Here is a 174,823-nt window from a genome sequence, read left to right on the forward strand (position 1 = left end):
CAGTTCTGTGAAATAATCAACAAACAACTCACAAATCTATCGCATAGCCATATTTAATAAAAAAGCTGCCTCAATAAATTTGAGACAGCTTCTTTGTTTTTCTGTGGCGATCGTCAGTCGATGCTAACAACTTCATCTTTAAAAGACCTTTTATTTTAAAGATTTCAAATAGGTTTTGATCAACGATATTCCATCATCATGCAATATTGTGGTTCCTTTTTGAGGCATATGCATCTCTCCTAATGTAGACATTCTTCCAATCATCTTGGCCTGTTTCAACAAAATTCCAGTTTCATTCAAGGGGCTTTCGTAACGGAGATCCAGCATAGTCATATAAGCGGTACCTTTAGGATTATGACAATGGGCGCAATTAAGATCCAAATAAGCACGTGCTCGCACAGGTGTCGACCGGGTCACATCATCATAACTTGGCAGGGCGCTAAAATCACTCAACGATTTTAAATCAAGCATACCCCGATCCCTCAAATATAACAATTGCTGGAGAGGTTCTTTATTGACATGGACAATACGGTTCATATTTCTTATTTTGGGACCTATTGGAAGCATATGATTTCCTTGACGGTGGCATGCGATACAATCCTCCCGCGAAGGAATGATATAATTCGTATGTCTTTCGACACCTTTGCTGTCTAGAAACGAAACATGAACGGAAGCGCTGTCCATGAGTAGAAAAGCTTCATCTTGAGCTGCATTCCATTGATAGGTAGCCGCATTCCATTGCCCATCTTTATTGATGAGAAGCCTAGTCTCAAGCAGCTGTAATTTAGCCCCTTTTACCACATTTGCTGCCGAATAGAAAAAAGTTTTAGCTATGATAGTACCATTGGGGAATTCGGGTAGTCCATCGTCCGATGCACTCATTTTTTCCCCTTGGGGAAGAAAGATTGCACGCTTTTTATCAGCATAGTCTGTGAATAAGGCAGATGCTAATTCATAGGAAATCCCTTGGTCGTTTGGCACAAGATCAGCCAATTTACCTTTGAACAGATTGTAATCCGATAATTTGCTCCTAAATACAATATTATCTTTAGCAGTTCTTCCCCGAACGATATTATTTACGACAATTAAAAGTACAGGTATTAATAAAACACCCATCAAAATGATTATTTTCTTCATTTCCCTTTATGTTCTTCTCTCCCTTTCTAGCCATCATTAAATCGGACGAAGATAAGATAAATAAGGGATTATGGTGAGTCATGAGGGATTATCGTTCTACTATTTTACAACTAGCTCAGAAAATGATAAAAATGAGCAATTTTTAGCAAAAAATAAATTGGCTCCAAGCTAAATCGGGAAATAAAATGGCTATATTTAGCTGTCTTTTAACCAAAACTTCGGATCCATGGAAGATATGATTCTCTACAATCGGCTTCAGTTCGCATTTACTATTACATTTCATTATCTTTTCCCCCAATTGACCATGGGTTTATCGCTGATGATCGTGTACTTTAAATGGAAATTTCTGCAGACTCAAAACGAAGATTACAACCACGCTTCAAAATTTTGGATGAAAATCTTTGCCCTTAATTTTACCATGGGCGTTGTCACCGGCATCCCCATGGAGTTTCAGTTTGGCACAAACTGGGCTAAGTTTTCGGAACTTACCGGTGGGATTATTGGACAGACCCTAGCTATGGAGGGCATGTTCTCCTTTTTCCTAGAATCTTCGTTTCTAGGAATGTTCCTTTTTGGAGAAAAGTTGCTCGGCCATAAGCTCCATTTTCTATCAGGACTGATGGTCTTTATTGGATCGTGGGCCAGTGGCTTCCTGATTATAGCCACACATTCTTGGATGCAACATCCGGTGGGCTATGAGATTCTTGAAAACGGCAAATTTGTACTGAATAATTTTAGCGCATTATTCAGTAATCCATGGCTCTGGCCCTCCTATCTTCACAATCAAGCCGCATCTTTGGTTACAAGTTCCTTTTTTGTTGCTTCTATTGGCGCATTTTATCTGCTCAGTGACAGGCATAGCAAATTTGGTAAGATATTCGTTAAAAGCGGGGTCATCTTTGGTGCGATCTCTTCGGTGATGCTTGCCTTTCCTACAGGAGATTTGGCCGCAAAAAATGTGGTAAAATACCAACCCGCTGCCTTTGCTGGGATGGAAGGAATTTTCAAAACAGAAAAAGGCGGATCAGAGATTGTTCTGATCGGTCAACCGGACATGGAAAATAAAAAATTGGATAATAAAATAGCCGTACCGAATGTCCTCAGTTTTCTTACCTATCAACGCTGGGATGCAGAAATTAAGGGATTAAATGAATTCGACCAATCGTTACACCCAACGAACGTGCCTGGACTTTATTATAGTTATCACATCATGGTAGGTCTTGGTACCATATTCATTGGAGTCATGGTGCTCGCAGTGCTACTGCTTTGGAGAAACAGATTATACCAAACAAAATGGTTATTATGGATTATCATGTTTATGATCCCTTTTCCCTATATCGCCAATACGGCAGGCTGGTACACGACCGAGCTTGGAAGACAACCTTGGCTTGTGTATAATCTCATGCGAATGGTAGACGGTGTATCCCCTACAGTCTCTTCTGGAAACACCTTATTCACCTTTCTGGGATTCGTTGGTCTTTACATTCTTTTGGGTTTACTATTTCTGATGTTAGTCCTCAAAATCATTAAAAAAGGTCCCGAAACTTACCCTGCATTAACCTAATTAGCTATGGAAATATTTTGGTTTATCGTATTAACTTGTATGTTGGGAATCTATATTGTACTCGATGGGTACGATTTTGGAGCAGGAATTGTCCATCTATTTTTCGCTAAGACGGAACAGGAGAAAAAAGCTGTAACGAATTCCATTGGACCATTTTGGGATGCCAATGAAGTGTGGCTTATTGCTTCCGGAGGTGTCTTGTTTTTTGCTTTCCCTACGCTTTACGCTTCCTCTTTCAGTGGATTTTACCTACCGCTAATGCTTGTGTTATGGCTACTTATTTTTAGGGCAATAAGCCTCGAATTGAGAGGTCAGATACACCATCGCCTTTGGGAAGCTTTGTGGGACAAAGCCTTCGGACTAGCAAGTTTATTGCTTGCGCTTTTCTTTGGCGCGGCCCTTGGAAACGTCGTTCGTGGAGTCAATCTTGGTATGGTCGAAAATGGTGTATCAACACAGGAGCCACATTATTTTTTCCTTGCACTTTGGAACCCGACCTTTGACCCCTTAGCCCAGCATCAAGGCATTATTGACTGGTTTACCGTTATATTGGGTTTAGTCGCTGTCGTTACATTGGCGATTCATGGAGCAGGCTGGATTATCCTCAAAACCTCCAGCACCTTAAACGATAGATTAAAAAGTATTGTTTTTAAACTCAACGTTGTCTTGCTTATTCTCGTTATACTATCAGCCTATGTATGGCATTACGTAAAACCCATCTCTTTAAGCAATTTTCAAAATCATTATTGGCTATGGTTATTTCCCCTAATTGCAGCGGCTGGATTGCTTGGACAGTTCTGGATCAGGAGCTTTAAGAAAGACGGTATGGGCTTCTTGTTTTCATCCCTATTTATACTCGGGAGCTTTGCCACAACTGTGGCTTCCATGTTTCCCATATTATTACCATCAACGAATGACGTAAATCCGTCCTTGACGATTCAAAATACTGCTGCACACGAATATGGTCTCTCTGTAGGTTTAGGCTGGTTTATAGTTGCTGCCATTTTAGTAATAGCCTATTTCATTATCCAATTTAGAGTATTCAAAGGTAAGCTAGATAATGTAGGTTACGGCGAACACTAAGATGCGCCCTCGATTAAAGGTCCAATAACTTATGCTTCATTGCAAACTGTACAAGTTTAATCATATTTTTGACTTTGAATTTAGTCAGTAGATTACGCCGATGCGTTTCTACAGTAACTGGGCTTAAAAATAACTTTTCTGCGATCTGATTCGTTGTCAGTCCATTTGAAATCAAAATCAAAATCTCCTTTTCACGTTGTGTCAGCCTAGGAAGGCTTTTCATTGTGGCAACTGCGCCGGTGTATAGTTCTTTCGCGCGATCACAAATTGATTCTTTGCCATCTATCCCCAGTTGTACGCAACCTAAAAATTCCTCGTTGGACACATCCTTTAAAATATAACCATTTCCGCCGGCACGCATAAACTGAAAAATAAGATTGCCATCGGCTAAATTGCTCAAGGCGACTATAGGAACCAAAGGGAATTGCTTCCTGACCTGCCTACATACATCTACGCCGCTAATGTTGGAAAGCTGCATATCCATCAGAAGCAAGTCAACTCTCGTTTTATCCAAAAATTCAATCATGGCCACCTCTTCCAAAAATGGATATACCCGATACCCGTCCTGATTATTGAGAAAAGAAACGACTCCTTCCAACAGTAAGGGATGATCGTCTAACACCGCAATTATCTTCATGACTCTGCCAATTTAAACAGTTATAGCAATTTCGATTTGGGTTCCGGATCCAAGCTTGCTGTGAATGTCAATTGATCCGTTGATCCATTTAATCCTATTGACCATATTATTTAATCCCAATCCATAATTTAATACGGAGGAATCAAAGCCTTTACCATTATCCTCCACAAGTATATGTAATATTTCTTCCGATTTACTTACCTGAACAATAATCGTATCTGCATTTGCATACTTTAGTGCATTTGAAATCGCTTCTTGAACAATTTGATAGAGGGCCAATCCTTTTTGAAAATCGACATTCAATTCAGGTTCGTAATTCTCAAACTGAATGGAAACATGACTATTTTTCATTACCAGACACAATTGCTCCAATGCTGCTATCAACCCAAACTGACGCAACGATGCAGGCATTAGATTATGTGAGATCCGCCTTACTTCGCCCAAAATATCATTCAGCTTCTGCGGTATTTCGTCCGTCAAGATTGTACTCTTCGCTACGTCGCCCGCAATCTTAAATTTTAACCCTGTCAACATACCGCCTATGCTGTCGTGCAGATCCTGAGCAATGCGCTGCCGCTCCTGCTGCTCCCCCTTGAGCATAGATTCCGAAATTTGCAACTGCTTTTCCTTTTCCAATTTTTCCAATACTATGTCGTGGTTGAGCCGTATCTGTGTATTGAGCTTCCGCTGCTTTCTGTAAAAAAAAGCAGTAAATAGCACAATGAAGAAAAGCAAAATAGCAATACCCAAAACTAGAAAAACTCGAAATTGGTTCCGGTCCTTTTCTGCGCGCAGATTCAGAATCTCCTTTTCCTTTTCAACGGTCTTATACTTGGTCTCCATCTCATTCATTTTTTCCAGCAGTTGGACCTGCAGAATGCTATCGGATAGCTTATTTGCGGTATTGGACATCTTCAGTGCATCCTGATAATTACCCATCAGCTCATTTACGGCTGCCAGTTGACTATATACTATTTTGCTATTATAAAGATCTCGGGTCAATAGGCCATTTTTTACAATTTCCTCCAGCTGCAGTTTGGCATCGGCATACTTCTTCTGCAGGAGATACACATTAAACTTTCTGAACCGCATCATCTGGAATAATTTCCAATTGTTCATCTTGACCGACCAATCCAAACCGATATCCAATAACCTTAACGCCTCATCCGTTTGCTGCTTTGTCGTAAAGTAAAGAGCCTCGTTGTAATAGTAATTGGGCAGCTGAGAAGAATTTGGATACTCGTCCAATAGCTGCTTGGCTTTGTCCAATAAGATTTTTGCTTCTTTGGATCTTACCTGATAGCAATAATTGCTTACTGCGTTGAGGTAAGCCACTAAAAGTGCGGCACTCGGGGGTTGCTGCTCAAGCTGCTTAATCGCTAACTGATGGTATTCATCCGCTTTTGCAAGCTGATTGGACGACATAAAAGTCATACCGATCATCGTATTTATACTACCTTCCATAATAGGATCGTGCGCTTTGGCGTACGGTAAACACTTCCCATTAAGAATATCCAAAAAGTCAGCAAATCCCTTTTTAGGAAATCGAATCAAGCCCAGATTGTACCATGCTCTAGCCAATAGCCCTTGTTGGAAAGGCTTTTGCGCATTGCCAAGCAGGTCGATACATTTCTGGACTTCAATGCCCGCGTTTTTACTATCCAGGAATTGCCCATAATAATAGCTTTTATATAATGCGCCCATGGCCTGTAAGGTCCGGAATGGCCTAGCCAACCGCTCACCCTCACGCATATTATTCCAAAATTTCGCCGTATCTCTAAATCGATAGTAATCTGCCAAATAAAAATGATGCATTGCCTTCACACTATCATTGGACCTCGATAGCAATAACTTCTCCGCGTCAACTCGATATTTATTCTCATCCAATGGCAGGAAACTCTGTCCAGCTGCAGCATGTATAGTAAAGTATACTATAAAAAAGGCCATTATCTTCATTAACTCTTTCAACTGAAACATCATTAATCCAATATATTATATCATTTAAACAACTAAACTAAATCGGGCCTTTTCAGCCAATGGTTTTATAATATGTAATACTGAATATCTTATGGTGGTTCAAGACTTCAATCTACTTCTATTAGCATGCTATTAGACTTCATCAATGTCGACAGCAGAAAATACAGGCCGGAAAACCGCATAATCAAATGGCGGATCGCAAAAAAACAAAGATATATCTCCACAATGAATTGTTAGAGACATTCTTCTACTTTTTTGAAATTAATTGCCAACACAAGAATAGGCTAATCTATTTAAATACAGGCCAAAATATTTCAACTAAAAAAAACGCCTCCAGATAGCGCGAGAGGCGTTTTTAAACGATATTAGCTGCTCTTTTTTGTCGCAATATCGATCAGCAAATCCAGCTTACACTGGTACGCCGAAGACAGCACATTTGGATTATCAAACTCAAAAAGCGCCGATTTCATCACAGGGACACTAAAGGGCAATGTCCAGGCGCGAAGTGATTTTGCGATCGCATCCATAGCGTTGATCCCTTGCAGTGCATGAACACCATCGGCCCAGCAAACCAGTCCAATATGTTTGTCCGTCAGATAAGCAGGTTTGTTCTGGGCACTTACTTCTAACCAGTCCAGACAGTTTTTCATGACGCCGGGGATACTTCCGTGATATAAAGGAGACAGCCAAAAATGCACATCTGCCTCAAGAAATAAGTTATTCATAATCTTTACTGCATTAGGCACGCGGTTGAGACTCTGATCAAATAAAGGTATTCCGCTGTCAGCTAGATTGAAGATCGTGTTGTCGATGCCTATCTGGTTCAACTTTTCGGAAAAATAATTCGACAGTTTTCCCGATGTAGATTCTTGCCTTCTTTCCAAGGCGCCATTAAATATTAAAGCTTTCATTATACTTTACTTTTTTTAAAAATAACTTTAGGCATGCCCACTTCACCATACATCAATGTTTGTACAATCGGGACCAAACGTTCTGTTGCTAACATATAAAGTGATGCCGGGATATCTGGACGGGCTCGTACAACAACTTTTTGGTTCCGAAAATGCGATAAATCCATCGATCGCAAAGTTTGCCTCCATAGGTCTATGGCCAGTGCCTCTACATCCCTAAAATCGTAATAAGCTGCAATCGGTTGAAGTTTCTCAGCCAGGGTCATGTAGACCCAAGGCGGGATAATTGCATCAACAGAACAGCTGATAGCAACTGCTTTATTCGCAAAAACGGACCAATCCACTACGGCTAAAGCTTCTTTAAATTCCTTTTCTCTGACGATCGCCTCTTGATAAAGCAATACTTTGATATCAAAGCTTTCGATCGTCAGATTGGTCTTAAAATCGATCAGATTTAAGGCCAATATGCCCGTGTTTTCAACTTTATTTACAAACATGTTTTCTTTACACCACACTAGCGATTACTGCCTCATATTTTTTTTCCACAACAGACCAATCCAAAAGTGACCAAAATGCATCCAAATAGTCAGCCCTTTTATTCTGATATTTCAAATAGTAAGCATGCTCCCAGACATCGACCCCCAAAATGGGGAAACCTCTACTGATCAATTGGGTATCCATCAACGGATTATCCTGATTTGAAGTAGCTGCTACATCCAAAGCACCAGAGTGCTTCACATAGAGCCAAGACCAGCCCGAACCAAATTGCCCAAGTCCTGCATTTTTTATCTGGGCCTTGAGTTGATCCAAAGAACCGAAGGCTAAGTTTATTTCGTCCGCTAATTTTCCTGTGGGTACCGTTTGTGGATTGGGCGATAAAATTTCCCAAAATAACGTGTGGTTAAAATGACCGCCAGCATTATTGCGGATCACTGAACCGTAGTCGCTGACCTTTACCAAAATATCCGATAATTCGCCGGCTTCGCTTTCCCTTTCTTCTAATGCCTTATTGAGATTGTCGACATAAGCTTGATGATGCTTTTGATGATGAATCGTCATGGTCTCACGATCAAAATAAGGCTCAAGCGCTGCATAGTCATATGGTAACTGGGGTAATTGAAATTTGTGCATAGTTTTATTGTTTTTATGATAAGTCAAAACTAAAGAATTCATCTTAATAAAACAACTAAATAGTTGTTTTATTAAAAATCATAAAATTAAATAAAAACACTAAACCTTCCCTTGACACCTATTTTAGAACAAAAATAAAAACACTACCTTTGCTGAGTGTTTATAAAACTACTTTTTCATTGTCAAATGCAGAAAAATCCAGCTGATCGAATATTAATGTTATTGAAAATGCGACGAGAAGCCACAGCAGCTTTGATTGCAACAGAATTGGCGATAACAAAAGAAGGTGCGCGTAAACATTTATTGAACCTCGCGAATCAGAACCTGATCGTATCGAATAGCCGAAGCGAAGGCATAGGCCGTCCTTCGACTTACTACAGTCTGTCTTCGCAGGGTATGGCAAGATTTCCAGATAGTCACGCTGATATCACGGTACAATTGTTACAATCGATTAAACATGTGCTTGGCGAGAATGCGTTAAATCTACTTATTAGTGACCGGGAGTCTAAGGTATATCAAAAATATGCCGAGGCAGTATGGGATATCGAATCGATTGAAAAAAAACTTGAGGTTATAGCCGCTAAACGGACTGAAGAAGGCTATATGGCCGAGTGGAGAAAAGAACGTGACCATTATCTTCTCATTGAAAATCATTGCCCGATATGTGCAGCAGCAACTGAGTGCCAGGGTTTTTGTCGTTCAGAACTAACGAATTTTCAACAACTGGTCGGTCCGGCCTATGTCATCAGCAGAACGGAATATATAATAGATAACGCTCCACGCTGTACGTATCGCATTATGGAAAAGAAATAAGGCTGCCCTATCGAATTAATGCTAAGAAATTAGTAATATACCGATAAGTATTTTCTATCTTTGCACGCAAAGAATAGAATTCATCATGTCGAAAGCAGAACACACACGGCAATTTATCATTGAGAAAACTGCGCCCATCTTTAATAAAAAAGGTTACTTTGCGACTTCCCTATCAGATATCACAACAGCGACAGGCTTAACAAAAGGAAGTATTTATGGTAATTTTAAGGACAAAGACGATCTGGCCATACATGTTTATACTTATCAGAGCAAAAACATTTCCGATGCGGTTCATCAGCAGATTATTCAGCAGAAAACAGCGTTAAAGAAGCTTTTGTCTTTTTTTGATTTCTACAAAGAGAATTTTAAAGCTATCGCAGCTTCTGGCGGATGTCCAATGATGAACGCTGCTGTTGAAGCAGATGATTCACTGCCTTTTTTAACGCCAAAAGTGAAGCGTTCATTTGACCTTTGGCGCCAGCGTTTAATCTTGATTCTGGAGGAAGGAATAAAAAATGGAGAATTTAAGCAAGATGTTTCTGCTGAGGATTACGCCATTACGTTTATGGCGATGATCGAGGGCGGAATTTTGCTTTCAAAAATTACCGGAAGAGGAAAAGATTTAGCGATTGTCTTAGAAAAAATGAGAGAAATGGTCAACCGGGAAATCAAAAGTTAGTTTTTTTAAAAATTCAAATACCAATCGGTATATTATTACAAAAATATTAAAATAAAAAGAGATGAAAAGAGTTGTAGTTACCGGCATGGGAACCATAAATCCGCTGGGAGAAAACATTGATACATTCTGGAATAACATTTTGCGCGGTGAAAACCGCACAGCAGCGATTAGCCGTTTTGATGCATCCCTATTTCGAACACAGATTGCAAGTGAAATTAAGCAATTTCAACCCGAAAAATACTTAGATAGAAATGAAATCAAAAGGAGTGATCTTTTCACGCAATATGCGTTATACAGTGCAGCTCAAGCACTAGAAGATTCGGGACTAGTACCTGAAAGCATGGATCCCTTTGAAATCGGTGTCATTTGGGGTGTTGGTCAGGGTGGAATGGAAACTTTCGAAAAAGAGGTAGAAGGTTACGTAACGGGAGATTACAAACCGCGATTCAGTCCATTTTTCGTTCCGCGCCTCATCGTGAATATGGCTTCTGGAATGATATCGATGAAATATGGTTTAAAAGGAATCAACTACACAACAGTATCGGCCTGCGCAACATCCAATACTGCTTTTATGGATGCCTTCAATTACATTCGATTAGGGAAAGCAAAAGTTTTTATCAGTGGCGGCTCCGAGGCTCCCATCACACCCGCTTCCGTTGGAGGCTTTTCTGCCATGAAGGCCATGTCGAGCCGGCATGATAGCCCACAGACTGCAAGCAGACCATTTGACCGCGATCGCGACGGCTTTGTCATGGGAGAAGGTGCCGGTGCGCTTATCCTCGAAGAGTACGAACATGCAAAGCAAAGAGGCGCAAAAATTTATGCAGAACTTGTAGGAGCTTCAATGACTGCGGACGCTTACCATATGACTTCTCCCCACCCCGAAGGAATAGCTGCTGCAAAAGCTATGTCTCTAGCGTTGGAGGAAGCCAAAATTAACATCAGCGAGCTCGACTATTTAAATCTCCACGCTACTTCAACTCCGGTTGGAGATATCGCTGAACTAAAAGCGATGCAACGCGCTTTTGGCAACTCCAACAATTTATGGGTCAGTTCTACCAAGTCAATGACAGGACACTTACTTGGTGCGGCGGGGGCTATCGAAGCAATCATTGCCGTAAAATCTATCAACAACAATGTTATCCCCGCAACGATAAACATCGAAAATATAGATCCGGAGATTCCGGAAGGGGTAAATATTGTGATCAATCAGCCACTGGAAAAAACCGTGACTGCAGCAATGAGCAATGCATTTGGGTTTGGAGGACACAATTCGAGTATAGTTTTCAAAAAGATTTAATTTTTTTGAAATAATTCTTGACAAAGTGTATTAAACACACTATCTTTGTACTATCATAATTTAGGTTTATAATTGGTTATTTAAGGTTTTCATTCTCCCCGTTTGAAAACCTTTTTTTATGCCTATTTTTTTGTCCAATGCTATTTGTAGATCTACTTTTTGCGGACACTATACTCCCCTCAATCAATCCCACCATTATTTAGATGAGCTTGTTATCGCTTCCTCACAGGCTATGAGAACAGCAGGCGGGATCGCATACTTGGTTTGATAATGAATACCGCCTTTTTAATCGTTGACGCAATCACTTGCTGATCATAATTTAGCTAGCTGCAAAAATAAATACAAAAGCATTACCAAATTATAGCTAATCACAATTTTCAATCAATATTTAGACAGTTATCGGTCACTGATTATTCAGTTCTGACTGACGAATCACTGAGCAAGCACTGAACGAGTAGTGTCAAAAGGTACAATTTGGTCACCTTTTGGTCCCAATTTGTTGCCGCTCCAAATCAAAGGGAAATTTAATTGAAGCGTTCAAATAAAACTGTTTATACAAGACAGAAAATGCAAATGGAAATATGAAATTGCACGACCTTATCGGACTAGAATCTAAGAAGGGGATTCTCCAACAAGTACCTAGACAACCGTATGGTAGAAATACAGTTAGTCGAAAATTACGATCACTTGGGTTTGTAGATGCATTCGACTTAAAAAAATCTATAGAAGCAATGATTAATTCTTTAAGACAGGATAAAAATTTATGAAAAAAAATAGCGAGACAACCGAAGTTGCCTCGCTGGGTAATAATAAACATATGAAATTAAAATTTTCCTGTCCGTTTATCCCACCACATCTGTTCACCCCAGACATTGTCAATTACTTGGGCCGCCGCGGCATCAGTATTCGCTTTGTTGTATAAATATTCGTTATTTGGGTACGGTAATCGCCATGGTTGATCATTGTGCTTCTTCCCAAAAATAGAATTCAACGAAGGATAATTTGTTGTAGGAACTCCAGTTCTGCGGTATAAACTCCATGCTTCAAAATTTTCCTTAAACAGCGCTACCCACATATCCCACCAAATACGTTCTTTTGTATTATTCCATCGCCCCGCCCCCTCTAAATATGCATTTGTAGCTTCCGTAGAAATACCATTATCTTCCATGGATAGATTTACTGCTTTTTCATAGGCTGTCTGTGCAGATATCCCCACATTATACCCTAGCATTGCTGCCTCAGCCAAAATATAGTAAGTTTCACAAGATTTAAAAAATGGTGTTGCACCAGCTGCATTGGTTATATAGCGATCACCTATCCAAGAAACCGATGTTAGGCTCGAAGGACCTTGCTTTGCTCCATTAGGATAGCCGCGATATTCTCCGTCATTTGCTTTTAAAGCAACCGTAGCAATACGAGGATCCTTAGTATCGATTAAATGATCTATAAAAATATCAGAAAGCGCCCAATTATTTCTTCTATTCCCTATCATCCCGGAATTATACCATGGTTCATAATATGGTGGAGCTCCAGGATAAGTCAAAGCACAATTTTCACTATTGTCCTCCAAGACTGGATATTTCCCTTTATTCCCTGCAATTTCTTCTATAGTTGATTTTGCTAAATCCGATGCAACCCCAGAAATGCGTAACGCTAAACGGAGTCTCAAGGAATTACAAAACTTCCGCCACTTCAGCATCTCTGCTGACAAAGATTCTTGATCGTCGCCCATATAATAAATTGCATCAGCTTTTCCCAGTGCATCGTCTCCATAGCCTTCCGCCATTTCATCAGCAATCTCTTTTAAACTTTTTAATATTGCTGGATAAATATCCTCCTGCTTATCATATTTTGCTCTTAAAACACCGCCTTGAGCTTCAGTACCTTGAAAAGCCTCTGTGAATGGTACATTTCTCCATCCATCTGTTAAATAGGACCACATATAATTTTGCCAGATTCGTGCAATAAGGCGAACATTTTTATAGCCTGCGGCAGTCGTTTCGGTATACTCAAGCATATCTTTTAGCTGCGTATTATTATAATAACACGCATACCAACGATTGCCATAAGTGTTATTTGTAGGCACCAATCCTGACATAAAGTCCATATATTGAATCTTAACAATATAGCCTGCGAAGGTACCATAACCATCAACATCCCCACCAAACTGTTCTCCGGTATTGCGGAGTACATTAACCAAAGTATTTGTGGGCGGGCTGTATGGCAGTGCGTCCGGGTTTGTATTTATTTCTTCGAAATTCTTCGTACATCCCGAAATTAACAGGAGTGATAACGCCGAAGCAGCTAATCCTGCTTTCCTAATAATCTTATTCATACTCATTGTATTTGTTGAGAATATAAAAAACTCTTGAAGTCTAATTAAAAAGTAATACCTAGTTTCAATCCTATACTGCGCGAACTTGGCACTGATGCTTGCTCAAAACCAACACCTCTACTATCACTTGATACACCGCTAGTTTCTGGATCAATCCGCATTGTATTTGATTTATCCACCCATAATAATGCTAGATTGGATCCTATCAATGACACATTCGCACGTTTGATCCCCTTAATCTTACCATAAACATGCTGCGGGATTGTATAAGTAATATATCCTTCACGCAATTTCAAGAAAGACCCATCAAATACATACATTTCCGCTATTCCTCCTGATTCATACCAATCTTGTGTATTTACAGCAATAGTATTTTCTACCCAACCTCCTTTCCCGTCGGGCATAACGAATCGTTCGTTTTTCATAACATCTTTCCCTGCAATAATAGTACGCTCACGGACGCCATTCTCAGCAGTGATAGCTGCAATTCCCGAAGCATAAGCATGATTCATTGTTTGTGACCAAATATCCCCACCCTTTCTAAAGTCTAACATGAAACCAACTGTAAAATCCTTATATTTAAATTCATTTCTTAAACTCATCAAATAGTTGGGCGTAACATGTCCAATAACCTGAGTAGATTTTGTGTTATCTACAAATCCTTCTTCGGTAACTTTAATAGCACCTTTCATTGGACCATCCTCAACACGATTATACCCAGGGCCAACTAATGCTCCCCACGATTCACCCACCTTAGCCATATTGGCAATTCCCCATGTCCAACCAATTTGGTAGGTATCCAAATTTAATTGAGGGTACAATTCTAATATCTTATTTTTATCTTTTGCAAAATTGAACGATGCCGTCCAATTTACTCCTGTCTCACTTTTTAAGATATCACCACGTAACTGGATTTCCACCCCTTTACTTTCAATATTCCCTGCATTCAAAACCATACTACTAAATCCGACAACATTAGAGGTTGTCACCGGTAGGATTTGTTTTTTTGCATTTTTGTGATAATAAGTAAAGTCAGCGTGTAAACGGTCCTTAAATAAGCCAATTTCGGTACCGACTTCCCAAGTCCGTATACTTTCTGGCTCTAAATCAGGATTTGGATAAGTCATACCCTTATAGATTTGAGCAACCCCATTAAATGAGCTGTTTTGCGCGTAATAATATCGTTTATTTCTGTACGCTGAGGTTGCATTGCCAATTTCAGCTAAGTTGAAGCGCAACTTCCAAAAGGAAAGTATATCTCCTTTCAGACCTTCAAAAGTCGTTGTAGGAAGCCAACTTAGGTTGAAAGATGGATAGAAAAAGGACTTAGTTATCGTAGACGACCAATCATTTCTTGCCGTCACATCTACGTATATCTGATCTTTCCAGCCTATTGAAGCCAAACCATAAATAGAATTCGATCGAATATGACTATGGTCCATTAAGTTGACCGCATCTCCTACCCGATTAGAAATCGTATAAATCCCTGGCACAGTTAAGGCGTCTGCACCCACAGTGCTGTTTTCATTCTGTGCATCTCTATAATTTGCACCCGCGCTTGCAAGTAAATTGAAATCACCGAGTTGTTTATTAAACGTAGCAATAAAATCTAAATTCAACTCTGTATTATTGGTTTTAAGATCTCGAAAACTTCCGTTTGGATTATCATAATTGAAATAATTTGATTGAAACATCTTCGAATTGTAATAATCCAACCCTACGCGTCCCTCAAATTTTAAGAACGTATAGGGTTGGTAATATAAGGACGACTTTCCAAAAACGCGATTTTTATTCAATGAATTTGTTGTCTTGTTCATTGTGAAATACGGATTCACATGATAAGATGAATTCCAGTTGTAAAAGTCATAATTACCAGCGGCATCCTTCTGATCCCAATTGTCTTTTAAACTTTGCATATTTACCTGCCGACCAAACCAAATAAAACCATTGATCGGATTGGCGCCGTCATACCCTTGCATAATCAAATTATCACTTTGTGTCCTCGAATAGTTAGCCATCACATCATAGGATATTTTATCTGATAATTGATAAAAATTATTGAGTTGCATGGAGTACTTAGTCTGATCCGTGTTAGGTACAGTTCCAATTTGATTTCTATAGGATAATGCCGCTCTAGTAGAAGACTTATCCCCTTTTGATATTAATGAGAGATTATGATTCTGCGAATGTCCCAATTGAAAAAAATCTCGCACATTGTCTTTATGTGAAATCCAAGGAGTCGCCTGTCTAACCCCATTTACCACAGGGCTATCAAATTGCCGCAGATTCAAGCCTATATCCAAACGAGGTCCCCACGATTCATCAAAACCATCATTTACACCTTCATCTGATTCACCCGTACCATCGACATAATTAAAAGATTTTTGTTCCGCATACTGCTGATAAGTCAATCCTTTTCCATTCAGATTATAATGATACTCGTCTCCTCGTGATCCCTGGCCATATAAGTTTTGGAATTTTGGCAAGGTCGCAACTTGATCCACGGTAAAGTTTCCGTCGTAGGCCAAACTCACTCCGTTTTTTGCCTTTTTACCAGATTTTGTCGTGATTTCAATAACTCCTCTTCCTGCACGCATACCATATAATGCAGCTGAACCACCTTTTAAAATACGAATATCTTCAATATCCTCCGGGTTGATATCATTTAAACCAGATCCATAATCAACTCCTCCATAGGTATTGTCTCCCGAACGTTGTGTATTATTGCTAATAGGAACTCCATCCACAACAATCAACGGCTGTTGATCTGCCTGCAGAGAAGAGTTTCCTCTCAACGAAATCCGCGCAGATGCCCCTACTGCTCCCCCAAATTGATTGACTTGCACCCCCGCAACTTTTCCCGATAAAGAACTCGTTACACTCAATTGCCCAGCATCGGTCAAGTCTTTGGCTTTTACTTCTTGAATTGCGTATCCTAGCGATTTTTTATCTCTGCTAATTCCCATCGCTGTCACGATCACCTCATCCAAGCTCCGTTCATCAGATCGTAATGTAACCTGAATTGTACTCTGATTGGTTAAGTTCACTTCCTTACGACCATAACCGATAGCCGAAACGCTTAAAGTCCCTGCCTGCTTGTAGTTGATCGTAAACTCGCCGTTTTGTCCTGTTTGTGTCGCTGTTCCATCCCTCAGTGTCAGTGTAACTCCGGGTATAGGCTTTCCGTCTTGGTCGACCACCTTCCCTTTTAAAACTGTTTGCGCATATACCGCCGAGCTTACCAAAACGGTAGCGGCTAGCATAGCAATGCTTTTTCTGTTCATAAGTTTAGTTTCAGATGTTAGTTTTTAGTGTTTTTATAACAACTAAGTTAGGGGTACTTAGCTTGCATTGATAACCGAATTTTGATCATTAATACCCGATTTTTAACCCAAAGTGTTAAATAAACAACATAATAGCAGCAGAAAAACTTCACACCACCTATATTTCCCAATAAAAACACATCAAAAACACATTAAACACCCTTTTTTGATTTAAAAACAACTAACAAAAAAGCAAATAATCAATTAAACCATTGACATAACATCGATTTAACACCTTATTTTTCAAAAAAACCAATAAAAAAAATGATTGATGTGTTGTTTTAAGATAGTGAGAAATAAAGATGATTTTTTTCCTCAAAAAAAACAGGGATGAGATGAATAGCTTCTACCATTGGATTTGGTAAGCTATATCCGTTTCTCTAGGAAAAAAGACAGATAAATATAAAAGCAAAAATCTCATTAAAAAGAATTTTAACATTACAATTTAACGAGATTTTATTACCGCTGGATTTTAATAGCTATCTAATCAAAGCGAGCAAATAAAAGAATATTTAATGGCTTAAAGTATCCTTCATACTGTATTCCCGATTAGCATTAGATCACAGAATAGAGCGTTTGTTTGTACTGCTGCACATACTCTTTTGGATTGCAGCCGACGATTTGTTTAAATACGCGATTAAAGTTGGTAATGCTATTGAAGCCACAGTTGTAGGCAATAAAAGAAACACTGTCCAAGTGGTCTTCATTTAATTGGTTACACACTTCTTTGACTCTTATGCGATTAAGATAAGTCACAAAAGTAACCCCGCAATGCTTTTTAAAATAGCGACAAAAAGCTTGTGGCGTAAGATTGGCGTGATCAGCAACTTCTTCCAACGTTAGTTCGTCTCTATAGTGTTCCCTGATATAGTTGCAGATAAAATTAATACGATTTGATCCATGTATTGTTTCCAAGCCTGCTTCCACGCGCTCGTTACAAAGCGCATCGGCGCCCCTGGAAATATTTGCTAACGTTCTCAATAGATAAAAAAAATGCATCAACTTGTCCATCTGATCCGCAGATTTCAACTGACAAACCCTTTGTGATATCTGGTCAAAATAAGTCTCGGGAACTTTAAATCCTCTGGAGTTACTATAGATAAATTGATTCAGCGATTCAAATTCGTCCAGGGAAAACAGCGATTTAAGCTTTCCATTTGGATCGAAAAAAATGGAAACAGAGCGAGATTCATTTGAAAAACCGTCCTGAGAGGCCGATTTAAACACATGTGGTTGGTTTGCCCCCAAAAAGAAAATATCATTTTCCTTAAAGGGGTGTAAGGTATCTTCAACAATCAAAACTCCTTTGCCTTTTTTTATCCACATTAATTGAGCTTCTTGATGTCGATGAAAATGGGGGTAGAAATTTTCCAAAACATCTTCTTGAATAGTAAGGCTCTGGCCTCGCATGGTAGGAACATTAAATTGGAGCGTTTTCATAGGTATGTTTAGTTTATGTTACTGTTTAGTTAATATAAATATAACAACTCCAAAGCAACAACAATATATTTAGTTTGTTCATAAAATTACAATACTAAAATATGTTTAGAATCCGACAATATTTAATAATCCTTTAACAAATCTTCTACGAAAAGGTATAATTGGTATTAAAAACGCTTTAATATTAAAAAAATGGGTTAAAATACAATTAGACTTTGATAAATTGTGATAATTATAATTCAACAGAAAGATAGAACTTTATTAAATTTCGTTTTCGATTCTTTATAGTGTATAAAAATGAATCTTATTCGTTTGTAACAACAGCAAAAATTGCACTATCAAAGATAAACCTCTTAAATAAATCGTTTTGAAGCGCTTAAATTTTACGATATTCGTGTTAGACAATGTACATCTAAGAGGCAAGCCAATTGCAAAACAAAATATAACAAAAAATCTATGGCTTTAACAACATAAAAAGCATTACATTCTAAAATTTCCAAAATTTATGTTCAAAAAAGAAATATATCTTCATCGCCGAAATAAGCTTTTATCATCGCTCAGTGCTGGCAAAATTCTTTTGTTAGGCAACATTGAAAACCCGATTAATTTTGAGCACAACACCTATCCATTTCGTCAAGACAGCAGCTTTTTATATTACATAGGAATAAAAAGTCCAGGTTTGGCTGCTGTATTGGATATTGAAAAAAATGAGACTATACTATTTGGTGACGAAATGACGATCGACGATATTGTGTGGATGGGTCAGCAGCAAACTTTAGCGGAAAAGGCAGAACTGTCGGGTATAAGCGCGGTACTTCCTTTCAATCAACTCTTCGACTATCTTAACAAGAAAACGCAAACAGTAATTCACTACCTACCGCCTTATCAATCGCACAACAAATTATTACTTCAACAAATAACTGGCCGTTCTGTAAGTCAGTTAGAACCCTCGGTCGCTTTAATTAAAGCCGTGGTTGGTCAACGAAGCGTCAAATCGGAAGAGGAGATCGCGGAACTAGAAAAGGCGGTAGATATCGCTGTTGATATGCATCGCATAGCTATGCGAATGACAAAACCTGGTTGTTATGAATATCAGATCAGCAATGCTATGCAACATTTTGCGCAAGATCAGGGAACCCCATTCTCCTATCCGCCGATAGTCACAAAACGGGGTGAAATCCTGCATAACCATATGCAATTTCACCAACTTTGTGAAGGTGATATTCTCCTTAATGATTCGGGCGTGGAAACCGCTATGGGATATGCTTCAGATCTAACCAGAACCTTTCCTGTAGGAAAACGATTTACAGCGTTGCAAGAAGAAATTTATCAGATTGTTTTACATGCTTTTAAATCTGCTGAACAGCTGCTGACTTCCGGAATACGTTTTAAAGAAATACATCTAAAAGCGTGTGAAGCGCTTGTAGATGGACTGATACAAACCGGGTTCATGAAAGGCAATGCGCAAGATGCGGTCATGAATCACGCGCATGCACTTTTCTTTCAATGTGGACTCGGGCACATGCTCGGTCTTGATGTCCATGATATGGAGGATCTTGGTGAACAATATGTAGGCTATACCGAAGCTGAGCCAAAAGATACCAAGACTTTCGGTATCAAATCACTCCGACTAGGCAAGGAACTAGAAGCTGGCAATGTACTCACTGTTGAGCCCGGAATCTATATTATCCCTGAATTAACGCAGCTTTGGGAACAGCAAAATTTACACAAGGACTTTATTAATTATGATTTCTTAAAAAAGCACCTCAATTTCGGAGGGGTTCGTATCGAAGACAATTATCTTATTGAAAAAGATGGATATCGTCGTTTAGGGAAATATCTTGAACGTGAAATACACGAAATATATCAGCTTAAAGACAACCCAATTAATTAAAAAACAGATAACGAACATAGCAATAAACCCGAAAAGTGAACTTTGATCACTTTAGGGCCAACGCTCAAATAGATAAACAAATGAACAGCATTAAACAGTCGATCTTTATTATTTTAATACTGGTTTTTCAGGTTCCAGCCTCCATTTTTGCGCAACGACTATGGACAGATCAAGGTGATCAGTATTATGAATTTTCTGATAAGGGAATAGAAATGGTCAACCCTAAAAATGGGATGAGATCCATCTTTCTTTCACAGCAATCGCTTATTCCACAAGGGACAACAACAGCACTAAAGGTTGAGAATTTTTCGATTTCCAAAAACAAGGAGCTTATTTTACTGTATACCAATAGCAAGAGAGTCTGGCGCGAGAATACAAGAGGTGATTATTGGGTCTATAATAAAAAGTCCAGTCAGTTACAGCAGCTAGGCAAACAATTCCCGGCTTCGCAACTGATGTTTGCGAAGTTTAACCCAAAAGCAGATAAAGTAGCTTACGTCAATAAAGCCGATCATAATGTTTACGTGGAAGATCTTGCGAATGGCCGCATCGTTGCCGTTACGAAAGATGGAACAGACCGTCTAATCAACGGTACTTTCGACTGGGTATACGAGGAAGAATTTGGCTGCAAAGATGGTTTCCGCTGGTCTCCGGACGGTACTTCTATTGCTTATTGGAAGCTTGATGCCCGTAACATCCGTAATTTTTTGATGATCAACAATACGGATAGCCTCTACTCCTATACCATCCCTGTGGAGTATCCTAAAGTTGGACAGTCACCGAGTGCCTGTTCGATATGGACCTTTGAAATCGCCACGGGAAAAAGTACGATGCTGAATATTCCGGGAGATCCCATCCAACACTATATTCCCCGCATGGAATGGTGTCTTGATAGCAAACAGGTCATCGTAGAGCAACTCAATAGAAAACAAAATGAGAGCAAGATCTATACTGTCGCCCTCTCCGATAATAAAGCGCAAAACATACATAAGGAGCAAAGTGACTCGTGGATTGATATCAAATCACGATGGAACAACAACGATCCTTCTGGATGGGACTGGGTTCAAGGCGGAAAGGCCTTCATCTGGGTATCTGAAAAGGACGGCTGGCGCAAAATTTACCAGATTGATCTCGCAGGCAATGAGAAACTGGTTATGAAAGCAGATTATGATCTGATCAATATTGACTTTTTCGACACGAAAAATGAAACTATTTATTTTACCGCTTCTCCAAACAATGCAACGCAAAAATATCTGTATAGTGTATCTACGAAAGGCGGCGTTCCTAAGAGACTAACACCGGCGTCATACGAAGGAACCTGCGATTATGATATTTCAAAAGACGGTAAGCTAGCAATCTTCAGCTTTAGTAACCGGGCAACATTAAAACACAATGCCGTCATTGAATTACCGACACACAAAATACTCGTAGACTTTGATTTGAAACGTGAAAAGAAAGTCAGTGATGGCATTGCTGAGTTTTTTAAAGTTAAAACATCCGACGGTGTCGAATTGGACGGCTGGATGGTGAAACCCTTGGATTTCGATCCGAACAAAAAATATCCAGTCGTATTTATGGTCTATGGCGAACCTGCATCGCAAACGGTAATAGACAACTTTAGTGCGGGTTACAACAGTCTATATAAAGGGAATATGGCACAGGACGGCTACATTTACATTTCTTTGGATAATCGTGGAACTCCTGCTCCTAAAGGCAGCTTGTGGCGGAAAAGCATCTATCGGAACATCGGTCAGCTCAACATCCGCGACCAGGCACTAGCAGCTCAAGAAATACTGAAATGGTCTTTTGTAGACAGCTCTCGTACTGCAGTTTGGGGATGGAGCGGTGGCGGATCAAGCACACTTAACCTACTGGGACAATATCCTCAAATCTATAAAACAGGTATCGCCATTGCAGCGGTAGCGAATCAGTTACTTTACGACAATGTATACCAAGAACGCTACATGGGTCTTCCCCAAGAAAATCTTGCCGACTTTGAAAACGGTTCTCCACTGAAATATGCAAAAAATATCAAAGGTAATTTACTCTATATCCATGGAACCGGGGATGACAATGTGCATTATCAAAATGCTGAAGTCCTCATCAATGAATTGGTTAAAAATAACGTGCAGTTCCAGTTGATGTCCTACCCCAACCGTAGCCATTCGATTAGTGAGGGACAGGGTACACATGAGCATTTAAGAACATTATTTACAAACTATCTCAGGTTACATTGTCCTCCGGGAGGAAGATAGATCGAATAGCCATTATTTACAATGAAAAAAATACTATTATATGCATTGGGAACCTGCAGTCTACTGACCGCAGGTATACAGCAATCAGCAGCGCAGCTGATGAAAGAAAAAAATGAATTTACCAGGGCTGATTCACTGCGCGGATATCTGTCACCGCTGCGCACCTGCTACGATATCCAATATTATCATTTGGATGTGAAGGTAGACATAGACAATAAATTTATTTCGGGTTCAAATCTTTTCCGTTTCAAGGCCACGACTGATTTTAATCGCCTGCAATTTGATCTTTTTGCAAATCTTAAAGTAGACAAAGTCGTTTACAAAGGAAAGGAACTTTCCTTTACTCGAGAACATAATGCTGTCTTTGTCGAATTTCCGGCGGGTATAAAGAAAGGAACACAGGAAGAATTTACGGTATATTACGAAGGTCATCCTACAGAAGCGGTCAAAGCTCCCTGGGATGGCGGCTTTGACTGGAAAAAAGACAGCAATGGAAAGCCATGGGTGGCCACGGCCTGCCAGGGTATGGGTGCGAGCGTCTGGTGGCCAAATAAAGACCATCAATCCGATGAAGTGGATAGTATGCTGATTTCCATCGCTGTTCCCAAAGAGGTGATGACTGTGTCCAATGGACGTCTGGTCAAGGTAGAAAAGATGAAGGATGGCTATACCAAATACCATTGGAAAGTCGCTAATCCGATCAATAACTACAATGTCGCTATCAATATCGGCGACTACGTTCATTTTAAGGAAAAATACAAAGGTGAAAAAGGACCATTGGATGTAGACTACTATATTTTGCGCGAAAACGATACGGCGGAAAAGAAAGCCCATCTTCAAAAAAACGCCAACCAGACCTTAGAGGCTTTTGAACATTGGTTTGGTCCGTATCCATTTTATGAAGATGGTTATAACTTGTTGAAACCTATCACACAGGAATGGAACACCAAAGTGCCATCGCCTACGGAAACCATTATCAAAATGGCTATCGTGGCAGGGATGCTTCGGAAACCGGATGGGGACATAAATGGGATTTTATTGTCGTCCACGAATCTGGGCACGAATGGTTCGGAAACAATATTACGTCAGCCGACTTGGCCGATATGTGGATCCATGAAAGCTTCACCAATTATTCCGAAGGCTTATTTATCGACTATTTCTATGGCAAAGAAGCCAGTCAGGCTTATGCCCATGGTATCCGAAGTGGAATCCAAAATGATAACCCTATCCAGGGTCCCTACCATGTCAATAAAGAAGGTTCTGGGGATATGTATCCCAAAGGTGGCGTCATGCTCAACATGATCCGTACGATGATTGACAATGATGAAAAGTGGCGGAATATCCTAAGGGGATTAAACAGTAAGTTTTATCATCAGCAAGTCGATTATCATGATATTGTCAACTATGTAAGCCAGCAGTCTGGATTAGACCTGTTAAAAGTATTTGAACAGTATGTACAGCATACCGCCATTCCTACACTGGAAATCAAACAAGATCCTTCAGGGAGAGTCTTGGGCCGCTGGATCAGTGAAGTCAAAGGCTTTCATATGCCGATACATATTGGGGTAAAAGGTCAAAAAAGGGAACTTATCCAATTGGACCAGCATTTTAGACCAATTACAATAAAGGGATTGACCAAAGAGAATATCGATATTGATACGTTCAATTATTATGTCGGACTGTTGGTGGAATAGAGAAGGCGACAACGTTAAAAACATCGCAAATTAAACAGCCCCCAGAAGTTAGTGCTTTCTGGGGGGCTGTCTCATTCAACGTATTAATTTGTTTAAGCCAAATTGACTGCGCTGTGTCGCATCGGAAGAATCAATACTGATTCCAGGCGGGCGGATCTACGCCAAGAAGGTGCTTTACAAAATAGTCTCTTCTTTTTCGTTCACCATAATCTCCTCCAGAAGAATGCCCCATTCCAGGCACCATGATTAAATCATGATTCTTACGCGCTTTGATTAAGGCATCAACTAATTGGAAGGTGGAAGAGGGATCCACATTATCGTCCAGCTCCCCAACAATCAATAAAAGATTTCCTTCCAGCTTAGCTGCATTTTCAATATTGGAGCTTGCCGCATATTCAGGACCCACTGGCCAACCCATCCATTGCTCGTTCCACCATATTTTATCCATTCGGTTATCGTGACAACCGCAGGAAGAAACGCCAACTTTATAAAACTCGGGATGGAATAACAGCGCACCGGTTGAACTTTGTCCACCCGCAGATGTCCCATAGATTCCCACTCGACCGATATCCATATATTTATATTGCTTTGAAGCAGCCTGCATCCAGGCAATTCGATCCGCAAAGCCCGCATCTTTCAGATTTTTCCAACAGACATCATGGAATGCTTTTGAACGGTTTGACGTACCCATCCCGTCGATCTGTACCACAATAAAGCCCAATTCAGCGAGTTCGTACATCCCACTCGGGTTACTGTAGAATGATTTGGGCACAAAAGAACTATGCGGTCCCGCATAAATGTATTCGATGACAGGATAGCTTTTAGCGGGATCAAAATTCGTCGGTCGAATAATAATCCCCCAGATATCTGTTGCGCCATCACGCCCCTTGGCTTTAAAAACCTCCGGTGCACGCCATCCAACAGTTTCTAACAAACTACTGTTTGTTTTCTCCAGTTCCATGATAAGATGGCCATCTTTGTCGCGCAATACTGAAATTGGCGGTTGATCAACCCGGGAATATGTATCGATAAATTGCGAATAATCTTTATCGAAAAAAGCTTGATGATTCGCATTTTCTTCGGTCAGCAGTTTTAAGCCCTTTCCATCCAAACCGATGGTATAATAGTGTATCAAATAAGGATCTTCTCCGGCATTCATACCGCTGCCTTCAAAAATAACTGTTCGTTTATCAGCGTCAACATGCACAACTTTCCGAACAACCCAGTTTCCTTTGGTTATCTGGTTCTTTACTTTTCCGGTAATTCCATCATACAGATACAAGTGGTTCCATCCATCCCGCTCAGAGGCCCATACGATTTCCTTGCCGTCGGATATATCTTCTCTAAATTTCTTGCCGCTATAATCAATAAATGTCTTATTCTGTTCACGGATCAAATAACTGGATGTACCGCTGTTTGCATCCATCTGCATAAGGCCATAAACTTGATGCCCCCGTTTGTTATACTCAAAGGTAAATGCTCTGCTATCATCGCGCCAAGCAAGATCCGAAAGGGAAAATTGATTCGGTATGAGCGCGGCATCAAACACGGATAGCCGGTCTTTTTCAAGATCATATAAGATGGGTAGTTTCTGTGCCAGCTCATCTCCGGGCTTAACGTAATCGCGTGTCTGAATTTTGGGCTGCAGCTGATCTTTAGGGGATGATTCGATTAGCGTCAGTTGTCTGATCTCTATTTTTTGAGTTTTTACTGTAGCGAGCTTACGGCTATCTGGCGCCCATTGAATATCATTGCTATAATAATTTGCCGGATTGCCATCAAACGTAATTTGTCGCGCCTCGTTTACACTTCCCTTTTTTGCCAGGAATACATTGTTATTGCGAATAAATGCGACATGCACTTTGTCTGGAGATTCGACTTCCCTGTAGGCATTTCCCTGTTCACGCTGCCCCCAATACCGCGTATTTCGATCTCTACTTCCACTTGCCGCCCCTTGGCTCAATTGCGACGAACGACGGTTCCAGATCCATAAATAGCCCGCGATATCGAGCGACACTTGATCCTGATCCATCAGTTTTATCTGGTCATTGGAAATAAAACGGCTTTCGACTTTTCGTCCTAGTTTTTCTTCCACGAACGAAAATACCTTCGTCAGATCAAACAGCTGTTCTTTTGTTTTTGCCTGGGGATTGACCAGCATATACTCTTTCCCCTGCACCGTATTTCGATCATACCAAAACAGGTCACCCTTTTCACTCCAATAAAACTGGCCCGGCAGATTGTCAATTTTGTTGGTCAATTGCTTTTTTAAGTTTTGTGCACGTGTATAGTCTGCCAAAGTTCCTTGACCAAACAGAAACTGTGCAGACAACAACAAAACCGCTGTACTAAGAAATTTCATGCTTTCTTCGTTTAGGATTGATTAAATAATAGATAGGAATACCCAATAATGCGATTATAATACCCGGCCAGGTATAATTTGGCTTGAAAATTACCATTAGGCCGATAAATGCGAGTCCCATCAGAATATAAAGTATGGGAAGAAAAGGATAGCCAAATGCTTTATAAGGCCTGTTCAAATCTGGCCGTGTAATGCGGAGACGAATAATGCCCGCAATCGCAAGCACATAAAATATAACGACCACACAGGTAATCATATCCAATAGATCACCATATTTACCACTTAAACACCATATTGATGCAGCAAGACATTGTATCCAGAGAGCCCATGCAGGTACCGCATGCGCATTGAGCTTACCCGCCCTTTTAAAAAACAAACCATCTTTCGCCATCGAATAATACACCCTCGCTCCTGCTAGAATAATTCCATTATTACAGCCAAAGGTGCTAATCATGATCATTATGGCTATAATAGTAATCCCAAAAGGACCAAAAACCTCTTGGGCTACACTCATGGCTACACGATCTTTTGGCGCATTGACCATTTCTTCTAAGGGCAATATGCCGGTGTACATCAGATTAGTCAGGAGATAAATTACGGTAACGAGTAAAGTACCTAATGCTAAACTCAAACCAATATTACGCTGTGGATTCTTAATTTCACCAGCTACTGCGGAAGAGGAGTGCCACGAATCGCTACTGAAAAGGGCACCGACCATAGCCGCAGAAAAAGCCCCCATTGCTGAAAATCCATCATAAGATGTGTACTTTCCATCCGTATTTAAGCGGCGCATCGACCAAAGTGATATATTGTCCCAGTTCCAAGACCAAACTTCATGTTTCAATGCGAGGAAGCCAAAGAGCAGTAAGAGCAACAGACTCCCGATCTTGATTAATGTGATGGAGGTTTGTACACGCTTTCCGCTATTCACGCCCCTTGAATTAATATAGGTCAGCACAACGATGATGGCAATCGCCAATAGCTGCGCTGCTGATACCCGATAATCAGACCATTCAAGCAAATAAACATCTTCATCCATAAAAGGGAAGAGATAGGCTGTAAATTTTGCAAAAGCAACCCCCACAGCGGCTATAGTCGCGGTTTGTATAACTGCAAAAAAGGTCCATCCAAATACAAAGCTCAATACGGGTCCATAGGCCTCCCGAAGATAGATGTACTGCCCTCCTGCCTTTGGAAACATCGCACTTAATTCGCCATAACTCAAGGCTGCAGTCAATGTCATAAAACCGCATATCAACCATACCACCATCATCCAGCCCGCGGAACCTGTGTTACGTGCAATATCGGCAGATACAATAAAAATCCCCGAACCGATCATACTCCCAACGACCAGCATAGTGGCATCCAGTAACCCGAGCGACTTTTGAAAAGTTTGTTTAGACTCACTCATAAAAACCTAGTTATTAAAATGGTAAAACTTCCAGTTTGTCTCGTGATCGGGCTTTAACTTCTCGCCCTTGATAATCGCTCTCAACATTTCCATCGGCAGATAATTTTCTTTGATCACGCGGTCATGGAATGCAGCATATGACATTTTCCCTTGATCTACTACCTCCTCTTTGATGCGCATCAACTGCAAGCCACCTACGAGATAGGCCAACTGATACAGCGGATCATAAGAGCCTTCAAAGGATCTCTTCACTTCACCGTGCGCATTAGCCGACTCAAATCCCACGCGGTTTACCAGATAATCGATGCATTGTTGCGGCGTCCACTCCCCTAAATGAAATTTGATACTAAAGGTTATTCGTGCACAACGGTGCATGCGCCAAAATAACATTCCGATTCGCTCCTCTGGCGTTTTTGCAAACCCCTTGCTATACAGCAGCAACTCCCAGTACAATGTCCATCCCTCCGTCCAGAATGGCGTGTTAAATGCCTCTTCGCGATAAGGTTTGTACCGTCGATTCATAAAATATTGCAGATGATGACCGGGAATTAACTCATGCTGAACTGTGCCGCGGGAAAAATAAGGATTATTGCCGCGCATGCTCATCAATTTTGCCTGCTGATCCATGGTATTTGTCGGATAGGATATGCTAATTTCCCGCCCGCCTGTAAAAAAGGGGTTGACCCGCTGCCGTTCAGGTGTCATCATGATCATACCCCAGGTCTCGTCTGCCAGCTCGGGAATATCCATGAGTTTATTTTGTTCGATAAATTGCTGTGCATCATTATACAATTTCATAATGAGCTCGGGCTGTTCCCCAATGGGTACATAGGAGTTTTTAACCTTTTCCTGTGCTGCCCGCCAGTCATCCCCAAAGCCCATTTCACGGCTTGCTTTCAATAACTCCGCTTCACACCATTTAAACTCTTGATCAGCCAATTTTAAAAGGTCAGTAGCGGTATAACTGATCATTTCAGCTTTGAGCCTTCGGTTTATATCCTTTTCGCCAATTGGCACACCCGCAATCTGGCTACCATCATCAAACACTTTCCGGTCGCTTTTTGCACCTAATTTTTCCTTGTAGTCTGACAACTTGTTTTTCACCTGTTGAAATATAGCGGGTACCCACCACGTAAATTCGGGGTCGTAACCATTGTAAAAATCGAAGGTGCTCGTGATCCTTAAATCCAACGAATTTAATAAGGCGGTTAGAAAGTTCACATCGGCATCAGGAATTTTGGTTTTTCCCTGCAATGCAGCGATTGATTGATCTATTTCTCCCACAACGAGCGTCAGTTCTTTCGCGACATCTTCTCCCGCGAGACGCTTCCCCCTACGACGTTCCTTTTCAAGTGTAAATATTCGCTGTGCAAAAGGTAAATACATGGCTAACCGCTTGTAATTCGACTCATCTTCTTCCAATGAAAGGAGATCACTTTTTAGTTTGCGCTTGAGTAAGATAAAATCTACCTGTCCCGATGTCTCGAGTTCTTCATAGGGAAACTTGTCCAGTTTGTTCAAATATTCATTATCCAAACGTTGGAGACGTGCCAACTGTTCGGGCGAAGCGGCAGCCTGTTGATTGCCCCAGCCTTTGGGCATAGGGCCATAAAAATAATTTATCGCCTCAACATCATGCTTGTATTGCACAATAAAAGGTTCTATAGGGGTTGTATGGTCGTATAATTTCATCTTCTGTGCATGCATGGAGATGGGGAATAGAAAGAGCAGCCCATAAAACAATGTTTTGGGAGCTTTAAAAGAAAAAGAACGATTCATAATTTGGGTGTTGGTTTATATCCTAATTTTATCAGTCAAAACGATCAGGCCTAAAACCAGCGATTTCAGCCTCGATTTTCTGTCCTGCCAATAAATCTGCAACAACTTTCCCATAGGCAGGTCCCAAGCTCAACCCCATCATTCCACCCCCGCCCGCAATTAGGACATTATCAAATTTTTTCAATCTGCCCAGATAGGGCAATCCATCAGGCGAGCATGGTCTGTAACCATACCATATTTTTTCGCTTGGGTAATCTACCTTCAATTCGGGATAATATTTAGGAATAGATTCTACAATTCCGCGGACACGGTTTTCATAAATCCGATCATTTGCAGGCCCCAACTCCATCGTACCACTGAATCTGATCTGGCCATTCATAGGCGTTACAGCAACACGAGCCTCCAGTAATAATGCCGCATGATTCAATGTGTTCTCTTTCTCGGGCTGATACATAAATGAGTATCCTTTTCCAGGCATAAGCGGTGTGTTTATGTGCAACTTTGAGGTCAGCTGCGGCAAATAAGCACCACCGGTCAATACAAAAGCATCTGCTTGAAAACTTCCCCTATCACTGATTGCCTCTTTAATTTTATTTCCGGACGTAACAAACTTATGGACTTCAGTTTTTTCAAAAAAAGCTACGCCAGCGGCTTTCAGGTAGTGAATCAATTGCTGCATTAACTTGGAAGGATATAGTTTTCCATCACATCGATAAAGTATGGCGCCTAATACATCCAGTTTCAGATTGGGTTCCAGTTCTTGAACAGCATTCCCTTCCAGAATATCGACATCCAGTCCGAGATCCTGCGCACGATGGGCCAGCTCAATCTCTTCATGCTGCATTTCCTTTGATTTATACATCATCAGTATACCGTTCTGTTTCAGTTCAAAATCAAAGCCATCTTCCAAAGCCAATTCATTGTACAGCCTGCTGCTATACAAGTTCAGATCGCGAATAGCAGATGCATGTTGGTCTACATGGGCGCGATTGGCATGTTTTAGAAACTTTAGTCCCCAATTGACCAACCGAGGGTTTAGCGAAGGCCGTACATAGAAAGGGCTTTTGCTATTGAACATCCACTTTATCCCTTGTGCTACTATACCTGGGGCTGCCAAGGGAGTAAAGTGACTCGGAACGATCATACCAGCATTACCGTAAGAACAGTTATTATCCAAAGTGTTTTTTTCCAGTATTTTCACTTCCCACCCATCTCTCACAAGGTAATAGGCCGAAGCAAGTCCGGCAATTCCAGCGCCAATTACGACAACTGTACCTCTATTGTTTTCTTTCACGTTGCTATTGTCTTATTAAATTACTAAATCACCTGAAAACCTCCAAAATAAGGATCTTCATCATCTAAAAAAATGGTATTATACCCTGTTATCTGCGCCCAGCCTTCTATGGAGGGTACAATAGCCGGCCGACCATCCACGGTTGTCTCCGCTTCGATTTTACCGGTGAATTGCGAACCTATATAGCTTTCATGTATAAATTCGGTTCCTTTTTTGAGTTTTCCCTTTGCATACCATTGTGCCATACGCGCAGAAGTACCTGTTCCACATGGAGAGCGATCCAGGGCATTATCTCCAACCAATACGGCATTACGTCCGGATGAATTGGAAAGCTTTGGATTGCCGGTCCATTGGATGTGTGTCAACCCATGGATATTGGCATCTTCGGGATGTACGAAGGAATATTTTTCGTTTAGCAACTGGCGGATTATCTTACCATAATGGATCAATTGGCTCGCAGAATAGGAGCTAATATCATCAAAATTAGCCTGCGGATCGATAATACCGTAGAAATTCCCACCGTAGGCCACATCAACGCTAATTGCACCCAGATCCGGGCAATCGACCGTTAGCCCTTCAGCATATAAAAATGATTTTACATTTGTAAGCTTAACACTTTTTACTTTGGGTCCTTCCTGCACATAGTCAATATGTACAAGTCCAGCCGGAGTTTCCAACCTCAATTTTCCGGGAACCTTAGGTTGAACAAGTCCTTCCTCAATGGCAATCGTAACGGTACCTATCGTTCCATGTCCACACATGGGAAGGCAGCCACTCGTCTCAATGTAAAGAACACCAATGTCGTTTTGAGGATCGAATGGTGGATAGAGCATACTTCCGCTCATCATGTCGTGTCCGCGTGGTTCAAACATCAATCCCATACGGATCCAATCGTAGTCACGTATAAAATGTAATCTGCGCTCCATCATGGAATTTCCCGCTAATAACGGGGCTCCCCCGGCGACCAATCGCACGGGACAACCACAGGTATGCGAATCAATACAAAAAAAAGTTTTCTTCATTTCTGATTCCTTGTTGTTAATATGGTCACTTGTTTAAATTATGCTTTAGTCCATTGTTGATTGACCAAACGATCAATTTGTAATGGATTTCCATCCTGCAATTCTTTGGGTAAAAATTCGTTTGGCCAATTTTGAAAGCTCAAAGGTCGCAGGAAACGCTTTACCGCATCGGGTCCTACAGAAGTAAAACGCGCATCTGTGGTTGCCGGAAAAGGGCCACCATGCTGCATGGCATATTGAACTTCTACGCCTGTTGGCATACCCTGAAACAAAAGCCTTCCGCATCTATCCTGTGCCAAGGCAAAAAGATTCTGACATTCGCGAATATCATGCGCCGATGCTGCGAAAGTGATGGTTATCTGCCCTTCGAGCTGCTCCATTACCTGTTTCATTTCGTTGAGATCCGCACAAGATATAATTAGTCCAAAAGGTCCAAAGACCTCTTCCAATAACTTAGGATTAGCTAAAACTTGGTTTGCCTCGGTTTCCACAAGTAGTGGCTGAGCAAAATCTTGCGCTGTATTATCCTGTCCTTCTTCTAATATACGAACACCATCGTATTGAACCATTTCCTCTTTTAAACGGTTGTAGGTATCCAATATGCCTACGTGCAGCATTTTGCCAGTATTGGTAGCTTGAAGTTCTTTCTTCAACTCCGCTTTAAGTCGATCCAGCTGTTCGCTTCCGACACTGACCAAAACACCTGGATTGGTACAAAACTGACCAACACCTAAAAGTAGTGAGGAAATATACTGCTTTGCAAAAGCTTCAAGATTGTTAGCAAGGTAATCAGGTAAAAGAAAGACCGGATTTACGCTTCCCATTTCAGCAAATACCGGAATAGGATCGGGCCTTGACTGTCCGAGATCAAACAAGGCTTTCCCGCCATGAAATGAGCCTGTAAATGCGACCGCCTTCACACAGCTATGGCGCACCAATTGCTGTCCAGCGTCGAAAGAATCCGACACCACATGACTAAAAACACCTTTTGGAGCACCATGCATTGAAATCGCCCGATCGATAGCGTCGGCCATTAGTTGAGAGGTTTTGCGATGAGCAGGGTGAGCCTTTACGATAACCGAACAGCCTGCACCAATGGCACTTGCTGTATCTCCGCCAGCAGTTGAAAAGGCGAAAGGGAAATTACTAGCGCCAAAGACGACAACTGGACCGAGTCCTTTGTTATATTTCCTTAAATCAAATTGGCCATTTGGATCCCGATCTATCCGAGCTTCACTGTATAAACCTGTGCGGACGGCATCGGCATACCGACGCCACTGATTGACGGTTCTCGCCTTTTCCCCTTGCAGTCTTCCCAAAGGAAGTGCTGTTTCCAGATGAGCTGTTTCAATCAATATTTCGCCCAGTCCCTCAATTTCAGCGGCAATAGCATACATTAATTCCGCTCTTTCAGTGACATCAGTTTTCTGAAGAAACTGAAATCCAGCATCTGCCTGTTTTACGACGTAATTAATGTCATTTTGCGTTCTATCCATTCCTTTTGTTTTTATTGTAAGTAGTATCTTCAAAAATCAATAAAAACCTTTCCTATATTTTCATCCCTTGTGGCTTGAATATAAATAAGAAGGTTCTTTCCGCCTATTATTAACAGACCCTAAAAAGGAAATTTTCTGAACCTTCTTTCAGAAAGTTCAGAAACGTCCCTATAGTTGTGGTCTGGTTGCTATTGAATCTGCAATAATTTTTTTCACCCGTTGTTCTTCCTCACCAATCAATGGTAATCGAGGGGCGCGTGTATAGGGTGTTGAAATTCCTTCGGCTGTTGCAGCTAATTTAATATATTGGACCAATTTAGGGTGAATATCCAATTCTAATAAAGGCATAAACCAACGGTATATTTCTACGGCTTTGTTGTACTCACCCGCCTTCACTAAATCGTACATAGCAACCGTTTCTTTAGGAAACGCGTCTACCAATCCAGCCACTAAGCCATCAGCTCCCAACATCAAAGACTCGAGTCCCAACGTATCAACGCCAGCCATAATCTTCAAGCGATCACCAAAACGATTTTTTAAACGCGTAATATTGGTTAAATCGCGTGTCGATTCCTTCACTGCCTGAATATTTGGTTCTAATAATAGTTCCTCAAACATGTCGAGAGATACGTAGGTACTATAGTCAACGGGGTTATTATAGATTAAGATTGGCAGTTTGGTACTTTGTGCTACAGTACGAAAATATGTCACAGCTTCTCTGTCATCAGCTCTATAGCGCATCGGTGGCAATAACATCAAACCATCTGCTCCCAATTCTTCACTGGTCTGAGCAACTTTAATTGCGGCAGCCGTAGTATTTTCTGCAATATTAAGCAACACCGGGACGCGCCCATCGACAAGTTTCAACGCATATGTCAATAAATCATATTTTTCTTCCGTACTTAAAACACTTGCCTCTCCCAACGATCCAGCGATAATTAGACCGTGAACACCTCCATCCAATTGTGCTTCAATGTTTTTACCAAACATACCAAAATCCAAATTTCCATTTTCATCAAATGGAGATAACATTGCAGGGTAAATTCCTTCCCATTTAAATTGTGCCATAGCGTATATTTTATTATTTCTTTATCACAAATCTATCTGAAATAAGATACACAGTCTTCTTATGAATTAATCAACACTGACCTAATATTGACCTTTTCCAGCAAAATCATCCATGACAAACCTGAAGAATGGCTTTTTAACTTTAAATGCAGACTTGGAACTCTTTTCAGTACGCGATGTATTATTTATTTTTTAAGATGAAGTTCGGTTTTAAGAACGTAAATGTAAGTTCAACATTTATAATAATATTTACAAAAAATGGGCTATAAAAAAATACGTTCCAATACATAGGGGGCGCGTCGGCTTTTAAAATGTCATTATCTGACGTTTTGAGTATTCCTTAAATAGCAATTACACCGATAGGGACTACAACCAACAAAGGTTGCACTGTCAAACAGGCAACCTTTGCATCGTATTATAATAATTAAAAATGGTTAACTAAATGTTGCTTTCCTTTCTATATGCATAATAAAAAACTATGGGTAATATTGAAAAGGACAGTATCATACACATAATCAATCCGCCCACAATCATGATAGCTAGCGGCTTTTGAATTTCGGATCCCATTCCATTGGAAAGCGCAGCTGGTAATAATCCCATTGCACCCATTAAAGCGATCATTAAAATGGGCCTTATGCGGCTCTTTACAGCTTCATAGATAGCAGGTTTCAAACTCATCTTATGTAACAGATTTTCTTTCATAACCCCAATTAAAACAATACCGTCAATCGTGGCTACACCAAAAAGAATAATAAATCCAATACCTGCCGAAATTCCAAAAGTTGTTCCGGTGACCCACAAGGAGATAAATCCGCCAATAAATGCAAAGGCGAGGGTCAGCGAAGAAATCAGTGTATCTTTTACATTGCCGAAATTGGCATAAAGTAGTAATAATATTAAAATCAAAGAAATAGGAACGACGTTCATCAACTGTTTGGTTGCCCGTTCTTTGCTTTCAAATTCGCCAGCCCATACCACTTTATAGGATTTAGGCAACTGAATATCCTGATCTATCTGTTTTTTTGCGTCGGCAATAGTGCTTCCCAAATCCCGTCCTTCAATGTTAAAACCAACGCCAATATAACGGGAATTACCTTCTCTATAAATAAAAGCCGGACCGGTATGATAATCTATTGTTGCGATCTCGCGTAGTGGCACTTTCTGATCATTCATCGTCGGTATGATGATATTTCCGATCTTTTCTGGATTATCACGATATGATTTTTGGAAGCGCAGGCGAACATCAAAAATCCGCTCATTTTCGTAGAAATGCGTAACAGATTGCCCACCAATAGTCATTTCGATAACGGACTGTACATCTTTGGTTGAAACACCATATTTAGCCATCTTTGAATCATGCAATTGGATACGCAATTCAGGAAGGCCTATATTTTTAAAAACATTGACATCTGTGATGCCATCCACCTTTTTAAGTGACTCTGCAAATCTATTAGCTTTATTTTCTAAATCTTGTAAGTTTTCACCAAAAATTTTGATCACTAGTGGACTTTTTACTCCTGCTACATACTCCTCGACATTATCTTGGATCGGCTGGCTAAAACCAAAGTTGATTCCAGGAAAGGTCTGTAGGCTGTCCCGCATCTGACCGATCAATTTCTCTTTTGACAATTTACGTTTCCATTCACCCTGAGGTTTCAATTCAATATTGAATTCTATATTAAAAAAACCTGTTGGGTCTGTTCCATCATTGGGACGACCTGTCTGCGTCATAATAAAATCGATCTCATCAAACTGCTTCATCAATTTTGTCTTCATCGTTTTGGTCAACTTAACCGATTCTTCCAGATTGACACTGTTGGGTAGAGTTGCACGAACATAAATTGCCCCCTCATTCAGTTTAGGAAGAAACTCTGAACCATAGTGACTAAATCGAACAAAACAAACTAACAACACACAGACAAAAATAGAGAACGTCCATTTTGGATGATCAAAAGCCTTCTTAAAACCTTTAAAAATGGCATTCCGACTAACTTTAGTGATCTTATTTTCATCCTCTTTGATATTTTTTTTCAGCAAGTATTTACACATGGCGGGCACATAGGTCAAACTCAGGATCAATGAACCCAGCAAAGCATAACCGAGTGTAAAAGCCAATGGTGAGAACATCTTTCCTTCCACCTTTTGAAAAGAGAAGATCGGAGTCAACGCGACGATTAAAATCAACAGGGCAAAAAAGATATATCCGGCTACTGAACCTGCACTTTTTTTGATAATTCCTAACTTGGATATCTTATTAAAACGGGCTGTCCCAAGCCGATGTGCCTCTTTTTCCAAAGAGACAAAAACAGTTTCTACAATGACCAGCGTACCTTCGAGTAACAGTCCAAAGTCTAGCGCTCCCATAGAGATCAAATTGGCCGGCAATCCTTGAATCTTCAATAAGATGATTGCGAATAGGAAAGCTAATGGAATAACAGATGCGACAATAAAGGTTGTCTTCCAGTTGTTTAAAAAGATAAAGACGATAATCGAAACGAGCAGAACTCCCTCTATCAGATTTTTAGAGACTGTATGCACTGTATTGTTCACCAATTTCGTACGATCTATGACGGGTTCAATCTTGACATTTTCGGGTAAAATACGTTCATTCAGTTCAGCTATTTTTTCTTTTAACTTTGTCACGACTGCAGATGGATTTTCTCCCCTAAGCATAATGACAATTCCCTGGACAAGATCATCTTCTTGATTGAGACCTACCTGCCCGAGCCGAGGCTTGGCACCTAATTCTACTTCGGCGACATGCTTGACGAGTATCGGTGTATTGCCCACCACTTTGATCAATATATTGCCTATATCATCGATTTTATCCAACAACCCGACACCTCGTACCACATAGGCCTGATTACCCTTTTGGATAACATCTCCGCCCACGTTGATATTCGAACGCGAAACGGCCTCATATACATCCAACGGCGAAAGGTTATAATTGGCCAATTCTGTTGGATTGATTTTTATTTCGTAAATCTTTTCCTCGCCCCCAAAACTAACGACGTCTGCCACCCCAGGCACACCAACGAGTTCCCGTTCAATCACCCAATCCTGAATGGCAGAAACCTCTTTAATCGGAAGATTACTCTTCACCACATAGCGAAAAATTTCTCCTGTTGCGCCAGACGGTGGTTCAATGGAACTTTCAGCGCCTTCTGGTAATTCAATAGAGCGCATTTTATTACCTGCATATTGCTGTGCGTAAAAGTCTGCTACACCATCTTCAAATTGAATCGTTACAACAGATAAACCAAATAATGATATCGAGCGAACATCCGTTTTCTTTGGAATCGTATTCATTTCTTTGGTGACTGGCAGTGTGACGAACTTTTCTATTTCCTCAGCACTGCGTCCCGGCCATTGCGTGATAATCCTAACCCTTGTATTGGTAACATCGGGAAAGGCTTCAATCGGTGTATGCAAATAGGCATATATACCGCCGAATAACAATGCCATCGTAAAAAAAAGGACGACCAAGGAGTGTTTCAATGAGAATGAAACAATATTTTGTACAACTTTCTTCATCCTATTTATTTATCAATTCATCAAATACAATCAGCTCATTTTCAGTCATCACCTGATCCCCCTCAGCCATTCCTGTTTTGACGAAAGCATAGGTTTCATTCTCAGCAACAATGTCTACTGGCTTTACAGCTAAATCACAATCATTCTTATAGAGAACTACAAAATTCTGATTGTTGTGAAGAATAATTGCATCTTTGGGTATTGCCAACATGTGCTCTTCCTGTCCAGACACGGCTTTTTCTACCAACACATCTACACTCATGCCGGGCTTTAATCTCAAGTCTTTGTTTAACAATTTTATACGCGCTTTAACAACACGTTCATCAGGATCAAAAAAATTCGCTACTTGATCAATATAACCTTCAAAAGATTCTCCTTTATAAGCTAATGTTGTGATCTTGACGGGAGCACCATTTTTTACAAAAGGCAGGTTATTTGCATAAATATTGACCGAAACCCATACTTCATTCAGTTTACTAACCGACAGTAACTCCGTATCATCGCCAACTGTCATACCAGGGCTCACCTTTTTATCTACAATATAACCAGTTTTAGGTGCACGGATGTAAAACATACCGTTTTCTAATGATCCATTGAGCAGATTCATATTGGCCTTTACATTGCGAATTCCGATCTGTATGGCTTTCAGTTCACTGTCCATCTCTTCCAGCTCGCGTTGAGAAGCCATACCATCTTTCAGCAAGCTGTGCAGACTTTCCAATTTACGCTCCGTCAAGCGCTTACTATTTTCGAGCTCACGTAGCTCCTTTCCCAAATCATTGACTGATGTGCCTTTAAGCGACACAAGAATCTGTCCTTTCTCCACGTAGTCCCCCATTTTGAACGAGACAGACTGCACGATACCGGGTATCGGACTCTTCAGCGCTGCAAGTTCATCCTGATCATATTGGATCACACCATTCAAAGCAATCTGTTCAGATACCGCCCTCTTCTTTATAGCATCAATTTTGATTTGGTTTTTGAAATCAGCACTAAGGCAGAAACCTTTGGTTGACAGGTTAGCCTGCTCTTCGTTTTTCGTCGATTGACATCCCCAAATTACACAGATGGACATCAAGGTCAATGGCATTAATAAGTTTCTTTTCATTAGACAATATCCTTTCCGATTAAATACATCAATTCTTCTCTATACTGTAGGTATTTGACCCTACGTTCCAATATCGATTCCTTATTTTCCATATAATTATTAATAAAGTCTATAAATTCAACAATGGTCAATCTCCGCTCTTGAAAATTTCGGACATAGCGCTCCAGCGCTACATCAAGATTATGATCAAAGCCTGTATTCATCGTTTTCAAACTCACTTCGAGATTGGTCAAGCGCGCCGAAAGGAAATCAATTTCGCGTTCGATGTCGATACGAAATTGCTCGATCTCCACTTTATTTTTCTCAAGTTCCAGTTTAGCGATTTTGATATTGCCCTGATTTCGATTAAATAAAGGAAGATCCATGGCCACCCCCAGCCCTACGAAATCACGCATAATATTTCCACCGCGGTCATAATTGATTGATACCTTCAAGTCCGGTATACGTTCTGCCTTTTCGATTTTCAGCTGAGCATCACTTTTTTTCAATTCGTTTCGGACGATTTTATAGTCGCTGCGATTGTCGAGGGCCATCATTTTCCACTCCTGTTTTCTTCCCTGCAGAAAATGTGGCATGTCGATCGTATCTGATATCGTGAGTGCGGCTCCCTCGTTCCCGAGATAGCGCGCAACCGCATTCATTTTTTCAATTTTCTCCTGTTGGATTTCATTTAATTTGTTCCCAAACGCGATAGATTCGCTTTGAATCCTGAGGTAGTCCATCTCACTTACATTGCCTTCTCTCCATTGATTTTGATAGGATTGAGCCAATGTCTGAAAGATATTGACCTGATTACCGTATAACTTTTCTTTCTCCTGCAAGATCTGTAATTCGAGACACTGACTCCGAAGATCATATTTCAGGTTCCGCAGCAATTCTTGGAATTGAAGCTGCGCATTCTCTTTTTCCAGCAGTTGCAGTTGAACCCTTTTCTTTCGTTTACCAGCCATTTCGATAGTCTGTTCCAATTCGACCGACACCTGCTGGTATTTACCGTAATTGCCGATCAGCGCTGGAAGCGATTCGCTGGAGGAGTTTTTCCAAAGATTGACCTCAGAGATTGAGATCGTTGGATTGGGCCACAACTTTTGCTGAAGCACAGCTGCCTCGGCTTGTTGCATATGAAAACGTTGAGCCATTAAGTTCAGGTTATGGGCCAGGAAAATTTGTTCTATCTCTGATTTTTGTAAACGGTTTTCGCCGGCTTCCTGTGAAAATAGCTTACTATTCAGGCCAAGTAGTAGCAATAATGTAATCTGTAGTTTTCTCACCTAATTTTGAATTTCTACAAAACTAACTGGCGAGGATTACAGGTAACTTTAGGGTAAATTAAAGTTTGATTAGAAGAGATTAGAAAACGGTTAGAATTTAGGGAATAGTAGCGATACCGTTGTACCCAAATCGGTTGAATGGATTTCAAAGTCAACCCCTTGATCCTTAAATACAATTTGGGCAAAAGAAAGACCTATACCACTGCCCTTGACGTTGCCTACATTCGAGCCACGATAAAAAGTCTGCTTCACAGACTCCAGTTCGGCTGCTGGAATGCCAATGCCCTGGTCTATAATCTGCAAAGACAATCTACCATTTGAATTTGTCATTCGGACAAGTACTTCTTGCCTATTTGCATATTTAAGTGCATTTTCTATTAAATTAGAGATAGAAAGTGTGACAAGCATCTTATTTCCCCAAAAATTAAAATATTGCGGTTCATCGACCTGTATATCAATCTTCAGAGGAGCAGTAAACGATCGAGAAAGCTTAGGTACAAGATCCCAAACCACCTCATCGATCCTAAAAAGTTCTTGGGAACGTTTCACGGCCTGATCATCTGTGAGTAAAAGAAAATTACCAATTAGCTGATTCAGAAAGTTCACATGGTCGGTAATAGTTTCAGCTAATTCACGATATTCTTCTTCGCTTCTCACTTTTGTGCCGAAAACCTCCATTGACCCTAGTATACCTGCCAGAGGCGTTCGAAATTCGTGTGAAACATAACTTACAAAGTTCTTTCTAATAATCATGTTTTCACTAATCCGCCGCAGAAGAGCATTATAACTTTCAATAAGATCTTGCAGTTCATCCTTGGTATTTATACTTGTCAAGGGCTCTTGGATGGTACTTAAATCCTTGTGCTGAATTTCCTGGATTACTTTACGAATGGGCAGATAGGCATACTTACTTAGCCAAACTGACAACAAGGCAATACTGATCAATGCTAGAAGAAATACAAGGACAAGTGTCATGAGCAAACGATTCAATTGATGATCAAAGTCAGCACTTGATTCTTTTACAAACACAAAGAAATCGCCTTGATTATCGGGATAATACAAACCAAAATAAAAGCTATCTTCTGTTTTTAAATAGATTGTTTTGTCTGTTTTCAGCTGGCGTAATAAATCCTTATTAATTAGACTATCGAAACGCATACCGCCGTAACTTACTTTTCCTGCGGCATTGTAAACTGCTACCATAGCACGTTTGACCAAACTTTCATATTGATTTTTAGATTCCAAATGCTTTAATGGACTCTGTTCATCCGCTTCAAGGTAATAAATACCGGCAATCTTTGCATTTTTTTCCAACGAGCTTATTAGATGTCGTTCAGATGAATTGTAAAACATCCAGTAAATGACTACTGTTGCAAGTGCGAAAATGATGGTGAATACCAACGTTGAAAAGAGTGTAAGCCGAATCTTTAAATTCATAATCAGTCCGTTGTAAGCATGTACCCCACACCTTTCACTGTTTTGATAATGGAAGCCACATGACCAGTGTCGACCTTACCTCTTAGATAAGAAACATACACATCTACTACATTGGTATTATTATCAAAATCAATGCCCCAAACAGCTTGTAATATTGCTGTTCGCGAAAGAGTTTTATTGCGATTTTCGATCAGATACTTCAATAGCTTAAATTCTTTAGGAGATAGATCGACATTTTTACCATTCTTGATGACTTCGTAGCGTTCAAGATCGACCTTTAAATCGCGAATCTCTATATTACTATCATTTTGTACATTTTTATAATTGTCCCTGCGTACTAGCGCTTTAATACGGCTTACCAATTCCTTAAAAGAAAAAGGCTTGACAAGATAATCGTCAGCACCACTTTCTAAGGCCTCGACTTTATCTTCAATCTCTCCTAAAGCACTTAAAATCAATATCGGAATATGATTTTTTCGATACCTGATTGTCTTTGTAAACTGTATGCCATCTATACCAGGCAACATAATATCAAGTACAATAATATCCAATGAATCTACATTGATCCATTCACGTGCCGCTTCCGCAGATTCAACGAGGATGACCTGGTTTCCCATTTCTTCTAAGCCTTTAACGACGAAGCTGCTAATGCGACGATCATCTTCTACTAAAAGTATCTGCATAGTATACGCTGTTTATTTTTATGTGGGATTATAAAAATCATGAATTCCTCTTAGAATCTTACAAGTATACAAATTTACAATTTAATCGTCCGATAATCCATAGCGACGTTCACAGTGTAAATTCTCCAATATAATTTTTATTGAGACAGCACAATACACCATACTGTCAACAGCAATGTGCCTACATAACGCTGTGCATATTCTGCAACATGAAACAACAAGCCGATTAATGTAGTAGACACAGCTGATCAACATTAATCAATTCTGGAATAAAATATTGCGTGTAGCCTAAATTGGTTATATTTAACCTAAACATTCGAAAAGGATTAAGATGAATACAGTATCGCCTCCCAATAAGAAAAGAAGTGAAGAAATTACGATTCAATATTTTGAGTTCCTGGATCGTCATCTCGCAGAATTGATCAGCGGAGTCAGCATAGAAATGCTGGAGCTTCAGGACATCGCAAACATACTTTGTGTCTCACAAAAACATCTTATCAAGATAATACAGGAAACGTCGGGAAATCACCCCTGTCATTTTTATGTACATAAAATATTGACCTGTACCAAGAGCCTGCTCACCAATAGCGAGTTGACCATTTCGGAGATCGCTCAAAGGCTGACCTACGACCCATCCAACTTCACCAAATTTTTTAAAAAATATGAGGGGATGTCTCCTTCACAATTTCGTCAATTGCAAAAAGCGAAAAGTTCACCATAACAGAGCCCTAAACATTTATGAAATTTGCTATAATCAAAATTTAAATTATTATGGCAAGAAATGATGTAAAAGGAAAAGTTGTCCTTATTGCTGGTGGTGCAAAAAATCTGGGTGGATTATTAAGCCGGGATTTTGCGGCTAAAGGGGCAAAACTGGTGATCCATTATAACAGTGAAAACACCAAAAAAGATGCCGAGAAAACATTAGCGGCCGTAGAAGCCACTGGTGCAGAAGCAATTTTAGTGCAAGCGGACCTGACAAAAATTGAGCATATCAGGGAACTTTTTGATGCAGCCATAGACCGATTCGGAGGCGTGGATATCGCCATTAACACCGTTGGGAAAGTATTAAAAAAGCCAATTGTGGAAACAACAGTAGAAGAATACGATAGCATGAGCGATATCAATTCGAAAGTTGCCTATTTCTTTATTCAGGAAGCCGGCAAAAAACTAAATAAAGATGGCAAGATCTGCACCATTGTTACCTCGCTATTGGCAGCTTATACAGGGTTCTACTCGACCTATGAGGGACTGAAAGCCCCTGTAGAGCATTTTACGCGAGCGGCATCAAAAGAATTTGGTGAACGAGGTATTTCGGTTACAGCTGTGGCCCCGGGGCCAATGGATACGCCATTTTTCTACGGACAGGAAAGTGCGGATGCCGTAGCTTACCACAAATCTGCATCAGCATTGGGCGGACTAACGGATATAAAAGACATTGCGCCTTTGGTTGAGTTCCTAGTCACCGATGGCTGGTGGATAACGGGGCAAACAATATTTGCCAATGGTGGTTATACAACTCGGTAAAACAACAAAGAGAAAGCATCCTTTTCAGGATGCTTTCTACATTAACATATTTTTGAAGAATCGCCAATAATGATAATTTTGCCTTCATATTTATTGACTACAACTGCTGCAGAAAACTGAGATACTGCGAAACACTTTGTGCTATCCATTCTTTGGATGACTCTTTTTCTATTCCGTAAAAGACGAAAGGCTTTTGATAATTCGCTTTAACATAGTCAAAAGTAATTTCAAAAGGACTTGTTAATTGCTCCATGCTATATTTATACTTACCCGTAACCCCATACTCCTGCTCGTCTATCCCAGCCGAAATCGCTAATGCAATTTTCTTTCCTTCCAGTTTATACCCACTTTTTTTACCGTAAGCCCACCCGTAGGTAAGCACATCATCCAACCACTGCTTAAAAAAAGGCGGGCAGTTAAACCAATAAAAGGGGAATTGAAATACAATTTTATCATATTTCTCCATCAGCTGCTGTTCTGCTACGACATCAATTTTACCATCCGAATAGACTTGGTGCAAGTGATGGATATCATAACGATCGAATTGGCTTTCCAATGCCTCAACCCAACTTTTATTCACGAGGGAGGTGGCAAAATTAGGGTGAATAACAACTATTAATGTTTTCATATTTTTATTTATGTATAAATGTATATATGCACAAGTCACCAAGTCTAGTCAATTCATTGCGGCAATTTTAATAAACTACATGACTGTGATTTAAAAGTAGCGACATAATTCTTATTTTGTCCTATCAGTAACCCAATGTTAGGTACTATAAAAAATGTGCGTATGACTAAAATCAAGACGAGTTCCACCAACTTTTCAAATAAAAAGCAACTTGAGCATAATTGCCCCGAAGTCTTTGCCGCTAATGTCATTGGCGGTCAATGGGCTCTAGCCATTTGTTGTTATCTCATCAATGGCGCGCTACGTTATTCTGAAATCAAAAGATGTTTACCGGGTATCACTGAACGTATGCTCACCCTACAATTGCGAAAGCTGGAAGAGGATAACATTATAAAACGTACTGTATATGCAGAGGTACCGGCACGCGTACTCTATGAGCTGACTACGCTGGGTTATGAACTCAAACCAATTATTCAAGAACTTGGGAAATGGGGAGAAAAGTTACAACAAGTTCAAAAATCATAGTCTCTAGCGGACAAAAATATAGTTTGTTTTTAATTGATACATCGTGCTGTTACCAGTAATTGGCCAACATGGCGCTGTGCATGCTCAGCAGCGTGGAACAACAAACCAATCAAGGTCGTAGGGATCCGTTTTCTACCCAACAAACGTACTTCCGTCAAAGTTTCCGGATCAATTAACGCTAGTTTTTGCACGGATTGCTGAATCTGTTGGTGTAAGTTTTCTACAAGCGCGGTTACGCTCAGATCACTATTTTCTATACCCTCCTTATAGAGGTCGTCAAATTGCTCATCCGACAAGGGTTTATTTTCGGCATAAGTAAACATGCGATCGATCACCCCACGAATATGTTGCAGATGAAAACCTATACTGGCATTGCCCCCCGGTTTTGTCCAGAGATACGCTGAGGACAGCTGCTTAGTATACTTTAAAACATCCTCATCAACTTGCAAGAGCGCATGAGCAACAGGTTGGAGAAGAGCGGGAATCCCTTCAATAGGTCCACGCATCCATACTTCTAAATTTTCCATGCTTCTAAAATAGCTAACTATTTACAACTGATGCTTTTTAAATTCCACGAATTAAAGTCCCCGAAGCCAAAGCGTGCAAAAAGAATGCAGAGAGCAGTCCGTTTTCATAAAAAAACACAGTACTCTTATAAAAATAGGTACTTCCTATAGCTTTTTTGAAGAAGATTAAATTATTTTTTAAAATAAATTTGCATAGTGTAGAAAATACACTTACATTTGTATCATCATAATTTAGGTTTATAATTGGTTATTTAAGGTTTTCATTCTCCCCGTTTGAAAACCTTTTTTTTTGCTGAAGTAAAGTATCGGTTCATCAAAATAGACCTAATTTTTCTCTCTACATGCAGATTTCCCATTTATTACTATCTTCCACTCATTAATATGTATTGATGACAGGCGAATCATAAGGATAAGAACAGCGCTTTTATCAACGTAAAAGGGCAACGTTTTACATTGCCCTTCATTTCTATGTTTAGTCTTCGATTCTTTACATCTTATAATACTGTTCCCAGCCTCTAGCCGGTGGAGGTCCGGCTAGAAGTGCATTGGCAAATTTATCATTGACAATTTCTTTTGTCTGAGTATTCAGTACCAATTTACTGTTTAATCGCTGGGCAATGACACCTAAACAAAACACTTGGCTCAAAGGACCTGCAATTTCAAAAGCCGACCGCGTCTTCTCTTCACCTTTACACCCCTTTAAGAAATTAGCAAAGTGGTTGGATGGTGATATTGGCACTTCCGGTAAACGAGCCGCCATTTCTTTCCCCTTCGCTTCTGGAATAATCTGCAGCGTACTGGCGTGGGAGCCACCTTTAAATATCAAATCCTTGCTATAGATAATTTTTCCGGGATTTAATTTAGCGGGCTCTAATTTTCCTGTACTTGGTGGAGGAATATTAGGATCCAGTCCAGATACCCCATAGCCTTCGGGTATAGGTGGCAAATTATCCAAGCCGTCATACCAATTAATATCTACTGCAGGCATTTTTTTCCTTTTTGGAAAATGAAATTTTAAGGTGGAAGACATCGGAAAAAAATACGAATTATACCCCTCTAGCTTTACCGCTGAGACTTCGGTTGGGAGTCCCAAATCTAAAAATTCATGTGCTGTATCCAATATATGAGCCCCCCAATCGCCCAAAGCACCCATTCCGAAATCGTACCAACAACGCCATTGTCCATTGACAAAATCTTTATTATAATTGTGACCAATAGTCTGCATCTGCCAAAGATCCCAGTCTAGCGTTTCGGGTATCATCTCCGCGGCAGGAAAGCCCTTGATATTCACGTCCCAGCCATGCCATCTGCGCGGCATATTCATGTGCGCATCTATGCGTGTAACATCTTTAATAATACCCGCATCTTTCCAAGCTTTAAACTGAAAATAATTTGCTTCAGAATGCCCTTGGTTTCCCATTTGGGTAGCAAGTTTCGGATTTTTCCGAGCTTTTTCTGTCATAAGTTCAACCTCAAGAAATGTTCTTGCCATTGGTTTTTCCACGTAAACATGTTTGCCCAAATCCAATGCAAGCATCGTTATTGCAAAATGAGAGAAATCAGGGGTTCCTATGCTCACAGCATCGATCTGATTTCCCATTTTGTCAAACATCACCCTAAAATCCTTAAATTGAGGTGCGTCGGGAAACATACCCAATATCTCCTGTGTATGTTTAGCGCCAAGATCCACATCACATAAGGCTACGATATTACAGAGTCCAGTCTTATAGAGTTCTTTAATGATTTCCGCTGCCCTATTGCCTAATCCTACGCAGGCTAGATTAACACGTTCATTGGGTTTGGCCAGATTGACCTTTCCTAAGACACTGTTGGACAACATAACAGCTCCTGCAGCAATAACGGACTGTTTAACAAAGCTTCTGCGCGATAAATAATGATTCATAAAGAGTAGTCTTAATTGGGTGTATTGATTTTTATACTGCGAAAGGAGACCCGATCACCATGGTCCTGCAAAAGAATAAAGCCTTCCTTAGCTTCGCCAAAGTTCTCCCAGTCTTTATACTTGCTGATTTGAACCAAATCTTTAAACGCTTTGGAGCCCCGTTCATAAGACAGCATTTTAATGCCATTCAAATAATGTTCAACTTTATTATCTGCTGTAACAACAACTCTACCCCTATTCCATTCACCGATCGGTCTGCGTGCACGCTCATCACGGTTGGATGTGATGAGGTCATATAGGGATGCCAACGTACGGTTTCCGTCCCTACCCAACTTTGCATCAGGGTGCAAAGCATCATCAAGCACTTGGTATTCTAAACCAATAGCCGATCCTTTTGATTTTTCTTTCAAGGTGACAAAATATTTAACACCACTATTTGCACCTGGACTAAGCTTAAATTCAAATGAAAGATCAAACACAGCATATTTATCTTTTGTGACAATATCTCCACCATTAGTTGATTCTCCACCGTCAGATTTTAGTACAGTCATTTGTCCGTCCTTGACTTCCCACCCCCGTTCTGGAAATTTATCGCTATGTATGCTTCGCCAACCTTTATTGGTTTTACCGTCAAATAAGAGTTTAACACCCTTTTTCTTTTCAGCATCGGCCACTTCATTGGGCTTGAGATTGACGATATATACATCTTTAGGAAAACCTTTTGGTTTAAGATCAGTTGTCTTTATTTTTACATTCTTAAAATAAACTTTCTTTCCATCCAACTGCGCCGGAATACTATGCACCTGTAGTCCGATAAATCCTGTTCTATCAATAGTATCAACAACGTAAGACACTGGAATATCATTGACCCAAGTACGCAACTCATCGCCGATGGCCTCAATTCGGATATGATTAAATTCTTCTGCTTTATATGCTCTTTTGGCATTTTCATTTAAATCCAAAGGATAAATCCATCCACGACGTGCTTCATCATATATTCCACCCGTCCACGCGCGCTCGGATGGATCAATCTCTACTTGTCTTCCATATACACGCCCTCGTCCATCATTGGCTTTTGGATCGAGATGGCTCCTAGTTTGGATACCTGAATTAGTTTCATTTCCTTCGAGTTTAATATCCAGCTCCAATATGAAATCACCGTATTCCTTTTCAGTAATTAAAAAAGAATTGGGGGTGCCTTTTGTCATTCGGCCGACAATAGCATCTCCCTCAATAGAATAGGGGGCTTTTCCTCCAACAGTCTTCCATCCATTTAGCGTCTTTCCATCAAAAAGGTTTGTCCAACCTTTTTCATTACTCTTATCTGTCTGGGCATGGGTCAATACAACATTGCTGACCATAGCTGCCATTAAAACAGATTTAAATAGTGTATTTCTTCTCATTTTATAATTTAATCTAGAGTCTATAGACCCGGTTTATTTATTCATCATTGGTTTGTAAATCATAACAAGTTTAAGCCACATACATCCTAATTTAGGTATGGGCTATTCATTTCATTTGAATTGAATTGGCAAAACAATATATTAATTAATATAAGCGAAATGAATCAAATGATATGATTTATTTACGAAAACGTTTGAATCTTCACCAAAGAAAGCATGTTCCGTTCAAAAGTAAAATTGTTTAAGCTATATTGATATGTTAAAATATGAAGTGTAAAAAAGCTTTTTAAATAGTGCTTTTAGACCGTCCCTTTGAAGAGCCGATGACAAGTTTACCTAAACTTCGGCGTGTTCCTCTTGTGTCAACCTACAAAAGTGAAGCTAATCAGCAGGCTGCATCCGATATCGATTTCGTATGCTGAAAGGCGTATTTGGTGATATGATGATCTTTAAGATGTGTAAATGAAAACAATTGGCAAAATATTTGGATAATACGAAAATTATATACAACTTTAAAGCACAAGCACCTGATCTAAAACAGGCTACAAATTAGTAGAGGAAATTTTTTATTTTAAAACGATGATTTTATCTTATAATCGATCATGGATAAAATTCTAAATTAGTTTTTTTGCAGAAAAACTTACTTAATGTACAAAAAGTAGCATACGAAATATGACAACCAACCTCATTAAGGTATATACAGTAGTTTCAAAAGAAGTAAGGGAAGATCCAGATTTGTTCACCAATCTCGAAGGTGTCTTCTCAACATATGAAAAAGCGCAGGAATATATTGATCAGTTTTTTGGTAATGCTAAATATGGTTATCGATCTATTATTACGACATATTTAGATCCTTTTCAAGAAGAAATCCAAAATAAAAATTCGTTTTATAGCATTTCATCTCAATTAATAGCTTCGCATCTAGAGGTAGAGATTTGTAAAACTTCTTTTGCGGTTGTTCTCTCTGAAGTTGAAAAACTGCGCATCGATCCAGCAACCTCAGAAAAACCGCTTGAACTAAACCTGCACTGTTTTGCTGCTTCGGAAGAAAGTGCTATGGAAAAATTCGAAAAATTAGTCTATGACTATGCAAAAGAGCACAACCTTCAATTTCGAATTAATCCCTTCCGTGTTGCTGATTCTGACCAATGTTACTAGTCTTTAGTTGTAGCTAATTTTAACGGCGCATTCAGCGGATTATTCTCTTTCGGATTTCACTTAAATATTCAGGCGTAAACCCAAGAAATGATGCAATCAGATATTGCGGAACACGTTGTACAAAATGAGGGTACTTTTGAAGCATATCCAAATAGAACTGCTCTTTGGATAAAGAGAATAGATATTTAATCCGCATTTGCGCCGCGGCATACGCCCTTTGGTAAACAAAGCGGAAATAACGCTCCATTGTAGGAAATGCCACCACCAATTTTTCCTGATCTTCCTGACTGATATATGCCAATTCTGATTTTTCTACTGCTTGAATGTAAAATGTAGTGACTGCCCGCTGTTCAAAAGCCATATTGTCTGTGATCCACCAGTTTTCTATCGCAAATTCCGTCGTTTGTTCGACACCTTTTTCATTAACAAAGAATTTTCGAAGCATACCGTTCAATACAAAAAAATGATATTTACAAACCTGTCCCTCTTCCAGTATATTTTCTTTTCTTGCGACCGTTTTTGTTCTGAAATATCCCAGTATTTCCTCTAATTGGATCGGATCTACATCGATAAATTTCCACAAATGCCCTTTGAGATTTTCTAACATTCTGTCAATTTATTGTCCAAACAAAGCTACTATTCATTTTACTAAAAAAAAAAGTTCAAATCTATTTCAACGACATTCAATTTAAAAGGACTGACAAAATAAATTGATATATTACGGATAATCATTCAACAGCTGCGAATAATAAATGCGAATAGATTAGACCGTTTTTACTGCTTATCTTTATGAAAAGCAAGTCCAAAATGAGCACTAAACAGAAAGAGCCGTTTTGCAGCAGATAATCTTCGCCTATTTTTAGGAGAGTTTATATGTTTATAAAAAGAAAAATTAATGATCAAAATTCATTTTAACAGAGGGAAAATTATCATAAGTATGGTGCTTTGTTTTTTCGCGACAGTCGTCGCGCTTTATGCTTGGTTACATAAAGATCTTATTATAAAACTGGCGTCGACGGTGTGGGCGCTAGCAGCAGCAAGCGTATTTTACCTCAGAATACAGCAAATGAGTCGCTATCAAAAAGGGATAGCAGCACTCACGATAGATCAGGACATGCTCGTAAACAACAGCGCATTAAAGCCCCAGCCAATTCCGTGGACGGACATCGATTGCTTTGTTTCCGGTTTATACCGAACATCTTCTATATTTATAAAATTAAAAGACTCTTCATTGCTACGAAAACAAAAAACAAACCGTCTCATACATCTCTTAAGCTTTATCGACCGTAACCTTTCCACAAAGCCAGCTCGTCTATGGATCGACATGGACGTGATCAATATCAGGGAAGAGGAGCTTATTCCACTATTAAATCAAAAATTGAAACAGTAAATAGGAATCGTTCATATCTTAACAAAGGATAATTTCAAGATACCCTTTGTTAAGATGCTATTTATGTTGTGATATACTGAACTTCATGAGCTTCTGTCAACTGAGGAACGTCCAAACTACGGAGCATTTTATCTAACACTGCGTCAGGTAATGGATATTCTCGATCTCTATTCTGTGTGCGCCATACCTGATAGGGCTTTTCGACATACAGTAATTTAACATAGGCTTGGTAGCCAACAAAAAGATCGATCAGCTGCTGACGCATCTGGGAAGTTATATTCGTGGCATTCCAGATAAAATCCTGTCCACAGCGCAAATATTTTTTTGCCTGTTCTTTCGCTTCTTGTATGACCCATCCATTTCTCCTTTTATCAGTGGGATCAATGCGATATTTGCGTCTGATATCATCCAGGCTAATAACGGGCATATCTGCATTCATTTTTTGAATATGATAGTCTTTACCCATTCCGGGCAGCCCTGAAAGCACGATAACCGTAGATTTAAATGTATCGAAAGGAACATAATCGACGTAGCTGTCTTTTCCATTAAAATAGGTAAATCGAGCATTGTCTGTTAAAAAGGGACGAGCCTCATTCCAGCAGCCAATCTCCTTGCTATACAGTTCAAACATATCCAACGCATAGAGTAGTGCATCCAGATCGCGACAATATCTACCTTTGGCATCTGCTTCAGCCAACAGCTTGAGCTGACTCATATTTAAAGTGAGCGAAGCCTCCAGGGCGCTCTTTAGGGGATCAGCTTTCTCCATAAGCCATAATGGCAAACCATGGTAGCGTACCAAGGACACAATTTGCTCCCTTATGGCGAAAGGAGTCTCCACATCACGAAACAAAATCTCGCGCGCGGTCTTCGCGCCTTTTTTAGCGTGATTTGGCGAACTGATACGGCCATCTGACCCGATAATGGTGGTGGATCTTTTTTCGACATCATGCAACAAGGCCGAAGCCCAGATCAACTCCTGCTTTTGCCCGTCCAGCTTTTGGTATTCAGGGAGCTCTTCAAGCTGCTGAAGAACCATTTGTGTATGAATTGCTACATTTCCTTCTGCATGATGCCAAGGATCCTGCTGTACCTTTTCCATATCCATCACCCAAGAGAATTTATTCTCTAACGTCGTCCAGTCCTTATCTACTGCTATTTTCCATTCCATTAATAATCTCTCCTTTCCCAAATCATTTTTGCTCTACGCCATGATTTTGTCCAATGTTCATCAGTTTGCACATGTCCCTTTCTTACATATTTAAAAACGTTGTGCTGAAATTCGCCAACAGTATATGCGTCGACATTCCTACACACCACCCCTTCCATCGTACATATATGTCCCGTTTTAGCATCAACAGATCCAAACACCGAGGGCTGTGTGGACAAGTTTTCGACTGAATGTTGAAGCTGCTGTTCTGTCATATCCTTTACATTTTCGAATTTTAAAACAGGTACCATGGGCAAATCAAATAAATTAGCGTAAAAAGTAACTTCTTCCCACGAAAGCCATTGATCTTTAATTCGAGCAGCGAAAACATAGTAATAGTGCTCTAGTTTCCGATATTCGATTGAATGTATAGCATAAAGATTTTCACCAAAAAACTCCAAATCATCCAGATCATTTTTTAATCTGGCCCAATGTTCCCTTAGCTGAGCCGTCCATGGCGAGGTAGTCGGGGCCGCATGAGACCGTGCAAATACCCCCCTTTGTGAAAGACAGTTGTTTTCACCATCTAACTTTTCTGTATATAACAGTTGATGGAAGGATTGTATATCCGTCCAATAATGCTGATTAAAACGATCGTCGCTGCTTGTTCCCGGAGAAAAAGGGAAATGGTAGGTACGACCATATTTTGTTGAATTCATTTTTAAAATTTAAGTCCATACTAAAAAATTGAAGACGTAGGAATAGGGTAATCAAATCAGATAAATCCGTTGATTACTTTTTCTCCTAAATATCGACAATGCATTACATGGCTTTACGTTTTAAAAATTAATAACATGAATGATCTACAGCTGCAAAATTATAAAATTTATTTTAAAAACATAATCAATGCTATCGATCCTAGAAAATGAAAGCGGATATGGACACCAAAGCGTAATGTTATTAGTTTGAAATTAATGAAAATCATTACATTTGCCAACAACTAAATAACTCGAAATTTCGTTTAAACCAAATTGAGGACTTATCCAAATGAAAGATTTCCCACAACTAGAAACAGAACGACTTATTCTCAATGCAATTACTACTTCTGATATTCCACAGATTGTTGACTATCTTAAAGATAAAGTATATTCGGACTTTACATCAAATATTCCTTACCCATACCGAAAAGAAGATGCTGAATATTGGCTTAAATTAGCAGAAGAAGCATATATCAATCGTAAAGGTTTTACTTTTGCTATTCGAAATAAAGATAAAAAACTGATTGGGGCGATCGGATTACACGATGAAGGCTCGGATAAGGCTGAGCTGGGATACTGGATTGCTATTCCTTATTGGAACAAAGGTTATGTTACTGAAGCAGCAAAAGCCATCATTGACTTTGGATTTAGAGAACTGCATTTTAACAAGATTTTTGCGACCTACTTCCCACATAACCCAGCTTCGGGAAAGGTCATGGAAAAAATAGGCATGGAAAAAGAAGCACTATTGAAACAGCATCTAAAAAAAGATGGAAAATATTATGATATTCCATTATACTCTATTTTCAATACGGAAAAATAAAACAGGTATTCGTGAATAAAAAAATCAAGTTTAGCTCTGATTATACATTTCCTATACTCATATTTTGTGTGGCAGTACCCTTATTCTTCCTGTATTAATTTCAAGGTATTCCATGACTACATTCGGTATAATATAGAAAATTTGCTGATTAACTTACCAAAAGCAGTATGGTAAACTTAAACATATACTATATTTAGGAAATGGCTACATTTAAAGAACTGAGAATTATAAAGAATAAAATATGAAAATATTCGCATTCGCTGGGAGTAATTCTTCCACTTCGATCAACAAACAGCTGGTCAAATTTGTACTTAAAAGTTTTGATGAACACGAGATTAATTTGATCGATCTGAATGACTATGACATGCCAGTTTTTTCCGTCGATCTCGAAAAAGATGGGTTTCCGCGGGAAGCACAGCTTTTCCTAGATAATATAGCTGCTTGTGATGTTATTATTTGCTCGCTTGCTGAGAATAACCGTTCCTATAGCGTTGCATTTAAAAATGTGTTCGACTGGGCATCTAGGATCAATGTGAAAGTTTTCCAAGATAAACCCATGCTTCTTATGACTACCTCGCCAGGGGGATATGGCGGTGGGAATGTCATGGCGGAAGCCCAAAAGTTCTTTCCGCAGTTTGGAGCAATCATTAAAGAAACATTTTCGCTTCCCAAATTTTACGAAAATTTTGATCAGAATAATGGCGTAATCAGTCCAGAACACAGTGATACGCTAAAGGAAAGAATTGCTGGATTTAAAAAGCAGATTTCTGCCTAATCGTACTTTCGTAATCCACTGTTACTTTTCTAAGCTTTGCAATTCATTCCTTCAATGCATTGAATTTGCTGGGTAAAGCTTTATAAAGATGCTCTATAGGCCAAGTTGCATACTTGCTTGGCCTTTCTTTGCTGATTATTGACTTTCTACTTACTGTTTTATTACCATTTTGTTGTCTTTTTACCAAAGGAATAGCAAACAAATAGCAGAGAAACGGTAGAGAAATAGCAGAGAAACAGCAAACAAATAGCAGAGAAACAGCAAACAAGTAGCAGAGAAACAGCAAACAAGTAGCAGAGAAACAGCAAACAAATAGCAGAGAAACAGCAAACAAGTAGCAGAGAAACAGTAAACAAATAGCAGAGAAACAGCAAACAAATAGCAGAGAAACAGCAAACAAATAGCAGAGAAACAGCAAACAAATAGCAGAGAAACAGCAAACAAATAGCAGAGAAACAGCAGACGAATAGCAAAGTAATAGCGAACCAATACGCCAGCAATCCCAAAGAAAGATCAAATATCAAGACACCAGGAGAGAATACACCGTCACATAGGGGCTATGCTATCCATCAGGCAAAGATTAACACAAAATCGGTACAGAAACGGTAATATGAGATTTACTTTTTACGCGATCAATTCTGGTACCTGATCCTCCTTATAAAAGGTTTCGTTCCATTGTGCCAACTGGCACATAATGGGGATTAAGGCTTTACCTTTTTCGGTCAAAGAATATTCGACGCGTGGTGGCAGTTCCTTATATTCTTCTCTAACAATAACACCATCCTCCTCCAATTCTTTTAATGAGCTGGTCAAAACCTTGCGTGAAATATTTTCTATAAGTGCATCGAGCTGACCAAATCGGGCTTTGCGGTCCCGCAGTGTATAAATAATGACAGGCTTCCACCTTGTGCCTAAAATTGCCATCGAGCGTTGCATTGCACAGGAACAACTTTTAAATTCAGTCCTTTTCATTTGATATTTTGAGAATAGTTACACGAAGGTAACTAGTTTATACTAATAATAGTTACAAATATACACTATTTAGAATATCTTTGTAAAGATTTATAATTTAAAACAAGAAAAATGAGCATACAAACACTTTTTAATCCATTTGAATATAAAAATTTAAAATTGAAAAACCGCTTTGTCATGGCACCAATGACGAGAGCATTTTCGTTGGACGGAATTCCCGATAGTGCCGTAGCTGGTTATTATGAGCGACGTGCTGCTGGTGATGTTGGACTAATCTTAACGGAAGGTACAGTAATCGAAAGACCTTCTTCAAAGAATTTAAAGGACATTCCCAACTTTTATGGTGAAGAAGCACTTACTGGCTGGAAGAACATCGTCGAAGCTGTACATAACAAAGGTGGCAAAATAGCGCCTCAACTATGGCATGTCGGTTATACCCCAATGCAGTGGACGCCACCTGCAGCATTTGAGGGTCCGGATACAATGACATTGGCTGATATTGAATCAACAATAAAAGCATACGCGGACGCCGCCAAGTCTGCAAAAGAGCTCGGTTTTGATGCTTTTGAAATTCATGCCGCCCATGGTTATTTGATTGATCAGTTTTTTTGGGAGGGAATGAACCATCGAACTGACGAATTTGGCGGCAAAACCATTAAGGAGCGGTCTAAATTTGCAGTTGAAGTCGTTAAAGCGATGCGAAAAGCCGTAGGGTCGGAATTTGTGATTATCCTGAGATTATCGCAATGGAAACAACAGGACTACACTGCCAAAATCGCACCGACGCCTGCTGCGATGGAAGATTGGATTTTACCATTAACGGATGCTGGTGTCGACATTTTTCATGGAAGTCAACGCCGCTATTGGGAAGCTGAGTTTGAAGGTAGTGATTTAAATTTCGCCGGCTGGCTTAAAAAAATCTCAGGACAACCCACGATCACGGTTGGATCTGTAGGCCTCGATAAGGACTTTGGCGAAGTATTTACAAACTCCGAATTCAAATCTTCTCCTGCTTCGCTGGACGAATTGGTCCGTCGGTATGAACGTGGCGACTTTGACCTTGTCGCCGTGGGAAGGGCTCTCCTGCAAGATCCAAATTGGGTAAAGAAAGTTCAAGCCGAAAAATACAATGAACTTTCTACTTTTGAGGCTAAAAGTTTAGCTAGCCTGTCTTAACAGGAATATCTAATAACCACTTCACAAAAATTACGTTATTACATTATAAAAGATAGGGGTGAAAAATTGATTTTTAATCATTACTTTGCCCCTATTCATTTATCGCGACAGTTTCAGCAACTTGGCTCCTTAAATGTATCTAGAAACTTCATTCAATGCATGTAACCAATACTAAAAAATGATAACCGATACCAAAATATATATCATAAGTGGATGAGGTGCAGAGTGGCTGGGCAATACATGAGATTCTCCGATGGAAAAACAGATTTATTCCAAGTAATTTAGTCCATATACATGGAGACAAAGACCGTATTATCCCGATCAAAAGTCTAAAGCCCAGTTTTGTGATTAAAGGCGCTGGTCATTTTATGACGGTCACACACGCTGGCGAAGTTGAAAAGCTTTTAAGAGAAATACTGATCTAATTGCTGGGCATTTACTAAAATCACCTTACCTGAGATTTTTGGTATATAAAATCCAAGGGATTCCAAATCGGAATCACTTATTCCCTATAAGGATAGTATAAAGAAAAATTATTAAAATTAAGACCATACAGCTATAAAACTGCTTAAAGCTTCTTTTTATTAAAACAATAATTGCAGGAAGACAGTTATTTTATCAATGCATCTGCCGGCTATGAAGTTTATAACATACCGCTTTGTAACGCTAAGGGAATAAAACTGTTTAACTTAACACAAGAACATGCGAAAAAGGCTTCTTTTTAGTTTTCTATTATTTCACATCTTTTTTCTCAACATGAAGGCTCAAGTTAATAATTCAAAACAACCACAACTAGAGATTGCAGTGGATTTGGGACCATACCGTCCCATTGGTGTAAGCGTTACATCCAGCAACCGGCTATTTGTTTCTTTCCCGAAACAAACTAAACATTTCAAGTATGCACTGACCGAAATCATCAATGGAAAACCGACCCCTTATCCTGATGCTGAATGGAATAAAAAAGGAATTGAGAATTCCCACTTTGTTAATGTACAGGATATCTTTGTCGATGCCGATGACAATCTCTGGGTATTAGATTCTAAGCCATCATCTGCTGGATCAATTTTTGGTAATGATGAAAAACCAACCGAAGGACAGTTCAAATTATTGAAAATCGACACAAAGAAAGATCAAATTGAACGTATTTATAGTTTCGACGACCTTGATAAAACCAAATCGGGTCTAAATGATATGCGCATCGATAGGGAGAAAAATTTAGCTTACCTCTCCGACCCCGGTCAGGCGGCCATTATTGTTTTGGACCTCAAAACTGGAAATAGCAGGAAGGCTTTAGCTGGAAGCCATTTTACGCTCGCTGATCCCGAAGTGATTTTAAGATACGACGGTAATGATATGTGTAATCTGAACGAAAAACCTTTTTCTTCCAATGTGAATGGCATCGCCTTAAGTCACGACTTTAGATATTTATACTTCAAGCCGATCAATCAAACTCATTTATACTGTATCGCGACAGAATTTTTGGCCGATTCTACGTTAACCAAACAAGATTTGGAGGCGAAAGTTGAAGACAAAGGAGAAGTAGGTATCACACATGGATTACTGTCAGATATAAACGGAAATATTTACCTAACTTCATCCATCGATTATAGTATAAAATATTTAAGTCCTGATGGAAAACTGCATACCCTAGTCCAAGACCCACGCATATTATGGCCTGATTCTATGGGGATCGGCGAAGATGGATATCTTTATTTCTCTTGCCCACAACTTTTTAAGGATCCACAATGGAACAAGGGAATCGACAAGGTAGAATTGCCTTATTATATCTTTAAAGTAAAACTACCTAACTCAAATAGTGAGTCTAACAACAAATAAGACGATTAAATACAACACATTATAGGATACTGCTGTTTACAGAAGTAACATGCTATGCACCGTTAAATTTAACGGTGCATGCGTTGCAACTATCCATATTCATACGAACTCTTCCCCCCATGAAGTTGAACGCATCACGCCCCAACATTATTGATCATCAAAACGCGAGAATAGGCAAAATCTAAGTTCCTAAAATTCAACCAGCAGATCACAATAAGAATAAAATGGAGCTAAAAACAGCTTAAAGGATACGTTCATTCCATCAGCACCAATGCGTGCCTACCAAAAATATAAAATTTTTAGTAAAAATTTTTAAATACTAACATTATTAGTATATTTGGTTATCAGTTTTAGACGCGCCTTTTATGGAACAGATTGCAACATATGACAATAAGGATTTACACGTTGGTGACATCGTTCGCTTTCATACCCCCTACACCGATGAAGACCCAAATACGATTTTCATCGTACTGTGGTCATACTACGATCCTGAAGGGAAATCATCCAGAGCTGAGGTTGTTAAATATGACCGAAGTTCTAAACACTCTCCAGTTATTCAGAAGTGGTTTATACGGGACCTAGAAAGAATCCCCGAAGTAAGCCCGGAATTACTAAAACAGATTAAGCTATTTATGCAAAATAAACTAGGCAACGCTATTATCAGCAAGTTAGTCATCTAACATATTTTATAAATCAGATTAAAAAAATACATGGAAAACAAATTTAAAGAGAAAAGAGTAACAATATCTAATTCCGTTTGGTCCGACTGGCGCGAACAACTTAAAGAAAGTGAATTAGTCGGCTTACAGCAAAGGCTTGAAAAACTTGAAAAAGAAATGTTGCTTGATTGGCTACAGTGGAATAATCCTAAAGGAAACTATACAGATCGCAAATGCATTGAAAATGGAGTACAGCAAATCTCTAAAAGCAAGGCTATCAAATATATATACAAAGAAATCTTACGCATCCACATGAAAAGAAAATATAGTGACCTTTCAAGCACGCATGCACAACTTATGTTCAACAACTAAAATTTGAAATAATGGAATCTTTTATCAAACACATCATCGATGTCCAGCTGCCAAAAATTATAGCAATGGAATCGAATCGAAATGATTGGCGTTATCAGCTTTTAGAATTGAAGGATAAAATGCTCTTTGATAAATTAAAGTTGATGACTAGACAAGAATTACTTGGCTGGCTTCAATGGTACGATAACACTGGAACTTTCTTCGATCATGATTGCATACGGAGGGGTATCCCATTATTGACGAAAGTTCAGGCATTAACAGCAGTTTACCTGCGAATTATGCGTGGGCATGAAGGCTGGGATGGTTATATGGGAACGGAATATATACGTAATCAAATCTTTTAAAGAGACGATAGCTTTAAATCGAAAATGCTTTGCCTACTGTGATATATTTAGCTAATGTATTCAGGTTTTCAATTGCTGCTCCAATGGTATTATTAAAATAAGTATATACCTCTTTTTCCTCTGCAATCCAACCATTTATATAGGTACTATATTCCTTCAATACACTGTCCGAATAGCTTCCCCTATAATCACCATCTGGCCCATGGAAGCGCATATAGATAATCTTTGTGTCGGTATATTGAAGACGCATTCCAAGAGTATCTTTATCATGGATCACCAAATGCATTCCATATGATTTTAAAAGAATCAGAGTTTCTTCCCTATACCAAGAGTCATTTCTAAATTCTACGCATACCTGCCGGGCCTCACTTCTCTTATCCTGACTGATGCAGTCCAATAGTTCAGTAAGCTTTCCAATGGAAGTAAATTTACATGATGGCGGTAATTGTATAAGCAGACATCCTTTCTTTTGACTGACGGCATCAATAACGGAGAGAAATCTTACTACATCTTGTGGATCAAACCCGAGTTCCTTTTGATGCGTAATTCCTTTCCAAAGCTTAAAAGTAAATCGAAAGCTGTCGGCTGTTTCTTCGGACCATCTTCGGACAGTTTCTTCACGGGGAATTTTATAGAAAGAACTGTTCACCTCCAAAGAATTAAATAATAAGCTATATACGGCAAGTCGGCTCTTCCCCTCTAAATGCTCGGGATAAAAACTTCTATTTTTATAAGGCAAAAGAATACCACTTGTTCCAGAAAAATAAGAGTGTTCCATATCGTTATAACAATTGAACTGTATACAATGGTTCATTTTTCCGTCAAAAAAGATTTACGTTTTTACATAAAAAGTAATTGAATTGCATATAAAAAACAATTTACTCAAGTTTGGGTAACGGGATATTTAACAGCCGCTCTTTTCAGGCATCTCTTTTTCCTGCTTACAGGATGATAAATCAAGCATACCATCTCAATGAAGAAAAAATCTTATCTAATTAGTTTCATGATTATGGCCGTTTTGAGCAGCTGTAATGAAAATAACCACAATAGCACCAATACGACTTCAAATTCCCAATCTGGACAGCCCGAGGAAAGTCCAACATTTACCTTTGACAGTATCAAACAGCACTATGCACTGGGAGAAGATCTGGTTTTAAAAATAAACCATGAGAAGAAGCAGAAATTAGACACTGTGGTCTATTACATCAATAATAAACAAATTGGACAAGTAAGTGGCAATAAGTCTTTCAAATATGCATTAAAACATGAAAAATTTGGCAAACAGATTGTTAAAGCAGTCGTGTTTAGTGATGGAAAACAAGAAGAAAATACAGTAAGTATAGATTTATTCGCTTCTACTCCTCCTCGCTTGCTCCAGTATAGCATTGTAAATATTTATCCACATGATATTAAAGCTTATACTCAAGGCTTAGAGTTTTATGGTGATAACCTGATCGAAAGCACGGGAAATGGTATTGGCCCAAGTGGAAATAAAGGTAAATCGAGCATTCGCATTACAAATCCTAAAAGTGGTGCGCCCATCAAGAAAATTGAATTGGATGATTCAATTTTTGGCGAAGGCGCCACTGTCGTGAATGGGAAATTGTATCAATTGACCTATAAGAATAATATAGCCTATGTATACGATGTAAACACCTTAGCCGTTATTAGTACACTACCTTACTTTCAGCCAATGGAAGGTTGGGGATTGACTTCTGACGGTAAAAACCTATACATGTCCAATGGTTCGGATTACATTTATACACTCAATCCACATGACTTCTCAAAATTGGACTATATTCGTGCCGCGACGAACACAGCTATGATCGATCAAATCAATGAAATGGAATGGGTAAAGGGAAAAATCTATGCAAATTTCTTTATGGAAGATGTCATTGGACGGATCGACCCTATGACAGGTACTGTGGAGGAATTGGTGGATCTTTCCAAATTACGTGAAAATGTAACGCAACATGTCGATTTGGATGTACTCAATGGTATCGCCTACAATCGAAAATCGAACACCTTCTTTGTGACTGGCAAAAATTGGGATAAAATGTTTGAGATTAAGCTGATCGAATAGCTTTATCCCAAATGAGCAAAAAATATGGTATTATCGAATCATCTGACCTATGACTTCTCGCGCTAGGGCAACTCCTTCATTTTATTAAATCCTTCCGTTACCATCGGAACGATTTGTGGGGCGAATAGCTGAGATAAAATAGGTGTTTCGTGGTTATCTTTAGCACCAGTCCATTGTGCATATTTATTAGCTAAAAAATCCAATCGCTGTACAGAGGATAATCCAGGCAACGTGTAGTAGATACTCTTTTCACCCTCTTTTCCTTCCATTTGTACATATCTCCCCCTTGTAATGTTCAGGTAATTCCGTCTTTCAAAATCACGTAAGAAAGCTTCATCTTCATCAGCACTATCCCATTTCGGATCACGTGGACAACAGACGGATCCATAACTTTCCTTCCTATAAACTGTTAGCATATTTTTAGGAGATACGGGTTTAAAGAAATCAAAGCCCGGATTGTCGTCACCTGAACGACGAATACTATCAACCCTAACCACACCGTCCTGTCTATTTATCAAATAATAAAAATTGGTCGTCGTCGGTTCTATACACATACCTTGTTTTGACGCCTGTTCAGCAATCTGATCATAAAATGCCCAATCTGGTACAATCAACACAAATTGTTGAAGATCGGGATAAAATTCATTTGCTTTTTTAAATAAATCCACTGGAATTCTAGCGTTCAAAAAGAAAATATAGGTAGAATCTGGAAGGATCTGCAAAGGAAGATCTATTAAATAACTCCCCTTTTTTTGGGTCACAAAACCATTGTCTATCATTACAACCTGACGAAAATATTCACGATACCAACCGGGATTCACTTCATCCAATCTCGTTGTATCCGCAAGTGAGTGTGGTGTTGGCGACGGTTTTGTCAATGATTGCTGTCCCGTTATTTTACTCTTACAGGATGATGCCATCATTGATAAAATGATGAGCAAATACCACATATTTCTTTGTTTTATCATCGCAACATTAAGTTAAATATTTTATACTATTTCCTGTCAAATCTCTATCCAAATGGATTCAAGAGAGACAATTGATCTTTAAGCAGACTTCTCCTCCCGTATTTAATCGATAATCACCATTTCATCGACGATCTGAACCTCGTAAAAACCATAGCTACCTTTTTACCGCTTTTGCTGCTTACCAACTCATCTGCACCGATTCTTATGCCCAAAATATCATTGTCAAAGCGCGTGCCGCATTCAATTATTGGCTATTTATTGACATCACGATCGCCATCCACCATGACCGGCTGCTTTACTGAATAACAATTTAGCGTATCAATCTTATTCTGCAAATAACATATTTTTAAAATTTTACTTCCTTGGCACTTTATATTCGCCATGTCTATTTTAAGATTCGCAGCCGATTAAATAATCCTTACGAATTAGATGGCGATATCTTGTTTTATGCAACTTTGAAATAAAACAGACCCATCATTTCGCTTTAAAATGACCAAACTCCCAAAATTTCTTTAACATTTTCATAAAAAGCGTTGAATCTACCAATATTTACACGACATTTAACATAAAACACTTTGTTTCTTAAAAAGAATTACAGAAATTAGAGGTATAAACCGAAGAAATTATGAATAATAGACCTTTAAACGGAATGACTATCGAAGAGTTGCATAACAATAGAAAAACTACACTTGTAGTCACTTGGATGCTAACCATTATGCTCTTTATCTTATTGGGTATGGGAATATATACATCAATCGCTAAAGGATTTAGTGCACTAATGGCCATTCCCTTTGCTTTATCCCCAATTGCAATTCTCAATTTCAAAAGAGTAAAAGAAATCAATGAAGAGCTCAAAATAAGAGAAGCTCACTAAAATAATAATGAAACAGCTTACGTTATTTATCCTGTTTATATTCGCTTCGGGTACAGTATTTGGTCAGGAGATAAGTAAATCAACGACACAGACTATTACGCAATCGGGAATAGGCCTTGGATCAGTCATTGCCGTCGTCACTTCTTGGGACCGTAATAGATCAATACTTTTAGCTTTAATTCACGGAATACTCGGATGGTTATATGTCATCTATTTTGCATTTACTCGTAGTGAATAAAGATTTACAATCAAACATGCAGCTCCATGCTTACTTCTAATACAGATTTTGTCATTGAGGAAATCAAAGAATCTAGTGACATCTTAATCAACGAACTTACCAACCTAACTTTTAACATTGTTCAAGGAGGCGCTTCTGTCGGTTTTATGGATGACTTGACGGTTGAACAGGCAAACAGATTTTGGACCGAAGTGCTGGATAAGGTCAAACAGCATAAAACAGTATTAATTGTTGCCAAAAATAACGTGACAAATCAGATCACAGGAACAGTTCAATTGCAAACGGATCTTCCTTATAATCAAGCACATCGTGCAGACGTTGCCAAAATGTTAGTTCATTCTGACTTTCGGAGAATGGGCATTGCACAGAAATTGCTTCAGCGAATTGAAAAGATAGCCATTGCTCTAAATAAGACACTCATGGTACTCGACACGGTAACGGGTAGCCCTGCATATTTTATGTACCAAAAATATGGCTGGACTATTGTTGGTGATATTCCCAATTACGCACTTCTTCCCAATGGTTTGCCGTGTAGCACAACCTACTTTTACAAAAGCCTGAATAATCCAGCCTAGCAAACAAACAGCCCCCAAATTCATTAACTATTCATTTGGAGGCTGCACTTAAAAAGATCTATCTAAATAGAAATGAGGCTACTTATTTTTGTACCACACCGGTCCTGGTTTCTCGCCCATTTCAAACACTAATGTCGCACCTGACATAATCTGTTCATGTGTAATATAACTTGTTTCAAGAGGTTTACCATCAAGAGTAACAGATTGGATATACATATTGGATCTGCTCACCTGATTAGCTTTCACAGTAAATTTCTTTCCATTGGAAAGCTTCAATTCGGCTTTTTCAAACAAAGGTGTTCCGATTTCATATTTTCCACTGATAGGATCTACCGGATAAAAACCCAATGAGCTGAATACATACCAAGCTGACATCTGCCCACAATCATCATTTCCACTCAATCCAGCAGGTGTATTTAAATAAAGTCTATTCATCACTTCTGCTGCATATTGCTGTGTTTTCCAGGGTTGTCCAACGGCATTGAATAAATACAGTGCGTGGTGGCTTGGTTCGTTACCATGCGCATATTGACCAATCATTCCTGTGCTAAAAATTGGAAGTTTACTGGTATCCGAAGGATGAAATGTGAACATACTATCCAACTTCTGGGCGAAACGTTGGGTCCCACCAACAAGTTTAATCAATCCTGGGATATCATGTTGGACAGACCAGAAATATTGCCAAGCATTACTCTCACAGATGTGTGCACTATAGTCTTCGGCATCAAATGGGGTAATAAATTTACCTCTACTATCCCGGGGTTGCATAAATGAAGTCGACGGATTATACACATTTTTGTAGTTCTGCGCTCTAGCCAAAAATGTTCCTGCAATCTCTTTCTTTCCCATCTTATCTGCCATCATGGCGATACAGTGATCATCATATGCATATTCAAGTGTTCTTGATAGTGACCAGTTTTCAGCATTATACTCATCCTTGACATCATAAGGTACATAGCCCAATTTTTTATACAGACCTATGCCTCTATAATTGTCGATATTTGCTGTCGCAACGCAGGCTTCTAATGCCTTTGAAACGTCAAAATCACCGATTCCTTTTAAGTATGCATCTACAATTACAGGAATTGAATGATTCCCGATCATCATATCAGTTTCACTTCCATAAATATTCCATACTGGCAATCGGCCATGTTGTTCATAAAAAGCGATAAACGACTTAATCATATCGTTTACACGATTAGGATCAATATAAGTAAATAAGGGATGGGAAGCTCTATAGGTGTCCCAAAGAGAAAACGTGCTGTAGTTGGTCCATCCTTCAGCCTGATGTATTTTTCGGTCAGCACCCATATAACCACCATCAACATCACTAAAAATCGTCGGTGCAAGCATAGAATGATATAACGCTGTATAGAATTTGATCTGCTCTTCTCTGTTTTTGGTTTCGATGGCTACCCTGCCCAATTCCTTGTTCCAATTTTGCTCTGCCTCTTTCAAATAATAGTCAAAATCATCTTTTGGAACTTCTGTTTTCAAATTTTTGGACGCACCTTCCATGCTTACACCCGAAAGTGCTGTGCTGAGCGTTACCTGTTCCCCATCGGCAGTTTTAAAATCAAATCGGGCTTTATATGCTGTACCAATTCGCATTGCTTTCTTGGCTGTTGTATCGGCTCGTGATAATATTTCCGTGCTGTCAATATGAACAGCTCTAAAAGGCTTGGAAAAACGAGTTTCAAAATAAACACGTTGTCCTCTGGCCCAACCTTCAGAAAAACGATAGCCCCGAATAGTCACAGAATCTACCACTTCGATGCGTGAATCTGTAGTCGCATCCCAGTTCATTGCTTTCTTTAAATCTAAAAATACGGCAGATTCTGCCTTTGGAAAAGTATAGCGCTGAATGCCACAACGTGCTGTTGCCGTCAGCTCTACATTGATATCATAATCAAGTAGTTTCACCTGATAATATCCTGCATGTGCTTTTTCGTCTTTATGGGAAAACTTAGAATGTATACCAAGAGGAGCTTCCGCTTCGTGGTAGGGCAATGTTACCGGCATGAAAGATATATCGTATAAGTCACCCGCTCCCGTACCGCTTAAATGTGTATGGCTAAAGCCAGAAATTGTACTGTCGGGATAAAAGTATCCGGAAATACGGTCCCAGCCAGGCAGCCCGTTATCTGGACTTAGCTGTACCATCCCAAAGGGCAATTGTGCACCTGGATACGTATTTCCGGTAAAGTCCGTTCCGATAAAAGGGTTTACATCCGTTGCATAAAAACTTTTATCAGAGCTTTTTAGTGAAGCACAACCAATTAAAGACAATAGGCCTGCGCAAACCGCATAATTAATATATTTCATTGTGTAAATCAGTTTTCAATTTAGTTGGCTTATCTATCTATTTCCAGTAACTATTAGAATATCCTTGCTATTGACTAAAGTTTGGTGACTGATTTTAAATCCATTGAATGGCTTTCCGTCGATAACTATTTTTTTGATATATTCACCACTACCCTGTTTTTGGCGTCTTATGGTTACTTTATCGGTATTTGGATAGAATTTCTTATCGAGCTGAATAGTTACCTTATCAAACACAGGGGTTACAACGGTGTAATCTGGTCTACCCGGGCAGAAAGGATAAATCCCGATCATGTTCATAAGTGCCCATGTAGACATCGTACCGGTGTCATCATTACCAGGTATACCGCCGGGGCTATTGGTAAAATGTTTTTCAAGTATTTCTTTAACTAACTTTTGGGTGCGCCATTCTTCGCCTTTAATTTCTGAGAACACGTGTGGATACAGCATATCCGGTTCGTTTGTCACGTCAAAATATCCCTTATCGAACGTTGCCTGAAGCCGATCTACAAATTTTTGCTTTCCGCCCATCAATTTCACCAAACCAGGAATATCAAACGGGATTGCAAAACTATAGTTCCAAGCATTACCTTCATGGAAACCATGATTAGGTTCAAAATTGGCGCCCATCAATGGGCTAAATGGACTTAAAAACTCGCCGTTAGGAAGAATAGGTCTGAAAGTCCCATACTCCGAAGAATAATAATGTTTATATCCTTGTGCTCGCTTAGCAAAAACCTGAGCATCTTTGGTTTTCCCCAATGATCCGGCCAACTGCGCTAAATTCCAATCAGCAACATAATATTCTATCGCATGAGATACGGAATTATCAAATGAATCGCGCAACGGAACATACCCATACTTCACATAATCCGCATTGTCAGGCCTAATTTTATTTGTTGAGTCAGTTGTAGTGGCAGATTTCAAAAATGCCTCGTAAGCTGTATTAATATCAAAATCCCGAATACCTTTCATCCAGGCATCAACGATCACAGGAACTGCGGGATCGCCATCCATCGTATAGCTTTCTCGGCTATACAATTCCCATTTGGGCATCCATCCGTTTTCGTTATACATATCGATCATGGAACGTATCATACCAACCTGCTTATCCGGATAAACCAACGACATAAGCGGCTGTACATTTCTATAGGTATCCCATAGTGAAAACACCGTATAACGATTATGATCTGCTACCAGAGTCTTCCTGCTTTCCATGGCGGGATACTCGCCATTCACATCCTGTAAAACATTAGGATGAATCATGGCATGGTATAGTGCTGTATAGAATACTGTTTTCTGATCTTCCGTTCCACCCTCTACCTGTATCTTCGACAAGGCATTATTCCATTGCAAAGAAGCCTGCTGATGCGTTTTCTCAAATTCGAAATCAGCCTGCTCAGCTTCCAGATTTTTACGGGCATTATCGACGCTCACAAACGACACGGCAAGCTGAACTTCTAAACTTTCATTCTCTTGCACATCAAAGCTAAAAAATGCACCAAGATCATCTCCAGAAAGCTGATCTGTATAGTCTGTGAAAATTTTATATTTTCCAGCATCCTTATTCCAGTCATTTTCCCATTTTTCTCCCGCACGCTGAAATTTCCAGTAACCTCTTTTCGCGGGCTTTTTATTGACACGCATGACAAAGAAAATTGGGTAAACAGCCTGATTATTACTATAACAAAAAGAACCCAACAACTTAGACCCTTCTATTTCAGTATCACTCACATAACGAACCGTTGCTCCCGTTTCATTTGTTAAACCTTCGCCCAAATTAAGCAGGATATTAGCCTGTCCTTTTGGAAAAGTAAATTTAGAAACACCTACACGGGTTGTTGCTGAAACTTCCGTTTTAATGCCATATTTCTTCAATACGTTGCTGTAATAGCCTGGATGGGCAACCTCCTCCATATAGGTACTACCATATTGATGATAATCAACCTCCAGTTTTCCTGAGGTTGGCATTAACAACAAACTTCCCATATCTGGGCACCCTACTCCACTTAAATTGACATGTGAAAAACCTGTAAAATAACTATTACTATGTTCATAGGGAGTAGACCACCATCTTTCATCCTTATCAAATGTGTTAAGGGATGATCCCATTACATTAAAAGGGGAAACATTCATCAAACCGTTGGGCACCTGAGCTCCGGGATTAGTAGTTCCATAATTGCTGGTACCTATAAACGGGTTTACATAGTGTACAGGAAGTTTTTGGGCAGAAACATGCTGCCATAGGAATAATCCTAAAAATAAAAAATGAATAAATTTGATCATATAATCTTGATAGACGGCTTTGCAAATCGCTTTCGTTGAAGCAAACACCATAGGCCGCGCATTTTAGCGTGTACCTACAATACTACAGATAATCAGAAAGATTTACAAATCTTAATGACCGTTATATCGATGATTTTACGTTTGTTAATAGGTTTTAGCATGATTAAAATAAAAACATCAAGCAAAGCTATTCATTCCCGTCAATAACAATAAAAAACCTGAAGCGGGGAACTTCAGGTTTTTACTAACTAACCAATTATTAACCTAAATTATGAAACTACTATTATAACGCCATACATAATAGTTTGTTATCTGGTTGCCATGGTTTAACTAAACTTTAACAAATAGAGGGTTATACCGCTATCAGCCTCCACACAATTAAGTCAATCTGCACTCGCCATTGAAAGGTATTTGCTTATTGAAATAATGCCAACTGTTAATTGGTTGCGCCATGAAATATCCATGAACAGCTTTTCAGCCAACATGTGGTAATCTATACGATTCATTAGCATACTTAAGGGTATTCACGCTGTTAGGCTATCATTACTTCCAATATGCTATCTCAAACATGATGTTTGCCTCAACTGAGCATAGGGAGAGAAAAGATTTTGATTCATCTAAGATAAAATTATCATCTATCGTTACGAATGAACTAAGAGAGAAAGATCTGTTATCATATTTGCGCTAAACATTGTCAAATATCTTAATTATATAAAAATTATTATTGGGAAATTGATTTGAATGGATTATATTTATATAATTTAATTGCTAATCGAGCAAAGATAAGGAGTAAAACTATTAAATTTATAATATTGCAAATATTCTACACATTTGTGTAGATCTTGACAACTAAAATATAGTATAACCAAAAAAGCATTAAAATCTATGGATCATTTCAGTTAAAAAACCTTGAATGATCCTTAAATTAAACAAAGAGCTTATTTAGACAGTTTATTTAAATGATTATATTTGCGATATAATTTAACGTGAAATTTATTCTGAGTATTATTTAGATACAAAAGTAAATCCTATTTGTAATTTACACTATGAAAGTTGAGATTGAAGATTTTTTTAAGCCGGTACATGTTAAGGATGATTTTACAAAGGATGATTATGAGATCGTTGATGCTTACATTAATTTTGCGGAATCACTAAGCAAATTAACTTATCAAAGTATATATTTAATCGACTATTCTAAAAAGAGTTTTATATTCGTTTCTGATAATCCGATATTTTTATGTGGAAATTCTTCTTCCGAAGTTAAAAGAAATGGTTATCAGCATTACTTGGATAATGTTCCAGAGGAAGATTTGCAGTTGTTAAAAAAAATCAACGAAGTCGGTTTCGAATTTTTCGAAAACTTACCTACCGAAGATAAATTAACGCATTCAATATCCTATGATTTTCATCTTAAACAGTCGAATGGAAAGCCCCTTCTTATCAATCATAAACTGAAACCTATTCTATTGGACAAATTTTCCAACCCTTGGATAGCACTTTGTGTAGTTTCTATATCCTCACATGCCAGTGCCGGAAATATTAAGTTTAAGTCGGACAACGCCGGTAAACAGTTTGAATATAATTTAGAGACTGATCTTTGGGTAGAGTCCCCACACATCAAACTAAAGCCACGTGAGAAAGACATCCTTCTTTTTTCAGTACAAGGATTTACAATGGAACAAATTGCAGCTAAATTGTACGTCTCTATAGATACCATTAAATTTCACAAAAAGCAAATATTCTCAAAACTAAAGGTGAAGAGCATTACCGAGGCGACAGCACTGGCGATCGAATTATCGCTATTCTAGCAAACGAGATTGTTACTGTCACATTAGTTATCAAAAAAAAACATTTGTTTTGCTTTTAAAGCGAAACGAATTGAATCTTCACTATTATTTATAGAATATTGCGCAGCGTTATTTTTTTGAATAAAAAAATCAAGCCATTCGGTTCTAATATAAATAGGCAAGGTCTCTGAATACAGATACGTAATTGGACTTCCAAGCTCATGAGATTGCACACCAAGCTTTAATAAGGTGTTAGCCAATCTTTTGTCACACTCAGCAATTATTAGGCCTTGTTCTAGAAAATAAGGCGGGAAGAATGCATCAAAGAGCATTTTCTTTAAAATACTAATCCTCTTGCACTCAATCCTTTTTGAAATAATAAAACGGCCGATATGCCAATAATGTTTTACATTTTGCGACAAAAGGTCTTCTTTAGTCACTGAAAATAACTTTTGAATAGGTAATATCGTTTCTCTATCCCAGTAGGTTATGCGTATGGATGCAACAATATTGTGTTTTTCTCTGTCACGGAGCACATAATAAATTGAACTGTCAAAAAAACTCAAATCCTCCCCCAACAAATTCTTGTAATGATATGTGTATTCTTCATTAAGCGAATCATTCAGATTAAAATATTCAGCTGTAGTCCTTAAATAAAAATGAATAAGTTCAAAAAGCTCGTTCTTTTTAAGTTTAGTGAAATAATAATTATCAGATGCCCAATTCATGTAGATGGTATTCAAGAGCAATAAAAATAAGGACTTTCCTTATAACATTGTGCAGCGAAGTCAATAATACGCGAAAGTGTAATACTATCTACTATTTTTGTACTAAATAATAGTTATTCAATCATCGATAAATAGTAAAATTCTGGAAAGTATTTTACAGATTTTCGCGTTGCAAAATTGAAAATGATATGAGTAACCATCCCCGATAAGATATATAAACCTAATGATAACTGCGGCGGGGGGGATATTAAGGCTATTTTTCCATATTCTTTCAAAAATTCTTCTAACCAACTTGTCTCTATACGTCTTGCTTTTAAACTGTCTACGATAAATTCACCAACGTTTAACTCAAATGTTTGGTGTGCCCTTTTTAATGACGCTAGGTTAAGACCATTAGGCGGAAGTACAGTTAAAAACCCCGCCCAGCCTAAATTGTAAGGATGCACAACGGGTATCTCTCTTTCAGACATATATTGGTCAAAAATAAAGGGAATATTCGAGGAGAAATCCAACGCATTTATCGCTACCTTATGATTGAGACCGATACCATACAAATTATCCTGATTAATAAATTCAGGAAAAACACTAATTTTAGCTTCTGGATTAATTGCCTGCAAACGATTCTTTAATGCAATTACCTTTTTTATACCGATGTCGCTGTTGATATAATTTTGTCGATTTAGGTTATTCAATTCGACAACATCACCATCAGCGATTGTTAAATTTTCGAATCCCATTCGTAACAAGCATTCCGCGATGTAACTTCCTATTCCGCATCCTGCTATTAACACTGGAAAGTTTTTGATAAGCTGCTGTTCCTCTTCCGTGATATGTATGCTATTACGAATATATCTTAAATCCATTTATCCATTTTTTACCGCCATAAAGATAGAATTATAGTATATAAAATTACGATATACATACTCAAATTTATTCGACAAGAGATCTAAAAGGCCATGTTTTACATAGACCTCCAACATTACTTCTTCGACTATCTTTATTATTTCCGAGTAAAAAATATAAAGCATCAAAAATATTAAAAGAAACTGAAAGCGCTTTCAATCATGGTGTTTTGCACCGACCAAATCGATTGCTCGCTATTAAAAAGACCACTGGAAAAATTATTTAGCTTTAAAATTTGCTTCAGTAATCTTCAATCCTTTTATTTTATTTAAAATGAATACCTTTAATAATATCAACTTATAAAAAATGGATAATACAAGAATATATCGCATGACATTTGCCGGCGTATATCCGCTTTATATACAAAAGGCTGAAAGAAAAGGACGCACCAAAGAGGAGGTCGACGAAATTATATTTTGGTTAACCGGTTATAATCCTGTATCGATAAAGCGGCTAATTGCGGATAAAACTGACTTTGAACACTTCTTTGAACATGCGCCATGTTTAAACCCGAATTTATCGAAGATTAAGGGTGTCATCTGTGGCTATCGGATTGAAGAGATTGAAGACCCATTGGTTCAAAAAGTTCGTTATCTCGATAAATTAATTGATGAATTAGCTAAAGGTAAACCCATGGAAAAAATTTTAAGAAAATAATTTTTATCCCACTACCTTTGGAATATTATTTAGACACCACTTCTAAATGAGGCAATGAGTAATATTTCAAAACCGTGGTGCGCTAAATTTTATATAAATTGATCATGGAAAAACAGATAAATGCAGGTGAATTTGTAGATCGTTTTATGACTGGTAGTCTGGAGCATCTCCGCTATCAACAATCACCGATCAAGATATTTCAGCTAAGTGAAATTGCACCTTATATTAAATTTCCAACGCCACCTATTTTCTTGGGTTACAACCTCCTTGTTCATATTACCGAAGGATATTTTAAACATCAGATCGGCGCCAAAGAATATGTTGTACAGGCTCCCGCAATTCTTATTAGCAATTACGGCAATATCTCAACTATAAAGTCTGTTGATAAATCTGCGAAAGGACATTGCGTTTTGATTAACGACAATGCGATGACTTCCATTTTCAGGGAACAGGAGATTTTGAATATCTTTAATATTTCACCATTACTTAATTTAACAGTACAAGATAGTTTCGATCTACAGGAACTTTTTAGACTGCTGTATAACGAACTGCTTTCAGAATTACCTTATAAAGAATTGTTTGAAAATTTATTAAAATCGGCAATTCTAAAAATCATCAAACTTTCTTCCTCTAATCAAGCGCTCAATCGGAGGCAGGAAATTGCAATGATGTTCAAACAACTTGTACACAAAAATTTCAAAAAGCAAAAAAGTATCGCATTTTATGCGGACAAACTCGCAGTATCTACAAACTACCTTAATCGCTGTGTATTTTCGGTTTTCAAAAAATCTTCCAAAGAACTCATTCTTGAAGTGCTGATTATGCACAGTCAATTTTTATTATTTGAATCCACCAAAAGCATTGCGGATATCTGTTATGAATTGGATTTTTCTGATCCTTCTTATTTCTCACGCCTTTTCAAAAAAATTGTTGGTGTTTCTCCTACTTCTTATCGAAACAGAGCGACTTAGATTTTCAATATGCACGATTTGTCCTATCTTTTATACGCAAGTACACAAGCGAATCAAATTGATTGCAGTTAATTTTGTGTGAGTGATTGCAGCAAAAGAGAAGTTTAGTTCAGTAGATACTCTTTCTTCTTTTTGTTTCGATCGACATTGGTCCATCATTTGATTTTATATTTTAAAGATGCTTAAGGTTTCAGAACACAACAATATAACCCAAGATTTCGATTTGTTTATTGCGGATTTCAAAACGAGGCTATCAAGCTTATTCCATAAAGAATATGATTACAACTCGATCAGTCTAACGCGCGGGCTACCGCCTGAGTTTTTGGCTGAAATCATGAAAATGCAGCCCTTATCGGTTGCTATCCCCGAACATCACGGTGGTCGAGGCCTTCATGTAAAAGAATGTCTGGGTGTGCTTGCAGCCGCTTCTTATGAGTCATTGTCGCTATCTCTGATCTTCGGTATTAACATTGCTTTATTTTTGGAGCCTTTCGCTAAATATGGCGACACATTACTTCAGGAGAAGGTTTTCCATCAATTTTTGGAAAATCAAGCCATGGGAGGACTAATGATTACCGAACAAGCTTACGGCAGTGACGCCCTCAATATGCGAACATCTTATCAACAAAAGGATGATAAGTATTTTATAAAGGGTGAAAAACACTGGCAGGGTCTTACTGGTGCGGCAGATTTTTGGCTCGTGACTGCACGTAAGAAAAATGAAAAAGGAGAACTGGTAAGGGATATAGATTTTTTTGTAACGGAGAATGCTGCGGAAGAACAAAAGATAGTGGTCACAAAAAAATACAATAGCCTTGGCCTATACGCAATCCCCTACGGTGTTAATGACATCGACATCAATGTTCCTACGAATCACAAACTAAATCCTGAGAGCACAGGGATTAAATTGATGCTAGATACGCTTCACCGCAGCAGACTGCAATTCCCAGGCATGGGTATGGGCTTTATAAAACGCATGTTGGATGAAGCCATGAAGCATTGTTCAGAACGTCGCGTCGCGGGTATTAGTTTAAATGAATTAGACTCAGTTAAGTTTCAGTTGTCGCGCATACAGGCGGCCTTTACATTGTGTTCGGCAATGTGTTCATATAGCGTATCGATCAGTTCCATCAATAACGACCTTTCCGCTCATGGTGTAGATGCCAATAGTGTGAAAGCGTTTGTGACAGACTTAATGCATGAAGCTGCACAAATTTGTGTGCAATTATCAGGCGCAAATGGTTACAGATTGGACCATGTTGCAGGCCGTGGCCTCATTGACAGCAGACCTTTCCAAATCTTTGAAGGATCAAATGAGATGCTTTATTCGCAAGTCGCCGAAGCCATAGGTAAACTTATGCGTAAAACTAAAGAAAGTAATTTATTGTCTTTCTTAAAAAAATATAGCGGAACTGAATTCGCGGCACCATTTTTCTCATCAATTTTAAATTTTGATTTCCCCCTCCAGGCAAAACAGCGTGAACTGGTGACCCTTGGAAAGATAATCGCCCGCGTCATTTGTTTTCAATATGTTTTACAGATTAACAATGCAGGTTTCAATGATAAGATGACAGAAATAACACGTCAGCATGTTAGCATGGATATTTATATGTTTGTAGGCCAATTATCAAATAATAATAATGCGGAACCCCTGTTGAACTATGACGATAACACAGATTGGATGAAGTTCACTTCTTAATCAAGGGCTGTGCTAACTAAATCAACCGTTTTTAGCGAGGTCAAGTAAATTGCATGAAGCCACTTTTTAGAAAGTGGCTTCATGCGTTATATCGCTGAAATATCCCATTCCCAAACACTGTGGTAATGTCCAATCGCTTCGGTGTAGGCGATAAATTCACGATAGAAAGGATGTGAACCAATTGTGGCACTGTCCCCTATTACCACCAGTTTCTTCTTCGCCCTAGTCATTGCAACATTCATCCGACGCACATCAGACAAAAAACCAATCTGCTGCTGGGCATTGCTTCGCGTCAAACTAATATAGATAACATCTTTCTCCTGGCCCTGAAAACTATCGATTGTCTGTATTTTAATGAAATCAACGAAAGGTTTCATTCTCTCATCCTCCTTAAATACTTCATGCAGTAAAGAGACCTGTTTGCGGTAAGGTGCAATTACCCCAACACTCAAAAACCCGTTATTTATCAAGGAAGCTGTCCACGACCCCATATGAACGCTCAGATGAGCAGCTAGAAAATGGGCTTCCCCTACATTGAAGATTGCGCCGTCGATTTCCGTTTCTTCAAACCCTGCTCCCGCTGTATCAATAAATACCACCGGCTCAGAATCTTCTTCTAAGCTCCAATGTGCGACTGCGCTATCGGCCCTCAATAAACCATTATATAAAGCCATGGAAGGGTATTGCATAATTTTCTCGTTCATTCGATATTGTATATCCAGCAAAGAAACTAATTGTGGATTACGTTCCACTAGCTTTTCGAATAATGTGTGGCTCAAACCATCACGAGATAGTTTACAAGATTTTACTGTGGGCGGCAATTGATTGTGATCACCTGCCAGAACAAGTCGATGTGCTTTTAATATCGGGATCCAGCAAGCAGGTTCCAGTGCCTGCGCAGCCTCATCTATAATGACTGTTTCATAAATACGATTTCGGATAACCTCGTGATTCGCACCGACCAAAGTTGCAGTGATGACTTCTGCTTTGTTCAAAACATCTGTGGTGATAAAATCTTGAATCTGATCGACCTCCCTCCTGATCCGGTAAGCTTCATCAAACAATGCTTTTCTTTGTTCTCGTTCCGTCTTTCCAAAATTCCGTTTATACTTTTGAGCCATCTCTGTATAGGCACGGACTTGTTTTTGAAGTGTTTTAATATCCTTATTTGCGGCATGACTATCAATCTTTGCATGCAGTGTCAATTCCTGGAGATGCTCAGAAACCTTTACAGGGTTGCCTATTCTTACTACCGTAACTCCAGCAGCGTCCAAACGTTCCGTCAACAAGTCAACCGCCGTGTTGCTAGCTGCAACAACCAATAGCTGTTTGCTGTGTTGTTTTAATAATGCCTTCACGGCCTGTATCAATGTTGTTGTCTTTCCTGTCCCCGGCGGGCCGTGCAAAAGTGCTAGCGTATCTGCTTCCAATATCTGCTGGACTGCCTTATTTTGACTCACATTCAAGTTAGGATGGGCAAAGAACGCTTCATTGGATTTAATTGGAATCAATTCTGCTCCGATTAACTTTCGTACGAAACCTCCCTGCTTCGTATCTTGGCTCAATTCCCGACCTTTCTGCAACGCATTGAACATTTCACGATAAGAATACTCATCAAATAATAAATCAATACCAAGCTTTCCTTTCCTGCTCCATTCAGGCAATTCATCTACACGAAAGGAGATTCGCATCCCCTCTCTATTTATTGAGGATATGATACCATCTATTCGGTCATGCTCGGGGTTGTGATTCGAAAATAAGGATACTGGCATACCGAAACGAAATTTGTGATCGATGTCATAATGGTTGGTCCTGTTTAAACTAACAGATAAATAATCCCCTCTTCCAAGCTCCATATCGATTATTTGAACCGGAAACCAGGTAACACCTTGCATCCGTCGTTCATTTAAGCTACTTTTCAATAACAAAGTCTCGTGCTGTAATCTGTCAAATTGTTGTTCTTCACGTAGTAAAGTGATAAGTTCGTCGAAATAATTCATACTTGGATATCCAAATTGCACCAACGCAAAATAACTGTTTTTTCCCTTATTTGAATCATTTGAACACAAATTCTATCCATCTTTAATCAAATACCATTGCGCGCAATTCATATGTAGGTCACAAATTCATATTTATTTACTATAATTGAAAAACAAAGCATTTTACGCTCAAAGCATTCATAAAAACAACAATTAGATGAACGAAATATTCCTACACGACAACGATCAGCAATGGACAGACTTAGGCGAAGGAGTTATGCGAAAGATACTCGTTTTCAATGAGGAGCTTATGCTGATGAAAGTCCGATTTAAAAAGGGGGCCATCGGTATACTTCATCAACATCCACAGACACAAATTTCTTATGTCAGTGCTGGAAAATTCAGATACCATATTAATGGGGTTGACCGCATCCTAAACGCAGGTGATTCTTGCATCATTTATTCGCAATTGGTTCATGGATGCGAATGTCTTGAGGAAGGAGAACTGATCGATTCATTCACTCCTTATCGCGGAGATCTTATTCAATCCACATAAAAACATTTTAATCAAACGTTGAAGAAGCAATAATCATTTCGTCCCAACGTTAATAAAACAACATTAAAAATATGAATTCAATTCTTTCGGCTAATATCCGTGTGCTCCTTGTTAGTTTTTGTTTGAGTACTGGATTTCTATTTCTTTCCCCATCTATACATGCGCAGGATAAACCTCTCCTAATAGAGAAAATCAATTCGAATTTATATCTTTACACAACCTTTAATACCTTTGAAGGCAACAAATATGCAGCTAATGCTGTATACTTAATCACAAAAAAGGGTGTTATCCTTTTCGACACTCCATGGGATTCTACACAATATCAACCTTTATTGGACAGTATTAACCAAAAACATAATTTACCCGTTATTGCTATTTACGCAACACATTGGCATGAAGATCGTGCAGGTGGTTTTGCCTATTACAACCGTATTGGAATTCCCACCTACGCAACAAAAATGACGAATGATCTATTAAAGGCAAATCACAAAGCACAAGCAGCCCATCTTGTCGACATCGATAAAATCTACACAATCGGTGGTCAGTCTTTTGTAGTGAACTTTTTTGGTGCCGGACACTCCATGGACAATGTGGTTATCTGGTTTCCCAAATATAAGATTCTGGACGGCGGCTGTTTTATAAAAAGCGCTGAAGCCCGCGACCTAGGATTCACGGCAGACGGGGACATAAAATCATGGAAACCATCCTTAGCAAGGCTGATGACAAAATACCCACAAATTAACATGGTTATTCCCGGACACGATGCCTGGAGAGATAAAGGCCAAATAAAACGAACAGAAATGCTTCTAATAGAAAAAAGGTAATACATTTTTGGAGCTTCGGTAATCGATCTTCACTGCGGACAATCGGAGCAGGCTATTGGTAATAAGATATCTTCAGCAAACTTACTTGTTTACAGTATAATAAGAGACTTTGCAAAGTATTCGACGGGGCAAATTAAAATCTTCGCTTAATGTACAATTGGATTTTAAAAAAACAACGTGATAACAGCGTAGAAAAAAACAGCATAAAAGTAAAAAAAGGACTATGTTTATCCAAAAAAGTGCTATATTAGCGACACCAAATAGAAGCAGGGGCATTAGCTCATTTGGCTAGAGCGCTTCGCTGGCAGTGAAGAGGTGATCAGTTCGATCCTGATATGCTCCACAGAAAAGGGTACTTGATATAAGTACCCTTTTTTTATTTTTTAAAGCACATTTTAAGACACAGTTCTATTTGTAAGAATTTACAGATTTTGAAATTTTCCAGGTTCCATTTTCTTTGACCAGGGTGATTAAATCTGTTTTAGCGAAATCGTCGAATTGCATGGTAACTTTCGCGATTGCGTAATCGGGTAATTCTTCAACAATCTGTGTTGTTGTTCTGCAGTTCAATTTGATCCCTTTTTGTTTTTTCAAAAACTCAATGATCTCAAGACGACTATGTTTCAAATCTTGCTTACCACAAATTTTTTGGTTAAAATCAGCTGTGAAAAGTTTCTCTAAATTCGTTACTTGACCTTCGGTCATTGCCCCAACGTATTCATCGATGGCCAAATCAGCGGTTACTAGATTGCGTTCTTCAGGTTTAACTGAAGCCATTGAGCAGGTAGAGACTGCTATCATTGCCGCTGCTACAAATGTTTTTACTAGATTTTTCATATTTTTTTAAATTTTATAATGTATTAGTATATTTTTTCTATCGTATTGTCGCTTACTATATAAATTTGTTGCGCACTTTTTATTTATTTATTTTCTGTTTCAAAGTTAAGACAAGTCATCTATTGATATAATTACATTTAGATTAACCTTGTATTAAAATCGGTAAGTGATCTAATTTTCTAGGCGAGTGAAATTTTCGATCTGTTCTTTGTATAACCAAAACGTGACAGAATGAATAAATTATTGGTTTGAATATTGTTATTCTGTTTTTTTCCTATTAGATTGCATGCGTTCATGACACACAACAATAACGAATATCTTTTTGACTTTAGGCTGCCCCTTCTCTTGATTTTATTGCTTTGCAGCGAGAAATTTATATATGCTCAGCGCCCTGCAAATGAAATAGAAACCACCAAACATCTGGCTGACACAAGCAAACAACGTGACTTAATTGATATTGGGAAAGAAATATTAAACATCAGGCCGCCGCAAAAGGTAAAAAGTACAGGAAAGAAAGTCTATTTTTCCTTTTTGCCATTTTCGACAAATGTTCCTGGCGGAGGGCATGCTTTAATTACCAGTACGACAGCAGGATTTTATCTGGGTGATCGGTCTAACACCTATATGTCTAAAATGACATTTACTCCATATACAAATTTTGGTAAAAGATTTGGCCTTCCAATCCGATCCTATATTTGGTTAAAGGAGAATTCATGGGTAATCGACGGCGATATACGTCTCTTAAAATATCCGCACGAAACTTGGGGAATAGGTAAAGAGCACCAAGGTGACCAACAGATTAATTTAGATTACACCTATTTTCGTTTATATCAACACGCATTAAAAAGAATTCACGGCGGACTGTTTATGGGTATCGGATATGACTTGGATTACCGAATGAACATTAAGTCTACGAGCGATACCAAACTCGAAGACTACACTTCTTATCCTTATGGAACAGATTTAAGAGATAATACCACATCTTCCGGAGTCAGCTTCAATTTAATTTACGATACACGCGCCAATTCGATCAACACCTGGTCGGGGAACTATGCCAACCTGCAGTTTCGAGTCAATCCGACGTTTTTAGGTAGTGATCAAAATTGGAAATCGCTATTTTTTGAAGTCAGACGATACCATAGGCTTACCCAAGACCGAAATCGACAGAATATGATTGCGGTAAGGAGCTTCTTCTGGACTGTATTTAACAGAAAAGCCCCTTATCTCGATCTTCCTAATTTAGGTTGGGATCCCTATAATAGTTCTGGAAGGGGGTTTCCTGTAAGTCGCTTTCGGGGTAAATCGCTTTATTATCTAGAAACGGAATATCGTCGTGATATTACGAGAGATGGCTTATTTGGATTTGTAGCGTTTATGAATTTTACCACTTTAAACGGGCCAAAGAATGCCATGTTTGAAGATTGGAATATCGGTACCGGGGCTGGTGCGCGAATTAAGTTTAACAAAAATTCAGGCACCAACATCGGCATCGATTATGGAATTAGTAAGAACCACCGCGGTGTCCGACTCACCTTAGGTGAAGTCTTCTAATTGTTAGCTCAAATGATAACTTTGGTTTTTAAACTCCATTGAAGCATAATATTGATATTTTCTATTGTCCAACGGATAATCCCAACATCCCATACGGTGATAAATCTTTCCACCAAATCCTGTTTTGAAACGATAAAGCCCATACAGAGGATGTGAAGGATCTGCCTGTGGAGAGACACCAAAGAAATCATATTCTGTACAACCCTTTTCTTTCGCAAGCTGTATTGCACGCCATTGCAGAGCATATGTTGCCATATAATTACGATTCTCGGACGCAGAGGCTCCATAAAGGTAAGTACCCCGATTTGCTGCAATCACCAAAAACATAGCTGCTAAGGGCTGATTATCTACTTCCGCCACTAAAAGATACACATCAGCGGGCGATAATGTATCATTTGCCCTTGCAGAAAGAACAATCTTAAAATAATTGATATCATGTAAAAAAAAGTTATTTCGAAGTGCTGTCTGTCTATAAAGTTCGTACCAAATTTCAAGACTTTCCATTCCCAATGAACGGACGCGTACGCCTTTTCGCTCGGCAAGATTAATATTATATCTCGTCTTAGACTTCATATTTCCAAGCAATAAATTCTCTTCATTTCGAAGATCCATAAAAATAGTATTGGAAGGAAGGATATCGGTATTTGCTTTATGAAAATTCCAGTTTTCGGTATTAAAGTTAAAACGCATCTCCTGAATACGTTTCTCTGGTACTCCCAGCCAGTTACCATGGAGATCGTAACAATCCTCTTCTTTGGCCCAGTGCGATTCCCAGGAGAGATCATAACGAATCATGATACAATTTGGTGGGAGATGGGAACGTAAACTCTCTGATAACTGTTCTAAAAAGAATCCCTGGTTTTCATCCGATGGTTCAATCTCAGGCCCATAGGGTACGTAGGCAATGCTATGCTCTTGATCTACAGCTTGTAGGATAACCAATAGATCTCCGATAAAATAGGTATCGTCTTGTACTCCGACATATAAATCGGAGTGTTTAGATTTGAAATTAAATGCTTTGGACTGTATTCCTTGCATTTTTTTTACCGCAGACCAATAAGCTGTCTGTTGAATAATACCCGTCTTATAAAGACTACTGATGTCTTTGTCACTAATGTCTGCTATCATGTTGTTTCTGGTTTGATAGGGCTATTTTTATAGTGAAGTCTTTAAGAGACCCTAATTTTAACCCCAAAAAACGGCAAAAATAGCTAAAATGTTTGGTTAAGCACCCCTGCATTTGTCATATTGTTGTTGATTTTCGGAAATAGTATAAAATAGTCAATGTCGTATTATCTGTATCGGAATTATTAATTTGTGGTAAAATTTAAGATATTTGCAGCTTAACAATTCAGCATACAATGGACAATAAAGCGATCTCAAAAATTTTCAAATTATGCAGCCAATTGATGGAGCTACACAATGAAAATCCTTTTCGGACAAAGTCCATAGCGAGTGCGTCATTTAAATTGGATAAGTTGCCTTTTAGCATATTAGAGGCAAGTCTTGAAGAATTAAGCGCACATCCGGGAATCGGAAAGAGTATTGCTGAAAAAGCTAAGGAGGTCGCTGTTACGGGAACTTTTAAGGAACTTAGCGAACTCAGTGAAAAGACGCCCTCCGGTGTTGTTGAAATGTTAAATATTAAAGGATTGGGTCCTAAGAAGATTCAAATTATCTGGAAGGAACTAGAGATCGAAAGTATCGGTGAGCTACTTTATGCCTGTAACGAAAATCGCCTCGTCGAAGCAAAAGGATTTGGACTCAAAACACAGGAAGATATAAAAAAATCCATTGAATTTTCAATCTCAAATAAAGGTTGGTTTTTATATGCAAAAGTGCTTCCGCTCGCGGAGAAATTTTTCAATAATCTAAAAATACATTTCCCTTCTTCTCTTTTATCTTTTACGGGCGATTTCAGAAGAAAGTGCGAAGTATTAAGTACAGTCGATCTTTTAATATCTGAAAGTATAGACAGTGTAATCAAATACCTAGAAGGGTATATTTTAGTGGAAAGAACAGAAAACTCCATTGAGCTGACCGATGAATTAGGCTTCACGTTCAAAGTTTTCAACACCAATATCAATGATTTTTATCGTGACCTGACCCTTAGCACCGGATCCACTGCACACCTTGAGCTGCTCTTTAATATCCTACCTGATCTTCCTTCACTTTCCAGTGAAGAAGCGATTTACCGCAACTTGGGCATGGATTATATCGAACCCGAATTGCGTGAAGGATTAAATGAAATAGAACAGGCCCAAAACCACACGCTACCTAAGCTAATCCAATACCAGGATATCAAAGGTACACTCCATAATCACTCAACTTATAGCGATGGTGTGCATAGTCTTGAACAAATGGCATTGCATTGTAAAGACGTATTGGGTCTCGAATACCTCGGAATTTGTGATCACTCGAAAACGGCAGTTTATGCGAATGGACTTTCCATCGAAAGATTAGAAGAACAATGGCGGGAAATCGCTTTTTTGAATGAAAAATTAGCGCCGTTCCAGATCTTTCGCGGGATTGAATCTGATATTTTAGGTGATGGTTCATTGGACTATCCGGATGAGATATTGGCGAAATTCGACTTTGTTGTTGCTTCCGTTCACTCCAATCTAAAGATGGATGAAGAAAAAGCAACCGCTAGGTTAATTAAAGCAATAGAAAATCCTTATACAACCATATTGGGACATCCTACTGGAAGGCTATTGTTAAGCAGAGCCGGCTATCCATTAGATTTTAAAAAAGTCATCGATGCATGTGCTACAAATGGAGTTGTCATTGAGATCAATGCCAATCCTTTACGCCTGGATCTTGACTGGAGATGGCACCGTTATGCCGTAGAAAAGGGAGTATTGCTATCCGTGAATCCAGATGCCCATCGCACTGAAGGGCTACGCGATATGCAATATGGCGTGCTAGTCGCTCAAAAAGGAGGGATTCAAGCGGTTAACTGCTTGAACACATTTCCGTTAGAGACCATTACAAATTATTTCAACACGAAAAGACAGCGCTAGTGTATGTCCAGTAAAACAAATGCCGTTCGCCTGCTAGAGACCGCAGGAATACGCTATGAACTACGAGAATACGAAGTTGATGAACAGGATGTCAGTGCTGAACACGTTGCGGAAACATTAGGTTTACCGCTCGAAACATTATACAAGACCTTAGTGCTAAAAGGAAACAAAGACGCTTATATTGTCGCTGTCATCCCTGGCAACGCGCATCTTGATTTAAAAAAACTTGCGAAAGCATCGGGCAATAAAAACTGTGAGATGCTTCCAATGAAGGATCTCCTAACAGTCACCGGTTACATTCGTGGCGGCTGCTCGCCCATCGGAATGAAAAAACAATTTCCAACGTTTATAGAGGAAGCTGCTCAACTAGAAACCCTTATTGCAGTAAGCGCCGGAAAAAGAGGTCTTCAGATGGTATTAAATCCGGTCGACCTTGCTAACATTGCACATGCAGATTGGTCAGATCTTATTGGCTATTAATAGATTTATTTTTACGTCCATACAATAATATGCGTTTAAAAGGATATATGTTAGGAAATTTTGAGAAATGTTTATTGATACGAGTTTTAAACTCATCAACAAATTCCACCTTTTTAGCCTGCTCCAATCGTTCAAAATAGGGAATCAAAGCTGAACCTGCAATAAAATTATAGAGCGTATCTGCATCAGCCGCAAGCAAAGGATAGACCCGGAGCGAAAGATCCAATTGATCCAAACCATTTTCAAACAGCATCTTTGCATAAGTATCGATATCCAATACTGGAGAAGGTCTATTCCAATCATTTAAATATGTACGAAAAGGTTCCTCATTCCCCAGTTCAAATAAAATCTTATTTAAGATATTTTCTGGCTGATAAGGCATTTGTACCGCTAATTGCCCTCCTAGTTTTAATTTGGAAATAAGCTGAGGAAAAAGAACCCTGTGATCATCCACCCATTGCAAGGCAGCATTGCTAAAAATAAGGTCCCATGTACTTGGCTCAGCAACAAATTTTTCGACTGTACTTTGTCTAAATTTCAAATGTTCGGTTTGGAGATAATAGCTATGAGACAGCATTTCTGCTGAAGAATCCAGCCCAAGGAAATTTATATTGGTAAATTTTTCACTTAGTATAGCAGTCTGTTCGCCGGTACCGCAGCCTAAATCTACAGCATCCAGCACGTTATCTCCAACAATAAGTTCGGCTAAGTCATAAAATGGTTTAAAACGAATATCTTTAAACTGATAATAGCTATTCAGGTTCCAAGGCATATTTTTCTTATTAAACCCTTGCAGGGCAGTACAACATTTTCTATTTAAACAAAGTGAGAATTTCAGCCACATCGACTTTACCAAAATAATCCGTCAGATCAATCGACCGCAGTAAAAAATCAATCTCCTCCAATTCATGTTTTTTTCCAACCAATAGAATTTCGATATCATGAATCGATTTGGAAGCAAAAAAATCTCCGAAAATTTTAGCGCGTTCAATATATCCTTTTTGTACATCCAAGTGTAATTCAATAAAGCCAGCAGCTACTTTAATTGCTTTTTTAAAATTGTAATTTGGCGAAAAACCAAAATTCCAATCCCATGTCTCGTATTTTTCTTTGACCAGTTTTTGGATATTTTCGATATCCAATGGAGAAAGGGTGCTAATTTTAGCTTCAGGGTTTTCCCGTTTTATTTCTTTAATGAGCAATTCTTTAAAATGAGCTGTCGTAAAACCATTTGGTAAATATCCAATTAAATTAGTCACTCGAGCACGATTTGATTTTACTGCTTTATCTACAAATTTCAATGGATTGACCTTCAAAGCATCGCTAAGGATTTGCATCTGAGAATCGATCAATATTGTGCCATGTTGAATCATTTTGCCATTCTTCGCCATTTTAGCATTTCCGCTAAATTTTTTCCCGTCAACCAGGAGGTCATTTCTTCCTTCCAATTTTGCGGGTATATGCAATTGATTCAGTAGCGAAATAATTGGTTGGGTAAAGGTTGAAAAATCCATAAAATCATGATTCCCCAATAACGTATGAAACGAAAAATTAAGATTTCCAGCGTCATGATAAACAGCACCTCCACCTGACATTCTTCTAACAACCTTAATATTATTGTCATTAACGTAATCAAGATTTATTTCAGCCAGTGTATTTTGGAACTTACCTATAATAATTGAGGGAGCATTTATATAGAGTAGAAAGATATCTTCTTTGGGATATTTACCCAATAAATATTCTTCGGAAGCGATGTTAAAATAGGCATCGTCGGATGGAGATTCTATAATCAGCATATTTTTCTTTTTTCAAAAATAAAAATAAATTAATCAAGGTTATTCATCTCAAATCCATAATTATCTCAAATCTATCTTACAGTACTCCCCCGGGCTGCTCATACAACCAATTTATTTAAGTGATAGTTTTTTGCTGAAGGCAAGCTTTTCCTCCAGTTTATTAATAATAAACCCTGAAAAATCCTCCTTTAAAATTTCTTCCGCCTGACATAACGCACCTGGGCTAAATACGTTAATTTCCATAATACGATTACCAACCACATCCAGACCAACAAAATACATTCCATCCTGGATCAATTTGTCTTTTATTTTGTCAACCATCCCCAATAATTCCGCTGAAATAACGGCACCTTGGGTCTTTGCACCTTGATGTACATTACTCCGGATCTCATCGCCCTGTTGTACCCGATGAACAGCAGCATATTTACCGTTGATTAAAATAGGCTCTCCGTTGAGCAAAAAGAACCTTATATCACCACGCGCAGCTTCCGGCAGGTATTCTTGACCAATTACATAACCATCTCGCGCAATAGCCTCTACGGTCTGTTTTAGATTTTGCTGGTTGTCTTTATTGATCAAAAACACGTTTTTGCCCCCCGAACCCTTTAAAGGTTTTAAAATAATTAGGCTGTTCTGTTGTTCAAAAAATCGTACCACATCCGCATAGTTTCGCGTTACAATAGTTTTAGGTCGAATAGATTCATCAAACTCTTCTAAATACAACTTATTACTGGCTCTACCAAGGCTATCTGGATCGTTAATGACCAATACTCCTTTCGCTTTTAGGAAAGATGCAAATTGCAATGCGGAAGCCCCCGCCCAAGGTCTGCTTACCATATCCAATACTGGATCAAATCGCAGCCAAACCACGTCCATCTCCTCCAACGACACTTTAGTTTTTTCCGTTTCTCGTAATACCTCCATGAAACGGTCAGCCGATGTCAGCATCTGATCAGGCATTACTTTTCGCACATGGGCAGCAATATATGCCGACTCATAGTAAAAATCGGCCAGGCCAATATAATAAACTTCATGTCCCATTTGATGGGCCTTCAATGCCAAAAGAGTAGTCGTAAAACGAGCAGTTTCTTTGTGGGTTTGGTTGATCACGAATGCTATTTTCATATACAAAATTCGATTATTGAATCATTTGGAATATTCCATTATTCTTTTTGAGATTTAACAAGGCATCCTTATAGGGCGCCATTAAGTATCTTGGGGTTAAAATTGGAGACTTCAAGACCCCCTTTAAAGTGAGCTCTTCGACAATTGGTATATAATCTTCACGAATTTTGCCCATAGTTAAAAGTGCAAGTTCCCTTCCGCTTTTGATATAATTGGTCAATTCTATTAAGCCACTCAAGTACAATGCATCTTTTGTAATTCCACCACTTCTATAGACTCGCATTGTCATTTGGAAAGCAGTTTCGTGCAAAAATTGATACTTGTCTACTAAAAGTGAGAACGTATCAATAAATGAATTACCTTGCTGCATATGATGCACAGCAATAACTCTTCCCGCTAGAATACGCAATCTATTATTGGTCAGCCCTCCGACCAAATATTCGGCGAGTACAGCGAGACCTTCCTGAAGTTTTTCATAACCAGGAACTCCTAACCTAAAAAGGCTGAAAGGCTGCTGTTTTCCATTATAGTAAGTGACGATATGTGTACCAACTTCATGCTGTATGAGTGCCTTTACCCTATTGCGCGGTAAACTGTACTGCTTGCTTATATTGAGCACGCCTTGGTTGACCATCACGCCGTAGATGTCATCGCGAAGTCTTACTGTCGTTCCAAAGTTTGGATCTTGGCTTTTCAAATAATCCAATTCCTCCTGGGCCAGCTTGGCGAATTCCTCGGCGTAAACAATATCTTCCTCTTTTGTCCTCACTTCTCGATCAGTAGTGGTAATCGTTAGGATTGCTTGTGCTTTTTCCAATAATTTCTCATTAACTGTACCAAACACTTGCATACTTCCTAGCAAAAATCCCTCTTTTCCACGTTCACTCAGCATTGTCATCATCTGGTCGAGCTCCTTTCGTTTATCACGAAATAAGTATGCCATGGAGGGATCAAATAAATCCTCTATATGCAAATTATAAAGATTCCTTTTGATAATATCTGGATCGATAGGCATGGGTCTATAATGAAACACAGGTGTTTTTCGATAATTACCTTTCTTAAACTGTTGCCAAGCATCGTAAGAATTTGTGGGAGTAATCAACAGCAAAAAATCAAATCTTTGGCTCTCTCGAGCCAATTTCTGATCAATTTCCCATGCTAAAGGAAGCATTTTTTTTGGCTGGCTGATTTTAAACGCAGTAGGTTTCGATAATGTGTGAATACGAATGAATTCAAAGAATGTTTTAGACAAGCTCCTAGATATGGCTTCACGAAAATGGCGAAGATCAATCGGTAAAATTTGCTGATCTACTCCTAGTAGATACTTCGGTTTTACCTCAAGCCCCATGTAAAATATATTTGTGTTCAGATTATCCAATTGAATACTTGACGGTGACAGACTCTGCGTTGCATTCGTTTTTGAATCCGTAAGTATTTCTACTTTGGAAATCGACTCTTCAGTGGTCAGTTGCTTTCCTAAATATTGAGCAATAGACTGCACGTTTTTACGGGCAATATGGATTAGAATATCCTCTTCCTGCCCAGGATCTGATGCCCAGGCTTCAATGATCAGACAAGCACCAAACTCCTCTACAAGTCTGTTTAGTATAGGGGCAATCCATTCAGAAACATTCATCTGCGGATCTCTTACTCTAAAATAAGCTGGCTCTGACTTGACCAGCTCTGCAAGCATGGGATCTGGACTCAAAAACTGTCGGTATAAAAATAGATAAGGAACGACTTGATTGAATACCAATTTATTCTTAGACGGAATCTGTACGTGAAAAACTTCCTTATTTTTGATCATTTTTAAAATGCCAGCGAGTTGTTTCGCATTATCTTTCATAGGCAAAATAATTTTCCAATGTTTCTATACTTTGCAAAAGAAGTTGCTTATACTCCTGTAGTTTTTGTGGAAAAACTTCCCCCGTCCATTCATCCATAAAATCTTTCCTAAATTCGATCGAAAAAATACAGCCTTTATCGCCGAACTTATTATTCAAATACGCAGAAAGAAAACCACCTTTAAATTTCACATTCTCACGCACGTCGTAAACTTGTCCATCTTTTCCAGTTTGTAATACTTTTAATAATTGATCAGTCAAGTCTCTCCATTTTTGGTGATTATGTTGCGTCCCTAAATTGATTTGTGGATCGGCAGCACTGTTCACAATTGCCTTAGGTCCCTCGCGACGCATGTTGTAGCTATGGATATCATAGATGACAAAATAACCATAACGATTAATAGTATTTTGAATCTGCTGACATACATCTGCATACACACGGTCATAAATCGCATATAACTCATTTATCTGCCCCTGCAGTAATGCTGCTCGCCAAACACGCAAGCCCCACGATTGCTCAGGTTTAAGATAAATAGCATCTTCTCGCTTTCGGTTCAAGTCCAATTGAAACCTAGACGTTCCAGACACAAACCTATTGAAAGGTAGCTCCGCCAAAATAGCTGTGTAAGGATCCTCTTCCCGTAATCGCTCCTCTTCAGAAATATTAAAATTGACTAATATATTATCGTCGACGTGATGACCATCATGTATTGCAAAAGCCCAAAATGGACTTTCGTTATTTTCAAATTGATAACGGTATGTTAGTGACATAGACTTTTTTTATAGTTTATGAAAACAAGGCCATATTAATTGATAGCCCCCTGTGTTAAATTAACAGCTATGGCCAAAAAAAAGTTTGAAAATAAAAGGGATTACCGCTATAATCAGAAACTTTTTCATTACTCAAATAAGCGTATGTTAAAAATCGTTAAACGGCAAGTTCGATACAAAGTATTGGCATCTTTCTTGAATAAAAGATAGTAGTTTCATAAAGTTAGGTTAATAATTTAGTTAGTTTATAAAAAACCTGTTAGTATCCCCACTAACAGGTTTTTTATTTCTAGAAAGCGATCTAATAGAAAACGTGATTGTTTATTGAATTCGACACTCAATTATTAAAAAATGTTAAAATTTTAAATAACTGAAATAAAAGGGAAACATTTTTTGAAGATACTACGTTATATAAGTACTTTTCATAAATTTAGGTTAATAATTGGTTAGGAAAACTCCTGTTGCTCCCAGCTTCAGGAGTTTCTATTTATCAGGTATTAAAATAGTGAAAGACAGCACATATCATAGCGACCAGGTTTCTTAATTTACCTTTAGTATGTCACATTTTGAACGGCGATTATCATCACATAAATTAAATATTTTTTGGCACAGCCTTTGTACTGTTTTAAGCATTCATAAATTTAGGTTAATAATTGGTTAGTTAGAAACACTTGAAGTTCCCCGCTTCAAGTGTTTTTTTTTACCACAAAGCGTAAAGCTATGAGGCCTTGTATTTAACCCCCATTTTATACCAACTGTTTCAATGCGATTTCATATGCTCTTGATGAAATATGAGTCTTATTAGAAGAAACCATCCTAATTTTCTTTAGCGCTTCGAAGATAATGTTGGAGACATCAGAAAAAATTGCGTCATCACTAATTTCGATATTGCGTTGCATTAAATAAGCAAATACTCTCGCCATGCCGCAATTTGCGATAAAGTCTGGTATAACCGCCACATGCTGGTCGGCAAACTCCATAACAGGCCCATAAAATATTTCTTGATCTGCAAATGGTACATTGGCACCGGAAGCTATTACCTCAAGTCCATGATCTATCAGATGTTGGATCTGATCTTTCGAAACTAATCGGGAAGCAGCGGCGGGCACGAAAATATCTGTTTTAAGGTTCCAAATCTCTTTTTGTATCTGATCAAAAGGGATCAAGTTTGCGGCATGAAGTTCATTACCTTTCCGTTCTAGAAACAAGCGAGTGATAGCTGCCTCATCAAAACCTTCGGGATTTATCAGGCCACCGGCCCGATCAATTATACCTACTATTCTAACACCGCATTTAGACAAATAAAATGCGGCGGCGGCAGCTACATTGCCCCAGCCCTGGATTATGGCACGCTTGCCGAAGCAATTATCACCAAAAAGTTGATAATAATGACGAATTGACTCTGACACACCATAACCAGTGATCATATCTGCCACTTTGTACTTACGCCTCAGATCTGGACTGTAGGAACTATCCTCCAATACTTTGGAAACGCCATATCGCAATTGTCCAATTTGATGAATACGATTGCTTTCATTTACTTTAAAGTGACCATTCAGAATTCCTTCTTGGGGATGCCACAGTCCATATTCTTCAGTCAGAGGAATGACATCGTGAATTTCGTCTATATTCAAATCACCACCCGTACCATAATAGTTTTTCAATAACGGCGTAACTACCTTAAACCAACGCTTCAAAACCTCATTTTTCCGTGGATCATGTGGATCGAAATCAACCCCCGATTTTGCCCCTCCAATTGCGGGTCCCGATACAGTGAACTTGACCTCCATTGTTTTTGCCAACGATTCCACCTCGTGCCTATCCAACCCAGCCCGCATCCGTGTTCCACCACCGGCAGCACCTCCTCGCAAAGAATTAATCACAATCCATCCTCTTGCATCCGTTTCACTATCCTTCCATTCGAAAACAACTTCTGGGCTTTTATGCTCAAAGGCCCGTAACAATTCTTTCATCTCTTCCATGCTGCTATAAATTTCCTCGACGTTCCTGTTCACGTTCTATTGCCTCAAAAAGGGCCTTAAAATTTCCTGCTCCAAAGCTCTGCGCTCCTTTGCGTTGGATGATCTCATAAAATAAAGTTGGTCTATCCTCTACAGGTTTTGTAAAGATCTGCAGCAGATACCCTTCTTCGTCACGATCAACCAGAATTCCGAGTTCTTGAATGATCTTTATTTCTTCATCAATTCTTCCAACCCTTTCAGGTAACATATCATAATATGCTTCGGGCGGCGCACCCAAAAACTCTACTCCTCTTGCTTTAAGAGCTTTCACCGTAGCAACAATGTCTTTCGTTGCCAGTGCCGCATGCTGCACTCCTTCTCCCTCATAAAACTCGAGGTATTCTTCGATTTGTGATTTCTTTTTTCCTTCGGCTGGCTCATTGATCGGAAACTTAACATAGCCATTTCCATTACTCATCACTTTACTCATTAGCGCGGAATACTCTGTATTGATCTGCTTGTCATCGAAAGATAGGATGTTGACGAAACCCATCACATCTTGGTACCATTTCACTGTTTCGTTCATCTTATTCCATCCGACATTACCAACACAATGGTCTACATAAAGCAAACCTGTTTCGCTTGGATTGTAATCACTTTCCCATTTTTCATATCCAGGCATAAATCTACCGGAATAATTCCTTCGTTCGACAAATAGATGCACCGTTTCGCCATAGGTATAGATACCGGCAGTCCAGACTTCCCCGTTTTCATCTTTCAGAAGCTGTGGTTCCTGATATACCTCCGCCCCTCTTCTTGTTGTTTCCTCAAATGATTTTCGGGCATCATCTACCCAGAGCGCTAATATTTTAACGCCATCACCATGTTTTTTAACATGTTCTGAGACGGGATGGTCAGATTTCAGCGCCGTAGTAAGCACCAAACGTATTTTATTCTGTCTGAGCACATAAGATACCCGATCCCGAACTCCGGTTTCAGGTCCGGCGTAAGCATCCGACTGGAAGCCAAAAGCTGTCTTGTAGTAATGCGCCGCTTGCTTGGCATTGCCAACATAAAATTCAATATAATCGGTCCCATTGATAGGTAGAAAATCTTGCGCTTGGGCAATCTTTTCCGCAAATGTATTTGCCATAATTTATATAAAGGTTACTCTTCTTTTATTAATCTAACTCATCCAAGACTTATAATAATCTGGATCTTCTATACTGAGCGCTTCTTCTGTCAACATTAATGGTCGAAAAGGATCGATCATCACAGCCAGCTCTTCAGTTTTAACCTGTCCGATGCTTTTTTCCACTGTCCCTGGATGAGGTCCATGAGGTATACCACCTGGATGCAACGTAATCTGTCCCTTTTCAACAGACTTTCTGCTCATAAAATCGCCATCGACATAGTACAGCACTTCATCCGAATCTACATTGCTGTGATTATACGGTGCGGGAATCGAATTGGGATGGTAATCATACATACGTGGACAAAAGCTGCACAGTACAAAGCTGTCTGTTTCAAAGGTCTGGTGGACAGGCGGCGGCTGATGTAATTTACCGGTTATCGGCATAAAATCATGAATCGAAAAGGCCCAAGGAAAATGATAGCCATCCCAACCAATAAAATCAAATGGATGACTTCCGTAGACATAAGGATAAATCATCCCTTGTTTCTTGATTTTCACTTCGAAATCCCCCAGCTCATCAAAGGTTTCCAAATTTTGCGGCACCCGAATATCGCGTTCAAAAAAGGGAGCATGCTCCATCAATTGACCAAATTCATTACGATACCGTTTGGGCGTACGTACAGGTGAAAACGATTCAACGATAAACAATCGATTCTCTTTTTGCTCAAACTCCATTTGATAAATCGTTCCGCGGGGAATCACTAAATAATCGCCATATTTAAATGGGATATTTCCATATCCAGTCTTTAATCTTCCGCTTCCTTGATGAATAAAGACAATCTCATCTGCCTGGCTATTTTTATAGAAATAATCATCCATAGACTGACGTGGAGCAGCCAAAGATATGTGCAAATCCTCATTAACCAGCACGGGCGTTCGGCTTTCGAGATAATCATCTTTAGCCTGCACCTGAAATCCTTTTAAGCTGGTGTGCTTAAGATGTTTGTCCCGGGCGATATTGGGCGATACATCGTAGGGGTCTCTAATTTGCTTGACTAATGTAGGTGGATGGCAGTGATACACCAAAGAATAAAGACTTGAAAAACCATGGGTGGATACGAGTTCCTCAGCATAAAGCGTATTATCGGGCTTTCTAAAAACAGTATGTCGCTGCATTGGAATTTGCCCTTGTTTAACATAAAATGGCATAATTCTACGATTTAAACGGTTATAAAATTAAATGAATATCCCAATTGCCAATAGGACCATTGGCAAGTATTAAAAGAGAAGGTTAGTATTGTGCAAAAACGATATCAGCTATAATTGCTCTGTTAAAAGCAATATAGGGCACGGAAAACGCAAAGCGATGTGCGCTACAATGAATCATTTTTTATAGTTTATAATGCTTTAATAAAGGTAAGAATATTTTTCTATTTTCAAGAGAAGAATATTTTTTTCAAATCTTATACAATATATTTGTGTCAAATGCCAATAACATTGAATAACCAAATAGAACACACGATATATGAGAATTGCCACCAGCACTGAAAATGGTCAACAAGAATTGGGCATGGTTATAGCCGACCGATTTTATCCTTGTTCAGCAATCGATCAAACTCTTCCTAAAAATATGTCAGATTTTCTAAAAGGCGGTGAAAAGACCATGAGTGCGCTCCAGGAATTTGAGCATGCTTTGGTGCAGGGAGCGATCGAAAGACCTTATCATCTGTTACAAGACACACAGCTTATTGCTCCGGTACCTCATCCAAGTTCTTTTCGTGATGCGTACGCATTTCGTCAGCATGTGGAAACATCGAGAAGAAACCGTGGACTTGAAATGATCCCCGAATTTGACAAATTTCCTGTTTTCTATTTTTCAAATCATCAGGCAATACAAGGCCCTGGGCCTATACCCTGTATGCCATTACATTTAAATCAACTTGATTTCGAACTTGAGATCGCTATCGTCATCAATAAGTCGGGAATTAACATTTCTGCCGCTAAAGCAGATGAGTACATTGCAGGATTCATGATCATGAATGACTTTAGCGCAAGAAAACTGCAGATGGAAGAGATGAAATTAAGCTTGGGGCCTGCTAAAGGTAAAGATTTTGCAACAGCAATTGGACCTTGGTTAGTTACAAAAGATGAGTTGGAGCCCTATAAAGTTCAAGCAGCTGCGGGGCATATTGGCGACTGTTATGATCTCGATATGACTTGTAAAGTAAACGGCAGACAAGTTTCAGCGGGTAATTTTGCAAGCATGCACTGGACTTTTGCTGAAATTATTGAGCGGGCTTCTTATGGTGTGGAGATCGTCCCTGGTGATATGATCGGTTCGGGCACTGTTGGAACAGGCTGCTTTCTTGAACTTAATGGCACGGCACGCTTAAAAGACCCTAACCATAAAGATCAATGGCTCAACCTTGGCGATGAGATTGAATTGGAGATCACCGCACTCGGAAAACTTTCCAATTCTATTGTTCTACATCATTCATAAATCTACCGAATATGACATCACCTTTCGAAACCACAACCTTTGAGTCTGCAGCGGACAAAGCTATCATCGATAATTTAATTAAATATGCTATTGCCCCCCGTCCAATTTGCTTTGCCAGCACAATAGATCGCAATGGAAACGTAAACTTAAGTCCTTTCAGCTATTTCAACCTGATGTCCCATCAGCCGCCTATCTGTGTTTTTTCACCCCTGCGGCGGATGCGCGATGGCAGCACCAAGCATACCTTGGATAACATACAGGAAGTAAAGGAAGTCGTCATCAATATTGTCAACTACGATATGGTGCAGCAGCAATCTCTTGCCAGCACCGAATATGCGAAGGAAATAAATGAATTCGATAAGTCTGGCTTTACTGCTGTGCCTTCTATTCAGGTTGCGCCACCACGAGTAGCCGAATCTCCAGTCCAGCTCGAATGTCGGGTTAAAGAGATTGTCGCTTTAAGCGATGAACCTGGCGCTGGTAATCTTGTTATTGCCGAGATCCTGTATATGCATGTCCATAAACACTTATTGGGCAAGGATAATACCATTGAGCAAAAAGATTTGGACTTGGTCGCTAGACTCGGTGGTGACTGGTACTGCCGCGTCACCGATGAAAATCTATTTATTGTACCAAAGCCCCTCCGTAGCCTTGGAATTGGTATTGATCAACTTCCGGAAAAAATTAGATTCTCTAATGTACTGACCGGAAACCACCTCGGCTTGTTGGCCAATGTCGAAGCCCTACCCACATTAAAAAATATACAACCAGCGGATAAGTACCTAAACTACCTGAAACTGAACTTTGAAGACAGTCCATCAAAATTCAGCGAAAAAGTTCATGAATACGTTGGGAAGCTATTGGATGAAGGACAAATAGACAAAGCCTGGCAAATAGCATTGCAAGTATCATTCTAATGAATGATAAGGAAGGGAGCTAACCAAAGACTAGACAGCTCCCTTTTGAGATTTAAACAACTTTTTCAACGTTTAGCTTCAGCATACTGTTTTATACACTAATTCTTTACTGATTATTTAAAGCCTCCTCCTTTGCAACACGCAGTCCATCATCGATCAGTTTTTTTAAATACGCATATCGATCAATAAATTCCAAGAGCTGCTCTTCAGCCAGCTTAGTTAACTCTTCTGCACCATTAGCCTGAGCAATTTCAAATAACTCGACCAAACCTAACCAATGATCCGCATTTTCCGATCCAAAGAGATTGAAGATAGCAAGCCACGCTTCTTGATCAAACCCTTTTTCCCGCAAGCTCCGTATCGCCGCATGTAGGTTCACTAGCTTTACATCTTCGGGTTCATTAGACTTTGAAGACGAAGCGTGATCGAGATGTCCTTCCAGAGCTTCATAGGCATCTTTATCTGCGGCGCCGGCAAAAACAGATACAATCTCCGATCCGACGGCCATATCATACGGCCCCCATTCGGGTCTAAAATAAACATCTTCACCACGATATACTCGACAGGAGGTAAATGAAATCAAAACAATCTTGTCAAATTGACGGACAATGCGTTGAACAGTTCCTGCGACCGTAATTCCAGAAGCAAAGTTTAAAAGACACTGCTGGCCTTCAACTATACCATATTGGATCAATGTTGCGTCATCAAAATCTTCCAGATCATGATCTGCATCTCTCAAATTTCCTACTGGAGAACCAAATCCTTCGCTATGATAATTTATACCGTGTCCTTCGAGCTCCTTACCCGCGAATGCCAAAGCTGTAGGCCCCTGTGTCTGGATGTATGAAAGATTTTTATCTACGTTGGCTGAGGTAAAAATTCCCGACACTTGCAGACCAGAACTATACGCTAAAGTACAAACAGAACGACAGTCTATTGCTTTTTCAACACTCTGTTTGCCTCCAACTCGAAAAGCCATGGTATCGGCAAATTTATCCAACACCATCCTTAGATGCTCAAAATCCGGAGTAACAAACAACTGTGGCTGTGGCTTGGTAATATCGTACGGATACTCAATCGCATATAAATCGTATGGCAATTTGGGTACATCATCTTGCATACAGCTTGCACTCTCCCCAATGGAAGACAATAAACCTGCTCCATAAATCTTAGGGTTAAGAGCATCTCCTATCAGCCCATATTCCACAGTCCACCAATGCAGCCTACTCAACAGTGCCATCTCCGATGGCTCGCCCATATTTTGCTGAATAGTCTGTAAATTTTTCTCTGCTGCAGCCAACTCAACTGTGGTCGTGGTTGTTTGCTCTTTTAAAATAGACAATTGGCGGATAGCTTCATAGAGCTCGAAATCCTTTCCTGAGGAAAGTGCTTTTGTGCCTATCTCTCCAAAATACTGGAGGTATGCTGCATAATCAGCCTCCCCTATTATTGGTGCGTGACCAGAGGACTCGTGAATAATATCCGGGGCTGGAGTATATTCAATATGTTCCAATTGGCGTATGTCAGCAGCAATAACTAATACACGATGTGCCTGAAATTCCATAAAGGCTGCTGGCGGGATAAAACCGTCTACTGTCACTGCTCCCCAGCCAATCAATTTTAGACTATCGTTCATTTCCTGTAGATTGGGAATAGTTTCAATGGATAACCCCGCTTTTTTCAATCCGGGGATATAGGGGTAATACGCTACATCTTTCAAAAATGAATAATTCTGACGCATAACATAACGCCACAGTGCCTGATCTAAGGCGGTATAGCGTTCGTATCTCTGCGCAACAACATAGCGTTTCAGATGTTGGGGCAACTGCTCCAAAACTGTATTATTGTAAGTTTCCATCTATAATTGGTATGAAAAAATAAAGTATGTGACTTCAATATGAAGGTAAAAAATATATACGGCTTTGTAAAGCATTACCATGTTAATTATCTGATTTTCACAAAATATTACAATAGTATACTTTCCAAAACCATACTAAACAACTTTAAAATAACTTCTTTTGCCTAATTTTATTTTAAGCCCCGCATTTACATAGATCGTCAGATCCGGATTCAACTGTTTTATGGAATCGATCCGCACAGCTCCGCCTATAATCAATCGTCTCATCGCTGACTTTGTCGATCCTTTCAGGAAATAACACAGATCAACCAGTTTGGCCTTTTCACCAAACTGTTCGCGCAACGTGTGACACGACACCTCTAAAAAAGCTTTTTCTTCCAATTTCTTACGCTGAAATTGATTGATAAAATAATCATTCGCAGCCAACGCAAATGCATCGCCATGGTACTGGACGACAAGATTATGTGCTATAAGTTTCTTAATTTCCATTGGATTGTCCCCCATTTCAAGACGGGTCTTCATTCCAAGTTTGGTTTCCTGATCGAAATCTGTTGTCAAGTCGATGTATTCTGGAATTAAATGATCTGGAATTGACATGGTTTTACCAAACATTTCATTCGGCTCATCCAAAAGACCGATCGTGTTGTTTAATGATTTGCTCATTTTTTCTTTTCCGTCCAGCCCGCGCAACAGGGGCATACACAGCACTATTTGTGGATCTTGTCCAAAAGATTCCTGTAGCTGCCGTCCCATTGCGCAATTGAACATTTGATCTGTTCCGCCCATTTCAATATCGCTTTTGATATGCACGGAGTCAAAGCCCTGCAATATTGGATAAAGCAATTCATGCATGGCTATTGACCGATTCTCGTTAAAACGCTTACTAAAATCATGACGCTGCAGGAGCTGAGCAACCGTGACTTTCGACACCAGTTGAATAACTTCTGTAAAATTTAGCTGATCCAACCAGTCACCATTAAAAACAATTTTTGCTTTTGAAACATCAATAATCTTAGACAGTTGCGCAATATAAGTAGCCGCATTATGGGCAATCTCATCCTGATACAACGGTTTACGAGCTTTATTTTTCCCTGTAGGATCTCCAATCCGGGCCGTAAAACTGCCCACCAAAATTACGATTTCGTGCCCCAGCTGCTGAAACTGTCTTAGCTTCTTCAATACCACAGCGTGCCCCAAATGAAGGTCCGGCGCTGTGGGATCAAAACCAAGTTTTATAATTAATGGACGATTCTTTTCTTGAGCGTCCTTCAACTTCGATGCAAGTCCTGTCTTCGGTAAAATAATTTCAATGTTTTCTTCTAACTCTTTTAACATAATGTTATATAAAATAAAAAAAGCCCGAACGTTATGTTCGGGCTTAGCTATAAATGATAATTTAATTTCTTAATTTAATAGGCATAGGGGTCCCGAACGACTATCGGGCGATAATAATTAAAGAAAAACGGAAAACGTAATATGTTGTTCATTTTCTTCATTGCTTCACAAAGGTAGCGCTATATTTTTAAAATGCAAAAATATTGCGATCTCTGCTTGATTAGGCTTGTGTTTTCCATTAGCCCCCGGTATTTTTATCCATCAATTTTCCCGACGCATTATAAACATACTTCTCGATATTCCCTTTATCCTTCTTCTCCACTACCCTTTGCACGAGCAATGAATTCTTAAAATACTCATGGTAAAGGCGGTTATCCAGTTTATATTTCCGCTCGACAAGATTATTATTCTGATATACATCAATATACTCAACTTTAGCTTTCCGATAGGTATGCTTTAGTAATTGCCCATGAGCATCAAATAACTTTGATTCCTGTATTTGCCCACTACAATTCAATTTGGCACTGTAAATTAATGTATTGTCTAATCTGTAGTTAGCTCTAGTATGGTCAAAATCATTCTCAACCGTATAATAATTATCAAAAAATACCTTTGTTATTTTTTTTCCATTATTTGCAGCTCCGTAAAATACCGTTTTTTCCTGACTGATTTTCCCATTCTTAAAATTACGCTGCACACTTGAAGTATCCGTTATTGTATATTGAAAGTCTGGCAAGGTGGCAGCTTTCACATTCATTTGCTGCAATACACCATGTCGTACAACAACAACACCTTGTTTGCCATCTTTTTCAATCTTAAAATCCCGCTCGACTATACCGTCCTGATTAATCGAGATAAATGCGTTTGAAAGCCCCATAAACTGATTTTTCTGCAAAATATACTTACCCGGCTTCAACTTCGCTTTTCTTCCTTTTTCAAGTATCCGGATTGTATCTTTTGGATATTCTGATAAATGGAGCTGGTAGCTATCTTTATCTAATCGAACATATTCTTGTGCAACTCCAAACTTTAAAGCTAAACACAGGTATAACACTGTAATAAGACGTAATTTCGACATAATGTAATAGAATTGTTGCATTAAAAGTAACACAATTATTACACCAAAAATTAAAATAGGAGTGCTTTTCGACATATTTCTCCAGTAGACATGTAGCTACCGTACGCGCTAACTCATCTAATACCAGCTTACGTTATCAATAAAAAAGGAGAATTATCGTTAGGTAATTCTCCTTTTTTCAAGGTCTAAGAGAGTTTGCCCCCTATGGGCCTACAACTTCCAACCACTAAACAGACTCTAAATACTGTGCATAACAATATCCCTCTTCGTTATCTTTCGTTCTGACTAGCCACCATTGGTCATTCGCTTTACTAATCAAAGTGATAATTTCTCCTTTGGCGGCTTTGCCTACAATAGGCTGATCTGTACCAGGACCTTTTCTAACATTCAAGTTGCTATTTTCTGTAATGACTTTAACCTGACTTCCCGGCACTTCTGTAGCCACATCCACATTGAGGACCACATCTCCCGTTTGGAAATTTGGATCTATATTGCCGTAGATTTCCCACAGCTTATTTTTAATAGCTGCAGTAGGTGCAGTACCCCGAATCTGCAATACACCATCCATTTCGGCATAATTCAGATCATTTACACCTGAAGATTGAGCCGTATCTAAAAGAACTTTATATTTTTCTTGCAATGACATAGTTTATTATTTTATTTTTTGACAACAATACCGCTTAAATCCACTTTTTTAGGATTCAAATTATCCAGTCCCTGTTTTAAGGTTATTATCTTTGGTTGTTCCAATGTACCTGTAACAGAGATCACACCATCTTTTACACTAGCCTGCACGGAAGGAAAATCTTTCATAAACGTATTCACCGCCGCACCAAGTACCGCATCATTATTGGATACCTCAATTGGCGCCGGTGTTGATGAGACTGGAGCGCTAACGATAATATCATTTTGAATAGATTTAATGTCCTTATCACCTGCTGTTTTAGCTATAGACTCCACCTGTTGCTTTTCATCTTCTGAACCAACTGTACCACTTAGGATAACTTTTCCTTTTTCAACTTCAACGTCTATCGTTTTACGACCAGTAAGGGCATTTTCGATCTTTTCTTCTAATTTATCGTCAGATAAACCCGATTTACAAGCAGAAAAGGAAAGTGCGAACGTAGTTGCCAATAGACAAAATGTTAATTTGCTAAATTTCATAAGACCAATTTTAATTTATAATTCCAACAATACCCTAACAAATTCCCATAACAATTGTTTGTTCAATTATTTTAAACTTGAATTCACTTGCCGGACCGTAATTATATAATTAAATTTAGGAACAGCGGTATTCTTGATTCTTCATTTAAATCATTTTTCTGCGCTGGGCTATGAAATAATAAATGAAAAAACAAATACGTAAAGTTGATAATTCAATCGAATAGCTATTAAATATGAGATTTTTGAATAATATTTTTGGTAAAAAAGAAAGTGAAAACGACGCCGTACAAGATTTTTGGGAGTGGTTTAAAAAAAACGAACAGACATTTTTTCAAATCGTAAAGAGTGGAGAACAAATTGATCAGCATTTTTTCAGCAAGCTTTTACCAAAGATCGATTCGCTTCGCAAGGAACTGTATTTCTTAACTGGGATGTACGATAGTGATACAGTAGAACTTGTCATCACTCCTGATGGAGTCATCAAAAATATTGCTTTCGTAGAACTTCTGATCGCTTCTGCTCCATCACTGCCTCACTGGAAATTTACGGCATTAAAACCTGCTATCGCGGATATGGAAAAATTCAAAATTAAAATGTACGGATTTTCCTTTGACATTAATGAAATGTATTTTTATCCTGTTCAGCATAAATACTTCCCTGATGAAGTCGATATCGTTATTGTCCATCCCGATTATACGGAAGAGAACAAGGCTAGTATCACCCATGGAATAGAGATATTTCTCGACAATTACATGGGTGAATTGAATTCCATCATAGCCATAGATAACTTGAATGTGACTTCAAAAGATCTCGCAACCGAAGAGTTGATTCCACTGCTCAAGCTAAAAGACTATTTGATCTGGAGAGAAAAGGAATTTGTGGAAAAATACACTGATCTAAGACATCATTCCACAGATGATATCTATACAGCTTTTGAAGGTATATTAGAAAACGACCTACCTATATTAGCTATTATCAATACAACGCTATTAGACTGGGATGGAAAAGCATCTCACCCTTGGATCGTTACGCTAAAAATTAGCTATGATGGAACGACAACTCAAGGAATGCCAAATCGCGAAACTTATGATTTAATGGATAATTTTGAAGAGGAACTAATGAACAGCCTTCCAGATGATATTGGCGTTCTTAATATTGGCCGAGAAACGGCTGATAATCTAAGGGAAATTTATCTGGCCTGTACAGAATTCCGAAAAATCACCATGACCATTGATCAGTTAATCGAACAGTACGAGGAAAAACTCCAAATCGATTATGGCATCTATAAAGATAAATATTGGAAATCCTTCGAGCGATTTTATACACAAATAGAGTAAGATTCTTTGATCAAATCCAACAAAACCTGATAAGGGCTTCCAGAAGTAACAAGAGCCTTTAACCAAGCAGCAAAACCCATAACGAATAAATCCTTATTTTCTTTTTGATTCACCATAGCATCAACAGCTGCACGATACGATTTTGTGTGAATAATGGTAGGGTTTAAAAGATATTTTTCAATCAATTTAGCAAAATCAATCACTCTGTTTTCACTGACAGTCATCAAGTATTTTTTATACCGGCGAACAAAGCTTTTTAGTTTCGAAGTTGCCAAATCGATATGATCAAATTGAATGTGGATCAGTATTTCGAGCAGACTCTTCCGAATAGTCCATAACATCCCCATTTTCTTCTCGTACCAGGCATCCGTCCGAGTCAATTTTTGAAGTTCAATTAAAGCAGTTTTATCGCGGAATTGGGTTAAAAACATGACCAAACATAATTGTAGATCCGCCAGATCAACCTCACTCGATTTTGCTACTGCTGCTTGGTTGATCCCTTTCTTTAACAGCGCAAGACCTTGTGCGCCATCGCCAAGGTAATGAAAGTTCAATGCCTTCAACAATTGGCACCGGAGCTGAAGCTGCGTTCGAAAAGCAGGGCTTCCCTGCGACAAAACTACATCCATCCGTTCCAAATACCTCAAACTTTCTTTAAAAAAACCATTCCGCAAATTGAAATTTGCCAGATAATACAAAATATGCAGATAGTAAAATAACTGAAGGAATGCCTGCTCCGGATGCTTAAACAGAAAATTATCTGCCGTTTTTAAGAAAGAACGAACCAGCGCATAGTTTTGATGTATTGCGGCATACTCATTTGCGATATACAAGAGTTGATAAAGTGATTTAAATGACAAGAGATCATCCAAGGAAATACGGTATTTACTCAACGTATCTGAAATCAACTTATTGAGATCAACTATTTTTGCCCTCAAATGAATATTCTGCAATTCAGCGCGCAACAAAGCATAAGCAATCTGAAATTTCGCTTCTTGCTGCAATTTTTGTTGATTTTCGACAAGCCTTCCGACAAGCAGTTCCACATGAACAGTTGCGTCTAAATGAGCATATTGTAGCCTAGTTTGTAAGATTTCGTTCAACAAACTAAACTGTTCAAGATGAAGCGCTTTGTCTTCTGCTCGCTGAAGACATTTAAACCCAATCTTAGTAAACTGGCCTTCCAATAGGAAACGGCCAACAACAAACAATTTCAGTGCTTCATGCGCCTCGCTATTGTCTCGCTCAAAAACCTTGTTGGAAAGAAAAAACAACAGACTCTCATGAAGCCTTTTTCTCAAGGCATGGTAAGCATTCCGATTTTTAGTAGGATCATACAATTTTTTTAATTTATTTATATCGTCAGTTTCTATAATTTCTAGCAATCTGACATTTTTTACATCATTTCGCTTGTTTTTACGTTTCAGAAAAGCTTTAAAACTCTTCTTATCATCATTATCAAGCAATAATAGTAAGTCTGATATTGGATCTATCATCGTTTAAAAATTCGCATTAAACAAATATATGAAACAAAATTATATCGTCAGTATTCTTATAAAGATAAGTTTAAAACTAATTGAATACTATAGATATTTGGATAAGAAAACAACAACATTTTAAAACTAAAAAAGAAAATTATGGAACCGCTAAAAAACATGATTGACGAAAAAAAAACTCAAAGAGATTTAAACAAAAGAAATCCATTTAAACCAACAGGGGCATTTATCGGTGCGTCATGGACTGCATTATTGGTTGGAACTGTTGGCTATTGCGTAGGCTTATGGAATGCAACAATGGCATTGAATGAAAAAGGATATTATTTCACGATTTTACTGTTTGCCCTGTTTGCTGTTATCTCTGTTCAAAAAAGTGTCAGAGATAAAGCCGAAGGGCTGGCCGTTACCGAATTGTACTATGGTTTAAGCTGGTTTGCAACAATTGCAGCCGTTGTTCTGTTGACTGTAGGCCTATGGAATGCAGAACTGCTTTTGAGTGAGAAAGGATTTTACGCAATGTCCTTTTCATTGAGTATATTCTCAGCAATCGCAGTACAAAAGAATACGCGCGACGCAAAACTTATTGATGACAATGAAATAAAACTTTAGCGGGTGCCTATCTTGCGGCCTCTGCAATGCAAGCCGCAAGATCTTTCAATGCGCTTTTGGAAGGAAAAAGATAGGTTGATGGTTTTAGGCCGATGGCCTAGGCGGAGCAATCGGAAGATAAACAAAAAATGTACTTCCACTTCCCAAAACACTTTGTACATCAATTTCTCCACCCATGCTTTCGATAAATTCTTTGCTTATGCTCAATCCTAAACCTGTTCCTTCTTTTGTACTTCCTGGAACACGGAAGTAGCGATCAAAAATTTTCATTAAATATTGCGCTGGAATTCCTCGCCCATGATCCTCAACCCGTAAAAGTACCCTTGCTCCCATTCTTTTGGCGGCAATGGCGATCACTCCCCCCACATCGGAATATCGAATTGCATTGGACAATAAATTCGTTAATACCCATGCGGCTTTTTCCCTATCGATAAAGACCATCGACAAATCCCTTTCCAATTCTACGTCTATCCGGATTTGCTTTTGCTCAAACATCGACCGATTGGCTAGTAATGCGTAGTCTACAATCGATTCGATAGCTACTTCGGTCAGTCTCATCTGAATCGCACCACTATCCACCTGGGCAATATCCAAAAGTTCCCCCGTAATCTTGAGAAGCCTCGCTGTATCATCGGCAATGCCTTCGAGCAAATCTTGTTGTTCTTGATTTAAATCTCCGATCCTTTTATTTTCTAATAATTGGATTCCCATGCGTATTGAAGCGATAGGTGTTTTCAATTCATGGGAGACCGTTCCAATAAAATTCGTTTTCGCTACATCAAGCTCCTTGAAACGGGTTACATCCTTCAGCAAAATAAATTGTCCGATAAATTGAGCCCCCTCCTCTCCTGTTGGAACAATATTAATATCAATGACCTCTAAATCAAAATAGTTTTGTTTTCCTGCAACACACACCTGAAACATCCCTAGATGACCAGACTCTTGATGCAAAGAGTTAATTTTGTTGAGAAGGTTTTTAATCAAATCATTAACTGATGCAATTTCTTCCAAATTTTTCCCCTCAAGTTCAACAAGTTTTAACCCCGAAATTAAACAAGCGAGCGTATTCGCAAAAAGCACTTTTTTTTCTTGATCGATCCCTATGACAGCATCATGCATATTATCGATAAGAGCTTCGATTCTCTTTTTATGCTGTAAAATCTTACCCAAATTACTTTCTGTATACTCCTCAAGTTTTTGAGCCATTGTATTAAACGATTTTGACACCGCTCCAAGTTCGTCCCGTCGCTTAAAATGGAGTCTCATTTTGTAATTCCCAGCAGCAATCTGTTTAATACTATCGGCTAATTGTACCATTGGGCCTGCAATGGCGATGGGGAGATTGATCAACAATACAAACGCAATCATAAAACAGACTGCGCCAACAATGGAGATCGCCAATATAGCTTTCTCTGCTGTTGCATTGGCGACATCATTTTTGTATTCGATCGCCTGCATATTCAGATACATTAAATGGAATATATCTTTACGTAAGTCAGCCAATATGCTCACATTTTTCGTATCCTCTTTTAAGTTCAAAAAGTGACGATTTACACGTTCATTTACCTCCTGTTCCCCGCGCTCGGTTATATTACGATTTTGGAGCCTTAAGTTATATTCAAATAGCTGAACACTCTTGTTGTTGGTACGAAAATCTTCCAACGCCAACAGCATATTCCTGGAGTAGTGCACCGTGTTATAGTTGTCGACTAAAATGTTATTTGTATCTTTTTTTAACCGATAAACATAATACCCACTCACGATCGCAAGCAGCAAAATCATGAAAAATAAAAAACCTACCCAAAAAGTCAGCTTAGCTTTAAGTTTCATTGGATTTTATATTCTTCAATTTTTCGGTACAAGGTAGCTATACCAATTTCTAACAATCGAGCAGCTTCCGCTTTATTTCCATTTGTATGTTTCAAAACCCGCGCTATATGCCGCTTCTCCATATCGGACATTGAAAAGTTTGATAAAATACCTGCCCCTTCTCTAAAATCACGTTGCACGAAGGGAAGACTCTGAACATCCAGTACGCCCCCCTCACTTAAAATCACACTGCGTTCAATCACATTTTTCAGTTCGCGGATATTTCCCCGCCATACATTACTTTCCAATGCCTGCACAAATGCTGTGGTCATCTCCAAAGGTTTCAAGTTGGATTTTAAAGCAAAGATATCAACATAATATTTTGCCAAGGGCGCAATATCCTGAACACGCTCACGCAGTGGTGGTAATTCAACGGTAAAAACAGACAACCTGTAAAATAGATCACTTCTAAAATGTTCAGAAGCAATTTCCTCGTGGAGATTTCTGTTAGTCGCAGCTATAATTCGTACATCTACGTGAGTTGGTTTAGAGTCGCCGATTTTTAAAAATTCGCCGGTTTCCAGAACACGGAGAATCTTGGCCTGAAGTTCCAACGCCATCTCACCCACTTCATCCAGAAAAATAGTACCGAGGTGCGCTTCTTCAAACAGGCCACGTTGATCTCTATTTGCCCCCGTAAAAGCGCCGGATTTATGACCAAACAACTCATTTTCAAGCAAATCCTTTGTAAATGCTGCACAGTTGATAGCGACAAAACTACGTTCTCTTCTAGGGCTCGCCTGATGGATAGCCTGTGCAAAAACCTCCTTACCAGTGCCCGTTTCACCAGTGAGTAAGACCGTTGTATTTGTAATAGCAACTTTTTGTGCTAATCCAATAGCGGTCTTTATAGCAGTGGAATTCCCAATAATCTTATCGAATGAAAGCTTATCTCCTAATCTTTTTTCCAACTGCTGCACTCTTCTTGCCAACGCAACCTTTTCACAGGCTTTATAAAGAAGCGGTATAATACGATTATTATCATCTCCTTTCGTAATGTAATCGAAAGCACCATTTTTTATTGCCTGCACGCTGTCCGGGATATTTCCATATGCCGTCAATAGGATAATCTCTACAATGGGATACCGCTCTTTAATTAATTTAGCGGTTTCAACGCCACTACCATCAGGTAGCTTGACATCACAAAGCACCACATCCACATCACTGGCTTCAAGCTTTTTTAATCCGGATTTAATATCAGCAGCCTCAATCACATCAAAACCTTCCAGGCTAATAATTTTGGCTAGCAATTTCCGAAGCTTATCTTCGTCATCTATAAGAATAATTTTATTCACAAGTGTCGTTTTTTCAAAATTACAATTTGTCTGAAGCAATTAGTAGAAAAATAAACAATTTGACTATTTATCGAAAATTTTTACGACATCAAAATATAAACGCTATCTTTGTACTTCCTCAATAGCATCAAAAACTGTATGTAAGATTAAAATTCTTTAGAACGAAATAAATACCATCCATTGACAATATCCTTGCAATTGGTCTTTTCTAACATTTAAAGAATTTCACCATGCTTTCCTTACAACAACTTTCTTATATACATCCGAATAAAGATTTATTGTTTGAGAACATAAGTCTGTACATAAACGCGCAAGAGAAAATAGCATTGATTGGCCACAATGGCGTGGGCAAATCAACTTTATTGCGACTGATTGCCAAAGAACTCTCTCCAAGCAGCGGGAGCATACAGTCCGTCGCCAATTCCTACTATGTCACCCAAGTCGTTGGACAATTTGAGAAAAAGACAGTTGCTGAAGCACTTAAAATTGACAAAAAATTAGCTGCACTAGATGCCATATTAGCGGGCGACGCCTCTGAAGAAAATTTCAATACACTTCAGGATGATTGGAATTTGGAAGAGCGTTGCCAAGAGGCCTTCTCGCTATGGAATCTGCCTAACATCCAACTGACACAAAAAATGTCTTCACTTAGTGGCGGACAACAAACAAAAGTCTTGTTGGCCGGAATCCAGGTTCATCAAACCGAACTCATTCTCCTAGACGAACCAAGCAACCACTTGGATATGGATAGCAAAAAAAAACTATACAATTGGATCCAATCAACTAACAGCACACTGATCGTTGTAAGCCATGACAGAACGCTGCTTAATCTATTGGACGATATGGCCGAAATGACACCCAATGGCATTAAGCGATACGGAGGTAATTACTCCTTTTACAAGGCTCAAAAAGAAGGTGAGCGTCATGCTATGCAACAAGATATCCATCACAAGGAAAAAGCGATAAAAATTGCGAAGGAGAAAGAAAGGGAAACAATCGAACGTCAAAATAGATTAAATAACCGGGGACAAAAAAAGCAGGAAAAAGCTGGTGTGCCGCGTATAATGATGAATACGCTACGCAATAATGCTGAAAAGAGCACCGCAAAAATAAAGAGTGTACATCAGGACAAAATCGGAGGTATCAGATCCGATCTGCACGAGCTCCGGGGCTCGCAATCGGCATTGGATGAAATTAAAATAGATTTAGGAAACAGTACTTTTCCCACAGGAAAGAGTATGGTAAAAGCAGAAAACATCAATTTCAGCTATGGCTCGCAGCAGCTGTGGAAAGATAATATAAGCTTTCAATTATTCAGTGGAGACCGCATCGCACTACAGGGCCAGAATGGGTCTGGTAAAACGACATTGGTTAAACTCCTTCTCAATCAATTAGTGCCTGAACAGGGAAAAATTGAACAACAATCGTTTGAATCGATCTATTTAGACCAGACATATTCCATCCTATCTCCGCATTTGAGCATCTATGAACAAGCTCAGCAATATAATACTCAAGCATTGCCCGAACATGAAATTAAAATCAGGCTCAATCGCTTTCTATTTGGAAGGGATGAGTGGGATAAAAAATGTCAACAATTGAGCGGCGGTGAAAAAATGCGGCTGATATTATGTAGCCTAACTATTAAACAACAATCGCCCGATTTGATTATACTTGATGAACCAACAAATAATTTAGATATTCAAAATATCCTCATTCTGACAAAAGCAATTCAGCTTTATAAGGGAACATTGCTTGTTATTTCGCATGATGAAGTATTTCTAGAAGAAATTTATGTAAACAAAGTCGTCCAGCTAGCCAACCTATAAATGGCAGCTGCTTCTATTTTTGCTACAATGCATTAGGCTTCGATTATGCTACCAACCATTGTAAAATTTAAAGAAACAACGCGTTTTTTGTAACAATCCCATATTCTTTGTTTAAAATCTGCTAAATCGATAAATTAAATTAAAAAAAACAAATTTTTATCAATATATTCACAATGATTTTAAACATGAAATAATAACCATTAAATTAATTGAACCTTTCATTTACAGAATTAAGCTTCATGGCAGACGTATCGCATAGGCCCCTCAATTAATTACTTCATTTAATTATGTCAGATTATCAAATTAAAGAAAATCCCGAATTATTTGACGCCATCGTAGTTGGTTCCGGCGCAGGTGGTGGCATGGCAGGTTATATACTTGCGCATGCGGGACTTAAAGTATTGATGCTGGAAGCAGGTCCCTTTTATGATCCAGCAAAAGATTCATTGCAACTACGCTGGCCTTGGGAATCTCCAAGAAGGGGCGCAGGTACTACTAGACCTTTCGGGGATTTTGATGCGGCCTTCGGCGGCTGGCAAATCGAAGGTGAACCCTACAGCAAAGTAGCGGGAACAGAATTTGAATGGTTTAGAGCCCGCATGCTTGGCGGAAGAACGAATCACTGGGGTCGAATTTCATTACGCATGGGCCCTGACGATTTTAAGCCCAAAGATGGAGTTACTGAAGAATGGCCTATTACCTATGAGGAGGTTAAGCCTTTTTACGACCGTGTAGACCGCATGATCGGTATATATGGAACGGTAGAGGGTATTCATAACGAACCAGATGGAATTTTTATGAAACCGCCCAAACCACGTCTAAACGAATTGTACATTGCAAAAGGCGCTAAAAAAGCAGGGGTTCCAGTGATTCCTGGGAGAGGCGCTGTACTGACAGAAGTGTCGAAAGACATTAAGGATCGTGGAACCTGTTTCTATTGCGGTCAATGCGGTCGTGCATGTAAGGTCTACGGGGACTTTTCTTCATCTTCTTGCCTCGTTATTCCAGCAATGAAAACCGGTAATTTAAAAGTAATTGACAATGCGATGGTACGAGAAGTCATTACAAATGATGAAGGGATTGCCGTTGGTGTTTCTTATGTAAATACCAAGGATTTACAGGAATATACTGTTAAGGGTAAAACCGTTATTTTGGGTGCGAGTGCCTGTGAAAGTGCGCGAATTATGCTAAATTCCAAATCAAAATCGCATCCTGGTGGTGTTGGTAATAGCAGCGGTTTAGTTGGAAAATATCTCCACGATTCTACAGGAGCCAGCTTATCGGGATTTTTGCCACAGTTACTTGACCGGAAGCGCTATAACGAGGATGGTGTAGGCAGTGTGCATATCTATTCCCCCTGGTGGGAAGATAATGCTAAGTTAAACTTTCCTAGAGGCTATCACATCGAATATGGAGGCGGTTTACATATGCCTTCTTACGGATTTTTGAACTGGGTACCGAAAGTAAACGATATCGCCAAAAATTCAGATGGAAACGGAAAAGCCAAAGGTGGTTATGGCACAGCTCTAAAAGAAGATTTCCGCACCTATTATGGTGCAAATGTCGGTATGGCCGGAAGGGGAACGGCATTGGCAAGAAAAGACAATTACTGTGAGATAGATCCAGATAAAGTCGACAAATTTGGCATTCCGGTGCTACGCTTCAACTATAAATGGGCAAATGAAGAAATAGCACAAGCGAAACACATGCAAGAGACATTTCAATCGATTATGCATGAAATGGGCGCTGTGATCACATCAAAAATTCCAGGAGCCGACACCTTATATGGACTGGAAGCTCCAGGAAAAATTATTCATGAAGGCGGAACCACAAGAATGGGTAACGACCCTAAGACTTCTGTTTTGAACAAATGGGGGCAGGCGCACGATTGTAAAAATCTCTATGTGGTTGATGCTGGGCCATTTGTACAACAAGGAGACAAAAATCTGACCTGGACAATACTCGCTTTATCGATGCGAACAGCAGAATATATACTTCAAGAAAAGAAAAAATTAAACAGTTAAACGCATGAATAGAAGAGAATCTTTACGAGCGTTAGGATTAATTGCAGCAGGATCTGGTCTTTTAGCCACAGCTTGCAATTCAAAAGATGCTAAAAATGCTGCGGCAGACAATAGTAAAAAATTACCTGGAGTACAGGATTTTGAATACGAACGCACAGAACAACTATACGCTGAAAAGTTCTTTGATGAACATGAAATGGCGACAATAACTGTATTGGCTGATATTATTATACCCAAAGACAGTAAGTCTGGCAGTGCATCGGAAGCTGGTGTACCCGATTTTATCGAGTTTATTGTCAAAGATCTGCCCGACAATAAAATCCCCATGCGCGGTGGACTTCGTTGGCTAGACCTCCAATCCAAAAAGCGCTATGGTACAGTTTTCATCAAATGCAGTGAAAAGGATCAGCTTGCGTTAGTAGACGATATTGCCTATCCCGAGTTGGCAAAACCAGAGATGAAACAAGGTGCTGCATTTTTCTCCTTGATGCGTAACCTTACTTCTTCGGGATTTTACACGAGCGAAATGGGTATAAGAGATATTGGCTATGCCGGAAATAAACCTGGCGTCTGGAATGGTGTACCAGATGATGTATTGAAAGAGCACGGTTTTGACCCGACTAAATTCTTTGGATAGAATAAAAAAATCCTTTCCGAACGGAAAGGATTTTTTTATTCTATCTAATCCAAATTATTGTGCTGATGGAACTTCTGTAGATTCTGGAGCTTTATCAATTAATTCCATAAATTGATCCAATTTTGGGGTTATAATAATTTGTGTTCTTCTATTCCGTTGCTTACCGAGCGCTGTGGAATTGTCCGCTATAGGGTTATATTCTCCCCTACCCCCCGCAGTTAAGCGTTTTGGATCCACACCATATTTATTCTGTAAAGCCTGTACCACAGAAGAAGCTCTTAGGGTACTTAAATCCCAGTTATTACGAATATTAGGTTTTGAAATCGGGTCGGTATCGGTATTACCTTCAATCAATACTTCGTAATCTCTATAGTCCTGAATGATCTTTGCAATTTTACTCAATGTCTGATCTGCTCTATCGTTAATTTCATAACTGCCGGATTTGTAAAGCATATTATCGGCAAGTGAAATATAAACCACCCCTTTCAAGACCTGTACATCAACTTCCTGCAACTCTTCACGGCTAAGCGATCTAGTTAAATTGTTTGATAATACTAGATTTAAAGAGTCGGATTTATTCTTCGTTTCTACCAGATGTTTAATGTATTTGTTTGAAGCGTTGATTTCGTCAACCAACTTGGAAATATTAATATTTCCCTGTGAATTCTGATTAATACTATTATCTAACGACTTCTGCAAAGCAACATAGGCAGATCGCAGATCAGCATTATTTTGTTTTTCGGTGGCAAGCTGATCCTCTAAACTCTTAATTCTCGTGCGACCTTCCGCTATTTGAAGCTGCCCGTCTTGATATTGCTTGTTTAACTGACTATGCTCTGTTTGTAATTTATTGTAGTCCGACTGTAAGCCAGCATATTGTTTTTTGCTGACGCCACATCCGATAACAAACAAACTGGCCGTCAATACTGACATTGGAAAAACTAAATTCTTCATGATATACTCTTTTTGTAGATGTTGAATTAATTCATACAGCAAGATACACAATATTCTAGCCAAAACACCTTAGGTGTTTCAAATTAACAACCTTTAACGTCTATTGAGCTAACTCTTTTAATTCGGTTGAACTAAATATCTGTGCACCTTTGAGGTAAGGATTCGCGCCTTTTAAATAGTTATAAATAATGGATTTGGCTTCCTCATTAGGTAATTTGTACAGATTTTTAACAAGGAAGTTTTTATCTTCAAGAATATTATTGTTATAACCCAAAAAAGAAGGTGCATGTACCTGTACACTCCACCGTATAAACCGCGCTTCAATATGATTGGGATTTTCTTTTATCACTTCTTCCAAATAATTTTTACCCGCTTTAAACTGCCCAACTTTTTTAAATGGATTACCGATATGTTTAGCTAAAAGGATCTGATAAGCTGCCAAGTATACTTTATCAGTAGGTGATTTAGCTCCCTCAGTTAGCACCTTTAAATTATGTTCACATAGATCCTCATCCTTTACAGCCCCCGCATATTCCCTTCGAATTTTATCTATATTCACCTGTTGGCCAAGTCCAGCCTTTGATAGGCAAAATAGCACAATGATCATTACTATTCGTGTTATCATAATTATAAATTAGGTCATCTAAACCATTTCATTTTCCCGCTTAAATTACTAAAAAAATCGAATCCAACTATTAATTTTAAATCATCATCGCACCAAACAAAGGTTTCCATAACATTCTATCGCCATAGCTAGCAAAAAAAGAAAAAACATTCATTAAGGTATATTTTAAAAGCGATTTGGCTTCAATTCGCACCCCCAATAGTTGATCTACGAATAATCAGCCTATCCCATCAAGTCAGGAAAGCTTATAAGTTTCATGTTCCTTGCCAAAAGTCAAATTATTTTTACTATATTAGGTATACCATTATAAATTTAAAACGAGCTATGGAGACAAAAGCAGAATATCAGATTTGGGATACTATTGTGAATAGTGCAAAAACTAAATTCGATTATAAGCATATTCGTGCTATGTTTAAAAAGGAAGATGACGAAATAACCGATAAGTTTCTATTCCATATTATTGCAGGTTTTGCCTGTGGTGAAAATCATCAGACAATTTCGACTAATCTTTTCAATGAATTACAAAACATTCATTTTGAATGCAATGAAGAACAGATCGATAGATTTATCGCTGATAAGCACGTGAAATTCAGCCCAGAAATATATGCCACCTATCTAGCATTCTCGATGCTGGAAGATGGTGAGGATATCGATAATATCACTGAAATTATAAACAATCTTTTGCAGTTAGATAAATAATTATCCTGAATTATCGTTTAATTTTGGCTAAAAACTTATATTTGTGAATTATTACACCTATAGTTATGCGCCAGTTTTTAACGCTATTTTTAATATTTTCTATTTATACAAATAGTGTAGCCCAAAATTTCGATTTTGGTAAAGTTTCTATTTCGGATTTCTCACGTACAGATTTGGATAGCAATGCCCATGCTATCGTTCTGAATGAGTTTGGTCAAAGCTCTGTTTTCGTGGATGATTATGATAACCGTATCAAACTTCTTCATGAATACCATGTACTAATCCGTATCATAGACAAAGAAGGATTTAAAAAAGCTAATTTTGAAATTCCATCTTATAAACGTGGAAATTATATACGTGACTACTTTGATGAATTAAAGGCTGTTACATATAACTTAGAAAACGGTAAAATAGAGAGAACAGCGCTTGAAAATAAAAAAGTTTTCAAAGAAAATTATTCAGCACATCTGGACCTTAATAAATTCACGCTTCCGAATATTAAAGAGGGATCTATCATTGAAGTATCTTATCGAACGCTAGAGCAGGACTTATTTAATTTTAAGACATGGGAATTTCAAGATGATCTCCCTAAAATACGGAGTCAATACATTGCAATCATACCTGCTTCTTTCACCTACAATGTAGCTTTACGTGGATCTTATAAACTTACCGATCAAAAAGGTGAAGTATTGAGAGAGTATATTTTTCTAGATGGTCTAAGAATGGATTGTTCAAAATTGACCTATACAATGAAGAACGTTCCGGCATTTATCGAAGAGGATTACATGACTTCCCCCACCAATTTTAAATCTGCAATTTATTATGAACTTGAATCGATTTTTTATCCGAGCACGGGTAGTAAGAAGACATTTAGCAAAACTTGGAAAGACGTCGATATAGACCTGATGAATGAAAAGACCTTTGGTGGTCAATTAAAAAAAACAGATGTATTCAAATCCAGTTTAGCAACAATTATATCGCCTAATGATAGCAAACTTGAAAAAGCAAAAAAGGTATATAACTATATCAACAAACAAATAAAATGGAATAATCATTTAGGCAAATATGCAGAAACAGGCGTTGAAAAAGCACTAGAAAAAAGGAATGGAAATATTGGGGATATTAATTTAGCGTTAGTAACCGCTTTAATGGCTGCAGACCTGGAGGCATACCCCGTCATTCTCTCGACCCGCCGAAACGGTACGCCTAATGCGCTTTTTCCTATATTATCTGACTTTGACTACGTCATCGCTTGCGTGGATATCGATGGCGTAAAATATACATTGGATGCCACTAATGCTTACTTGCCTTTTGGAGAATTGCCTTTACAATGTTTAAATGAACGGGGAAGAATCATCTATTCTAAAAAAAGCTCGAATTGGTTCCCACTTGTAGCGACAGAATTTTCCGAAGTAAACTATGTCTTGGAAGGAGCTTTAGATGAACAATCAAAAATTAAGGGAAAATTAACTATAAGCAGTAGAGGCAACAAAGCATTCTTAAAGCGTCAACATATTGCTAAATTTAATTCTTTGGAAGAATATTGGGAAAAAATGGACGAAGAAATGCCCAACATTACACTGATAAAGTCGAATATCCAAAACCTTGAGGATATTGACAAAACGTTGATAGAAGAATTCGATGTCGTCGCGGATGTTTCCAAACAGACGGGACAAGGTGAGATCGTTTTGGCTCCAACTATCATTGACAGGATCTCCCACAACCCATTTAAGGCGCAGGAAAGAACCTACCCTGTCGACATGGGCTTTAAATCCAAAACATTGTACGCAGTCAGATTAACAATCCCAGATCAGTATGAAATTGTTGAAAAGCCTCAAAATGTGTCCTTAGCGCTGCCTGAGTCCACTGCAAAATATAAATATGTCAGCCAAACTGATGGCAACCAAATCGAAATCCTACAGAGCCTCACGTTCAACAAACCCCTATTTTCGGTCGATGAATATTTTTCACTCAAAGAATTATATTCCCGTATCATTCAACAACAAAAAGTAGATCTAAAATTAATTAGTAAAAAATGAAAATTCTATTCGTCAACTTACTATACATCCTGCTTCCGATCCTTGCGATTGCGCAAGAAAACTATGACGTTGCTAATATTCCCAGTACATTAAAAAGCAGAGCAGTAGCGACTGTACGCAATGATAAAACTGTGGTAGAAATAAAATCTCCCGAACAAGTTGTCACCACGACAACTTGTGCCATTACCGTGTACAATAAAAACGGAGACCGTTATGCCACGCTTCCGGTGTATTATGATAAATCCACTGAGATCAGAAGCATCAAGGGAGCGATCTATAACGAAATGGGCATATTGCAAAAGAAAATTTCAACGAAAGATTTTAAGGATATTAGCGCTGTTGACAACAGCACGATGTTTGCCGATTCCCGAGTAAAATTATATGTCCCAAACTACCACAGCTATCCCTATACCATCGAATATCAATACGAGGTCAGAAGCAAGCAAAACTTGATCATTCCATCTTGGACTCCGGAGGTCTCCAACAATGTGTCCGTAGAAAAAAGCAGTTTCCAATTTATCGCACCAATTGGCACAGACTATCGAATAGAAACAAAGAATTACAGTGGAACTGCAAAACAAGAAAAAAATGAAAAGACCGAAAGCAAGACGTGGAATGTGGAACAGATAGCGGCAAGAAAGGAAGAATCATATCGTCCCAACTCCAGTCTTAAAAAAACGAATGTACTCATTGTTCCCAAAAATTTCATTTACTACGGGAAAGAAGGAAATTTCTCAGACTGGAAAGAATTCGGTAACTGGGTATCCAACAATTTGCTAAATAAGAAACAAGACCTAACCGAAGCCTCCAAACAAAAATTTATTGCATTGACCAAAAATGCCAGTTCAGACAAGGATAAAGCAAAAATTCTATACGATTACTTACAAAAAAACACACGCTATATCAGTATTCAGATAGGCATTGGAGGCTTAGAGCCCTTTCCTGCTTCAGAAGTAGACCGTCTGGGGTATGGCGATTGTAAAGCGCTAGTCAACTACATGCAAAGTATGCTGTCGGCCGTCAATATCCCTTCCTATTATTGCATCGTCGAAGCCGGAAGACGCAAAGAAAGTTTCAATAAAACCTTTGCGAACGCTCAAGACGGAAATCACGTCATAATATGTATTCCGTTTAAAAATGATACAACTTGGCTAGAATGCACAAGCCAAAACCTTCCATTTGGTTTTCTCAGCGATTTTACCGACGATAGAGATGTCGTTGCCTGCACTGAAAATGGTGGAGTTATTATGCATACTCCTAAATACGTAAATTCAACAAATCTTCAGCTTCGCTACGCCGATCTAAAACTTTCAGAAGACGGGAATATACAAGGTTCGCTAAACACCAAGTTCTACGGAACTCAATATGCAAACCATATGGATGTACTTTTGGCTAGCAATAATGACAAGAATAAACTTCTAACTGAATATTACAATATAGACAATATCAATTTCAACCGAATAAATTATATTGAACACAAAGAAGATAATCCATTTATTGAAGAGCACCTGGATATTTTCATTAAAAATTATGCTGTGAAAAATGGCAATAAACTTTTGATCCAGCCTAATTTATTCAACTCGCATTCCAATATTCCTGAAAGCAGAAATAGAACAGAAGATATTTTTATTGAAAGAGGTTTTACCGATGTTGACAGCATTAGCATTATTCTGCCTGAAAATATACTTAAAACAGTAGTCCCTGAAAAGAAAATCATTGAAAAACGGTTTGGTAAGTATGAGTTCAGATCAGAAATAAAAGACAATATACTCTTCACCTACAGAAAATTGGAGCTTTTTGAAGGGACCTATCCTGCTAGTAATTATGAGGAATTTTTTCAATTTCATAACGAAGTAAGCAGTAGTGATAGAGGCCGTTTTAACCTTAGCTTTCTCTAAACAAATGAAAATATTTACCAGAATATGAATGTGTGTAATCCGCCGGAGCAAGGCAATTATTGTATATTAGCCCAATGACAGAATACGCAGCGATATTTGACATGGACGGTGTTATAAGTCACACCAATCCTTTCCACGCACAAGCCTTTAGAGCTTTTTTTAAAAACCACAATGTACAACAAGCTACAGAGGAGGAATTTGAACAGCACATGTATGGTAAGCACAATAGTTATATTATGCAACATTTCTTTAAACGTCCAATTTCTCCTGAAGAACTGCGCACGCTTGAATTTGAAAAAGAGCAGCTTTTTAGAGTAATTTACAAAGACCATGTAGCACCTATCAAGGGGTTAATTGAATTTTTAACAGCCTTAAAAGAGAAAGGTTTTAAGCTTGCTGTAGCGACATCTGCTCCCCGGGAGAACATGGATTTAATTCTAGACGAATTGAATATACGGCAGCTATTCTCTTCCACACTAAGCAGCGAAGACGTGAAATTACATAAACCTCATCCTGAAGTTTACCTAAAATCGGCAGAAAATCTTCAAATTTCAACCGACCGCTGTATCGTTTTTGAAGATTCTTTTTCAGGTATTACTGCAGCTAAAAATGCTAATATGAAAGTTGTAGCCGTACTTTCAACGCATAAAAAAGAAGAATTACCGGCAAGCAATGATTATATCAATAATTATACGGAAATATCAGTTGCGAATGTTGAAGCTATTCTAAAAACACAGTAGCCAGAACTTTACGGCACAATTCCCAAATTGCTGTTGATGTATAAAAAAAGAGATTCTTTGAGGAATCTCTTTTTTTTGTATCGATTGTCCAGTTTGCCCTAAAAAATCATGGACAGCTAATGGCTAACTAAAATTTATTCGGCTATTAATCTCTTTTCAGACCGAACTTTTCTATTTTACTATAAAGATGACTACGTTGAATATCTAAATCATCCGCTGTCTTGGAGACGTTCCAATTATTTTTTTCCAACTTATATTTTATAAATTCTTTCTCAGCATGATCCTTATAATCTTGGAATGAATCAAAGGAGTCCATATCTAATCCATAATTTGTTGTACCTTTCTCATGGGCTACACCATTTACCGGTTCGCGCGAAGGATTGGCAAAAGCAATGACATCTTTGTCGGTAATAGACTTGTCGCTCAAAATAATTAAACGTTCAATCATATTTCTTAACTCGCGAATATTGCCCGTCCAAGGAAGGTGGCTTAACTCTTTCATGGCTGCTGTAGTGATATCCTTAACGGGAATTCCGTACTCCATACAGATCTCTTCGCAGAAATTAGTAGATAATAAAGGAATATCATCAACGCGATCAACTAATGCAGGTACATGGATCAATATAACAGAAAGACGGTGATATAAGTCCATTCTGAAATTACCATCTTCAATTTCTTTCAATAAGTCCTTATTGGTCGCAGCAACTACACGTACATTGACATCAATTTCTTTATCGCCCCCCACTCTCGTAATTTTATGTTCCTGCAGCGCTCTTAATACTTTTGCCTGCGCCGAAAGGCTCATATCACCAATCTCATCTAAAAACAATGTTCCGCCACTAGCTTGTTCAAATTTTCCAATACGTTGCTTAATAGCCGATGTGAAAGATCCTTTCTCGTGACCAAATAGCTCTGATTCAATTAATTCAGAAGGTATTGCCGCACAGTTCACTTCGATTAATGGGCCTTGTGCGCGATTTGATTTCTCATGTAACCAACGCGCAACCAATTCTTTTCCCGAACCATTCGCACCAGTAATCAATACGCGAGCCTCAGTTGGTGCAACACGGTCAATTGTTTCCTTAATACGTTTGATAGCCCCAGATTCACCTAATATATCTTTCGTTTTCGAACTGCTAACTTTTCGTTTCAGAACTTTAGTTTCCGTGACTAGGGAACTTTTATCCAATGCATTACGAACCGTGATCAATAACCTATTTAGGTCCAGTGGCTTTTCTAAAAAGTCAAATGCTCCTTTTTTCGCAGCTTCAACAGCGGTTTCAATCGTACCATGTCCGGAGATCATTATGAAGGGAATATCGGGACTGCTTTGGTGGGCATCCGCCAACACTTCCATCCCATCCATCGTATTCATCTTGATATCACACAGAACAAGATCTATTTTTTCCTTTTTTAAAATATCTAATCCATCCCGGCCATTGTCGACATCTAAAATCGTATAATCTTCATATTCCAAGATATCACGCAACGAACTTCTGATGGCGCGCTCATCATCAATGATTAAAATCGTACTCATAAATAGAGAATTATGCTATTTTTTCAATTATGAAAATCAATATAAGTTTTTTTTGGCAATTAGCGAAAAAGAAGCAAACCTTGTAAGCCGGGTTCTGTAGACCACCGAAGTGGAATTTCTATCATTTATCTAGATTTGCCATCGCTGACAAACTCAATCAACCTACCCATTACGAATTCCAATACATTGAAAGAAGACGAGCAGCCTTCGATTTTCGCAACCTATTTGGTCTTTCAACACACGAGGTTTACCGTAATGCATGTCACCATACAAGACCGTAAGCTCTTACCTTACGTTTTCACCCTTACTCCGAAAAGCGGTATATTTTCTGTGGCACTTTCTGTCTACTATTTCCATAGCAGCCTTCCCGTTAGGAAGCGTGTCGCTCTATGTTGCCCGGACTTTCCTCTCCTCTCAAAAAGAGCAGCGATAGAACCAGTTTGCTTCTGCGCAAAAGTAGCTATTTTACTCGGATAAAACTGAAATTCTTTTCAATTTCGAAAAGACCACAAATTATTTAACTTGTGCTGCAAAATCTACGCAGCCATATTGCGTAGATAAAAGAAAGTTTTCGTATTTTCAGCTGACCAAAGGAAATCGAACATGGCACTTAATAAACTCGCGCTTATACGCTATAGAACAATTGATCAATGTCTCCGTTTGCGACATCGAAAATGGACGTTAGAAGACCTTATGGAAAAAGTCGCAGATGCACTCTATGAATTTGAAGGAATCAAAAATGGAATAAGTAAACGAACGATACAAGGCGACATTCAACTCATGCGGAGCAATAAGCTCGGCTACAATGCACCTATTGTGGTTTTGCATCGCAAATTTTATACCTATGAAGATCCTAATTACAGCATTAGTAATTCTTCTATTTCTGTCGGAGATATGCAAAAAATGAAGGAGGCGGTGGAAGTGTTGAAGCATGTGAGCGGTTTCTCAAGCTTTGATGAAATGAGCGATATCGTTGCACGGCTCGAAGATAGTATCCATACCAAAAAGGACAACTCGCCATCGATTATACAAATGGAAAGCAACAATCTGCTGAAGGGCCTTTCCTTTATCAATCCATTGCATCAAGCCATTCGGGAGAAAACCCCGCTACTCATAAGCTACCAGTCGTTCAAAGCGAAACAACAGCAAGACCTTGTCTTCTCCCCCTATCTTCTAAAAGAGTATCGTAATCGGTGGTTTCTAATTGGTCATCATAAAAAAAATGAAGGGTTGATGACGCTAGCACTTGATCGCATAAATTCTGTAGAAGAAATGGGCAAAAATTCATATAAAGAATATAGCGGTGTAGATTTTGAACGCTATTTTTCGGATACCATTGGCGTTACTAAATCACACAAAGACCGTGGACATCGCGTAATATTACTTGTCAATGCAAAAAATGCGCCTTATGTGACAACAAAACCCATACATTCTTCCCAGCAAATTTTGGATAAAAAGGAAGACGGATCGATTTTGATTCGCCTCGATGTTGTACTTAATTTTGAGCTGGAAAGAGAAATTTTAGGTTTTGGCGAATCCGTTAAGGTGCTCTCACCAAAAAGTCTTCAAACTCGAATAAAGCAGCGCTTGGGAGCTGCCATACAACACTATACCCAATAATCTGTAGACAGACATTTGCATTAAAAAATGTATAGTATTTCAGTCCATTCTCCCGGTTAGGCGATTTTTCCAGAATAGATGGGAACAATTGCCACCTTCACAAAGGCTAAATATCTTGAGCGATGGCATAACCACTAGCCCAAGCCCATTGGAAGTTATAACCGCCCAGCCATCCGGTAATATCCACAGTTTCTCCTCCGAAATAAAGACCATTAACTTTTTTTGACATGAGCGTCTTGGGATGAAGTTCCGCTGTCGATACTCCGCCTCGCATGACCTCAGCTTTATCATAACCCTTATCTCCCGCAGGTTTTACCTTGAAGTGATGAATTGTATCAACGATCAATTTCGCATCAGCTTTACTAAGGGAGGCAATTTTGGTATCCAATACCAGGAATTTTCCAAGAGCATCGACCAATTTCCTAGTAAAGTGATCGTTTAACAATTGGGAGACAAGTCTTTTTCCACCGTATTGGCGCTCCTGTTTAATCAAATTTTCCAAATTAAAATTAGGTAACAAATCAATTGTAATCTCCATTCCGGGTCTCCAATAACTTGAAATTTGAAGAATTGCGGGTCCGCTTAATCCCCAGTGCGTAAAGAGAATGTTTTCTTCAAAAGACATTCCGTCAACAGATACCTTTGAGAATACCGCATTTCCAGCCAAAGAACTATACCAATCAGCATCTTTTCCTGTTATGGTTAAAGGTACCAATGCTGGAGCGGTTCCAACTACATTCAGGCCAAACTGTTTCGCTACACGTAATCCGAAATCTGAAGCACCAAGCTTTTGCACCGGTAAACCCCCAGAAGCAATAATCAATTTATGTGCGTAATACCGTACATCACCTCTTGTATTTTCTGCCGCAACCTCAAAACCATTGTCCTTTTTTTCTACAGCCTTCACCAATGTATTTAATGCGACATGCTGACCTGTGTGCTGTAAAATTTCAGAAAATACAGCGACGATATCTTTTGCTTTATTTGTTACTGGAAACAACTGCCCCAAAGTCTTCTCCTGGCCAATAATACCATAACCTTCAAAAAAAGTAATGGTATCCTCCACGCTCCATTGTTTGAATACACTGTGTAAAAAATCTGGATTTTCAGAAATAAAATTGGCGGGACTGGTACCCGTATTGGTATAATTACAGCGTCCACCTCCAGAAATCAATATCTTCGCACCAACTTTATCGTTTCGTTCAATCACTAAAGTCTTCTTTCCGATTAGCCCTGCTTGCGCAGCGCACATCAAACCACAGGCCCCAGCCCCAATAATGATCGCATCGTAGGTTATACTCACAGTAACAGATCTAATAAGCAATCAATGTGTCGTCAACAGAAATCACCCTCCGCTCCAATTGACTCTGATATGCTAATTCAATAATTTTAATAACGTCTCGGGCTTGTTCCGGCGATGCAATTAAGGATGTTTTCCCTAATATACTATCGACAACATTTTGATAAAAATCGGGGTAAGAACCAACTTCTGAAGGAATAATTTCTTCAATATCTTTACCTGCTTCTACAATATTCAATTTACCATATAGGCTTGGATCCTCTCTTCCCCAATCGGGATCTTCATCTGGGAATTTACCTTCACGCAGTAAGGCTTCCTGTGGATCAATCCCATGCTTTACAAAATTTCCATTCATACCGAATATACGATAACGCGGAGTAGGTTCCTTTGCAAGCATAGAACCTTTTAGAGACACCCTTAACTGATCATAGTACAATAGGCAATCGAAATTATCGATAGTCTTCGCGTGATCTCGTTGAATGGCCAAATCTGCAAAAACAGCATTCGGCTTTCCAAATAACTGTAAAGCCTGGTCGATGAGATGAGGTCCTAGGTCATAAAATATTCCAGAACCTGGCAAATTTTCCTCGCGCCAAGCATTAGGTCGCAGGTAGTTTCGAAAACGATCAAAGCGAGATTCAAGATTTACAATCCGTCCCAATCTTGCGCTTTTGATTACTTTTTCAACTGTGCGATAGTCTGAGTTGAATCTTAAATTATGGTAGGGAGCCAAGGTCAGATTGTTCTGCTTTGCCAACGCAATCAGCTCATCTGCCTGATCCACGCTATTTGTAAACGGCTTTTCAACTACGACATGTTTTCCTGCTTCCAATGCACGCTTAGCAAAAGGATAATGCATTTCATTGGAGGTTGCGATTACGACTAGATCAATTGTTGGATCATCGAAGATATCATTTGCAGACAAGGCAATTTCCGCCTGCGGATAGCGTTCCTTAAGCAAACTCTGCTGATCAGCTTTGCGCGCTGTCACCTTTACAAGATCCAGTTCCACAATCGAACGCATCACGGGGGCATGAAAAACTTGGCCTGAAATTCCAAAACCAATAAGTCCTACGCGAATTTTCTTCATCATATTACATTCTTTCAGGCACTTGGATACCCAATAAATTCATTCCTTTTGCAATAACCTTCGCTGCGGAAGCAGATAAGTGCAATCTAAAGTTTTTGACATCATGATCTTCCGCTTTCAAGATGGTTTCTTCATGATAAAACTTATTGTAAACCTTGGCTACTTCATAAGTATAATTTGCCAATTGGGCAGGACTGAATTCTTGCGCAGAGGCTTCAATAGTCTCCGGAAATGCTCCAAGTTGCTGAATCAAATCACGTTCGTAAGAAGAGATCGTTGCCGGAACAGAAACCGCACTGTCAAAATCAAATTCAGCTTTACTTAAAACAGATTTGATACGTGCATGTGTATATTGAATAAACGGCCCTGTATGCCCTTGAAAATCGACAGACTCATTGGGATCAAATAAGAGTCGCTTTTTGGGATCTACCTTTAATAGAAAATATTTAAGTGCGCCCATTCCAATCGTATCATAAAGAACGGCTTTTGATGCTTCGTCCAATCCTTCCGTCTTTCCAAGCTCCTCAGTCCGTTCCTGCGCAGTTTTAAGCATCTCAGCCATCAAATCATCCGCATCAACAACTGTTCCTTCCCTTGATTTCATTTTACCGGATGGAAGATCGACCATCCCATAAGACAAGTGGAACAAACCTTCAGCCCAAGCTTTACCAAGTTTTTTTAAGATTAAGAACAATACCTTGAAGTGATAATCCTGTTCGTTACCAACAACATATATAGATTCACTCATTTTGAACTCATCATACTTTAATTGAGCTGTCCCCAAATCTTGCGTGATATAGACAGAAGTACCGTCGCCACGAAGCACCAGCTTCTGATCCAATCCTTCGTCTGTTAGATCAATCCAAACGGAGTTATCTTCTTTCTTGAAGAAAACACCTTTGTCCAAACCTTCTTGGATAATATCTTTACCTAACAAGTAGGTATTGGATTCATAATAATATTTGTCGAAATTGACGCCCAATTGTTTGTAGGTCTTTTCAAATCCAGCATACACCCAGCTGTTCATGGTTTTCCAAAGTGAGATTACCTCTTCATTACCGGCCTCCCATTGTTGTAACATCGCTTGTGCTTCCTTCATCAGAGGTGCATTTTTCTTTGCTTCATCTTCGGTTTGCCCTTCAGCCTTCAATGTCTCGATCTCCTTTTTATATTCTTTGTCAAACACAACGTAATATTTTCCGACAAGGTGGTCTCCCTTCATCCCGGTAGATTCAGGCGTTTCACCGGCACCAAATTTCCGCCAGGCCAACATCGATTTACAGATATGGATACCACGGTCATTCACCAAATTCGCTTTGATCACCTCATAACCATAGGCTTTCAGAATTTCGGCTACGGAGTATCCTAATAAATTATTCCGAATGTGGCCTAAGTGCAGCGGTTTATTCGTATTTGGAGAAGAGTACTCCACCATCAGTTTTTTTCCATTTGCAGGAAATACGCCAAAGTCTTTCGCGGTGATGGTCTGGTTCAACAACGTTATCCAGTAAGCATCAGAAAGGACAATATTCAAAAACCCTTTGATCACATTGAAATCCGATATTTCAGCAATATGTTGTTGCAAATAGGCTCCAATTTCTTTTCCAGTTTGTTCGGGAGAAGATTTCGAAAAGCGTGTTACTGGAAAAGTTACGATTGTAATTTGTCCTTCAAACTCCTTTCGGGTAGCTTGTAAAGCAATTTGATTTTCTAAAATATCTGCATTGTAAAGCTCTTTTACTGCCTGTACAGTGACTTCAACAAGTCGCTTTTGAATAGAATTTGCCATTTAATGATTTTGTAAATTTTACAACTTCCTGATAGTGAATTGGAAATAAATAACATTCCTTATTTAGGTATTCACCATTAAAGTATATCTTTGCAAAAATAATAAAAAATGCAGAGCTATCAGGAATTTCTTGACTTAAGTGTTGGTTTTCCCCAAGACGGATTCGAAATCATCGACGACGAATTGTATTTCCACGATTTGAATTTAATGGAAATGATAGAAACGTACGGTACGCCGCTACGTTTTACTTATTTGCCGATCGTCAGCAAAAAAATTCAGCAAGCGAAAATCCTTTTTCAGACCGCAATTCTGAAACATAACTATCGCGGATCTTACAAATATTGTTATTGTACCAAATCATCCCATTTCAAGCACATTGTAGAAGAAGCCTTGAAAAATGATATCCACCTGGAAACTTCGTCTGCATTTGATATGCCGATGATCGATTCATTGGAAAGACAAGGTACCGTAACAAAGGACATTACAGTCATCTGTAATGGATTCAAAACGTATCAGTATAAACAGTATATTGTGGATATGATCCATGATGGATATACGAACATTATACCTGTACTAGATAACAAAGAAGAGTTTAACCTTTACGACGATGAAATCGAACTGGACGAGCCTTGTGCTTTAGGAATCCGCGTTGCATCCGAAGAGCAACCAGACTCTCAATTTTATACCTCTCGTTTAGGAATCCGTCAGGAAGATGTTATCGATTTCTATAATAACAAAATCGTTGACAATCCAAACTTTAAAGTCAAGCTGCTTCACTTTTTCATCAATTCAGGTATTTCGGACACTCCATACTACTGGAATGAACTGGAAAAATACGTTACATTGTATTGCAAATTCAAAAAAGTAAACCCAGACTTAGATACGTTGGATATCGGTGGCGGTATGCCGTTTAAGGATTCACTGGTGCACGACTTTGACTACGAATACATGGTCAATGAAATTGTGAACCGAATCAAACAAATCTGCGCGCACCACGAGGTAATGGAACCCGATATTATTACCGAATTTGGTAAATACACCGTTGCTGAAGCTTCAGGTATTCTTTACAAGGTACTCGGCCGCAAGCAACAAAACGACCGTGAGCGCTGGTTTATGATTGATGGCTCATTTATTACGAATTTACCGGATGTATGGGCATTGAATCAAAAATACATCCTCTTGCCGATCAACAACTGGGATTCGGAATATGAACGTGTCAATCTAGGTGGTATTACCTGCGATGGTCAGGATTATTATAATCAGGAGGCACATATGAATTCGGTATTTATGCCAAAGACACGCAAGGTACAATACCTGGGATTCTTTCATACAGGGGCCTATCAAGATGTATTAAGCGGATATGGAGGAATTCATCACTGCTTATTGCCTTCGCCTAAACATGTGCTCGTACGCCGCAATAGAGACGAAACATTCAACTACGAAGTGTTTGGAGAGGAACAAAACTCCAAACAAGTCATGAAGTTATTAGGCTATCAATAAGATGTTATACCCAGAATACGCGCTCTTTTAATTGCCGGATGACAAATATCGTGCAGAGAAAGCGTGTTTTAAAGCACACAAAAAAAGGTCTCAATCTTAGGAAAGAGACTTTTTTATTTTTAGCCTGCCAAAGTATTCACCGTCAGACATGCCAAAATCAATACACCCGACAAACACAATGTCTATTAATGGAAATATTCAGTAAGCGGATACAAGAGCGGTAAACCAATTTCAGCATAAAAGAGAGTCTGATGATGGCCTTAGCGCTATCGTTGTTTTGGGTTGTGTTCGCACCACCTTCGCCCCATGAACAGTATCGCGACCACTATTGATCCTTCGAAGCAGGTACGAATCAAATATCCGAACGACTTCTTAATTTCGATCTTTCCTGCACAAGAATGACAAGTTTTAGGACGCAATCTTTGTGTTCGACTCGGTAGTTTATTGCGTAAAGAAAAGCCTCTTTCCGTATAGATATGGTATCAAAAATTTATTCCGCCACCCAAGCTGTCAAGAAATGAAGTACTTTTTCTTCATCATACCCTTTTCCCTTTTCCAGGCTACCACTTTCCTGCACATGCAAAGTTTTTCCATTGCTATCTAAAACAATAAAAAATGGATAACCGAGTTTACTTCCCTCGGGAGCATACTTCTGAAAAACAGCCTCATTTTTATTTTCCTTCGAATAATTCAGGTGATAATAGAGAAAGCTATTCTTCAGTAACTTATCTACACTTGGCGTTTTGTGAATATAATCATTAAACCTCAAACACCAGACACACCAATTTCCCCCAGCTTGGATAATAATATTTTTCCTTTCTTTCTTGGCCTGAGCTAATAACCGATTAATATCATCTTGCGCATCAGCATCTGGATTGTAAGGCTTTGAAAGCTGGTCTGTTGCCACATCTTGTTGTGCAGATGCATTAAACTGCAACACTAGGGTTCCGATAAATACAACAGCCCCACAAAGTATTAATCTTATCTTCCTCATCGTAATAAATTAAATAGTAAACTAAAATTACAAAATCATTTACCCAAACCAAAACATACAAGACCTATAATGGTTAAACAATTATATAACTATTGACCATGCAGAAAAACATTTTGAATCACACAAGCCTGCATGTTGACAGCATCGTCAAACATGATCAAAGCAGTACAGCTGCTGCCTTAAGTAATCAAATTCGGTCATGATCAAACCATCGAATAGCAACGAATAAAAAAAGCTTATTGATGTTGCCTATCGAACTTTTGGCGGAAAGGGAAAAGCTTTCTTAATTAAAATCAAAACAATAAAAAACAAAACAAAATAAAAACAAACATCATATCTTAACATAAATATTATGTAATTTCTTTTAAAATTTGATGAATATACCATAACTTAGTATTGAGAAAGGGAAAACAAAGCAGCAACAAAGTTCACCATAAAATTCCAAAACGAAACAAAATGAAACACCAAGAATTCAAAAGGTCAAAACTGATAGAAAAAATAAGAGATACGAGCACATGGGATGTTATCGTAATAGGTGGTGGAGCGAGTGGATTAGGTGTTGCATTGGATGCTTTAAGTCGCGGATTCAAAACAATTTTGCTGGAACAGGTTGATTTTGCAAAAGGCACTTCGAGCAAAGCGACCAAACTCGTTCATGGCGGTGTACGCTATTTAGCTCAAGGTGATATTAGTCTGGTTAAAGAAGCGCTTCACGAAAGAGGTCTACTTCAAAAAAACGCTCCTCATCTGGTGAAAAACCAATCATTTATTATACCCAACTACAATTGGTTTGAAGGTCCATTCTATACCATTGGAATGAAAATATATGATCTTCTTGCTGGTAAATTAAGTTTAGGAAAATCCATTCATATTAATAAAAAAGAAACACTGCATCGCATAAGTACGGTTAGACCTAAAGGTTTATATGGCGGAGTAGTTTATCAAGATGGACAATTTGATGATTCAAGACTTGCTCTCAATGTAGCACAGACTTGTATACAAATGGGTGGTGTTGCCCTAAATTATGTGAGAGTGAATAATCTCACTAAGGATAAGAACGGACGAATAAACGGTGTTATCGCCAATGATACCGAAACCGGCGAAGTGTTTACCATACAAGGGAAGGCGATTGTTAATGCTACCGGCATATTTGTCGATGATATCTTAAAAATGGACAGGCCCGAGGCTAAGCAAATGGTACGTCCCAGCCAAGGTGTCCACCTTGTTTTTGACAAATCTTTCCTCCCTGGAGATGACGCTATTATGATTCCAAAAACAGATGACGGACGCGTGCTTTTCCTTGTACCCTGGCACAACCGCATTATCGTAGGAACAACAGATACGCCGATCGATGAACATAGCCTTGAACCTATAGCATTGGAACAGGAGATTGATTTTATTTTAAAAACTGCAGGTCGCTACTTAACAAAACAGCCCACAAGAGCAGATGCTTTGGCTGTATTCGCTGGTCTTAGGCCGCTTGCCGCACCTACTGGTAATTCCAATAAAACCAAAGAAATATCACGAAGCCATAAGGTTATCGTCAGCGACTCCAAATTACTCACGTTAACAGGCGGAAAGTGGACAACATTCCGGCGAATGGGGCAAGATACAATCGACAAAGCGATAAAAATTGGCTGCCTACCGCAGAAGGAAAGCCGGTCGGCCACACAAAAGATTTATAGCGCCATTCCGACATCAGACAGAAGCAATCACCTATATATTTATGGCGCCGACCAAGAAGCCATCAATGCATTGGCACAAGAAAACCCTGAATGGAACGAAAAATTAATAACACAGCTTGAATTCAAAAAAGCGGAGGTTGTTTGGGCGGCCCGCAATGAACTTGCCAGAACTGTGGAAGATGTGCTATCCCGACGTGTCCGCATGCTGTTTCTTGACGCTAAAGCCGCCATGGAAGCGGCTCCCGAAGTTGCTAAAATACTAGCTCAGGAGCTGGAAAAAGATGAAGATTGGCAAAACCATCAAGTAGAAAGTTTTCGTAAAGTTGCACAGAATTATATCTTAAAATAATAAAAAATAACCACCAACACTTAATTATGGAACAGCAATACATCTTGGCAATGGATCAAGGTACTACGAGCTCCAGAGCCATCATTTTTGATAAGGAAAGAAATATCGTATCCATTGCGCAGAAGGAATTCACGCAAATATTCCCACAACCAGGATGGGTCGAACACGATCCTCATGAGATCTGGTCAACACAAGCAGGCGTTACCGCAGAGGCAACCACTAAGGCAGGATTAAATGGCAAAAATATTGCAGCCATTGGCATTACCAACCAACGCGAAACTGTGGTCGTTTGGGATAAAGAGACCGGAAAACCAATTTATAATGCCATCGTTTGGCAAGATAAACGAACAACGGATTATTGTGACGAATTGCGCAAGTCCAAAAAACATGAGATAATTCAAGAAAAAACCGGTCTGATATTAGATCCATACTTTTCTGCGACCAAAATAAAATGGATTTTGGATCACGTCGAAGGTGCCCGTGAGAAAGCGCAAAAAGGGGAATTAATCTGTGGAACGATCGACACTTGGCTCGTATGGAACCTCACACGCGGTGATGTCCACATCACCGACGTAACGAATGCTTCCCGTACCTTACTCTTCAACATCCATAGCATGGAATGGGACAAGGAACTGCTCGAACTATTTGACATCCCCCCCGCCATGCTTCCACAGGTGAAAGAAAGCAGCGAAATATATGGCGAATCCCGGACGACTATTTTTGCACACAAAGTCAAAATAGCAGGAATTGCCGGCGATCAGCAGGCCGCACTTTTTGGACAGCAATGTATCGAGAAAGGAATGGTTAAAAATACGTACGGAACGGGATGCTTTATGTTAATGAATATTGGCGATAAACCAATTCGCTCAAAGAATAACCTTTTAACAACCGTTGCCTGGAAAATTAACGGAAAAACAGAATATGCCTTGGAAGGAAGCATATTTATCGGCGGCGCACTGGTTCAATGGTTACGCGACAATCTTAACATTATCTATAAATCGGCCGACGTTGAACAACTGGCACTTACAGAAAAAGATAATGGTGGCGTCACCTTTATTCCCACGTTTGCAGGATTGGGAGCTCCATACTGGAACGCCCGTGCACAAGGCACTTTATTTGGCCTTACGCGCGCAACGACCAACGGCCATATCGCACGCGCCTCACTAGAAGCGATCTCCCTACAGACTCGTGATGTCCTCCAGGCAATGGAAGCCGATAGCGGCATACCGATCAAAGAATTACGTGTAGATGGCGGTGCAACAGCAAATAATCTACTCATGCAAATCCAGGCCAATATACTCAATAGCAACGTGGTACGCCCTAAAATTACGGAAACAACGGCATTGGGCGCGGCATACTTGGCAGGATTAGCTGTGGGCTATTGGAAAGACGCGCAGGAAATATCAAAGTTCTGGGCACAGGATCGTATATTTGAACCCGAAACAGAGCAAGAAGAGCAAACAAACAAGATCATTAAACTCTGGACCAAGGGAGTTAAAGCATTACAGTACTGGACCGAAAACTAACCCACAAGCATGAACCATTATTTAGCAGAATTTATCGGCACAACACTCCTAGTACTTTTAGGGAACGGAGTTGTCGCCAACGTTATATTGAAAGGTACAAAAGGGGAAAATGGAGGATGGATTGTAATCACCACGGCATGGGCGCTTGCAGTATACGTGGGGGTAGTATTTGCCGGACCCTATACGGGTGCGCATCTCAACCCTGCAGTAACAATTGCTGTCGCTCTCAATCATGGGCTCCCATGGATCGAAGTACCTGGCTATATTCTCGCCCAAATTGCTGGCGGTTTCTGTGGCGCCATGTTAACCTACGCCATGCATAAAGATCACTTCGATGCTACGGCAGATTCCACCACCAAACTCGGTGTTTTTGCCACTATACCGAACATACGAAATACTTCGACAAACCTGGTGAGTGAAATCATCGGAACCTTTGTGTTAATTTTTGCAATTTTCTTCATTACAGGCCAAGAGATTACCATCAATGAAAAAACTGAGCCCATCGGTATGGGTTCCCTTGGTGCTATTCCTGTCGCTTTTGTCGTTTGGGCCATCGGTCTATCATTAGGTGGTACTACAGGGTATGCCATAAATCCTGCCCGTGATCTCGGTCCGCGTCTATTTCATGCGCTTTGGCCAATTAAAGGAAAAGGCAGCTCGGACTGGTCATATGCATGGATTCCTATCGTGGGCCCCATCCTAGGCGCTATTTTAGCTTTTGGGCTCTATATCTGTATAAAACCTGCCTAGTCAGCGTATTTTATAACAACTAAAAGGGGATTCAATTTATGAATCCCCTTTTGCTTTTTATCCGCGTTTAGGCTTTCGATGACCGTATTCACGGTCCCGCTCAAACGTATTCATATGACGTTCCTTCTTGCCAGGATATACATCGTCTATTACAATTAAGATACCTTTTTCCTCCACCGTACCAAATTCGTTATTACGTGCTGTACCAAAAGATTTCATGGTTGGCGAAAGGTTCATATACGTATTGATGAGCGGTGGAATATTCTCTCCCAATGCCCTTACACGACTGTTGAGCACTTTATATCCCTCCCTATAATCCAATCCATCAAAAATACCGATAAAACGATCGTAATCGTTCTTTATTTCCAATGCAGGAAGGGGTAGCACCAAGTTATCGTGATCCGGGAAATAATAATCCATAAAGTAAAGCAGCATATCACGCGCATCTTTATTGTAATGCGGATACATTGTTACCTTACCGAAGAGATATTTTATTTCCGGATTAAGCATAACCAAGGCTCCTAAGCCGTCCCACAAGTTATCTAATGAAAAAATTCCTTTTCGATTATCTATGGCGGGTTGATATTTAGGTTGAACAAAAGAGCGCCCCAATTCTATGGTGTAGGGCAAATACTCACGTGCGAACAAATCAGAAAACTGAAAATAATGCGCTGTTGACAAATTGGGCACACCATCTACCTCTCCTGCGTCAGCACATTTGATGACACGATAACCAGCAACCACTTCCTCATCTTCGGGATTCCACGCGATCAACTGATCGTAGCAATCTTCGCAGGTATCATTTTCATCAATATCAATTGAAAGTCCTGTACCTCCGCCTGCCCCACGAAAAGTCAACTCCCGTAGACGCCCAATTTCCCGCATGACATTTGGCGAATTATGATAGTTGATTAAATATATCTCGTTATTTCCATTGTTGGTATATCGTAAGAAAACGTCTTTATTCAATTCGGTCTTCAATAATGCTTTATCAACTGGAGGTATAATTTCTTGCATAAATTCTATTTTTCTTGAGCCAATCCATAAACCCTTCCTTTCACTTCCTCAGCCCAAGTTTTTTCGTTTTTTGATTGATCAAACGCTGTATAAGGGATTCTTTCTCCTACTATAATATTGACGGTATGTCCACGTTGAGCAAACATTTCATCAGGTAAATATAACATTTCAATGTTTACCTTAAGACCTATTTTCTGTCTAAGCCTTGCAAAATTATAAAAAAACTTAGAGTTTTTACCGTCTATTAACACTGGAATGACATCTTTTTTATATTTTTTTGCTTTACTGATGAAACTTTTCTTCCATTCAAGATCCTCAATATGTCCATCTTTTTGTTTTCTGGAAACTAAACCAGCCGGAAATACCAGTAGCGCGTCATCTGCACCATATGCCTCTTCAATCGCTGTAATAGCCTGTTTTCCCTGTCCTCCGAGCTTGTTTACACCAACAAAAAGAGGTCTCAAATTGCCTATATTTAGCAGAATATCATTCACTAAAAATTTGACGTCACGCCGCTGCTTACCAATAGCATGCATAAATGCGATACCGTCCAATCCTCCCAAAGGATGATTGGATGCAAAAATTACAGGATCCGATGCTGGAATATTTTCCGCACCGTATAAATTGACCTTTACATCCAGATCATTGATCAGAGCATCAACAAAATCCAATCCCTGAAGATCCGCAAAGCGCGTCATAATATCATTTATCTCATCTTCATGAATTGTCCTTTTTAAATAATTCATTAAAAAAGACGGAATCCATTTAGCAAGCCCCGCGTTCTTTTTGTGAATAACTTCACGTATATCAATAAATTTTTTATTCTCGCTTGTGGTCATCAATCCTATTTTTCTGATTAGAAATTACATCCTTAGAAAGGCTTCTAACCAAGCCTTTCTCAATTAGCTGACAAAAATAATAACAGAACGGTAATAAAAGTACAATTTTAAACTTTAAAAATGTACTTATTTGCAATTATGCAATCTGTCCTTTTGCCTGAGTTTTTGAAGTGCTACAGCGACTCAAAGAATTAAGCAGAAATCTCATCCTGAAAATTTCTTTTGACCTAGTTTTTTTATTAAGTTTGGATATGCTAATAGGTCAATTTCTTTCAAACGCAGATTTCAGCATTCAAAATGCTGATTCAATACAACAGGCGCTCGAAAAGCTCCAGGATATGCTTTGTAAAGAATTAATTGTTTTAAATGGAGACGAATATATTGGCTTAGTCAATGAAACCATTTTATTGGAAGCCGAAGACGAGGAGGCATTGCTTTCTTCCATCCCCATAAATACAGTTCCAATACAGTTAAAGTTTAATCAACATCCTTATGATGCCCTGGTGATGATGACTGTGTACAATAGCACAATTATTCCTATTTTGGACCAGGACAACAAATATATTGGAGTTTGTACGCAGTTAGATATTTTAAAAGCAATCAGTTTGATTCAATCACAAAATGAATCGGGCGCAATTATTGTCTTAGCAATCGGACTACATGATTTTTCATTGTCTCAAATTGCGCATCTCGTGGAAAGTGATAATTGCAGAATTCTCAATTGTGCTACCAAAATAAATTTGGACAACGAAAATATTGAAGTTACGCTAAAAATAGACAAATCAAATATTGGCGCCTTGCTCAATTCATTTCTGCGGCATAACTACTTAATTTTGGAAACTCACAATACGATTGCTGCCTTCGATGACACTGCCGACCGCTATCAGCAGCTCATGAATTACATCAACATATAATTAGAATTATTTTTTTCTCATCTTTGCCCCATTAAAATTGAAAACAATATGAGAATCGCAATATATGGAAGAGAGTTTCAACCCTCTGTTATAACACATGTGAAACACTTATTTGAATATCTTGTTGATAAAAATATTGAAATTTGGGTGTATGAACCATTTCATAAATTTCTCATCACACAGTTTGAATGTGATTTTAACTTCTCCACATACACTACGTACCAAGAAATTAAAGGCTGTATCGACATTATGCTGAGTTTGGGTGGTGATGGAACAATGTTGTCTGCCGTTTCACTAATAAAAGATTCTGGAATTCCAATCGCTGGAATGAATTTTGGTCGACTAGGTTTCTTAGCTTCAATCAATAAAAATGATTTTGAAGACTCTTTGGATGACATTCTTAACCAGCGTTATAGTGTACAAAAGCGCGTATTGCTTTCTGTCGAATCCGAGCAGACAAATTTGTTCCAAGGTAATCACTACGCACTGAACGATATTACGGTATTTCGTTACGATAGCTCGGCTATGATTACCGTAAATGCCCGCATTAACGGTGAATGGCTTAATTCATATTGGGCTGATGGACTGATTATCGCTACACCTACCGGCTCCACGGCGTATTCTCTGAGTTGTGGCGGGCCTATTATTATGCCCGAAAGCGGTAATTTCGTGATTACCCCTATTTCACCTCACAATCTCAATGTTAGACCGATTGTCATTTCCAATCAGTTTACCCTAGAGTTAGAAATAGAAAGCCGTAGCAATCAATATATTCTGAGCTGTGATTCGAAAAATGAGTCTATTGATACATCCGTAAAATTAACGATTAAGCAGGCTCCATTTACGATTAATCTTATTAGACTTCCCCATGAAAGCTTTTTCAGCACATTGCGAGAAAAATTACTTTGGGGGATTGATGTCAGGAACTACTAAGCTATTGCTAGGTTCAAACTAGCTTGCGCTAGTTGAAAAAAAGCACCAAAACTGATTGCCCAAGATATTTCAATTAATCTTTATATATATTGTACTTCTGAATTTCCAATTAAAAATCGATATTTGGAAGAAATAAAGGACGGTAGAATGATCAAATTCCGATTAGAAATCCGCATGAAATCATTCATTCGATGAAAAGTTAATAAACACTAATCATTGATAGGAATACAGAAAACCGAGAATAGGTTTTAAGACGCCGAAACAGCATGACCGGCTAAGGTGTTAATTTTATTGAAAACAGCAAAAATGAGTTTTTTAGATCAGATAGATAATATTAAGTTGCCACAGCATATCGCCATCATCATGGATGGAAATGGCCGCTGGGCAAAACAGAAAGGAAAACTTCGTGTTTTTGGGCACCAAAATGGCGTAAAAGCAGTGAGAGAAGCTTTAGAGGGATGTGTACAAGCCAATATTAAATTTCTGACACTTTATGCATTTTCTGCAGAAAACTGGAATAGACCTAAACTTGAAGTAATGGCTCTTATGGAGCTATTGGTTTCTTCACTCAAAAAAGAAATCAAAACTTTTCAGGAAAATGGGGTTCGCTTGAACGTCATTGGCGACATTAGCAAACTACCTTCACATGCACAAAAAAAGCTTCAAGAGACCATAGCAGCGACGAAAGAAAATAAACACTGTACGTTGACGCTAGCATTGAGCTACAGTTCCCGCCAAGAGATCGTGGATGCTACTCGAAATCTAGCACAACAAGTAAAAGATGGACTACTCACTATAGATGAAATTGACGATGACTTATTTGCTTCAAACCTCTATACGCAAAACCTTCCAGACCCTGATCTGCTCATACGCACAAGTGGAGAATTGAGAATTAGCAACTTTTTACTTTGGCAAATTGCTTACTCAGAACTGTGCTTCTTAGATAAGATGTGGCCTGAGTTTACTAAAGAGGATTTATACAAATCGATTGTAGACTACCAACAACGAGAAAGAAGGTTTGGAAAAACAAGTGAGCAGTTATAAATGATTTTATTAAATTTGTCCACTGATTTGAAGAAAACAAGCTGGTTAAATTTTCTTAATTAACAAAAATTAACAAACGATTGGTGTACTTTAGCGCCAATAATTATAGATAAATGAAGCGTATACTACCCGTAATACTATTTTTTGGTCTCTCATCAATGCAACTCGTCTACGGACAGGACAAAGGTGCGTTCAATTTAAATGACCCAGAAAAAATCAGCTATCTCAATCCTAAAAACTATGTAATTAGTGCAATTGATATAACTGGAACACAATTTTTAGATAAAAATGTATTAATTACCATATCTAAATTGTCGGTAGGTCAATATTTGGAAGTTCCAAGTGAGGCAACTGCAAAAGTAGTGAAGGATATGATGGCTCAAGGCCTCTTTGATGATGTCGAATTATGGGCAGATAAAATTGAAGGTGAAAATATATTTTTAACCATTCGTGTAGTAGAACGTCCCCGTTTAACTCGAATTGACATCAATGGCTTAAGTAAAAGTCAAACCGAAGAAGTCCGCAAACGTTTAAATAGCAACACAGGCAAAATTGTCAATGAAAATTTGATGAATACTACGCGTGCTACCATTCAGCGTTTTCTGAAAGAAAAAGCCTATTTATATCCAGAGATTACGTTGAAGACGGTAAAAGACTCGGCACAGGCTAATAATGAAATACTTATTGCCGATGTAGATAAAAAACATAAGGTTAGAGTCAAAAAAATGACTTTTACGGGAAATGAGCATTTCTCTCAGAAAGAGTTGAGAAAAATGGCCAAACCTATCAAACAAAAAATGTGGTACCGTATTTTTGGCCCAGGAAAATTCAAGGAAGAAAAATACAAAGAAGGTAAAGAAAACCTGATCAAAAAAATGGCTGACAAAGGATATCGTGATGCGACTATCCTAAAAGATACTGTTATTCGTGAGGGTGAGAAAAATGTGTTGGTGAATTTTGACATTTACGAAGGTCCTAAATATTATGTAGGTAATATTGTCTGGACAGGTAACGCTAAATATTCTGATACCTTACTTAACAAAATTTTAGGGATCAAACGTGGCGATGTATTTTCAGAAGAAAAATTAACCGCAAAATTGATGGGCCCCACAAAAAATAGTGATGACATCTCTTCCATCTATATGAACGATGGTTATCTTACTTTTTCGGTAGACCCAGAACAAACCCGTATTTACAACGACACGATCGATTTGAATTTGCGCGTCTATGAGGGGGCTCAATATACGATCAACAATGTTATTGTCAAAGGTAATGATGTTACCAATGACCGTGTTGTATTACGTTCAATTTACACAAAACCAGGTCAAAAGTTCTCAAAAGAACAAATTATGCGGAGTGTGCGCGAAATTGCGCAGCTGGGAAATTTTGATGAACAAAAAACCAATCCGGTACCCACCAATTTAAACTATGCAGAGGGTACGGTGGACATCGTATATAACGTAACAGAAAAACCTTCGGATCAGGTAGAACTTTCTGGTGGTTATGGTGCAGGTCAGATTATCGGAACCTTAGGTTTAACCTTCAATAACTTCTCTACCAGCAATTTCTTTGACAAAAGTTCATGGAAACCGTTGCCACGTGGGGATGGGCAGAAATTGAGTGTACGTGGTCAAACTTCGGGCAAACGCTATCAATCGTATAGCTTCTCGTTCTCAGAACCTTGGCTAGGTGGCAAAAAACCAATTTATTTTGGTTTGAGTGCCTATACGTCAAGCTCATCGTATGGAGGGTTTAACTACTATACTGGCGAACAAATTGTAAAAGATTCAGAGTTAAACCGCATCTGGATGACAGGTGTTACGGCTACTTTAGGTAAACGCTTGCAATGGCCAGACAACTGGTTCCAGGCAAATACTTCTCTGTCATTCCAGCGCTATAAGCTACAAAACTATGGAAATTACTTCCTGTTTGATAATGGTACAGCCTATAATATCAACTTGACACAGGAATTCAGCCGCAACTCAATCGATGCTCCTATCTATCCTACTTCGGGCTCGAACATCAAATTTTCGGTGCAATTGACCCCTCCATATTCATTGTTCAATAACATTGACTATAAAAATGGTTCCGCACAAGAACGCTACCGTTGGACTGAATATCACAAATGGAAATTTGATTCGCAGTGGTATGCAAAAATTGTTGGTAAACTTGTTTTCAAAGCACAAGCACAATTTGGTTTCTTGGGTAAATATTCGAGCAAAACTGAAATATCAACTTTCGAGCGTTTCAAAGTGGGTGGCGACGGTATGCAAGGGTTTGATTACTTACAAGGGTCGGAAATTGTTGCATTACGTGGTTATGCAAATGGCGTAATCATTCCTGAAGGGACACAAAATGTGAATGTAGCACGAAATTCAGGTAGTCCAATTTATACAAAATATCAAATGGAGTTACGTCATCCAGTTATGTTAAATGACCAAGCGACTGTTTACGTCTTGGCATTTGCTGAAGCTGCAAATACGTGGAACAAGTTCACCGAATATAATCCATTTAAAGTACGCCGCTCTGCGGGTGTAGGTGCTCGAATCTTCTTACCTATCTTTGGTATGTTGGGAATAGACTATGGACATGCATTCGATCCTATTCCTGGTTTGCCGAGCAGTACATGGAAACAAAACTTTACATTTAGTATCATGCAAAATATGGGCGGTTTCTAGTTCTTGTTGATTCCAAGCTATTGGGACATAAAGTTTAAAAAAGCTATCGCAAGAAATTGTAGATAGCTTTTTTGCTTTAAAACGTTTTCCTCAAAATCATGCCTTGCGTTAGCACTAAAAAGAAAACCATGCCGACATTGGGAGAACAATGATCGGTCGATTGGCCAACAAGTTAAATAGTGTTAAACCTGACAAATATCTATTAGATTGCTTCTTTTTTCTTATTTTTGAGCGTTAAATTTACGTAGAACGATTTTATCGAATTAAACTTTTGGAATTATCAAAAGTCATAAGGTAAATTAGTGTTAAACAATTAAACGTATAGTCTATAAAAACTTACAGGAAATATGAAAAAATTATTGTTAGTTATAGCTTTTGTAGTCGTTAGTGCTACAGCGACATTTGCCCAACAAATTGCATATGCTGATTCAGAATATATCTTAAAACATATTCCTGAATATACAACTGCGCAAAAGCAGCTGGATGATCTGTCTAAACAATGGCAAGAAGAAGTTGATCAGAAGTATGCGGAAATCGAAAAGCTCTATCAGGCGTATCAAAAAGATCAAGTTTTACTTAATGAAGACATGCGCCGCCGCCGTGAGGATGAAATCGTAACAAGAGAAAAAGAAGTAAAAGACTATCAAAAACAAAAGTTTGGATTTGAAGGCGACCTCTTTAAAAGAAGGGCACAATTAATGAAGCCTATTCAAGATCGTGTAGCAAAAGCTATCCAAGAAGTCGCTACTGCACAGGGTGTAGATTTTATTATGGATAAAGGTAATGAGTCAACTTTTCTTTATGCTAATCCAAAATTGAATAAAAGTAATGATGTCATTACAAAATTAGGGTATAAACCTAATCCTAGTCTTGCAAACTAAGCTGGAGTTTATTATCATTGTGAACACAAATAATATTAATAGTAATTAATTAAAAAACTAAAAGATTGCCATAGTGATGGCTCATTAGATTAAAATGAAAAGCATGAAAAATTTATTAAAGGGTGCGGTTGCTTTAGTGGCAGTATTTTTCTCAACTCAATTTGCAAATGCGCAACAAAAGATTGGTCATATCAACTTTGCAGAAATTATTCAATCTACATCTGAATTTAAAGCGGCTGAAGGGCAATTGAAAACATTGAGTGATGGTAAAACCAAAGAAATTCAAGATATGGTTACCATCTATCAAACAAAACAAAAAGATGCAAACGATAAATTGCGTAACAGAAGTGAAGCAAATAAAGAAACAGTTGATCCAGAAATCAACAAAATAGGTCAAGAATTGCAAGATATTCAAGCTCGTATTCAGACAGCTCAGCAAGCTGCTCAAGAAGACCTAAATAAAAAAGAAGAAGAATTAATTGCTCCAATCCATAGAAAAGTTGGCGAAGCTGTAAATGCTGTTTCTAAAGAAAAAGGTATGGCTTATGTATTTGATATTTCAAGTACAAATATACCTTACTTCCAAGGTGGAGAAGATTTAACTGCTGCTGTAAAGACTAAATTAGGTATTTCAGCAACGGCAGCTCCTGCTGCTGCTCCAGCAAGAAAATAAGTTAGTATATAACTTGATACATAAAAAAGGGATCATCTGTATGGATGATCCTTTTTTTATGTAAACTCCATTTCAATAAATCAAACCCAATTTTATTGTAATAGATCGTACAATTCCTCCAACATAGCTTTCCCTTGAGCCTAAAGAATACGATAAACTAAAAATCTCATACTTGATTTTCTTGCATTTACCAGCTAAATTTTGGATATTGTTCCAGAAAAACAAACATATCTACCCTAATGAAAACTTCGTGGTCCCAAATTTGTTCTTTAACAGACGAATAAGAGGTGCCCAAGAATGCTTCTTCGTTAATTTGATTTTATTCGCATGAAAAAGAAAGTAATTGAGGATAATCCTAAAAAAGAAAGAAAGGTGACTTCCGGTCCTATTCGTGACAAGGAACGCACCAAGGCTCGAATGATTGCAGCTGTCGGAAAGGTAATTCAGAAAAAAGGATATCACGCATTGAACGGGCCTAATATTGCTTTGGAATGTGGGCTGAACAAAGCACTAATATGGAATTATTTTGGTGGTCTTGATCAACTCGTGGAAGCTTACATGGCACAAAAAGACTTTTGGCAAATCGGAGATAAGGGAGTCTTAGAGCAAATGATCTCGAATCCGAGCTCCATCACTATCTCCTCGCTAGAAGAATTACTTAAATCTCAGTTTAACACCTTTTTAAAGGATAAAACGAAACAAAAAGTCATTCATTGGGGATTAGGCGAAAAGACAAAAGCGTTAAAAAACATCGCCGAAAGAAGAGAAATGCTTGGTGAAGAATTGTTTAAACACATAGACTCTAAGTTCGAAAATTCGGAAAACGACCTCCGGGCAACATTTGCTATTCTGTTGAGTTCCATTAACTATATGAGCCTACAAGCGAAATCTACAGGCAGTACTTTTTTTGGTATCGATATCAATACCGAAGCAGGGAAACAACGGATTGAAAAAACCGTGCGCAAAATTTTAGAGCAGACCTTCGCTGATGTCCAGCTATAGACTAATTGGGTATAAATAAAGAAAACGTCCAAAGAGAATTACCATTTTTGGACGTTTTTCATTAGCACCCATAATCCTCATTTAAAATTTCAATAAAATATTGCTATATCTCCATTTTTGATTTATTTTTACTATGTTAGCATAACAAATAGTATATTTGTTTATAACCAAGATTCAAACATATGATAGGTCAACTAATATTTGCAGTTTGTTTCGCTGTAGCATTATTCCTTTTTAGCAAAAATGCACAACAGATTTATCGGAACATCAAGCTGGGCCGCCCAGCGGATCGTTCGGATAAACCTGCAGAGCGTTGGAAGATGATGCTCCTTGTCGCCTTTGGACAAAAAAAAATGTTCAAGCGAATTTTTCCTGCAGTCTTGCATTTATTCGTATACCTCGGCTTTGTTATCATCAACATTGAAATGTTGGAAATTATCATAGACGGGCTATTCGGCACACATCGGATCTTTTCATTTTTAGGAAGCTTTTATAATTTTTTAATCGGAGCATTTGAATGGCTCGCACTCGGCGTGCTGCTATCCTGTGTCATTTTCTTAATCAGGAGAAATATCGCTAAAGTAGCTCGTTTAAATAGCCTGGAATTGAAAAATTGGCCCAAGACGGATGCAAATATTATTTTAATCACAGAGATTCTTTTAATGTCGGCTTTTTTACTCATGAACGCTTCTGATCTTAAATTGCAGCTGTATGGCTATGCACATTTTACCTCTGTAGGTTCATTTCCAATAAGCCATTATCTCCTTCCCTACCTTCCAGCTTCGACAGATACATTATTTTTGATAGAACGGTTTTGCTGGTGGTTTCATATTCTTGGCGTACTTGCCTTCTTGAATTACCTACCCTATTCTAAACATCTTCATATTATTCTGGCTTTTCCAAACACTTATTTTTCGAATCTAAATGCCAAAGGTAAGCTATCTAATATGCCTGCTGTCACCAATGAGGTAAAAGCGATGCTTGATCCTAGTTTCACTCCACCTTCCACAGATGCAAATGCACGTTTTGGGGCCAAAGATGTACAGGATTTGACCTGGAAGAATTTATTGGATGCGTATACCTGTACTGAATGTGGGCGTTGTACATCTTCTTGCCCCGCAAATATGACAGGAAAGCTGCTATCGCCACGAAAAATAATGATGGACACACGGGATCGACTAAGTGAAGTCGGCACCAATATCAAAACAAACGGGAGCTTTCAAGATGACGGGAAATCTTTAATTGATACGTATATCAGCCGAGAAGAATTATGGGCCTGTACGAGCTGCAATGCTTGTGTAGAACAGTGTCCCGTCAATATTAATCCCCTTGAAATTATTATTGAACTTCGTCGCTTTGCTATTATGGAAGAATCACAAGCTCCTTCGAGTATTAATAATATGTTTGGAAATATTGAGAACAACGGCGCACCATGGAAATATGCACAACTGGACCGCGCTATTTGGACTCAACAAAAATAGTTTTATGATGGACAATGAATTAAAAGTTCCGACAGTCGCAGAACTGTTGGCTAAAGGAGAAACTCCAGATATACTATTTTGGGTTGGCTGTGCTGGCAGCTTTGATGAACGTGCACAAAAAATTACACGCGATATCTGCAAAATATTAGCACATGTTGGTTTAAAATATGCCATCTTAGGTACAGAAGAAACGTGTACCGGAGATCCGGCTAAAAGAAGTGGAAACGAATTTCTATTTCAAATGCAGGCCATGATGAACATCGAAGTACTAAATGGTTATGAAATTAAGAAAATAGTTACTGCCTGTCCCCACTGTTTCAATACATTGAAGAATGAATATCCTTCGCTAGGTGGAAACTATGAGGTCATTCACCATACACAATTAATCCAAAGTCTGATCGATGAAGGAAAATTGAAACCAGCTGACAACAATGTATTCAAAGGAAAAAAAATAACCTACCATGACCCGTGCTACCTTGGCCGTGCAAATGAAGTGTATGAAGCACCAAGAAAGGTATTGGAAAGCCTGGATGCCCAGTTGATTGAACTAAAGCGCTGTAAGAGCAACGGGCTCTGTTGTGGAGCAGGAGGCGGTCAGATGTTTAAAGAACCAGAACCAGGGGTAAAAGACATTAATATAGAACGCATTGAAGAAGTCATTGATGCGCAGCCTGATGTTCTTGCTGCAGCATGTCCTTTCTGTATGACTATGTTAAAAGATGGCGTAAAGATCAAAGAAAAAGAATCAGCGATTGAAGTGTTAGATATAGCAGAAATCACTGCACGGGCAAATCACTTGTAAATATATTGCCATACAAATTAAAAGAGGCCCGATCATACGATCGGGCCTTTTGTGTAGGGAGAAGAATATCTCCTTTTCACGAGTAAATTAGGGGAATCCCAAAGCCGGTTAAAATATAGGGGACTCCCCCGAATCGAAGGTCAGCGCTGTATTTTTGCTGACCAAACGACTCTAACATCTAGCCATAACAAAGATACACCCAATCGGTCGATCAATTGTTGTTCATTTCGTTGAAAATGTTGTTCAAAACTTGCCATTTATAAAAAAATGATCTGGATTAATAGCTATTCAACTTATTAATGGGCACTAAAGCTCTTTAATCTGGTCATAATTTCTATAGGGCTATCTGAAACAAAATTCAATTAGGCCACATTTTTCGGATGTTTTATACGTAAGGAACGCCCGTTCTGAATGTGGAAACACAACAGCATACTTACTGTGCTGGATTAAGCAAAGCGCTTTTATACGACTTTTAAAGTTTGGTTTTAAGGTCTTTGAACTAAAAATGCCCGAATCAAATGATCGGGCATTTTATCAAGAATAGAATCGATGCGCCCCTACAATTATTTACAAGGAGCTGTTCAGCATATAATTACCAAATGATTCAATCTAATCTGCTTTTTTCTAATAGGCTATTGAAAAAAACGATCTATTTTAGTAACGAATGTTGTCTAAACTTCATCTCTCTCAATCCACTTCGGAACCATTGGTGCCTCATACTGTTGCATCTTTTCAATCAGCTCCTCAATCGTATCAGCAACCAATAGCATCGCTCTATTTTCCGATTTAAGAAGCCCCTCTTCTACCATGTGATTCACAAATTGAATTAAATGATTATAAAATCCATTAATATTTAACAAACCAACGGGCTTTTTATGTAAACCCAACTGCCCCCATGTTATCATTTCAAAAAGCTCTTCCAACGTACCAAAACCTCCTGGCAGAGCAATAACCCCTTCCGCATACTCATTCATAATCCGTTTACGGTCGTGCATGGTATCTACAGTAATCAGTTTTGTTACTCCCGTATGCTCTCTTTCCTTCGAATTTAAAAAGTCAGGAATAACTCCGATTACCTCACCTCCCTGAGCGAGAGCTCCGTTCGCAACAGCACCCATTAAGCCAACGCGTCCACCACCATAAACTAAACGAATACCAGATTTAGCCAAAACCTGACCAACATGGGCAGCCTGTACTTCATAAATTGGCGAATTACCTAAACTGGAAGCACAAAAAACTACAATACTTTTAACTTTATTCATATACAAGTATAGCTAAAAAACTAACGGATCAACTTTATTTTTCATATGGTCTTACACAAAATTAAAACACCCACACTCCATTCAACTTCGAAATTACGCCTCATCAATATCACCTTATTCGCAAAAATTATCTCCTATTTTAGAACAAAGGAGTATAAATGTAAAAAAAACATTTAAAATAAGTAACACATTTAATATCTTTGATTTACCGTTCCTCTTACATAATTGCTAACCAGACAAGCTCATCAGATCTTGTAAAAAACACACGATAATTTCATTCGATATGATTTTAAAAAACAAATTTTTCCACAGCGTTCTTGCAAGTTTATTTAGTTTGGCGCTTTACGCCCAAACAACACCCCGATTAAATTATTTCGATTTAAGGGAGGTAAGGTTATTGCCTGGTTTTTTTAAACATGCAGAAGATCTAGACATCAATTATTTATTGGAAATGGATCCAGATCGACTACTAGCTCCCTTTTTGCGTGAAGCCAGTTTACCACTCACAAAAGAATCTTATACCAATTGGGAAAATACGGGATTAGATGGACATATTGGCGGGCACTATTTATCCGCTCTAGCATATATGTATGCTTCTACAGGAGATCGTCGTATCAAGGAACGCCTTGATTATATGCTCGACAACTTGAAACGATGTCAAGATGCAAACGGAAATGGGTATATTGGTGGTGTACCTGGTGGTCAAGTTATTTGGGCGGAAGTTCAACAAGGCAAGATCAATGCTGGTAGCTTCAACCTGAATGGGAAATGGGTGCCGCTATACAATATACACAAAACCTATGCGGGTCTACGGGATGCCTATGTTTTGACCGGAAATGAATCTGCTAAAAAGATGCTTATTAAAATGACAGATTGGGCACTTAAGCTGGTTAGTCAGCTTTCAGAAGCCCAAATACAGGATATGCTAAGGAGTGAACACGGTGGCCTAAATGAAACCTTCGCAGATGTCGCTGCTATTACCCAAAATAGCGCTTATCTCGAACTTGCCCGCAAATTCAGCCATAAATCCATTCTCGATCCTCTTTTGCAGCGTGAAGACCATTTAACAGGACTTCATGCGAATACACAGATTCCAAAAGTTCTGGGTTTCAAACGTATAGCTGACCTTTCTCATGACGAAAAATGGGCGGAAGCCGTTAGGTATTTTTGGGACAACGTTGTTGAACAGCGCTCCATTTCCATTGGTGGAAATAGTGTGAGTGAACATTTTAATCCGACAGATGATTTTTCAAAGATGATCCACAGCATCGAGGGCCCCGAAACCTGTAATACATACAATATGTTACGCCTCACAAAAATGCTATACCAAACTGATCCGCAGGGCAAATATCTCGACTTTTATGAACGCGCTCTTTACAATCATATTCTATCGACACAACACCCCGAACATGGTGGATTAGTGTACTTCACACAGATCCGTCCGGGACATTATCGCGTTTATTCACAGACACAGACAAGTATGTGGTGCTGTGTTGGGTCAGGTATGGAAAATCACGCCAAATATGGTGAAATGATCTATGCCCATCGTAACAATGATTTATATGTCAATCTCTACATTCCTTCACGCCTAGACTGGAAGGAGCAAAATATGGAAGTTATTCAAGAAACAAAATTTCCAACAGAAGCAAACACAAACATACGAATCAATCCCAAAAAGCCGACTTCATTCAGCCTGTTTATTCGTAAACCGGGCTGGTTAAACACTAATCCGAAGGTGTCTGTCAATGGTAAGCGCTACGAAAATTTCCAGTTGACGAATGAGCATATCGAAATCAAACGAACATGGCGAGAAGGTGATATCGTTAGCGTAGAACTGCCTATGGAGATACATACTGAACAATTACCCGATAAGAGTAACTATTACAGTATTTTATATGGACCTATTGTTCTGGGAGCTCGCACAGGACAGGAAAACCTCACCGGACTGCAGGCAGATGATAGCCGAATGGGACACATCGCATCAGGAAAACAAATCCCTTTACATGATCTTCCAATCCTTAAGGCTGGGCCTAATAATATTCCAGCTCTTATAAAACCTATAGCATCCAAACCTTTGCATTTTACACTCTCGGATCTCTATATCGGAAAAGAAAGTCTTCAAATGGAACTCGAACCTTTTTTTGGTATTCATGATTCTCGCTATATGATCTATTGGCCTCAAGGTACAGCGAAAGAATTACAGGAATTACAAGATAAAATGAGTAGAGACGAAATAGAAAGTTTGGCCCTTAATGCCAAAACGGTCGATAAAGTAGTGGCTGGTGAACAGCAACCAGAATCAGATCACTTTTTTCGCGAGGAAGGTAGCAATGCAGGAGCATTCGGCGATACGCGATGGCGAGATACAAAAAGCTGGTTTAGTTATACGATGAAAATAACACCCGAGACTAAACTGGTAGCAATCAAATTGCTGGCAGATAGCTCGCCTCGGGTAACTGAAGTTATGATCAATGGTAAAACCATAAGTACATTGGAAGACAAGGATGAGAAGACAATTATTAAGACAATACGATTACCTCTTCCTCAAGATGCTATAGATAAGACGAAAATAGAACTGAAAATTAAGGCCGGGACAGCATCAACAAGTCACAAGATCTTAGAAGTCCGAACCCTTCTGCCTGATTAAAGGAAGCTTCCCCAAAGCTTCCTTTAATCACCAGAGACGTGCTTGTGGCTATTTCCCTATTAAAACAGCAGCACCTTCGGGCTGTAATGTCAATTTTATTGTTTTAGCCTTAGAAAGTCGGATCTGTTTTTGTTCAGATTCACGCGCTGTATTGTCTTCGATCAGCTGTACCGTATCTGTGCTCAACATAGGTAATGTTAACGAAATAGTTTTTTCCTTACCCGCTGCGTTGATAGCAGCTATATACCACGTATCCGCCTTCCTGCGGGCAAGTACAACATATTTACCTGGATAACCATCGATAAAAGTTGTCTCATCCCAGAGTGTTGGAACCTGCTTCATAAAATCAATTACATGGATTGGCATATCCTGTAAGTTATTCGGTGTCAAACCAAAATTTTGAACCGGATTTTGAAATAAAACAGCGGTTGCTATTTGGAAAGTTTCCGTTGTCTTGCGGATAGTACCACCATTATTTTCGCGGTTATGGCGTTTGTTTAACAAAACCGGACCAAAGTCCATGGCGGCAACCGAGTTGCGGATAAAAGGATGCAATGTCGCATTAAAAGCTTCCATATCATTTGCATGCTGTGTGAAAATTAAGTTTTCAGAAGCCAATACAGCTTCGCTACCCGCAAAATTCGGGTACATTCGCTCCCACCCTCTAGGTAAAGTACATCCGTGAAATATAACGGTTAATCCATAATCATTAGCATCCGAAAGAATATCCTCGTATAGCTTAAGTGTTTCCTGTTTATCACCCCCAAAAAAGTCGACTTTAATGCCTTTAATCCCCACTTGCTGCATCCATTGCATCTCCGCCTTACGTGCGATGGATGTATTCATTTTATTTTTAGGTGTTTGTGGTGCATCGTTCCAATATCCATTTGAGTTGTACCACAAGCAAATACCTACTTCGCGTTCTTTTCCATAAGCAACCAGTTGTTTAATTTTGGCCTGACCAATCTTTGTATCCCACCAATTGTCTATTAAAACAAATTCGTAACCCATTGCAGATGAAAGGTCTATAAACTTCTTTTGGTCTTCAAAAGTAATACTACCGTCTTGCCATTCCAACCAGCTCCATGTCGCCCGTCCGAATTCGTATTGCTTCGAAGGCTTATACTGAGGTTCGACGACATCGAAGGGAATGGTGGTTTCGACAATAGGTTTTAAATTACTTCCAACAGTTAGTGTTCGCCAAGGTGTATAACCAGGTAATGAAATCGTGGGAGCCGCCCGTCCAATCCCATTATTTTCCCCATCTTCTGGAAAAGCTATCTTGTAAAGGCCATCCTTCGTTCCCTCACTTAATTTAGATCCACAATACGCACTTGATACGCCAGTTTCTGAGACAAGTACCCATCCGCGATCTCCGACATGAAAGAGTGCTGGGAAAGTGAAGCCCACACCATATTTTGAAGGAAGTCCCAGATGCTGATCTGCTTCATACTCCTCTTCATAACTTGGTTTTGTCTTCATCCAACCGATCATCGGAGGAGCCTGAGCTGTCAAAAATGTCGTTGTAAATATCGGAAATTTAAATCCACTCTCTTCTTTTATCAAGGCCAAGTTGGCCGGCTCCCCCATCTGAGGCACATAGTATCTGAACGCAATATTGTTATTGCTTACTCTAAAAGTGACCTCTATCTGCTGCTTTGAAGGATTCTCTAAGCGGTAAAGCAGCTCATTTGCCTGATACGTGACCTGACTGCGCTTTATTTTTAATTCGTTATAATTACTGGAGATTTCTGACCTCTTTTCCGCTATTGGACGCAGACTATCAATTAAATTAATCGTACTGCTTTGGAGTCCAAGCGGTGAAGCTTCCAACATAGTCTTTCCACCCAATTCAACTTCATAAAAGAGATTGCCATTTCTGAGATTCAGTTTAACGGTCAAAGCACCATCCGGACTAGATACCGATGTCTGTTGTGCTAAAGCAACTGTGCTGGTTAATGACACCACACACAATAAAATGCACCGCTTCACTGATGATCGTCTAAAAAGGTGCCTATAAATATTATTAAACATAGATTTATTAAATTGTAGGTCTGTTATTATGCTAAAGATAAGCTTTTTATTTATAAATGTACAACCAACACTTATTATCGAATAGTTCCTTTCCACACTAACTAGTACCACTACGAGTAACAAATGATTGTTATGGATAGAAATGTCGTCATAATGGCTTTTTCTTATCCTATGGCAAGTTATAAAAAACAAAAATGCATTATAATTGTAAAGAAGTAGTGACATTTATTTTTAATCTTAAAACTTGTTAACTTATGAATCTAATTATGAACGTGATAGCAATTGCCAGTGTAGCAACTGCTTCCTTAGCGCCCTCACGAGCTGAACTCCCCTCATTGGTCATTCAGAACCATCGAAGCGTTGCTTTTTTACAAGAAAGACAGACTTTAAAAGATGAGTACCTCGGAACCGACTCGCTACTGCAATACTTTAACCAGACAAGTGCAGAACTTGAAAGACAAGTTGCTGGATTAAGCGAAGCCCAACTTCAGTTTAAGCCTGCATCCGACAAATGGTCTATCAGCCAATGTCTTGAGCATATTATCCGCTCGGAACGGATGATATTTGACATGGCGAAGAAGGGCCTAAATCAAGATCCCCAACCTGAAAGAAGGAATGAAATCAAATTGACAGATGAAAATCTCAAGAATGCCCTCACTGACCGGAGCCAAAAATATCAAGCGCCTAAGGAACTTCAGCCAGAAGGGATTTATAAAAATGTAAGAACTGCACTCACTGATTTCAATGCAGCTCGCCAACCCGTGCTTGATTATATTAAAAAGGCTGATGTAGAAGACCTCAGGAATCATGTCAGCGATTCTCCGACTGGTCCCATTGATGGTTACCAAGCTTTGATGTTTATTGCCGGACACTGTGCACGTCATACCAAACAGATCGCAGAAATAAAAGCAGATCCAAACTTTCCTAAAAAATAGAAAATGAAGAAACTAACTTATCAAATTAAGATTAATGCTCCTGTCTCACGTGTTTTTAAAACAATGCTCGATAAAGAAACCTATAAACAGTGGACAAGCGCATTCAATCCAAGCTCTGATTTCGAAGGTATTTGGGAGCAGGGCCAAAAAATTAATTTCATCGGAGTCAATGAACATGGTGAGAAAGAAGGGATGATCGCTGAGATTGCAGAATATATTCCCAATGCATTTGTATCGATCAGGCATTTGGGAATCTTGAATAAGGGTCAAGAAATATTATCGGGTCCCGCTGTCGAGGATTGGGCCGGCGCACTGGAAAATTATTTCTTTACCCCTATTGAAGGAAACACTGAATTGAAAGTAGAAGTAGATACGAACAACGACTTCATCGACTACTTTAATGAGGTTTGGCCGAATGCATTACAATGCTTGAAAAATCTGAGTGAAATGGAATAAAATAGTATCGCTACTTATTTCCTTTCTCTTTTTGTCTCGTTTACTTTTGTTTTTTAACCCTTATGTCAAATATATTGTAATACCGCAACGTGCTGTAATCCTGAAGACTCATAAAGTCATAGGTAAGAGGATAATTAAAACTATTTTCCGTTTGCTTTATATAGAGAAGCATATCACTAAGTGCTGTTTTGATGGCTTTTGCTCCTGTTGGATATTGAATAAAGCTGCTCTTTCCGCCACCACGGTAGTAGAGCAGTAGCCTACTGCAATCAAGTACCTTTTTATCTAATTCATCCAGTGGTTTGTTATCCAATATTTTATCTATGGCTGTATTTAAGCTTACCCGTGTTGAATCCGTTTCTCCCATCAGAATCGTATGCGTACCGTAAGTTACTGAGGAGAGTACGTAAGGAGAATAACGGGCCTTGGTAAAAACGGCCACTTCAGAGTCTGGATAAGCATCATGATATTCCGTATAATCGATAAATAGGGTGAGTTTATTGACATTGCTTACCCGCAGTGTACTATTTGTTTTGTTAATTGTCGTTGAGTCGCCCCTCTTAACCAGCGACAATATTTTTTTTACATCTTTTGAGTTACCGAGATATCCTTGTATTTGGGCATAATCTTCAAAAGTACTGGAACTGAATATTATGCTGCTCACCTGTTTCGATTTTTCGAACTTATTTGCATAATTAAGGACATTATTATAACTAGGTTCAAAAAATCCCAAATCGACAGATGCATCGTTATGAGATAAAAAATGGAATTTTACTTTTTTTGCCTTAGATTCCAGGCTTTCCAAACGGGGACCTTCTATCGTATCCTTGAGGTGCCATATACCACCTAAGTAAACCTGCTCATCAATGTTGTCATCGGCAAAAAGTTCACTCATCTGTAACTGTACTTTCCGAATTTCGTACTTATCCTTTGGAAGAGTAGGTTCATTTTTCGTGGTATCTGTAGGTACCACCACAGGTGGTTCCACTTTCTGCTCGATTGGATCTTTGGTACAGCTAAGCCATACAAGTGTGCTGATAAGAAGCAAAAGATTTCTAGTAAGCATAATCGCGTTTTAATGGGCTAGTTCTACTATCGGTAAAAATAAACGATATGTATTTATTATCAGAAAAATTAAATTTAATAACCTAAGATAATGTTTATTTTATACAAATCCAACATATACCCAAACATTATTAAATTTTTGTCAAAATAACAACCTCTTAATTTTGCATATAGGATAAAGTATTGTGATGTTGTTAGAACAGCTGAATATTGAAATTATCGAAGAAGTAACGGATTTTTACGCATAAAAAAAGCAGACAAACTCAATTTAAAGAGTTGTCTGCTAAAGTGCCCAGGAGCAGATTCGAACTGCCACGCCCATACGAGCGCCACCCCCTCAAGATGGTGCGTCTACCAATTTCGCCACCTGGGCTTAGATCACCTTTGGTACCACAAAAATAAAGAATTTTCGGTCTTTTACAAGTCGAAAACACCTTTTTAAAGCATTATTTTACTAAATTCCTATTGATCAACGTTCTAATTACACCGTCAACAAGCCCAACTCTTGGTACGATGATTTGTTTAAGACGACCATGCTTCATAATCGTCAGGAAAATTTCACTCGCAGGAATGATTACGTCTGCACGATCTTCGTTTAAACCCAATAAAATTATACGCTCTTTTAGAGAAAATGACGATAAATGTTCATATACAGCTTTTAATTTGGCATAGGATAATGGCCTATCCAATTTTTCATTGGAAAGGCGCGCAAGCTTATTAATATTACCGCCTGTACCAATGCCAATCACCTGCTTATACATATGTGTATTACTTCGCACCCATTCTTTCAATTCATCCCAGGTTTCGGCCTTGTCCTGATTGTCCAGAATTCGTATTGTTCCTAAATTAAAAGACCGCGAGTTGACCAAAATGCCATTCGCAAACAACGACAATTCTGTACTACCACCGCCTACATCAATGTAAAGGTAAACTTTATCCTTTTCCATCTTATTATCCCAATGGCTATTGTAAATAATCTCGGCTTCTTTTGCACCTTCTATAATATCGATGTTTATACCGTTTTTCTTTACCTCAGCAACAATGTCAGCTCCATTCCTCGCATCACGCATAGCGGAAGTGGCGCAGGCTATATAATCTTCCACATGATATACGTCCATCAGTTCGCGAAATGCCTTCATTGTTTTCACTAAACTTTCTGCTTTCCGTGGTGATATTTCCTGATGAATAAAAGCATCATCCCCCAAACGAAGTGGAACACGTAGCAGTGTAGTTTTCTTAAAATTATATTGGTCTTTTTGTCCTATAATGTCAGCTATCAAAAGACGAACTGCATTGGAGCCTATATCTATTGCGGCGTATCTCACTTTATATATAATTTCATTAAATTATGCTAAAATAAACACAGTAATTAAAAACTATGTTATAAGAATGTTAAGTTATCATTAATTTAACAAATAACAAACGATTATTGCAGGGAGTTTGATCAGACTTAGCCATAAAAAAAGAGTATTCATTTACATGAATACTCCTTTCTTCATTTCTTTAGCCTACTGCTTAGTGGTGATGTTCTTCAACTTTACCACCGGCTAAGGTATAGATTTCTGTCACTTTTTTCAAAGATTCTTCCGAAACATGAATCACATCTTTATTCGTATTGTGCTCCTCATGCGATAATCTTGTATTGATCTCTCCTTGTTTTTCAACCACAAGTGCTAAAAATGCTTTATCGTTGAATGCGGATGTACTGTCTGAGCCTATTGACGCTGGGATCTGAAATGCAGGCACCCCGCGTTGGGCGTCGCCAACATGCAATTCCTTTGCTAGATTGTCCAATTCTGGTAACACGGCTGCGTATGCTTCTTTAATCTTAGCAGCTACATTTTTCACCTCAGCTGAAGTAGATTGTTTTGCTGCTACATCGGCAAGATTTACCAAGTAGCTTCCATTTTCGCCAACGAATTTAATCATTGCAAATGCATCACCATCTGCTAAGGATGCATTTGCATATTGACGCTGTCTATCTTCAGCTGTTTGTCCACAAGATGCAAATAATGTACCCGCACAAGCCGCAACAATAAATAACTTATTAATCTTCATATCAATTTTGTTAACTATACAAAAGTAGATAAAATATATGTTCTCCGAAACCCTATCCTTGAAAAGAAAGAAAAATTACGCAACATTTCTTCCCGCATTCACAACGCCAAAGATTGTACGCGCTATTAATTTCGAATAATCTTCACGTTGTGCATCCGTCAGCTGATCCGAATTCAATGCACGAATAGCAAAATGCTGTATAACCAATAAGGGCAGCACAATTCCTTCCCGCGCTAAAATAGACTCACGATCCACTGGATAATTTTCCATCAGTTTTGACGTTCCACTAAGTTTCAACAGGTATTCTTTGGTGATCTGATATTCGGCGTACAGTGATTTCCAAAAATCACCATAAATAGGATCGTCTTTCATGTAAGCGGTAATGTCAAAATTGGATTTTGTCATCGACATCATACAGTTATCGATCAATGTCTGGAAAAATCCCGAAGAAACATACAATTGCTGCACATCCTTCCAAAGGTTATTTTTTTCCGCCCATTGCAGTGCAGTTCCCACCCCATAAAATCCAGGGATATTTTGTTTCAGTTGGCTCCAAGAGGTCACAAAACTAATTGCGCGCAGATCTTCCAACCGCAACTCACGGCCTGAATTACGTTTAACAGGTCTACTTGAAATATTGATCGATGATAATGCTTTTAATGGCGACATGGTTTCCAAATACGGCAAAAATAATTCATTCGTACGTAGATCCATAAATTTATGGTGACTTAGCTCAGCCAGTTTGTCAATGATTTCCTGTTGATGTTTCGTTAATGTGTCGCCCACACGTTGTTTCAAGTCAGAAATAATTCCGGCATGCAACAATTGCTCAATATTAAATCGCGCTGTATCTAAAGAACCGTACTGACTACTGATGGTTTGTCCCTGAATCGTCAACTGAATATGATCATTTGCGATTTCTTTTCCCATAGATGCATAAAAACGTTGTGTTTTTCCTCCACCCCTGGCTGGCGGGCCACCACGACCGTCAAAAAATACCAGATCTACTTCATACTCGCGTGATATCGCTGTAAGTTCGATTTTAGCACGATAAATCGACCAATTCGCCATCAGGTACCCACCGTCTTTCGTGCTATCGGAATAGCCCAACATGATCGTCTGCTTATTTCCTCTTCGTTTTAAATGTGCTTTATACTCCTTATTACTGTACAAGGTTTTCATTACATCTGCGGCCCTAGTCAAGTCATCAACAGTCTCGAACAAAGGCACAAAATCTATCGTCAAAGCCTCTTTTTTCCATCCTGACCATAAAAATAGTTGACGGAGTCCCAAGATGTCACTGGCCTGTTGGCAATTACTAATGATAAAGCGTTGTGCTGCTCGCTCAGAACCCGAACGCTGGATATCTTTCAATAATTTTATCACTCCGGAAGTATCCTTCGTCAACGCATCAGCATCCTCTCCTACCGTCAAGTCAAGTTCTTTGAATTTTAACGCCTTTTGCTTATCGCTTTCGCTCAATGTTAGGTAATCCAATGGCATCCCGGTCTTCTCTTGGTTTTGCTGGATCAGATAATTGGTAGCCTCACGCAATATGCGGCTATCTTGTCGGATATCCAATGTGGTGAAAAAACAACCAAAAGTCATCACTTTGCGGAGTAAATCATCAACAATCTCAACGAAAAGACCATTGTGGTATTCCTCTAAAACATTTTTGATTGCTTTTAGATTAGCGATAATATTGTCGGTTTCGTCCACAGGATGATCAACTGGATTAAAGCTATTTTCGTAGAACAATGTTTGCAGATTTTCCATGTATTCTTCAACCCCACGAAAGGTGATCCGCCGCCTAACGATACGAAAATCCCTGTAATAACATCTAAATAAAATAGTACGTAATAGGGCTGCAACTTTCTTGGTGCTCTCAACACTTACGTTTGGATTACCATCACGGTCTCCTCCCGGCCAAAAGCCCAATTCGATCAATTGTTTCACTTCTTCTGTCTCTACATTCAGTTCATCATCAATGAACGACTGAATCTCCGAAGCGACTTTATAAAACACATTTTCCAAAAACCACGCTAAACTGGCAGCCTCATCTACTGGAGTCGGTTTATTTTTATTGATGAATGGCGTCTTACCCAATTGCTGCAGCAACAAGTGAATACTATGGATATCATTGGTTTTGATTGCATCAATTAGGTCGTTTATAATACCTAATACTGGCCCGGGATAAAACTGGGTAGGATGTGCAGTCAACACGAGACGTACAGAAAAATCCTTCAATTTAGAAACGATCTTACGGCGCATATCATCACTGCCTTCGGCATTCTTAATCAATGCTCCCAAAACGTTTTCATCATCGCCACGGCCGACCATCTGAAATGAAGAATCTTCGATCGCGTCAAATAAGACGACCTGACGCTCTATATATTGAACAAATCGAAACAACAAATCGATACGTTGCTCTTCCGAAGAAAATTCCTCATGCTGATCGAAGAAACTCTTTATGATCTCATCAGGAGTTAAATGCTGATCGACACCCTTTTCACATTGCTTTGCAAAAAATGGCAATAAAGTTCCGGTATCTTTAACACGTTGAAACGGCAATGTTAAAAACAAACTTTTGAAAAGCTCAAAGCGTGTCAATACCTCGTCCTGAAAGACGGCTTCATTTTTACTTTGCTTCATATTTAAATCTTTGAAAGTGGTCAAGAGAGTTTAGGTGACTCTTGAAATTCTGTAATATCTCTGAAATTACCCTATGCCTCCAAATATAATAATATTATATTTAAACATATAAAAAAATATAAATTGATCAAAAAAACAATTATATTATTATAAACATAATAACAAACACTATTGATATTGCCATCCTGAGTTCACCATCAATATTAAAAATTAAGCTTCTTCATCCGAAAGAGGGCTATAAATGAAATAGCGATTTACAGCGCTCATGGAGTAATATCGAAGAACAATTGTTTTTAATATGAAACGCAATTTATCTAAGTTTGTACTATACATTATGAAACAGACACAAGAAATAAAAAGTTTTTTCTACAGCCAATATTTTGCTGATGGACTCCGAATCACTATCGGATGTATCGTGCCTGTCCTTATATTTGCTACTTTCGGACAGTTTACCAATGGAACAATCGTTTCCTTGGGTGCCCTTCTAGTGGGCCTTTCCGATACACCGGGAGCCCCCAGCCACAGAAGGAAAGGGATGATTGCGGGAGCAATTTTGACTACGTTAACTTTTATTCTGACCAATTTAGTTAATCAAAATGTATATCTACTAGCAGTATTCATCGGCATGGCTTGCTTTATATTCGCCATGTTTGCGGTATTCAATAGCAGAGCTGCCAATGTCGGTCTCATGTGTATTCTGATGATGTTGATTCATGTACAGATTCACTACCCCATCGCCGAAGCCATCAACTATTTAGGCTTTTATACATTAGGAGGATTATGGTATATCGCCATCAGTCTTTCCATCACCCAGGTTCGTCCTTACCGGTTGGCTGAACAGGAACTATCCGAAACTATCCGTTATGTCGCAGATTACATCCGGCTGAAAGCTAATTTTTACGATGCCAAAATCGATAACGACAAAAATTACCTGAAGCTCATTGACAAACAAGTTGAAGTCAATCAGCATCAGGAAAACTTACGGGAAGTACTGTTTCAGAGTAAACGATCGATTAAAGATACCACGAAAGTGGGACGCTACCTAACACTCGTTTTCAACGATATCGTTGACCTCTTTGAGCAAAGTATGGCAGCGCATTATGATTATAACGCCATCAGTGAGCGCTTTGGCCCCACTGGAATCTTAGAAGATTTCAAAAATGTAATCTTAAAATACACCAATGAGCTTGATAATTTAGCGTATCAGCTCAATACAAATACTCAGCCTAAACCCTTATATGATTTCGACGCTGATCTCAGCCGTCTTCATGCTAAAATCGATCAGCTGGATAGAAACCAGCAGTACAGCACGTTCGCTTTACGCAAAGTATTAATCAATTTGCGCGATCTTGTCCGCCGAATCAGAAATATATACGGCTACTCACATCTACAGCCCGATGATGTCAAACGAAAAGAAATTGATGATGCAAAACGCTTTGTCCAGAGCTCCGCAATCGATTTAAAAAAGTTTCGTGAAAACCTTACTTTAAAATCGACTATATTTCGACATGCCTGCCGGATGGCAATTGTCATGTCGATCACTTATTATGTGTTTGAAGTAACCAATATCACCAACAATGTATACTGGATACTGCTCACGATTATGGTGATCTTAAAACCTGGCTTTGGACTCACAAAAGAACGAAATATTCAACGGCTTATCGGAACAACAATAGGTGGGCTCATAGGAGCTCTTATCCTCTTAACCATTCATGACCCCACTGTGCTATTCGTACTGTTGGTATTCTTTTTTCTAACTGCATATAGCTTGTTCCGAGTCAATTATGTTATTGCCGTACTTTTTATGACACCATATGTATTGATTATGCTGAGCTTCGTCAGTGCCAATACCTTGGATGTCACAAAAGAACGAATATTGGATACTTTTATAGGCGGTATGATCGCGTTCCTATCCAGCTATGTTATTTTCCCTAATTGGGAAAGCATGCAAGTCAAGGAATCCATGCGTAAGCTACTGATCGCCAACTACAATTACATCGTTCAGGCGTTGAAAGAAATTGCAGGCCAAGCACCTTCTGTCACCGATTATAAATTGACCCGCAAGGCTGTCTATGTAGAAACAGCCAATATGGGTTCTACATTCCAACGGATGCTGACGGAACCAAAAAAACGTCAAAAATATACGAAGGAAGTCAATAAATTCGTCATATTCAACCATATTTTGGCTTCTTTCTCGGTGACTTTAATGAACCATCTTGACGAAATGGACAATAATTATATCAATAAGGACCATGTTCGGGCAATCCGAAAAATCTTAAGCTCACTTGAACAATCCATTCAGCTCCTACATTCCGAAGATAGTACCAAGGAATTCGTTCCTTTGATCATCGAGATTCCAAACGATCGATTTGCCCATGCAGACACCAGTTCAGTAGATGGACAGCTCCTGACCGAACAGTTAGAATTTTTAAGTAAAATTGCTCAAGATCTACATAAAATAGTTCAGGATCTCCACACCAAAAGCACAACAATGTCAGAAAATGATCTGCAAAAGGCTTTAAGCTGATTTATTCTATAAAATTATCGACATTTACATCATGAGTGATAGCATGAAACAGTACGACCTGATTATAGTTGGCGGCGGGCCAATTGGCTTAGCTTGTGCCCTAGAAGCGAAAGAATCAAATTTAAATTATCTTATCCTTGAAAAAGGCTGTTTGGTTAATTCTCTTTATAATTATCCCCAGAATATGACTTTTTTCTCTTCCTCCGAAAGATTAGAAATTGGAGATATTCCTTTTGTAACAACCAATCCTAAGCCCAAACGGATGGAGGCTTTGGAGTATTACAGACGTATACAGCAAAAGTTCGCCCTAGATACACACCTCTTCGAAGAAGTACTTGATATCAAGCAGGAAGGATCCGGATTTTTGGTTACCAGCAGCAAAAGGATGTATTTGAGCAAAAAAATCATTATTGCAACCGGCTTTTACGACATTCCCATGTTGCTCAATATTCCGGGCGAAGAACTTCCCAAAGTCAGGCATTATTACGATGACCCGCATTATTATAGCAGTCAAAAAGTAATTGTTGTGGGGGCTAGTAATTCATCTATTGATGCTGCGCTGGAAACTTTTCGAAAAGGAGCTCAAGTTTCTTTGGTTATCCGTGGTAGCGCAATTAGCCATCGGGTAAAATACTGGGTAAGACCTGATATTGAAAATCGAATTGCTGCGGGGGAAATTGATGTCTATTATAATAGCTACTTGACCGAAGTAACACCGACCTCCGCGCATATACAAACCCCAAAGGGTACTATCGAACTCGAAAATGACTTTGTGCTGGCATTAACGGGTTATCGACCCAATTTTGATTTTTTGAAAAGGATCGGGATTGATATTCCACTAGAAGCGCCTTGTATTCCAAGTCATAATGAAGACACGATGGAAACAAATGTAGCGGGAATCTATCTAGCAGGTGTGGTTTGTGGCGGCTTAAACACTCACCTATGGTTTATTGAAAATTCACGAATCCATGCCAAACAGATTATCGGACACATTCTTCAATCAACACTTACTTAACCTGAAATCGTAAGCCATTTAAGAAGATTTTCATCATTTTCTTTTGCAAACTGAGGATATGATCGAATTCCTCTTTTGTGGGAAATAACATGTTTTTCATATCCTTCAATATGCCCATACGCATACCGAACAGCGAGTATAAAAGAATTCTCGCCGTTTCATTGATATCTTCAACCTGTATTTCTCCAGCATCGATACCGATCTTCAGAATCTTCTCAATAATTTCAACTTCCCGAAGATAAGACTCTTTAAACACCTGCTCCAATTCATCGGGGAGTTCTTTCACCATCTTCATGGTATATTCAAACAAATTATAATATTGATTGATAATTTTGACACGCATATCAATGGAGTACATCATGATTTCCTCGAAGTCGCCTCCCCTCCCTATGACATCCTCCAGATCCTCGATCATTTTATCAATTACATATTCGAAGACAGCAGAATATAAGCTATTTTTGTCTGGAAAATAGTAATACAGCAATGCTTTTGAAAAATTGAGATCTTTAGCTATTTCCGACATCGTTGTCTTAGCCATTCCGAAGTGTGCAAAGCGCCTTGTCGCAGCCTCTAGAATTTTGATTCTTTTTACATCTGCATTACCCATTAAACTTATATTTTTTATCGTTAAATAAACGGTTTATACTATCTTTACCGATTATCATGCTAAAGATAGCTGATTTTTTTGAATTTCTGAAAATTAAAGTCAATATGGAATTAAACGTTCAATCGAATATTTCTTTGAAACCTTTCAATACGTTTGGAATAGAGGAAAAGGCAAATTTTCTCATTGAAGTGAATGATAATGAAACATTGACCGAAATTTTTAAAAACAACATTTTTAAAGACAATTTTTTTGTTTTGGGAGCTGGAAGCAATGTTTTGTTCACCAAAGCTTTCGAGGGATATATCATCCGCATGACAAGCAAAGGCATACAGTCAAAAATTGATGGCAACGATGTCTATGTAACAGCGCAAGCGGGAGAAATCTGGAACGACTTCGTCTGGTATTGCATTGAGCATAATTACGCTGGCGTCGAAAACATGGCGCTGATTCCTGGAACTGTAGGCGCCTCTCCTGTTCAAAATATAGGTGCATATGGGGCAGAATTAATGTATATCTTCCACGAATGCCAGGCTTTTGATACACGTACAGGTAGCTTTATACGATTCCAGAAAGAAGATTGCTGCTTTTCCTACAGGGATAGTATCTTTAAAACAGCACATAAGGGCCGGTTTATTATCACTCAAGTAACCTATAAACTCAGCCTAATCCCTCATATCAATACAAGTTATGGCGCAATAGAAGTGGAGCTTGATAAAGAAAATATAACCAATCCAAGTATCGCCGATGTTGCAACCGTTGTCTCCAAAATACGCGTGGAAAAGCTTCCCGACCCGAGTACAGTCGGAAATGCAGGAAGTTTTTTTAAAAATCCCATAGTAACTGAATCATTCTTCGCTACGCTCCAAAAAGAATACCCAACTATTCCGCACTATCCCATGCCCAATAATGAAACAAAATTAGCTGCAGGATGGTTAATAGAACAATGCGGTTGGAAAGGAAAAACATATGGACAAGCGGGTGTGTGGAAAAATCAGGCACTTGTACTAATAAATAGACAAAACGCTAGTGGACAGGAAATTTACAACCTGTCGGAACATATAATAAGCGACGTAGCCGATAAATTCGGCGTTACGTTAGAGCGTGAGGTTAATTTATTATAAAAACCGCTAACTAATCCGTTTTGACTTTCCACAAATAAAAGCGGATTAGAAAAACGCTTCAAAGCGCCATAGAATCACTTTTAGCTAATTTTATTTACTTAAAGTTAGCCATAAAACATTTTTATTGGCCTTAAAATAACCTTAAAATTACATTAACAAATCTTATTTTATCATTTTTGGCGCATTATTTGCCTCATACTTAATGAACCTCATTTTATAAACTTACTGTTTTGTAAAAAGAACAGTTATAATTCATTAAGCTATGACTAAGAATGAATTTGACACCATGGTGATTGAGCAATCTGACTCATTAAAACTCTACGCCAGAAATTTTACCAGTGATTACGAAGATGCAAACGATCTCGTTCAGGATACAATTCTGAAAGCTGTAACCTATTTTAAAAATTTCAGAGAAGGAACAAATTTAAAAGGATGGCTCTATACCATCATGAAAAACACGTTTATTAATAATTATAGACGCATTGTAAAAACAAATTCCTTCATCACGAAAGATGAGGATATTTCTAATGCAAACCTCCTCTTGTCTGCTTCCTCCAATCAGGGAGAAAGTAAATTTGTCATGCAAGACATCCACGAAGCATTATCAAGTCTTTCCGAAGAGTATTATATCCCCTTTACATTGTACTTTGAAGGTTTTAAATATCATGAGATATCTGAACACCTGAATATCCCCATCGGAACTGTAAAGACAAGAATACATGTAGCCAGAAAATTAATGAAAAGATCGCTATCGGCGTATAAAGTAGCCTAGTTTTTATATCTTCGCCAACTTAACATTACTAATGGCAGAGGAATTATTAGAATATAGCAAAAGTCAATTGGCTTTAAGGAACGGCTGCGACAAACCGCAGATATGGGTTGCCTATCGTGGATACATTTATGATGTCGGCGAAAGTAGACTGTGGAAGAATGGCATGCATTACGAGCATTGGGCTGGACAAGATCTAACTGAGGAGCTTCAAGACGCTCCCCATTCAGACGCTGTATTTTTAAAATTCCAAATTATCGGAAAACTGAAAGATAAGTGATTATAAATTAAACTGGGACAGGGCTACAAACGCGTTCAATCGCTTTTGTATGTCCTCTTGAGTGAGGCTAACCAAGCGATCTGTTCCAAATTTCTCTACACAAAATGAAGCTAGCGCAGAACCGAAAATCAAGGCATTCTTCATATTTGTAAAGTTTATACTTTTTACTTTCGCTAGATATCCAATAAAACCTCCTGCAAAGGAATCACCTGCACCGGTTGGATCAAACACATCTGCCAGGGGAAGTGCCGGAGCAGAAAAAATCTGATTCTCACCGAAAAGAAGTGCACCGTGCTCACCCTTTTTAATAATTAAATAGCGCGGCCCCATTTCCAAAATAACTTTTGCAGCCTTAACAAGAGAATATTCGCCAGATAGTTGTCTGGCTTCTGAATCATTTATAGCTAATACATCCACCTTCAGAAGAACCTTTCTTAAGTCATCCATCGCAACATTCATCCAGTAATTCATTGTATCGAGTACAACTAACTTCGGCTTGTGTTTTAAGCGCGCCAAGGTTGTCAATTGTATTTGAGGGGTAAGGTTACCTAGGAGAAGATATTCACAATCCTGGTAGCTCTCTGGAATAATGGGGTCAAATTCAGCCAATACATTTAAGTCCGTAGCTAAAGTATCGCGGCTATTCATGTCATTATGATATCTGCCCGACCAATAAAAAGTTTGCCCGCCATTTATCACCTGCACGCCCGTTACATCTATACCACGGTTCTTGATAAGATCAAAATGGTCATTTCCAAAATCTTCTCCAACAACGCTGACCAACTTGATTTGATCACACAGATAGGATGCCGCCAGACTTGCGAATGTGCCGGCACCACCTAGAATTTTGTCAGTTTTACCGAACGGCGTCTCTATTGTGTCGAAAGCCACCGTACCAATAATTACTAAACTCATAGTCTTTTTATAAGCATGGTAAACAAAAAAACCGGCATAAAGCCGGTTTAAATATTGCTCCTGAAGCTGGGCTCGAACCAGCGACCCTCTGATTAACAGTCAGATGCTCTAACCTGCTGAGCTATTCAGGAATTTAATCCCGAGAAATTACTTTCTCATTGAGTGTACAAAAGTAGTACATTTTAATTTGTTATGCAAATAAAATTATTGCATTGCTGCTCCTGAAGCTGGGCTCGAACCAGCGACCCTCTGATTAACAGTCAGATGCTCTAACCTGCTGAGCTATTCAGGAATGAAAAATTGAATAGTATAGATAACTCCGGTTATGTAAGTTATCTCATTGCTCCTGAAGCTGGGCTCGAACCAGCGACCCTCTGATTAACAGTCAGATGCTCTAACCTGCTGAGCTATTCAGGAGTATTTTTCAATTTTTCCGGAGACCCTATTGCGTTTCCGTGATGCAAGTATCGGAAGATTATTAGAATACTACAAATTTTTTGAGCACATTTTTTACAACTTCCTAAATTCCAATTAGAATAATTTATTTTTATTTTTCCACTCCACTTTAAAAAACCCCTTTCTCAGCTTCGAAACGAACTTTACTGTTCTTTTGTTAGCGAAGAATATGAACATATCCATCACTAATAATGTAAATTCGATCCCACTTAAAGCAATACATCTTTCAAAATAAGCGTAGCCACGCTAAAATAAATCAACAAACCGGTGACATCGACCAAAGTCGACACAAAGGGTGCCGACGAACTCGCAGGATCAGCTCCTAGCCGCTTCATAACAAAAGGCAACATAGATCCCATTAGCGACCCCCATAGTACAACACCGACTAAGGATAAAGAAATAACCAACGCAACCAGTACCCAGTACTCCCCATAGCTATGTGCAAAAGACTGCCACGCCATGATCCTTACAAAACCTAATGTACCCAAAATAAGTCCCAAGATCAAGCCCGATATGATCTCCCTGCGCATCACCCGCCACCAGTCGCCTAGCGTAACTTCCCCCAAAGCCATAGCCTGAATAATCAATGTCGACGCCTGTGAACCACTATTCCCACCGCTGGAAATAATAACAGGCATCAGCGCGAATAACATAATCGCACTCGCCATTTGCTCTTCAAAATGTTCAATCACTGTCGCTGTCAAAAGTTGCCCAAGAAAAAGCACAATAAGCCAACCGGCTCTCTTCTTCACCAAGTTCTTAATCGATACATCCAGATAGGGCTCATCCAATGCCTCGGTTCCCCCGATGCGCTGCATGTCTTCGGTATACTCCTCGTTGGCAACCCAAAGAATATCATCAACGGTAACAATCCCCAACATCACGCCATGTTCATCAACAACAGGCAAGGCCACCCGATTATTCATCCGGAAGATGTTGATTGCTTCCTCCTGCGGGTCATAAGCATTTAACGATATTAGGCGATGATCGATCAATTCCCCAACCACTGTATCGGGCTCCGCCATCAATACATCTTTGATGCGTATATCATCAATTAGCTTACCCGCACCATCAATCACATACAATACATCTATCGTCTCAGAATCCCTTCCATAACGCCTGATATGACCCAATATCCGCTCAATACTCCAATGCTCTTTTACGGTGATATAATCAGGGGTCATTAAGCGTCCAACACTATCCTCCGGGTACCCTAGCAGCGCCAATGCCTCAACGCGATCTTTGGGCGGTAACAATAAAATTAAATGCTTGATATCATCCTTCATTTCGGAAAAAAATGAGGTACGATCATCCGGTGGTAACTCGTTAATTAGGGCGCTTATTTTTGCTTTAGAAAGCTTTTTAAAAATCCTGTTCTGCGTAGGAAAATCCAGGATACGAAAAACGTTTACTGCACGGTTCAAATTTAATGACTCTATAAATAGCGAACCATGTTCGGGCAATTCATCAATCAGCTCCTCTACTTCAGAAATATTCAATTCATTCAAAAATTCTTCCAGACCAACAACATCTCCACTTGCTATCAATTGCTCTATTTGATTCACCTGCATTTCCAGTTCTTCCATATCTCCTAATCCATTTAAAAAATCCTACATCTACACAAAATTTATATGTTACAAAAATCGCTTTTTTAAAGCAAATTCTACATAAAAAAATAAATAATAAAATGCAGTCATTGAGCAAGGTATTTCGCATGCACATCGTAATTGCAATCCACCTCTCAATACAAAAACAAGACATTATGTCATTATGCAGAAAAAGGCTAATCTAATTACATGATCACCTTTAATAGGTACAATGTGAAAGGAAAAGATATGACCTATCTATTTAAAACTGACGACGTGACTTTTCACAACGAAAAAATGAATTCAGCACCCGTTCACGCACAAATCCAGTGCAAGTGACAAAGCAATAAAGTCAGAGAAACCGGTTAAGAAAAGCGATCAAATTTTTAGTGTAAAATCATTGAATCGCCAATTATTTAAGTATATTCGTCATGTGCTTTAACCTGTTAAGTAATGGAACATTCAAGTAATATCCCAAACACTTTTCAAGCCTCTTTTAAACAAAAAAATATAATAAGAAAAAGAAATTAAAAATACACAAACATCTAATATTCAAGAATAAAACACTAATTATAGAAACTTAAAGTTGATATATACAGCAAAAATAAAACTAAAAAAAATAGCAAAACCTTCATATATGAAAAATAATGAATCATAAATATATAATTATCAGTTTTTTAACAGTATTCACATTAACCATCTTTTCAAAAAAATCTTTTGCTCAGTTTTTTGAAGATAGCCAAGCACCTTCAAGCCAAAAATGGCTGAAGATTGAGACAGCAAATTTTCAACTTATTTTCCCATCGGAAATGAAGGACAAAGCCCCCACCCTAGCGGATCAACTTAGCCGCTCACTCCGTGCAACTTCAAGAAACTATAAAATTAAACCTAGAAAGATTCCCTTCATTATTCACAACACCAACCTCCAAACAAATGGTTTTGTCCAGTTATCGCCGCGTAAATCTGAGTTATATAGCACCGCTGGAGCAGAGCCCGACAACCAAACTTGGTTACCCAATTTGATCCTTCACGAGTCTAGGCACGTCAATCAGTTTGACAAATTGACAGGAAAATTACGCGCACCATTTTTTGAGCAGCTCGCTCTTGCTTACTATGGGCTGACTGTTCCTTCGTGGTACTTCGAAGGCGATGCCACCCTGACGGAGACCCTATATTCTGAAGGAGGAAGGGGAAGATTACCCGCTTTTGAAATGCCGATAAAAGCCAACTTTCAAACAAATCGTAACTATAGTTTTAATAAATATTTATTGGGATCCTATAAAGATATCGTTCCCAGTTACTACACAATAGGCTATCTGATGACCTCGACGTTAAAATCAGAATTGCCGCCAAATTATGAAGCGGATCTCTTTTCAGAACTAAATCGAAAACCACTGTTCCCTTATAATATCAATCGTGTCTTAAAGAAAAAAATCGGCGGGAATAGCGCCTATCTATACCGTAAAACTATTGCAAATTTGGACACAATATGGAGGACAAAAACAGCCAATTATCACTACAAAAAATACACAGAAATAGACAAAAAAAACAACCGATATTATAACAGCAATTTATTGCCAAAATACAAGAATGGGACGATCTATTTTATCCGGGAAAATCCACAAAAGACAAACGCTATATATACTTTTGATACGTCAACAAAAGCAGAGAATATGCTGGTTAAAACGGGCATCCAACTAACGGCACATTTCGATGTAAATAGTCACTACATCATGTGGGATGAGCTTCACAAAGACCCCCGTTTCAATAAGCGAACATATAGCATCATTAATATCATGAACCTCAAAACAGGAAAAATTAAACAGATTACCAAGCAATCTAGATATTATTCACCTGTTTTTAGCCCATTAGAGGAAGTCATCGCTTGCGTGGAAGTAGATTTATCCAACGATAGTTATCTAACGCTAATAAGTCTTAAAAACAACACTGTCGTCAAACGGATCAAAATAGGTAATACTGAACAGCTCCAACATCCTGCTTTCAACGCCCAGGGCGACAAAGTTATCGCTATACGATTGTCACAAACAGGAACTGCTATATGCGAAATTGATCTAAAAACCGATAAAATTACTAACCTAACAGCTTGGGGGAATCAGCAATTTGAGCGACCTCAATACCTTTCGAGTATGAACATTATGGCAAAAGCAAACTTTAATGGTATCGACAACATCTACACAATAGACCTTTTAACCGGCAACAAGGAACTTCTGACGAAGGCACAGTTTGGTGCATTTAACCCATTTTACGATAAGGAAACTAAACAATTACTCTTCAACGATTACCAATTTGATGGTTATAAAATCGGTCAAACATCTATTGATACCTCATTTGCTATTGCTCCCGAAACGGATTATTTTTCACACTACTACGCTACTGCATTGACCAAAGACAGTGTCAAAAACATCGCTTCAATCCCAGTAGATCCCAGTCAGTATAGCCAAATCGTCCCTTACAATGGTCTGGGACGAACCTTCAATTTTCATAGTCTTTCCTTAAGCAGCAGTAATTTTGAGAGCTTTGACAACTTTAAACCTGGCGTGTTCTGGTTGTCAAACAACATTTTAAACACCACACAAATTGCATTAGGATACGAATACGATACGGATATTCGAAAAGGAGTATATTCCGCCGAACTTACCTACAATAAATACTTTCCAAAATTTTCCTTGCGTTACGAAAACAGGGGGCAGATCGCCGCGGCAAGCATCCCTAACAAACCGGATAGCAGCATCCGCTTTGACTGGAGGGAGCATTATATATCCTCACAAATCGCTATCCCCATTTCCTTTTACAGAAGAGACTACATCTATTCCACCGGTTTCAACCTGGCTACCGCCTATCTTAAACGTTATGATCTGAGCCGTACCGATGTCAAAAATTTTAATGATGAAACTGCCTTTCCATTGACATACCAAATTTATCTCAATCGCAACGCCCGAATGGCCAGAATGGATCTTTACCCAAGATGGGGGCAAAATATGAGTGTCACCTATCGACATACCCCCTTTGAAAACCACGCAAAAGGTGAAATCCTATCGGCACGAACAATATTTTATCTTCCAGGGTTTAGGAGCAATCACGGTTTTCAGATCCGATTGAGTGCCCAAACAGGATCGGGAATTTATCAATATATCAACGATATCCCTTTAGTGAGCGGATTTAGCTATTACAAATATGAAAAAGTAAAAAATACTGTATTGGTCAACTACCGTTTTCCAATAGCTTATCCCGACCTTGGATTAGGGTCACTAGCTTATATTAAGCGCGTAAAAGGCGGAATGTTCGCCGACTATCAAAATATTCACAAACACACTGATGTTTCACCAAAAAGCTTCGGCGCATACGTTTCACTTGACTTTAACGCCTTCAGATATCCGCTTCCGGATTTCGAATTCATCATTAAGGGAACCTATATCAATGACAACACGACAACGCAACGTATAGTTCCAACATTCAGTCTAAGTTACAGCTACTAACGGTGGATCGCCCAATTAAAATTGAGTGCCAACGCATAATGATCCGACAACGGCAGCCCCTTGACATTCGTGAATAGATTGTTTTCTATATTATAGTCCCGGGCAGCAAGACTGAGGTCACTGCTGCTCCTGTAAAGAATCTTATCAATGGATTCGCTCTGATTACATATTGACAACATATGCTGGGGTTTAAACTCGTGGCGAGCCTCTGGCACTAAGCCCCCATTTTCCAATTCAACCCAGCTATCAACCAAAGCCGTTGAATCCATAAAATCATGCAGATTATCATCACAAAAACTATAATGTGCATTAAAATCGCCCATCACAAGAATTGACCTATCGCCCGAATGTTCACGGATATAATCGCGCAACTGATTCAGATTATCGCGACGTGCACTTGAAGCTTTTCTGCTATTTTGTGCATTTGCATGGACATTGTAGACATCCAGCCAGGCATCAGGCACAATCTCCACTTGAACAAAAGTAAAGCCCTTGGGTGTTAAAAAATCTGCCCCCGTACGTTTTTTCCATGGAATACGGACAACATCAGTCATTGGGAAATGAGACAGGGTATTTAAACCATCACCAAAGGGAACACGGCCCTTTGTTTTTGTACGATATGGATGTAAATTACCGCCTAAATATAAACTTCTATTGTAGTTAAAATCTTCCTGCACATTCACGATATCAAAAGGATTAATCTTTCTTCCAATTTCGGCAATACTCCTGCTTCTACCTGTAATTGCCGACGAAATAATCCCGGGCAATCCCGCGACATTATACGTCAGCACTGAAAAAAAACCGGAACTTATTTTTTCTCTATTCTTATTTGCGTCCATCGATATCTGCATATATAACCTTGTCTGATAAATTTAGCAATTACAATAAAAACTCACGAGTACTGTACAGATAATTAACGGATAATTGATATAATCTGACATTACATCCATAGTTCAGCACGAGCGATAGCGCGATCCATAAAATAAAAAAAGGGACAACCCAATGGAGGGCACTGAAAAAGTCTCAAGTTTTTAATGAGTCCTAAAGAAATGACTGAGTATCGGGTTTACCTTACTCGGTCATTTTTGTTTAAAGGATTT

At 38.9% G+C, this 174,823-nt stretch carries 141 protein-coding genes, 5 tRNA genes, 1 other RNA gene and 1 pseudogene; 70 read left to right on the plus strand and 78 right to left on the minus strand.

Annotation, left to right across the window (positions count from 1 at the left end):
- Positions 1–150: 150 nt before the first annotated feature.
- The gene (locus J2X77_RS18500; protein ID WP_209575806.1) at positions 151–1,137 is read right to left on the minus strand and encodes a hypothetical protein; all 987 of its coding nucleotides are present in this window, start codon (positions 1,135–1,137) and stop codon (positions 151–153) included.
- A 226-nt stretch (positions 1,138–1,363) separates the two neighbouring features.
- Here J2X77_RS18500 and J2X77_RS18505 point away from each other — a divergent pair, with 226 nt between their 5' ends.
- On the plus strand, positions 1,364–2,701 hold the full coding sequence (locus tag J2X77_RS18505) for a cytochrome ubiquinol oxidase subunit I (RefSeq protein ID WP_310081938.1): 1,338 nt from the start codon (positions 1,364–1,366) through the stop codon (positions 2,699–2,701).
- A 6-nt stretch (positions 2,702–2,707) separates the two neighbouring features.
- Positions 2,708–3,784, plus strand: a complete 1,077-nt coding sequence (cydB, locus tag J2X77_RS18510) for a cytochrome d ubiquinol oxidase subunit II (RefSeq protein ID WP_310081940.1) — start codon at positions 2,708–2,710, stop codon at positions 3,782–3,784.
- 13 nt (positions 3,785–3,797) lie between these two features.
- Here cydB and J2X77_RS18515 read toward each other — a convergent pair whose 3' ends face one another.
- From J2X77_RS18515 to J2X77_RS18535, 5 genes are all read right to left on the minus strand, one after another.
- Positions 3,798–4,421 (minus strand): response regulator transcription factor, encoded by a 624-nt coding sequence (locus tag J2X77_RS18515; RefSeq protein WP_209575812.1) that lies wholly within the window; start codon positions 4,419–4,421, stop codon positions 3,798–3,800.
- 12 nt (positions 4,422–4,433) lie between these two features.
- Positions 4,434–6,401, minus strand: a complete 1,968-nt coding sequence (locus J2X77_RS18520) for a sensor histidine kinase (protein WP_310081942.1) — start codon at positions 6,399–6,401, stop codon at positions 4,434–4,436.
- A gap of 362 nt (positions 6,402–6,763) precedes the next feature.
- Positions 6,764–7,309, minus strand: coding sequence for an NADPH-dependent FMN reductase (locus J2X77_RS18525; RefSeq protein WP_209575816.1), 546 nt, complete (start codon positions 7,307–7,309; stop codon positions 6,764–6,766).
- A complete protein-coding gene (locus tag J2X77_RS18530) occupies positions 7,309–7,806 on the minus strand; it encodes a DUF2480 family protein (RefSeq protein ID WP_310081945.1) in 498 nt (165 codons plus the stop codon). The genes J2X77_RS18525 and J2X77_RS18530 overlap by 1 nt, the downstream gene beginning before the upstream one ends.
- A 7-nt stretch (positions 7,807–7,813) precedes the next feature.
- Complete coding sequence (locus tag J2X77_RS18535; protein WP_209575820.1) at positions 7,814–8,440, minus strand: superoxide dismutase; 627 nt, start codon at positions 8,438–8,440, stop codon at positions 7,814–7,816.
- Positions 8,441–8,668: 228 nt separating this feature from the next.
- Here J2X77_RS18535 and J2X77_RS18540 point away from each other — a divergent pair, with 228 nt between their 5' ends.
- The 3 genes from J2X77_RS18540 to fabF all read left to right on the plus strand — a co-directional run bounded on the left by J2X77_RS18540 (position 8,669) and on the right by fabF (position 11,232).
- Complete coding sequence (locus J2X77_RS18540) at positions 8,669–9,253, plus strand: MarR family transcriptional regulator (protein ID WP_310081948.1); 585 nt, start codon at positions 8,669–8,671, stop codon at positions 9,251–9,253.
- 85 nt (positions 9,254–9,338) lie between these two features.
- A complete protein-coding gene (locus tag J2X77_RS18545; RefSeq protein ID WP_209575824.1) occupies positions 9,339–9,932 on the plus strand; it encodes a TetR/AcrR family transcriptional regulator in 594 nt (197 codons plus the stop codon).
- Between the two features lie 61 nt (positions 9,933–9,993).
- Entirely contained in the window at positions 9,994–11,232 is a 1,239-nt protein-coding gene (gene fabF, locus J2X77_RS18550) for a beta-ketoacyl-ACP synthase II (RefSeq protein ID WP_310081951.1), read from the plus strand.
- 823 nt (positions 11,233–12,055) lie between these two features.
- Here the strand turns inward: fabF and J2X77_RS18555 are convergent.
- The 3 genes from J2X77_RS18555 to J2X77_RS18565 form a co-directional block, all read right to left on the minus strand.
- Complete coding sequence (locus tag J2X77_RS18555; RefSeq protein WP_209575828.1) at positions 12,056–13,567, minus strand: SusD/RagB family nutrient-binding outer membrane lipoprotein; 1,512 nt, start codon at positions 13,565–13,567, stop codon at positions 12,056–12,058.
- Positions 13,568–13,611: 44 nt separating this feature from the next.
- Complete coding sequence (locus J2X77_RS18560) at positions 13,612–16,851, minus strand: SusC/RagA family TonB-linked outer membrane protein (RefSeq protein ID WP_310081953.1); 3,240 nt, start codon at positions 16,849–16,851, stop codon at positions 13,612–13,614.
- A 594-nt stretch (positions 16,852–17,445) separates the two neighbouring features.
- Complete coding sequence (locus tag J2X77_RS18565; RefSeq protein ID WP_209575832.1) at positions 17,446–18,330, minus strand: AraC family transcriptional regulator; 885 nt, start codon at positions 18,328–18,330, stop codon at positions 17,446–17,448.
- Between the two features lie 505 nt (positions 18,331–18,835).
- On the opposite strand from J2X77_RS18565, the gene J2X77_RS18570 reads away from it, so the two are divergent.
- From J2X77_RS18570 to J2X77_RS18585, 4 genes and pseudogenes are all read left to right on the plus strand, one after another.
- Positions 18,836–20,224, plus strand: a complete 1,389-nt coding sequence (locus tag J2X77_RS18570; RefSeq protein WP_209575834.1) for an aminopeptidase P family protein — start codon at positions 18,836–18,838, stop codon at positions 20,222–20,224.
- An 80-nt stretch (positions 20,225–20,304) separates the two neighbouring features.
- Positions 20,305–22,479 (plus strand): DPP IV N-terminal domain-containing protein, encoded by a 2,175-nt coding sequence (locus J2X77_RS18575; RefSeq protein WP_209575836.1) that lies wholly within the window; start codon positions 20,305–20,307, stop codon positions 22,477–22,479.
- Between the two features lie 99 nt (positions 22,480–22,578).
- Positions 22,579–23,127 (plus strand): annotated as a pseudogene (locus tag J2X77_RS18580) (M1 family peptidase); the annotation flags it as partial.
- A gap of 290 nt (positions 23,128–23,417) precedes the next feature.
- On the plus strand, positions 23,418–24,173 hold the full coding sequence (locus tag J2X77_RS18585; protein ID WP_310081956.1) for a M1 family aminopeptidase: 756 nt from the start codon (positions 23,418–23,420) through the stop codon (positions 24,171–24,173).
- A gap of 130 nt (positions 24,174–24,303) precedes the next feature.
- Here J2X77_RS18585 and J2X77_RS18590 read toward each other — a convergent pair whose 3' ends face one another.
- The 12 genes from J2X77_RS18590 to J2X77_RS18645 form a co-directional block, all read right to left on the minus strand.
- Positions 24,304–26,535 (minus strand): prolyl oligopeptidase family serine peptidase, encoded by a 2,232-nt coding sequence (locus J2X77_RS18590; protein ID WP_310081958.1) that lies wholly within the window; start codon positions 26,533–26,535, stop codon positions 24,304–24,306.
- A complete protein-coding gene (locus tag J2X77_RS18595) occupies positions 26,522–27,946 on the minus strand; it encodes an amino acid permease (protein ID WP_209575842.1) in 1,425 nt (474 codons plus the stop codon). The genes J2X77_RS18590 and J2X77_RS18595 overlap by 14 nt, the downstream gene beginning before the upstream one ends.
- Before the next feature lie 6 nt (positions 27,947–27,952).
- A complete protein-coding gene (locus J2X77_RS18600; protein ID WP_293888217.1) occupies positions 27,953–29,725 on the minus strand; it encodes a DUF885 family protein in 1,773 nt (590 codons plus the stop codon).
- 31 nt (positions 29,726–29,756) lie between these two features.
- Positions 29,757–31,019: an FAD-dependent oxidoreductase gene (locus J2X77_RS18605; protein ID WP_209575846.1), complete on the minus strand. Its 1,263-nt coding sequence runs from the start codon at positions 31,017–31,019 to the stop codon at positions 29,757–29,759.
- A gap of 23 nt (positions 31,020–31,042) precedes the next feature.
- Entirely contained in the window at positions 31,043–32,041 is a 999-nt protein-coding gene (locus J2X77_RS18610; protein ID WP_310081962.1) for a 4-hydroxyproline epimerase, read from the minus strand.
- A 38-nt stretch (positions 32,042–32,079) separates the two neighbouring features.
- Positions 32,080–33,537: an aldehyde dehydrogenase (NADP(+)) gene (locus J2X77_RS18615; protein ID WP_310081964.1), complete on the minus strand. Its 1,458-nt coding sequence runs from the start codon at positions 33,535–33,537 to the stop codon at positions 32,080–32,082.
- Positions 33,538–33,705: 168 nt separating this feature from the next.
- A complete protein-coding gene (locus J2X77_RS18620; protein ID WP_209575852.1) occupies positions 33,706–34,605 on the minus strand; it encodes a dihydrodipicolinate synthase family protein in 900 nt (299 codons plus the stop codon).
- A gap of 438 nt (positions 34,606–35,043) precedes the next feature.
- Entirely contained in the window at positions 35,044–38,139 is a 3,096-nt protein-coding gene (locus J2X77_RS18625; protein ID WP_209575854.1) for an efflux RND transporter permease subunit, read from the minus strand.
- 1 nt (position 38,140) lies between these two features.
- Positions 38,141–39,247, minus strand: coding sequence for an efflux RND transporter periplasmic adaptor subunit (locus J2X77_RS18630; RefSeq protein WP_310081967.1), 1,107 nt, complete (start codon positions 39,245–39,247; stop codon positions 38,141–38,143).
- Positions 39,247–40,518 carry a TolC family protein gene (locus J2X77_RS18635; protein WP_310081969.1) on the minus strand — a complete coding sequence of 424 codons (1,272 nt, stop codon included), beginning with the start codon at positions 40,516–40,518 and terminating at the stop codon, positions 39,247–39,249. Before J2X77_RS18635 ends, J2X77_RS18630 begins: the two co-directional genes overlap by 1 nt.
- A gap of 90 nt (positions 40,519–40,608) precedes the next feature.
- Positions 40,609–41,955 carry a sensor histidine kinase KdpD gene (locus J2X77_RS18640; RefSeq protein ID WP_209575860.1) on the minus strand — a complete coding sequence of 449 codons (1,347 nt, stop codon included), beginning with the start codon at positions 41,953–41,955 and terminating at the stop codon, positions 40,609–40,611.
- 2 nt (positions 41,956–41,957) lie between these two features.
- Positions 41,958–42,638 carry a response regulator transcription factor gene (locus J2X77_RS18645; RefSeq protein ID WP_209575862.1) on the minus strand — a complete coding sequence of 227 codons (681 nt, stop codon included), beginning with the start codon at positions 42,636–42,638 and terminating at the stop codon, positions 41,958–41,960.
- 331 nt (positions 42,639–42,969) lie between these two features.
- Here J2X77_RS18645 and J2X77_RS18650 point away from each other — a divergent pair, with 331 nt between their 5' ends.
- Both J2X77_RS18650 and J2X77_RS18655 read left to right on the plus strand, forming a co-directional pair.
- Positions 42,970–43,359 (plus strand): AraC family transcriptional regulator, encoded by a 390-nt coding sequence (locus J2X77_RS18650; RefSeq protein WP_209575864.1) that lies wholly within the window; start codon positions 42,970–42,972, stop codon positions 43,357–43,359.
- A gap of 50 nt (positions 43,360–43,409) precedes the next feature.
- On the plus strand, positions 43,410–44,165 hold the full coding sequence (locus tag J2X77_RS18655; protein WP_310081973.1) for an SDR family oxidoreductase: 756 nt from the start codon (positions 43,410–43,412) through the stop codon (positions 44,163–44,165).
- A 97-nt stretch (positions 44,166–44,262) separates the two neighbouring features.
- On the opposite strand, the gene J2X77_RS18660 is transcribed toward J2X77_RS18655, so the two are convergent.
- On the minus strand, positions 44,263–44,793 hold the full coding sequence (locus J2X77_RS18660) for an NAD(P)H-dependent oxidoreductase (RefSeq protein WP_310081975.1): 531 nt from the start codon (positions 44,791–44,793) through the stop codon (positions 44,263–44,265).
- A 162-nt stretch (positions 44,794–44,955) separates the two neighbouring features.
- Between J2X77_RS18660 and J2X77_RS18665 the strand changes: the two genes are divergently transcribed.
- Entirely contained in the window at positions 44,956–45,318 is a 363-nt protein-coding gene (locus J2X77_RS18665; RefSeq protein ID WP_310081977.1) for a helix-turn-helix domain-containing protein, read from the plus strand.
- Between the two features lie 29 nt (positions 45,319–45,347).
- Here the strand turns inward: J2X77_RS18665 and J2X77_RS18670 are convergent, their stop codons facing one another.
- The 3 genes from J2X77_RS18670 to J2X77_RS18680 form a co-directional block, all read right to left on the minus strand.
- Positions 45,348–45,845: a DinB family protein gene (locus tag J2X77_RS18670; RefSeq protein ID WP_209575872.1), complete on the minus strand. Its 498-nt coding sequence runs from the start codon at positions 45,843–45,845 to the stop codon at positions 45,348–45,350.
- 487 nt (positions 45,846–46,332) lie between these two features.
- Positions 46,333–47,748 (minus strand): Gfo/Idh/MocA family protein, encoded by a 1,416-nt coding sequence (locus J2X77_RS18675; protein ID WP_209575874.1) that lies wholly within the window; start codon positions 47,746–47,748, stop codon positions 46,333–46,335.
- A gap of 11 nt (positions 47,749–47,759) precedes the next feature.
- Complete coding sequence (locus tag J2X77_RS18680; protein ID WP_310081979.1) at positions 47,760–49,151, minus strand: DUF1080 domain-containing protein; 1,392 nt, start codon at positions 49,149–49,151, stop codon at positions 47,760–47,762.
- Between the two features lie 672 nt (positions 49,152–49,823).
- Between J2X77_RS18680 and J2X77_RS18685 the strand changes: the two genes are divergently transcribed.
- Positions 49,824–50,309: a hypothetical protein gene (locus J2X77_RS18685; protein ID WP_209575879.1), complete on the plus strand. Its 486-nt coding sequence runs from the start codon at positions 49,824–49,826 to the stop codon at positions 50,307–50,309.
- 31 nt (positions 50,310–50,340) lie between these two features.
- On the opposite strand, the gene J2X77_RS18690 is transcribed toward J2X77_RS18685, so the two are convergent.
- The gene (locus J2X77_RS18690; protein WP_310081981.1) at positions 50,341–50,916 is read right to left on the minus strand and encodes a Crp/Fnr family transcriptional regulator; all 576 of its coding nucleotides are present in this window, start codon (positions 50,914–50,916) and stop codon (positions 50,341–50,343) included.
- Between the two features lie 288 nt (positions 50,917–51,204).
- Between J2X77_RS18690 and J2X77_RS18695 the strand changes: the two genes are divergently transcribed.
- Positions 51,205–51,699, plus strand: a complete 495-nt coding sequence (locus J2X77_RS18695) for a hypothetical protein (protein ID WP_310081983.1) — start codon at positions 51,205–51,207, stop codon at positions 51,697–51,699.
- A gap of 61 nt (positions 51,700–51,760) precedes the next feature.
- Here J2X77_RS18695 and J2X77_RS18700 read toward each other — a convergent pair whose 3' ends face one another.
- Both J2X77_RS18700 and J2X77_RS18705 read right to left on the minus strand, forming a co-directional pair.
- Positions 51,761–52,870: an AAA family ATPase gene (locus J2X77_RS18700; protein ID WP_310081985.1), complete on the minus strand. Its 1,110-nt coding sequence runs from the start codon at positions 52,868–52,870 to the stop codon at positions 51,761–51,763.
- Positions 52,870–53,568, minus strand: coding sequence for an RNA ligase family protein (locus J2X77_RS18705; RefSeq protein ID WP_310081987.1), 699 nt, complete (start codon positions 53,566–53,568; stop codon positions 52,870–52,872). Before J2X77_RS18705 ends, J2X77_RS18700 begins: the two co-directional genes overlap by 1 nt.
- A gap of 328 nt (positions 53,569–53,896) precedes the next feature.
- On the opposite strand from J2X77_RS18705, the gene J2X77_RS18710 reads away from it, so the two are divergent.
- Complete coding sequence (locus J2X77_RS18710; protein ID WP_209575890.1) at positions 53,897–54,430, plus strand: GNAT family N-acetyltransferase; 534 nt, start codon at positions 53,897–53,899, stop codon at positions 54,428–54,430.
- Between the two features lie 241 nt (positions 54,431–54,671).
- Positions 54,672–55,205 (plus strand): NADPH-dependent FMN reductase, encoded by a 534-nt coding sequence (locus J2X77_RS18715; protein WP_209575891.1) that lies wholly within the window; start codon positions 54,672–54,674, stop codon positions 55,203–55,205.
- Positions 55,206–55,829: 624 nt separating this feature from the next.
- On the opposite strand, the gene J2X77_RS18720 is transcribed toward J2X77_RS18715, so the two are convergent.
- Entirely contained in the window at positions 55,830–56,177 is a 348-nt protein-coding gene (locus J2X77_RS18720; protein ID WP_310081990.1) for a helix-turn-helix domain-containing protein, read from the minus strand.
- Between the two features lie 111 nt (positions 56,178–56,288).
- Between J2X77_RS18720 and J2X77_RS18725 the strand changes: the two genes are divergently transcribed.
- The 6 genes from J2X77_RS18725 to J2X77_RS18750 all read left to right on the plus strand — a co-directional run bounded on the left by J2X77_RS18725 (position 56,289) and on the right by J2X77_RS18750 (position 60,564).
- Complete coding sequence (locus J2X77_RS18725; RefSeq protein WP_310081992.1) at positions 56,289–57,353, plus strand: NADH:flavin oxidoreductase; 1,065 nt, start codon at positions 56,289–56,291, stop codon at positions 57,351–57,353.
- A gap of 209 nt (positions 57,354–57,562) precedes the next feature.
- Positions 57,563–57,778: an alpha/beta hydrolase gene (locus J2X77_RS18730; protein ID WP_310081994.1), complete on the plus strand. Its 216-nt coding sequence runs from the start codon at positions 57,563–57,565 to the stop codon at positions 57,776–57,778.
- 331 nt (positions 57,779–58,109) lie between these two features.
- On the plus strand, positions 58,110–59,189 hold the full coding sequence (locus J2X77_RS18735) for an L-dopachrome tautomerase-related protein (RefSeq protein WP_310081996.1): 1,080 nt from the start codon (positions 58,110–58,112) through the stop codon (positions 59,187–59,189).
- A gap of 365 nt (positions 59,190–59,554) precedes the next feature.
- Positions 59,555–59,869: a hypothetical protein gene (locus J2X77_RS18740; protein ID WP_209575897.1), complete on the plus strand. Its 315-nt coding sequence runs from the start codon at positions 59,555–59,557 to the stop codon at positions 59,867–59,869.
- A gap of 30 nt (positions 59,870–59,899) precedes the next feature.
- Positions 59,900–60,220: a hypothetical protein gene (locus J2X77_RS18745; RefSeq protein WP_310082000.1), complete on the plus strand. Its 321-nt coding sequence runs from the start codon at positions 59,900–59,902 to the stop codon at positions 60,218–60,220.
- Between the two features lie 11 nt (positions 60,221–60,231).
- Positions 60,232–60,564 carry a hypothetical protein gene (locus J2X77_RS18750; RefSeq protein ID WP_310082002.1) on the plus strand — a complete coding sequence of 111 codons (333 nt, stop codon included), beginning with the start codon at positions 60,232–60,234 and terminating at the stop codon, positions 60,562–60,564.
- A gap of 13 nt (positions 60,565–60,577) precedes the next feature.
- Here J2X77_RS18750 and J2X77_RS18755 read toward each other — a convergent pair whose 3' ends face one another.
- Positions 60,578–61,342, minus strand: coding sequence for a DUF72 domain-containing protein (locus J2X77_RS18755; RefSeq protein WP_310082004.1), 765 nt, complete (start codon positions 61,340–61,342; stop codon positions 60,578–60,580).
- Between the two features lie 195 nt (positions 61,343–61,537).
- Here J2X77_RS18755 and J2X77_RS18760 point away from each other — a divergent pair, with 195 nt between their 5' ends.
- Positions 61,538–62,647, plus strand: coding sequence for a glutaminyl-peptide cyclotransferase (locus J2X77_RS18760; RefSeq protein ID WP_209575904.1), 1,110 nt, complete (start codon positions 61,538–61,540; stop codon positions 62,645–62,647).
- A 62-nt stretch (positions 62,648–62,709) separates the two neighbouring features.
- On the opposite strand, the gene J2X77_RS18765 is transcribed toward J2X77_RS18760, so the two are convergent.
- Positions 62,710–63,615 carry a hypothetical protein gene (locus J2X77_RS18765; RefSeq protein ID WP_310082007.1) on the minus strand — a complete coding sequence of 302 codons (906 nt, stop codon included), beginning with the start codon at positions 63,613–63,615 and terminating at the stop codon, positions 62,710–62,712.
- 625 nt (positions 63,616–64,240) lie between these two features.
- Between J2X77_RS18765 and J2X77_RS18770 the strand changes: the two genes are divergently transcribed.
- Genes J2X77_RS18770 through J2X77_RS18780 form a run of 3 tightly spaced genes read left to right on the plus strand, consistent with a single transcriptional unit; the run spans position 64,241 to position 65,302 of the window.
- A complete protein-coding gene (locus tag J2X77_RS18770; RefSeq protein ID WP_209575907.1) occupies positions 64,241–64,489 on the plus strand; it encodes a redox-active disulfide protein 2 in 249 nt (82 codons plus the stop codon).
- Between the two features lie 7 nt (positions 64,490–64,496).
- Entirely contained in the window at positions 64,497–64,727 is a 231-nt protein-coding gene (locus tag J2X77_RS18775; protein ID WP_209575909.1) for a hypothetical protein, read from the plus strand.
- A 26-nt stretch (positions 64,728–64,753) separates the two neighbouring features.
- Complete coding sequence (locus J2X77_RS18780) at positions 64,754–65,302, plus strand: GNAT family N-acetyltransferase (RefSeq protein WP_310082010.1); 549 nt, start codon at positions 64,754–64,756, stop codon at positions 65,300–65,302.
- Positions 65,303–65,380: 78 nt separating this feature from the next.
- Here the strand turns inward: J2X77_RS18780 and J2X77_RS18785 are convergent, their stop codons facing one another.
- Positions 65,381–67,627: a GH92 family glycosyl hydrolase gene (locus tag J2X77_RS18785; RefSeq protein WP_310082012.1), complete on the minus strand. Its 2,247-nt coding sequence runs from the start codon at positions 67,625–67,627 to the stop codon at positions 65,381–65,383.
- Between the two features lie 33 nt (positions 67,628–67,660).
- Positions 67,661–69,961, minus strand: coding sequence for a GH92 family glycosyl hydrolase (locus tag J2X77_RS18790; protein WP_310082014.1), 2,301 nt, complete (start codon positions 69,959–69,961; stop codon positions 67,661–67,663).
- A 995-nt stretch (positions 69,962–70,956) separates the two neighbouring features.
- Between J2X77_RS18790 and J2X77_RS18795 the strand changes: the two genes are divergently transcribed.
- Positions 70,957–71,718: a helix-turn-helix transcriptional regulator gene (locus J2X77_RS18795; protein ID WP_209575916.1), complete on the plus strand. Its 762-nt coding sequence runs from the start codon at positions 70,957–70,959 to the stop codon at positions 71,716–71,718.
- A 23-nt stretch (positions 71,719–71,741) separates the two neighbouring features.
- Here J2X77_RS18795 and J2X77_RS18800 read toward each other — a convergent pair whose 3' ends face one another.
- Together J2X77_RS18800 and J2X77_RS18805 are read right to left on the minus strand one after the other, a co-directional pair.
- Positions 71,742–72,425 carry a hypothetical protein gene (locus J2X77_RS18800; RefSeq protein WP_310082016.1) on the minus strand — a complete coding sequence of 228 codons (684 nt, stop codon included), beginning with the start codon at positions 72,423–72,425 and terminating at the stop codon, positions 71,742–71,744.
- Positions 72,426–72,538: 113 nt separating this feature from the next.
- Complete coding sequence (locus tag J2X77_RS18805; protein ID WP_209575920.1) at positions 72,539–73,288, minus strand: ThiF family adenylyltransferase; 750 nt, start codon at positions 73,286–73,288, stop codon at positions 72,539–72,541.
- A 346-nt stretch (positions 73,289–73,634) separates the two neighbouring features.
- On the opposite strand from J2X77_RS18805, the gene J2X77_RS18810 reads away from it, so the two are divergent.
- From J2X77_RS18810 to J2X77_RS18820, 3 genes are all read left to right on the plus strand, one after another.
- Complete coding sequence (locus J2X77_RS18810; protein WP_209575922.1) at positions 73,635–73,985, plus strand: DUF2200 domain-containing protein; 351 nt, start codon at positions 73,635–73,637, stop codon at positions 73,983–73,985.
- Between the two features lie 104 nt (positions 73,986–74,089).
- Positions 74,090–74,956, plus strand: a complete 867-nt coding sequence (locus J2X77_RS18815; RefSeq protein ID WP_209575924.1) for an AraC family transcriptional regulator — start codon at positions 74,090–74,092, stop codon at positions 74,954–74,956.
- 178 nt (positions 74,957–75,134) lie between these two features.
- Positions 75,135–76,655 (plus strand): acyl-CoA dehydrogenase family protein, encoded by a 1,521-nt coding sequence (locus J2X77_RS18820; RefSeq protein WP_209575926.1) that lies wholly within the window; start codon positions 75,135–75,137, stop codon positions 76,653–76,655.
- Between the two features lie 86 nt (positions 76,656–76,741).
- On the opposite strand, the gene J2X77_RS18825 is transcribed toward J2X77_RS18820, so the two are convergent.
- On the minus strand, positions 76,742–78,655 hold the full coding sequence (locus J2X77_RS18825; protein ID WP_310082019.1) for an AAA domain-containing protein: 1,914 nt from the start codon (positions 78,653–78,655) through the stop codon (positions 76,742–76,744).
- Positions 78,656–78,851: 196 nt separating this feature from the next.
- Here J2X77_RS18825 and J2X77_RS18830 point away from each other — a divergent pair, with 196 nt between their 5' ends.
- The 3 genes from J2X77_RS18830 to J2X77_RS18840 all read left to right on the plus strand — a co-directional run bounded on the left by J2X77_RS18830 (position 78,852) and on the right by J2X77_RS18840 (position 80,357).
- On the plus strand, positions 78,852–79,190 hold the full coding sequence (locus J2X77_RS18830) for a cupin domain-containing protein (protein WP_209575930.1): 339 nt from the start codon (positions 78,852–78,854) through the stop codon (positions 79,188–79,190).
- 71 nt (positions 79,191–79,261) lie between these two features.
- The gene (bla, locus tag J2X77_RS18835) at positions 79,262–80,014 is read left to right on the plus strand and encodes a BlaB/IND/MUS family subclass B1 metallo-beta-lactamase (RefSeq protein WP_310082021.1); all 753 of its coding nucleotides are present in this window, start codon (positions 79,262–79,264) and stop codon (positions 80,012–80,014) included.
- A gap of 269 nt (positions 80,015–80,283) precedes the next feature.
- Positions 80,284–80,357 (plus strand) — tRNA-Ala (locus J2X77_RS18840).
- Positions 80,358–80,422: 65 nt separating this feature from the next.
- On the opposite strand, the gene J2X77_RS18845 is transcribed toward J2X77_RS18840, so the two are convergent.
- Positions 80,423–80,851: a nuclear transport factor 2 family protein gene (locus J2X77_RS18845; protein WP_209575933.1), complete on the minus strand. Its 429-nt coding sequence runs from the start codon at positions 80,849–80,851 to the stop codon at positions 80,423–80,425.
- A gap of 294 nt (positions 80,852–81,145) precedes the next feature.
- Here J2X77_RS18845 and J2X77_RS18850 point away from each other — a divergent pair, with 294 nt between their 5' ends.
- Positions 81,146–82,402, plus strand: a complete 1,257-nt coding sequence (locus J2X77_RS18850; protein WP_310082023.1) for a hypothetical protein — start codon at positions 81,146–81,148, stop codon at positions 82,400–82,402.
- A gap of 3 nt (positions 82,403–82,405) precedes the next feature.
- On the opposite strand, the gene J2X77_RS18855 is transcribed toward J2X77_RS18850, so the two are convergent.
- Positions 82,406–83,530: a peptidoglycan bridge formation glycyltransferase FemA/FemB family protein gene (locus J2X77_RS18855; RefSeq protein ID WP_310082025.1), complete on the minus strand. Its 1,125-nt coding sequence runs from the start codon at positions 83,528–83,530 to the stop codon at positions 82,406–82,408.
- 233 nt (positions 83,531–83,763) lie between these two features.
- On the opposite strand from J2X77_RS18855, the gene J2X77_RS18860 reads away from it, so the two are divergent.
- Both J2X77_RS18860 and ybaK read left to right on the plus strand, forming a co-directional pair.
- Positions 83,764–85,425, plus strand: coding sequence for a DNA polymerase/3'-5' exonuclease PolX (locus J2X77_RS18860; RefSeq protein ID WP_209575937.1), 1,662 nt, complete (start codon positions 83,764–83,766; stop codon positions 85,423–85,425).
- A gap of 3 nt (positions 85,426–85,428) precedes the next feature.
- Positions 85,429–85,905, plus strand: coding sequence for a Cys-tRNA(Pro) deacylase (gene ybaK, locus J2X77_RS18865; RefSeq protein WP_209575939.1), 477 nt, complete (start codon positions 85,429–85,431; stop codon positions 85,903–85,905).
- Here the strand turns inward: ybaK and J2X77_RS18870 are convergent.
- The 8 genes from J2X77_RS18870 to J2X77_RS18905 form a co-directional block, all read right to left on the minus strand.
- Positions 85,892–86,677 (minus strand): methyltransferase domain-containing protein, encoded by a 786-nt coding sequence (locus J2X77_RS18870; RefSeq protein WP_209575941.1) that lies wholly within the window; start codon positions 86,675–86,677, stop codon positions 85,892–85,894. The genes ybaK and J2X77_RS18870 overlap by 14 nt on opposite strands.
- 40 nt (positions 86,678–86,717) lie before the next feature.
- The gene (locus J2X77_RS18875) at positions 86,718–87,701 is read right to left on the minus strand and encodes a lipoate--protein ligase (RefSeq protein WP_209575943.1); all 984 of its coding nucleotides are present in this window, start codon (positions 87,699–87,701) and stop codon (positions 86,718–86,720) included.
- A 111-nt stretch (positions 87,702–87,812) separates the two neighbouring features.
- Positions 87,813–88,826: a glutathione synthase gene (locus J2X77_RS18880; RefSeq protein ID WP_310082029.1), complete on the minus strand. Its 1,014-nt coding sequence runs from the start codon at positions 88,824–88,826 to the stop codon at positions 87,813–87,815.
- Between the two features lie 13 nt (positions 88,827–88,839).
- Positions 88,840–90,672, minus strand: a complete 1,833-nt coding sequence (locus J2X77_RS18885; RefSeq protein ID WP_310082030.1) for a tyrosine/phenylalanine carboxypeptidase domain-containing protein — start codon at positions 90,670–90,672, stop codon at positions 88,840–88,842.
- Complete coding sequence (locus J2X77_RS18890; protein WP_209575948.1) at positions 90,662–91,441, minus strand: N-formylglutamate amidohydrolase; 780 nt, start codon at positions 91,439–91,441, stop codon at positions 90,662–90,664. The genes J2X77_RS18885 and J2X77_RS18890 overlap by 11 nt, the downstream gene beginning before the upstream one ends.
- A gap of 746 nt (positions 91,442–92,187) precedes the next feature.
- Positions 92,188–93,456 (minus strand): Glu/Leu/Phe/Val dehydrogenase dimerization domain-containing protein, encoded by a 1,269-nt coding sequence (locus J2X77_RS18895; RefSeq protein ID WP_310082033.1) that lies wholly within the window; start codon positions 93,454–93,456, stop codon positions 92,188–92,190.
- A complete protein-coding gene (hppD, locus tag J2X77_RS18900; protein WP_209575951.1) occupies positions 93,428–94,555 on the minus strand; it encodes a 4-hydroxyphenylpyruvate dioxygenase in 1,128 nt (375 codons plus the stop codon). Before hppD ends, J2X77_RS18895 begins: the two co-directional genes overlap by 29 nt.
- 33 nt (positions 94,556–94,588) lie before the next feature.
- Positions 94,589–95,746: a homogentisate 1,2-dioxygenase gene (locus tag J2X77_RS18905; RefSeq protein WP_209575952.1), complete on the minus strand. Its 1,158-nt coding sequence runs from the start codon at positions 95,744–95,746 to the stop codon at positions 94,589–94,591.
- 316 nt (positions 95,747–96,062) lie between these two features.
- Here J2X77_RS18905 and J2X77_RS18910 point away from each other — a divergent pair, with 316 nt between their 5' ends.
- Positions 96,063–97,037 (plus strand): fumarylacetoacetate hydrolase family protein, encoded by a 975-nt coding sequence (locus J2X77_RS18910; RefSeq protein WP_209575954.1) that lies wholly within the window; start codon positions 96,063–96,065, stop codon positions 97,035–97,037.
- Between the two features lie 11 nt (positions 97,038–97,048).
- Positions 97,049–97,954, plus strand: a complete 906-nt coding sequence (locus J2X77_RS18915) for a flavin reductase family protein (protein ID WP_209575956.1) — start codon at positions 97,049–97,051, stop codon at positions 97,952–97,954.
- A 106-nt stretch (positions 97,955–98,060) separates the two neighbouring features.
- Here the strand turns inward: J2X77_RS18915 and J2X77_RS18920 are convergent, their stop codons facing one another.
- The 5 genes from J2X77_RS18920 to J2X77_RS18940 all read right to left on the minus strand — a co-directional run bounded on the left by J2X77_RS18920 (position 98,061) and on the right by J2X77_RS18940 (position 103,389).
- Positions 98,061–99,812, minus strand: coding sequence for an aromatic amino acid hydroxylase (locus J2X77_RS18920; protein WP_310082037.1), 1,752 nt, complete (start codon positions 99,810–99,812; stop codon positions 98,061–98,063).
- Positions 99,813–99,947: 135 nt separating this feature from the next.
- Positions 99,948–101,147, minus strand: a complete 1,200-nt coding sequence (tyrS, locus tag J2X77_RS18925; RefSeq protein WP_209575961.1) for a tyrosine--tRNA ligase — start codon at positions 101,145–101,147, stop codon at positions 99,948–99,950.
- 238 nt (positions 101,148–101,385) lie between these two features.
- Positions 101,386–102,225: a hypothetical protein gene (locus J2X77_RS18930; protein WP_310082039.1), complete on the minus strand. Its 840-nt coding sequence runs from the start codon at positions 102,223–102,225 to the stop codon at positions 101,386–101,388.
- 226 nt (positions 102,226–102,451) lie between these two features.
- Positions 102,452–102,871, minus strand: coding sequence for an SH3 domain-containing protein (locus tag J2X77_RS18935; protein WP_209575965.1), 420 nt, complete (start codon positions 102,869–102,871; stop codon positions 102,452–102,454).
- 11 nt (positions 102,872–102,882) lie between these two features.
- Positions 102,883–103,389: a BON domain-containing protein gene (locus tag J2X77_RS18940; RefSeq protein ID WP_209575967.1), complete on the minus strand. Its 507-nt coding sequence runs from the start codon at positions 103,387–103,389 to the stop codon at positions 102,883–102,885.
- Between the two features lie 233 nt (positions 103,390–103,622).
- Between J2X77_RS18940 and J2X77_RS18945 the strand changes: the two genes are divergently transcribed.
- On the plus strand, positions 103,623–104,726 hold the full coding sequence (locus tag J2X77_RS18945) for a DUF695 domain-containing protein (RefSeq protein ID WP_209575969.1): 1,104 nt from the start codon (positions 103,623–103,625) through the stop codon (positions 104,724–104,726).
- On the opposite strand, the gene J2X77_RS18950 is transcribed toward J2X77_RS18945, so the two are convergent.
- Complete coding sequence (locus J2X77_RS18950) at positions 104,708–106,222, minus strand: hypothetical protein (RefSeq protein ID WP_310082041.1); 1,515 nt, start codon at positions 106,220–106,222, stop codon at positions 104,708–104,710. The two genes, J2X77_RS18945 and J2X77_RS18950, sit on opposite strands and share 19 nt — an antisense overlap.
- A gap of 141 nt (positions 106,223–106,363) precedes the next feature.
- Here J2X77_RS18950 and yiaA point away from each other — a divergent pair, with 141 nt between their 5' ends.
- Positions 106,364–106,831 carry an inner membrane protein YiaA gene (gene yiaA / locus J2X77_RS18955; RefSeq protein WP_209575971.1) on the plus strand — a complete coding sequence of 156 codons (468 nt, stop codon included), beginning with the start codon at positions 106,364–106,366 and terminating at the stop codon, positions 106,829–106,831.
- An 84-nt stretch (positions 106,832–106,915) separates the two neighbouring features.
- Here yiaA and J2X77_RS18960 read toward each other — a convergent pair whose 3' ends face one another.
- Together J2X77_RS18960 and J2X77_RS18965 are read right to left on the minus strand one after the other, a co-directional pair.
- Positions 106,916–108,661, minus strand: a complete 1,746-nt coding sequence (locus J2X77_RS18960; RefSeq protein WP_310082055.1) for an ATP-binding protein — start codon at positions 108,659–108,661, stop codon at positions 106,916–106,918.
- Entirely contained in the window at positions 108,658–109,995 is a 1,338-nt protein-coding gene (locus J2X77_RS18965) for a sigma-54 dependent transcriptional regulator (protein WP_209575975.1), read from the minus strand. Before J2X77_RS18965 ends, J2X77_RS18960 begins: the two co-directional genes overlap by 4 nt.
- A 230-nt stretch (positions 109,996–110,225) precedes the next feature.
- Between J2X77_RS18965 and J2X77_RS18970 the strand changes: the two genes are divergently transcribed.
- The 3 genes from J2X77_RS18970 to J2X77_RS18980 all read left to right on the plus strand — a co-directional run bounded on the left by J2X77_RS18970 (position 110,226) and on the right by J2X77_RS18980 (position 114,482).
- Positions 110,226–111,821 carry an ABC-F family ATP-binding cassette domain-containing protein gene (locus J2X77_RS18970; protein WP_209575977.1) on the plus strand — a complete coding sequence of 532 codons (1,596 nt, stop codon included), beginning with the start codon at positions 110,226–110,228 and terminating at the stop codon, positions 111,819–111,821.
- Between the two features lie 287 nt (positions 111,822–112,108).
- A complete protein-coding gene (locus tag J2X77_RS18975) occupies positions 112,109–113,845 on the plus strand; it encodes a GMC oxidoreductase (RefSeq protein ID WP_209575979.1) in 1,737 nt (578 codons plus the stop codon).
- Positions 113,846–113,849: 4 nt separating this feature from the next.
- On the plus strand, positions 113,850–114,482 hold the full coding sequence (locus J2X77_RS18980) for a gluconate 2-dehydrogenase subunit 3 family protein (RefSeq protein ID WP_209575981.1): 633 nt from the start codon (positions 113,850–113,852) through the stop codon (positions 114,480–114,482).
- A gap of 54 nt (positions 114,483–114,536) precedes the next feature.
- Here the strand turns inward: J2X77_RS18980 and J2X77_RS18985 are convergent, their stop codons facing one another.
- Together J2X77_RS18985 and J2X77_RS18990 are read right to left on the minus strand one after the other, a co-directional pair.
- Positions 114,537–115,436, minus strand: coding sequence for an OmpA family protein (locus tag J2X77_RS18985; RefSeq protein WP_209575982.1), 900 nt, complete (start codon positions 115,434–115,436; stop codon positions 114,537–114,539).
- Positions 115,437–115,536: 100 nt separating this feature from the next.
- On the minus strand, positions 115,537–116,061 hold the full coding sequence (locus tag J2X77_RS18990; RefSeq protein WP_209575984.1) for a hypothetical protein: 525 nt from the start codon (positions 116,059–116,061) through the stop codon (positions 115,537–115,539).
- 324 nt (positions 116,062–116,385) lie between these two features.
- On the opposite strand from J2X77_RS18990, the gene J2X77_RS18995 reads away from it, so the two are divergent.
- The 4 genes from J2X77_RS18995 to J2X77_RS19010 all read left to right on the plus strand — a co-directional run bounded on the left by J2X77_RS18995 (position 116,386) and on the right by J2X77_RS19010 (position 121,437).
- Complete coding sequence (locus tag J2X77_RS18995; RefSeq protein ID WP_209575985.1) at positions 116,386–116,760, plus strand: hypothetical protein; 375 nt, start codon at positions 116,386–116,388, stop codon at positions 116,758–116,760.
- Between the two features lie 65 nt (positions 116,761–116,825).
- A complete protein-coding gene (locus J2X77_RS19000) occupies positions 116,826–118,799 on the plus strand; it encodes a transglutaminase domain-containing protein (RefSeq protein ID WP_209575987.1) in 1,974 nt (657 codons plus the stop codon).
- Positions 118,796–120,697, plus strand: coding sequence for a DUF3857 domain-containing protein (locus J2X77_RS19005; RefSeq protein ID WP_209575989.1), 1,902 nt, complete (start codon positions 118,796–118,798; stop codon positions 120,695–120,697). Before J2X77_RS19000 ends, J2X77_RS19005 begins: the two co-directional genes overlap by 4 nt.
- 74 nt (positions 120,698–120,771) lie before the next feature.
- Complete coding sequence (locus tag J2X77_RS19010; RefSeq protein ID WP_209575992.1) at positions 120,772–121,437, plus strand: HAD family phosphatase; 666 nt, start codon at positions 120,772–120,774, stop codon at positions 121,435–121,437.
- A 145-nt stretch (positions 121,438–121,582) separates the two neighbouring features.
- On the opposite strand, the gene J2X77_RS19015 is transcribed toward J2X77_RS19010, so the two are convergent.
- Together J2X77_RS19015 and rnpB are read right to left on the minus strand one after the other, a co-directional pair.
- A complete protein-coding gene (locus J2X77_RS19015; protein ID WP_209575994.1) occupies positions 121,583–122,974 on the minus strand; it encodes a sigma-54 dependent transcriptional regulator in 1,392 nt (463 codons plus the stop codon).
- 67 nt (positions 122,975–123,041) lie between these two features.
- Positions 123,042–123,420, minus strand: an RNA gene (gene rnpB / locus J2X77_RS19020) — RNase P RNA component class A.
- Between the two features lie 157 nt (positions 123,421–123,577).
- On the opposite strand from rnpB, the gene J2X77_RS19025 reads away from it, so the two are divergent.
- Positions 123,578–124,594: a YafY family protein gene (locus J2X77_RS19025; RefSeq protein WP_209575996.1), complete on the plus strand. Its 1,017-nt coding sequence runs from the start codon at positions 123,578–123,580 to the stop codon at positions 124,592–124,594.
- Between the two features lie 106 nt (positions 124,595–124,700).
- On the opposite strand, the gene J2X77_RS19030 is transcribed toward J2X77_RS19025, so the two are convergent.
- Genes J2X77_RS19030 through argS form a run of 3 tightly spaced genes read right to left on the minus strand, consistent with a single transcriptional unit; the run spans position 124,701 to position 128,773 of the window.
- On the minus strand, positions 124,701–125,891 hold the full coding sequence (locus tag J2X77_RS19030; RefSeq protein ID WP_209576090.1) for an aminoacetone oxidase family FAD-binding enzyme: 1,191 nt from the start codon (positions 125,889–125,891) through the stop codon (positions 124,701–124,703).
- 16 nt (positions 125,892–125,907) lie between these two features.
- Entirely contained in the window at positions 125,908–126,987 is a 1,080-nt protein-coding gene (locus J2X77_RS19035) for an oxidoreductase (protein ID WP_310082057.1), read from the minus strand.
- 1 nt (position 126,988) lies between these two features.
- Complete coding sequence (gene argS / locus J2X77_RS19040; protein WP_209575997.1) at positions 126,989–128,773, minus strand: arginine--tRNA ligase; 1,785 nt, start codon at positions 128,771–128,773, stop codon at positions 126,989–126,991.
- Between the two features lie 108 nt (positions 128,774–128,881).
- Between argS and J2X77_RS19045 the strand changes: the two genes are divergently transcribed.
- Positions 128,882–130,273, plus strand: coding sequence for an arginine decarboxylase (locus J2X77_RS19045; RefSeq protein ID WP_121123983.1), 1,392 nt, complete (start codon positions 128,882–128,884; stop codon positions 130,271–130,273).
- Between the two features lie 490 nt (positions 130,274–130,763).
- Here the strand turns inward: J2X77_RS19045 and J2X77_RS19050 are convergent, their stop codons facing one another.
- The gene (locus tag J2X77_RS19050; RefSeq protein WP_209575999.1) at positions 130,764–131,267 is read right to left on the minus strand and encodes a thioredoxin family protein; all 504 of its coding nucleotides are present in this window, start codon (positions 131,265–131,267) and stop codon (positions 130,764–130,766) included.
- Positions 131,268–131,723: 456 nt separating this feature from the next.
- On the opposite strand from J2X77_RS19050, the gene J2X77_RS19055 reads away from it, so the two are divergent.
- From J2X77_RS19055 to J2X77_RS19065, 3 genes are read left to right on the plus strand one after another with little or no spacing between them, the layout of a single operon-like run.
- Positions 131,724–133,301 (plus strand): glycerol-3-phosphate dehydrogenase/oxidase, encoded by a 1,578-nt coding sequence (locus J2X77_RS19055; protein ID WP_209576001.1) that lies wholly within the window; start codon positions 131,724–131,726, stop codon positions 133,299–133,301.
- A gap of 26 nt (positions 133,302–133,327) precedes the next feature.
- On the plus strand, positions 133,328–134,827 hold the full coding sequence (glpK, locus tag J2X77_RS19060) for a glycerol kinase GlpK (RefSeq protein ID WP_209576003.1): 1,500 nt from the start codon (positions 133,328–133,330) through the stop codon (positions 134,825–134,827).
- A gap of 9 nt (positions 134,828–134,836) precedes the next feature.
- Positions 134,837–135,577: an MIP/aquaporin family protein gene (locus J2X77_RS19065; protein ID WP_209576004.1), complete on the plus strand. Its 741-nt coding sequence runs from the start codon at positions 134,837–134,839 to the stop codon at positions 135,575–135,577.
- 57 nt (positions 135,578–135,634) lie between these two features.
- On the opposite strand, the gene J2X77_RS19070 is transcribed toward J2X77_RS19065, so the two are convergent.
- Together J2X77_RS19070 and J2X77_RS19075 are read right to left on the minus strand one after the other, a co-directional pair.
- Complete coding sequence (locus tag J2X77_RS19070) at positions 135,635–136,594, minus strand: GNAT family N-acetyltransferase (RefSeq protein WP_209576006.1); 960 nt, start codon at positions 136,592–136,594, stop codon at positions 135,635–135,637.
- A gap of 5 nt (positions 136,595–136,599) precedes the next feature.
- Positions 136,600–137,433, minus strand: a complete 834-nt coding sequence (locus J2X77_RS19075; RefSeq protein WP_209576008.1) for a 1-acyl-sn-glycerol-3-phosphate acyltransferase — start codon at positions 137,431–137,433, stop codon at positions 136,600–136,602.
- A 251-nt stretch (positions 137,434–137,684) separates the two neighbouring features.
- Here J2X77_RS19075 and J2X77_RS19080 point away from each other — a divergent pair, with 251 nt between their 5' ends.
- The 9 genes from J2X77_RS19080 to J2X77_RS19120 all read left to right on the plus strand — a co-directional run bounded on the left by J2X77_RS19080 (position 137,685) and on the right by J2X77_RS19120 (position 147,841).
- The gene (locus tag J2X77_RS19080) at positions 137,685–138,347 is read left to right on the plus strand and encodes a CBS domain-containing protein (protein ID WP_209576010.1); all 663 of its coding nucleotides are present in this window, start codon (positions 137,685–137,687) and stop codon (positions 138,345–138,347) included.
- Between the two features lie 48 nt (positions 138,348–138,395).
- A complete protein-coding gene (locus J2X77_RS19085; protein ID WP_209576012.1) occupies positions 138,396–139,280 on the plus strand; it encodes an NAD kinase in 885 nt (294 codons plus the stop codon).
- Between the two features lie 306 nt (positions 139,281–139,586).
- The gene (locus tag J2X77_RS19090) at positions 139,587–140,324 is read left to right on the plus strand and encodes an isoprenyl transferase (RefSeq protein ID WP_209576014.1); all 738 of its coding nucleotides are present in this window, start codon (positions 139,587–139,589) and stop codon (positions 140,322–140,324) included.
- A gap of 113 nt (positions 140,325–140,437) precedes the next feature.
- The gene (gene bamA, locus J2X77_RS19095; protein ID WP_209576016.1) at positions 140,438–143,002 is read left to right on the plus strand and encodes an outer membrane protein assembly factor BamA; all 2,565 of its coding nucleotides are present in this window, start codon (positions 140,438–140,440) and stop codon (positions 143,000–143,002) included.
- Positions 143,003–143,349: 347 nt separating this feature from the next.
- A complete protein-coding gene (locus J2X77_RS19100; RefSeq protein WP_209576018.1) occupies positions 143,350–143,883 on the plus strand; it encodes an OmpH family outer membrane protein in 534 nt (177 codons plus the stop codon).
- A gap of 103 nt (positions 143,884–143,986) precedes the next feature.
- Complete coding sequence (locus J2X77_RS19105) at positions 143,987–144,556, plus strand: OmpH family outer membrane protein (RefSeq protein WP_209576020.1); 570 nt, start codon at positions 143,987–143,989, stop codon at positions 144,554–144,556.
- 327 nt (positions 144,557–144,883) lie between these two features.
- Complete coding sequence (locus J2X77_RS19110) at positions 144,884–145,558, plus strand: TetR/AcrR family transcriptional regulator (protein WP_209576022.1); 675 nt, start codon at positions 144,884–144,886, stop codon at positions 145,556–145,558.
- A 182-nt stretch (positions 145,559–145,740) separates the two neighbouring features.
- Positions 145,741–147,039, plus strand: coding sequence for a (Fe-S)-binding protein (locus tag J2X77_RS19115; protein WP_209576024.1), 1,299 nt, complete (start codon positions 145,741–145,743; stop codon positions 147,037–147,039).
- Positions 147,040–147,046: 7 nt separating this feature from the next.
- A complete protein-coding gene (locus tag J2X77_RS19120; RefSeq protein WP_209576094.1) occupies positions 147,047–147,841 on the plus strand; it encodes a (Fe-S)-binding protein in 795 nt (264 codons plus the stop codon).
- Positions 147,842–148,512: 671 nt separating this feature from the next.
- Here J2X77_RS19120 and J2X77_RS19125 read toward each other — a convergent pair.
- On the minus strand, positions 148,513–149,103 hold the full coding sequence (locus J2X77_RS19125) for a TIGR00730 family Rossman fold protein (RefSeq protein ID WP_209576026.1): 591 nt from the start codon (positions 149,101–149,103) through the stop codon (positions 148,513–148,515).
- Between the two features lie 283 nt (positions 149,104–149,386).
- Between J2X77_RS19125 and J2X77_RS19130 the strand changes: the two genes are divergently transcribed.
- Complete coding sequence (locus tag J2X77_RS19130; protein WP_209576028.1) at positions 149,387–151,750, plus strand: glycoside hydrolase family 127 protein; 2,364 nt, start codon at positions 149,387–149,389, stop codon at positions 151,748–151,750.
- 48 nt (positions 151,751–151,798) lie between these two features.
- On the opposite strand, the gene J2X77_RS19135 is transcribed toward J2X77_RS19130, so the two are convergent.
- Positions 151,799–153,715: a glycoside hydrolase family 97 catalytic domain-containing protein gene (locus J2X77_RS19135; protein WP_209576030.1), complete on the minus strand. Its 1,917-nt coding sequence runs from the start codon at positions 153,713–153,715 to the stop codon at positions 151,799–151,801.
- Positions 153,716–154,038: 323 nt separating this feature from the next.
- Here J2X77_RS19135 and J2X77_RS19140 point away from each other — a divergent pair, with 323 nt between their 5' ends.
- Both J2X77_RS19140 and J2X77_RS19145 read left to right on the plus strand, forming a co-directional pair.
- A complete protein-coding gene (locus tag J2X77_RS19140) occupies positions 154,039–154,719 on the plus strand; it encodes a DinB family protein (protein ID WP_209576032.1) in 681 nt (226 codons plus the stop codon).
- A 3-nt stretch (positions 154,720–154,722) separates the two neighbouring features.
- Positions 154,723–155,175: an SRPBCC domain-containing protein gene (locus J2X77_RS19145; protein ID WP_209576034.1), complete on the plus strand. Its 453-nt coding sequence runs from the start codon at positions 154,723–154,725 to the stop codon at positions 155,173–155,175.
- A 40-nt stretch (positions 155,176–155,215) separates the two neighbouring features.
- Here the strand turns inward: J2X77_RS19145 and J2X77_RS19150 are convergent, their stop codons facing one another.
- The 5 genes from J2X77_RS19150 to J2X77_RS19170 form a co-directional block, all read right to left on the minus strand.
- The gene (locus tag J2X77_RS19150; RefSeq protein WP_209576036.1) at positions 155,216–156,241 is read right to left on the minus strand and encodes a hypothetical protein; all 1,026 of its coding nucleotides are present in this window, start codon (positions 156,239–156,241) and stop codon (positions 155,216–155,218) included.
- A gap of 288 nt (positions 156,242–156,529) precedes the next feature.
- Positions 156,530–156,613 (minus strand) — tRNA-Leu (locus tag J2X77_RS19155).
- A 73-nt stretch (positions 156,614–156,686) separates the two neighbouring features.
- On the minus strand, positions 156,687–157,565 hold the full coding sequence (locus J2X77_RS19160) for an exopolyphosphatase (RefSeq protein ID WP_209576038.1): 879 nt from the start codon (positions 157,563–157,565) through the stop codon (positions 156,687–156,689).
- Between the two features lie 190 nt (positions 157,566–157,755).
- Positions 157,756–158,298, minus strand: coding sequence for a hypothetical protein (locus J2X77_RS19165; protein WP_209576040.1), 543 nt, complete (start codon positions 158,296–158,298; stop codon positions 157,756–157,758).
- A gap of 75 nt (positions 158,299–158,373) precedes the next feature.
- Positions 158,374–160,950, minus strand: a complete 2,577-nt coding sequence (locus tag J2X77_RS19170) for a phosphoenolpyruvate carboxylase (protein WP_209576042.1) — start codon at positions 160,948–160,950, stop codon at positions 158,374–158,376.
- A gap of 334 nt (positions 160,951–161,284) precedes the next feature.
- Here J2X77_RS19170 and J2X77_RS19175 point away from each other — a divergent pair, with 334 nt between their 5' ends.
- Positions 161,285–163,477 (plus strand): FUSC family membrane protein, encoded by a 2,193-nt coding sequence (locus J2X77_RS19175; RefSeq protein WP_310082070.1) that lies wholly within the window; start codon positions 161,285–161,287, stop codon positions 163,475–163,477.
- 31 nt (positions 163,478–163,508) lie between these two features.
- A complete protein-coding gene (locus J2X77_RS19180) occupies positions 163,509–164,492 on the plus strand; it encodes a YpdA family putative bacillithiol disulfide reductase (RefSeq protein ID WP_310082072.1) in 984 nt (327 codons plus the stop codon).
- On the opposite strand, the gene J2X77_RS19185 is transcribed toward J2X77_RS19180, so the two are convergent.
- Positions 164,485–165,099, minus strand: coding sequence for a TetR/AcrR family transcriptional regulator (locus J2X77_RS19185; RefSeq protein WP_209576044.1), 615 nt, complete (start codon positions 165,097–165,099; stop codon positions 164,485–164,487). The genes J2X77_RS19180 and J2X77_RS19185 overlap by 8 nt on opposite strands.
- Positions 165,100–165,203: 104 nt before the next feature.
- Between J2X77_RS19185 and murB the strand changes: the two genes are divergently transcribed.
- The 3 genes from murB (at position 165,204) to J2X77_RS19200 (ending at position 167,269) form a co-directional block, all read left to right on the plus strand.
- On the plus strand, positions 165,204–166,220 hold the full coding sequence (gene murB, locus J2X77_RS19190) for a UDP-N-acetylmuramate dehydrogenase (RefSeq protein ID WP_209576046.1): 1,017 nt from the start codon (positions 165,204–165,206) through the stop codon (positions 166,218–166,220).
- A gap of 262 nt (positions 166,221–166,482) precedes the next feature.
- Positions 166,483–166,992, plus strand: coding sequence for an RNA polymerase sigma factor (locus J2X77_RS19195; RefSeq protein ID WP_209576048.1), 510 nt, complete (start codon positions 166,483–166,485; stop codon positions 166,990–166,992).
- 31 nt (positions 166,993–167,023) lie between these two features.
- A complete protein-coding gene (locus J2X77_RS19200; RefSeq protein ID WP_209576049.1) occupies positions 167,024–167,269 on the plus strand; it encodes a cytochrome b5 domain-containing protein in 246 nt (81 codons plus the stop codon).
- Here the strand turns inward: J2X77_RS19200 and J2X77_RS19205 are convergent, their stop codons facing one another.
- The 5 genes from J2X77_RS19205 to mgtE form a co-directional block, all read right to left on the minus strand.
- Entirely contained in the window at positions 167,270–168,184 is a 915-nt protein-coding gene (locus J2X77_RS19205) for a PfkB family carbohydrate kinase (protein WP_209576051.1), read from the minus strand.
- A 57-nt stretch (positions 168,185–168,241) separates the two neighbouring features.
- A tRNA-Asn gene (locus J2X77_RS19210) sits at positions 168,242–168,315 on the minus strand.
- 87 nt (positions 168,316–168,402) lie between these two features.
- Positions 168,403–168,476: transfer RNA gene (locus J2X77_RS19215), tRNA-Asn, on the minus strand.
- A gap of 51 nt (positions 168,477–168,527) precedes the next feature.
- A tRNA-Asn gene (locus J2X77_RS19220) sits at positions 168,528–168,601 on the minus strand.
- Between the two features lie 248 nt (positions 168,602–168,849).
- Positions 168,850–170,226, minus strand: a complete 1,377-nt coding sequence (mgtE, locus tag J2X77_RS19225; protein ID WP_209576053.1) for a magnesium transporter — start codon at positions 170,224–170,226, stop codon at positions 168,850–168,852.
- Positions 170,227–170,873: 647 nt separating this feature from the next.
- Here mgtE and J2X77_RS19230 point away from each other — a divergent pair.
- The gene (locus J2X77_RS19230) at positions 170,874–173,723 is read left to right on the plus strand and encodes a hypothetical protein (protein ID WP_209576055.1); all 2,850 of its coding nucleotides are present in this window, start codon (positions 170,874–170,876) and stop codon (positions 173,721–173,723) included.
- On the opposite strand, the gene J2X77_RS19235 is transcribed toward J2X77_RS19230, so the two are convergent.
- Positions 173,720–174,574 (minus strand): endonuclease/exonuclease/phosphatase family protein, encoded by an 855-nt coding sequence (locus J2X77_RS19235; RefSeq protein ID WP_209576057.1) that lies wholly within the window; start codon positions 174,572–174,574, stop codon positions 173,720–173,722. The genes J2X77_RS19230 and J2X77_RS19235 overlap by 4 nt on opposite strands.
- Positions 174,575–174,823 lie beyond the last annotated feature (249 nt).

Origin of the sequence: Sphingobacterium sp. 2149 (genome assembly GCF_031455655.1) — a bacterium.
Taxonomy (GTDB): domain Bacteria; phylum Bacteroidota; class Bacteroidia; order Sphingobacteriales; family Sphingobacteriaceae; genus Sphingobacterium.

Bases quoted from the DNA above. Each gene is read 5' to 3' on its own strand.
- J2X77_RS19005 (WP_209575989.1), top strand. From the start codon at position 118,796: ATGAAAATTCTATTCGTCAACTTACTATACATCCTGCTTCCGATCCTT.
- J2X77_RS18610 (WP_310081962.1), bottom strand. From the start codon at position 32,041: ATGAAGAAAACTTTTTTTTGTATTGATTCGCATACCTGTGGTTGTCCC.
- J2X77_RS19130 (WP_209576028.1), top strand. From the start codon at position 149,387: ATGATTTTAAAAAACAAATTTTTCCACAGCGTTCTTGCAAGTTTATTT.
- J2X77_RS19025 (WP_209575996.1), top strand. From the start codon at position 123,578: ATGGCACTTAATAAACTCGCGCTTATACGCTATAGAACAATTGATCAA.
- J2X77_RS18765 (WP_310082007.1), bottom strand. From the start codon at position 63,615: ATGATAAAACAAAGAAATATGTGGTATTTGCTCATCATTTTATCAATG.
- J2X77_RS18775 (WP_209575909.1), top strand. From the start codon at position 64,497: ATGAAACAGCTTACGTTATTTATCCTGTTTATATTCGCTTCGGGTACA.
- J2X77_RS19100 (WP_209576018.1), top strand. From the start codon at position 143,350: ATGAAAAAATTATTGTTAGTTATAGCTTTTGTAGTCGTTAGTGCTACA.
- J2X77_RS18680 (WP_310081979.1), bottom strand. From the start codon at position 49,151: ATGAGAAGAAATACACTATTTAAATCTGTTTTAATGGCAGCTATGGTC.
- J2X77_RS19105 (WP_209576020.1), top strand. From the start codon at position 143,987: ATGAAAAATTTATTAAAGGGTGCGGTTGCTTTAGTGGCAGTATTTTTC.
- J2X77_RS18740 (WP_209575897.1), top strand. From the start codon at position 59,555: ATGGAACAGATTGCAACATATGACAATAAGGATTTACACGTTGGTGAC.
- J2X77_RS18715 (WP_209575891.1), top strand. From the start codon at position 54,672: ATGAAAATATTCGCATTCGCTGGGAGTAATTCTTCCACTTCGATCAAC.
- J2X77_RS18990 (WP_209575984.1), bottom strand. From the start codon at position 116,061: ATGATAACACGAATAGTAATGATCATTGTGCTATTTTGCCTATCAAAG.
- J2X77_RS18705 (WP_310081987.1), bottom strand. From the start codon at position 53,568: ATGAATTCAACAAAATATGGTCGTACCTACCATTTCCCTTTTTCTCCG.
- J2X77_RS18920 (WP_310082037.1), bottom strand. From the start codon at position 99,812: ATGGAAACTTACAATAATACAGTTTTGGAGCAGTTGCCCCAACATCTG.
- bla (WP_310082021.1), top strand. From the start codon at position 79,262: ATGAATTCAATTCTTTCGGCTAATATCCGTGTGCTCCTTGTTAGTTTT.
- J2X77_RS19200 (WP_209576049.1), top strand. From the start codon at position 167,024: ATGGCAGAGGAATTATTAGAATATAGCAAAAGTCAATTGGCTTTAAGG.
- J2X77_RS18685 (WP_209575879.1), top strand. From the start codon at position 49,824: ATGACAACCAACCTCATTAAGGTATATACAGTAGTTTCAAAAGAAGTA.
- J2X77_RS19185 (WP_209576044.1), bottom strand. From the start codon at position 165,099: ATGGGTAATGCAGATGTAAAAAGAATCAAAATTCTAGAGGCTGCGACA.
- J2X77_RS18660 (WP_310081975.1), bottom strand. From the start codon at position 44,793: ATGAAAACATTAATAGTTGTTATTCACCCTAATTTTGCCACCTCCCTC.
- J2X77_RS18950 (WP_310082041.1), bottom strand. From the start codon at position 106,222: ATGATAGATCCAATATCAGACTTACTATTATTGCTTGATAATGATGAT.
- J2X77_RS19230 (WP_209576055.1), top strand. From the start codon at position 170,874: ATGAATCATAAATATATAATTATCAGTTTTTTAACAGTATTCACATTA.
- J2X77_RS18590 (WP_310081958.1), bottom strand. From the start codon at position 26,535: ATGAAATTTCTTAGTACAGCGGTTTTGTTGTTGTCTGCACAGTTTCTG.
- J2X77_RS18750 (WP_310082002.1), top strand. From the start codon at position 60,232: ATGGAATCTTTTATCAAACACATCATCGATGTCCAGCTGCCAAAAATT.
- J2X77_RS19115 (WP_209576024.1), top strand. From the start codon at position 145,741: ATGATAGGTCAACTAATATTTGCAGTTTGTTTCGCTGTAGCATTATTC.
- tyrS (WP_209575961.1), bottom strand. From the start codon at position 101,147: ATGTTAAAAGAGTTAGAAGAAAACATTGAAATTATTTTACCGAAGACA.
- J2X77_RS18570 (WP_209575834.1), top strand. From the start codon at position 18,836: ATGTTCAAAAAAGAAATATATCTTCATCGCCGAAATAAGCTTTTATCA.
- J2X77_RS18630 (WP_310081967.1), bottom strand. From the start codon at position 39,247: ATGAAAAGAAACTTATTAATGCCATTGACCTTGATGTCCATCTGTGTA.
- J2X77_RS18645 (WP_209575862.1), bottom strand. From the start codon at position 42,638: ATGCAGATACTTTTAGTAGAAGATGATCGTCGCATTAGCAGCTTCGTC.
- J2X77_RS18755 (WP_310082004.1), bottom strand. From the start codon at position 61,342: ATGGAACACTCTTATTTTTCTGGAACAAGTGGTATTCTTTTGCCTTAT.
- J2X77_RS18800 (WP_310082016.1), bottom strand. From the start codon at position 72,425: ATGAATTGGGCATCTGATAATTATTATTTCACTAAACTTAAAAAGAAC.
- J2X77_RS19015 (WP_209575994.1), bottom strand. From the start codon at position 122,974: ATGAGTACGATTTTAATCATTGATGATGAGCGCGCCATCAGAAGTTCG.
- J2X77_RS19045 (WP_121123983.1), top strand. From the start codon at position 128,882: ATGCAGAGCTATCAGGAATTTCTTGACTTAAGTGTTGGTTTTCCCCAA.
- J2X77_RS18720 (WP_310081990.1), bottom strand. From the start codon at position 56,177: ATGAAAAGGACTGAATTTAAAAGTTGTTCCTGTGCAATGCAACGCTCG.
- J2X77_RS18945 (WP_209575969.1), top strand. From the start codon at position 103,623: ATGAGATTTTTGAATAATATTTTTGGTAAAAAAGAAAGTGAAAACGAC.
- J2X77_RS18940 (WP_209575967.1), bottom strand. From the start codon at position 103,389: ATGAAATTTAGCAAATTAACATTTTGTCTATTGGCAACTACGTTCGCA.
- J2X77_RS19070 (WP_209576006.1), bottom strand. From the start codon at position 136,594: ATGCAAGAAATTATACCTCCAGTTGATAAAGCATTATTGAAGACCGAA.
- J2X77_RS18890 (WP_209575948.1), bottom strand. From the start codon at position 91,441: ATGTCACTAACATACCGTTATCAATTTGAAAATAACGAAAGTCCATTT.
- J2X77_RS18960 (WP_310082055.1), bottom strand. From the start codon at position 108,661: ATGAAACTTAAAGCTAAGCTGACTTTTTGGGTAGGTTTTTTATTTTTC.
- J2X77_RS18745 (WP_310082000.1), top strand. From the start codon at position 59,900: ATGGAAAACAAATTTAAAGAGAAAAGAGTAACAATATCTAATTCCGTT.
- J2X77_RS18810 (WP_209575922.1), top strand. From the start codon at position 73,635: ATGGATAATACAAGAATATATCGCATGACATTTGCCGGCGTATATCCG.
- J2X77_RS18575 (WP_209575836.1), top strand. From the start codon at position 20,305: ATGAACAGCATTAAACAGTCGATCTTTATTATTTTAATACTGGTTTTT.
- J2X77_RS18875 (WP_209575943.1), bottom strand. From the start codon at position 87,701: ATGCTGATTATAGAATCTCCATCCGACGATGCCTATTTTAACATCGCT.
- J2X77_RS18585 (WP_310081956.1), top strand. From the start codon at position 23,418: ATGGAACACCAAAGTGCCATCGCCTACGGAAACCATTATCAAAATGGC.
- J2X77_RS18980 (WP_209575981.1), top strand. From the start codon at position 113,850: ATGAATAGAAGAGAATCTTTACGAGCGTTAGGATTAATTGCAGCAGGA.
- J2X77_RS19145 (WP_209576034.1), top strand. From the start codon at position 154,723: ATGAAGAAACTAACTTATCAAATTAAGATTAATGCTCCTGTCTCACGT.
- murB (WP_209576046.1), top strand. From the start codon at position 165,204: ATGGAATTAAACGTTCAATCGAATATTTCTTTGAAACCTTTCAATACG.
- J2X77_RS18785 (WP_310082012.1), bottom strand. From the start codon at position 67,627: ATGAAATATATTAATTATGCGGTTTGCGCAGGCCTATTGTCTTTAATT.
- J2X77_RS18935 (WP_209575965.1), bottom strand. From the start codon at position 102,871: ATGTCATTGCAAGAAAAATATAAAGTTCTTTTAGATACGGCTCAATCT.
- J2X77_RS18690 (WP_310081981.1), bottom strand. From the start codon at position 50,916: ATGTTAGAAAATCTCAAAGGGCATTTGTGGAAATTTATCGATGTAGAT.
- J2X77_RS19110 (WP_209576022.1), top strand. From the start codon at position 144,884: ATGAAAAAGAAAGTAATTGAGGATAATCCTAAAAAAGAAAGAAAGGTG.
- J2X77_RS18600 (WP_293888217.1), bottom strand. From the start codon at position 29,725: ATGAATCGTTCTTTTTCTTTTAAAGCTCCCAAAACATTGTTTTATGGG.
- J2X77_RS19120 (WP_209576094.1), top strand. From the start codon at position 147,047: ATGGACAATGAATTAAAAGTTCCGACAGTCGCAGAACTGTTGGCTAAA.
- J2X77_RS19000 (WP_209575987.1), top strand. From the start codon at position 116,826: ATGCGCCAGTTTTTAACGCTATTTTTAATATTTTCTATTTATACAAAT.
- J2X77_RS19235 (WP_209576057.1), bottom strand. From the start codon at position 174,574: ATGCAGATATCGATGGACGCAAATAAGAATAGAGAAAAAATAAGTTCC.
- J2X77_RS18700 (WP_310081985.1), bottom strand. From the start codon at position 52,870: ATGGAATGGAAAATAGCAGTAGATAAGGACTGGACGACGTTAGAGAAT.
- J2X77_RS19175 (WP_310082070.1), top strand. From the start codon at position 161,285: ATGAAACAGACACAAGAAATAAAAAGTTTTTTCTACAGCCAATATTTT.
- J2X77_RS18825 (WP_310082019.1), bottom strand. From the start codon at position 78,655: ATGAATTATTTCGACGAACTTATCACTTTACTACGTGAAGAACAACAA.
- J2X77_RS18530 (WP_310081945.1), bottom strand. From the start codon at position 7,806: ATGTTTGTAAATAAAGTTGAAAACACGGGCATATTGGCCTTAAATCTG.
- J2X77_RS18760 (WP_209575904.1), top strand. From the start codon at position 61,538: ATGAAGAAAAAATCTTATCTAATTAGTTTCATGATTATGGCCGTTTTG.
- J2X77_RS18770 (WP_209575907.1), top strand. From the start codon at position 64,241: ATGAATAATAGACCTTTAAACGGAATGACTATCGAAGAGTTGCATAAC.
- J2X77_RS18790 (WP_310082014.1), bottom strand. From the start codon at position 69,961: ATGGTGTTTGCTTCAACGAAAGCGATTTGCAAAGCCGTCTATCAAGAT.
- J2X77_RS18915 (WP_209575956.1), top strand. From the start codon at position 97,049: ATGACATCACCTTTCGAAACCACAACCTTTGAGTCTGCAGCGGACAAA.
- J2X77_RS18500 (WP_209575806.1), bottom strand. From the start codon at position 1,137: ATGAAGAAAATAATCATTTTGATGGGTGTTTTATTAATACCTGTACTT.
- J2X77_RS18650 (WP_209575864.1), top strand. From the start codon at position 42,970: ATGAATACAGTATCGCCTCCCAATAAGAAAAGAAGTGAAGAAATTACG.
- J2X77_RS18545 (WP_209575824.1), top strand. From the start codon at position 9,339: ATGTCGAAAGCAGAACACACACGGCAATTTATCATTGAGAAAACTGCG.
- J2X77_RS18525 (WP_209575816.1), bottom strand. From the start codon at position 7,309: ATGAAAGCTTTAATATTTAATGGCGCCTTGGAAAGAAGGCAAGAATCT.
- J2X77_RS18540 (WP_310081948.1), top strand. From the start codon at position 8,669: ATGCGACGAGAAGCCACAGCAGCTTTGATTGCAACAGAATTGGCGATA.
- J2X77_RS18640 (WP_209575860.1), bottom strand. From the start codon at position 41,955: ATGAATTTAAAGATTCGGCTTACACTCTTTTCAACGTTGGTATTCACC.
- J2X77_RS18930 (WP_310082039.1), bottom strand. From the start codon at position 102,225: ATGTCGAAATTACGTCTTATTACAGTGTTATACCTGTGTTTAGCTTTA.
- J2X77_RS18735 (WP_310081996.1), top strand. From the start codon at position 58,110: ATGAAGGCTCAAGTTAATAATTCAAAACAACCACAACTAGAGATTGCA.
- J2X77_RS18830 (WP_209575930.1), top strand. From the start codon at position 78,852: ATGAACGAAATATTCCTACACGACAACGATCAGCAATGGACAGACTTA.
- cydB (WP_310081940.1), top strand. From the start codon at position 2,708: ATGGAAATATTTTGGTTTATCGTATTAACTTGTATGTTGGGAATCTAT.
- J2X77_RS18695 (WP_310081983.1), top strand. From the start codon at position 51,205: ATGATCAAAATTCATTTTAACAGAGGGAAAATTATCATAAGTATGGTG.
- J2X77_RS19075 (WP_209576008.1), bottom strand. From the start codon at position 137,433: ATGACCACAAGCGAGAATAAAAAATTTATTGATATACGTGAAGTTATT.
- J2X77_RS18670 (WP_209575872.1), bottom strand. From the start codon at position 45,845: ATGGAAAATTTAGAAGTATGGATGCGTGGACCTATTGAAGGGATTCCC.
- J2X77_RS18560 (WP_310081953.1), bottom strand. From the start codon at position 16,851: ATGAACAGAAAAAGCATTGCTATGCTAGCCGCTACCGTTTTGGTAAGC.
- J2X77_RS19085 (WP_209576012.1), top strand. From the start codon at position 138,396: ATGAGAATCGCAATATATGGAAGAGAGTTTCAACCCTCTGTTATAACA.
- J2X77_RS19150 (WP_209576036.1), bottom strand. From the start codon at position 156,241: ATGCTTACTAGAAATCTTTTGCTTCTTATCAGCACACTTGTATGGCTT.
- J2X77_RS18520 (WP_310081942.1), bottom strand. From the start codon at position 6,401: ATGATGTTTCAGTTGAAAGAGTTAATGAAGATAATGGCCTTTTTTATA.
- J2X77_RS18880 (WP_310082029.1), bottom strand. From the start codon at position 88,826: ATGAAAATAGCATTCGTGATCAACCAAACCCACAAAGAAACTGCTCGT.
- J2X77_RS18505 (WP_310081938.1), top strand. From the start codon at position 1,364: ATGGAAGATATGATTCTCTACAATCGGCTTCAGTTCGCATTTACTATT.
- J2X77_RS18815 (WP_209575924.1), top strand. From the start codon at position 74,090: ATGGAAAAACAGATAAATGCAGGTGAATTTGTAGATCGTTTTATGACT.
- J2X77_RS18985 (WP_209575982.1), bottom strand. From the start codon at position 115,436: ATGAAGAATTTAGTTTTTCCAATGTCAGTATTGACGGCCAGTTTGTTT.
- J2X77_RS18860 (WP_209575937.1), top strand. From the start codon at position 83,764: ATGGACAATAAAGCGATCTCAAAAATTTTCAAATTATGCAGCCAATTG.
- J2X77_RS19125 (WP_209576026.1), bottom strand. From the start codon at position 149,103: ATGAATAAAGTTAAAAGTATTGTAGTTTTTTGTGCTTCCAGTTTAGGT.
- J2X77_RS18565 (WP_209575832.1), bottom strand. From the start codon at position 18,330: ATGAAAACGCTCCAATTTAATGTTCCTACCATGCGAGGCCAGAGCCTT.
- J2X77_RS19010 (WP_209575992.1), top strand. From the start codon at position 120,772: ATGACAGAATACGCAGCGATATTTGACATGGACGGTGTTATAAGTCAC.
- J2X77_RS18910 (WP_209575954.1), top strand. From the start codon at position 96,063: ATGAGAATTGCCACCAGCACTGAAAATGGTCAACAAGAATTGGGCATG.
- J2X77_RS18855 (WP_310082025.1), bottom strand. From the start codon at position 83,530: ATGATAGCAGACATTAGTGACAAAGACATCAGTAGTCTTTATAAGACG.
- J2X77_RS18995 (WP_209575985.1), top strand. From the start codon at position 116,386: ATGGAGACAAAAGCAGAATATCAGATTTGGGATACTATTGTGAATAGT.
- fabF (WP_310081951.1), top strand. From the start codon at position 9,994: ATGAAAAGAGTTGTAGTTACCGGCATGGGAACCATAAATCCGCTGGGA.
- J2X77_RS19035 (WP_310082057.1), bottom strand. From the start codon at position 126,987: ATGATGAAGAAAATTCGCGTAGGACTTATTGGTTTTGGAATTTCAGGC.
- J2X77_RS19090 (WP_209576014.1), top strand. From the start codon at position 139,587: ATGAGTTTTTTAGATCAGATAGATAATATTAAGTTGCCACAGCATATC.
- J2X77_RS18885 (WP_310082030.1), bottom strand. From the start codon at position 90,672: ATGAAAGATAATGCGAAACAACTCGCTGGCATTTTAAAAATGATCAAA.
- J2X77_RS18710 (WP_209575890.1), top strand. From the start codon at position 53,897: ATGAAAGATTTCCCACAACTAGAAACAGAACGACTTATTCTCAATGCA.
- hppD (WP_209575951.1), bottom strand. From the start codon at position 94,555: ATGGCAAATACATTTGCGGAAAAGATTGCCCAAGCGCAAGATTTTCTA.
- J2X77_RS18845 (WP_209575933.1), bottom strand. From the start codon at position 80,851: ATGAAAAATCTAGTAAAAACATTTGTAGCAGCGGCAATGATAGCAGTC.
- J2X77_RS19205 (WP_209576051.1), bottom strand. From the start codon at position 168,184: ATGAGTTTAGTAATTATTGGTACGGTGGCTTTCGACACAATAGAGACG.
- J2X77_RS18595 (WP_209575842.1), bottom strand. From the start codon at position 27,946: ATGAGTGAGTCTAAACAAACTTTTCAAAAGTCGCTCGGGTTACTGGAT.
- J2X77_RS18620 (WP_209575852.1), bottom strand. From the start codon at position 34,605: ATGGCACAATTTAAATGGGAAGGAATTTACCCTGCAATGTTATCTCCA.
- J2X77_RS18975 (WP_209575979.1), top strand. From the start codon at position 112,109: ATGTCAGATTATCAAATTAAAGAAAATCCCGAATTATTTGACGCCATC.
- yiaA (WP_209575971.1), top strand. From the start codon at position 106,364: ATGGAACCGCTAAAAAACATGATTGACGAAAAAAAAACTCAAAGAGAT.
- J2X77_RS19195 (WP_209576048.1), top strand. From the start codon at position 166,483: ATGACTAAGAATGAATTTGACACCATGGTGATTGAGCAATCTGACTCA.
- J2X77_RS18805 (WP_209575920.1), bottom strand. From the start codon at position 73,288: ATGGATTTAAGATATATTCGTAATAGCATACATATCACGGAAGAGGAA.
- bamA (WP_209576016.1), top strand. From the start codon at position 140,438: ATGAAGCGTATACTACCCGTAATACTATTTTTTGGTCTCTCATCAATG.
- J2X77_RS18870 (WP_209575941.1), bottom strand. From the start codon at position 86,677: ATGCCTTGGAACCTGAATAGCTATTATCAGTTTAAAGATATTCGTTTT.
- J2X77_RS18905 (WP_209575952.1), bottom strand. From the start codon at position 95,746: ATGCCATTTTATGTTAAACAAGGGCAAATTCCAATGCAGCGACATACT.
- J2X77_RS18655 (WP_310081973.1), top strand. From the start codon at position 43,410: ATGGCAAGAAATGATGTAAAAGGAAAAGTTGTCCTTATTGCTGGTGGT.
- J2X77_RS18665 (WP_310081977.1), top strand. From the start codon at position 44,956: ATGACTAAAATCAAGACGAGTTCCACCAACTTTTCAAATAAAAAGCAA.
- ybaK (WP_209575939.1), top strand. From the start codon at position 85,429: ATGTCCAGTAAAACAAATGCCGTTCGCCTGCTAGAGACCGCAGGAATA.
- J2X77_RS18615 (WP_310081964.1), bottom strand. From the start codon at position 33,537: ATGGATAGAACGCAAAATGACATTAATTACGTCGTAAAACAGGCAGAT.
- J2X77_RS18625 (WP_209575854.1), bottom strand. From the start codon at position 38,139: ATGAAGAAAGTTGTACAAAATATTGTTTCATTCTCATTGAAACACTCC.
- J2X77_RS19055 (WP_209576001.1), top strand. From the start codon at position 131,724: ATGAAACACCAAGAATTCAAAAGGTCAAAACTGATAGAAAAAATAAGA.
- J2X77_RS18725 (WP_310081992.1), top strand. From the start codon at position 56,289: ATGAGCATACAAACACTTTTTAATCCATTTGAATATAAAAATTTAAAA.
- J2X77_RS19170 (WP_209576042.1), bottom strand. From the start codon at position 160,950: ATGAAGCAAAGTAAAAATGAAGCCGTCTTTCAGGACGAGGTATTGACA.
- J2X77_RS18675 (WP_209575874.1), bottom strand. From the start codon at position 47,748: ATGAATCATTATTTATCGCGCAGAAGCTTTGTTAAACAGTCCGTTATT.
- J2X77_RS18820 (WP_209575926.1), top strand. From the start codon at position 75,135: ATGCTTAAGGTTTCAGAACACAACAATATAACCCAAGATTTCGATTTG.
- J2X77_RS18555 (WP_209575828.1), bottom strand. From the start codon at position 13,567: ATGAATAAGATTATTAGGAAAGCAGGATTAGCTGCTTCGGCGTTATCA.
- J2X77_RS19165 (WP_209576040.1), bottom strand. From the start codon at position 158,298: ATGAAGATTAATAAGTTATTTATTGTTGCGGCTTGTGCGGGTACATTA.
- J2X77_RS18535 (WP_209575820.1), bottom strand. From the start codon at position 8,440: ATGCACAAATTTCAATTACCCCAGTTACCATATGACTATGCAGCGCTT.
- glpK (WP_209576003.1), top strand. From the start codon at position 133,328: ATGGAACAGCAATACATCTTGGCAATGGATCAAGGTACTACGAGCTCC.
- J2X77_RS18515 (WP_209575812.1), bottom strand. From the start codon at position 4,421: ATGAAGATAATTGCGGTGTTAGACGATCATCCCTTACTGTTGGAAGGA.
- J2X77_RS19050 (WP_209575999.1), bottom strand. From the start codon at position 131,267: ATGAGGAAGATAAGATTAATACTTTGTGGGGCTGTTGTATTTATCGGA.
- J2X77_RS19140 (WP_209576032.1), top strand. From the start codon at position 154,039: ATGAATCTAATTATGAACGTGATAGCAATTGCCAGTGTAGCAACTGCT.
- J2X77_RS18970 (WP_209575977.1), top strand. From the start codon at position 110,226: ATGCTTTCCTTACAACAACTTTCTTATATACATCCGAATAAAGATTTA.
- J2X77_RS19180 (WP_310082072.1), top strand. From the start codon at position 163,509: ATGAGTGATAGCATGAAACAGTACGACCTGATTATAGTTGGCGGCGGG.
- argS (WP_209575997.1), bottom strand. From the start codon at position 128,773: ATGGCAAATTCTATTCAAAAGCGACTTGTTGAAGTCACTGTACAGGCA.
- J2X77_RS18780 (WP_310082010.1), top strand. From the start codon at position 64,754: ATGCTTACTTCTAATACAGATTTTGTCATTGAGGAAATCAAAGAATCT.
- J2X77_RS19080 (WP_209576010.1), top strand. From the start codon at position 137,685: ATGCTAATAGGTCAATTTCTTTCAAACGCAGATTTCAGCATTCAAAAT.
- J2X77_RS18850 (WP_310082023.1), top strand. From the start codon at position 81,146: ATGACACACAACAATAACGAATATCTTTTTGACTTTAGGCTGCCCCTT.
- J2X77_RS19065 (WP_209576004.1), top strand. From the start codon at position 134,837: ATGAACCATTATTTAGCAGAATTTATCGGCACAACACTCCTAGTACTT.
- mgtE (WP_209576053.1), bottom strand. From the start codon at position 170,226: ATGGAAGAACTGGAAATGCAGGTGAATCAAATAGAGCAATTGATAGCA.
- J2X77_RS18795 (WP_209575916.1), top strand. From the start codon at position 70,957: ATGAAAGTTGAGATTGAAGATTTTTTTAAGCCGGTACATGTTAAGGAT.